We start from the raw sequence: 226,523 nt of genomic DNA on the forward strand, positions 1-226,523 counted from the left end.
GACCACGCGCTCGCCGACCTTGACGAAGCCCTCGACGCGCACGCGCGTGGCCACGTGGGCGCCGTAGTGCGCCGCCGTCCTGGCCAGGGTCGCGGTGTAGCGCGCGTCGTCGACCTGGGCGTCGTAGTAGGTGATGCCGCCGACGAGTGCGTTCGGCGCGATGCTCGGGATCGCACGCAGCACCTGGCGCTTGCTCAGGTGGCGGTGGTGCGGGACCCCGGGAGGCCGCCCGCCGGTGTACGAGAAGATGTCGTACAGCATCATCCCCGCGCCGATGTAGAACCGCTCCCACACCCGCTTGTGCAGCGGGTAGAGGAACCGCACGGGCTTCACCAGGTGCGGAGCGATGCGCTGGAGCAGCAGGCCGCGCTCGATGAGCGCCTCACGCACCAGCCGGAAGTCGAGCTGCTCGAGGTAGCGGATGCCGCCGTGCACGAGCTTGGAGGAGCGGCTGGAGGTGCCGGACGCGAAGTCGCGCGCCTCCACCAGACCGACGGACAGGCCGCGCGTCACGGCGTCGACCGCAGCGCCGGTGCCGACGATGCCGCCGCCGACGACGAGCACGTCGAGCTCGGAGTCCCTGAGTGCGGCGATCGCGGCCGAGCGCTCGGCGGGGCCGAGGCGCGACGGCTTGGCGACCGTGGGATTCGACGTGACCGTGCTCACGGCGGACTGGGATGTGACCATCGTTGTCTCCCTCCTCGGCCGCGTGCCGGCCGAACGGCTAGTGCGCTTGGTACGGCGCGACCACGACCTCGACGCGCTGGAACTCCTTCAGGTCCGAGTATCCCGTCGTCGCCATGCTCCTCCGCAAGGCTCCCACCAGATTCGCAGACCCCTCGGCGACGGGCGCGGGTCCGTACAGGATCTCCTCCAACGGGGCCACCTGGCCGACCTGCACGCGGTTGCCGCGCGGCAGGTGGGCGTGGTGCGCCTCCGCGCCCCAGTGCCAGCCGCCGCCGGGGGCGTCGGTGGCACGGGCGAGCGTGGTGCCGAGCATGACCGCGTCGGCGCCGCACGCGATCGCCTTGACGATGTCGCCGGAGCTGCCGAGGCCGCCGTCCGCGATGACGTGCACGTAGCGGCCGCCCGACTCGTCCATGTAGTCGCGGCGCGCGCCGGCGACGTCGGCGACGGCCGTGGCCATCGGCGCGTGGATGCCCAGGGTGGAGCGGGTGGTGGAGGCCGCGCCCCCGCCGAACCCGACGAGCACGCCGGCCGCGCCGGTGCGCATGAGGTGCAGGGCCGCCGTGTAGGTGGCCGCGCCGCCGACCACGACGGGCACGTCGAGCTCGTAGATGAACTTCTTGAGGTTGAGCGGCTCGACGTTCTTCGAGACGTGCTCCGCCGACACGGTGGTGCCGCGGATGACGAACAGGTCGACCCCTGCCTCCACCACGGTCTCGTAGAGCTCCTGCGTGCGCTGCGGCGACAGCGCGCCGGCGACCGTGACACCGCCCGCGCGGATCTCCGCGAGGCGCTGCGTGACCAGCTCCGGCTTGATCGCCTCGGAGTAGATCTGCTGCATGCGGGCCGTCGCCTGGTCGGCCGGCAGCTCCCGGATCTCGGCGAGCAGCGGCTCCGGGTCCTCGTAGCGGGTCCAGACGCCCTCGAGGTCGAGCACACCCAGGCCGCCCAGCTGGCCCATCATGATCGCGGTGGTCGGCGAGACCACGGAGTCCATCGGCGCGGCGAGGAACGGGATGTCGAACTGGTAGGCGTCGATGCTCCACGAGACCGAGACGTCTTCGGGGTCGCGCGTGCGGCGGCTGGGCACCACAGCGATGTCGTCGAAGGCGTACACGCGGCGGGCGCGCTTGGCGCGGCCGATCTCGATCTCCATGCTCACGCCCTTCAGTCTAGGCCGACGGCCCTGGCAGAGTGGGTGGGGTGACTCTCCACGCCGACCCCATCGACCTCCTCCGCACCCGCACGAGCGAGAAGTGGACCGCGTATCCCGACGACGTGCTCCCCCTCTTCGTCGCCGAGATGGACTACCCGCTGGCCCCGCCGATCGCGGCCGCGCTGCACGCGGCCGTCGACCGCAACGACACCGGGTACATCGGCGCCGGGCGCGGGCTTCACCACGCCTTCGCCGACTACGCGCGCTCGGCGTGGGGATGGGAGGTGGACCCCGCGGCCGTGCGCACCACCTCCGACATCGGCGTCGTCCTCGTGGAGGCGCTGCGCCGGCTGATCGAGCCCGGCGACCGGGTCGTCATCACGCCTCCGGTCTACCCGCCGTTCTTCTCGTACGTCCCGGAGGCCGGGGGTGTCGTGGAGGAGGTCCCTCTGCTGCAGACGGACGCCGACCCCGGCTGGTCGCTCGACCTGGCGGGGCTCGAGCGAGCCTTCGCGGGAGGCGCCCGCGCCCTCCTGCTGTGCAACCCCCACAACCCGCTCGGGCTGGTGCATCCCGCGGACGAGCTCGCCGCCGTCGCCGAGCTCGCCGACCGCTACGGCGTCCCCGTCGTCAGCGACGAGGTGCACGCCCCGCTGGTGCACCGCGACGCCGTCTTCACCCCGTTCCTCGCGGTGTCGGAGGCCGCACGACGGGTCGGTGTCGCCGCGCACTCCGCGAGCAAGGCGTGGAACCTGGCCGGCCTCAAGTGCGCCTTCTTCGTCACCGCCTCGCCGTCGCAGCGAGCGCTGGTCGACGGCCTCCCGGTCGAGGTGGAGGAGCGCACCAGCCTCTTCGGCCTGATCGCCGCCGAGGCGGCGTACCGCGAGGGCGCGCCGTGGCTGTCGGACGCGCTGGACGCGATCGAGGCGAACCGCCGGCTCCTGACGGACCTCTTGGCGGAGCACCTCCCCGACTCCCGCTACCGCGAGCCCCGCGCCAGCTACCTCGCCTGGGTCGACCTCCGCGCCTACGGGTGGGGCGACGACCCTGCCGCCCGCATCCTCGAAGAGGCCCGCGTCGCCCTGGGCAACGGGCCGCAGTTCGGAAGGGAGGGCGCAGGGTTCGCGCGTATCAACCTCGCGTGCGACCCGAAGGTACTGAGAGATGCGGTGCTGAGGGTCGGTGGGATGCGCCGCTGACACGCAAAAGGGGGGCGGCGCAGCGCGCACTGTTATTTCTGATGCCAGGCTGATTCCCGCTCGGGAACGCCCCGAGCGGAAAGGCAGTTGTGAAACTCAGGAACATCCTCGGCGCCGCCACCCTGGCGACGGTTCTCACCCTCGCTGCGGCTCCGGCGGCCTTCGCAGGCGGAATCCACGACTCGTGCACCTCCACGGCGCGCAGCGGAAGCCACAGCACGTGCGGCGGCACCACCGCCGCCGAGGACATGTGCGAGATCAGCACACCGGGGACGGCGACGACGTGCCCGGGCAGGCCGACTCCGACCCCCAAGCCGACGGAGCCCTCCCAGCCGTGCCCGAAGCCGACCACCACGCCGAAGCCGGTGACCACGCCGAAGCCGACCACGTCGTCGAAGCCGTGCCCCAAGGGCTCCCCGACGAGCAGCTCGTACTCCTCGTCCAACTCCCGCTGGTGAGACGACGGGGCCGCCGCTCGCGACGCGCGAGCGGCGGCTCCTCTTCGTCGGGAAACGATCTCACCTGTCCTTCGCCATGCCCAACGGGTCGCGGAGCGGGAGGTCGATCATCAGAGCCAGCGCCACGGCGGACCAGACGGCGGCGCCGGCCACCCCGAGCATCGTCTGGGCGGTTGCATCCACGATCGAGCCGCGCATCGTCACGGTCGTGAACGCGACGGACGTGGCTGCGATGCCCGCGATGATCAGTTGCTCGAGGCACACCAGAGCGCCGACGGCGTTCCGGGAGGAGCCGACGAGTCGATAGACCGCGAGCTCGCTCCTCCGCGACCTACCGGTCAGCCCGGCGGCGCATCCGGCCACGAGGGCTCCGCCGAGCGGCAGCAGCGTTCCAGGCCGCTTGCGGAAGTCAGCCAACACATCGGAGGCCTCTGAGAAGGTCTGATGAACCCCGATCGGGCCACCCTGGACATGGAGAGCGGATGCGAGGGAGACAGCCCTGCTGTTCGGGCGCTGGAAGAGGTCGAGCACCACGATGCACGCAGCAGCGCTGGCGACACTCGGGTCCAAAGCGACGACCACCGCAGAATTCGTGTCGATCCCGGCGGGCTGGTCATGCATCGCCTGTGCAGCAACAGAGCGACCCTCCGCCGTTATCAAGGAGACGGTGCCGCCGCTTTTCCAGAGAGCGGCCCCGATAAGCGCTCGGCCGTCCCGGAGTTGCGGGAACAGGCTCGTGCTGGCTTCCTGAACCGGAACCTCATCGCCCAGTTGGAGGAATGATGCACTCGTTGCTTCTCTGAGAATCCCCGCCCTGGTCACCCCGGGGCGGTCTACGAGCGCCTCGCAGCTGGCTCGTGAGATCGCGACCGGGGAATCCCGGTCCGCCGCCTGGAACACGAGCACGCCTCGTCCCGCAGACGCCTGGGCCGCGAGGGCCGAGTGGAGTGCCTTGGTCTCCAACGTTGCGAACCAGGGAAGGGCCATGCCGTAGACCAGCGCAAGAGGAATCAGCAGGGCGAGCCGGGATCGCGGCCCGGTCGCGTTGCGCCACGCTTCTCTGGCCATCGAGCCGACCGACCAGCCCTCTCTCATCCGCCCCGCCCGCGCAATGACACCTGATGCTGAGCAGCACCGACAAGCAGGGGATCATGGGTGGCGACGACGATGGTCGTCACCGAGGCGAGATCATGCAGCACGGTCGCGAGCAGCTTCGTGTTCTGCTCGTCGAGGCTCGCCGACGGCTCGTCGGCGAAGATGATGGGCCGACGCGAGACCAGGGCCCGCGCGAAACCGACGCGTTGAAGCTCACCACCGGACAAGAGCATCGCAGCGGTGTCGGCGCGCTCCCCCAGACCGAGAATCCTCAGCTGTTCGTCTGCCAGCCGAGCGGCCTCGGAAAGAGCCACACCGCGGCTGAGGGCGCCCATCATCACATTTTCCCGAGCGCTTCGGGCGCCCAGCGCATTCGATCCCTGCGGCACCCAGGCGACCAACGAGGGATCCGGCTCGTCGAGTCCGGGTCCCACAGCGATCCGGCCGCTGTCGAGCCGGGTGAAGCCGGACATCGCGCTCAGCAGGGTCGACTTCCCACTTCCGGAGGGTCCGGTCAGGGCGGTTACCCGATGCGTCGGGAAGACCGCCGAGAAGTCGTGGAGGACGATCCGCCGTCCGAACCGGACAGAGGCGTGCGCCACGGTTATCTGCATCGCCGCCTCGTCTCGGCCGCGGCGGACGTCGGATCGATGAGGAAGCGACGCCCGGCGAATTCATGAGGGATGGCGACGACGCCGACCTCGCCTGGCATCGGCTCGGCGAATGCCAGGATCTCGCTCGAGGCGTGAGCCGGGTCCGGCCCGATGACGATGCACCTCCGTCCAGCGCTGCCCGCTAGAACGGCAGAGCCCGGGACCACCCCGACGCGCTCTGCGGCGGCGGTCTTCAGGAACACCCCGGAATACCTGGTCGTGCCGTCGTCGCCCTGCAACCGCTTTGCATCACCTCGAGCCACCGCGTCGGTCAGGCTTCCGGCAAGTGCGGCAGCCTCCTCTGTCGAGGGGGTCACTGACGAGACCGGAACGTCCGTGCCGCCCATCTCGAGCACCAGGGCGCCAGCCGGTGGCCGCGGGCGCTGGTCGGGCGCGCCCGAGACGGTGAGGACCAAGTCAGTGATCGCGCCGCGTCCGCGCACGATCGGCGAGCCGGACGAGATCAGAGAACCGAGAAGCGGAACGACCGCGGTGAAGCTCTCAAGACCGGGCGGCGCGAATACGACCACGGCAGGATCGAATACACCGGTAACCTCGAGCCCCTCCTCGCGCTGGAAGGAACGCACTGCCCATTCGACGCGAGGGCCGAAGACATCATCGATCTCATCAGCGGTCAGCAGTGCCCGAGCGACAAGGAATGCGGTCAGCGTACGAACATCCGCGCCGGTATCTCCTCGTCCAAGCGGGCGGTACAGCGGCGAGTTCCCAGTGATGATGTAGACGGGCCGCTGATCCACGGAGAGGATCTTCTGGCCGTTCGAGGGGGCGCCACCAACGGCCACGTCGACGCTGGTGACCGTCCCAGCGACTCCGCCGATCAGCTCGATCTCCGGCGGGTAGGTCAGGGCGACGTCGACCGCCTGACGGTACGCACGCTCGCGCTCCCCGACGGTAGACATCCGATCGATGGATGGCGACACCGCGGCTTCTTCGGCAGCGCCTGCCATCGGCAGCAACACCGCCGCGAGAATCACTGGCGCCACCCATAACGCGACGATGGGAGTCGTGCGGAGAGCGCCTGACATTCGCCTGCTCCGGTCCCGCCGGGAGTCATCCATCAATGCACTGGAGCGGGTCGATGCCGGCGCCGACCAGCTGGTCGTACATCTCGTGCAGAGTGCCAGCCGGCGTGATGCCTGCAGCCGTCAAACAGTCGCGGTACTGCGCCGCCTGCTCCGACGAATCCTCGCGGGACAGCTGCCATGTCGAGTCGACCAGCCGGAAGTGACGGTCGTAGCAGACGGACGCACTTCCGTCTTGCACCGCGGCTTCTGGAATCCGATAGTCGATGACCCGATTAGTCTCACCGAGTCGTTCGACGGCGTAACCTGCCGCCTCGACACAGGCCGAGTAACGCCGATACGCGTCCTGGTACTCGTCGTAGGAGACGACATGATCCGCAAGTGCTGATCGCTGCGCTTCGGACATTGCACCCGTGATCGCCGAGGCGTCTCCGGGTTCCGTCGGGACTGCCGAGGCGCACCCGCTGAGAGCGAGGACGAGCATGCCGATCATCGTCAACCTGAGAACGCGCATGACACGAATGTAGCGTCCAGTAGATTTCGAATGTCCAATTCTTCTTGACGTATTTCAGTGGATGCGCTTGTCTGATGGAGTTCGGGATGGACCCGGACGGGAAGGGCTTCATGAAACTCACGCAGGTCGCGGCGACCGCGGCCGTGACCATCGCATTCACGGCGCTGGCGACGACCCCGGCGCACGCTATCGGGAACAGGACCGAGAGTTGCGGCGCGAGCGGAAAAGTCATCGTCTCGTCATCGTCGACCGGTGCTGTCACCACACGGGTGTCAGGTTCCGGCAACTGTGAGCCATATGGCGCGGCGGCGACGTACGTCGTCCCGACGACGGGCGCGCGGTACACGACGGGCTGGTCGTACAGTTCCTCGCAGGCGGTCGCGAAGCCCGGCTATACGACCGTGGGCGGACTGCACAACACGTCTTACGGCAAGCAGTGGACCACGTGACCTCTCGTCCGCCACCGATCACTGAACCCGCAGCGCGGTGCAGGGGCGGCCCGACGACAGAACCGCCGCACACGACGATGCGTGTGCGGCGGTTCTGGTTCGCGGTCAGGCGACGACTACCGCCGGTAGTTCGGCGCCTCCACGACCATCTGCACGTCGTGCGGGTGCGACTCCTTGAGCCCGGCGGCGGTGATGCGGACGAACTTGCCGTTCTGCTTCAACTCGGGGATGGTGCGCGCGCCGACGTAGAACATCGACTGACGGAGGCCGCCGACCAGCTGGTACGCGACCGCGGCGAGCGGGCCGCGATACGGCACCTGGCCCTCGATGCCCTCGGCGATCAGCTGCTCGTCACTCGGCACATCGGCCTGGAAGTAGCGGTCGCGCGAGTACGAGGTCTTCTTGCCCCGGGTCTGCAGCGCACCCAGCGAACCCATGCCGCGGTAGTTCTTGAACTGCTTGCCGTTGACGAACACCAGCTCGCCCGGCGACTCGGTCGTGCCGGCCAGGAGCGAGCCCAGCATGACGCTGTCCGCTCCGGCGACGAGCGCCTTCGCGATGTCGCCCGAGTACTGCAGGCCGCCGTCGGCGATCAGCGGGACGTTCGCCTCCCGCGCCGCCAGCGACGCCTCGTAGACCGCAGTCACCTGGGGCACGCCGACACCCGCGACGACGCGCGTGGTGCAGATGGAGCCAGGGCCGACGCCGACCTTGATCGCGTCCGCTCCCGCGTCGATCAGCGCCTGAGCGCCCGAGCGGGTCGCGACATTGCCGCCGATGACGTCGATGTGGGAGGCGCGCGGCTCGTGCTTGAGTCGGCTGATGATGTCGAGCACGCCCTTGCTGTCGCCGTTCGCCGTGTCGACCACGATCACGTCGACGCCCGCGTCGACGAGCGTCATGGCACGGTCCCAGGCGTCGCCGAAGAAGCCGATGGCGGCGCCCACGCGCAGGCGGCCCTCGTCGTCCTTGGTGGCGTTCGGGTACTTCTCGCTCTTGTCGAAGTCCTTCACCGTGATCAGGCCGCCCAGCTTGCCGTCGGCGTCGACCAGCGGCAGCTTCTCGATCTTGTGCTCGGCGAAGATGGCGACCGCGGCGTCCGGGTCGATGCCCACCGGGGCGGTGATCAGCGGCTGCCGGGTCATGACGTCGCGCACGCGGGTGGTCGAGCGCTCGAACGGCGAGACGAAGCGCATGTCGCGGTTCGTGATGATGCCGACCAGGGTGCCGTCGGCCTCCACCACGGGCAGGCCGCTGACGCGGAACTGGCCGCACAGCGCGTCGACCTCTTCGACCGTGGCGTCGGGCGTCGTGGTCACCGGGTTGGTGATCATGCCCGACTCCGACCGCTTGACCTTGTCGACGTGCGACGCCTGGTCCTCGATCGAGAGATTGCGGTGGATGATGCCGATGCCGCCCTGGCGCGCCATGGCGACGGCCATGCGCGACTCGGTGACGGTGTCCATCGCGCTCGACAGCAGCGGGGTCGCCATCGAGATGCGCTTGGTCAGGCGAGTGGAGGTGTCAGCCTCGCTCGGGATGACGTCCGTGTGCCCGGGGAGCAGCATGACGTCGTCGTAGGTCAAACCGATGAATCCGAACGGATCCGGCTGGTCCATTTCACCCCTATCAGGTTGCGCGTGTTGGTGGATGTCCCATGGTAACGGGAGAACCTGGGCGCATATTCCTGACGGAGGCGGGCTGCTCCGGCGGGATCAGTCGACAGAGGCGACGTCGAGCTCGACCGCCTTCCGACGCCCCTGGCGAGCAGCCACGATCATGTCGACGCTCAGGATGACGAGGGCGAGCCAGACGATGCTGAAACCGACCCAGCGCTCGGGCGGCATGGCCTCGTGCAGCACGAACACGCCCACCAGGAACTGGATGAAGGGCGCGAAGTATTGGATGAAGCCCATGTAGACGAGCGGGAGGCGACGGGAGGCCGCGGCGAAGAACAGCAGCGGCACCGCGGTGATGACGCCGGCGCCGACCATGGCGACGGTGTGCCAGACGCTCACCGTGCCGAACGTCAGGCCCGCGGTCGTCGCGACGACGATCAACTGCACGATGGCGACGGGCGTCAGCCAGAGCGTCTCGAGCGTCAGGCCGGAGACCGCGTCGACGGTCGGCCCCACGCGCTTCTTGATCAGGCCGTAGAAGCCGAACGAGAACGCGAGCAGCAGCGCGATCCACGGGAACGACCCGTAGCCGACGGCGAGCACGATCACCGCCACGATGCTGACGCCGACGGCCACCCACTGCGCGACCCGCAGCCGCTCGCGCTGCACCACGACCCCGAGGAACACCGTGACGATCGGGTTGATGAAGTAGCCGAGCGCCGCCTCCACCACATGACCGCTCACCGTGGCCAGCACGTAGGTCTGCCAGTTGACGTAGATGAAGACTCCGGCGAGCCCCATCGTGAAGAGGATGCGCCGGTTGCGCAGCAGCGCTCCGAACCGCCCCCACGCCCGCGTCACCGTGAGCACGATCGCGCAGAACACGAGCGAGAACAGCACGCGCCAGCCGACGATCTCCCACGCGCTCGCGGGCACCAGCGACAGGAAGTAGATGGGGAGGATGCCCCACAGCACGTAGGCGGAGATCGCGTACGCGAGCCCCGGGCCGCGGTGCTGTTCGAGGGAGCTGGGCGCGGGAGTCACCGCGGTCTGGTCTTGCTGTGGCACTCGCACGAGATTACTCCGGACCGGGGACGTTCCGGCGAACGACGAAGGCGAACGACGTCCGCGAACGACGAAGGGCCCGGATGCCTGAGCATCCGGGCCCTCGTCAGAGAGTGATCGTCAGCGGACGACGACCGCGAGCACGTCGCGGGCCGAGAGGACGAGGAACTCCTCGCCGCCGAACTTGACCTCGGTTCCGCCGTACTTGGAGTAGAGGACCTTGTCGCCGACGGCCACGTCGAGCGGGACGCGGTTGCCGTTGTCGTCGATACGGCCGGGGCCGACGGCCACGACCTCGCCCTCCTGCGGCTTCTCCTTGGCGGTGTCGGGGATGACCAGACCCGAAGCGGTGGTCTGCTCAGCCTCGACCTGCTTGATGACGATGCGATCCTCGAGCGGCTTGATGGAGACCGACACGGTTGACCCCTTTCATGTGACGAACACTGTCTTGACAGAAGACTGGAGTTAGCAAACTCACACCGAGAGTGCTAACACGAGTCTAGGGGGTGCTTTAGCAGTCTCGCAACGTGAGTGCCAGGCGGTAGTTTGAGGGCATGGAACGGTCGGAACTGGTGGAGCTGCTGAGCACGGAGGGGCTGCGCCTGCTCGACTCGCTGCCGCCCTACGAGACCGAGAAGGACGTGCTGCGGATGGTCTCGGACCTCCGCAAGCAAGGCCACTCCCCCGGCCTGGTGGCCGCCGTGCTCACCCAGGCGAAGCTGCGGCGCAAGGCGGTCGGGAAGTTCGGCGATTTCGCCTCCCGCATGCTGTTCACCGAGGCCGGGCTCGAGCAGGCCACCCGGCTCGCCGTCGCGGCCCGGCATGCCGGCCGTTTCCGCGCCGCCGGCCTCCGGCGGGTAGCCGACCTCGGCTGCGGCATCGGCGGCGACGCACTCGCGCTGGCCGCCCTCGAGCTGGAGGTGACCGCCGTGGAGGCGGACGAGGTCACGGCCGCCATCGCCGCCTTCAACCTCGCCCCCTTCCCCACCGCGACCGTGGAGCACCGGCGCGCCGAGGATGTCGACCTGCGGGACATCGACGGCGTCTTCCTCGACCCGGCCCGGCGCACGGCGGGGCACACGCAGACCGAGCGGCTCACCGATCCCGACGACTACACGCCGTCCCTCGGCTTCGCGTACGAGCTGGCCACGGGCCGCTCGGTCGGGCTCAAGCTCGGTCCGGGCTTCGATCGCGACCTCATCCCGTCGACCGCGGAGGCGCAGTGGGTGTCGGTCGACGGACAGGTGGTGGAGCTCGGGCTGTGGTTCGGGGCGCTTGCCCGGCCCGACATCCACCGCGCCGCCCTCGTCGTGCGCGGCGATGCGGGTCATGAGCTCGTCGCGGAGGCCGACAGCGACGACGAGGAGACCGGCCCGCTCGGCGAGTACCTGTACGAGCCCGACGGCGCGGTCATCCGCGCGCGGTTGATCGGCGACCTGGCGCGGAGGATCGACGGCCGGATGCTGGCCGACGGCATCGCGTACATCACGGCAGACGAGCCCGTCGAGACGCCGTTCGCCGCGGGGTTCCGCGTGCTCGAGACGCTGCCGTTCGCCGAGCGCGACCTCAGGCGGGCCCTGCGCGACCGAGGCATCGGCACCCTGGAGATCAAGAAACGCGGCGTGGATATCGACCCCGCCGCGCTCCGCAAGCGCCTCGCGCTGAGCGGCGACCGCGCGGCGACCCTGGTTCTCACCAGGGTCGCGGGCCGGCACACCGCGCTGCTGGCCGAGCGGCTCTGAGCCGCCCGGCCGGCACTCAGTACGTGTAGTTGTTCGACAGGCTCGCGAACAGGATGGCCGCGAAGATCCAGAAGATGATCGCGATGGCCACGCTGACGAAGCCGAGGATGATGCCGGTCAGCCAGAACCCGCGGGCCTGCGGCTCCTTGGTGCGGCCGATGAAGCCGAGGATGATCGCGGCGACGCCGAAGATGAAGCCGATGCCCCAGGCGATGTTGAGGATGATGCCGATGATGCCGCCGACCAGCGACAGGATGCTCAGGATCGGCGACTTCGTGGCCGGCGCATAGGGCTGCGTGTAGCCGGGGGCGGGCTGGCCGTATGGCTGCTGCGGCTGACCGTAGGGTTGCTGCTGACCGTAGGGCTGCTGCTGACCGTACGGCTGCTGGCCGTACGGCTGCTGCTGACCGTATGGCTGCTGCTGACCGTACGGCTGCTGCTGCTGACCATACGGCTGCTGCGGCTGGCCGTAGCCCGGTGCGGGCGGCTGCTGACCGTATCCCGGCGCGGAGGGACCGGGTGCGGGCGGCGGCACCGGCGGAACAGCACCGGTACCCGCACCGGTGCCCGGGGCGGGAGGCGGGACGGGCGCTCCGGGCGGCTCCGAGCCGGCGGGCGGGACCGCGCCGTTCTGGCCGTCGGAGTCCGCCGGGCCGGCGGGTGCGTTCGGGTCGGTCATGGTTCCCATCTCCTTCGTCGCGGAGCGTCGTCCAAGGAGGGGCATCCTGAGAAAACGCTGATCATACTTATGCTCCCAGCGCCGTCGGGGAGTGTCAACGCACATGTCGTTGCGTGGTCAGGGCACCTGGATCTCGGTGACCGGGAGGGTGGAGTCCGCGGCGAAGTGCAGCCCGCTCGGTGCGTGCCCGGCCATGATCAGCTGCGCCCCGAGCGCCGCGATCATCGCTCCGTTGTCGGTGCAGAGCGAGAGCGCAGGGATGCGGAGGGCGACCCCGGCCTCCCGCGCACGCTGCGTCGCGAGCTCGCGGACGCGCGCGTTGGCGACGACACCTCCGCCGAGCAGCAGCCGGGGCACGTCGTGGTCGCGGCACGCGGCGATCGCCTTGCCGATGAGGACATCGACCACGGCCTCGCGGAACGACGCGGCGACGTCCGCCACGGGGACCTCCTCCCCCGCATCCTGCCGCTGCTCGACCCAGCGCGCGACCGCGGTCTTGAGGCCGGAGAACGAGAAGTCGTACCGGTGCCGGTCCAGATCCTTCGGCTTGGTCAGCCCGCGCGGGAAGCGGATCGCGGTCGGGTCGCCGTCGGCGGCGACGCGGTCGATCTGCGGGCCGCCCGGGTACGGCAGGCCGAGCACCCGCGCCACCTTGTCGAACGCCTCGCCGGCGGCGTCGTCGATCGTCTCGCCGAGCAGTTCCACGTCCGACACGAGGTCGCGCACGAGGAGCAGGGAGGTGTGCCCGCCAGAGACGAGAAGCGCGATCGTTGGCAGCTCGACCGGGTGCCCGGGCCCTCCGTCTGCGTCGAGCAGATCGGCGCCCACGTGCCCGACCAGGTGGTTGACGGCGTAGAGCGGCTTGCCGAGGGAGACGGCGAGCGCCTTCGCCGCTCCGATGCCGACCATGAGCGCGCCGGAGAGCCCTGGGCCGCTGGTGACGGCGATCGCGTCGACGTCGGCGAGCTCGATGCCCGCGTCGGCGACCGCGGTCGTGAGCGTCGGGGTGAGCGCCTCCAGGTGGGCGCGGGCGGCCACCTCTGGCACGACCCCGCCGTAGCGGGCGTGTTCCTCCATCGAGGAGGCGATCGTGTTGGCGAGCAGCGTGGTGCCGCGCACGATGCCGACGCCGGTCTCGTCGCAGGAGGTCTCGATGCCCAGCACGAGGGGCTGCGTGGTGTTCATGCGAGCGTGGTCTCCGGGGTGGGGACGGTGAGGCGCATGACGATCGCGTCCACGCCGTCCGGCTGGTAGTACCGAGGCCGCACGCCGATCTCCTCGAAGCCGAGCGCGCGGTAGAGCGTCTGGGCGCCGGGGTTGTCGGCACGCACCTCGAGGAACACGTCGCGGGCGCCGCGCGTCCGGGCCTCGCCGATCAGCGCGAGCATGAGCGCCCGTCCCAGCCCGTGGCGGCGGGCGTGCGGCGCCACCGCGATGGTCTGGATGTCGCCCTCGCCGGAGCCGCGCGGCGCGAGCAGTCCCGCATAGCCGTCGATCCGCTCGGGATGCTCCGGCTCGAAGGCGACGAGGTAGTAACCGTGCTGCCCGGTCACCTCCGACCGCATGGACCGCTCGGACCAGGCGTCGCTGACGAAGGTGGAGCGCTCCAGCTCCATGATCGCGGGCACGTCGTCCTCGCCGGCGCGGCGCAGCTGCCAGGCGGTCACGCGGAGACCCGCTTCGGTCCGGCCGACAGGGTCACGTCCGGCGAGCGCAGGTACAGCGGCTCGTCGGCGTCGAACGGCAGGCCGTTGGCGTAACGGAGCTCGGCGAGCATGCCGAGCCGCCCGGCAGGGACGGCCCACGCCTCCAGCCGCTCCACCTCGGGATGCGGGAGGTCGTCTGGCCGGGCGAGACCAGGCCCGTCGAGCCGGACGGGCAGGCCCAGCTCGTCGGCCCCGCTGTACGCGGTCCAGTAGCGCTCGCGCCGGCGGGCATCGGTGACGACGAGCAGCGGACCGGTGTCGCCGTCGGCATACCGCTCGTAGGCGACGGCGTCGTGGCTGACGACGGGGACGAGCGGCTTGCCTGCCCCGAAGGCGAACGCCTTGGCGGCGGCGATCCCGACGCGCAGCCCGGTGAACGGGCCGGGGCCCATGCCGGCGACGACCCCGGAGAGGGCGGAGACCGGGATGCCCGACTCGTCGAGCATCGCTCGGATCAGCTCGCCGACGACCTCGGCGTGCCGCATGCTGTCGGTCTCGATGCGCTCGGCCAGGACGCCGCCGTCGCGGTCTACGACGGCCGTGCTCGTGCCGGCGGAGGTGTCGATGGCGAGGAGCATGACTCCAGCCTAGGCGGGTTCGCCCGGTGCGGCCTGCGCCAGCTGCTCCCAGCGCGGGCCGTGGCCGGTGATGGAGACGCGGCGCGGTTCGTCGGTGTCGAGGTCGCCTGCGGGGTCGAGGTCGCCCGCACCCGCCGCGGCGTCGGCCGACTCGTCGGCGCCGGTGGGGCGCTCGATCACGACGTCGAGCCAGGACTCGGCGATTCCGTCGAGCATCCCCCTCCCCCACTCGACCACGACGACCGCGTGCGCGAAGTCGATGTCGAGGTCGTCCAGCTCCAGGGCGCTCGCGAGGCGGTAGGCGTCCACGTGCACCAGCGGGGCGCCGCCGGTGAGGCTGGGATGCGTGCGCGCCAGCACGAAGGTCGGACTCTGCACCGGGCCGCGCACCTCCAGCCCCTCGCCGATACCGCGGGTCAGCGTCGTCTTGCCCGCGCCGAGCGGTCCGGTCAGCACGACGAGGTCGCCCGCGCGCAGCGTCCGCCCCAGCTCGATGCCGAGCGCGTGCATGTCGTCGCTCGTCGCGACCGTGCGCTGGAGGGGCGGCCGGAGGCTCACTGCGCGCCCCCGACGTAGCTGTGCTTCAGCCTCCCGCCGAGGCGCGTCACGATCTCGTAGTTGATGGTCTCGGCCGCGTCCGCCCAGTCGTCCGCGGCGGGGACACCGGTCGCGGGGTCGCCGAACAGGACGACCTCGTCGCCGACCGTCACGTCCAGGTCGCCGACGTCGACCACGAACTGGTCCATGGCGACGCGACCCGCGATGCGGAAGGTGCTGCCGCCGATCGCGACCGGCGCGCGATTAGACGCGTGCCGCGGGATGCCCTCCGCGTAGCCGAGCGGGACGAGCACCAGCGTGGTCTCGCGATCGGTGCGATACGTGTAGTCGTACGAGACGCCCTTGCCGGCCGGCACCCGCCGGACCGCGGCGATCCGTCCGCGCAGCGTCATCGCCGGCCGCAGGCCGAGCCGCTGCGCGAGGCCGTCGCCCGAGGGCGACAGGCCGTAGACGGCGATGCCGAGCCGGACCAGGTCGAATCGGGCCTCGGGAAGCGTCAGGGCCGCTGCGCTCGCGGCGATGTGCCGCAGCTCGGGACGGAGCCCTGCGGCGTCGGCGCGCTCCAGCCCCCGCGTGAACACGGCGACCGCCGCGCGATCGTCCTCGGGCGACGCGTTGGAGAGGTGGCTGAACAGCCCCCGCACGACGATGTGGCCGCTGCGCTCCAGCTCGCGGGCGCGCGCGAACGCCGCCTCCCACTGCTCCTCCGGGATGCCGTTGCGGCTGAGGCCGGTCTCGAGCTTGAGCTGCACCGCGACCGGCTCGTCCAGCCGGGCGGCGGCCGCCGCCTCCAGCTGCGGCAGGGACGAGAGGCCCAGATCGATCCGTTCGGCGACGGCCTCGGCGAAGTCCTCGCCCGGATCATGCAGCCACGCCAGGATGGGCGCCTCGATCCCTGCGGCACGCAGCTGCAGCCCTTCGGAGATGTCGGCGACGCCGAGCCAGTCCGCACCGCCGGCGAGGGCGGCCTTCGCGCTCTCGACAGCGCCGTGACCGTACGCGTCCGCCTTGACGACGGCCATCACGTGCGGCGTGCCGACGACCTCGCGCAGACGGACGACGTTCTCCCGGATCGCGTCGAGATCGACCAGGATCTCGCGGAAGCGCCCGCTCACGGCTCGCGCTCCGTCACCACGTATGCGATCGCGACACCGGCGTCGTGCGACATCGACACGTGGATGTGCGCGATGCCACGCTCGCGCACCTGGCGCTCGACCACGTTGTGCAGCACGAAGCCCGGATTCCTCTCCTCGTCGGGGACGATCTCCATGTCGTGCCAGCGCACGCCCTCGGAGCCGCCCAGCGCCTTGATCAGCGCCTCCTTGGCGGCGAAGCGCGCGGCGAGCGAGTGCACCGGAAGCCGCCGCTCGGCCTCGGTGAACAGCCGCTCGCGCAGCTTCGGCGTGCGCCGCAGCGATCGCTCGAACCGAGCGAGGTCGACCACGTCGACCCCGATCCCGGCGATCACGGCGTCACTCCACCGTGACGGACTTGGCCAGGTTGCGGGGCTGGTCCACGTCCAGGCCCTTGGCCGCCGAGAGCTCCATGGCGAAGATCTGCAGCGGCACGACCGCGAGCAGCGGCTCGAACAGCGGAGCGGCCAGCGGGATGCGGATGACCTCGTCGGCGAACGGCAGCACGGCGGCGTCCCCGGCCTCGGCGATCGCGATGACGCGGGCGCCGCGGGCGCGGATCTCCTGGATGTTCGAGACGACCTTCTTATGCAGCTCGTCCGACCAGCGCGGGCTCGGGACCACGACGAAGACCGGCTGCCCCGGCTCGATCAGCGCGATCGGGCCGTGCTTGAGCTCGCCGGCGGCGAAGCCCTCCGCGTGGATGTACGCCAGCTCCTTGAGCTTGAGCGCACCCTCCAGGGCGATCGGGTAGCCGACGTGACGGCCGAGGAACAGCACCGAGCGGGTGTCGGACATCCAGCGCGCCAGCTGCGCGATGGTCTCGTGGGACTCCAGCACGGTCGCGATCTTGGCCGGGACCTCCTGCAGCTCCTCGATGGCCTCGGTCTGGCGCGCGTCCGTGAGCGTGCCGCGGACGCGGGCGAGGTGGAGGCCGAACAGGTACAGGGCGGTGATCTGCGCGACGAACGCCTTGGTCGACGCGACGGCGACCTCCGGGCCGGCGTGCGTGTACAGCGCGGCGTCGGACTCGCGCGGGATGGTGGCGCCCTGCGTGTTGCAGACGGAGATCGCCTTCGCACCGGCCTCGCGGGCGTACTTGACCGCCATCAGCGTGTCCATGGTCTCGCCGGACTGGCTGATCGAGATGACCAGCGTGCGGTCGGTGAGCACCGGCTCCCGGTAGCGGAACTCGTGGCTCAGCTCCACCGTGACGGGCACGCGCGCCCACTTCTCGATGGCGTACGTGCCGACCATGCCGGCGTACGCGGCCGTGCCGCACGCGATGATCGTGATCCGGTCGATGCCGGTGAAGTAGTCGTCGCCGAGCGCGTCGAGCTCGGGGATGTGCACGGTGCCGTCGACCAGCCGACCGCGCAGGGTGTTGGCCACCGCGTCGGGCTCCTCGGCGATCTCCTTCGCCATGAAGGAGGACCAGCCGCCCTTCTCGGCGGCGGAGGCGTCCCAGGCGACCTCGAACGGCTCGACCTCGACCGGAGCACCGGCGAAGTCGGTGACGGTGACGGACTCGGGGGTGATGGTCACGATCTGGTCCTGGCCGATCGCCATCGCGCGCCGGGTGTGCTCGACGAACGCGGCGACGTCGGAGCCGAGGAAGTTCTCGCCTTCGCCCAGGCCGATCACCAGCGGGGAGTTGCGGCGCGCGCCGACCACCACGTGCGGCTGGTCCTGGTGCAGCGCGAGCAGCGTGAAGGCGCCCTCCAGGCGCGACACCGTGCGCTGGAACGCCTGCCGCAGGTCGCCGGTCTCGCGGTACTCGCGGCCGAGCAGCACGGCGGCGACCTCGGTGTCGGTCTCCGACTCGAACGTGAAGCCCTCGTCGAGGAGCTCGTTCTTGAGGGTCGCGAAGTTCTCGATGATGCCGTTGTGGATGACCGCCAGCTTGCCGTCGTCGCCCAGGTGCGGGTGCGCGTTGCGGTCGGTCGGTCCGCCGTGCGTCGCCCAGCGCGTGTGACCAATGCCGGTAGCACCGTTCGGGATCGGGTTCTCCTTGAGGTCCTCGGAGAGCACCGACAGCTTGCCGGCCTTCTTGGCGGTGCCGAGCGAGCCGTCGGGAGCGATCACGGCGATGCCGGCGGAGTCGTACCCGCGGTACTCCAGGCGCTTCAGACCGCCCAGGAGGACCTCGAGGCTCTTGTCGGTACCGACGTATCCCACGATTCCACACATGGTCCCGAGTCTAACCGAGGGCACACCCTAGACTTGTCGCCTATGGCTGAGAACGGCGCCGCGCGCGGCGGATCCACAGGCGGCGGCGACTCCAGCACACCCTACGTCGAGCTCGGCAGGGCCGATTGGGCCGAGCTGGCGCAGAACACGCGCCTCCCGCTCAAGGAGACCGAGATCGTGCAGCTGCGCGGCCTCGGCGACCCGCTCGACATGCGCGAGGTCTCGGAGGTGTACCTGCCGCTGAGCCGGCTGCTCAACCTCTATGTCGGCGGTACACGGCAGCTGCACCGGGCCACCAGCGACTTCCTCGGCGAGCGGTCGCAGCGCACCCCGTTCGTCATCGGCGTCGCCGGATCGGTCGCCGTCGGCAAGTCGACCATCGCGCGCCTGCTGCGCGAGCTGCTGTCGCGCTGGGACGACACCCCGCGGGTCGAGCTGGTCACGACCGACGGCTTCCTGCTGCCGAACGCGGAGCTCCAGCGCCGCGGAATCATGGAGCGCAAGGGGTTCCCTGAGTCGTACGACCGCCGGTCGCTGCTGCGCTTCGTGACCGAGGTGAAGAGCGGGGCGCCGGAGGTGCGCGCCCCCTTCTACTCGCACCTCAGCTATGACATCGTGCCGGACGCCGAGATCGTGGTGCGGCGCCCCGACGTGCTCATCGTGGAGGGCCTCAACGTGCTGCAGCCCGCCGGCGGCGGCAACCGCCTCGCAGTCAGCGACCTCTTCGACTTCAGCGTGTACGTGGACGCCCGCACGCGCGACATCGCGCACTGGTACGAGGAGCGCTTCCTGAAGCTCCAGCGCGGCGCGTTCGCCAACCCCCAGTCGTACTTCCACCGCTACGCCGACCTCACCGAGGACGAGGCGCGCGCCAGGGCCGCCTCCATCTGGGCGAGCATCAACGAGCCGAACCTCGTGCAGAACATCCGGCCGACGCGGTCGCGGGCACGGCTCGTGCTCCGCAAGGACGCGGACCACACCGTGAGCTCGGTCCTGCTGCGCAAGCTCTGACGCGCCCACTCGCGGATGTGGCATAAGAGCCACAGGCATGAGTCATTCATGCTCTGGCGCTCTGGTCATCCCTGCACCTGTCGCGTAGTCATGAGGTATGCCGTCTCCCCGCTCGCACGCCGCCGAGGTCTTCGGCCGCCGGGTGCGGGAGGCGCGGATCGCGCTCGGCATGAGCCAGGAGCAGATCGCCGGCCTCGCCGACATGCACGTGACCAACTACGGACGAGTCGAGCGCGGCGAGGCGAACTCCGAGCTGCACACCATCGTCCGGCTCGCGACCGCCCTCGACACGGACCCCGCCGAGCTGATGGCCGGCCTCTACGGCGAGGGGATGCTGCCCGAGCGCTCGCGCGCATACTCGGTCGCCGACTTCCTCGCCGCCCGCCGGGCCGAAGAGCGCCACTAGCCCGCCAGCACAGGAAAAATGCTCCGGATCACGGGGATCCGGAGCATTTTCCTGTGTTCGAGGGCTGGCTCGTGGCTAGAGCGAGAGGCGCTCGCGGACGACGTCGGCCAGCTCGTTGGCCAGGCGCTCGGCGGTCGGGTGATCCGCCGCCTCCACCATGACGCGCACGAGCGGCTCGGTGCCCGACGGGCGCAGCAGCACGCGGCCGCTGTCGCCGAGCGCCGCCTCGGCCGTCTGCACGGCCGCGCGGAGGCCCTCGTCGGTGTGCACGGCGTGGTGGTTCACACCCTTCACGTTGATCATCACCTGCGGGTAGACGGTCATCGCGCGCGCCAGCTCGGCGAGCGACTTGCCCTGACGGGCCATCTCGCTGAGGAGGTGCAGGCCGGTGAGGATGCCGTCGCCGGTCGTCGCGAACTCGCGCATGATGACGTGGCCGGACTGCTCCCCGCCGAGGGAGTAGTCGTTCTCGTTCATCGCCTCGAGCACGTAGCGGTCGCCGACGGCGGTCTCGACGACCTTGATGCCGTTGTCGCGCATGGCGAGCTTCAGGCCGAGGTTGCTCATGACGGTGGCGACGAGCGTGTCGTCGCGGAGCTTGCCGCGCTCCTTCATGCCGAGCGCGAGGATCGCCATGATCTGGTCACCGTCGACGACATTGCCGTCGGCGTCGATCGCGAGGCAGCGGTCGGCGTCGCCGTCGTGCGCGATGCCCACGTCGGCGCCGGCCTCGAGGACGGCCTTGGCGAGGTTGTCGAGGTGCGTCGAGCCCACGCCGTCGTTTATGTTCATGCCGTCGGGCGCGTCGCCGATGACGGTCACGCGGGCACCCGCGTCGGTGAACACCTCCGGCGAGATGCCGGCGGCCGCGCCGTGGGCGCAGTCGAGGACGACGTGGATGCCGTCGAGGCGGTGCGGGAGGCTCGCGAGGAGGTGCACGACGTAGCGGTCCTCGGCGTCCGCGAACCGGCGGATGCGGCCCACGTCGGCGCCGGTCGGCGTCAGCTTCTCGAGGTCGAGGTGCTCCTCGATGCGGTCCTCGACGATGTCGGGGAGCTTGGTGCCGCCGCGCGCGAAGATCTTGATGCCGTTGTCAGGCGCCGGATTGTGCGACGCCGAGACCATCACGCCGAAGTCGGCGTCGAAGTCGGCGATGAGGAAGGCCGTCGCGGGCGTCGGGATGACACCGGCGTCGTAGACGTCGATGCCCGAGCTGGCGAGCCCCGCGGCGACGGCCGCGGAGAGGAACTCGCCCGAGACCCGGGGGTCGCGGGCGACGATGGCCGTCGGGCGCTTGCCCGAGGCGCGCCGCGCCTCGGCGCTGCGGCCTCGCGTCAGGACAGCAGCAGCTGCCTGAGCGAGGCCGAGCGCGAGGTCGGCGGTGAGGGGGCCGTTCGCGAGACCGCGGACCCCGTCGGTACCGAAAAGGCGTGGCATGGAGACCGAACCCTGAACCCTGCGGGGATCAGCGCTTCGAGAACTGCGACGCCTTGCGGGCCTTCTTGAGACCGGCCTTCTTGCGCTCGGTGACGCGGGCGTCACGGGTGAGGAAGCCGGCCTTCTTCAGGGTCGGGCGGTTGTTCTCGCGGTCGATCTCGTTGAGCGCGCGCGCGATGGCGAGGCGCAGGGCGCCCGCCTGGCCCGAGGGGCCGCCGCCGGTGATGCGCGCGACGACGTCGTACGAGCCGATCAGGTCGAGGACCTTGAACGGGTCGGTGATGAGCTGCTGGTGCAGCTTGTTCGGGAAGTAGTCCGCGAACTCACGGCCGTTGACCGTGATGGTGCCTGCGCCCGGGACCAGGCGCACGCGCGCGATGGCCTCCTTGCGGCGGCCGACGGCCGCGCCGGGGACGGAGAGGACGGGGCGCGGGGCCGCCGTCGTCTCGGTGGCCGGGGTCTCGGTCGAGTAGGACTCGACGTTCTCGACCTGAGCCGAGTCGATGCTGTCTGCGATCTTCGCCACGGTGGTGATAATCCTTTGTCTTAAGTCAGTCGTGAAGGTCTGGATCGCTTACTGGGCGACCTGGCCGAGCGTGTACGGCTTCGGCTGCTGAGCGGCGTGGGGGTGCTCGCTTCCGGTGTAGACCTTCAGCTTGCGGAGCTGGGCGCGGCCGATGGAGTTCTTCGGCAGCATGCCGCGGACGGCCTTCTCGACGGCGCGGACCGGGTTCTTCTCGAGGAGCTCCGAGTAGGTCACGGCCTTGAGGCCGCCCGGGTAGCCGGAGTGGCGGTACGCCTTCTTCTGGAGGAGCTTCTGGCCGGTCAGCGCGACCTTGTCGGCGTTGATGATGATGACGAAGTCGCCCATGTCCATGTGCGGGGCGAAGGTCGCCTTGTGCTTGCCGCGCAGGAGCGCGGCGGTGTGGCTGGCGAGGCGGCCGAGCACGACGTCGGTCGCGTCGATGACGACCCAGTCGCGCTGGATCTCGTCGGCCTTCGGGGAGTAAGTGCGCGTCACAGTAGTGGCTGCTTTCTGTTCGAACGGAGGAGTTCGTGAATCCCACTCCGATGGGGGTTCGACTCTCGATGAGGGACGAACCGTGCCGGTGGAGGGCTCACGTTCGCATGCCGCGCCGCAGGAGGCGCGGACACCAAAGATCAATCGTACGCGACGGGCGTGTCGGCGGTCAAACCGGCCCGGTGTCCGCACCGGGCAACGCTTCCTGAACGGTTCCACATCCGCTCCCCTCCCGTTCGCCTCCCGGCAACGCCCGATTCCTACCGTGGCCACCGTGTCCTCCCCGCAACGCGTCGTCGCCGTGATCCCCGCACGTGCGGGATCCACGGGCATCCCTCGCAAGAACCTGGAGCCCGTCGGCGGCCGCGCGCTGGTCGTGCGCGCGATCGACGCCGCCCGGGCGGCCGGCCTGGTCGACGCCGTCTACGTCAGCACCGACGGATCTGCGATCGCGGCCGCAGCGCGAGCCGCAGGCGCCCTCGTGATCGACCGGCCGACCGAGCTCGCCGGCTCGACGGCCTCCTCCGAGTCGGCCCTCCTGCACGCGCTCGACGCCCTCTCGGACGACGGCGTGCGACCGGAGGTGCTCCTCTTCCTCCAGGCGACCTCCCCCTTCATCGACCCCGCAGACCTCGACGCCGCCGTCGGCGAGGTGCTGTCCGGACGGGCCGACGTCGTGTTCGCGGCCGCTGCCTCCCACGCCTTCCTCTGGCGGACCGGCGCGGACGGGGAGGCTGTCGCGGTCAACCACGACGCCGCGGTGCGCCTGCGACGGCAGGACCGCGCGCCGGAGTTCCGCGAGACCGGGGCCTTCTACGCCCTCCGCGCCGACGGCTTCCGGACGGCGCGGCACCGGTTCTTCGGCCGCGTCCGCGTTCACGAGGTGGAGGCCCGCGGCGCGATCGACATCGACGAGCCGGCCGACCTGGTGCTGGCACGCACCCTCGCCCCGATGCTCGACACCCCGGCGCCGATCGACGTGGACGCCGTGGTGACCGACTTCGACGGCGTCCACACCGACGACCGCGCCGCCGTCACCACCGACGGCTCCGAGGCCGTGGTGGTGAACCGCCGCGACGGGATGGGCGCCCGCCTGCTCCGGGAGGCCGGCCTCCCCCTCCTCATCCTCTCCACGGAGCAGAATCCGGTCGTCGCCGCCCGGGCCGCGAAGCTGCGCGTCGACGTGCGGCACGGCGTGGACGACAAGGCGGCCGCGCTGCGCGAATGGGCCGGGGCGACGGGCGTCCCGCTCGACCGCGTGGCCTACCTCGGCAACGACATCAACGACCTCCCCGCGCTGGCCGTCGTCGGCTGGCCGGTGGCGGTCGCCGACGCGCACCCGGCCGTGCTCGCCGCGGCCAGGCACGTGCTGAGCCGCCGGGGCGGCGACGGCGCCGTGCGCGAGCTCGCAGACCTCGTCCTCAGTCAACGGAACGGAGCACGGACATGACGGTCACCATCGGAGGCAACCGGATCGGCGGCGGAGCACCCGCCTACCTGATCGGAGAGATCGGCCTCAACCACAACGGCGACGTCGACATCGCCAAGCGGCTCATCGACATCGCAGCCGACGCCGGCATGCAGGCGGTCAAGTTCCAGAAGCGAACGCCCGCCATCTCCACCCCCGAGCACATGAAGTCGGTCCCGCGCGAGACGCCCTGGGGCACCATGACCTACCTCGACTACCGGTACCGCGTCGAGTTCGACCGCGACCAGTACATCGAGATCGGCGACCACGCGACGCTCCGCGGCCTCGACTGGTTCGCGTCGCCGTGGGACGAGCCGTCGGTGGAGTTCCTCGAGGACCTCAACGTCGTCGCGTACAAGATCGCGTCGGCGTCGGTGACCGATCTCGGCCTGCTGGGCGCGGTCGCGCAGACGGGCAAGCCGGTCATCCTCTCCACCGGGATGTCCACCATCGACCAGGTCGACGCCGCCGTGGAGGCGCTGGGCACCGACCGCCTCGTGATCATGCACGCCACCTCCACCTATCCGCTGCCGGCGGAGGAGGCGAACCTGCGGATGATCGGCTCGCTTGCCGCCCGCTTCCCCGGCGTCCCGATCGGCTACTCCGGCCACGAGCCGGGTCTGCAGATCTCGCTCGCGGCCGTCGCCCTCGGCGCCACGGCGGTCGAGCGCCACATCACGCTCGACCGGACGATGTGGGGCTCCGACCACGCCGCCTCCCTCGAGCCGCACGGCCTGAACACGCTGGTCCGCGACATCCGCATCATCGAGTCTGCCCTCGGCGACGGCGTCAAGCGCGTCATGCCGGGCGAGCTGGCGCCCCTGTCGAAGCTGCGGCGGGTCGGAGCCTGAGCGTGCCGAGACGCCTGCTCGGGATCGTCGACACCGACTCGTTCGCGAAGTGGGGAGCGCACCTGCTCTCCGCGGCCCCGTCGGAGTGGACGCTCGAACTGGCGACGGTCGCGACCCCGACCGCGGCGAGCGCCGCCCAGCTGCGCGCCGCCCTGCACGGTGTCGACGAGCGGCTCGCGCACGCGGCCGCCCATCCTCCGGCGGCCGAGCACGTGGATGCGATCGTCGACCGCATCCGCCGCGACCCGCCCGATGCCGTGGTCGTCGCGACCATCGGGCCGGTCGCCGAGCTGATCATCGACCTGCTGCACCGGAGGGTGCGCCCGCGGCCGGTCATCGTGACGGGCCTCCCCGGCATCTCGTACCCGGCGAAGTGGAAGGGCATCTTCCTGCGGGCGCGCGCCGACGTGTTCGTGCTGCACAGCCGGCGCGAGGTCCGCGAGTACGCCCGGCTGGCGGCCGAGGGAGGCGTCGAGCCGCACTTCGCCCTCGCGACGCTGCCGTTCCTCCGGCGCGGCTCAGGCGATGGATCCTCGTCCGCTTCGCGGCCCGCTGCCGACGAGGTGCGCGATGGCGTGATCTTCGCCGCGCAGCCGAGCGTTCCCGCGGCCGAGGAGGACCGGCGCCGGATCGTGCACTGGCTCGCCGAGACCGCGCTGGCGCACCCGGAATGGAGGGTCGTGCTCAAGACGCGCGCGCTCCGCGGAGAGCAGCAGACCCATCGGGAGGCGCATCCGTACGCCGACCTCCTGCCCGCCGATGCTCCTGCGAACCTCACGGTGGAGACCGGCCCCATGAGCGCGCACCTCGACCGCGCCGTGGCCCTCGTCACGGTGAGCTCGACGGCGGTGGTGGAGGCGATCGACCGCCGCCTCCCCGCCCTCACCCTGACGGACTTCGGCGTATCGCGCTCCCTGATCAACGAGGTCTTCGTCGGCAGCGGCCTCGAGGGCACCTCCGCCGACCTCGTCGCCGGTCGCTTCGGCTCGGCCGGCGAGGAGTGGCGCGCCGACAACTACTTCCACCCCGCCTCCGCCGACGACTGGGCGGCGAGGACCCTCACGCTGATGGAGGCTCGCGACCGGGGGCTGCTCCGCGACCGCCCGTCGGTGCGCCGCAGCCGCGGAGGCGCGCTGCGCCGGGCGTGGGAGCGCAAGATCGCGCTGGGCCCGTTCGACCGGTCGGCGCTGGGAGCGGTCGCGCTCGTGATCGGCACCCCGATCCGGCGCGTGCGCCGCCTCGCCCGGCGCTGGCGACCGACGCCCCCGGTGACGCCGGCCTAGCGGCCGGCCGCAGCCGCCTCGGCGAGCGCGCGCGAGCGCATCAGAGTGTGCGCAGCGCGCGAGTGCGCTCGGCGCGCAGCGCGAGCTCCGCACCGTCGGGGTAGCCGACCTCCATCAGCGTCAGCCCGCGCGCGGGCATGACTTTGAAGGCGCTCGTGCGGCGCTGCTCGTCGCGCAGCAGCACGAGGTCGCCGGGGGTGAGCTTGCCCTCCCCCACCTCCACGCAGCCGCCGACGAGCGCCCGGACCATGCTGTGGCAGAAGGCGTCCGCCACCACCTCGCCGACGAGCACACCGTCATCGTCGCGGCGCCACGCGTACGCCTGGAGGGTGCGGATCGTCGTCGCCCCTTCGCGCGCCTTGCAGTAGCTGGCGAAGTCGTGCAGCCCGAGCAGCCCGTGGGCGGCCTGGTCCATCGCGGTCGCATCGAGGTCGGACGACACCCACGCCGTGCGGTGGCGCTGCAGCGGGTCGCGGCGGGCGGCGCGGTCGGCGACCCGGTACTCGTACCGGCGCCAGAGCGCCGAGAACCGGGCGTCGAACCCCTCGGGCGCCTCGCTCGCGGCCGTGACGACGACGTCGGGGACGGGCCCGAGGATGCCGTTGATCCGCCGGGCCAGCGCGTCGTGCGCCGCGAGCGGAGGCCGCTTGCCGTGCGGCTTCCGCAGCACCGTGACCTGCTCCTCGGTGAGGTCGACGTGCGCCACCTGCCCTGCCGCGTGCACGCCGGCGTCCGTGCGACCGGCGACCGTGAGGGTCGGGGCCTCGCCGGCGCGGCGGAAGATCGTGGCGAGCGCGGCCTCCAGCACCCCCTGGACCGTTCGCAGCTCCGGCTGGCGACCCCACCCGTTGAAGTCGGTGCCCTGGTAGGCGATGTCGAGGCGGAATCTGCGCAACGCCTGGTCGGTCATCCCTCGATTCTAGGGAAGCGGCCGCCGCCGGCCACCGCACGGCGGCTCCCCTCAGACGTCACCGGGAAGCCGCTGAGTGTCGGCGCGCGTGGTGCGACCGGTGTCGGCGGGCGTTGCTATCGTGGGCGCTTCGATGTCCAGGATCACCGATACGCAGCCTCCCGCCTCCGCCGCGCCCACCGGGCCGCCGGAGGCCGTTTCGTGGACCCTGCAGCCCGCGGTGGACGTCCGGCCCGGCACGTTCGCGCCCGCACCTTCCCGCCCCTCGCGGCGGTTCAGCGGGCTCGACGGCCTCCGCGCCTTCGCGGTCACGGTCGTCCTCGTCTACCATCTCTTCCCCGGTGTGCAGCCAGGGGGCTTCATCGGCGTCGACGTCTTCTTCGTCATCAGCGGGTTCCTCATCACGAGCCTGCTCATGCGCGAGCGGCGGAGCACGGGGAGGCTCGACCTCCGCCGCTTCTGGGTACGACGCGCCCGGCGCCTCCTGCCGGCCATCGTCGCCCTCGTCGTCGTGTGCTCGACCGCCGCGCTCGCCATCGGAGGCGATGTGCTGGTCGGTCTGCCGCGCCAGGTGCTCGGAGCCGCCACCTTCAGCGCCAACTGGCTCTCGATCGCCGGCGACGCTAGCTACTTCGCGCAGGGAGCGCCGGAGCTGTTCCGCAACCTCTGGTCGCTCGCCGTCGAGGAGCAGTTCTATTTGATCTGGCCCGTCGTCGTGCTCGCGCTCGCGCTGCTGCGGGCCTGGTGGGCGCGCGTAGCCATCGTCGCGACGGTCGCCGTGGCCTCAGCGGCAGCAATGGCGCTGGAGTACCTACCCGGCACCGATCCCACGCGGGTCTACTTCGGCTCCGACTCACACAGCTTCGGGCTCGCACTCGGTGCCGTGGTGGCGCTCCTGGCGGCCAGGATGCGCCCGGTCGACCTCGACGCCGGCGAGAGCGGACTGCAGCTCTTCGTGCGCCGCTGGCTGCCTGCGCTCGGCGTGCTCTCCGTGCTGGGTCTCGTGGTCGCGGCTTACGGGCTGCGGGACGACGCCGCGTTCACCTACCGCGGCGGCCTCGTGCTCGTGAGCCTCCTGACAGCGCTCGCGATCTGGGCGGCCGTCGTCCCCGGCGCCGCACTGGGCAGGATCCTCGACGCGCCGGCGCTCCGCTACGTCGGTGTGCGCTCCTACGGCCTCTACCTCTGGCACTGGCCGGTGTTCGTGCTGGCCTGCGCCCTCGTCCCCGACGAGCACGATCCGGTGCTCGCCGTCGTGGTGGGCGTCGCGTCGCTCGCCGTCTCGGCCGCAGCCGCGCTCCTCTCGTTCCGGCACCTCGAACAGCCCATCCGCGAGCACGGCCTGGTGGGCGCGGTGCGCCGGTTGCGGGACCGCGTGGCGCTCTCCTCCAGCGCGAAGGCCGGAGGCTACGGCCTGGCTGCACTCGCGGTCGTGCTGGTCGCCGGCACCGTTGCCGCCATCGCCGTCGCGCCGACCACGACCGGCGCCGAGCGCTTCATCACGCAGGGCGCCGCCTCCCTGCACAGTGGCGGTCCCTCTGCGCCGTCGCAACGCCCGCAGCGCATCCCTCCGGATCCCCAACCGGTCGCCAAGGGTCCCGACATCTCCGCGATCGGCGACTCAGTGATGCTCGCGTCGGCTCCTGCGCTGCAGGAGGCCTACCCCGGGATCGCCGTCGACGCCGTGGTCTCGCGTCAGCTGAGCGCCGCACCAGACCTCCTGCAGCGGGCCGCGGACGCCGGAGCGCTGCGGAAGATCGTGGTGCTCGGGCTCGGCACCAACGGCTCCATCTCCGCCACGAGCCTCGACGCGGTGCTCGACGCCATCGGACCGCAGCGCCGGCTGATCCTGGTGAACGTCCAGGCGCCGCGGTCGTGGACCGACGGCGTCAACCAGACCCTCACCGCCTTCGCCGCACAGCACACGGGCCGCGTCGTTCTCGCCGATTGGAAGGGCGCGATCAGCGGGCACCTCGACCTGCTCGCCGACGACCAGATCCACCCGGGCATGCGCGGAGGGCGCGTCTATGCGGACGCCCTGCACACCGCGCTCGTGGAGCTGTCGCAGTACACCCGCACGCGACCGGCGCAGCCCTGGGACCGGCCGCGACCGCAGTGAGCCGGAGCGGCTCCCCGGTCGTCAGTACTCGATGACCAGCCCGGTCTCGTGCTGCGTCGGGACGAAGCCCATCCCGGTGTAGAGGCCGAGCGCACCCGTCGGGTTGTCCGCATCCACGTCCAGCACGACGCGCTCCCAGCCGCGGTCGGCGCAGGCACGCAGCACCGCCGCGAGCAGAGCCGGCGCGATCCGCCGGCCGCGGTGCGCCCGGGTGACCGCCACCGTCGAGACGTAGGCTCCGGTGAAGCCCTGCCCGGCCCAATCCTCCTCGTTGACATCGGTGAGGAGGACCCCGGCGATCGCGCCGTCCGCAGCGAAGGCCACGAACGACAGGTCGGCAACGAACACGCCACCCGTGAGCGACCGCCACTGCTCGTCGCTCAGCGGCTGGCTGCCCCAGTGGTCCCGGAACGCCTCGTCGCGCGCCGCATGCACGGCCTCCGAGGCGTCGTCGCCGACGATCGCCTCGGCGTAGGTGCGAATGGTCACCGGCTCGGTCGGCGTCACGTCCGAGATGGGGAGGCTCAGGTCACGTTCCATGGTGTGGAACCAGCGCATCGCGGTGAAACCGGCGGAGGTCAGGAGGCGCTCGCGATCCGGAGCACGCCGGTCCGCGTAGCCGACCAGCCATCCGGGCAGCGCCTTCGCCGACGCCGCGAGCCGCTGCTCGCCCCGCGCCCGCTGCCAGCGGATCAGCTCCCGGCCGATGCCCTTGCCGCGCGCCTCCGGGTGCACGTAGCCGTTCATGAACTCACGCACCAGCGTCTCCTGCCGCGGCGGTTCCAGCACAAGGCCGAAGGCGAGGGGCCTGCCGTCGTGGCCGATCGCGAGCAGGGTGTCGCGTTCGAGGTCCACGAACGAGTAGCCGAGGTCCTCCTCGACCTCGTCGCGGGTCGCGACATAGTTCGGGTGATCGACCGCGTCGCTCGCCCGGCGCACCTCCCACACGGCGTCCACATCGGACAGCGTCGCCGGTCGCCACTCCGCGACGAGGGGATGCGACGGCACGACCGTCTCGGGAGCCACCACCCGCTCGCTCAGCGGAGTCAGGGTGCGGGAGGTCGTCTCGGCCATGCCCCCACCCTGCCATATGAGCGCTGCGGCGCAGAGGTCCCGACGCAACGCGAAGGGCCCCGCATCCACGGATGGATGCGGGGCCCTTCGACGGCTGCGAGTCGGTTACGCCTTCTCGGCGTCCGCCTCCGCGGTGGTCTCACCGGCGGCCTCGGCGTCGCCGGTGGCCTCCTCGACGACCTCGGCCTCGGCGGCCGCGGTCTCGGTGGTGGTGTCCTCGGCGGCGGTCTCCTCGGCCGGGGCCTCCTCGACCGGGGCCTCCTCGACCGGAGCGGCCGGAGCAGCCTTCGGCGCGGCCGTGCTCTTGGACGACTTCACCTTCGGGGCGACGGGCTCGAGCACCAGCTCGATCTGCGCCATGGGCGCGTTGTCACCCTTGCGGTAACCGAGCTTGGTGATGCGGGTGTAGCCGCCCTCACGCTCGGCGACCAGCGGCGCGATCTGGGTGAAGAGCTCGTGCACGACGGCCTTGTCGCCGATGATCCCGAGCACCTTGCGACGCGCGTGCAGGTCGCCGCGCTTCGCGAACGTGATCAGACGCTCGGCCACGGGACGGAGGCGCTTCGCCTTGGTCTCGGTGGTCTTGATGCTCTTGTGGGTGAACAGCGCAGCGGCCAGGTTGGCGAGCAGCAGACGCTCGTGCGCGGGGCCGCCTCCGAGGCGGGGGCCCTTGGTGGGCTTGGGCATGATCGGTTATCTCCAGGTTGAAAAAAGTGAACGCGAGTGAGCGGGACGCCCCACGTCAGATGGTGGACTCGTCCTCTTCGTAGCCGCTGTAGAAGTGCGCGCCGTCGAACCCGGGGACCGAGTCCTTCAGCGAGAGGCCCATCTCCGTCAGCTTGTCCTTGACCTCATCCACCGACTTCTGACCGAAGTTGCGGATGTTCATGAGCTGGGTCTCGGAGAGGGAGACCAGCTCGCTGACGGTGTTGATGCCCTCGCGCTTGAGGCAGTTGTACGAGCGGACCGACAGGTCGAGGTCCTCGATCGGCATGGACAGCTCCGAGCTGAGCACCTGGTCGACCGGCGCCGGGCCGATCTCGATGCCCTCGGCCGCGCTGTTGAGCTCGCGGGCCAGACCGAACAGCTCCACCAGGGTGCGACCGGCCGACGCGATCGCGTCGCGCGGGCTGATCGCCGGCTTGGTCTCCACGTCGACGACGAGGCGGTCGAAGTCGGTGCGCTCACCGGCACGGGTGGCCTCGACGCGGTAGGTGACCTTCAGCACCGGCGAGTAGATCGAGTCGACCGGGATCTGGCCGGCCTCGCTGTACTCGTTGCGGTTCTGCTGGGCCGACACGTAGCCGCGGCCGCGCTCGATGGTGAGCTCGACCTCGAACTTCGCCTTGTCGTTGAGGGTCGCGATGACCAGCTCCGGGTTGTGGATCTCCACACCCGCCGGCGCCGAGATGTCGGCGGCGGTGACCTGGCCGGCGCCCGTCTTGCGCAGGTAGGCGGTGATCGGCTCGTCGTGCTCGCTCGAGACGACCAGGCCCTTGATGTTCAGGATGATCTCGGTGACATCCTCCTTGACGCCCGGGACGGTGCTGAACTCGTGCAGCACGCCGTCGATGCGGATGCTGGTGACGGCAGCGCCGGGGATCGACGAGAGGAGGGTGCGACGGAGGGAGTTGCCGAGGGTGTAGCCGAAGCCCGGCTCGAGCGGCTCGATGACGAACCGCGACCGGAACTCGGAGATGTTCTCTTCGGTGAGCGTCGGACGCTGTGCAATGAGCACTGTTGATTCCTTTCGGCTAAGTGTCCGCTATATGACACTTGCTTCTGATTCAGGGGGTGTGCGTCACGCCGTCAGGCGGCGGCCCGGATCGGGCCGCCGCCTGCGGCGGACAGAAGAGAACTAGACGCGACGACGCTTGGGCGGGCGGCAACCGTTGTGCGCCTGCGGGGTGACGTCGTTGATCGAACCGACCTCGAGGCCGGCGGCCTGGAGCGAGCGGATCGCGGTCTCGCGACCCGAGCCCGGGCCCTTGACGAAGACGTCGACCTTCTTCATCCCGTGCTCCTGCGCCTGACGGGCGGCCGACTCGGCGGCGAGCTGCGCGGCGAACGGGGTCGACTTGCGCGAACCCTTGAAGCCGACGCCACCCGACGACGCCCAGCTGATGACCGCACCGGTGGTGTCGGTGATCGAGACGATCGTGTTGTTGAACGTGCTCTTGATGTGGGCCTGGCCCACAGCGATGTTCTTCTTTTCCTTCTTGCGCGGCTTGCGAACGGCCGACTTGGGTGCTGCCATTTCTACTCCTTCAGTCCTTTACCCGGCCTAGCGAGCCTTCTTCTTACCGGCGACGGTCCGCTTCGGGCCCTTGCGGGTGCGAGCGTTCGTCTTGGTGCGCTGGCCGCGGACCGGAAGGCCCTTGCGGTGGCGGATTCCCTCGTAGCTGCCGATCTCGACCTTGCGGCGGATGTCGGCGGCGACCTCGCGACGGAGGTCGCCCTCCACCTTGAAGTTCCCCTCGATGTAGTCGCGCAGGGCGACGAGCTGGTCGTCGCTCAGGTCCTTGACGCGGATGTCGCCCGAGATACCGGTCTCGGCGAGAGTCTGCAGCGCGCGGGTGCGTCCGACGCCGTAGATGTAGGTGAGTGCGACCTCGACGCGCTTCTCGCGCGGGATGTCGACGCCTGCTAGACGTGCCATGTGTGGCTTCTCCTGTGTGAGTGGAGGTCTTCAGCGGTCCCGGTGCCCCGGCCTCCTCCGGGGGTGTCCCCCGCGTCCACCGGAGTGGACGCGGGATCTGGGATCACCATGTGTGTTCAGTTGTGGTCGAGGCGATCAGCCCTGGCGCTGCTTGTGGCGCGGGTTCTCGCAGATGACCATCACGCGGCCGTTGCGACGGATGACCTTGCACTTGTCGCAGATGCGCTTGACGGAGGGGTTGACCTTCATGAGTTGATTACCTTTGTTCGCTGTCCTCGTACCTCGCCAGGGGCTACCCGGTGGCGAGGCCGTTACTTACAGCAGACCTTTACTTGTAGCGGTAGACGATCCGGCCGCGGGTCAGATCGTAGGGGCTCAGCTCGACGATCACGCGGTCCTCGGGGAGGATGCGGATGTAGTGCTGGCGCATCTTGCCGGAGATGTGGGCAAGAACCTTGTGACCATTGGTCAGCTCCACGCGGAACATCGCGTTGGGGAGCGCCTCGATCACAGATCCTTCGATCTCGATGACACCGTCTTTTTTGGCCATAGCCTCACTGTCGCTAGTCGTTGGGGTTTGCTGGTCGTGCGTACTGTGGCGAAAGGCACACGGAAAACGTGCCTAAGACACCAAGGGTCTATCTTATGCGAAGCGGCGTCGTTTCGCCAATCCGCGTGTATCATGTGCCGCCGCTCTGAGCGAACAGCGTCGGTGGAACGGGCTTCTCACGCGATCGGAGCCGGCGTGATGCCGTACGGAGCGAGGCCGGCAGCCCCGCCGTCCTCGGCGGTGAGCACCCAGATGCCGTCCTTGTGCACGGCGACGCTGTGCTCCCAGTGGGCGGCGGCCGAGCCGTCCTCGGTGGCGACGGTCCAGCCGTCGTCCTTCACGTAGGTCTCCTGGTCGCCGAGCACCACCATCGGCTCGATGGCGACGACGAGTCCCGGCTTGACCTCCGGGCCCTTCGCTCGCACCCGGTAGTTGAACACCGGTGGCTCCTCGTGCATCTTGCGGCCGATGCCGTGACCGATGTAGTCGGTCAGGATGCCGTAGTCGCCCTGCGACATGATGTAGTCCTCGATCGCCTCGCCGACCTCGTTGAGGTGGCGTGCGGTCGCCAGCCGGGCGATGCCCCGCCAGAGCGACTGCTCGGTGACCTCGCTGAGCCGCTGACGCTCGGCGACGACCTCCGGCCGCGCCGGGTCCGGCAGCACGAACGTGCGCGCCGCGTCGCCGTTCCAGCCCTGCCCGTCGGCACCGCGCACGACGGCGCCCGAATCGATCGACACGATGTCGCCCGGCTGCAGGATGCGCGAGCCGGGGATGCCGTGCACGACCTCGTCGTTCACCGACGCGCAGACCGTGTAGTGATAGCCGGGTTCGAGCTTGAAGTTGGAGGAGCCTCCCGCCGCCTCGATCGCACGCTCGGCGAGGGCGTCGAGCTCGAGCGTGGAGACGCCTGCGGCGATCGCAGCGGCGACCGCGTCGAGAGAGGCCGCAGTGGCCCGCCCCGGCGCGACCATCTCGCGCAGTTGAGCGGGCGTCTTGTAGATCGAGCGCCCGAACGCCATCAGCGAGCCGCGGCGCGCGGAACGATGCCGCGCTCCGCGAGAGCCGCGTTGATCCGCTCGCCGACCTGGTCGATGTCGCCGAGGCCGTCGACCTCGACGAGGAGGCCGCGCTCACGGAACACGTCGATCAGGGGCGACGTCTCGCGGAGGTAGACCTCCTGGCGGTGGCGGATCGCCTCCTCGGAGTCGTCGGCCCTGCCCTGCTCCTGCGCCCGCTTGGTGAGCCGGGCCACGAGCTCGTCCTGGTCGGCGACCAGCTGGATCACGGCGTCGAGCTTCTGCCCCTGCGAGCCGAGCAGGTCGTCGAGGTAGTCCACCTGCGCGAGCGTGCGCGGATAGCCGTCGAGAAGGAACCCGTCTTTCGCGTCGTCCTCCCCCAGCCGGTCCGCGACCAGCTGGTTGGTGAGGCTGTCCGGAACGTAGTCGCCGGCGTCCACGATGGCCTTGACCTGCACACCGAGCGGCGTCTCGTTCTTGATGTTCGCGCGGAAGATGTCGCCCGTCGAGATGTCGGGGATCCCGTACACGGAGGTGATGCGGGAGGCCTGAGTGCCCTTGCCCGCTCCGGGGGGTCCGACGATCAGCAAACGGGTCAACGCAGAAGCCCTTCGTAGTGTCGCTGCTGGAGCTGCGAGTCGATCTGCTTGACCGTCTCGAGACCCACGCCGACGATGATCAGGATGGACGTGCCGCCGAACATGAAGTTCTGACTCGCGCCGATCAGCGCGAACGCGACCAGCGGGATGAGCGCGATGATGCCGAGGTAGAACGAGCCGGGCAGGGTGACCCGCGTCAGCACGTAGTCGAGGTACTCGGCGGTCGGCCGACCCGCGCGGATGCCGGGGATGAAGCCGCCGTACTTCTTCATGTTGTCCGCGACCTCCTCCGGGTTGAAGGTGATCGCCACGTAGAAGTACGTGAAGCCCACGATCAGGAGGAAGTAGAGCAGCATGTAGAGCGGGTGGTCGCCCTTGGTCAGGTAGTTCGTGATCCAGGTCACCCAGGGGGCGGGAGCCTTGCCGGCGGCCGGCTGGTTGAACTGCGCGATCAGCGCCGGCAGGTACAGCAGCGACGAGGCGAAGATCACCGGGACGACGCCCGCCATGTTCACCTTGATCGGGATGTACGTGTTGTTGCCGCCGTAGGTGCGACGTCCGACCATCCGTTTTGCGTATTGAACGGGGATGCGCCGCTGCGACTGTTCGACGAAGACGACGCCCGCCACGATCAGCAATCCGATCGCGATCACGACCAGCAGGATCTCGATGCCCTGCGACTGGCCGACCGCCCAGAGGGAGGACGGGAACTGCGCCGCGATCGACGTGAAGATCAGGAGCGACATGCCGTTGCCGATGCCGCGCTCGGTCACCAGCTCGCCCATCCACATGATGAGGCCGGTGCCGGCGGTCATCGTGATGACCATCAGCATGATCGCGTACCAGGAGTCGTCCGTGATGAGCTGCGTGCACTGCGAGACCGCGGTGGTGCCGAACAGCGCACCGGAGCGGGCGACGGTGATCAGGGTCGTCGACTGGAGGACGCCCAGGGCGATCGTGAGGTAGCGCGTGTACTGCGTGAGCTTGGCCTGGCCGGCCTGGCCCTCCTTGTAGAGGGTCTCGAAGCGCGGGATGACCACGCGCAGCAGCTGCACGATGATCGACGCGGTGATGTACGGCATGATGCCGAGCGCGAAGATCGAGAGTTTGAGGAGGGCACCACCTGAGAACAGGTTGACCAGCGAATAGAGGCCGGAGGTGTCCTGGTTGGCGTTCAGGCAGGTCTGAACGTTACCGAAGTCGACGAACGGCGCGGGAATGAAGGACCCGAGCCGGAAGAGGGCGATGATGCCCAGGGTGAAGCCGATCTTGCGGCGAAGGTCCGGGGTGCGGAAGATCCGCGCGACGGCGCTGAACAAAGTGCGTCCTGCTTTCCTATGAGAGTTCAGTCGGGTGGCCGGAAAGCCCGGCCACCCGACTGGACCGCCTGAGGGCGGCTACTTGACGGAGCCGCCGGCGGCGACGATCTTCTGCTCAGCAGAGCCGGAGACCTTGTCGACCGCAACGTTCAGCTTAACCGCAATGTCACCGTTGCCGAGAACCTTCACCTTCTCGTTCTTGCGTACCGCACCCTTGGCGACCAGGTCGGCGACGGTCACGTCGCCACCGGCCGGGTACAGCTCGGCGAGCTTCTCCAGGTTCACGACCTGGTACTCCACCCGGAACGGGTTCTTGAAGCCGCGGAGCTTCGGGGTCCGCATGTGGAACGGCAGCTGGCCACCCTGGAAGCCCGGGCGCACCGAGTAGCGCGCCTTGGTTCCCTTGGTACCGCGGCCGGCGGTCTTGCCCTTCGAACCCTCACCGCGTCCGACGCGGGTCTTGTCCTTCTTGGCGCCCGCGGCCGGACGGAGGTGGTGGACCTTCAGGACCTGCTCGCGGGGAGCAGCGACGTCCTTCTTGGCCGAGGTCTTCTTCGCCGGGGCGGAGACGGTCTCGTCCTTGGTGTCGGCGGCAGCCTTGTCGGCAGCGGCCTTCGCCGGAGCCTTCTTGGCCGGAGCCTTCTTCTCGGTCGCCGGCTTCTCAGCAGCGGCCTTGGTGGTCGCGGCCTTCTTAGCCGGGGCCTTCTTCTCGGCAGCCGGCTTCTCGGCAGCCGCGGTAGTGGGCTTGTCGTCAGCCATTAGTCGATCTCCTCAACCTTCACCAGGTGAGCGACGGTGTTGACGTACCCGCGGTTCTGCGGGTTGTCCTCGCGGACGACGACGTCACCGATGCGCTTCAGTCCCAGGCTGCGCAACGTGTCGCGCTGGTACTGCTTCTCGCTCACTTTCGACTTGATCTGCGTGATCTTCAGACGCGCAGCCATCAGGCACCTGCCTTCGCGGTAGCGGCGGCCTCAGCCGCACGCGCCTCGATCTGCAGCAGCTTCTCGGGCGCGACACGGTCGTAGTCGAGGCCACGGCGGGCGGCGACGGCGCGCGGCTCCTCGAGCCCCTTCAGCGCCTCCACCGTCGCGTGGACGATGTTGATCGTGTTCGACGAACCGAGCGACTTGCTCAGGACGTCGTGGATGCCGGCGCACTCCAGGACGGCGCGGACCGGGCCACCGGCGATGACACCGGTACCGGCAGCGGCCGGACGGAGGAGGACGACACCGGCGGCCGCCTCACCCTGCACCGGGTGCGGGATGGTGCTGCCGACGCGGGGGACGCGGAAGAAGTTCTTCTTCGCCTCCTCGACGCCCTTCGAGATGGCCAGCGGGACCTCACGGGCCTTGCCGTAGCCGACGCCCACCAGACCGTTGCCGTCACCGACGACCACGAGAGCGGTGAAGCTGAAGCGACGGCCGCCCTTGACGACCTTCGAGACGCGGTTGATGGTCACCACGCGCTCCAGGAACTGGCTCTTGTCCTGGTCGCGGCTGCCACGGTCGCGGTTGGGGTTGCGCTCACGGCCGCCACGGCGCGGCTCGCGCTCGCGCTGCGTGTTGTCGGTCGACGCAGCGGTCTCCACCGGCTGCTCGGCCACTGCCTGATCGGCCACGGTCTGCTCCTTGTTGTTGTCGCTCACAGGTTCAGTCCACCCTCTCGAGCTCCTTCGGCGACAGCGGCGACGCGACCCGCGTACTTGCTGCCACCACGGTCGAAGACGACCGCCTCGACGCCGGCGCTCTTCGCGCGCTCGGCGACCAGCTCACCGACACGGCGGGCCTTGGCGGTCTTGTCGCCGTCGAACGAGCGGAGGTCAGCCTCCATGGTCGACGCCGATGCGAGGGTGTGCCCCTGCGCGTCGTCCACGACCTGCACGAAGACGTGACGGGCCGAACGGGTGACGACCAGGCGCGGACGGGACGCGGTGCCCGCGATCTTCTTGCGAAGGCGGGTGTGACGGCGGTCGCGAGCGGCCGCCTTGCTCTTTCCTCTGGTACCCAGAGCCATGATTACTTACCAGCCTTTCCGGCCTTGCGACGGACGACCTCGCCGGCGTAGCGCACGCCCTTGCCCTTATACGGCTCGGGCTTGCGGATCTTGCGGATGTTCGCGGCGACCTCACCCACAGCCTGCTTGTCGATGCCCGCCACGGTGAGCTTGTTGTTGCCCTCGACCGTGAAGGTGATGCCGGCCGGCGGCTCGACGGTGACCGGGTGCGAGAAGCCGAGAGCGAACTCGACGGCCGAGCCCTTCTGGGCGACGCGGTAACCGGTGCCGACGATCTCGAGGCCCTTCGAGTAGCCCTGCGTGACGCCGATGATGTTGTTGTTGATCAGCGTGCGGGTCAGGCCGTGGAGCGAGCGCGACTCGCGCTCGTCGTCCGGACGGGTCACGAGGACCTGGCCGTCCTCCAGCTTGACCTCGATCGGGCTGGCGACGGTGAGGCTCAGCTCACCCTTCGGGCCCTTCACGGTGACGGCCTGGCCGTCGATGGTCACATCCACGCCCGCGGGGACGTCGATGGGGAGTCTTCCAATACGCGACATGTCGGGTTACCACACGTAGGCGAGGACTTCCCCACCCACGCCCTTCTTCTCAGCCTCGCGGTCCGTGAGCAGACCGGAGGAGGTGGACAGGATGGCGATGCCGAGGCCGCCGAGCACCTTGGGGAGCTCCGTGGACTTCGCGTAGACGCGGAGTCCGGGCTTCGAGACGCGCTTGATGCCGGCGATGGAGCGCTCGCGGTCCGGGCCGAACTTGAGGTTCAGCGTGAGCGTCTTCCCGACGCGCGCGTCGGCGACGTCCCAGCCCGCGATGTAGCCCTCCTTGGTGAGGATGTCGGCGATGTGGGCCTTGAGCTTCGAGTGCGGCATCGACACGGTGTCGTGGTGAGCCGAGTTCGCGTTGCGCAGTCTGGTCAGCATGTCTGCGACCGGATCTGTCATTGTCATTGCGGTTTTCCTTCGTTCACCAGGTTTCGTTCAGCCGGTCCACGACTGACGACCTGTGGTGGAGGCGGGCCGGCCGGTCGGCCGGCCCGCGGGTGGGCCTAGTTGGCCGCGTCGGCGGAACGGAAGGGGAAGCCGAGCTGCTTGAGCAGCGCGCGGCCCTCCTCGTCGTTCTTCGCGGTCGTGACGACCGTGATGTCCATGCCGCGGACGCGGTCGATCCGGTCCTGGTTGATCTCGTGGAACATGGACTGCTCCGTGAGACCGAACGTGTAATTGCCGTTGCCGTCGAACTGCTTGTCCGACAGGCCGCGGAAGTCGCGGATACGGGGAAGCGCGAGCGAGAGCAGACGGTCGAGGAACTCCCACATCCGGTCGCCGCGCAGCGTGACGTGCGCACCGATCGGCTGACCCTCGCGCAGCTTGAACTGCGCGATGGACTTGCGGGCCTTGGTGACCTGCGGCTTCTGGCCGGTGATGAGCGTGAGGTCGTTGACCGCGCCATCGATGACCTTGCCGTCACGGGCCGCCTCGCCGACACCCATGTTGACGACGATCTTCACGAGGCCGGGCACCTGGTGCACGTTCGTGAAGCCGAAGTCGCCCTGGAGCTGCTTGGAGATCTCGTTCTTGTACTTCTGCTTCAGGCGCGGCTGGATTTTGCCAGCAGCGGTTGCAGTGTCGGTCATTACAGGTCCTTACCAGACTTCTTGGCGTAACGAACGCGGACCGTCTTGGTGACGCCGTCCTTCGTAACGCTCTCGGTGCGGAAGCCGACGCGGGTCGGCTTCTTGGTCTCGGGGTCGACCAGGGCCACGTTGGAGACGTGGATCGGAGCCTCGTGGGTCTCGATGCCGCCGGTCTTCGTGCCACGCTGCGTCTGACCGACGCGCACGTGCTTGGTGACGAAGTTGACGCCCTCGACGATGACGCGGTTCTTCTCGGTCAGGACCTCGATGACGCGACCCTGCTTGCCACGGTCACCACCGCGGGCCTGCGTACGACCCGAGATGACCTGGACGAGGTCGCCCTTCTTGATGTTCGCCATGGGTTACAGCACCTCCGGGGCGAGCGAGATGATCTTCATGAACTTCTTGTCGCGGAGCTCGCGGCCGACCGGTCCGAAGATACGGGTGCCGCGGGGGTCACCGTCGTTCTTCAGGATGACAGCGGCGTTCTCGTCGAACTTGATGTACGAGCCGTCCGGGCGGCGGGTGTTCTTGCGAACACGGACGACGACCGCCTTGACGACGTCGCCCTTCTTCACGTTGCCGCCGGGGATCGCGTCCTTGACCGTGGCGACGATGACGTCACCCAGACCCGCGTAACGGCGGCTCGAGCCACCGAGGACGCGGATGGCCAGGAGCTCCTTGGCGCCGGTGTTGTCGGCGACCTTGAGTCGGGATTCCTGCTGGATCACTTGGCCTTCTCCAGAATCTCAACGAGGCGCCACCGCTTGCTGGCGCTCAGGGGGCGGGTCTCGTTGATGAGAACGAGGTCGCCGATGCCGGCGGTGTTGTTCTCGTCGTGCGCCTTCACCTTGGAGGTGCGGCGGATGACCTTGCCGTACAGGGGGTGCTTCACGCGGTCCTCGACCTCGACGACGATGGTCTTGTCCATCTTGTCGCTGACGACGTAACCGCGGCGGGCCTTGCGGTACCCGCGGACGATGGCCTCGTCGGCCGTCGACTCCGCGGCCGCGGCCTTGGTGGTCTCAGCCATTACTTGGCCTCCTCATTCTCGGTCGACTCCGCCTCGGCCGCCGGGGCGGCCTTCTTGCTGCGGGTCTTCTTCTCCGCCTTGGGCGCGACCTCGGCCGGGGCCGGGGTCGCCCGGATCCCGAGCTCGCGCTCACGGATCACGGTGTAGATGCGAGCGATGTCGCGCTTCACGGCGCGCAGGCGGCCGTGGCTCTCGAGCTGGCCGGTGGCCGACTGGAAGCGGAGGTTGAACAGCTCCTCCTTGGCCTTCTTCAGCTCGTCGACGAGACGCTCGTCTTCAAAGGTGTCGAGCTCGCTCGAGGCGAGCTCCTTGGAACCGATCGCCATTACGCGTCGCCCTCCTCGCGCTTGATGATGCGTGCCTTGAGGGGCAGCTTGTGGATTGCACGGGTCATTGCCTCACGAGCGAGTTCCTCGGAGACGCCGGAGACCTCGAAGAGGACCCGACCCGGCTTGACGTTCGCGACCCACCACTCCGGCGAGCCCTTACCGGAACCCATTCGGGTCTCGGCCGGCTTCTTCGTGAGCGGACGGTCCGGGTAGATGTTGATCCACACCTTGCCGCCACGCTTGATGTGACGCGTCATGGCGATACGAGCGGACTCGATCTGACGGTTGGTCACGTAAGCGGGGGTCAGGGCCTGGATGCCGAACTCGCCGAAGGAGACCTTCGTGCCGCCGGTCGCCTGGCCGCTGCGGCCGGGGTGGTGCTGCTTGCGGTGCTTGACTCTGCGTGGGATCAACATGGTTATGCCTCAACTCCTGCTGCGGCCGGCGCGGCCTCGGCGGCGGGGGCGTTGCCCCGGCCACCACGACGCGGACGGTCGTTGCGCTCGCGCGACGGCTTCTGGTTGGCCTGCTCGCGAGCCAGTTCCTTGTTCGTGATGTCGCCCTTGTAGATCCACACCTTCACACCGATGCGACCGAAGGTCGTCTTGGCCTCGTAGAAGCCGTAGTCGATGTTGGCGCGGAGCGTGTGCAGCGGCACACGACCCTCGCGGTAGAACTCGGAGCGGCTCATCTCGGCGCCGCTGAGACGACCGGACACCTGGATGCGGACACCCTTGGCGCCGGCGCGCTGAGCACCCTGCAGACCCTTGCGCATCGCGCGGCGGAAGGCCACGCGGGCGGAGAGCTGCTCGGCGATGCCCTGCGCGACGAGCTGGGCGTCGGCCTCGGGGTTCTTGACCTCGAGGATGTTCAGCTGGATCTGCTTGCCGGTGAGCTTCTCGAGGTCGGCGCGGATGCGCTCGGCCTCGGCGCCGCGACGACCGATCACGATGCCCGGGCGGGCGGTGTGGATGTCGACGCGGACACGGTCACGGGTGCGCTCGATCTCGATGCGCGAGACGCCCGCGCGGTCGAGCGACGTCTGCAGCAGACGGCGGATCTTGACGTCCTCGGCGAGGTAGTCGCTGTAACGCTGACCCGGCTTCGTGCTGTCCGAGAACCAGCGCGACACGTGGTCGGTGGTGATGCCCAGACGGAAGCCGTACGGATTGACTTTCTGGCCCATTACTTGCTCGCCTTCTTCGTAGCCTGCGCCGCCTCGGCCTCGTCCGGCGTCGCGAGGACGACCGTGATGTGGCTGGTGCGCTTGTTGATGCGGAAGGCACGTCCCTGCGCTCGCGGCTGGAACCGCTTGAGGGTGGTGCCCTCGTCCACGAAGGCGCGGCTCACGTACAGGTCCTGCTCGTCCAGGTAGGTGTTGGACTTGTCGGCCTTGACCCGTGCGTTGGCGATCGCCGAGGCGACCAGCTTGTAGACCGGCTCGCTCGCGCTCTGCGGCGCGAACTTCAGGATGGCCAGGGCCTCCTGGGCCTGCTTGCCGCGGATCAGGTTGACGACGCGGCGGGCCTTCATGGGGGTGACGCGGATGTGTCGCACGCGTGCGATCGACTCCACCATTTCTTCCTCCTTTTCGCCCCCGCGTTAGCGGCGGCGACCCTTCTTGTCGTCCTTCACGTGTCCACGGAAGGTGCGCGTCGGCGCGAACTCGCCGAGCTTGTGGCCGACCATGGTCTCGGTGACGAACACCGGGATGTGCTTGCGACCGTCGTGCACCGCGATGGTGTGACCCAGCATGGCCGGGACGATCATCGAGCGGCGCGACCAGGTCTTGATCACGTTCTTGCTGTTGGCCTCGTTCGCGGCAACCACCTTGCGAAACAGGTGCTCGTCGACGAAGGGGCCCTTCTTGAGACTGCGTGGCATCTTCTCGAACTCCTACTTGCGCTTCTTGCCGGCGTTGCGGCGGCGAACGATGAGCTTGTCGCTCTCCTTGTTGGGGTGACGCGTGCGGCCTTCCTTCTGGCCCCACGGGCTGACCGGGTGACGGCCACCGGAGGTCTTGCCCTCACCACCACCGTGCGGGTGGTCGATCGGGTTCATCGCGACACCGCGGACGGTCGGGCGGACGCCCTTCCAGCGCATGCGGCCGGCCTTGCCCCAGTTGATGTTCGACTGCTCGGCGTTGCCGACCTCGCCGATCGTGGCGCGGCAGCGCGCGTCCACGTTCCGGACCTCGCCCGAGGGGAGGCGGAGCTGGGCGTAGGGGCCGTCCTTCGCGACGAGACGGACCGAGGCACCGGCGGAGCGGGCCAGCTTGGCGCCTCCACCCGGCTTGAGCTCGATCGCGTGCACGACGGTACCGGTCGGGATGTTGCGCAGCGGCAGGTTGTTGCCCGGCTTGATGTCCGAGCCGGCGCCCGACTCGACGACGTCGCCCTGCTTGAGGCCGGCCGGCGCGAGGATGTAGCGCTTGGTGCCGTCCACGAAGTGCAGGAGCGCGATGCGAGCCGTGCGGTTGGGGTCGTACTCGATGTGCGCGACCTTGGCGTTGACGCCGTCCTTGTCATTGCGACGGAAGTCGATGACGCGGTACTGGCGCTTGTGGCCACCACCGATGTGACGGGTCGTGATGCGGCCCTGGTTGTTGCGGCCACCCGACTTCGACAGCGGACGGAGAAGGGACTTCTCCGGGGTCGAACGGGTGATCTCGGCGAAGTCGGCGACCGAGGAGCCGCGACGACCGGGGGTCGTGGGCTTGTAGTTGCGAATAGCCATGTCTGTCTTCCTCTAGTCCTTCGCTCAGCCGACGGCCGTGAAGATGTCGATGGAACCGGACTTCAGCGTGACGATGGCGCGCTTGGTGTCCTTGCGCTTGCCGATGCCGAAGCGGGTGCGGCGGGTCTTGCCCTGACGGTTCAGGGTGTTCACCGACGCGACCTCGACCTTGAAGATCGACTCGATCGCCAGCTTGATCTCGGTCTTGTTCGAACGCGTGTCGACGAGGAAGGTGTACTTGCCCTCGTCGATCAGGCCGTAGCTCTTCTCAGAGACGACCGGGGCGATGATGACGTCGCGCGGGTCCTTGTTGACGGCCATTACGCGTTCACCTCTTCCTTCTTGGTCTTGCTCGCGATGAAGCCCTCGAGCGCGGCCTGGGTGAAGACGATGTCGTCGCTCACCAGCACGTCGTAGGCGTTGAGCTGGTCGTAGGACAGCACGTGCACGGTCGGGACGTTGCGGACGCTCTTGTAGCCCAGCTCGTCGTCGCGCTCGGTGACCACGAGGACGTGCTTCGAGGTCGCGATTCCGTTCAGCAGCTCCACGACGGCCTTGGTCGACGGGGTCTCACCGGCGGTCAGGGCCTGGACGGCGTGGATGCGGCTGCCGCGGGCGCGGTCCGAGAGAGCGCCAAGCAGAGCAGCGGCGATCATCTTCTTGGGGGTGCGCTGCGCGTAGTCGCGGGGCGTCGGTCCGTGGACGATGCCACCACCGGTCATCTGAGGGGCGCGGATCGAGCCCTGACGAGCGCGGCCGGTGCCCTTCTGCTTGAACGGCTTGCGGCCGGCGCCGGAGACCTCGCCACGACCCTTGGTCTTGTGGGTGCCCTGGCGCGCTGCTGCGAGCTGAGCGGTCACGACCTGGTGGATCAGCGGGATGTTGGTCTGGACGTCGAACAGGGCCTCGGGGAGCTCGACGGAGCCGGCCTTCTTGCCCTTGAGGTCGAGGACGTCAATCGAGGTAGCCATTTACCTTAGGCCCCCTTCACTGCGTTGCGGACGAAAACGATGCGGCCACGAGCACCGGGGACGGCGCCCTTGACGAGCAGCAGACCCTTCTCGGCGTCGATCGCCTGCACCTTGAGGTTCAGGACGGTGACGCGCTCGCCACCCATACGACCGGCCATGCGCATGCCCTTGAAGACACGGCTCGGGGTCGAGGAGGCTCCGATGGAGCCCGGCTTGCGGTGGTTGCGGTGCGCACCGTGCGAGGCGGAGACGCCCTGGAAGTTGTGGCGCTTCATGACACCGGCGAAGCCCTTGCCCTTGGAGGTGCCGACGACGTCGACCAGCTGGCCGACCTCGAAGGTGCCGTCCACGGTGAGCTCCTGGCCGGCCGCGTAGTCGGCGGCGTCGGCGGTGCGGACCTCGGTGAGGTGACGACGCGGGGTCACGCCCGCCTTGTCGAAGTGGCCGGCGGACGGCTTGTTCACCTTGCGCGGGTCGATCTGGCCGTAGGCGATCTGGACGGCGTTGTAGCCGTCGGCCTCGGGGGTGCGGACCTGCGTCACGACGTTCGGCGTGATCTCGATGACGGTGACGGGGATGAGACGGTTGTTCTCGTCCCAGACCTGGGTCATGCCGAGCTTCTTGCCGAGCAGGCCCTTGGAGGTCTTGGTCACGTTGGAAGTGCTGTTGGTGTTAGGCATAGTGGCACTCCCCCTTACAGCTTGATCTCGATGTTGACGTCGGCCGGGAGGTCGAGACGCATGAGCGAGTCGACGGCCTTCGGCGTCGGGTCGATGATGTCGATCAGCCGCTTGTGCGTGCGCATCTCGAAGTGCTCGCGGCTGTCCTTGTACTTGTGGGGCGAACGGATGACGACCACCACGTTCTTCTCGGTGGGAAGGGGCACCGGGCCCACCACGGTCGCACCGGCACGGGTCACCGTGTCGACGATCTTGCGAGCCGAGGTGTCGATGACTTCGTGGTCATACGACTTAAGCCGGATGCGGATCTTCTGTCCCGCCATGTCTGACTCTCTCTCTTGTTATGGCGTCGTACACGACCTGATCTCCGGGGAGACCCGCCGCGCATTGGACGCGGTGCGACGAACGCATTGGGAACGCCACTATTCTTCTGTCAACTCCCGACCCCCGCGCCCGGGCGTGTCGCCTGGGCTCGGACCGCGCGAGGCACAGGGGTAGCCCCTGTTCTCCCGTGTGGTCGGATTGAGCGTGTCCTGCTGCCTGCGGCCTAACCTCTCGCCGCTCGTCCTGGAACCTGGTCCTCGAGGCCTCGCGGTGGGCTATGCACTGCCTGGCAGTGATCCGGTCGAAGCGCGCGTGAGCACGCTCGTTCCGGAATGTTGAACCCAACTAGTTTGCCAGATACGCCGGGATGCTGCAACCCGGGCGTGTCGCGGGCGGTGCGTGCGCGGTACGAGGGATGTCCACATGGCTGTCTCTTGGGGAGATTATCCACAGATTCAGTGCTGGCCGACCGTGGGGTTTGCGTTCTCGCGATGCTCGATGCATGACCGATTCACGTGTGCACGCCGTCCGCTCCGCCTCCATCCACGACCACGCTGTGCATCCGCAACGGGAGGCGACGCGGCGGCACCTCGCTCGCCGGCACGCTCGCGACGACCACCTCGAGAGGCTGCGGGGGTTCGCCTCCACCCGGCGCGTTCCTCCCGTGTTCTGTCACTGGTCGGCGGCTGTCATCCACGGGCTGCCGCTGCTTCTCGATCCGCCGCGGTCGATCCACGTGCTGTCGGCGAATGAGCGTGCCGGGGCCGATCGCGGCGTCGTGCGGCTGCCGCGGCTCGGCGACCCGGAGGTGGTGTGCGTCCGGGGGCTTCAGGTCACGTCGGCGGCCCGGACGGTGATGGATCTCGCGGCGCGCACGTCGTACAGCGGCGGCGTCGTGGCTGCGGACTTCGCATTGTCGGCCGGTGCCTTCGGATCGCGTCGGCCGCTCGCCGATCGGGAGGAACTGCTGCGCGAGGCGGTGTGGGTCGAGCCGTCGGGGGCATCGCGTGCGGAGGCGGCGGCTCGCTTCGCGGACGGTCGCGCGGAGTCGCCGTTGGAGTCGGTGAGCAGGGTCACGCTCGCGCTGGCCGGAGCGCCGCCGCCGGAACTGCAGGTGCCGGTCGGTGACCTCCTCGGATGGGAGGCGCGTGTCGACTTCTGCTGGCCGCAGCTCGGGCTGATCGGGGAGGCCGACGGCGCCGAGAAGCTGCTGGACCCGGCGATGCTGCGCGACCGGTCGATGATCGACGCCGTCGCGGACCGACGGGTGCGCGAGGAGCGTCTGGAACGGGCCGGGTTCCGGGTGATGCGGTGGGGGTGGGACGCCGGGAGGGACCTGCACCGGATGCGGGAGCTGCTGGCGGCGCACGGCGTTCCGCTGGAGGCGGGGGACGGCGTCCGGCTGGAGGCGGGGTGATGCGGCTACGGGTGCGGGTGCGGGTGCGGTGCCGGATGCCCTCACATGAGGGAGCGGGGCCGGACTCGCCGGGCCCCGCTCGCGTGGCGCCTCGCGCCGCCACGCCTGAAGTTGGATTCAAACCGCTCAGGCGGCTCCCGAACTCTCCGTCCGTGATCCGGTCAGCGGCTTGTGCTGGTTTGCGAGGTACAGGCTCACCATAGGCTGTCTCCCTTCATCGGCGGATCCGCTCGGTTGAACGGTGCGTCAATTCTGCGACCGGCGCGGCGAAAGGTGAACCCCTTTTGCAGGATTCCCAGGGACGGGCCGACGCCTCGCCGACAGAGCTGCGAGGCCGGCGCCGCCGAGGGCGACGATGAGCCCGATCGCCGTGGTGAGGGACACGGTCACGGCGGTGTCCGAGCCGGTCTGCGGGAGCCGGGTGGTGGGCGCAATGGCAGACGAAGGGAGGAGTGAAGCGCGGTCGTGGCCCGAGTGCGAACCGGGGCCGGCGAGGCCTGCGTCAGCAGGGGGCACACTGGGGATGAGCGGCGTGCCAGGCGCCGACGGCGCAGCGGCGCCAGGGGCGGGCTCCGGAGTGGAGGTGCTCGGCGTGGGGGTCGGCGTACTAGGGGCTGGGGACGGGCTCGTGGGGGCCGGAGACGTCGGAGTTGGAGTCGGGGTGGGGGCCGGGGTGGTCGGGGCCGGGGTCGGAGGAGGGGTGGGGCTCGTGGGGATCGCGGCGGCCGGGGTGACCTCGATGGTGGCGGTGTAGGCGGGGGAGGTGGTGATGCCGTCGGAGACGCGGTAAGCGAAGGAGTCGGTGCCGACGAAGGCGGGGGCGGGGGTGTAGACGGCGCCGGTCGGAGTGGGGGCCAGGTCGCCCTGCGTGGGCGACTCGACCACCTCGTAGGAGAGCTCGTCGCCGTCAGCGTCCTCGCCGGGGTAGTCGAACGCGAGGGAGGTGCCGCTGACGACGCTCAGGGAGAGGTACGCCGCGGTCGGGGCGCTGTTCGCGTGGAAGCTGTGGGCGGCGATGAGGACGGTCGAGTCGTAGAGGCCGTCGACGGTGTCGGCGATGACGAGCTTCGCGTGGTTCCACTCCCCCGGGTGGACCGAAGCAGCGCAGGTGAGCGGCGTCGTGAAGGCGTCGAGGGTGGTGTCGGCGCTGCCCGAGGCGTTGTCGACGTAGTGGTCCGCGTTCATGTGGTCATTGATCGTGTCGACGGAGACGGGCTTGCCGTCGATGAGGGCGCAGTTCTGGCCGTCGATGATGAACGCGAAAGCGTCGTTGAAGCTCTTGTCCACCCACTCCGGGTACTCCATGGAGCCGAAGACGTAGGTGAAGGCGATCGAATCCGTCGTCGGGCGGAAGTCGAACTCCAAGGCGGCGGCGTCGAGCGTGCGGGCACCGACGAGGGCTTCGATGTCCGCATCCCCCGGCGTCCCCAGGATGCCGGAGACGACGGGCTGGCCGTAGGGGCCCGGGAGCGACGAGACCCGGCCCGTGCTCAGAGCGACGCCGGACGGGACACCGAGAGCCGACATGCCCGAGAACGAGCCGATGGCCTCCGGGGCGCCCGTGATCCGGGCATCGGTGACCTCGACACCGGCTCCGACGAGGAAGGCGGCCAGGGCGTCCGGCGTCGTCGACGATGCGTCGGTGATCAGTTGGCCGGGCGAGGCGTCCGCAGGGGCGCCGACGAGAACGAGCGGGAGCACCACGAGAGCAGAGCCCGCAGCGGAGAGAAGGCGTGACGTGCGTTGCATGGGCAGCACGCTAGGCGCATTCAATATACGTAATGTAATCGGACCACTTCGGGGGCACCGAAGCGTGGGGGGACGGCTGGAGAACAGCCGGAGTTGCAGAAAAGGGCCGGGCCCGAAGGCCCGACCCTCTTCCGAGTGAGTCCGGAGACTTACTTGATGATCTTGGTCACCGTACCGGCGCCCACGGTGCGGCCACCCTCACGGATGGCGAAGCCGAGGCCCTCCTCCATGGCGATCGGCTGGATCAGCTCGACCGACATGTCGGTGGTGTCGCCGGGCATGACCATCTCGGTGCCCTCGGGCAGCGAGATGACGCCGGTGACGTCGGTGGTACGGAAGTAGAACTGCGGACGGTAGTTCGTGTAGAAGGGGTTGTGACGGCCACCCTCGTCCTTCGAGAGGATGTAGGCGGTGCCCTCGAAGTTGGTGTGCGGGGTAACCGAACCCGGCTTCGCCACGACCTGACCGCGCTCCACGTCCTCGCGCTTGGTGCCGCGGAGGAGCAGACCACAGTTCTCGCCGGCCCAGGCCTCGTCGAGCTGCTTGTGGAACATCTCGATACCGGTGACCGTGGTCTTCTGCGTCGGGCGGATGCCGACGATCTCGACCTCGGAGTTGATGGCCAGGGTGCCGCGCTCGGCGCGACCGGTGACGACGGTGCCACGACCGGTGATCGTGAAGACGTCCTCGATCGGCATCAGGAACGGCTTGTCCTTGTCGCGCACCGGGTCCGGGATGGAGTCGTCCACGGCCTCCATGAGGTCGAGGATGCTCTGGGTCCACTTCTCGTCGCCCTCGAGAGCCTTGAGGCCCGAGACGCGGATGACCGGGGCGTTGTCGCCGTCGAAGTCCTGGCTGGAGAGCAGCTCGCGGACCTCGAGCTCGACGAGCTCCAGGATCTCCTCGTCGTCGACCATGTCGGACTTGTTCAGCGCGACCAGGAGGTACGGCACGCCGACCTGCTTGGCGAGCAGGACGTGCTCACGCGTCTGAGCCATCGGGCCGTCGGTGGCGGCGACCACGAGGATCGCGCCGTCCATCTGAGCCGCACCGGTGATCATGTTCTTGATGTAGTCGGCGTGACCCGGGGCGTCGACGTGCGCGTAGTGGCGCTTCGGGGTCTCGTACTCGACGTGCGAGATGTTGATCGTGATACCACGCTGACGCTCTTCCGGAGCCGAGTCGATCGACGCGAAGTCGCGCTGCACGTTGGTCGCCGACGGGTACTTGTCAGCAAGCACCTTGGAGATCGCCGCGGTGAGCGTCGTCTTGCCGTGGTCGACGTGACCGATGGTTCCGATGTTCACGTGCGGCTTAGTCCGCTCGAACTTGGCCTTAGCCACTGTGGTCCTCCTCAGGACTCTCGTGCAGACACCCCGGTCGATGGATTTCGACCGGCGGGTCTACGGGATTGGTTTCTTATGTTACGGGATGTTGCCTGGGAGCAGCGACCGAGGTCACTCGCCCTTGCTCTTCTGGACGATCTCGTCGGCAACAGCCTTCGGGACCTCCGCGTAGCTGTCGAACTGCATCGAGTACACCGCGCGGCCCGAGGTCTTCGACCGCAGGTCGCCGATGTAGCCGAACATCTCGGACAGCGGGACGTTGGCGCGGACGACCTTGACGCCGCTCGCGTCCTCCATCGACTGGATCTGGCCACGGCGGGAGTTCAGGTCGCCGATGACGTCGCCCATGTACTCCTCCGGCGTACGCACCTCGACCGCCATGAGCGGCTCGAGGAGCACCGGGTTGGCCTTGCGCGCGGCCTCCTTGTAGGCCATCGAGCCGGCGATCTTGAACGCCATCTCCGAGGAGTCGACGTCGTGCGACGCACCGTCGACGAGCGTCGCCTTGACGCCCACCGTCGGGAAGCCGGCGAGAACGCCGACCTGCATCGCGTCCTGGATGCCCGCGTCGACCGAGGGGATGTACTCGCGCGGCACGCGACCACCGGTGACGGCGTTCACGAACTCGTACGAGGTCTCCGGGGTGACCTCCATCGGCTCGAGCGAGATCTGCACCTTCGCGAACTGACCGGAACCACCGGTCTGCTTCTTGTGGGTGTAGTCGTACTTCTCGACGGCGCGACGGATCGTCTCACGGTAGGCCACCTGGGGCTTGCCGACGTTCGCCTCGACGTTGAACTCGCGCTTCATGCGGTCGACGAGGATGTCGAGGTGGAGCTCGCCCATGCCCTTGATGACCGTCTGACCGGTCTCCTGGTTCTGCTCGGTGCGGAACGTCGGGTCCTCTTCGGCCAGCTTCTGGATCGCGGTGCCCAGCTTCTCCTGGTCGGCCTTGGTCTTCGGCTCGATCGCGACCTCGATCACCGGCTCCGGGAAGGTCATCGACTCGAGCACGACCTGGTTGTCCGGGTCGCACAGGGTGTCACCGGTGGTGGTGTCCTTGAGGCCGATCACCGCGTAGATGTTGCCGGCGGTGACCGAGTCGATCGGGATCTCCTTGTTGGCGTGCATCTGGAAGATCTTGCCGATGCGCTCCTTCTTGCCCTTGGTCGAGTTGATGACCTGGGCGCCGGAGTCGAGGCGGCCCGAGTACACGCGCACGTAGGTCAGACGACCGAAGAACGGGTGCACCGCGACCTTGAACGCCAGGGCCGCGAACGGCTCGGTGGCGTCGGCGTGACGGAGGATGACCTCCTCCTCGTTGCGCGGGTTGTGCGCCTCGATGGCGGGCACGTCGAGCGGCGACGGGAGGTAGTCGATCACGGCGTCGAGCATCGGCTGGACACCGCGGTTCTTGAACGCCGAGCCGCAGAGGACCGGGTAGATCTCGTTGTTCACGGTGAGCTTGCGGATCGCGGCCTTGATCTCGGGGACCGTGATCTCCTCGCCGCCGAAGAACTTCTCGAGCAGCACGTCGTCGCTCTCGGCGACGGTCTCGAGCAGGCGGTTGCGGTACTCCTCCGCCTTCTCCTTGAGGTCGGCGGGGATCTCCTGGACCTCGTACTTGGCGCCCATGGTGACATCACCCTTGGCGTCGCCCGGCCAGACCAGCGCACGCATCTCGATGAGGTCGACGACGCCGACGAAGTCGGACTCGGAACCGATCGGGAGCTGCATCACCAGCGGCTTGGCGCCGAGGCGCGACACGATGGTGTCGACCGTGAAGTAGAAGTCGGCGCCCAGCTTGTCCATCTTGTTGACGAAGCAGATGCGCGGGACGACGTACTTGTCGGCCTGACGCCACACGGTCTCCGACTGGGGCTCGACGCCCTCCTTCGCGTCGAACACGGCGACGGCGCCGTCGAGGACGCGGAGCGAGCGCTCCACCTCGACGGTGAAGTCGACGTGACCGGGCGTGTCGATGATGTTGATCTGGTTCTTGTTCCAGAAACAGGTGACGGCCGCGGACGTGATGGTGATGCCGCGCTCCTTCTCCTGCTCCATCCAGTCGGTGGTCGAGGCGCCGTCGTGCGTCTCACCGATCTTGTGGTTGACGCCCGTGTAGAACAGGATGCGCTCGGTCGTGGTGGTCTTGCCGGCATCGATGTGGGCCATGATGCCGATGTTGCGGACCTTTTTCAGGTCGGTGAGCACGTCCTGTGCCACAGGGTTCCTCCGAAAAGTAGAGAGTGGAAGCTGTGCCGCCCGGGCGCGGCACGCATTGGTATAACGCCCGGGCGGCCAGTTTTATTACCAGCGGTAGTGGGCGAAGGCCTTGTTCGACTCGGCCATCTTGTGGGTGTCCTCGCGGCGCTTGACCGCGGCACCGAGACCGTTCGACGCGTCGAGGATCTCGTTGGTGAGACGCTCGGTCATCGTCTTCTCGCGACGGCCCTTGGCGTAGCTGGTGAGCCAGCGGAGCGCGAGGGTGTTGGCGCGGTGCGGCTTGACCTCGACCGGGACCTGGTAGGTCGAGCCACCGACGCGGCGGCTGCGGACCTCGAGGGTCGGGCGGATGTTGTCGAGCGCCTTCTTGAGCGTGGTGACGGCGTCCTGACCGGACTTCGAGGCGACGCCCTCGAGCGCGTCGTAGACGATGCGCTCGGCGAGGCCCTTCTTGCCGTCGAGGAGGATCTTGTTGACGAGCTGGCTGACGACCGGCGCGCCGTACACCGGGTCGGCGACGACGGGGCGCTTCGGAGCGGGACCCTTGCGAGGCATTACTTCTTCTCCATCTTCGCGCCGTAGCGGCTGCGAGCCTGCTTGCGGTTCTTCACGGCCTGGGTGTCGAGCGCGCCGCGCACGATCTTGTAGCGCACGCCGGGGAGGTCCTTCACACGACCGCCGCGGACGAGCACCATCGAGTGCTCCTGCAGGTTGTGGCCCTCACCGGGGATGTAGGCGGTGACCTCGGTCCCGTTCGACAGCTTCACGCGGGCGACCTTGCGGAGCGCCGAGTTCGGCTTCTTGGGGGTGGTGGTGTAGACGCGGGTGCACACGCCGCGCTGCTGGGGGTTGGCCTTCAGGGCGGGGGCCTTGGTCTTGGTGACCTTCGGCGACCGACCCTTCCGCACCAACTGCTGAATGGTAGGCACTACTTCTCCTTATATGGACTGCACGGTGACAGGTGTTGCTTTCCCGCGGGCGACCGGCCCGGTTCCGGATGTCCGGTGCGGGCTGTTCGTGGTCGCGGGGGTGATCGGCTGGCGAGCAGATGGTCCGCCTGCCGATATGCCGTGGGGGCGGGGATCCCGTGCGGTCTCCCTGCCCATCGGATGAGTACGTGCCGGCTCGCGCATCCCCCGCCCTCGTTCGCTCGGAGGCGATCGCGGGCACGGAACAAGCGCGCGACAGAGCGCACACCCGATAAATACTATCGTCCGCGCCTTTACCGGTCAAATGAGAGCGGGTGTGCTAGCGGCCTGTCCGCGCACGGCGAAAGGGCGGCCGCCCCGGGGGACGGCCGCCCTTTCGCGAGCGTGCGGAGCGGCTCAGCCGCCGATGCCCTTGGCGAGCTCGCTGTCGACGTTCTGCAGGGCGTCGGCCGCCTTGGTGAGGAACTGCGACATGCCGTCGAGGCCGCTCACGGCGTCCGTCGTGCCCTTGGTGAACTGCTCGTAGGAGGTGTGGAAGGCGCCGGAGGCCTGGTCGGTGACGAAGCCGCCGTTGACGAGGCCGTTGACGAGGTTCTGCAGCTCGTGGAGCTTGGCGGTGATGTCGTCCTTGCCCGAGATCAGGCGGTTGGCGGCATCGGTCATCTCGCCGTAGGTGACGTTCATGTTGGCCATGACGGTGTTATCCCTTCGTTGTCGCTGAGGTTGGTCCCTTGAGGTCGAACCCCCCGGGCCGACCAGCTACCTCTACCTAACCAGGACCGGTTGCCGACCGGAATGGGGAGGACTCCCCATGTGGATGGCGCCGGCCCAGCGGGGTCTGTGGAGAACGGGGTCAGGAGACGGGCGTCCAGCGCACCGAGTCCACGATCGCGTCGAAGAGCTCGGTGTAGAGCAGCGGATCGCCGGGCGACGGCACGTCGACGGTGACGTGCAGCAGACGGCTGCCGTCCGGGACGGGCAGCCAGTACTCCAGCTTGACGTCCTGCGTGGTCTCGGCTCCGACCTTCAGCTGCGCGACGTCGGAGGAGCGCGCGGCGGGGCCGGCGTCGAGGTCGAGCTGCTCGGCCTCGGGGAAGGCGCGGGCGAGCCGGGCGGCGAGGTCGCCGTCGTCCCCAGCCGCCGTGGGCGGCCAGGGCGAGAAGTCCATGACCATGGCGGCGGGGAACGGCACGCCGGGGAGGATCTCGAGCGAGAGGCCGACGCGGAAGGCACCGGCCTCCTTCGCCGCCGCCGCCATGCCGATCAGCTGCTCGCGTGCATCGCGGCGGACGCGCGCCAAGCGGTCGTTCATGCCGACCTGCTTCTTGACGAAGGCGGCGATCTGATTGCGTGCGGTCTCGTCGCCCGCGAGGGGCACCGAGACCCAGGTGCCGGGAAGGATGATGCTGAGGTCGGCCTCCTGGAACGACAGCTGCCTGGTCACGGCGCTCCCTGTCACTGCTCGAGCTCGATCGACAGGGAGGCGACGATGCTCTCGGTCTCGGCCGGCATGTCGCCGAAGGCGTTGAGGTCGGCCGTCGTGAAGGTGAAGTGGACCATCTCGTCGGCGCCCTGCGGGAAGACGCCGAACACGGTGCGCGCCTCAACCCAGCCCTCCTCGGGGGCTTCGCCGGGCTCCGCCGGGTCGTCGAGGTACTCGACCACCTGGTGGATGCCTGCGAGACGGCCGCTCGGGATGACGTGCTCCCAGCCGTCGAAGAGGATGGTCGTGCCCTCGGCGTCCGGATCGCCCGCGAGCTCGCGCGCCTCGCGCAGGAACCACGCGGCGTCCTGGTCGGGCTCGACGCCGGCGACCTGGAAGGTCATCACCGCGCCCACGCTGAGGAAGTGCTCGGGGCGCAGGTAGACCGCGGCCGTGAGGTACGGGTTGAGCTGCGCGAGCAGTCGGAGGCGCAGCTCGGCGAGCTCCGCCTCCACCGCCCCCTCATGGTCCGCGCTGCCGAGGTCCGTCGTCGCGCGCGCGACGACATCACGCGCCCAGTCCTCGCTGGCCACCTCGTCGTCGAGGAGCATCGGGTAGAAGCCCTCGGGGATGGAGACGGAGAAGTCGCGGATACCGGGTGCCATGCCGCCCACCCTAGCCGAGCGTCCACTTCGGGAGTCGGCCGTTGGCGAGGTCCTTGGCGATGGAGTCCGGCTTCAGCGAGACGGGCTTGTCACTCTGGTCGAACGGGTTGTTCGTGAACGTCTCGAGCTTGCCCGCGACCACCCGGTAGTTCCACACGCCGAGGGCGACCTTGTAGCCCATCGGGATCTGGTCGGCGATCTCCTTGGCGAACTGCGGGTTGTCGAAGCCGACGAGGCCGAGCGGGTTGGTGCGCAGCTTCATCAGCCCCTCCGAGGCGGGCGTGATCTTGAAGGGGTTGGTGCCGAACACCTCCTTCATCACGTTGGGGAGGGCCTTCGGCGAGCCGACCATCGCCTGCACGTCCTTGAGGGCGGCCGCCTTCTTGCCCTTCGTGATGCCGGTGAGCGCCTTGAACTGGCGGCGCGGGAGCTTCATCGCCACGGTCAGGCCCTTCGCCTTCACGAGCTTCGCGATGTACTTGCCGATGTTGCCGCCGAACACGGCCAGCACAACGCCGACCGCGGCGAAGGCCACGTCGACCCAGCTGCCGTCGCCGTTCATGGCCTTGATCACGCTCTCGACCAGGCTGATCACGGCGCCGACGACGGCGAGCACGAGGAGGATCTGGCCGAGGATCGGCACCCACGACAGGAAGATGGAGAGCACGCCGGCGATCTCGCAGATCTTCTTGATCACGTCGCCCCAGTTGTCCCAGAAGCTGTCCTTGAGGCCGTGGTTGCCCTTGCCCTCGACGACGTCCTTGATCGCCTCGGCGGCGGTGTGGGCGGCCGTGTTCTTGGCGTCGCGGGCGTCGCGCCAGGCCTGCTGAGCGGCGTGCAGCTCTGTGAGGGCGTCGCCGGCGGCGGTCGCCGCGTTGGAGGCGGCGGTGTCGTTGGCCGCCTTCTCCTCCGGAGTGCTCTCGTCGGCCTTCTGCTGGGCGGTGTGCGCCTGGCGCTGGGCCGCGTCGGCCGCATCCTGCTTGGAGTTGATGTGGGAGATGGCGGTCTCGGCGTCGTCCTGCGCGTCGCGCAGCTTGCCGGCGTACACGGTCAGCGCCGTGGCGGTGGTCTCGTAGCGGTCCTGGGCCTTGCCGATGTCCTCGGCGACCTCGGCGGCGCTCTTCTTCACCGCGTCGACCGCCTGGCTGGTCATGCCGCCGACCTCGCTGATGCGGTCGAGGGCGGCCACCGAGCGGGTGATCGCGTGCGCGATCTGCTCGTAGTGCGCGGCCTTCGACTCCAGCAGCCCGGGGTCGCCCTCGAGCTTCTCGTACTCCCTGTCGCTCATCTCTCCCTGCCCCCTACTTCGCCGTCGCGTCCGGGTGGTTCTTCGCGACGTCGGCCGCCGCGTCCTCCAGCGCCTTCGCCAGCTCGGAATCGACCTTCGTGAAGCCCTCGGTGATCGCCCCGATGGACTCCTTGAGCGCCTTCACACTCTCGGTCATCTTCTTGCGCTTGTCGTTCCACTTGTGCGCGAAGTCGTGCACGCGGTCGCCCAGCTCGTCGTGCCCGGTCGCCTCCGCCACGTCGTCGCTGAAGTCGTCGGCATCCTCGAACTCCTTCACGACGGCGTCCAGGTCGTCGCGGAGCTGGGTGAGCAGCTGCAGGTCGAGCTTCAGGTCGGGCGCGCCCATCGGCGACTCCTTTCGGTCAGGCAGCGTCCAATGTACCGACGACCGGCGCAGACCTCGATGGGGAACGGTCCCCATCCGGTTGCGCGTGGCCCGGCGGGTATCGTGCTGTCGTGCGCCTGAAACTCACCCTCGCCCGCCCCTCCGGGAGCGCCGACGACATCGTGGTCACCGCCGACGCCGGCGCGAGCATCTCGGAGGTCGCCGCCACCATCGCGCGGGTCGATCCCCGCCGCACCGGCCCGGTGGCACCCGGCGAGGCGCTCACGCTGCGGGCCCAGCTGCCCGGGCAGCCCGAGCCGCTGATCCTCCCACCCGATGCGCCGATCGGCGAGGCGTGGATCGGCAGCGGCGCCACGGTCGCACTGGCCGACGCCGGCCTCCACTACGTCCCGCCGGAGCTCGGCGATGCGCCGGTCGTCGCGACGCTGCGGGTGCTCACGGGCGAGCAGGCCGGCCGCGAGTTCCCGCTGCGGGCCGGCACGACCGTCCTCGGTCGCGACGCCGGCTGCGATGTCGTGCTCGACGACCCGCTGGTGTCGAAGCGGCATGTGCGGTTCGAGGCGGGCGACGGCGTCGAGGTCGTCGACCTCGGCTCCGCGAACGGCGTCGTGGTCGACGGCGGGCTGGTCACACGCTTCACGGTCCGCCGCTCGGAGACGATGCTGATCGGCGACACGGAGGTGGAGCTGACCGTCATGATCGGCTCGGACGTGCCGGCTGCGCCTCCTACCGCCGGGCCGGTCTTCTTCAACCGGTCGCCGCGGGTCGAGCGCCGCTACGCCGGGCAGACCTTCCAGGCGCCGGAGGTGCCGGCCGAGAAGGAGGACCCGCCCTTCCCGCTGCTGGCGATGCTCACCCCGCTGCTGCTCGGCGGCGCGCTGTTCGCGCTCACCAAGAACCCGACCTCCCTGCTGTTCGTGCTGCTCTCGCCGATCATGCTCGTCGGCAACTACATCAGCTCGCGCACGCGGAACAAGCGCAAGCTCAAGAAGCAGATCGCGGCGTTCGAGCAGCGGCTCGACGCGCTCTCGACCCGGCTGGAGGAGGAGCGCGGCATCGAGGGCGAACTGCGCCGGGCGGAGACGCCGACCACGGCGGACGCGCTCTCCGACGCGGTGCGCCGCGGCCCGCTGCTGTGGACCAGGCGGCCGGAGCACTGGTCGTTCCTCAACCTCCAGCTGGGGCGCGGCCGGATGCGGTCGCGCAACCGTGTCGCCGTGAACGACCGCGGCGAGCTGATCGTCGAGTTCCAGGAGCGGCTCGACGCGGTGATCGCGGCGAACGAGTACGTCGACGACGTGCCCGTGCTCGACAACCTGTACGAGTCGGGCGCGCTCGGCATCGCCGGAACCGCCGACCTCGTGGCGGGCTCGGTCAACTCGGTGCTCGTGCAGCTCACCGCCCTCCACTCCCCCGCCGAACTCGCCGTCGCGGCCCTGGTGTCGCCGCGCTGGTCGCGCGAGCTGAGCTGGCTCAAGTGGATGCCGCACACCTCATCGCCGCACAGCCCCATCGCCGGCGGGCACCTCGCCGACAGCGCGTCCAGCGCGGCCGGGGTGCTCAGCGCGCTGGAGGGACTGGTCGAGGAGCGGCTCGCCGCCCTCCGCGGCAAGGCCCAGCGCCGCGGCGCGATGGACCAGGAGAGCGCGGCCCTCGAGCGCGGCGCGGAGGTCGGGGGCGGTCAGACGCAGCAGGGCACGCCCTCCCCCATCCCGGCGGTCGTCGTCGTGATCTCGGGAGACGTCGCCGTCGACCGCGCGCGCCTCGTGCAGCTCGCCGAGGTCGCCGCGGACGCGGGCGTCTTCCCGATCTGGCTCGCGGAGGATGTGCCGCAGCTCCCGGCCGTGTGCCGCACGTACCTGCACCACGCCGACCGCGCGGACCGGGCGACGGCCGGGTTCGTCCGGCTGGGCGAGACGGTCGAGGAGGTCGTGACCGAGCCGGTCGCGGCCGGCACCGCCCTCGACTACGCCCGCCGCATGGCGCCGGTCATCGACGCGGGCGCACTGGTCGCCGACGCGAGCGACCTCCCGCGCTCGGTGTCGATGGTGACCCTGCTCGGGCATGACCTGGCCGAGACCTCGGGAGCAGTGATCGACCGCTGGCGGCAGAACGCCTCCATCCACGACCGGTCCTCCGCTGCACGGCCGGCCAAGCGCCGCCCGGGGACGCTGCGCGCGATCATCGGCTCGGCGGGCGTCGACGCGATGCACCTCGACCTGCGCACGCAGGGCCCGCACGCGCTCGTCGGCGGCACGACCGGCGCGGGCAAGAGCGAGTTCCTGCAGGCGTGGGTGCTCGGGATGGCCGCCGAGTACAGCCCGGACCGCGTCACGTTCCTGTTCGTGGACTACAAGGGCGGATCGGCCTTCGCGGACTGCGTGAACCTTCCGCACTGCGTCGGACTCGTCACCGACCTGAGTCCGCACCTGGTGCGCCGGGCGCTCACCAGTCTCCGCGCCGAGCTGCACCACCGCGAGCACCTGCTCAACCGCAAGAAGGCCAAGGACCTGCTGGAGCTCGAGAAGCGCGGCGACCCGGAGAGCCCTCCCGCGCTCGTGCTCGTGATCGACGAGTTCGCCGCCCTGGTCGGCGAGGTGCCCGAGTTCGTGGACGGCGTGGTCGACATCGCCCAGCGCGGACGCTCGCTCGGCATCCACCTGATCATGGCGACGCAGCGGCCCGCGGGCGTGATCAAGGACAACCTCCGCGCCAACACCAACCTGCGCATCGCGCTGCGGATGGCCGACGAGTCCGACAGCCAGGACGTGGTGGGCGTCGCCGACGCCGCGCACTTCGACCCGGGCCTTCCCGGTCGTGGCCTGGCCAAGACGGGTCCGGGGCGCCTGGTGCGCTTCCAGTCCGCGTACGCGGGCGGCTGGACGAGCCGCGAGCCCGAGCGCGCGGGCGTCGAGGTCGCCGAGCTGCGCTTCGGCGGCGAGCTGCGCTGGGAGGAGGAGCGGCCGGCGGAGGAGCCGGAGCGCGACCTCGGACCGACCGATCAGCAGCGGATGGTCGCCTCCATCGTCTCCGCGCACGCAGCAGCGCACATCCCGCACCCGCGGCGGCCGTGGCTCGACGAGCTGGCCGCGGTGTACGACCTGGGGCTGCTGCGGCAGCGCACGGACGCCGAACTGCTGCTGGGCGTCTCCGACATCCCCGACCGGCAGGAGCAGCGGCCGGTGTACTTCCACCCCGATGTCGACGGCAACCTGGCGGTATACGGCACGGGAGGCTCTGGCAAGTCGACCGTGCTCCGCACACTGGCGTCGGCGGCCGCCATCACGCCGCGCGGCGGGCCGGTGCACGTGTACGGGCTCGACTTCGGCGCGGGCAGCCTGCGGATGCTGGAGAAGCTGCCGCACGTCGGATCGGTCATCCCTGGCGACGACACCGAGCGCATCATCCGGCTGTTCCGGACGCTGAAGGCCGTGCTCGAGGACCGCGGGCCGCGCTTCGCCGAGGCCAACGCCTCCAGCATCACCGAGTACCGCTCGCTGACCGGGCGGCAGGACGAGCCGCGGATCCTGCTGCTGATCGACGGGTTCCCGAACTTCCGCGAGGACTTCGAGATCCCGGCAGGGCGGTCGCAGTGGTACGACGTGTTCCGCGACATCCTCGCGGACGGGCGCCGGCTCGGGATGCACGTCGCGCTCACCGGGGACCGTGCGGGCGCGGTGCCGACGGCCATCCGCTCGCTCGTGCAGCGCAGCGTGGTGCTGCGTCTCGCCGACGACGGGTACGCGATGCTCGACGCGCCGAGCGACGTGCTGAGCCCTTCCTCCCCTCCCGGGCGCGCCATCGTGGACGGCTACGAGACGCAGGTCGCCGTGCTGGGCGGCTCGCGAGCCGTATCGGAGCAGTCGGAGGCGGTGCGCCGGCTCGCCGAGGCGATGCAGCGCGCGGGCATCCGGCCGGCGCCGGAGATCGGCTCGCTGCCGAAGGAGTACGCAATCGACACCCTCCCGCCGTCGCTCGGTGGCGCGCCGGTGCTCGGTCTCAGCGACATCGACCTCGGGCCGTACGGCTTCGAGCCGTCGGGGACGCTGCTCGTCGCGGGTCCGCCTGCGAGCGGCCGGACGAACGCGCTCGCGGCGCTCGCGGCGTCGGTCGCCCGCTTCGACCCGCAGACGCGGCTGTACTACCTGGGCTCGGCGCGCTCCCCGCTGGCGGGATCCGGCTTGTGGACGGCCAGGGCGGTGACGCCCGCGGAGGCGGCCGAGCTGGCGAAGGACCTCGCCGCCGCGGTCGCCGACCCGGACACCGAGGGCAGGATCGCCGTGTTCGTGGAGGCGATCGGCGACTTCCTGCAGACGCCGGCCGACTCCGCGATCGTGGAGCTGGTGCGGGCCGTGCGCCGCAGCGACCACCTCCTCGTCGCGGAGGCGGAGACCAGCGCCTGGGGCTCCTCCTGGCCGCTGCTCGGCGAGGTCAAGAACGGCCGCCGCGGCCTGCTGCTGCAGCCCGAGTCGGTCGAGGGCGACCTCCTGCTCAAGACGCCGCTGCCGCGGATGAACCGGGCGGAGTTCCCGGCAGGGCGCGGGGTGCTGATCCAGAAGGGGACATTCACGCGGGTGCAGGTGCCGCTGGTGGATGCGGGGCTGCCGGTGGGGGTGCGGGTGTAGGGGGGTCAGCGCGACCAGAGTGGCAGTGGGCGCCAGCCGTCCGGAAAGCCCATGTCGGTCTCAGGGGCGACCGGGAGACTGCCCGGGAATCGATCGATCAGGGCCGCGAGGCGCCTCCCCCAAGCATCCTCCGCGCGGATCGCGTCGGTGAGGAAGCACACCACAGCGCAAACGGCGTAGATCCGCTCCCTGCTGTTCGGGATCGCATTCAGGTGGAGGAGCCCGGGTGCATTCTCCGGGATGCGCCCGAGCTTGTATGTGAGCCTGCGGTTCCACAAGCGGGCGTGGTGGGCGCAGAGGTTCCTGACATAGTTGATGACCTTCAGCCAGCGCGCGAACACCGCTCCGGAGACACCGGCCATGTCCTTCGAGACAAGCGACTGGTCGCCGTCCGTCATGAATCCGAAGAGACGCACGAGTTGGCCGAGCTCCATGACTTCGGTCGCGACCCAGACCGGCAGCCGCGCGTCGTACTTCTCGACGTAGTGACGGATGAAGTCCTCGGAGACGGCCCGCTCCTGATGCTGCACGAATCGGTCGCGCCAGACGTCGTAGGAGCTGCTCCCAGGGTGCTCGGCATCCGGACGGTCGCATTTCGCCGGGTCCAGACTCGCCCGAGAGAGATGTCCGAACGCATCGCGATGACCGAGGTGAAAGCTCACCTTGGCGCGGAGTGCGATTTCCACCGTTTCGACAGCGTCGAGGATGAGCAGTCGAAGAGCCCGGTCGAATCCCCACAGTTGCTGGGCCCAGCCGAAAGCTGCTCCCTCCACGAAGGTGTCGGCCCGGAACTGGACAGACGTCTCCGGAACGACGCCGACGGCGAGCGGTTGCCGGAACGGGTACGCATACGCGCTGAAGCGGTAATACCCGACGGTTTCCAGCACCCGCCGTGCGGATGGGGAGTCATCGATCCGCAGACCTCGCGCTGCCAGCTGGGCCATTTGTTCATCGAGCGTCAGGTGGGGCTTGCCGTATTGCATGCATTGTTTCCGTAAACAAGAAAACCAGCCCGTACCCGAAGGCAGAGGGGCTGGTGTTTATGATTTGAGACTAGCACGGATGGAGCTTGTGGGTGCTATTCCTCGTCCTTCTCCCACGGCCAGCGCGGCCTCCCGCGCTGGCGGAAGCGGCCGACCAGGACGAGTTGGTAGAGCAGGGTGACGACGAAGGCGGCCGCGCCGACGAGGATCGCGTAGAGGCTGCCCAGCTGGCCGAAGGCGAAGATGACGTAGTGGAACGGGTCGCTGGGGTTGCCCGCCGCGCCCGCGATCGCACCGGCCGCCGCGTAGACCGCGTAGCAGGCGACGCCGACGGCGAGGGCGGCTCCGGGAGAGATGCGCTGCTTCTCGCCGGGGACGCGCGTGCCGAGGGCGATCAGGAAGATCAGCAGCATCGCGACCGCCGCCGCGACCATGACCGGGCCGACCAGCGGGCCGACCTCGGGGTCGGCGATCACGTCGGTGTCCGTCGCGAGCGACAGCAGGCCGAAGCCCGCGACGATCAGGGCGAGGTAGAGGCCGGCCGCGAAGCAGGCCACGACCGTCGCGTACGCGCGTTCGTCACGCATGCTCCACCTGCCGGATCAGACGCCGCTCAGTAGTTCTGCTGCGACGCGTACGCGGCGACGGCCTGGTTCTGCGCGTCGGCGAGCTGCTGCTCGTAGTCCGCCTGCGCCTCCGCATTGCGCGCCTTGAGCTTGCGGCCACGCGCGGCGAGCCAGGCGCCGGTCCAGACCGACACCTCCCGCGCGATGATGCCGGCGAGGATGGCGAAGGCGCCCAGCCAGACGGAGCGGAGGACGACGTCGAGCTCCTCGGCCGTGCGGTCCCACGGGTGCGCGTCGAGCACGGCGGCGCCCACATAGACGAAGTAGACGAAGATCGCGACGAACAGGCCGCCCAGGATGTACGCCCACCAGCGCGCGCGGTTGAGGATCTGCACCAGGATCACCATGCCGACGAAGAACGCCAGCACCGGCGCCCAGCCCGAGTACTGCTCGGTGTAGAAGCGGGTGATCGCCGACACGAACTCGTCGCTCGGGGTGAGCAGCGCGCCCACGATGAAGACGGCGGCGGTCCACAGGATCGCGTACGCCACCGTGCCGACGAGGGCGATCAGGATGCCGAAGCCGCGGTTGCTCTTCTTCTTGGGGCGCTCCGGGCGCTGCAGGAAGATCGGGGCGACGGGCTGCGGCGCCTGTGCGGCGGGAGCGGTCGCGGGCTCGGGGGCCCACGTCGCCTCGCCGGTGCCCGCGGTGCCGTAGGCGGCAGTCGCGGTGGCGCCGGCGGCGGCGGCGCCGGTAGCGGCTGCACCCGTGCCGTTGCCGTTGCCGTTCTGCAGGTTCGCGGCCTCGGCGGCGGCGATCACTGGCGTGGCGGACTGCGCGGGGGTGGCGGTGTCGATGGTGGCCTGGCCGCCGGCGGAGGCGCCGGGCTCGCCGGGCTGCGCGGCCGAGCGCGCGATGGCGGCGGCGATCTCGTCGTCGCTCGCGGTCACGGGCTCCGGCTCGGTGACGGCGGGCGGCGCGGACGGCTGGGACTGCTGAGCGGAGGCGGAGGCGGACGCCGGGGCTGCGGCAGGCTGCGCCTCCGCACCAGCGGCCGACGGGCCGGGTGAACCCGCGGCAGCCGCCTGGGCAGGACGGTTCACGTGGCCGCGGGCCGAGACCGGCGCCGACGGCGGGGACGCGAGGTTGGGGTCGGTGTCGTGCGGCTCGCGGGAGGCGGGCTCCGGCGTGGCCGGCGCGGCCGCGGCGGACTCGGCGGGCGCGGTCGCCGGCGCCTGGTCGGCGTTCGCGGGCGGCTCGGCCTGTGCGCCGCGCGGCGCGGATTCCGGTGTCGTGTCGCTCATCTCAAGCACCTTCCATCGGCCCGGCGGGCCCGTCTCGTCGCCAACTGTAGCAACGGGCAGGTCGTTGTCGAGGGAGGCCATACCGCCGTGCGCTACCCGGCCGCCGCCTCCCCGGCGCCGGTCGTCAGCACGTAGAGGAAGCCGCTGATCGTGCCGTCGTACCCGCTGCCGGACGCGGCCGGGCCCACATCCACGCCGTCGACGAGCACGAGCCGCGACCCCGCCTGCAGCGCCTTGACGAACGACAGGATGCTGCCGTACTCGCCCGAGACCGTCGCGCTCACCGGCACGAGCACGAAGTTCTGGTCGTTCACCAGCGTGCTCGTGAAGGGCGGCATTCCGGGGACGGGAGCGGTGGCGGCCGGCGCAGAGGTCGCCGCGGGTGCGGGAGTGGCGGCGGGCGACGGCGTGGCGGTGGAGGTGGAGGTGGAGGTGGAGGTGGAGCCTCCCGAGCCCGCCCCTCCCTTCCCTCCAGGGTCGGCCGGCGGCACGTACGCCTGGCCGTCCGAGACCTCGGTGGCGACGACCTTCACCCCGGCGGCCGCGGCGAGCGCGTCGATCTCGTCGGTGAACTCGTCGGCCTTGCGGTCGGCCGGGATGGAGGCGCTCAGGGCGGTGAGCTGCTTCTTCAGCTCGGGGAGGCCCTCGCTGTCCTTCTTGAGGCGCGCGAGCACGGCGGCGTTGGCGGTGTTGGCGGTGCGCACCTGCGCGGTCTGGTCGTCGGCGGCGGACGCCTGGTCGAGCTGCGGCTGCACCCCGACGACCCAGCCGAGCACGACGACGACCGCCATCGCGAGCACGCTGGCGATGATCCAGAGCCTGGTCCTGTCCATGTCACTTCCCCTTCGGCTGGAAGCGCTTCGTGTAGAGCGCCTCGCCCACGTGGACGGTCACGCTCGCGACGTACTGGTTGGTGGTCGCGTCGAAGTTGGTCGCGCCCGGCACGGCGTCGACGACTCCGTCGACCTTCTCGAGCGCCGATACCCAGGCGGCGACGTCCGGGAGGGTCGGGCTGTACGCCTCGATCGCGACCGTGCCGACGCGCGGGCCCTGGAGAGGATCGGTCGACTGCTGGTAGACGGCGATCGGAGATGCCGAGTCGACGGAGACCGATTTGAGGGTGACGCCCGCCGGTTGCACGGACTGGACCTTCTGCAGGAAGGCGTTCCAATCGATCTCCGTGGCGGCGCCGACCTGCTGGGCGGCCTCCGCGAGCGCGACCTGCCGCTGCACCTCGCGCACCTCGGCGTACTGCTGCTGCTGGGTGAGGAGGTCGGTGGTCTCGAGGCGTGCGCCGATCAGCCGCGCCTGGGCGCCGATGTTGAAGGCGAACGCCGCTCCGACCGCGAGCACCATGACGAGCGCCACCACGAGCACGCCCCAGCCGAACGCGCGCCGCAGGCGGCGGTCGCGGCGGGCGGTGCGGACCTCGGGCGGGAGCAGGTCGACGCGCGGCTCGCCGCCGATGTGCAGGTCCTCCTGCCGCGATCCCGCCGGCCGGCCTCGGCGCTTGCGGGGCGAGCCCGGCGCCTCGGTGCCCGCGGGTGCGACGGCGGGTGCGACGGCCGGGTTCCCGGTGGGCGGCGTCTCGACGCCCGGCCCCGCGCCGCCCTCGGAGGGCGGGTCGGACGGACGACGGAGGGTGATGCTCATGCTGCGCTCCCCAGGGCCAGGCCGACCGCCGCCGACAGCGAGGAGCGCTGCTGCCGGAGCACGTCGGCGTTCAGGTGCCGCGACAACGCCACGGAGTGGAAGGGGTCGCCGACGGCGACCGGGAGCCGGGTCATCTCGCTCAACGCCTCGGGCAGGCCCGGCAGCTGCGCGCCTCCCCCGGTCACGACGAGCTGTGCGACCGGTGTCGCCGGTCGGGTGTTGACGAAGTAGCTGATGGTGTTCCGGAGGCTCGTGAGCAGCTCGCCGGTGACCCGGTAGATGATCTCGACCGCCTGGTGCGCCTCCGGCGAGGACACCTGACGGGCCAGCCCGATCGCCGCCTTGATCCGCTCGGCCTCGCCCGGCTCGACCTCGAGGCCGCTGCGGAGCGCCTGGGTGAGCTCGCCTCCCCCGGCCGGGATGATGCGCACGAACTGCGGGACGCCGTCGGTGACGATCACCACGCTCGTCGTGTTGGCGCCGATGTCGACCAGCGCGACGGTCCCTCCGATGCCCGCCCTGGTGATCAGGGCGCGGGTGACGGCGAACGGCAGGAGGTCGACCTCCACCGTGGTGAGCCCCGCCAGCTGGGTGGCCTTGACGTTGCCGAGCACCGCCTCCTTCACCGCCGCCACGAGGAGGCCGTTGACCACGGGACCGTTGTCGCCCTGCGCCTCCGACACCGGATAGAAGTCGAGCAGCGCGTCGGCGACGGGCACGGGCAGCATGTCCTGCACGAGGAAAGGGAGGCTCTCGCGGATGCGCGTGCGCGACATGCGCGGCACGGTCAGATCGCGGGCGAGCACCCGCTGGTTGCCCATCCCGAGCACCACCTCCTTGCTCGAGAAGCCGCCCTGCTGCCACAGCCGCTTGAGCCCGGCGGCCACGGTGTTCGGCTCGAGCACCTCCCCACGGCTGGCGGCGCCGTCGGGCAGCGGCACCTCGTAGTGCCGCAGCAGCGTCGGTCGCGGCTTGCCGGGGTCGGCGAGCTCGACGGCGCGGATGGTCGTGGAGCCGATGTCGATGCCGACGATGCTGCTGGCCATGCGGTCCTCCTTCTCTGAGCGGGTTCGGTGCGGGTCTAGGCGAGTCCGAGCAGCGCCAGGTAGGCGCGGGCGACGGCGGGTCCGGCGAGGATGCCGAGCCACGCCCCGGCGAGCATCCACGGTCCGAACGGGATGCCCGTGCCGCGGCGGGCGCGGCGCAGGACGAGCAGCGCGACGGCGAACAGGCCGCCGAGCACGAATGCGGCGAACGCGCCGACGACGAGCGCGTCCCAGCCGAGGAAGCCGAGGAAGAGCCCGAGCACGCCGGCGAGCTTCACGTCGCCGAAGCCCATCCCGCCCGGGTATGCCAGCGCGAGCGCGAGATAGAGGAGGAACAGCGCGGCCCCTCCGATCGCCGCACGCAGCAGTGCGCCGGGGTCGCCAGCGAGGAGGCCCGCAGCACCGAGCAGCAGAGCGCCGACCGCGTACCCGGGCAGCACGATGGCGTTCGGGAGACGGTGGGTGTCGAGGTCGATCAGGGCGAGCGCGATACTGATGGCCGCGAGATAGAGGTAGGCGACGACCTGCACCACCCCGGCGGCGAGCGCCCCCGCGCCGCGACCGGCCGGAGCCTCCGGCCCTGCCCAGAACCACCAGGCGACGACGCCGAACGCGACGGCCGTCGCCGCCTCCACCAGCGGGTAGCGGAGCGAGATGCTGCTGCGGCACGCCCGGCAGCGTCCACGCAGCACCAGCCAGGAGATGACGGGGATGTTGTCGTACGGCCTGATCTGCTCACCGCAGCTGCCGCAGGCGCTCGGCGGCGCCACGATCGAGCGCCCGGCCGGCACGCGGAACACGACCACATTGAGGAAGGAGCCGATCAGCGCGCCGAACACGGCGATCATCCCGACGCTGGTGAGGACCACGGTCGTTGTCATGACAGGGGTGCTCCATCCGGCCCGAAGGCGGTCTTGACCTCGATCTCGGTGGTGACGTCGTACGAGGTGGTGCGCGGGGTCGGGAAGCGCGGCGGCGGGGAGTTGAGGAGGCGGGAGTCGTAGCTGTAGGACTTGAAGAAGCCGCTCGAGCCTCCGGTGAGACCGACGGGTCCGCGGAACTTCTGCGCGATGGAGCCCGTCACGCAGAGGTACCCGCGCTTACCGGCCTTGTAGTTCTGCACCTCGAACGAGTGGTCGTTGGAGAGGATCGCCGCGTTGATCGTGCGCGCGCAGTTCGTGCTGCTCGCAGACGCCTCCCACGAGACCAGAGACGTGCCGGCGGTGCAGTCGTTGTACGCGTCCTTGGTGGAGCAGTTGACGGGGTTCCACACCCAGACCGAGTTGGCGCCGACCAGGCCGAGCATGTCGTTGGCGGTGTCCTGGTAGACGAGCTTGCCGGTGATGAAGGCGAAGTTGTCGGCGTTCACCGTCAGCGAGCCGTGCATCGTGCCCTCCACGAACACGTCTCCGGCCCGGCAGCCGTACGGGATCTTGGAGGAGACCGTCTCGTTGGCCACGGGATAGCCGATGCCGTTGCCGGTGCTGCCGCAGCTGAACGTGTTGTTGTTCGGGCTGCGGTTCGTGGCCCAGTAGTTCGGGTTGGTGGACGTGGAGGGGACCGTCTGGACGTAGATCAGGTTGTTCCACAAGGCCGTCGATGCGCTGATGCCGAGCGTCACACCGGTCGGATCGGCGAGGGTGCCGAGGTTCTGCGTCGCCGTCGACGTCGGCTTGCCCGGTGTCCCGCAGTAGGCGGGGTCGGTGTACCCGTTGCCGGCCTTCGTCTGCGTGTGGACGGTCCACGGCGAGTAGACCTTGACGGTGCCGTTGGGCATGAAGGTGATCTTCGTCGGCCCGGTGTAGAGGCACCCCGGGTTCGGAACCTTGTCCGGGAGGTCGGCGCGCACCTGGTCGAGCTGCTGCTGCACGGCCGGGATCTTGTAGAGGGAGGCGTTCTGCGGCGGTCCGGCGCTGAAGACCGGCGTGCCCGAGCAGCTGCTGCCGAGCTGGGTATAGAGCTTGCCCGACGCATCCCGCTTGGGGTTCGCCGTCGTGACGCGCTTCTTGAACGTGCCGCCGCAGATGTTGAGGGTGTCGTTGGAGTGCACCTGGCCGTCCAGTGTGTCCTGGGTGACGAAGTTGATGATGCAGTTCGCGTCGAGCGACGGGTTCTCCCACGCGTGGAGCACCGTGCAGGTCTTCGTGTTCACCGCCGGGTCGAGGATCTCGTAGTCCGTGAAGTACACGTAGTTCGTGAACCCGGCCTGCTTGATGTTCGCCACGACACTGCGCGTAACCGTGCCCACCTTGCCGGTCGCGCGCAGGCGCAGCACGCCGTTGCTCTGGAACTTCGAGTTGTCGACCTCGTAACGGAAGTACGCGTTCACCGCCATACCGTCGGTGAGCTTCACCTGCGCCCACTGTCCGTTCGTCGCGATGTCGAACGCCAGGTTGGTCGTCGGCGGATTCTTCACCGTGGAGGCGGAGCCGTTCGCGATCGTGAAGGGTGCGTCCTTGTTGCCCCACTGGTAGTACGTCGGGTCGTTCGTCATCCGGCCCTGGTAGTCGGCGACACCGGCATAGGCGGCGGACATGGCGGCATCCCAGTCGGCGTCGTGGTCGGAGCGCACGAGTCCGGAGACTGCGAACGTCATCGTCAGCGAGACGAGCAGGAGCAGCACCGACGCGATCCCGACGACCATCGCCAGAGCGACGCCGCGGTCGCCCGACGAGCGGACGACCCGGAGGCGGGCGCGGAGGAGCCTCAGCATCACGACCCCGTTCCGACGTTGGCCATGCTGATCGTGTTCGTGAGCGTGACCGCAGTGGCGGCCCCCGTCGGCTGGATCGTGATGGTGACCTGGATGGAGGCGATCGTCGCCCGCTGCGTGTCGGTGATCAGCGCGGCGGGGAGCAGCGGGCCCCCCGCCTTGTCGAAGTAGCGGAAGACGACGGCGCCACTCGGGATGGAGTTGCACAGCGCGCGCTTCACGGCCGGAGCCGCTGTGAGGCGGTTCGGGAACGCCCAGTGCCCGTTCACCCCGGCGACAGCCGATGTCGGATTCCACTGCTGCTCGATCAGCCGCCCGTTCGTGTCGACCGAGAACTGGGCCATGACCGGGCTCTCGGCTCCGGTCAGGTTGACGTAGGCGTAGAACGCGACGCTGTTGTCCGTCGCGGCGAGGATCGCGGGCTCGGCCTGCTGGCCGCCGGGCGTCGGGTTGGTCAGCGGGTTCGGCGTGGCCGCGCGGAGCATGCGCGCGGCCTGGTTCATCCCGTTCGATGCCTGCCGAGTGCCGCCGTCGATGGACTGCGCGAGGCTCACGCTGTGGGTGCCGGCGACGAACATCCATGTGCCGAGGGTCGCGATCAGGGCGGTGAGCGCCATGGCGATCAGCAGTTCGATGAGGGTGAGACCGGCCTGCTCGCGCCGCAGACGGGCGAGGAGGCGCATCACGGCTGCCTCGGATCGAGGGTGAAGATCGTGGAGCTCGTCCACGCCGGGCTGCCGGCGGGAAGGGTGATGGCGCTGGAGGTGAGGTCGGTCGTCGTCGTGGTGGTGTCGTTGCTCGCGACGACGAGCTTCCAGCTTCCGTAGGGCAGCGCCAGGGTGAGGGAGTTGCCGCTGCTGGAGAGCTGGGCGAACTTGAGGGTCATCCCCGTGTCGCAGCCCGGGTCGCCGCTGGCGGCGTTGCCCGCAGCGCTGATCGCGCGCACCCACTTGCCGCCGAGGCCGCCGCTGGTCGAGAGCGTGATCAGCGCCATCGGTACCGTCACCGGGTTGGCAGACCCGGGTTCGGTGGTGACATGCGCCCGCTGGCCGACGTTGCCACTCGCGTTGGGCGTCGACCACTGCAGCGGGTCGACGGAGTCGCACGCCGGCTGCGGACTGCCCGCGGCGACGAACGCTCCGGCGATGATGTCGTAGCCGGAGACCGCCGGGAAGAGGGCCGTGCTCGCCTTGTACGCGGGCGACGACGCTGTGCCGCCGGTCACCGAAACCGTCGTGAGGGTCGGGTCGCCGGTCGGCTTGAGCGTCAGTGGCAGGTTGCGCGGAAAGTACACACCGAGCGGGGCGCCGGGCGCCAGTGTGATCGCGGGGGTGGCACGCGTGTCGTACTGCAGCTCAACGACGGCCGACTGGTTCTCGTAGACCGGGACCTTCGTCGCCGGCTGGGTCGCCTGGGCGGGCGTCAGGCGGTTGTCGCCGGAGGCGCCGATGGTGACGACGTACGAGCCGGGCACCACCTTCAGCACGTAGCTGCAGCCATCGGCGTCGGTCGCCACCGGGCCCGGCGTGATGGTGGTCGCCGAGTTGGGCGAGATGGAGGTGTCGGGCACCGCGGAGACGGGGATGCCGGCCGCCGCACTGCCGTCGGCGCGCGTCACGTGCACGATGATCGTGCCGGAGGAGGGGTCGTTGATCGGACCGGCGGGAGCGATCAGGGTGCTCGCCTGCACGGGCGCGGTGTTCGGCCGCATGCCGGTCCACTTGACGGAGACGTTGAAGGTCTTGTTCTGCAGGATGCCCGGGCCGCCGCAGTCGCTGGCCGCACCGGTGCTGGTGACCCAGCCGACGGACTTGGTGATCGTGTACCGCGTGCCGTCGAGGTCCTGGGTCACCTCGCCGCTCTTGACGGCGAAGACGTCGGTCTGCGACCGCGCGATGTCGATCTGCTGTGCGGCCAGGTTCGCGGCCACCTCGGCGGCGCGGGAGGAGCGGGTCAGGGTCATCGACAGCGTCAGCGAGTACGCGACGAGGACGGCGACGATGGCGAACACCATCATCGCGATCAGGACCTCGATGAGGGTGAAGCCCCGGTCGGCGGCTGCGGGGCGGAGAAGGCGGTTCAGGCGGTTCACGGGGGTCACCTCCCTTCGGTCGGGGTCCGGGGGTGGAGGGGGAGGCGAGGCGCCGCTGGTGCGAGCGGCGCCCCGCCTGAGGGTTACGGGGTGCAGTCTCCGTCCTTCGCACCCTCAGACTCCGTGATGTGGAACGTGTGGTCGGCGGTGCTGGTCGCCTCCACGCAGAAGCTCGTGGCGGAGATCGTGCCGCTGGGGGCAATGTTGCCCTTGACGTCCGCGCCCTTCGTCGCGCCGTAGTCGTCGAGTGTGCCATCCGTCAGGGAAGGCGCCGTCGCACTCGAACCCTTGTCCGTGTAGTAAGCGACGATGGCCGTCTTCACGTTGGTCAGGTCGGACTTCACCGACGCGTCCTTCGCGTTGTTCTGCACCCCGATGTAGATCGGGATGGCGATGGCGGCGAGGATGCCGATGATGATCACGACGACGAGGAGCTCGATCAGGGTGAAGCCCTTCTCGTCGTCCTCGAGCAGGCCCTTGCGGCGAGCGTTCAGCTTGCCCATCAGTCGGAAGTACATTGCAGTGTCCAATCCATTCGGTCGGGTAGTGCGGGGGTCGGCGGCTGCGAGGACCGCTTCTGGACGACACGCTAGTTCTCGGCGGATTTGCAGAAATATCCCCCGTGAGAGGGGTTTTACGGGGGTTTTTCACCCCAGATATGGGGTGATAACACCCCGTATCTCTTGACCCACGGGTCCGAAGACGTCAGCCTCCGACCGCCGACGCGATCCCGAAGATGGGCAGGTAGAGCGCGACGACCATGCCGCCGATGACGACGCCGAGGAACGCGATCATGACCGGCTCGATCAGCGACGTGAGCTGCTCGGTCGTCGCCTCGACCTCCTGCTCGTAGAAGTCCGCGATCTTGTCGAGCATGGTCTCGAGCGAGCCGGCGTCCTCGCCGACGGCGACCATCTGCGTCACCATGGGCGGGAACACGGTCTGTCTGCTCAGCGGGGAGGCGATCGACTCGCCCTGCCGCACGCCCTCCGCGACCTCCACGAGCGCCTGTTGCAGCACCCAGTTGCCGCTCGTCTCTCCCACGATCCGCAGCGCCTGCAGGATCGGCACGCCCGCCGAGATCATGTTCGAGAAGTTGCGGCTGAACCGCGCGATGGCGATGCGTTTCAGCAGCGAGCCGAAGATGGGCATGCGGAGCTTGAAGGGATCGAGTCGCCTTCGCACGGCCTCGTCGTTCTTGTGCCGCGGCCACCAGAGCGCGAAGACGATCCCGAGCACGGCGACGACCGGCACGACGAACACCATGGCGTGCGAGAGGTGCACCAGGATCATCGTCGGGAGCGGCAGCTCCTTGCCGAGCCCGGTGAACATCTTCTCGAAGATCGGCACGACGAACAGCAGCATCGCGGCGACGCCGATGACCGTCATGCACAGCACGATCACCGGGTACGTCATGGCCGACTTGATCGCCGAGCGGAGCTTGACCTCCTTCTCGAAGTTCTCGGCCACCGCCTCCAGCGCACCGTCGAGGAAGCCGCCGGTCTCGCCCGCGCGCACCATGTTGACCATGAGCGGAGGGAACACCTGCGCGTGCCTCCGCATGGCGTCCGACACGGCGACGCCGCTCTCGACCTGGTCGCGCACGTCGGCGAGCACGGCCTGGAACTTCTTGTTGCCGTTCTGCTCGGCGATGATGTTGAGCGTCCGGAGGAGCGACAGGCCCGACGAGATCATCGTCGCCATCTGCCTGCTCATGACCGCCAACTCCTTGAGCTTGACGCCCGAGCCGGTGGAGAGCCGGATCTCGCGGTTGAGGCCCGTGCCCTCCGCCGCCTCGGTGATGGACACCGGCGACAGGCCCATCGTGCGCAGGCGGGAGGCGACGGCGGCCTCGCTGGAGGCGTCCACCCTCCCCTTGACGATCTTGCCGGCGGCGTCGCGGCCCTTGTACGCGTACGGAGTGGTGACCGGCATGCCTAGCCCACCGTCCCGGAGTAGCTGTCGCCGAAGTCGGGCCCGCTCGCGGCGATGGCGGCGGCGGAGGCCTCGGTGGGCGACTCCACCCGCTGGATCAGCCGGGCGATCCCCTCCTTGTCGTGCGCCTTCTCCATGGCCGCGCGGCGGGTGATCACGCCCGCGTTGACCAGCTCGGCGAGGTGCTGGTCCATGGTCCGCATCCCCGACTCCCGCCCGGCCTGCATCATCGAGGCGATCTGGTAGGTCTTGCCCTCGCGGATGACGTTCGCGATCGCCGGGCTCATCACCAGGATCTCGGTCGCCACGACCCGGCCGCGACCGCTGGCGCGCTTGATCAGGGTCTGCGACACGACGCCCTGCAGCGTGCCGGCGAGCTGCGCGCGCACCTGGTCCTGCTGATGCGGTGGGAACACGTCGATCACGCGGTCGATGGTCTGCGGCGCGTCCTGCGTGTGCAGGGTCGCGAAGACGAGGTGGCCGGTCTCGGCGGCGGTGAGGGCGACGGAGATGGTCTCCAGGTCGCGCAGCTCGCCGATCAGGATCACGTCGGGGTCCTGCCGCAGCACGTGCTTCAGCGCGTTGTTGAAGCTGTGGGTGTCGTGGCCGACCTCGCGCTGGTTCACGATCGACTTCTTGTGCACGTGCATGAACTCGATGGGGTCCTCGACGGTCACGATGTGATCGGCGCGCGAGGAGTTGACCAGGTCGATCAGCGCCGCGAGCGTCGTCGACTTGCCGGAGCCGGTCGGGCCGGTGACGAGCACGAGCCCGCGCGGGAGGGTCGAGAACATGCCGACGGCATCCGGCACCCCCAGCTCGGCGAGCTGCTTGATCTCGGTCGGGATCAGGCGGAACGCTCCGCCGTACGACCCGCGCTGCTGGTAGAGGTTGACGCGGAAGCGCGCGTTCGCCGAGATGGTGAACGCGAAGTCCAGCTCGTGCTCGCGCTCGAACCGCTCGCGCTGCGGATCGGTGAGGAGGCTCATGAGCGCCTCGCGCGTGCGCTCGTGGTTCCACGACTCTATCGATGCCGCGGGCCGCAGGCCGCCGTCGACGCGCACCATGGGCGGGGCGCCCACCGTGATGTGGAGGTCGGAGGCGCGCTGGTAGACGACCTCGTGCAGGGCCGCGACCAGGTCGCGGTCGGCCTTCGCCAGCGCCTCCCGCTCGGGTGCGGTGAGCCGCTCGTCGATCTCGGGCTCGGCCGTGCGCCGGGGGACGTCGTCGTCAGGCGACTCGGGGGCGGGAGCCGCGGCGCGACGGCCGGCGGGGATGAGCCGCGGCGCGTACGGCTCGGACGGCGAGTACGGCTCTGGTGAGGCGTACTGCTCCGGCGGCGCGAACTGCTCCGGCGGCGCGAACTGCTCCGGCGGCGCATACGGCTCCGGCCCCTGGTCCAGCGACCACGCCCCCGGCGGCACCACCGGGATCTCGTACACCGGCTTCGCGACCGGCGGCGGGAACCCGCCCCAGCTCTCCTCGTGATTCGCCATGCGGCCTCCTATGCCACCACTCGCAGGATCTCTTCCACCGAGGTCAGCCCGAGCTTGACCTTCTCCCAACCGTCCTCGCGCAGCGTGAGCATGCCCTGCTCGCGCGCCACGCGACCGATGTCGGCGCTCGACGCCCGCTGCACCGCGAGCCGCTCGATCTGCTCCGTCACCGCCATGACCTCGTGCACCGCGATCCGGCCGCGGTACCCGGTGCCGGAGCAGGTCGGGCAGCCGACGGGCACGAAGATCGGTGGCAGGGGCTGGTCGTCCGGGACGGCGAAGCGCAGCCTCCGCAACTCCTCCACCCCCTGCTCCCCCGGCCGCTTGCAGCGCTCGCAGAGCCGCCGCGCCAGACGCTGCGCGACCACGCAGTCGAGCGCCGAGCCCACGAGGAACGGCTCGATCTCCATCTCGGTCAGCCGGGTCACCGCGCTGGGCGCATCGTTGGTGTGCAGGGTCGAGAGCACGAGGTGGCCGGTCAGCGACGCCTCGATGGCGATCTGCGCGGTCTCGTGGTCGCGGATCTCGCCCAGCAGCACCACATCCGGGTCGGAGCGGAGGATGCTGCGCAGCGCGCTCGCGAACGTCAGGCCGGCCTTCGGGTTGACCTGCACCTGGTTGATGCCGGGCATGCGGTACTCGACCGGGTCCTCCACCGTGATCACGTTGATCTCGGGCCGTGCGACGGCGTTCAGGGTCGTGTAGAGCGTGGTCGACTTGCCGGAGCCGGTCGGGCCGGTGATCAGGATCATCCCGTACGGCTTCGAGTACGACGCCCGGTAGACCTCGAAGTTGCGGTCGAGCAGGTTGAGGTCGCGCAGGGTCATGCCGGTGTTCGTGTTGTCGAGGATGCGCATGACGACCTTCTCGCCCCACACCGTCGGCAGCGTGGCCACGCGCAGGTCGATCTGACGGCCGCCGTGCACGACCGACATGCGGCCGTCCTGCGGCTTGCGGCGCTCGGCGATGTCGATGTCGCTCATGATCTTGAGCCGCGAGATGACGCCGTTCTGGATGGCCTTCGGCGCAGGCGGCATGGCGTGCAGCACGCCGTCGATGCGGTACCGCACCCGCACCTCGTGCTCGGCCGGCTCGATGTGGATGTCGGAGGCGTGATCCTGGATGGCCTGGCTGACCAGCAGGTTCACGAACCGCACGATCGGGGCGTCGTCGTCGATCGCGTCGGCCGCCCCCGCCTCCTCGACCGGAGCGCTCTCCTCCTCGAGCGTGCTGGTCAGGTCGGAGAGCTCGTCGTCGGCGCGGATCCAGCGGTCGATGGCGGCGAGGAGGTCCGTCTCGTCCGCGACGGCCGGCGCGACGGAGAGGCGGGAGGCGGCGCGCACGTCGTCGATGGCGAACACGTTGCCGGGGTCCGCCATGGCGAGGATCACGGCGCCCTCGCGCACGGCGATCGGGAGCACGGTGTGCCGGCGGCAGATCGCACCAGGGATGAGGGAGACGGCCGCCCGGTCGACCGGGTAGTCCGTGAGCTCGACGAAGGGGAGGCCGGACTGGGCCGCGCGGGCGCGCGCCAGCTGCTGCGGCGTGATCGCACCGCTGGACATCAGCTCGCGGACGACGGACTCGTCGGACGCCGGGTCGCCCTGGACGCCGTCGAGGTACTCGATGGGCAGATGGCCGTGCAGGATCAGGATCTCGGTCATGGACGCCACGGGGACCTCCTCTGCGGAATGCGAGGTCACCGTACTGAACGGCGAAACCACGCGGACAGTCCCGCATGAGGGTGCCCCGCGCGCGGGGGTCAGCCCGCCGAGGCCGGAGGAGCGGCTGCTGGAGCGGCTAGCGGAGGCGGCCGCGGCGGCTGGCGAGGAAGACCAGCACCCCTGCCAGCACGGCGCAGCCCATCGTCGTCAGCCAGTACGGGAGGGTGCCCGCGGCGTGCCCGCCGACGGCCTGAGCGATGCCGACGACGAAGCTCACGATCGCGACGACGAGCGCCACGCCGGCGCAGCCGACCATCGCGCGGCCGGTGGTGTCGGTGTACTCGAGGAGGTGGCGCCACATGCTCTCATTCTCCCGCACCGCCGCGCCGCCGACGACGAACCCCGGGAACGACGAAGGCCCCCGGCAGAAGCCGGGGGCCTTCGTGGTCAGGCGCCTATCAGTTGTAGGTGCCCGGGGTGTAGTCGTCCGAGCTGAAGCTGTCGAAGTCGACGAAGCTCAGGTCGTTCTCGCTGAACGCGGAGTCGTCGGCGAAGATGCGGTTGGGGTACCGCTCCGCCTTGGCCTCCTCGGTCGCCTCCACCGAGACGTTCCGGTAGCGGGAGAGACCCGTGCCGGCCGGGATGAGCTTACCGATGATGACGTTCTCCTTGAGACCGATCAGCGGGTCGGACTTGCCCTCCATGGCCGCCTGCGTCAGGACGCGGGTGGTCTCCTGGAAGGACGCGGCCGACAGCCACGACTCGGTCGCCAGCGAGGCCTTGGTGATACCCATGACCTCCTGACGGGCGGACGCCGTCTTCTTGCCCTCCTGCAGCGCAGCGCGGTTGATCTCGTTGTACCGCGAGCGGTCGACGAGCTCACCCGGCAGCAGGTCGGTGTCGCCGTGGTCGACGACGGTGACCTTGCGGAGCATCTGGCGGACGATGACCTCGATGTGCTTGTCGTGGATCGGCACGCCCTGCGAGCGGTAGACGCCCTGGACGCCGCCCACCAGGTGCTTCTGCACCTCGCGGACGCCCTTGACCCGGAGGACCTCCTTCGGGTCGACCGTTCCGACGATCAGCTGCTGGCCGAGCTCGACGTGCTGCCCGTCCTCCACCAGGAGGGTCGAGCGCTTCAGCACCGGGTAGACGTGCGGCTCGTCGCCGTTGTCCGGGGTCAGGATGACCTTGCGGGACTTGTCCGTCTCCTCGATGATGATGCGGCCCGCGGCCTCGGCGATCGGGGAGGCACCCTTCGGGGTGCGCGCCTCGAACAGCTCCTGGACGCGCGGCAGACCCTGGGTGATGTCGTCCGCGGAGGCCGAACCACCGGTGTGGAACGTACGCATCGTCAGCTGCGTTCCGGGCTCACCGATCGACTGGGCGGCGATGATGCCGACCGCCTCGCCGATGTCCACGAGCTTGCCGGTCGCGAGCGAACGGCCGTAGCAGGCGGCGCAGACGCCGACCGCCGACTCGCAGGTGAGCACGGAGCGGACCTTGATGTCGGTCACGCCGGCGGCCACCAGCTTGTCGATGAGCACGTCGCCCACATCGTCGCCGGCCTTCGCCACGACGTCGCCGTTCGAGCCCACGGCGTCGGCCGCGAGCGTGCGGGCGAACACCGAGTTCTCGACGTTCGGGTCACGCGTGAGCGTGCCGTCGGCGCCGACCGTCGCGATCGGCAGGTCGAGGCCCTTGGTCGTGCCGCAGTCGTCCTCGCGGATGATGACATCCTGCGAGACGTCCACCAGACGACGGGTCAGGTAGCCCGAGTCCGCCGTACGGAGGGCCGTGTCGGCCAGACCCTTGCGGGCACCGTGCGTCGCGATGAAGTACTCCGCCACCGACAGCCCCTCGCGGTACGAGGAGATGATCGGACGCGGGATGATCTCACCCTTCGGGTTGTTCACCAGACCGCGCATACCGGCGATGTTGCGGACCTGCAGCCAGTTACCACGGGCACCGGACGTCACCATGCGGTTGATGGTGTTGTCCTCCGGGAAGTTGGCGCGCATGGCCTCGGCGACCTCGTTGGTGGCCTCGGTCCAGATCTTCACCAGCTCCTGGCGACGCTCGAGGTCGGTCGTGAGACCCTTCTCGAACTCGGCGTTGATCTTGGCCGCCTTCTGCTCGTAGCCGGAGACGATCTGCGCCTTGTTCGGCGGGGTCAGGATGTCGCTCAGCGACACCGTGACGCCCGAGCGGGTGCCCCAGTAGAAGCCGGCATCCTTGATCCGGTCGAGCGCGGCCGCGACCTCCACCTTCGGGTACCGCTCCGCCAGCGCGTTCACGATCGACGAGATCGTGCCCTTGTCGGCGACGGCCTCCACGTAGGGGTAGTCCGCCGGCAGCGCCTCGTTGAAGAGGGCGCGGCCGAGGGTGGTCTCCACGATGGCGGTGACCGGCTCGGTCCCCGTGTCCGCCGCGTCGGAGGGCACGTAGTTGTCGAGACGGATCTTGACCTTGGCGTTCAGGTGCAGCGTGCCCTGGTCCTTCGCGAGGATCGCCTCGGAGACCGAGGAGAACGCGCGACCCTCACCCTCAGCGCCCTCGCGGACGGTGGTGAGGTGGTGCAGACCGATGATCATGTCCTGCGAGGGCAGGGTGACCGGGCGGCCGTCGGACGGCTTCAGGATGTTGTTCGAGGCGAGCATCAGGATGCGGGCCTCGGCCTGGGCCTCCACCGACAGCGGGAGGTGCACGGCCATCTGGTCACCGTCGAAGTCCGCGTTGAAGGCGGCGCAGACGAGCGGGTGCAGCTGGATGGCCTTGCCCTCGACGAGCTGCGGCTCGAACGCCTGGATGCCCAGACGGTGCAGCGTGGGGGCGCGGTTCAGCAGCACGGGGCGCTCGCGGATGATCTCCTCGAGCACGTCCCACACCTGCGGGCGCGAACGCTCGACCATGCGCTTGGCGGCCTTGATGTTCTGAGCGTGGCTCAGGTCGATCAGGCGCTTGATCACGAACGGCTTGAACAGCTCCAGCGCCATCTGCTTGGGCAGACCGCACTGGTGCAGCTTGAGCTGCGGACCCACGATGATGACCGAACGGCCCGAGTAGTCCACGCGCTTGCCGAGCAGGTTCTGGCGGAACCGGCCCTGCTTGCCCTTCAGCATGTCGCTGAGGGACTTGAGCGCGCGGTTGCCGGTGCCCGTGACGGGACGACCGCGGCGGCCGTTGTCGAACAGCGCGTCGACGGCCTCCTGCAGCATGCGCTTCTCGTTGTTCACGATGATCTCGGGCGCGCCGAGGTCGAGCAGACGACGGAGGCGGTTGTTGCGGTTGATCACGCGGCGGTACAGGTCGTTCAGGTCGGAGGTCGCGAAGCGGCCGCCGTCGAGCTGGACCATCGGGCGCAGCTCCGGCGGGATGACCGGGACCACGTCGAGGACCATCGCGGCCGGCGAGTTGCCGGTCGCGAGGAACGACGACACCACGCGCAGGCGCTTGATCGCACGGATCTTCTTCTGACCCTTGCCGGTGGCGATCTGCTCGCGGAGCAGGTCGGCCTCGGCGTTCAGGTCGAAGGCCTGCAGGCGGCGCTTGATCGCCTCGGCGCCCATGTAGGCCTCGAAGTACAGGCCGTAGCGGTCGACGAGCTCGTTGAAGTCCGCGTCCTCAGGCTTGAGGTCGCCGACCTTGAGGGTGCGGAACGACTCCCACACGCGCTCCAGGCGGGCGATGTCCTCGTCGAAGGACTTGCGGAGCTGGCCCATCTCCTTCTCGGCGGTGTCCTTGACGCGACGCTTCTGGTCGGCCTTGGCACCCTCCTCCTCCAGGGCGGCGAGGTCGGTCTCGAGGCGCTGCAGACGCTCGGCGACGCGGGCGTCGCGCTGGTCGGACAGCGTCTTGATCTCGAGGCGCAGCTCGTTCTCGAGGCCCGGGAGGTCGGCGTGACGGCCGTCCTCGTCGACCTCGATCACCATGTAGGCGGCGAAGTAGATGACCTTCTCGAGGTCCTTCGGCGCCATGTCGAGCAGGTAGCCGAGACGGCTGGGCACACCCTTGAAGTACCAGATGTGCGTGACCGGGGCGGCGAGCTCGATGTGGCCCATGCGCTCACGACGGACGGAGGACTTGGTGACCTCCACGCCGCAGCGCTCGCACACGATGCCCTTGAAGCGGACGCGCTTGTACTTGCCGCACGAGCACTCCCAGTCCCGCGACGGGCCGAAGATCTGCTCGCCGAAGAGGCCGTCCTTCTCGGGCTTCAGGGTGCGGTAGTTGATCGTCTCGGGCTTCTTGACCTCGCCGTAGCTCCAGCGACGGATGTCGTCAGCGGTGGCCAGGCCGATACGCAGCTCGTCAAAAGTTGTTGACTCGAGCAAAGTTCCTTCTCTCCTATGGAAGATTCGTCAGTTGGGTCTGGCTACCGGGTCAGATCTCGTCGATCGACGAGGACTCGAAGCGGGAGGAGATGTTGATGCCGAGCTCCTCTGCGGCGCGGAAGGCCTCGTCGTCGGAGTCGCGCAGGCTGACCGTCTGGCCGTCCGCGGAGAGCACCTCCACGTTCAGGCAGAGGGACTGCATCTCCTTGATGAGGACCTTGAAGGACTCCGGGATGCCCGGCTCCTGGATGTTCTCACCCTTGACGATGGCCTCGTACACCTTCACGCGGCCGAGGATGTCGTCCGACTTGATGGTGAGGAGCTCCTGCAGCGCGTAGGCGGCGCCGTACGCCTCGAGGGCCCACACCTCCATCTCGCCGAAGCGCTGACCGCCGAACTGCGCCTTACCGCCGAGCGGCTGCTGGGTGATCATCGAGTACGGGCCGGTCGAACGGGCGTGGATCTTGTCGTCGACCAGGTGGTGCAGCTTCAGGATGTACATGTAGCCGACCGACACAGGGTCCGGGTACGGCTCGCCGGAGCGGCCGTCGAACAGCTGGGTCTTGCCGGAGGAGCCGATCAGGCGGTCGCCGTCGCGGGTCGGGAGCGTCGAGTCGAGCAGACCCGCGATCTCGTCCTCCTTCGCGCCGTCGAACACCGGGGTCGCGACCTTGGTGTTCGGCTCTGCGCTCAGCGCGGCCTCGGGCAGCTGGGCCGCCCACTCGGGGATGCCCTCGATGTTCCAGCCGTTCTTGGCGATCCAGCCGAGGTGGATCTCCAGCACCTGACCGAAGTTCATGCGGCCGGGGACGCCGAGCGGGTTGAGGATCACGTCGACCGGGGTGCCGTCCGCGAGGAACGGCATGTCCTCGACCGGAAGGATCTTGGAGATGACGCCCTTGTTGCCGTGACGGCCGGCGAGCTTGTCACCCGCGGTGATCTTGCGCTTCTGGGCGATGTAGACCACCACGCGCTGGTTCACGCCGGAGCCGAGCTCGTCGTCGCCGTCCTGCGCGTCGAAGACCTTGACACCGATGATGGTGCCCTCCTCGCCGTGCGGAACCTTGAGGGAGGTGTCGCGCACCTCGCGGCTCTTCTCGTTGAAGATCGCGCGGAGCAGGCGCTCCTCGGCGCTCAGCTCGGTCTCGCCCTTCGGCGTGACCTTGCCGACGAGGATGTCGCCGGGGCGCACCTCGGCGCCGATGCGGATGATGCCGCGCTCGTCGAGGTCGGCCAGGAGGTCCGGGCTGACGTTCGGGAGGTCGCGGGTGATCTCCTCCTTGCCGAGCTTGGTGTCGCGGGCGTCGACCTCGTACTCCTCGATGTGGATCGAGGAGAGGGTGTCGTCCTTCACCAGGTTCTGGCTGAGGATGATGGCGTCCTCGAAGTTGTGACCCTCCCACGGCATGAACGCCACGAGGAGGTTCTTGCCCAGCGCGAGCTCGCCGTTCTCGGTGGCCGGGCCGTCTGCGACGACCTCGCCCGCCTCGATCCGGTCGCCCTCGTCGACGACAACGCGGTGGTTGTACGAGGTGCCCTGGTTGGAGCGGTCGAACTTGCGGAGGTAGTACGTCTGGTACGTGCCGTCGTCCGCCATCACGGTGACTGCGTCGGCCGAGACCTCGGAGACCACACCGGACTTGTCGGCGGTGACCACGTCACCGGCGTCGATCGCGGCGTAGCCCTCCATGCCGGTGCCGACCAGCGGGCTCTCCGAGCGGAGGAGCGGCACGGCCTGGCGCTGCATGTTGGCGCCCATGAGCGCGCGGTTGGCGTCGTCGTGCTCGAGGAACGGGATGAGCGAGGTGCCCACCGAGACCATCTGGCGCGGGGAGACGTCCATGTAGCCGATCAGGTCGGCCGGGACGAGGTCGACCTCGCCGCCCTTCTGACGGGCGAGCACGCGCTCCTCGGCGAAGTGGCTGTCCGCGGTGAGCGGGGCGTTCGCCTGGGCGACGATGTAGTCGTCCTCCTCGGAGGCGGTGAGGTAGTCGATCTGGTCGGTGACCTTGCCGCCGACGACCTTGCGGTACGGCGTCTCGATGAAGCCGAACGAGTTGATGCGCGCGAAGGACGCGAGCGAGCCGATGAGGCCGATGTTCGGGCCTTCCGGGGTCTCGATCGGGCACATGCGGCCGTAGTGCGACGGGTGGACGTCACGGACCTCGACGCCGGCGCGCTCACGGCTCAGACCACCGGGGCCCAGCGCCGACAGGCGGCGCTTGTGGGTCAGGCCCGCGAGCGGGTTGTTCTGGTCCATGAACTGCGACAGCTGCGACGTGCCGAAGAACTCCTTGATCGCGGCGACGACGGGGCGCACGTTGATCAGGGTCTGCGGGGTGATCGCCTCGATGTCCTGCGTGGTCATGCGCTCGCGGACGACGCGCTCCATGCGGGACAGACCGGTGCGGACCTGGTTCTGGATGAGCTCGCCGACGGCGCGGATACGACGGTTGCCGAAGTGGTCGATGTCGTCGACGTCGATGCGGATGTCGGTCAGCTCGCCGTTACGGAGGCCCTTGATGGTGGTCTGGCCGTCGTGCAGCGACACGAGGTACTTGATCGTCGCGATGATGTCCTGGGTGGTCAGCACCGAGTCCGTCAGCGGGGCCTCGAGGCCGAGCTTGCGGTTGATCTTGTAGCGGCCGACCTTGGCGAGGTCGTAGCGCTTCGGGTTGAAGTAGAAGTTGTCGAGGAGCGCACGCGCGGCCTCGGCGGCGACCTGCTCGCCCGGACGCAGCTTGCGGTAGATGTCCTTGAGCGCCTCCTCCTTGGTGAGGACGGTGTCCTTCTCCAGGGTGGCCTCGATGGACTGGAAGCCGGCGAACTCGGCGAGGATCTCCTCGCTGGTGAGGCCGAGGGCCTTCAGGAACACGGTGACCGACTGCTTGCGCTTGCGGTCGATGCGGACGCCGACCTGGTCGCGCTTGTCGATCTCGAACTCGAGCCACGCGCCGCGGCTCGGGATGATGCGCGCCGAGTAGATGTCCTTGTCGGAGGTCTTGTCGGCGGCGGCCTCGAAGTAGACGCCCGGCGAGCGGACGAGCTGCGAGACGACGACGCGCTCGGTGCCGTTGATGATGAACGTGCCGCGCTCGGTCATGAGCGGGAAGTCGCCCATGAAGACCGTCTGGGTCTTGATCTCACCGGTGAGGTGGTTCATGAACTCGGCCTCGACGTAGAGCGGGGCCGCGTAGGTCTTGCCCTTCTCCTTGCACTCGTCGATGGAGTACTTCTTCTCCTCCAGGAACGGGTTCGTGAAGGAGAGCTGCATGGTCTCGCCGAGGTCCTCGATGGGAGAGATCTCCTCGAAGATCTCCTCGAGGCCCGTCGCGGCGGGAAGATCCTGACGGCCCTGGGCCTCGGCCTCGGCGACGCGAGCCTTCCACGCGTCGTTGCCGACCAGCCAGTCGAAGCTCTCGGTCTGCAGAGCGAGCAGATCGGGAACGGTCAGGGTGTCTGCGATCTTGGCGAACGAGAGACGAGAGGCGGCTCGTCCGTTCTTGGGTGTCTTGTCGGTGTTGGTTGCGTTGCGCGCAGCAGCCAAGGAAATAACCTCCGTGGGCCCCGTCGGGCCAGTTACTGTCGGTCAGGTGAGGGTGTGGACGAGGGCTCCCGGCCGGTCACGCAGTCGCCGTATCTGACCCGAGGAGTCGGGCCCAGGCGCGCGGGTGGAGGACAGAGCCGACCGCAATATGAAGGCAGAAGTGTGTCCGGGAGCGCAAAGAACAACTATATGTCAAACGGACGCGCCGTGTCCAGTCTTTTCTTGACCGACAACGCGTCGATGGGGTATAACCCTGCGCGCACGTCCGATATTCCTAGCGCGTCGGCTGCACCGGGAGGGTGTCGACGGTCGCGATGACGGCCTCCTCGCGGCTCCGCGGCTCCCAGCCGAGCACCCGTCCGGCCTTGTCTCCGGAGGCCCGTCGCACGACCCCGATGTCGCCCAGGGAGTCGCGCACCTGCCGGTTGAACGGCGCCGCCGCCTTGACCATCCAGTTGGGCATGAGTTTCGTGCTGATGCGGTGACCGCCCGCGGCGCCGAGGTGGCCGCGGATCAGGAGGGCGACCTCCTGAGCGCTCATGACCTCCCCCGCGATGGCGAGGAAGCGCTGCCCGGCGGCCTCCGGCCGCGTCATCGCGAGCAGGTGCAGCGCGGCGACGTCGCGCGCGTCCACGATGCCGAAGTGGACGTCGGGAAGGCGCGGGAGGCGTCCCTCCCGCAGCAGCCGGATCAGCTCCACCGAGCTCGAGACGTCGGGGCCGAGCACCGGGCCGAGCACGCCGACCGGGTTGACCGTCGCGAGCTCCAACGGCCCGCCTTCGCGCTCGATGAACTCCCACGCCGCGCGCTCGGCGAGCGTCTTGGAGCGCACGTACGGGCTGACCGGACGGCCGCTGTCGAGCTCGGTCCAGTCCTCCTCCGTGAAGGCCCGGTCGGTCGGCGCGTGGCCGTAGCCGATCGCGGCGAACGAGGAGGTGAGCACGACCCGCTGCACGCCGGCGTCGCGCGCCGCCCGCAGCACCCGCAGGGCGCCGTCGCGGGCGGGGACGACCAGTTCGTCCGGGTCCTTGGGCTGGCGGCGCGGGAACGGGGAGGCGACGTGAAGCACGTGCCGGCAGCCGGCGACGGCGTCGCTCCAGCCCGCGTCGCTGGTGAGGTCGGCGACGGCGAACGCCAGGCGGTCGCCCGGGTCGTCCACGCCTCCCGCGCGCAGCTGGGAGCGCACGTCGGCGGCGCGCGCCGGGGTGCGGATCGTCGTACGGACGTCGTAGCCGGCCTGCAGCAGCGCCAGCACGCAGTGCGCGCCGACGAAGCCCGACCCTCCGGTCACCAGGACGCGTTCGCCGCTCATGCGCCCATCCAACCCCCGTTTGCGCGGTTTAGGGTGGGAGTCGTGTCGCAGAACCCCTCCGTCGTGCTCGGTGAGAGCGGCTACCTCGCGGTCGTCGAGCCGGACCGGTTCGTGCCGGGGGCGTACCAGCTCGTGGTGGACGGCACCCCGCAGTCGCACGTGAACCTCGACGACCCCTCCCAGCTGTTCTTCGAGTACATCCAGCGGATGGGCAACGTCATCGACCTCATCGGCGAGCCGGGCGAGCCGATCACGGCCGTGCACCTCGGCGCCGGCGCGCTGACCCTCCCCCGCTACATCGCGCACACCCGGCCGGGGTCGCGGCAGCAGGTCGTGGAGCTGGAGTCGCGGCTGGTCGAACTCGTGCGCGAGAACCTGCCACTGCCGCGGTACGCCTCCATCCGCATCCGCCACGGAGACGCCCGCGAGGTCGTCGGCAAGCTCCCCGCGGGTCTGCGGGGAGCGGTCGACCTGCTCGTGATCGACATCTTCAGCGGCTCGCGGACGCCCGCGCACGTGACGAGCGTCGAGTTCTACCGGTCGGCGGTGTCGCTGCTCAAGCCGGGCGGGATCGTACTCGTCAACGTCGCCGACGGGCCTCCGCTCGCCTTCGCGCGCAGCCAGGTCGCCACCCTCGGCCAGGTCGTCGGCAACGTGGCCGCGCTCGCCGAGACGCAGGTGCTGAAGGGCAGGAGGTTCGGCAACGTCGTGCTCGTCGGCTCCGACTCCCCGCTGCCGCTGGAGTGGCTGCCGCGGCTGCTCGCGAGCGGACCGCACCCGGCGAAGGCGGTCGCGGGCGACGAGCTGCGCGCGTTCGTGGCGGGCGCGCCGATCGTGACCGACCAGACCAGCGTGCCGTCGCCTCCGCCCGCGCGGAACATCTTCCAGACGGGGACGCGGCGGGACTGACGCGAGCTCGGGCGCCGTCAGGCGTGCCGGAACGCGACCTCCTGCCCGGGCCGCAGCTGCGCGAACCTGTCGAGGGAGGCCGCGGTCACGACCGCGATCACCGGGTAGCCGCCGGTCACCGGGTGATCGGCCAGCAGCACGGTCGGACGGCCGTCTGGCGAGACCTGCACGGAGCCCGCGACCATGGGCTCGCTGGGGAGCTCGGCGTGGAGGCGGCGCTCGAGAAGGCTCACGGGCGCGGCGGCCGGCGGGTCGAGCCGGGCGCCGACACGGTTGCTGTCGGCTCCGATCCGCCACGCGGTGCCGTAGAAGGCGTCGAGCGCATCCGGCGTGAACCAGTCGGCGCGCGGGCCGCGGGACGCGTGCACCTCGACCGCGCCTGCGGCCGGTCGCTCGACCGGGACGACGTCGATCGCGGGCACGGGATGGGCGGCGAGGTCCCCGGCGGGCAGCACGTCACCGGCGGCGAGGGGCGCTGGGCCGAGCGAGGCGAGCACGTCACGCGACCGAGAGCCGAGCACGGGCGGCACGGCGACGCCGCCGCGGAGCGCCAGGTAGAGGCGCAGACCCGCGGTCGCGCCACCGAGGCGGAGGAGCTGGCCGGCCTCGGCGCGGTGCGGGAGGTTCGGGTCCAGCGGGCGTCCGTCGAGCGTCAGCGGCGCCTCCGCCCCGGTGACGGCGAACCAGAGCGGCGCGTCGACGCGGGCCTCGAATCCGCCGAGCAGCACCTCGACACCCGCCGCGCCCTCGGCGTTGCCGACGAGCCGGTTGGCCAGCGCGAGGGCGCCGCGGTCGAGCGCTCCCGACGGGCTCACGCCGAGGTGCGCGAGACCCGGACGGCCGAGGTCCTGCACGAGCGCGAGCGGGCCCGGGGCGAGGACGTGGAGGCTCATCGCGCCTCCCGGAACCGCACCACGGCACCCGGGCGGAGCAGGGCGGGCGGATCGGCCGACGGGTCCCAGAGCGTCGCGTCGGTCGTGCCGATGAGCTGCCAGCCGCCGGGACTCGTGCGCGGATAGACGCCGCTGAACGCGCCGGCGAGCGCGACGGCTCCCGCGGGCACCGCCGTGCGGGGCGTGCTGCGGCGCGGCACGTGGAGCCGGTCGTGGTCGGTCACGAGGTAGCCGAAGCCGGGCGCGAAGCCGCCGAACGCGACCCTCCAGACGGAACCCGTGTGCAGGTCGATCACCGCGCGCTCGTCGAGGCCCAGCAGCGCGGCGACCTCGGCGAGGTCGGGTCCGTCATAGCGGACGGTCAGCTCGACGGCCGGGCCGTCGTCGCGCGGGGTCGCGTCGGGCGCGGTGCGCTCGAGCCACGCGGCGGCCGAGGCGAGCGGCAGGAGGCGCGGGTCGAGCGTGACCCCGATGGTCCGGGCGGCGGGCACCAGGTCGACCACGCCCGGCGGGCGGCTGCGCTGCAGCGCGGGATAGAGGGCGAGCACCTCCTCCAGTCCGTCGACCTCCACGAGGAGCGCGCGGTCGCCCGAGGGGAGGATGCGACGCGTCATGCGAACGCGGCCACCGGGATGCCGGCGGCGTCGAGCCGGGCGCGGACCGCCTCCGCCATCGCGACCGCGCCGGGGGTGTCGCCGTGCACGCAGAGCGAATCGACCTCCACGGCGATGTCGGTGCCGTCGGACGCGGTCACCCGGCCCTCTGCGGCGAGCCGGAGCGCGCGCTCGGCGATGCCGTCGTCGCCGTGCAGGACGGCGCCGGGCTCTGTGCGCGGCACGAGCGTGCCGTCGGGCCGGTAGGCGCGATCGACGAACGCCTCGCGGACGAAGCGCAGTCCGGCGCCGGCCGCCGCGCGCTCGATCGCGGACCCGGCCAGCCCGAGGAGGGCGAGGCCGTCGTCGAACAGAGCGACCGCCTCGGCGACGGCGGCGGCCTGGGCGGCGTCGGTCACGATCCGGTTGTAGAGGGCGCCGTGCGGCTTCACGTAGCGGACCTCGGCACCGGCGACGCGGGCCACCCCGACCAGAGCGGCCAGCTGGTACAGCACCTCGTCGCGGAGCTCGGTGGCGGGGACGTCCATCGCGCGCCTCCCGAAGCCCGCCAGGTCGCGATAGGAGACGTGCGCGCCGATCGCGACACCGCGCTCGGCGGCCGTGCGGCAGGTGGCGAGCATCGTGCTCGGGTCGCCGGCGTGGAAGCCGCACGCGACGTTCGCGCTCGTCACGACGCGCAGCATGGCGGCGTCGTCGCCCATCCCCCAGGCGCCGAACGCCTCGCCGAGATCGCTGTTGAGGTCGACGGAACGCGTCATGCGTCCATTGTGGCGGACGGCCGGGCCGCGGGGTCGTTCTCCACCGGCCGGCGATCGAGTGGGCGCAACACGCCGTCTGGGCCACGCTCCTGACGGCGTGTTGCGCCAAGGCGATGGAGCGGCAGGGCGGGACGGCGGACGGTCAGCCGGCGACGCGGGAGGCGCGGGCGCGGTGGGCCCGCACCTTGGCGCGGTTGCCGCAGCGCTGCATGGAGCACCAGCGCCGGTTGCTGCTGCGCGAGGTGTCGAGGTACACCAGCTCGCAGTCGTCGGCGGCGCACTCGCGGATGCGGCCGCCGACCTCCGGCCCGAACAGCCGCACGGCGTCACGCGCGATCGAGCCGAGCGCCTGGTGCGGGCGGGCGTTGGTCCGGCCGGCCTGGCGTCCGCCGCCGGCGAGCACGGGCGGGATGTCGGGCGTCGCGGCGAAGAGGTTCACGACGTCGACGTCGTCCGGGGCGAGCGGCTCGCCGCGGCTGGCGCTGCGGGCCAGGCGGCCGATGGCGGCGCGGAGGGTGCCGGCGTCGCGCAGCTCGCGCTCGCCTGCGGTCGGCGCCACCTCGGGGAAGCGCTCGGTCAGCCAGGCGTTCAGCCCCTCGGGGTCGGTGACGGCCGGTGCGGAGATACCGCCGACGGCCTCCTCGCCCGTGTATGCGAAGTCGAGCGCGAGCGAACCGGAGTCGAACCACCAGGGCGCTCCGTCGCCGGTGTCGAGCAGCTGTCCGGTGCCGCGGGGGAGGATCGAATCGGTCGCCATAGCCTCGAAGACCCTATCGCACCGCGGGGTCGCCGCCCGGCCGTCGGCGTGCTCCGCGCTGCCATACTGAACGGATGACCGCCTCCCGCCCCGATCCCGCCGCCGTGCTCGATGGCCGGCTGGTGCGGCTGCGCGCCCTCACGCTCGACGACCTGCCGGACCTGTTCGATGCGATCGGGCGGCCCGAGGTGTTCGCCGGAGGCTGGGGAGGCGGCCCCGCGGCGTACCGCGACACCTACGAGGAGTGGCGCGACTTCATCCTCGGCTACCTCGCCTGGGGCAGCGGCAACGTGACCGCGGTCTGCCTCCGGGACGGCGACCGGCTGGTCGGGACGACGACGCTCGGCGACTTCGACCTGGTCAACGGCTCGGCGCACATCGGCTGGACGGCCTACGCGCCGGAGGTCTGGGGAACGTCCGTGAACGCGGAGACCAAACGCCTGCTGCTCGGCACCGCCTTCGATCACGGATTCGAGCGCGTCAAGCTGCAGGCCGACGTGCTGAACGAGCGCTCGCGCGCGGCCATCCTGCGCCTCGGCGCGACCTTCGAGGGCGTGCTCCGGCACACGCAGCCGCGCGCGGACGGGAGCTGGCGCGACACGGCGGTGTACTCGGTCCTCCGCGAGGAGTGGCCGCGGGTTCGCGACGGGCTCGACGCCCGGCTGGCGGAGGCTGCGGCCGCCGAGTAGGGGCAGCGCCGGGTCAGCGCAGCCGCTCGGTGGCGGCGGCCGCTGCCACCCGGCGCTGCGCCGACGACACCTCGCGGTGCTGCCACGAGATCAGGTTGGCGGCGTCGAAGCGCCTGCTGCAGGCTCCGCACGCCAACGCACGCGCCGGCTTGCGGTAGCGGTAGTGCGTGTGACCGTTCGGGCAGGTGCCGACCCACGGCGCCAGGTCGTCCGCGATGGCGCCGCCGTGCAGCCGCTTGCCCTCGTAGCCGAGGTCGAGCGCGATGGCCCGCCAGCGCGGACCGTGACCGGCGCGCGATCCGGCGAGCGCGTGCGCCACCTCGTGCAGCAGGATCTGGTGGATCTCGTCGTCGTCGTAGCGCGACGCGAGGTAGCGCGAGACGGTGATCCGCTTGGCGGTGTAGTTGCACAGCCCGGCGCGGGTCTTCGCGTTGTCGAAGTCGAAGCTCCACACCTGCGGGTCGAGGTGCAGCGCGATCAGGGCGTCCGCCCAGCGCCGCACCCGCTCGAGCTCGGCCATCAGCGCGCGACCTCGCGGTGGAGGCGACGGAGGGCCGGGTGGTTCATGGCGAGAATCCTACGCGGCGACACCGGGCGTCTCCAGGGAGCGGCGGGTGCCGCGGGTGCTGCGGTCAGCGCTCCCCCTCGTGGCCGGGCCCCTCTGCGCCCAGCGCACCCGCGCCTGCGCTCTCGTCGCGGAACGCCTGCACGACGGCCACCGCGGTCAACGCGCCGTCGATCTCGGCCGGGGAGGCGCCGAGCTTCTCGCGCAGGAACACCGCCGCCTTCATATCGGTCAGCGCGTTCTCGTAGTCCTTCATGTCGAAGTAGACCTTGCCGCGGCTCTGCACGGCGAACGCCTCCAGCGCGGTCCACTCGCGGCCGGCCGCCTCGTCGACGCAACCGGTCAGCTCCACCACGGCCTCGTCGAACTTGCCCTGGTACTGCAGCACCTGCGCGCGCCGGATGCGGGCGCCGAGCAGCTCCTCCCGGTCACCCGTGAAGCGCGCCTGCCTGACCGCCTCGTTGGCGATCTGCAGCGCCTCGTCGAGCCGGCCGAGCAGCCGCAGCAGCACCATCTTCTCGTTGAGCGCGCTGAGGCTGCGCAGGCTGCCCAGCTCGTCCAGGCGCTCGCCGGCCGCCCGCAGGTCGACGCGCTCGCGCAGGGTGGTCGGATCGTATCCGAGGATGATGCTCAGGGTTCGCTCCCGAATCGTGGCGTACCCCTCCAGACTACCCGTCGGTCCCGGCCGAACCCCTCAGCCGGGAAGCCGTGCCGGATCGGCCGGGGTGAGCGGCACCTCCACCAGCCGGTCGTCCCCCGGCCCCGGGTCTCCGCGCCCGTCGGTGTCGTTGGTGAGCAGCCAGATGCGGTCGCCGCGCGCCACGACGTCGCGCAGCCTTCCCAGCTCGCCGTCGAAGAACGCCTCTGCGGTCACCGGAGCGTGCCCGTCGGTCGACCAGACGGTCCAGAGGCGCTCGCCGCCGAGCCCGGCGATGAAGATGGTGTCACCCACGATGGCCAGACCGCTCGGGCTCGCCTCGTCGGTCGACCACTGCTGCACCGGGTCGGTGTAGGCGGGATCGCCGCCGATGCCCTCGACGGCCGGCCAGCCGTAGTTCGACCCCGGCGTGATGATGTTGAGCTCGTCCCAGGTGTTCTGGCCGAACTCGCTGGCCCACATGGTGCCGTGCGAGTCCCAGCCGATGCCCTGCGGGTTGCGGTGGCCGAACGACCACACCGGGGAGCCGGGGAACGGGTTGTCCCCGGGCACGTTGCCCTCCGGCGTCACCCGGAGGATCTTGCCGCCGAGCGAGGCGACGTCCTGTGCGCGGTCGGGCTGCGAGGCGTCGCCGGCGGTGATGTAGAGCATGCCGTCCGGGCCGAAGGCGATGCGGCCTCCGTCGTGGTTGGCGGCCTTGGGGATGCCGGTCACGACCGGTTCGGGGGCTCCCAGCGCGTAGCTGCCGGGAACGCCGGTCAGCGGGAGGCGCACCACGCGGTTGTCGTCGGCGGTCGTCTCGTACGCGTACAGGTACGGCGGCGCACTTCCCGTGGGGACGGCGAGGCCGAGCAGGCCGCTCTCGCCGGTGTGCACGACCCCGGGCACGGTTCCGGCGAGCCGCTGGCCGCCCTGCGGCAGCCGCTCGATCACGTCGCCGGAGTCGCGCTCGCTGATCAGGGTCGACCCGCTCGGCAGCGGGACCGCCGACCAGGGCGCCTCCAGGCCGGTCGCCAGGTCGGTGGTCCGCTCCCCCGGCTGCCAGGGGATCGCGGCGACGGGCGACGACGAAGCGGTCGGGCGCGGCGTCGATGTCGGCGTCCGGGTCTCCGTCGGGCGGGGCGTCGGCGCCGATGCGGTGCACGCGGCGAGGGCGGCGGCCGTCAGTGCTGCCGTGATGGCGAGCAGGGCGGGGCGGGTGGAGCGGCGCATGCGTTCCTCCCTCCGCGGGCCATCGGTCGGGGTGAGACGACGCCGGCCCGGACTCGCGGTCATCGTAACGCGCGGGCCCGGGCCGGAAGCGGTCTGTGCGGGTGGTTCCCAGGCCGGTGGGCCGGTGACCTTCGTGGGATCGCCCGATCAGGCGTCAGTCGACGACGCGGACGTCCTTCCAGAACGCGACGTAGCCGCTGTAGTCCTTGCCGACGCGGTCGAACGAGCTCGGGTACGGGGTCGGGTAGCTCCACGCACGGTCCTGCAGCAGGGCGTCGCCGTCCTTCACGGAGAAGTACTGGCACTCGCCCTTCCACGGACAGGTGTACGGCGTCGAGCTCTCGACGAGGTACTCCGACTTCACGCTCGCCGGCGGGAAGTACCAGTTGCCCTCGATGCGGATGAGGTCCTCCTGCGGGGCCTCGGCGATCACGGTGTCATTCAGAACAGCCTTCATCATTACCTCCTGCAGGCAGTGAACACCCCGTTGCAGCGGTGCATTCCTGCAGCGGAGCGAGCTCCCAGCGGGGCCGGAGCGCCCGATCAGGCGGTCGGCGCGCGGAGGACGCGGACGTCGGCGGAGGTGTCGAGCCGTCCAGCCGGGGCGACATCGGCCGGGGTGATGCCCTGGGCGACCAGCTCCTGGCCGGAGACGGAGGCGGTGAGGAGGTGCGCGACGGCGCCGCGGAGGCCCGTGAAGGCGGCGCACGCGGCGGCGGCCTCCGGGGAGCTGTAGTCGATACCGGAGGCGGCGAGCGCGTCGACCACGGCACCGGCGGCCAGGAGGTCCTCGACGGCGAAGCGGGGGGTCGCGGGGTCTGCCGCCGTTCCGCCTGCCGCTGTTCCTCCTGCCGCCGTTCCTCCTGCCGCGACGAGGGCGATCATGGCCCGGCGGCCGAGGCGGACCTGCTCGTCGAGGATCCAGCGCGCGACCGCGGGCGCATCGGTGAGGCCGGCGGCCAGCACGGCGGCTGCGGCGGGGGCGGCGGCGAGGGCGGGTGCGGCCTCCACGGCTCCCGTCGGGCCGTCGGCCGGGAGGGCGTCGACCCACACGACCACATCGGCGTCGGCGGCCACGGCGGCGGCTCCCGCGGACGCCCAGTCGAAGCGGACCTGGTACTTGGCCTGGCGGTGGGCGGCGGGGATGTGCGGGGTGCTGGTCGACGTGGTGTTCGGCGTGGTGAGGCTGTCGGTCACCGGGCCATCGTAATCCGGGCGGACGAGCGGTTCCGGCGTGTGTCCTCCGGTGACGGACGCATCTGCCGCCGGATCAGCTCGAAGTCGTGGCGGCTGATCTCGATGAGGCCGCGGCGCAACTGGTACCCCCAGTCGCGGTTGTCGCGCGTGAAGTCGAGGGAGGGGAGCATGGGCCGGATCGGCGTCGCGACGGCGTCGTGGTCCCACTCCACGCGACGCCGCCACGGCCGGAAGTCGCCGTTCGGGCCGGTCATCATGGGGCCCTGCGTGGCCTGGTACGTCTCGTCGTCGGCGATGCGGCCGATCGCGGTGAACTCCTTGAGCGGCTCGCCGTCGGGGTAGGCCGTCTTGGGCGAGTAGAAGACGAAGCCGTCGGCGCCGTGCATGCGCTCCAGCGGCGCCCTGGCCCCGTGATTGACCTGGGCGAAGCCGCCGGCCACGCCGCGGAGGACGTGGTCGCGCTGGACCACGCCCAGCCAGTACCGGATCGCCATGACCTGTTTCTACAGCATGCCTGTGTCATTCGACTTCTCCACAGATTCCGCCACTCCGGGCCGCGGGCGGGCGGCGGCCTCCAGGCTGGATGACGTGAATACACCGCGAAGACCGACCGGCCCCCTCGAGGGAGGACGACACTGGGGGCGTGCGCGTACTCCTGAAGCTGATCCTCGACTGCGACCCCGACGCCGCCTGGCGGGCGCTGCAGAGCCCGACGGCGTTCCGCGAGGTCGCCCTGCCGTGGCTGGACTTCCGGTCGGACGAGCCGGCGGGGTTCCCGACGACGTGGGGCGGGGAGGGGGCCGGGTCTGGGTCTGCGTCTGCTTCTGCGTCTGGTTCTGCCGCTGGGTTCGAGTCCGGATCGCGCGGTGGCGGGGAGCATCGGGTGCGGGTGCGGCCGCTGGGGGCGTTCACCGTGGGGACGCAGGCCATCCGGCTCGACACGCTGCGGTCGACGGATCCGCGGGAGGGCGCGACCCGCATCCTGCGCGACAGCGGCGGGGGGACGGGCGGACTGCTCGCTGCGCTCCCCCACCTCGACCACCGCATGGCGATCGCGCCGGACCCGGCCGGCCCCGGACCGGACGGGAGGCTCCGCACGCTCTACCGCGATCAGCTCATCGTGCGCGCGGGGGTGCTGACGCCGTTCGCCTGGTACACGCTGTGGGCGTTCTGGCAGTGGCGCGGACGACGCCTCAAGCAGCTCGCGCCGACTTGGGCGTACGACCCCGAGCTGGACCCGGAGCGGGTCGCCGCGCGGGAGGCGGCGCGCGACGTGGATGCGGCGGGGGCCGAGGCGGCGCAGGCAGCGGCGCGCGACGCGGACGTGGCGGGGGCCGAGCCTCCGGCGGCTGGTCGTGACGAAGGGCAGAATGCTGAGGGTGGCGGGGCGTCCGCCGCCCCGGCCGAGGAGGGCTCATGAGCACGATCGATTCCGCTGGCGCCGCGCAGGCTGAAGGGGCCGCCGGGCGCTCGCGGGCCGTCACCGCGGTCGAGACCGCCGACTGGCGGCGCAGGGTGTTCGGGCTGTACGCGTCCGTGCGGCGGATGGCGGCGACCGACCCGGCCGAGGCGCATGCGTACTGGGTGTCGTGCCGGGACGAGCTGTTCTCGTCGCATCCCGCCTCCCCGCTGCTGGACGCGGACCGCGAGCGGTTCACCGGGCTGCCGGTCGCCGGATACGACCCGGACTGGCGGTTCGAGCTGCCGATCCTGCCCGCGGCCGAGGGGCGGCGGATGGAGGTCGAGACCGGCACCGACGGCGTCGTGCCGTTCGAGCTGCTCGGCACGGTCCGGGTGCCGCTGGCCGGGACGCTGGACGTGTGGCGGCTCGCGTCCTACGGCGGTGGGCTGTTCGTGCCGGTGAAGGATGCGCTCGCGGGGCGTCCGGGCGGGACGTACGGGGGTGGCCGCTACCTGATCGACACGATCAAGGGCGCTGACCTCGGGCTCGCCGCGGACGGGGAGGAGGCGACGCTGGTGCTCGACTTCAACTTCGCCTACAACCCGTCCTGCGCCTACGACCCGGCGTGGGCGTGCCCGCTCGCGCAGGCCGGCAACACACTGCCCGTCGAGGTGCCCGTGGGCGAGCGCTACGCCGGCGCCGAATAGGCAGGCGCCGGCTCAGCGCTCCACGAGGGTGAGGCGCTGGGTCGGGCGGGTCATGGCGACGTAGAGGGAGGCCGCGCCGCGCGGGGACTCTGCGGCGAGCGCCGCGGGGTCGGCGAGGACGACCGCGTCGAATTCGAGGCCCTTCGCCTCGAAGCCGGTGAGCACCGCGATCGGGCGGGTCAGCCCCGAGGCGCCGCGGGCGGCGGCGTCGCCGAAGCGGGCGAGGACCGCCGCGGCCACCCGCTCCACCTCGTCCTGCGCCACGATCACGGCCAGCGTGCCCTGCGCGTCGATGCCGCGGTCGTGCTCCACCGCGTCCACGACGGCGTCGGCCAGGCCGCGGTCGCCGGCGGCGGGTGGTGCGCTGGTGCGGCGGATCGGCCAGTCGCCCTCGCGGACCGCCTGGGTGGGGGTGATCGGGAGCCCGGCCTCCGCGGCGATCCGCTCGGCCTCACGGGTGATCTGGGCGGGCGTCCGGTAGTTGACCGTCAGCTCCTCGAGGCGCCAGGCCTCCTTGAACGACGGCTTCAGCGCATCCTCCCAGCTCGTCGCGCCCGCGGCGGAGGCGACCTGGGCGATGTCGCCGACGATCGTGAACGACTTCATCGGGCAGCGGCGTACGAGAACGCGCCACTGCATCGGTGAGAGCTCCTGCGCCTCGTCCACCACCACATGCCCGTACGTCCAGGAGCGGTCGGCGGCGGCGCGCTCGGCGGTGGAGCCGCGGTCCACCTGCTCGGCGAAGCCGTCCGCCAGCTGCTCGGCGCTCACCAGTCCCTGCACGCCCATGTTGCGGATGGCCGCGCGCGCGTTCTCGAGGTCGCGCTTGCGCTGCCGCTCCCGCTCGCGGTCCGCCGGGTCGGGGCGGCCCGGGAAGTCGCCGAGCAGCTCCGCCGCCTCGTCGAGCAGCGGGACGTCCGACACGGTGAACGGTTCGGACCGGTCGCGGCGGAGCGCGTCACGCTCCGCCTGGCTCCAGCGCGGCGTCAGCTCCGCCAGCCAGGCGGGCCGCGCGTACAGGTCCTGCAGCAGCTTCTGCGGGGTCAGCGGCAGCCAGGCCGTGTTGAGCAGCACCCGCACGTCGTAGGAGGTGCGCAGATCCTCCCGGAGCACCTTCAGGTCGGCGTCGTCCAGCGTCGAACCGGAGGCGCGGAGCTGGGCGGCGAGCTGCTCCGTCAGCTCGCTCAGCGCGCTCTTGACGAACGTGACCCTGGCGACGTTGTGCGGCTTGCCGGTGCGCTGCGCCTTCGCGATCGCGCGCTGGATGAGGTCGGGCTGCACCTCCAGCCGCTCGTTGTCGACGACGATCGTCTGCGGCTCGGCCGGAGCCTTCTGCCTCGACCGCACCGCACGCCACAGCAGCCGGGCCATCGGGGCGGCGCCCTTCAGGCGGCCGGCCTCCGGCGCATCCTCGACCGTCGCCTCCACGCCGGGGAACAGCTCGCCGAGCGTCTGCATGACGACACCGGTCTCGCCGAGGGACGGCAGGACGGCCTCGATGTAGCGCAGGAACGCGCTCGACGGCCCGACCACCAGCACGCCGGAGGAGCTGAGCCGCTGGCGGTTCGCGTACAGCAGGTACGCGGCGCGGTGCAGCGCGACCGCGGTCTTGCCCGTGCCGGGACCGCCCTGTACGACCAGGGCGCCGCGGAGGTCGGAGCGGATGATACGGTCCTGCTCGGCCTGGATCGTCGCGACGATGTCGTGCATCCGGCCGGTCCGCTGCGCGGTCAGCGCGGCCAGGAGCGCGCCCTCGCCCTGGATCTGCTCGCCGGAGCCGCCTGCCCCGTCGAGCAGTGCCTCGTCGAACACCTCGTCGTCGATGCGGACGACCTGCCGGCCCGTCATCGTCAGGTGCCGGCGCGCACGGACTCCCATCCGAGCCGTCGCGGTGGCCTGGTAGAAGGCGCTCGCCTGCTGCGCCCGCCAGTCGAGCAGGAGCGACCGCTGGTCGTCGTCCCGCAGGCCGATGCGGCCGATGTAGCGGTGGTCGGAGCCGTCGACCGGCTCGTCGAGCAGCAGCCGGCCGAACACGAGCCGCGCATCCACCTCCCGCAGCTGTACGAGCTGGTCCTCGTAGAGCCGAGCGAACGCGTCGCGCTCGCTGCGCGCCTGGTGGTTGCCGCCGACGCTCTCCTTGCGCACGCGCACGAGGCGTTCCGCCGTCTCCGCGCGCAGCGCGTCGAGCCGGTCGTACAGCCCGGCGACGACGGCGCGTTCCCGGTCGAGCTCCGATTCGTGCACGCGCAGACCACCTCTCGTTTCCGGGCCGAAAGTCTACGACCTCCGGCCCCGAGGATGCAGAGAGCCCGCCGTGAACCCGGGCCGGAGCGGTCTCCCAGCCCGAGCACGGTAGGCTTGCAGCACTGCGAGTCCGTCGGACTCCTGCGTCGTCAGAACGCACCGCGCTGTCAGCGCACTTCTCACGGCGAACGAATGCGCATCCCGCGCCTTCGCCCACCCCTCCCAGCGCCGCGCCGTGCGTGCTGCGCGCCGGGACCCGATGCCCGAAAGGCACCAGTGACCACCACGACTTTCGCCGACCTCGGCGTGCCAGCTCCCCTCGTCGCCGCGCTCGCGGCCGACGGCAAGACGGAGCCGTTCCCGATCCAGACCGACACGCTGCCCGACACCCTCGCCGGGCGCGACGTGCTCGGCCGCGGCAAGACCGGCTCCGGCAAGACCATCGCCTTCTCGCTCCCGCTCACCGCGCGGCTCGGCGACGGCAGCAAGCGCAGGGCCTCCCGCCCGCGCGGCCTCGTGCTCGCGCCGACCCGCGAGCTCGCGACGCAGATCGCCGCGACCCTCCAGCCCCTCGCCGACGCAGCGGGCCTGCGCATAACGACCGTCTTCGGCGGGGTGTCGCAGAACCGCCAGGTCGATGCGCTGCGCGGCGGCGTCGACATCCTCGTCGCCTGCCCCGGCCGTCTCGACGACCTCATGAAGCAGCGGCTCGTGTCGCTGGACGCGGTCGAGATCACCGTGCTCGACGAGGCCGACCACATGGCCGACCTCGGCTTCCTGCCCGTGGTGACCCGCATCCTCTCCGCCACGCCGACCGACGGGCAGCGTCTGCTGTTCTCGGCGACGCTGGACAACGGCGTGGACAAGCTCGTCAACAAGTTCATGAAGAAGCCCGTGATGCACTCGGTCGACGAGGCGAACAGCCCGGTGGAGGCGATGACCCACCACGTGTTCGAGGTCGCGTCCGCCGACGACAAGAAGGACCTCGTGCACATGCTCGCCTCCGGGCAGGGCAAGCGCATCCTGTTCATGCGGACCAAGCACCACGCGAAGCGCCTCGCCAAGCAGCTCACCGCGGCGGGCATCCCGGCCGTCGACCTGCACGGCAACCTCTCGCAGCCGGCCCGCGACCGCAACCTCGCGCGCTTCGGCTCCGGGGAGGTGCGCGTGCTGGTCGCGACGGACGTCGCCGCGCGCGGCGTGCACGTCGACGAGGTCGAGCTGGTCGTGCACGTCGACCCGCCCGCGGAGCACAAGGCGTACCTCCACCGCTCCGGCCGCACGGCGCGCGCCGGCAGCAGCGGCGACGTCGTGACCGTGATGCTCCCCGAGCAGGCCGGCGACGTGCGCTCGCTGCTGCGCGCGGCGGCCATCAGCGCGGCGCCGCAGAAGGTCAGCGCGTCGCACGCGGCGGTCGTGGAGCTGGTCGGCGAGCGCGCGGCGCGCGTTGCGCCGGAGGTCGCGGCCGCGGCTGCTGCGGCGGCCTCGGGCGGCGGCGGACGCGGCGGTTCGGGTGGCGGCGGTCGCGGTGCGAGCGGTTCCGCGGGCGGCGGGCGCGGACGGTCACGCGGTGCCCGGAGCGGCGCGGCGGAGGCCGGGGTCGGCGGCGGCCGGCAGGCGACCGGTGGTCGCTCGGGTGCCGCGGCCGACGGCGGCCGTGGTGCCGGTGCCGGCGAGACCGGCGGCCGCGGCGGTCGTGCCGGTGGCGGCGACGCGAACGGTTCGGGCGCGGGTGGCGGTCGCCGTCGTCGTGGCGGTCGCGGACGCGGCGCTGCCGGCGGCGAGCAGGCGAACGGTGCGAACAGCGCCGGGCAGTCGCGCCGGGATGCGGCCGGTGGCGGCGAGCAGCGTCGCCGGGAGCGCGGCGACCCAGGGGCACAGCTCGCGCGGCGGCTCGTCCGCCGCGCATGGCTCGGCGTCCGGCTCGGGCGCTCAGGGCGGGTCGCGCGGCGGCATGCGCGTCGGCCAGCTGGTCGACGCGGGCACGCGCCGCGGCAACGGCACCCGTCGCGCCCGCGGCTGACGCGCGAAGGACCACGAAGGGAGGTGTCTCCGGCTTTCTCGGCCGGGGGCACCTCCCTTTTTCGTCGAGATGAATCGGCACGCAGTGTCACGAAGGGAAGGCGTTCCCGGCTCACCCGGCTCGAATCGCCTCCCTTCTCGGTCGACACGCCGAGGCTGCGGGAGCACGACCTCCGTTTCTGACGTGGCGGACTGGGCTGTTGACATCTCTGGCTAATGGCCTTAGCTTTGTGGCTATGAACACTTCCATCGCTCAGCAGGTCCGGTATCTGCAGCGCCCCGAGGGACGCGTCTCCTACACCGTCGAGGGCTCTGGGCCGCTCGTCGTGGCCGTCCCCGGGATGGGCGACCTCCGTTCCTCCTACCGCGAACTCGTCCGCCCGCTCCTGGAGGCGGGCTACCGGGTGGCGGTCACCGACCTCCGCGCCCACGGCGACTCGGACGCCGGCTTCCGGACGTTCGGCGACATCGCCACCGGCGGCGATCTGCTCGCCCTCATCGAAGAGCTCGGCGGCCCCGCGGTCGTGCTGGGCAACTCCATGGGGGCGGCGGCCGCGGCCTGGGCGGCGGCAGAGCGCCCCGACCTGGTGAGCGGGCTCGTGCTCTTCGGGCCGTTGCTCCGTGACCCGGCCATGGGGCGTACCGCGGTCGCCGCGATGCACGGCGCATACCGGGTGCTGTTCCGCGGGCCGTGGGGCGCACCGGCCCTGGGGAGCCTACTACCGGAAGGTGCTCAACCGCGGCCGCACTGCTCCGTGGCTCGATGAGCACGTCGCGGCGATCCGCGCGAACCTGCGCGAGCCCGGGAGGCTGCGCGCCTTCCGGCACCTGACCCTCCAGCTGACCCACGCGGTCGTGGAGCCCCGCCTCCCCGAGGTGTCCGCCCCGATGCTGGCGTTCGTCGGCGACCTCGACCCCGACTTCCGCGACCCGGCCACCGAGGCCGCCTGGCTGGAGTCCGTCGGCGCGGAGGTGGTTCGCGTCGCCGAATGCGGGCACTACCCGCAGGCCCAGCGGCCGGATGTTGTGGTGCCGGCGACACTCGGGTTCCTGGCCGCGCGGCGGGATGCGGGATGGGGTGCGGAGCGGGATGCGGGATGGGGTGCGGAGCTGGGCAGGGGTGTCGGCGGCGGTGACGGCGTCGATGGGGGTGACGGTGACGCCGTCGGCGGAGGTGGCGGTGGCGCCGTCGATGGCATTGACGGTGGCGCCGTCGACCGCGGTGCAGCTGACAGTGGTGCCGCCGTCGATGATGGTGCAGCTGGCGGGGCAGCCGACGCCGACGGGAGTGCCCGTGCCTAGGGCCGGGCTCACGGGAGCCGCGGTCACCGCGCTGGCGCTGGATGTGCTCGACGAGGGCGGCGTCACCGCCTTCGATCGGCTGACGCTCGCCGCTGTCGCCGGACGCGCCGGGGTCGCTGTGCCGAGCCTTTACAAGCACGTCGCGTCACTGGACGACCTGCGTCGCCGGCTCGCCGTGGAGGCGGTCGCCGAGCTGACGAGGGCGATCGCCGCGGCCACGATCGGCCGGTCGGGGCCTGAGGCGATCCGTGCCGCGGCGGAGGCCGTCCGCCGCTATGCCACCGAGCATCCCGGACGGTACGCGGCGACGCAGGTCGCCCCGGACCTCGCAGAGCCCGCGGACCGCGAACTCGCCGTTCGCGCGGAGGAGACCCTGGCTGTGCTGGGCGCCGCCCTGCGCGGCTTCGGCTTGCCCGAGGAGCGGAGCGTAGATGCGATCCGCGTCTTCCGCAGCGCCGTCCACGGCTTCGTGATGCTCGAGCTGACCGGCGGCTTCGGGCTGCCGGACGATCTCGACAGGAGCTTCGAACTCCTGGTCGATGCCGTGGTCACCGGGATCGCGGCGGCCGCGGCAGGCTGACACCGGACGGCCTGGCCCGCCGCACTCTACGCCAGAATCCGCCCCACCGACGCCATCGCCGCCTTCACCAGGGCGCCGCGGCCTCCCTCCAGCTCGTCGCACATGGTCGGCGAGACCGCCTCCTCCGGCGTCACCCAGGTGAGTTCGAGGGCGTCCTGGCGGGGCTCGCAGGTGCCGGTGACCGGGACGACGTAGGCGAGGGAGACGGCGTGCTGGCGCTCGTCGGTGAACGGGGAGACGCCGGGGAGCGGGAAGTACTCCGCGACCTGGAACGGGACCGGGCTCGCGGGGAGGAGGGGGAACGCCATCGGGCCGAGGTCCTTCTCGAGGTGGCGGAAGAGGGCCTCGCGCAGGGTCTCTCCGTACATCACCCGGCCGGAGACCAGCGTGCGGGTGATCTCGCCGACCGCGTTGGCGCGGAGCAGCACGCCGACCTCCGTGACCTGGCCGAGCCCGTCCACGCGCACCGGGACGGCCTCCACGTACAGCAGTGGGAGGCGCCGCCGGATCTGCTCCAGCTCCAGGTCGCTGAGCCACGCCGGCCCGGGCTGGGGGCCGTCGCCGGGCAGCGGGTCCGGGGTCGGATCGGGGTCGGGGGTGCGCACGCTCATGCCACCGATCTTAGGCACCCGGCGAGCGGCGGCCAGGCCAGGGGGCCTGGCCGATCTGTGGACAGGGGCCACACGATCGGGGGCTGTGGAGATAACACGGTGGATGGGCACAATGGAGGGTGCCGTTCCCCGCCCCCGACCTCCACCTCGACCGTGACGCCGTGCTCTGGTCCGCCGGCGAGCGCGACCGTGCAGGGCGCCCGCTGCTGGTGCTGCTGCACGGCTACGGCTCCGACGAGGCCGACCTGTTCGGGATCGCCGCCTACCTCCCGCTGGAACCCGTGATCGCCTCCCTGCGCGCCCCGATCCCCGAAGGGCCCGGCTTCGCCTGGTTCTCGCGGTTCACGAACGTCGCCGCCGACCCGCTCGCGGGCAACGCCGACGCGGCCGCGCGCGCCGTGCTGGAGTGGCTCGACGAGCAGCCGGTAGTGCCGACGGGCCTGCTGGGGTTCTCGCAGGGAGGGGCGCTGGCCCTCCAGCTGCTCCGGCTCGCTCCGGAGCGGTTCGACTACGCCGTGCAGCTGTCCGGATTCGTCGTCCAGGGCTCGCAGCAGGGCGACGCCGCGCTGGCCGAGCGCCAGCCGCCGGTGTTCTGGGGGCGCGGGACGCTCGACGATTCGATACCGGCCACCTCCCTCGACCGCACCACGGACTGGTTGCCGCAGCACAGCTCGCTCGACGCGCGCATCTACGAAGGGCTCGGCCACGGCATCTCGCCACTGGAGCTGGGCGACATCAGCGCCTTCATCCGGGCCAACCTGCCGCGCTGAGTGCCGACTGTCGACCTGGGACGCCGCTGACAGCCACCTGACAGTGTCGGTGGTCGGGGGCAGGATGGGGGGATGGGCGATGTGCTCGACCGCTTCTCCCCCGCGACCAGGGAATGGTTCCGTGGGGCCTTCGCCGCGCCCACTCCCGCCCAGGAGGGGGCGTGGGAGGCCATCTCGCACGGCAAGCACGCCCTCGTCATCGCGCCCACCGGCTCCGGCAAGACGCTCGCCTCGTTCCTCTGGGCGATCGACAAGCTGGCCGCCCAGCCGCGCGATCCGCAGGCCGCGCCCGGCACGCGCGTCCTGTACATCTCGCCGCTGAAGGCGCTCGGCGTCGACGTCGAGCGCAACCTCCGCGCTCCACTGGTCGGCGTGACGCAGACGGCGAAGCGGCTGGGCTCCGAGCCGCCGCACGTCAGCGTCGGCGTGCGCTGCGCTCGGGCGACACGCCGTCCTCCGACCGGCGCGCCCTGGTGACGAACCCGCCCGACATCCTGATCACGACCCCCGAGTCGCTGTTCCTCATGCTGACCTCGCAGGCGCGCGAGACGCTGACCCAGGTCGAGACGGTGATCGTCGACGAGGTGCACGCCGTCGCCTCCACCAAGCGCGGCGCACACCTCGCCCTGTCGCTGGAGCGGCTCGACAGCCTCCTGGCCACGCCGGCGCAACGCATCGGGCTGTCTGCGACGGTGCGGCCGCCGGAGGAGGTGGCCCGGTTCCTCGGCGGGCGCTCGCCGGTGGAGGTGGTGGCGCCGCCCGCGGGCAAGCGCTTCGACCTGCGCGTGGTCGTCCCCGTGGAGGACATGAGCGAGCTCGGCACCTCCACCTTCGCGAGCGACAACGACGACGGGTCGGCGCCGCAGGCCGGCTCGATCTGGCCGCACGTCGAGGAGGCGATCGTCGACCGGGTGCTCGAGCACCGCTCCTCCATCGTGTTCGCCAACTCGCGCCGGCTCGCCGAGCGGCTGACGGCGCGGCTCAACGAGATCTACGAGGAGCGGCTCCTCGGCGGCGAGGTCGCGGACGGCGCGCAGGAGGCGCAGCCGCGCCGCGCTCCCGCCGAACTGATGGGTGGCGCGGGGCAGACGCGCGGGTCGCAGGCGGTCGCCGATCCGGACACGCTCGTGCTCGCACGGGCCCACCACGGCTCCGTGAGCAAGGAGCAGCGGGCGCTGATCGAAGACGACCTCAAGTCGGGCCGGCTCCGGTGCGTCGTCGCGACCTCCAGCCTCGAGCTCGGGATCGACATGGGCGCGGTCGACCTGGTGGTGCAGGTGGAGGCGCGACCCTCGGTCGCGAGCGGGCTGCAGCGCGTCGGCCGCGCCGGGCACCAGGTCGGCGAGGTCTCGCGCGGCGTGCTGTTCCCGAAGCACCGCGCCGACCTCATCCACTCGGCCGTCGCCACCGAGCGGATGACCGCGGGGCTGATCGAGACGCTGCGCGTGCCGACGAACCCGCTCGACATCCTCGCTCAGCAGACGGTCGCGGCGACGGCGCTGGAGCCGATCGACGCCGACGACTGGTTCGACACCGTCCGACGCAGCGCGCCCTTCGCGACCCTGCCCCGCAGCGCGTACGACGCGACGCTCGATCTGCTCGGGCGGTACCCCTCCGACGAGTTCGCCGAGCTGCGGCCGCGCATCGTCTGGGACCGCGACGCCGGCACGCTCACCGGGCGCCCGGGGGCCCAGCGGCTCGCGGTGACGAGCGGCGGCACGATCCCCGACCGCGGCATGTTCGGCGTCTACATGGTCGGCGAGAAGGCCAGCCGGGTCGGCGAGCCGACGAGGAGATGGTGTACGAGTCGCGCGTCGGCGACGTGTTCGCGCTCGGCTCGACGAGCTGGCGCATCCAGGAGATCACGCACGACCGGGTGCTCGTGACGCCCGCGTTCGGGGAGCCGGGGCGACTGCCGTTCTGGAAGGGCGACGGCCTCGGCCGGCCGCCGAGCTGGGGCGCGCGGTCGGCGCGTTCATGCGCGAGGTGACCGCGGCCTCCCCCGCCGACGCCGAGCTGCGCTGTGTGGAGGCCGGGCTCGACGCCTGGGCGACGAACAACCTGCTGGCGTTTCTGCGCGAGCAGAAGGAGTCGACGGGGCACGTGCCCGACGACCGCACGCTTGTCGTGGAACGGTTCCGCGACGAGCTGGGCGACTGGAGGGTGGTGCTGCATTCCCCGTACGGCATGCAGGTGCACTCGCCGTGGGCCCTGGCGGTGCAGGCGCGGGTGCGCGAGCGGTACGGCATCGACGCGGGCGCGATGGCGGCCGACGACGGGATCATCGTGCGCATCCCCGACACCGAGGCGCAGCCTCCCGGCGGCGAACTGTTCGTGTTCGAGCCGCAGGAGCTCGACGAGCTGGTGACGAGCGAGGTCGGCGGGTCGGCGTTGTTCGCGTCGCGGTTCCGCGAGTGCGCCGCGCGGGCGCTGCTGCTGCCGAAGTACAACCCGGGCAAGCGGTCGCCCCTGTGGCAGCGGCAGAAGGCGTCGCAGCTGCTGGATGTGGCGCGCAAGTACCCGAGCTTCCCGATCATCCTCGAGACGATCCGCGAGTGCCTGCAGGACGTCTACGACCTCCCCGCGCTCGACGACATCGCCAAGCAGATCGAGCAGCGCCGCATCCGGCTGGTGGAGGCGAGCACCGAGTCGGCGTCGCCGTTCGCGCGGTCGTTGCTGTTCGGATATGTCGCCGCGTTCATGTACGAGGGCGACAGCCCGCTCGCGGAGCGGCGGGCGGCCGCGCTGTCGCTCGACGCCGGGCTGCTGGCCGAGCTGCTGGGGCGCGCGGAGCTGCGGGAGCTGCTCGACCCTCAGGTGATCGAGCGTGTGGAGCGGCAGCTGCAGCGGCTCGACCCCGACCGGCGCGTGCGCGGCGTGGAGGGCGTTGCCGACCTGCTGCGCCTGCTCGGACCGCTCTCGGCGGAGGAGGTCGCGGAGCGGCTGCAGGCCGAGGGGGTTGCGCCCGCGCCCCCCGGCGCCGCCGAAGCCGTCGACGCCGAGCTCGCGCCTCCCGCCGCCGACCCCGCCACCGCGCGCGCACACCTCCAGGCCCTGGTCGCCTCCCACCGCGCGCTCGCGGTCACGATCGCGGGCGTCGAGCGGTTCGCCGCCATCGAGGACGCCGCCCGGTTGCGCGACGCGCTCGGCGTGCCGCTGCCGATCGGCGTCCCTGTCGCGTTCATCGAGCCGGTGGAGGATCCGCTCGGCGACCTCGTCAGCCGGTTCGCGCGCACCCACGGGCCGTTCGAGACGGCCGACGTCGCTGCGCGGTTCGCGTTGGGCCCGGCGATCGTGCACGACGCGCTGCGCCGCCTCTCGCACGACGGGCGCGTGGTCGAGGGCGAGTTCCGGCCGCACGCGCACGGCTCCGAGTGGAGCGATGCCGAAGTGCTCCGGCGGCTCCGGCGCATGTCGCTCGCCGCGCTCCGGCACGAGGTCGAGCCGGTCGAGACGGCGGCGTTCGCGCGCTTCCTGCCCGATTGGCAGCACATCGGCTCCACGCTGCGTGGTGTCGACGCCGTCGCCTCCGTCATCGAGCAGCTCGCCGGAGCGCGCATCCCCGCTTCGGCGTGGGAGTCGCTCATCCTGCCCTCGCGCGTGGCGGACTACAGCCCGGCGATGCTCGACGAGCTCACGGCGACCGGCGAGGTCATCTGGGCGGGAGACGGCTCGCTGCCCGGCAAGGACGGCTGGGTCAGCCTCCACCTCGCCGACAGCGCGCCGCTCACCCTCGCGCCGCCGCAGGAGCACGACCCGGACGAGTTGCAACGCGGCGTGCTGGAGGCGCTGTCGCGCGGCGGCGGCTACTTCTTCCGTCAGCTCTCGGACGCCGTCGGGATGGAGCGGGGCTCCGCGATCGACGACTCGGCGCTCGAGACGGCTCTGTGGGACCTCGCCTGGTCCGGGCTCGTGACCAACGACACGCTCGCGCCGCTGCGCGTGCTGACCGCGGGCGGCACCGCGGCGCACAAGCGGCCGCGGCAGCCGACGCGCTCGCGCATGTACCGTGGGCGCGCTGCCACCCGCTCGGCGATGGTGACCAGGATGGGGCCGCCGACCGTCGCCGGCCGGTGGTCGCTGCTCCCCGAGCGCGACCTCGACTCCACCGTCCGGGCGCACGGCCAGGCCGAGACGCTGCTCGACCGGTACGGCGTGGTGACCCGCGGGTCGGTGATGAACGAGGGGACGCCCGGCGGATTCGCGCTCGCCTACAAGGTGCTGAGCGGCTTCGAGGAGACCGGGCGCGCCCGCCGCGGCTACTTCGTGGAGACGCTGGGCGCCGCGCAGTTCGCGGCCGGCGCGACCGTGGACCGGCTGCGCTCGTTCACGCGCGATCACACGCAGGAGCGCCCCTTCGAGGCCGTCGCCCTGGCAGCGACCGACCCCGCCAACCCGTACGGTGCCGCGCTCCCCTGGCCTGCTGTCCCCGCACCGCCGGGCGGCACCGAGGGCGGCACCGGCCACCGTCCGGGTCGCAAGGCCGGCGCACTGGTGGTCCTGGTCGACGGCGAGCTGACGCTCTACGTCGAGCGCGGCGGCAAGAGCCTGCTGTGCTTCGTCGACCCGTCGGCGGAGGGGCCGGAGGCGGAGGAGGCCGCGGCGGCGATGCGCGCAGCCTCCCGCGCCCTCGCCTCCCTCGTGACGGCCCGCCGGGTCGACAAGCTCGCCATCGAGACCGTCAACGGTGGTTTCGTGCTCGGCACCGGCCTCGGCGACGCGCTGACCGAGGCCGGGTTCACGGCGACACCGCGCGGACTGCGACTGCGGGGCTGACGGATGCCCGAGGGAGACACCGTCTACCGGGCGGCGCGGAGGCTCAATGACGCGCTGGCCGGAAAAGTGCTGACCGCGACCGACTTCCGGGTACCCGCGTACGCGACCGTCGACCTCTCCGGCGACCGGGTCGACGAGGTGGTGAGCCGCGGCAAGCACCTGCTGATGCGCGTGGGTGAGCACACCATCCACAGCCACCTGAAGATGGAGGGCTCGTGGGAGCTGTACCCGGCCGGCGGCCGCTGGCGGCATCCCGCGCACCAGGCCCGCGCCGTGCTGCGGACCGCGGACACCGACGCGGTCGGCTTCCTGCTCGGGATCCTGGAGGTGCTGCCGCGGAATCAAGAGGAGGAGGCGGTCGGCTATCTCGGCCCCGACCTCCTCGGCCCCGACTGGGATGCGGCGGAGGCGGTGCGCCGGGTGGAGGCGCACCCCGAGGTGCCGGTCGCCGTCGCCCTGCTCGACCAGCGCAACCTGGCGGGCCTCGGCAACGAGTACGTCAACGAGCTGTGCTTCCTGCGCGGGATGCTGCCGACCCGGCCGGTGAGCGACGCGGACATCCCTGCGGCGGTCGCGCTGGGCCACCGGATGATCGTCGCGAACCGCAACCGGCCGGTTCGCGTGACCACCGGCGACACGCGGCGCGGCAAGTCGAGCTGGGTGTACGGCCGCAAGGGGCAGCCGTGCCGGCGGTGCGGGACGCCCATCCAGCGCTCGGAGCTCGGCCGCACGGAGCTGGAGGAGCGCGTCACCTACTTCTGCCCGGTCTGCCAGACCTGACGGCGCGCTCCCGAACATGCCACGAGGGCCGTCGTTGTGTCGGAATCCGGGCGGAATAACGACACAACGACGCCCCTCGGCGCCGGGCAGGTGCGGGTTACGCGGCGGCGGACTCCGCGGCGGATTCGGCGCGCACGGTCTCGAGCGCGCGCGACCAGGACTCGACCTGGTCGAAGAGCGGGGTGAGCGCGGCCTCCTGCTGCTGCGTCGGCTTGAGCGCCCAGTTCTCGAAGTCGTGGGCGAGGCTCAGGCCCACGTGGGCGCTGACGGTCGCGACCTGGAGCTGCGAGAGCACGAGGCGCAGGTGCTCGACAGCGCGGGCGCCGCCGAAGACGCCGTAGCTGACGAAGCCGGCCGCCTTGTTGAACCACTCGGCGCCGACGTAGTCGATCGCGTTCTTGAGCGCGCCGGAGGTGCTGTGGTTGTACTCGGGGGTGACGAAGATGTAGCCGTCGAACTCGTCGATCTTCGCAGCCCACGCCTTGGTGTGCTCGCCGGCGTACTGGCCCATCGCGGCGGGCATCGCCTCGTCGAGGTGCGGCAGGTCCCAGTCCTTGAGGTCGACGAGCTCGTACTCGACGCCCGTGCGCTTCGCGGCGTGCTCGTGGACCCAGCGGGCGACGGCCTCGCCGTTGCGTCCGGGGCGGGTGCTGCCGATGATGATGGCGATCCTGGTCATGTCAGCCTTTCGTGTCGGATGAAGTTGACGTGTCATCAACGGGCGAACGCGCGCCGGCCCTCCCGCATTCCCGGCTCGCTAAGCTCGTCCCATGGCTGCGCCGGACCCCGAACGCCACGATGACCGGTACCTCCCCGCCGACGCCACGGAGGATCAGCGGCGACAGGCCGGCGACCGCCTGCGCGAGCGCATCTATGCGACCTTCACCGCGCTGGCCGTACTGATGGCCATCAACGGCCACGGCGGCCACCTCGACCCGCTGGACACGCTCTTCACGCTGGTCATCTCGGTCGTCGGCGTGCTCCTCGCCGGGCTCGCCTCCGACTTCGTGTCGCACATGATCGTGCACAACACCCTCCCCTCGGCCGGGGAGTTCGGGCACATGGCCGCCGTCGCCTCCCGCGCCCTCGGCGTGATCGGCGTGCCGGTGGTCGTGCTCGGGCTGGCGGCGGCGGACGTGATGGAGACGCGCACGGCGATGATCGTGGCCATCGTCGCCCTGATCGTGTCGCTCGCGGTGGTCGGGCGCATCGCGGTGAACCGCACCGGCCTCCCCTGGTGGAAGCAGCTGATCGTGCTCGGGGCGATCACCCTGCTCGGCGTGCTCGTCGTGTTTCTGGAGCAGCTCGCGCACTGACGACGACCGGCCGGGCCGCGCGCGTGCGAGGATGGCGGCATGGCCACCGCGCGCACCCGGCCCGACCCGCGCAAGCTCAGCGACGACGAGCTGCGGCTGTTCCATGAGTTCTATCTCATGCGCCGCGGGTTCGACCGGGCGCTCGACCAGCAGCTCCAGCGCGACGCCGGCATCTCCATCTCCGAGCTGGAGGTGCTGATGGCGCTGATCCGCTCCCCCGGCCGTCGTCTCCGTGTGCGCGACCTCGTCGCGGCGACCGGGTGGGAGAAGAGCCGCGTCTCGCACCAGGTCACCCGGATGGAGGCGCGGGGCTTCGTCGAGCGGCAGGACTGCGCCGAGGACCGCCGGGCCAGCTGGATCCACCTGACCGGCGACGGGCGCCGCAAGGTCGTCCGGGTGCTGCCGGAGCACACGGCGACCATCCGCCGCATCCTCTACGACGCCCTCAGCCCGGAGCAGCAGGAGGAGCTGCTCGCCATCTCCACCCGCATGACGGAGGCGATGGGCCGCGAGCCGGGCGCGGAGCCCGAGGACGTCGTCGTTCCGGGCGTCCAGGAGGCAGCCGGCTGAGAGCGGCGCCGGGAATTGCTGGCGATTCGTCGGGAACGCGCTCGGAAAACAGGGGGTTCCAAGGCGGCGCCCTCTAGCGTTTCCGTGTGAGACGCCCGACTGATCCCGCCTCCGGCCCCGGTGCCGACCGCCCCGGTTCCGCCCGGGGCGACTCCGTCGACCCCGCGACCGCGGTGTTCGGGCGCGTGCCCGACGCCGATCCCCGCCGCCCGGTCCGCGCGACGCGACCGGCGTCGCGGGTGCCGGCGGGTGCGGGCGGCGGCGCAGGTGCGGTGAGCGGAGGCGCGAGCGGCGCGGCGGGCTCGCCCTTCGACGACCTCGGCCTCGGCGGCGGCAACAGTGGCGGCAGCGGCGGCGGCAACGGCCGGGGCGGACGCGGCGGTCGCGGCGGAGACGGCGGACGCGGCGACGGCGGAGGCGGCGACGACTCCGGCCGCGGCGACGGCTCCACCCCGCCTCCCGGCAAGCGTCCGCGGCGTCGTCGCGCCAAGCGCATCATCGCGTGGACGGCCGCCGCGCTGGCCGTGATCCTCGTGGTCGTCGGCGGGTACGCGGCGTACAGCTACTTCCGCTTCGTGGGCGGCGTGACCCACGTCGACGTGATCGGCAAGAAGGGCAACGACGTCGACGGGCAGGACCAGAACATCCTGCTGGTGGGCGACGACCACCGGCCCGACAACGCGACGCCCGAGCAGCTCGCCCAGCTCAGCACCACCGAGGACGGCGGCAGCACCAACACCGACACGATGATGATCCTGCACCTCCCGGCGGACGGGAAGTCGGCGACCCTCATCTCCCTCCCCCGCGACTCCTGGGTGGATGTGCCGGGGCACGGGATGAACAAGCTCAACTCCGCCTTCTCGCTCGGAGGCGGCGCGACCGATCCGACGGCCGGCGCGAAGCTGCTGATCGACACCGTGCAGAACCTCACCGGCCTCTCGATCGATCACTACGTGCGCGTCTCGCTGCTCGGCTTCTACACGATCGCCGACGCGCTCGGGCCGGTGCAGGTCTGCCTCAACGAGGCCGTGGACGACCCGTACTCGGGCGCGAACTTCCCGGCGGGCGTGTCGACGCTGAACGCGCAGCAGGCGCTCTCGTTCGTGCGCCAGCGGCACGGGCTGCCGCGCGGCGACCTCGACCGCGTGGTGCGGCAGCAGTACTTCCTCTCGGTGGAGGCGCACAAGGCCCTCTCCGCCGGCACGCTGCTGAACCCGGGCAAGCTGACGAAGGTGCTCGACGCGGTCAGCGGGTCGCTCGAGACCGATCCCGGGCTCAACTTCCTGCAGCTCGCGGCGCAGATGCAGGGACTCACCGGCGGCAAGATCCAGTCGGCGACCATCCCGATCTCCGGCACGCCGACGATCGACGTCGACGGCGACGAGATCTCGGTGGTGGAGGTCGACACGGCCGCGATGCCCGCGTTCATCCAGAGCCTGATGGGCACGCCCGGCGACTATGAGAAGGCGACCGCGGCGAAGCCCGCCGACACGACGGTGACCGTGCTCAACGGCGGCAGCGCGGACGGCGCGGCGACCACCGCGACGCAGACCCTCGCCGCAGCCGGGTTCAAGACGGGCGCGCCCGGAGACGCGGACACGACGGCGACCACGACCATCCAGTACCCGAAGGGCCAGGAGGCGCAGGCGAAGGCGGTCGCCGCCTTCGTGCCGGGCGCGGTCGTGCAGGAGACCGGCTCGGTGAGCGGCGTGACGCTGGTGCTCGGCGACGACGGCATCATGCCGGCCGCGCCGGCCACCGGCGACGCCGGTGCGGCGCCCGCCCCGGCTCCCGCGCCCGCCGCGACCCCGACCTCCCCGGCCCAGTCCTACTCGGACCAGGTCTGCATCAACTAGCCCGGGCAACCGTCGAGTACGCGCGAATTCCCGAGAAAACCGCCGAGTACGCGGAGAATCTGCGTACTCGACGGTTTGCCAACCGGGGGTCAGTCGAAGAGGCGGCGGAAGACGTTCGTGTCGGCGAGGTCGATGAGCTCGTCGCCGCGGCCGGACATGATCGTGCGCAGCGCGTAGAGGGTGAAGCCGCTGACCTGCTTCGCGGTGATCGCCGGCGGGATGCTGAGCTCCTGCCGGGCGGTCACCACGTCGATCAGGGCGGGACCGTCGTGCGCGAACGCCTCGCGCAGGGCGCCCTCGAGGTCGTCCGGCTCCTCCACCCGCCGGCCGTACAGGCCGATCGCCTGCGCGACCTTCGCGAAGTCGGGGTTCTCGAGGCCGGTGCCGTAGTTGACGAAGCCGGCGGCCTTCATCTCCACCTCGACGAAGTTCAGCGAGGAGTTGTTGAACACCACGATCTTCACCGGCAGCTTGTTCTGCCGCAGCGTCAGCAGCTCGCCGAGCAGCATCGCGAGGCCGCCGTCTCCGGCGAGCGCCACCACCTGCCGGCCGGGGAAGGCGGTCTGCGCGCCGATGGCCTGCGGCAGCGCGTTCGCCATCGAGCCGTGCGTGAACGACCCGATCAGCCTCCGCCGGCCGTTCATCTTCAGGTAGCGCGCCGCCCAGACGACGGGCGAGCCGACGTCGGGGATGAACACCGCGTCCTCGCTGGCGAGCTCGCTGACCAGCCGGGCGACGTACTGGGGGTGGATGGGCTGGCGGTTGCGGTCGTTGACGGCCAGCTCGTCGAGACTCTTGCGGGCCTTGGCGTAGTGGTTGGTGGAGGCGTCGAGATGCTTGCTGTCGGAGCGCTCCGACAGCAGCGGGAGCAGCGCCTTCACCGTGTCCTTGACGCTGCCGACCAGCCCGAGGTCGAGCGGCGTGCGGCGGCCGAGGACCTCGCCGCGGATGTCGACCTGGATGATCTTCGCCTTGGACGGGTAGAACTGCGGGTACGGGAAGTCGGTGCCGAGCATGAGCAGCGCGTCGCACGCCTCCATCGCCCGGTAGCCGGAGGAGAAGCCGAGCAGGCCGGTCATGCCGACGTCGTAGGGGTTGTCGTACTCGACGAACTCCTTGCCGCGCATGGCGTGGACGACGGGAGCCTGGAGCGCCTTCGCGATCGAGATCAGCTCGGAATGCGCGCCCTCGACACCCGCGCCGGCGAGGATCGTCACCTTCTTGGCCGCGTTGAGGATGTCGGCGGCGGACTGCAGCTCGGCGTCGGAGGGGCGGGTGACGCGCGGCGCCTCCACGATGGGGGCGGACTTGCGGCGGCCGGCGGCGTCGGCGAGGAAGATCTCGCCCGGGATGACGATGACGGCGACGCCGCGCTTCTCGACCGCTGCGCGCATCGCGATCTCCAGGATGCGCGGCAGCTGCTCCGGCTGGCTGACCAGCTCGGTGTAGACGGACGCCTCGCGGAACAGCTCCTGCGGGTGCGTCTCCTGGAAGTAGCCGGTGCCGATCTCGGCCTGCGGGATCTGCGCCGCGATCGCGAGCACGGGCACGCGGCTGCGGTTTGCGTCGTACAGCCCGTTGATCAGGTGCGTGTTGCCGGGCCCGCAGCTGCCGGCGCAGACGGCGAGACCGCCGGTGAGCGCCGCCTCCGCCGACGCCGCGAACGCCGCGGCCTCCTCGTGCCGCACATGCTCCCACGCGACCTCGCCCGAGCGGCGCAGCGCGTCGGTGAACCCGTTGAGGGAGTCGCCGGGGATCCCGTAGACGCGGTTCACCCCCGCGTCGTGGAGGATCTCGACGATGGTGTCGGCGACGGTGGTCATGGGCAGGCCCCTCTCCTGGAATGTCGGCTCCTCCGCAACGCTACGCCCGGACCGCGGGCGGCGGAGGCGGCGTGGACGAACGTTCACCGTGGTCGGAGGAACGGTGGGTTAACGTGTGACGAGCCCCTCCACCCTCGACGCCCAGGAGCCCCATGGTCAAGCAAGCGCGCGCCCGGATCACGAGGGACGCGATCGTCGCGGGCGCAGCGGAGGTCTTCCGGCGCCGGGGCTACGGCTCGGCGTCGGTGGCCGAGATCGCGGCGGAGTCGGGGATGACCAAGGGCGCGCTGTACTTCCACTTCGTCTCCAAGGACGACCTCGCCCGGGCGGTCATCGAGGAGCAGCACCGCCGCACCATGACCGCGGTCGCGGCGACGCTCGAGGAGGGCAGGCCGGCGCTGGAGACGATGGTGGTGCTGTGCCTGGGCCTGGCGGAGCAGCTGCAGGCCGACCGGGTCGTGCAAGCCGGGGTGCGGCTCACGACCGACGTCTCGACGTTCGAGCAGCCGGTGGCCGACCCGTACCGCGACTGGATGCGCACGCTCGCCGAGCTGACCCGGCGCGGGATCGCGGAGGGCGACCTGCGCCCCGAGGTCGACCCGGAGACGTTCGCGCGCTTCCTCTCACCCGCGTTCACCGGCGTGCAGCTGGTGTCGGAGACGCTCACCGACCACGCCGATCTGCTGCAGCGGGTGCGCGAGCTGTGGGCGTTCGTGCTGCCGGGCATCGTCGCGACCGGCCGCGCGAAGGCGCTGCAGGGCCTGCCGGAGTCCGTCGGCGTCTCCCGCTAGACTGAGCCGAGGGGACCGCCGATCACCGGCGGCAGCGGTACCTGGGGAGGTCGCGTGGCGGCACGCACGAAGAAGCAGACGCGACGCGCCGTCATGCGCCTGGTCTACATCGACTTCTGGTCGGCGCTGAAGATGTCGTTCCTGGTGAGCCTCATCGTGGCCGCGGTCACCGTCGTGCTGATGCTGCTGCTGTGGAGCGTGCTGGAGAAGTTCGGGCTGGTGCAGACGGCCCGCGATCTGCTGGACGGCATCGCCGGTGAGCAGGGCGCCGCCCTCGTGGCCGACCTGACCTTCCCGAACGTGATGACCTTCACGCTCGTCGTCGCGGTGCTCGAGCTGATCGTCGTGTCGGCGCTCGGCGCCATCGCGGCCGCGCTGTTCAACCTCGCCACCCACGTCGTGGGCGGCTGGAAGGTCACGTTCGGGAGCGACTGACCCGCTCCAGTCCGCCGACCAGCAGGTCGATTCCGAAGGCGAACGCCTCCGCCGAGTCCGTGCCCGCCTCCGCGGAGGCGCTGTCGGCCAGCACGCCCAGGCTGTCGTACTGCAGGCGCTGCTGCTCGTGCGAGACATGCCCGAGCACGAAGTGCAGGAGGGCCGTGGCCGCGCGCCGGGCGGTCTCGTCGTCGAAGCCGCCGGCGGTCACCGCGTCGGTGAAGCGGTCGAGCGGTGCGCCAGCGCCGAGGCCGAGCGCGAAGGTGCTGGAGACGACCTCGGCGCCGTCGCGGTAGGCGAGGAGCGCGTCGCGCAGGGCGGCGGCCTCCGCGCGGACGGTGTCGCTCCAGTCGAGCCCGCTCGCCGGTTGGGCGGCACGCGCCACGATGCGGTCCGCGAGCTCGGCAAGCAGCGTCTGCTTGTTCGGGAAGTGGTGGTAGAGCGCGCTGGGCTGCACGTCGAGGGCGGCGGCGAGGCGGCGCATCGTCAGATCCGGGAGGCCGTCGTCGTCGAGGATGCGGAGCGCCGTGCGCGCGACGTCGTCCCTGGTGTGCCTGCGGCCGCTTTCGTTCGACGTCACGCTCCCACTATAGTGAACGGCGTTCAGGTGAACACCGTTCAGGTTAGGACTGAGATGACCGACTCCCCCACCACCGCACCCGCCCCTGCGCCTTCTCCTACCGCGCCGGCCGCACGCTCCCGCCGCCTCGACGCGACGGACCTCGCGCGCGTCGCCGTCTTCGCCGCGATCGTCGCCGTGCTCGGACTGCCCGGCGGACTCAGCGTGTTCGGGTCCGTGCCGATCACCGCCCAGACGCTCGGCGTGATGCTCGCCGGTGCCATCCTCGGTCCCTGGCTCGGGGCGCTGTCGATGGCGGTGCTGCTCGCCCTCGTCGCCGTCGGCCTCCCGCTCCTCGTCGGCGGGCGCGGCGGCATCGCGGTCTTCGTCGGCCCGAGCGGAGGCTACGCGCTCGGCTGGATCGCGGGCGCGCTCGTCATCGGGCTGATCGTGCACGCGGCTCACCGCAAGCCGGTGTGGTGGCGCACCTTCCTCGGCATGCTCGTCGGGGGCGTACTCGTGATCTATGCGGTCGGCATCCCGTGGCAGGCGGCCGTGACGCGCCTCCCGCTGGCCGAGACCGCGCTGACCAGCCTGGTGTTCGTGCCGGGCGACCTGGTGAAGGCCGTGCTCGCGACGCTGATCGTCATGACGCTCGTGCGGGCCTACCCACGGGCGTTCCGCCGCAGCTGGAGCACGCGGGCCGCGTGAGCGCGAACGTGCCGGCACACGAGCAGCACCCCGCCATCGAGTTGCGGGAGGCTGCTGTGCGGCTGGGCGAGACGGACGCGCTGCACGCCTCCACTCTCGCCGTCGACGCCAGGACCGTCGCCGTCATCGGCGAGAACGGCTCGGGCAAGTCGACCCTGGCGCGCCTTCTCTGCGGGCTGGTCGCGCCGACGGGAGGCCGGGTGCGGGTGCTCGGGCTCGACCCGGTGCGGCAGGCCGGCGAGCTGCGGCGGCGCGTCGCCGTGCTGTTCAGCAACCCCGACGCCCAGATCGTGATGCCGACCGTCGCCGAGGACGTGGCGTTCTCGCTGCGCGCCGACCGCCTCCCACGCGCCGAGTCGGCCGCGCGGGTGGCCGAAGCGCTCGACCGGTTCGGGCTGACCGACCTCGCCGAGCGGTCGGCGCACGACCTCTCGGGCGGCCAGAAGCAGCTGCTGGCGCTGGCCGGCGCGTTCGTGCGGCGGCCCGAGCTGGTCGTCGCCGACGAGCCGACGGCGTACCTCGACGCGAGGAACGCGCGGCTGGTCGCCGGGCACCTCCTGGCCGACACCGGGCACCGGCTCGTGCTCGTGACCCACGACCTGAGCCTGGCCGCGCGCTGCGACGCGGCCGTGCTCGTGGCCGACGGCACGGTCGCCGCGGTGGGTGCGCCCGAGCAGATCATCGACGCGTACGAGGCGGCGCTCGCGTGCTGACGCTCTACCGCCCGGGCGACGGGCTGCTGCACCGGATGCCCGCGGGGCCGAAGCTGCTGCTCGTACTCGCCGTGGTGCTGGCGGTCTCGCTGCTGCCCTCCGCCTGGTGGGCGGCAGCGGTCGCGACCGTCGTCGCGGTGGCGTGCTACCTGATCGCCGGCGTCGGGCTCGCGGAGCTCGGCCGCCAGGTGCTCGCGGTGCGCTGGCTGATCGTCGTCACGCTCGGCTTCCAGCTGATCTTCCTCGGGGTGGAGGCCGCCGTCGCGAACACGGCGCGCGTCACCGCGGCCGTCGTGCTGGCCGGGCTGCTCGTCCTGACGACGCGGGTCACCGACCTGCTCGACGCGGTGGAGCGCGGACTCGCCCCGCTGCAGCGCCTCCGCGTCGACCCGCAGCGGGTGGCGCTGCTGCTGACGGTCACGCTCGGCACGGTGCCTGTGCTGGCGCGGCTCGCGGGCGAGGTGCGGGAGGCGCAGCGGGCGCGCGGCGGACGTGCGAGCCTCCGGGCGTTCGCGGTACCGTTCCTGGTGCTGGCGCTGAAGCACGCGGACCAGCTGGGCGACGCGCTGAGCGCGCGAGGGGTGCGGTGAGGGCGGTGATGATGGAGGACGACAGCAGGGTCGCCGTGCTCGGACCCGTCGTCGACGATCAGACGCGCTGCATCCACTACCGGTCCGCGCTCGACGTGGTGGCGATCCGGTTCGCGTGCTGCGGCGAGTACTACCCCTGCCATCTGTGCCACGAGGAGGCGGCGGGGCACCCGGCGACGCCGTGGCCGCTCGACGCCAGGGGCGAGCGGGCGGTGCTGTGCGGGGTCTGCCGCACCGAGCTGACGATCGCCGACTATCTGACGGCGACCGCCTGCCCGGCGTGCGGGGCCGCGTTCAACCCGGGCTGCAACCTCCACACCCACCTGTACTTCGAGGTCTGAGCGGCCGGAGGCCCGAGCGGCCGCCGCCGCCCGGTTCAGGCGCGGACGGCCAGGAGACCGAGGTCGCGCAGGCTCTCCGCAGTCTCGACGATCGTCGCCACCGCGGGGCGGGGGCGGAGTCCCAGTTCGCGCTTCGCCCGCTCGTTGTGGATCGTCAGCGGTGCGGGCTCGTCGCCGGACGCCTCCACCGTGGGGACGCGCTCGGCGAGCGGGCCGAGCTCGCGGCGCAGCACGTCCGCCACGTCGAGGAACGTCATCGTCGGGCCGTCCGCCAGGATCAGGTAGCGCTTGCCCGCCGCCTCCGGCGTCGACATCGCGGCGAGGTGCGCCGCCGAGACGTCGCGCACATCCGCCATCCCGAAGCGCTGGCGCGGCGTCGCGGTCATGGTGCCGTCGAGCATGCCGGTGAAGACGGCGAGCGACGAACGGGCCGAGGCGGTCAGGGTGGGTCCGGCGATCCACGTCGGGTTGAGGGCGACCAGCTCGAGGCCGGCTCCCTCGCGCTCGACGAAGTCCCACGCGGCGCGCTCGGCCACCGCCTTCGACAGCGGGTAGGCGGGGAGGCCCGGCGTCTCCGGGTCGGTCCAGTCGCTCTCGTCGTAGTCGCGCACCGGCTTCGGCGAGTAGCCGACGGCGGCGAAGGAGGAGGTGAGCACCACCCGCCGGACTCCCGCGTGGCTGGCGGCCCGCAGCACGCGGAGTGCGCCGTCGCGGGCGGGGATCACGACCTCGTCGGGGACGGCGGTCTGGATCATCGGGGACGCGGTGTGGTGCACCTCCTCGATGCCGGCGAGCGCGGCCTCCCACCCCTCGTCGTCCGTGAGGGAGGCCGCGACGAACGAGAGCGCGCCGTCGTCGGCCCCTGCCCGGCGGACGGCCGCGCGCACCTCCTCCTCGCGGTCGAGCGAGCGGACCGTCGTGCGGACGGCGGCGCCGGATGCGAGCAGGTCGGCGAGCAGCCGGGTGGCGAGGTAGCCGGTACCGCCCGTGACGAGGACGGTGGGAGTGGAGCTGGAGGTCATCGGAAGGTCTCCTCGAGTCGGGGAAGGATGGATGCGAGCTGCGCGTGGGTGCGCTCCTCGTCGGCGGCGTCGTCGCGCTCGCGCGCGTCCCAGAGGGCCGCCTTGACCCGCAGGTAGTCGAGGTGCACGCGCAGCCGCGCGAGCTCCTCCTCCACCCGCTCGGCGTGGCGGAGCAGGATGTCGCGCTGCTCGCCCGCCGCCGCGCGACCGCGGCGGCGGTTGGCCTGGTACGTGCGCATGTCCTGGATGCCGACGCCCATCGCGCGCAGGCACGCCAGCACCTGCGCGTCGTCGAGGTCGCCCTCGGCGTACCGGCGGTGGCCGCTGCTCTCGTCGCGGGCGATCGGGCCGAGCAGGCCGACCTCCTCGTAGTAGCGCAGCGTGGGCTCGCTGAGCCCGCTCTGCCGGGAGACGTCCTGGATGGTCAGTGCGGTCATGACCCCATCAGAACAGACCTCAAGCGCTTGAAGTCAAGCGCGGTGTCGAGGGGATCCGATCAGAGGGTGACGACCACCTTGCCGCGAGCGCGGCCGGCGCCGATGTGCTCCACGGCGTCCGCGGTGTGCTCCAGCGGATAGACCGTGTCGATGACCGGGCGGACGGCTCCCTGCGCCCAGAGCGAGACGAGCTCGCGCTCGTCGTCGGCGTTCTCGGTCGAGACGAGGCCGACGAGATGCTGCGTGCTGACGGCGTTGAGGAGGCCCGCGGCCGCCGTGCGGCCGATGCCGCCGGTGAGCGGTCCCGCGGCCTCCCCACCGACGATCACCAGGGACCCCGTCGGAGACAGGATGCGGCGGAGCGCGCCGAGCGGGCGATTGCCGGCCGTGTCGATGATGACGTCCCAGATGCGGCCGAGGGCGAGCACGTCGGTCGTCGTGTAGTCGACGACCTCCTCGGCGCCGAGCTCACGGACGAGGTCGGCCTTCGCGCCGCTGCACACGCCCGTCACCCGGCCGCCCTGCGCGGTCGCCAGCTGCACGGCGAAGTGGCCGACGCCTCCCGCCGCTCCGAGCACCAGCACCCGGTCGCCCTCGCGGATGCCGGCGGCCCGGACCGCCTGCAGGGCCGTCACGCCGGAGATCGGCAGGGCCGCGGCCTCCACCGCGCCGAGATCGTCGGGGCGCGCCACCAGGTCGGACGCCTTCACGGCGACGTATTCGGCGAGCGCGCCGTCGGCCGAGCCGAGGACGCGCTCACCGGTCCCCTCCACCACGCCGGCGAAAGCCATGCCGCGGATGCGCGCCTTCGGGCCGCGGAACCCGAGACCGATGGCGCGCATCAGGTAGGGGCGACCCGTCGTGAGGTGCCAGGTGCCCGCGTCGATGCCGGCGGTCTCCACCCGGACCAGCACCTCATCATCGGCGGGTGCCGGGATCGGCACCTGCTCGACGTGCAGCGCGCTCGGCGGGCCGTACACGTCTTGCGTCACCGCTCGCATCGTCGTCATGATCGTCTCTTCTCAGCTCTCGGTCGTCTCGGGGTACGCGAACACGTCGTCGAGCGGGACCCCGAACACCCGCGCGATCTGGAACGCCAGCTCGAGCGACGGCGAATAGCGGCCCTGCTCGATGGCGATGATGGTCTGCCGGGTCACGCCGACGCGGTCGGCGAGCTCGGCCTGCGTCATCTCGTCGGCGCCGAACCGCAGCGCCCGGATGGAGTTGGTCACCCGCGTCGGCTTCACCACGCGGGCATCCCCTTGCGGTAGGCGACCAGGGTCGCGATCGAGCCGACCACCGCGGACAGGACGAACGCGAGGTAGACGGCGTTCGCGATCCAGAACCACGGCGTCTCGAACATCGCGAGGACGAGCGCGGCGACAGCGCCGATGACCACGAAGGCCTGGCCGATGCGCTCGCCGAACGCCTTGACCTCGCGGTCGCGCTGGTCGCGCTTGTCGGCGTCCTTCGGGTTCGTCGCCGAGACGACGATGCTCGCCAGGATGTTGACGACGATGGCGCCGCCGACGGTCCAGAGCAGCAGCGGCACGTAGGCGCCCGGACCGAGGACCGCCAGCAGGATCAGGTAGGTCGCGTACCCGATGACCGCTGTCACCAGGAAGACCCAGGAGTTCTTCTCGTCGTACGACACCACACACCTCGCATGTCAAAGATTCTGTACATGGCGAGTGTAAAGCGGGGCTGACACCGTGTCAAGAATTTTGTACATGTCGCTATCGATGCGGCGATGGGGAACGGCGAACGGCCGCCGGAGGTGTGCACCTCCGACGGCCGTCCGTCGCCGTCAGTTGCGGGTCAGTGCCCGAACAGCCAGCCGAGGATGCCGCCGATCACATCGACGATCCAGTCGATCAGGCCGTTGCCGCTGCCGTGGCCGTTGTCGGCCTTCACCTTGATGGTCGTCCAGCCGAGCACGTCGTTCTGGGCGTCCTGCACCGACAGCTTGTGGTTGCCGTTGCCGATGTCCTTCGGGAGGGTGAGCGTCAGCACACCGCTCGCCGGCACCTGCACCCAGCCGCCGCCGATGTTCTGCGGCTGCGAGTAGGCCCAGACCGAGACCCACTGGCCGGCCAGCTTCTTCCCGACGGTGATCGAGATCTGCTCGCCCGGCTTGTAGGTCGCCTTGTCGGTGCTGACGAGACCCTCCAGGGCCTTCTTCAGCGCCGACTCCTTGGCGGCCTTCGGGTCCTTCGTCGGCTTCGGGTCGCCGGGCTCGGCGGCCGCCACGGTGAGCGGCACCTGCACGGTCGTGCCCGTCGGGGTCGCCCGCAGCACCAGGCTGCTCGCGCCCGCCGCGTCGGCCGGGACCGTGAAGGTCACGGTCGCGTTGCCCGTGGCGTCCACCGCCGCGGTGCCGAGGGAGGCCGAGCTGCCCGCCCAGGTCAGCTCCAGCGCGGTGTTCGCCGGGCTGCCGAGGGAGGTCAGGTTGAGACCCTTCACCTGGAACGAGACCTGCTGGCCGCGCTGGAGGGTGCCCGTCGGCACGCCGGTCACGCCGACGCCGCGCTTGGCGAAGTCGGGCGACACCGGGCTGTGCTGCTGGAGGTAGCCGATCCACGCGTCCCGGTCGATGAGACCCGAGTCGCGGGTGTCGCTGCCCACGAAGGCGCGGAAGTTGTCCCCGCCCTGCAGCAGGAACGAGAACGACCCGATCCGGTACGACTTCGCCGGGTCGATCGGCTGCCCGTTCACGAGGATGCTCGTGATCCGGTCGCCCTCGGGGCGGGTCTCGTCGAACGTGTAGTTCACGTTCTTCGAGAGGCCGAGCGCGAGGAACGGCCGGCTGGGCACGGTGCCGTCGGCGTTGCGCTGCCACTGCTGCTCGAGCGCCTGCTTGAACTGGGCCCCGGTCAGGGTCGTGGTCCACAGGTTGTTCACGAACGGCAGGACCGCGTTCGCCTGGGCGTACGTGATCGAGCCGTCGGTGCCGTACAGCAGCTCGGCGCGCAGGCCGCCCGGGTTGACGACGCCGATCTCGGCGCCGCCCAGCTCGGCCGGCTTGAGGGTGTCGAGCAGCGAGTCCGCGACGAGGCCGCCGAGGGTGGACTGGCTGGCGCGGTCGTCACGCAGGCCGTTGGCGTAGGCCGTCGTGATGTCCGCGGTGACCGAGCCGACCTTCTGGTTGCCGATCACGGCCGCGTCGGCGAGCGCCTTGTCGACGATCGTCTTGACCTGCGCGACCCGCGGGTACGCCGCGACCAGCGCGTCGTCCGCGTCGGTCGTGCGGGCCACGTTGCGGGCCGTGTGGGCCGTCACCGTGTCGGTGTCGGGGTCGACGGTGAGCTGCACCTGGCCGATGTTCTCGCCGTAGCTGCCGGTCTGGACGACCGGACGGGTCGCACCGTCGACACCGGGCACCGGGGCGTCCCACGCGTACTGCTTGTGGGTGTGGCCGGTGAAGATGGCCGCGACCTTGTTGGAGGTCTTGGTCACGATGTCGGCGAAGGCGCCGCCCGCGGCGACCTCCTGCTCGAGGGTCGCGCCGTCCGGCGTGCCGGCTCCGGCGCCCTCGTGGTACTCGGCCACCAGCACGTCGGCCTCGCCGTTGGCGGGGTCGCCGTCGGTGAGCTCGCCCGCGACGCGGTTGACCGCCTCCACCGGGTCGCCGAAGTCGAGGTCGGCGATGCCGCCCGGCGAGACCAGGGTCGGGGTCTCCTGCGTGACGGCGCCGATGACGCCGACCTTCAGGCCGTCGACCGTGAACACGGCGTACTCGGGCAGGGCCGGGTCCTTCGTGCCCTTCTTGTAGACGTTCGCGCCGAGGTAGCTGACGTCGGCCGCGTCTTCCACCCGGCCGGTCAGGTCGGCGAAGCCCTTGTCGAACTCGTGGTTGCCCACCGAGCTCGTCTTCAGGCCGAGCGCGTTCAGCACGTCGAGCGTCGGGATGTCGCCGGCCGAGGCCGAGGCGAACAGGGAGGCGCCGATGTTGTCGCCGTCCGAGAGGAAGAGGGTGTTGCCCTCGCCGCCCTCGGCGCGCAGCTTCTCGATCGTGCCCGCGAACTTCACGGTGTTGCTGTCGATGCGACCGTGGAAGTCGTTGATGTTCAGCAGGTTCAGCGTCACGGGCGCCGCCTTCAGGCCGAGGCCCACGACGATCGGGTCGTGGTCGCTCGACCGGTACGGGTCGGCCGCGTAGAAGTTCGTGACGTTGTAGTTGTACCGGCTGTACTCCAGCGCGATGGACTCGCCCGAGTTGATGTTCCACACGTCCGCGCCGGTGATGGTCCTGTTCATCGCGGGCGAGGCGAGCACGTGGTCGAGCGAGCCGACCGTGCCGTCGAACGAGTAGGTGTACTTGCTCGTGCGGGTGCTCACCTGGTCGACGTAGCCGGCGTCGGTGAGGACCGTGATCGGGTCCTCCTTGAGGTAGGCGTTGAAGTCGCCGATCAGCAGCACCTTGTCGGTGCCCAGCGTCTTCTGCCGCTCGTCCGAGAACGCGACCAGAGCCTTGGCCTGGGCGACGCGGGAGGCGTTGGAGGCGCCCTGGCCGTCGCCCTGGTCGGCGTCGGCCCCGCTGCCCGAGCCCTTCGACTTGAAGTGGTTGACGATCGCGATGAACGTCGAGGAGTCGCCGGCGCCGACCTTCTTGAAGGCCTGCGCGAGCGGCTGGCGCGCGTTCGAGAACGCGGCGTCGTCGAGGATCTTGGCGTCGCCGACCGGCTCGGCGGTCGCCTTCTTGTAGATGAAGGCGGTGCGGATGACATCCTCGGTGGCGGGGAGCTTCGACGGCGACTTCACGTACGCCCAGACCTCGCTGCCGGCGGCGGCGTTGAGTGCGGCGACGAGCTTCGAGAGCGCGTCGTCGCGGTCCTTGCCGAACCGGGCCGAGTTCTCGATCTCCTCGAGCGAGACGACGTCGGCGCCGAGGCCGTTGATGGCCGCGACGATCTTGTCCTGCTGGCGCTTGAGGTCGTCGGCGTCGGCGGCGCCGCGGGCGTCGCAGCCGGAGTTGACGGTGACCTTCTCGCCGGCGCGGTCGGTGTAGTAGGTGCAGCCGCTCAGCTGGTCGCCGGTCGTGGTGAAGTAGTTCAACACGTTGAACGTGGCCAGGCGCAGGTCTCCGCCCACGTTCTCCGGCGCCGCGGTGCGGGTGTTGCCGAAGGTGACGGGCTGCACGTCGGCCGCGTCGGCCGGGGTCAGCTCGGCGACGGGCTGGAACTTCCAGGCGTCGTTGCGGTAGTCGAGGATGACCGGCTTGGTGAAGGTGACCGGCTCGCCGACGCGTACTGGGTTCTGCAGCGACACATACGGCAGCGGCTTGGCCTTGTTCGCCGCGCTGCCGAGGAAGTTGGTCGAGCCGCCGTCATCGAGGATGACGCCGCGGGCCTTCACATCGGCCACGGCCGCCGCGTACTCGGGCGTGCCGGGGCGCGCGACCTCGGTCGGCTGCACGAGCGGCTTGTCGCCGGCGGCGAGGCCCACCTCGCCGTACTGGTTGGTCGAGTACGTGTCGGTGACGGTGAACGCGCCCTGCGGGGCGAGCAGCATGCCCTCGAGGCCCTCGCGCTGCGCGTCGGTGGCCGGGAGGCCGACCGTGGCGGGCGTGGGAGCGGCGACCGTGCTCTTGTCGAGCTGGTCGACCTTCGTGGCGGTGAGCTCGGTGAGGCCGTTGAACTCGCTGACCGCGCCGGTGACTTGCACGTAGTCGCCGGTCTTCACCGCGGCGGCGGAGGAGGAGCCGTACACGAAGACCGCGTCGGACGCGGTGTGCGTCGCCAGGTCGACAGCGCCTCCGGTGCCGGGGGTCTGGAGGTAGAAGCCGTTGAAGCCGCCCGTCGCGTACTGCGCGGTGACGATGCCGGCGGTCGTGACCGTCTGGCCCGCCTTGGGGCTGGCGTCGCCGGTGCCCTGCAGCTCGGCGATCGTGATCGCGCCGGCCGGGGGACCCGGGTCGCCGCCGTTGCCGGGGTCGGTGCCCTCGCCCGGGTCGGTGCCGGGGTCGCCGCCGGTCGACGACGAGTTCTGCGGCGTGATGGTGGCGTTCAGGGAGAAGTCGGCGCTGTTGTCGTCCGCGTCCTTGAAGGAGGTGCGGTTCAGCGACTTCACGTCGCTGTTGGCCGTGGGGGCGGTCGCCTTGGCGGTCTCGAAGGTGTTGGAGGTGCCGTAGCCGAGGAGGTCGGCGACGTCGGCGTTGCCGGTCACCGAGCCGGTGGGCAGGGTGAGCGCCGTGGCCTTCTTCGCCAGGATGAGCGTGCCGGTGGTGCCGCTCGGGTTGAGGCCGTTCGCCGCGGCGTCAGGCGTCGGGAGGGCCTGGCCGTTCGTGCCGTTGGAGCCTCCTGCCACCAGGTAGTAGCCCTTGGCGGCGATCGAGCCGGAGAGCGGGACGACGCCGTTCGCGGCGCCCGTGCCGGTCGCGGAGCGGTACTGCACGCTCCAGCCGCCCAGGTCGACGGCGGCGTCGCCCGGGTTGTACAGCTCGACGAACTTGTTCGTGTAGGCCGCGCCGGCGCTGCCGCCGGAGAGGTAGGCCTCGTTGATGACGACACCGGTGCCGTCGGTGCTCGCGAGCGCAGGGGCCGCGACGATCGGGGCGGCGGCCAGGCCGGCGCCGACGATGGTGGCGGTGGCGACGCGCCACAGCCTCCCCAGTCTGGTTGACATTCTTCTCCTCGGTCGGTGAGGTGCTGGTGATCCGGGCGCCACCCTAGGAAATGCGGGGAACGGGCCGCTGACCCTTCTGTGAACGTACAGAAAACTCGTTCGGGGGTAGACCGCTCATTTGAGCAGACATGCGTTTTCACGCCCATGCGGGTGGGACCCGGTCGGGGGTCGTGGCGCGCGGATGCTATACGCGCGGGCCATGATGGGAGGATGCGCATCGACGAGATCGCCCAGTTCCGCGCGCTGGCCGCCGAGGGGTACCTCGCGCTGGCCGCCGACGCGCTCGGCATCTCGCAGTCGACGCTGTCGCGGACCCTGGCGAAGCTGGAGGCGGAGGCCGGCGTCGAGCTGTTCGACCGCCGCCGCGGCCGGCTCGAGCTGAACCAGTACGGGGAGATCCTGCTGGCCCACGCCGTGCGCGCCGAGACCGAGCTCGAGAACGCCAGGGCGCGCATCGACGCGCTGCGCGACCCGTCCGGCGGCACGGTCTCGATCGCGTACGTGTCGTCGTTCGGCGGCTGGCTCATCCCCCGGGTCGTGCGGGAGTACCGGGCGCTGTTCCCCGACATCCGGTTCGTGCTGCGCGGCGGCACGGCCGACACCGTGCTCGACGCGCTGCGAGAGGGATCGGCGGACCTCGCCTTCCTCAGCCCGGACCCGCGCGACCCCGACATCGACTGGCACCCGCTGACCGCCGAGCGGCTGGTGCTCGGTGTGCCGGTCGGGCATCCCCTCGCCGATCGCGCGAGCGTGACGGTCGCGGACCTCGACACGGTGGAGCTGGTGGCTCTGCGGCCGGGGTCCGGCCTTCGGCACATCGCCGACGCGTACTTCTCGGCGCACGGCGTCGTCCTGGACCCGGTCATCGAGGTGACCGAGCTCGCGACCCTGCGCGCGCTCGTGCGCGACGGCGTCGGCGTCGCGCTCATCCCCGACGCGCCGGCCGACCCCGGCATCGTCGCCGTGCCGCTCGCCGACGAGGCGTCGCGGATCGTGGGGCTCGCCCGCAACCGCACCCGGTCGGAGTCGGCGGCCGCCGCGCAGTTCGCGCGCTTCGTTCGCGAGGAGTACGCAGTGCTGCCGGAGGAGGACCGGCGCGGAGAACCGACCGCGTAGAATGGTTCTCGCTCCGGACAGCGGCGTCCTCCCGCCCCATCACCTCCGGGAGCCTCCCATCAGCAGAGAACTGCGCGTCCACTTCGTCGTCCGCGACCACCTCGGCTCGGTCACCACCCTCTTCACGTCCGAGGGCGTCGTCGACGCCGCCGCCGCGGTCGCCGACATCGAACGCGGCGCCGTCGCCTACGTGACCGGTCACGACACGTGGTCGCGCGTCCCGGTCAAGACCATGTCGGGCCTCGGCGGCGGCTTCCTGTTCGCCAACTGGGACGGCACCGGCCGCAACAACCTGCACGACCTCGCCGCCGACCCGCCGACGATCGCGAGCGCGTGCGTGCACGTGCGACCGCAGCGCCAGGGGCTGTGGCGGCGGGTCCGCGGGCTGATCGCCGGGCGGGCCTAGCAGGAGTCGGCGAAGAGGCGGCGCGGGCGCTCGGGGTCGAGGTCGTCCAGCAGCACCGACGCGACCTCGCGCGGCGCACCGAGCGGATCCTTGCGGCCGGTCGAGACGAACGACCAGTCCGCGCTGCGCTCCGGGTCGTGCTCGACCCAGAGCGAGAAGTTGAAGAAGCCGCGGAAGGCCGGCTCCAGGAGGCCAGGACCGTCGACGACCAGCACGCCCTCGTGCGTGCGGAACGGCACCACGACCTCCTGCCGGAACGCGTCGGGATCGGTACCCGCCGCGACGCTCGCACGCTCGACCGTCTCGCCGGCAGCGCGCAGGGCGGCGCCGAGGTCGTCGGCGGCGGAGGCGGGGTCGGCGCCGGGCACCCCGGTGACCGCGATGAAGCGCGGGCCGCGCGTGTAGTGCTGGTGGAACTCCGCCGCGATGCCCTCGTAGAAGGCGGCGCGGTCGGTGGAGGTGTCGGTCATGGGGCGAGTATCCCACCGAATGCCGGTGGATGCCCCGCCGAGTCGTGACATCGTGTCGCTTCTCGCGCCGAGTCGCGACATCCTGTCACGACTCGGCGCGAGAAGGGTGTCCGCTAGGCGCGGCGGCGGCGGAGCTGCAGCAGCACCAGGCCGCCGGCGAGCAGGGCGAGGGCTGCCAGGGCGATGCCGCCGACAGCGACGTCCGAGCCGGTGTGCGCCAGGCCGGAGGCCGCGGCGACCGGAGTCGCGCTCGGCGACGGGGCGGGCGCGTCGGGCGTGGCCGTCGGGGTCGCGGTCGGGGTGACGACCGGGGGTGCCGGCGGCGCCGGGGCGGCCTCCACGGTGACCGTCACCTGGGAGGTGGAGGCGGCGAACGACGCGTCCCCGCTGTAGAAGGCGGTCACGATGTGGTCGCCGGCGGCGAGGCCGGTGGTGTCGCAGGACTCCGCGGGCAGCGTCACGGTGCAGAGCTCGGTGCCGTCGGCGAGGCGGAAAGCGACCGTTCCGGTCGCGCCGGCCGGGAGGCCGCTCACTCGCAGGGTGACGGTGCCGTTCTTCGCGGTGGTCTGGTGCGCGACGATCGCGGTCGACTGGGCGGCCACCACGAGCGTGAACGGGTCGCCCGTCGCCGGCTCGTAGTTGTCGTCGCCGCTGTAGACGGCCTTCACCGTGTAGGTGCCGCCCGGGAGGTCGCCGGGCACGGTGCAGGTGGTGGCCGGGAGGGTCGCGGTGCAGAGCACCTTGCCGTCGTCGGTCACCAGCGAGATCGTGCCGGTGGCGTCCTTGGGGAGCGTCGGCACCGGGACGCCGGTCGGCTCGCCGTGGGTCACGGTGACGACGTCCGGGTCGCCCGTGCCGGGGTTGCCACCGTTACCGGGGTTGCCGGGGTTGCCGCCGTTACCGGGGTCGCCGGGTGTCCCGCTGATCGGCGTCGCCGCCTTGCGGATCGTGAGCGTGGCCTCCATCGAGTCGGACGGCTTGTAGGTGTCGTCGCCCGAGTACGCGACCGTGATCGGGTACGCGCCCGCCGGAAGCGAGGTGGAGGTGGCGCAGCTGGTCACCGGGAGCTGGGTCGCGCACAGGGTATCGCCGCCGCTGGTGAAGGTGAGCGTCCCCGTCGCGTCGGCCGGCAGGCCCGTCGCCGAGAGCGTCGCGGCGGTGCCGTAGGCGGCCTCGGCAGGAACGATCGCTATGGCGACCGTGGTCGAGACCTTGGTGATGTCGAGCGCGGAGGCGGCACGGTCTGCGCCGGTCACGGCCTCATGGTCGGCGTCACCGGTGTACGACGTCAGCACGGTGTGCGCGCCGACCTGCCCGGCCGCGGGGGCGGTGCAGCTCGCGACGCCCGCCGCGTTCACCGGCGCGGTGCAGAGCTCGGCGCCGGTGGTGTCGTCGGTGAAGGTGACGCTGCCCGTCGGCGTCGTCGGCGCGTACTTCGAGGTCGACGCCACGGTCGCGGTGAAGGTCGCGGTCGCGCCGAGCTCGGCGGTCACGTCGCCGACGGTCACGCTCACCGGCTGCTTCAGCACGGTGACGGCGCTGGAGGCGGTGACGGCCTCCGCGTCGGTGGAGGCGACGACCGACGAGATGGTCGCGGTGCGGGTGGTGCCGGAGACGGTGTACGGCACGGCCAGCTCGGCCACGGCGGTGCCGGGCTGGATCGGCGCTGCGGGGTCGACCGCGTAGTCGCAGGTCGCGACCTGTCCGGCGACGGTGCAGCTCCAGCCGGCCGACGGCGTCGCCGCCGAGGGCGTGAAGCCGGCGGGGAAGGTCGTGGTCGCGCGGATGAGCTGCGACTCCGTCCCTCCACCGCTCGTCACGGTCGGGGTGACCGTGTACAGGCCGTTGCCGCCGTGGGCGACCTCGGCATCCGCCCCCGCCGTCGCCGACAGGACGGGCACGGGACCCGCGGCCGTCTTGGCCTCGAGGTAGTTGACCTCGTGCACGTCGGAGGCGCCGCCGGTGCCGGCGACCCAGCCGTAGGTGAGCTTGTACGGGTACTGCGTGGCCGGGTCGATCCACGAGGCCGGGATGCTGGCCTGGTTGCCTGCCGGGTTCAGCTTGGGGAGGGTGCCGGTCAGCGTCTGCCGGGTGCCGCCGATCGGGGTGAAGATGACCGCGAACTGGCCCGCGTTCACGGTGACGTCCGTCGCGCGCTGCGCCTGCAGCGGGGCCGCTGTCGGGTTGATCACGATCTCCACCGGCACCTTCGCCTGCGAGCGGTCGGTGACGCCGGACTTGCTGAGCGAACCGGTGAGCGCGGTGCCGGCGGTCGAGGTGACCACGCAGTAGCCGGTGGTGCCGTCGCCGGGGCCGCGGACGGTGACGTTGTTCGGGTAGCGCGGGCGGCTCGCGTCCGCGGCGCAGCCGTTGCCGCCGAAGTTCGGGTGGTTGAAGTTGCCGTAGCGGTCGAGGCCGAGGCCGAGGTAGGCGTGCGCCAGGCCGCTCGCGGTCTTCGTGCCGCTGTAGCCGAGCGAGCCGCCGAGCTGGCCGATCTGGGTCGGCACGGTCGGGTTGTACGGGTCGGTCGCGGCCAGGTAGAAGACGATGCCGTCGGCGGTGCCCGTGCCGTCGGAGACGCCGTTGTACTGGTAGCTGTCGAAGATCGCGTCGATGCCCTTGGTGATCGGCACGGACTGCTTCGCGCCGACGCCGCCGGTCATGTTGAGGGTGGCCGAGGTGAGGCGGAGGGCGCCGCTGCCGTCGGCGTCGGCCGTGCCTCCACAGCCCGGGATGGTGTCGGAGGCCGTCGCCGTCGTCGATGTGCGGGCGGTGAGGCAGGCGCTGTTGGTGACGAACGACCCGGGGGCCGCGCTCGGGAGCGTGTAGCCGGCGCCCGCGGAGGTGCCGGTGAAGCCCTCGTTGACGAAGGTGGTCTGCGGCTGCGCAGCACCGTACGACGCCGTCGCGCCGGTGAGCGCGAGGCCCGCGAGGCCGAGTACGGCGGCCGCGGTGACCGCGGTGCGGCGCAGCGCGCGGCGGGCGTGCGAGGTGTGCGCGCGGAGCGAGGTGAGGGCGGGAACGACGGGACGTGCGTCGGATTTCGGGCGCAAAGAAGCCTCGGTTCGGGCAGGGCGGCGCAGCGGCGCCGAGGTCGGGCAGTCGGGGGCGGCCCGGCGCGGCGGCGGGGACGCGCGCTCCGGGACGTGATCACGCTAGTGATCGGGCGCAGCCCTGGCGGCGGCGGGTACGGCTGGTCCCCTCCCTGGTCGGGGGGCAGAACGCGCGTGCGCGCGTCAGCAGCTCCGGAGATCCCGCCGCCGGGACGGCGTGTCGGCCGCTTCAGCCGGAGATCGCGCGAGCGGGTCGCACGATCTCCGGAGTTACGAACGGAGGAGGGCGGGCCTCAGCGGGCCGAGCCCGCGGTGAGGCCGGCGACCAGGCGGCGCTGGAAGAAGGCGGCGGCGGCGAAGACGGGGATGAGGCCGATGACGCTCGCGGCGGCGAGCTTGCCGTAGTCCGTGATCCGCTCCCCCAGCATCAGGGTGAGCACGACGGGGAGCGTCTGCGCGTCCGGCGACTGGGTGAGGAACGCGGCGAGCAGGAACTCGTTGTAGTTCAGCACCGCCACGATGATGCCGATGGCGACGAGGGCGGGGACGAGCAGCGGCGTGACGATCGAGAAGAGCACGCGGTAGCCTCCTGCGCCGTCCAGCTGAGCGGCCTCGTCCAGCTCGACCGGGATGCGGCGGGTGAAACCCTCGAGCAGCCAGACCGCGACCGCGACGTTGGCGAGGCCGTAGACGAGCGTGAGGCCGAGCAGCGTGTTGTTGAGCGACAGCGTCCGCAGCAGAGTGAAGAGCGGGATGACGGCGACGATCGGTGGCAGCAGCCACGGGCTCAGCACGGTCGCCGCGAGCGTGCGGCCTCCCGCCCGGTAGCGCGTGATCGCCCAGGCGGCGGGCACGGCGAACAGCAGCGTGATCGCCGCGCCGGCGAGGGCCGCGATCAGGGAATTGGCGATGCCCTGCAGCAGCCCGCCCGACGCGGCGTTGGCCCAGTTCTGCGGCTGGGGGTGGGCGGGCACGAGGAGTCCGGCCCCCACATCCGCCCGCGACATCAGCGAGACCGAGACGAGATAGAGGATCGGGAGGAGCGTCCCGGCGAGCACGACAGCCAGCACGACGATCGCGGCGGCCGGGCGGCGGGTGCGCGAGCCGGCGCCGGCGAGCAGGCGGTCAGTCATTGTGGAGCCTCCGGGCGATGGCGATGACCGGCAGCGTCACGACGGTGACGACGACGGCGAGGAGCAGGGTGATGGCGGAGGCGCGGCCGAGGTCGAACTGCTGCAGCGCGGCCTGGTAGATCAGGTACGCGGGCACGCTCGTGGACGTGCCGGGGCCTCCCGAAGTCAGCACGAACACCAGGTCGAACACCTTGAACGCCAGCACGAGCCGGATGAGGAAGGCCGCCGCGACGGTCCCCGCGATGGCCGGCAGCGTGATGCTGCGGAAGAAGCGGAAGCCGTGCGCGCCGTCGAGCGCGGCGGCCTCGGCGACCTCGCGGTCCTGGCCGAGCAGGGCGGCGAAGACGAGGAGGGCGACCAGCGGCGTCCACTCCCACACGTCGGCGACGCCGATGCCGACGAGCGCCCAGGCCGGGTTCGAGAGCACCGCCACGGGGTCCCCGGCGTACCCGAACAGGCCGAGCACGGTGTTCAGCAGGCCGCCGGACGGGTTGAAGATCAGCTTCCACAGCACGCCGACGATCACGGGCGGGGTGATCAGCGGGAGGAGCAGGAGGGTGCGCACGAGCGAGCCGCGGCTGGTCGCGCTGCGCAGGGCGAGCGCGGTGACGACGCCGAGCGCCACGCTCGCGGCCGTCACGATCACCGCATAAACGGTGTTGCGGAGGAGGGAGGCGGTCACGTCGCCGTCGGTCAGCACCTCCGCGAGGTTCGCGCCGCCGACCCACGCCTGGAACGGGCGCCCCAGCGACGACTCCGAGAACGCGGTCAGCAGGATGAAGACGAGCGGATACGCGCCGATCACCAGCGTCGCGAGCACGGTCGGCGTGACCATGCTCCGGCGCAGCCAGGCGCCGCCCGGCCGCCCGGCGCGCACCCGGGTGGGTGCGGCCGGACGGCGGGCGGCGGTGTCGAGGGCGACCTCGGTCACTTGAGGATGCTCTCCCACTTCTTCTGGATGTCGTCCATCGTCTGCTTCGCCGTCCCGCCCTGGCCGGCGAGCAGCTTGGCGAGGCCGTCGGTCAGCACCTGTGCGAGCTCCGTGGCGTGCTCGCCGGTCGGCCAGGCGAGGGTGCCCTGCAGGGTCGTCTCGTTGACCTTCTGGATCTCGGGGAAGTCCTTGCCGTAGGTGGCGTCCTCCAGCGAGCTCTTGCGGTTCGGGTCGATACCGGTGGGCGGGGAGGCGACGAGCAGCTTGGCGTTCGTCTCCGACGAGGTGGCGAACTGGATGAACGCCTTCGCCAGGTCGGCCTTCTTCGTGTTCGCCGTGATCACCCAGGTGAAGCCGGCCACGAGCGACGCGCGCGGCGTCGTGTTGGAGCCGCCGACCGGAAGGGTGACGACGCCCCACTTGCCGGCGACCGTGGAGTCGCTCGACGGGTCCTCCGAGCGGACGCCGAGGTCGGTCCAGTTCTCGATGAAGCCGACCTTGCCGGCGAACCAGGCGCTGTTCCCTGCGCCGAAGTCGGTCTCGGCGGGGGTGGGGAGCGCGTACGTGTTCACGTCCACGAGGGCCTGGGCGGCCTCCACCGCGGCCTCGGAGTCGAGCGCCGGCTTGCCGCTCTTGTCGAGGAACTCGCCGCCGAATCCGGCGAGCCGGTTGGCGTAGCTGGCGCCGAGGATGAGCGGGGACTTCTGGCCGAAGACCGCGGCGCCGTAGACGCCCTTCGCCCCCTCGTTCGCCGTGATCGTCTTGACGTCGGCGAGGTACTCGTCCCAGGTCTTCGGCGGGTTCGCGATGCCGTTCCTGGCGAGGATCTCCTTGTTGTAGAACAGCACGTGCGTGTCGCCGTCGAACGGGAGGCCGTAGCGCTTGTCGCCGACCTTCGAGTACGCGTCGTAGATCGACGGGATGAAGTCGGAGGTGTCCAGCGCCTTGTCGTCCTTGATCCACGACGACAGGTCCTGAATCGCGCCGTCGGCGGCGAGGTCGCCCAGCGAGACGTACCAGGGCGCGGCGGCGTCGATGGTGTTCGCGCCGGACTGCTGGTCGAGGGCGATCTTCGAGCCGATCTCGTCGTAGGGGACGATGACGGGCTTGATGGTCGCGCCGGTCTCCTTCTTGAACTCGGCGGCCAGCCACTTCGCGGCGCCCTCGTGCGACGAGATCATCTCGACGGTCAGGGTCTGGCCGGCGAACTTCTTGTCGCCGGAGCCGGAGGCGGTGGAGGCGTCGGAGCCGGTCGCGCAGCCGGTCAGCGCGAGGGCCGTCGCGGCCAGCGCGGCGACCGCCGCGGTGAGGCGTCGTCGTGAGGTCATGGGTGCTGCTCCCTGCTGGGGTTCGGGTTTGCTGTGTGGGTCGGGACTGTAGAGGCGGCACGGGCGGCGGGGCAACCGAATGTGACGCTGTGCGACGCGGGCGCAACGTGGCGTCACACGCGCTGGTCAGCCTCCCCGAGCCGCCGCTAGAGTCCCCCGACTATGGCCGATCGGATCATCCTCAACGCGTTCGACATGAGCTGCGTCACCCACCAGGCGCCCGGGCTGTGGCGCCACCCCGACAACCAGGCGCACCGCTACACCGACCTGGACTACTGGACGTCGCTCGCGCAGACCCTGGAGCGCGGCGGGTTCGACGCGCTGTTCCTCGCCGACGTGCTCGGCATCTACGACGTGTACCGCGACTCCGCCGCTCCCCCGCTCGTCGACGCCGACCAGGTGCCGCTGAACGACCCGATCGGCCAGATCAGCGCGATGGCCGCGGTCACCGAGCGCCTCGGCTTCGGCGTGACGGTCGCCACGACGTACGAGCAGCCGTACCTCCTCGCCCGCCGCTTCTCGACGCTCGACCACCTGACGAAGGGCCGGATCGGCTGGAACGTCGTCACCTCGTACCTCGACTCCGCCGCGCGCAACCTCGGCCTCGACAAGCAGATCGGGCACGACGACCGGTACGGGATCGCCGAGGAGTTCCTCGACGTGACGTACAAGCTCTGGGAGGGGTCGTGGGAGGACGGCGCCGTCGTCCGCGACCGCGAGACCGGCGTCTTCACCGACCCGGCGAAGGTGCACCCGATCGAGCACGACGGCGCGTTCTTCCGCGTGCCCGGCATCCACCTCAGCGAGCCGAGCCCGCAGCGCACGCCGGTGATTTTCCAGGCGGGCGCGTCGCCGCGCGGCCGGGAGTTCGCGGCGCGGCACGGCGAGGCGATCTTCATCAACGGCCTCCGGCCCGAGCTGACGCGGAAGCTGACCGACGACATCCGCGACCGGGCAGAGCGTCTCGGCCGGCCGCGCGACACCGTGAAGATCCTCACGCTCGCAACCGTGGTCGTCGCACCGACCGACGAGGAGGCGCAGGCGAAGCTCGACGAGTACCGCACCTACGTCTCCACCGAGGGCGCCCTCGCCCTCTACGGCGGCTGGTCGGGCCTCGACCTGTCGCAGGTGCCGCTGGACGAGCCGCTGGAGTACATCGACACGGATGCGGCCCGCTCGGCGCTCTCCATCTTCACCACCGCCGACCCCACCCGGCAGTGGACCGCCCGCGACATCGCCGAGTACGTCGGCATCGGTGGCATCGGCCCGGTGATCGTCGGCAGCCCGGCGACCGTGGCCGACGAGCTGGAGCGCTGGATCGAGGTCGGCGGCATCGACGGCTTCAACCTCGCCTACGTGGTCACGCCCGGCAGCTTCGAGGAGTTCGTGGAGCTGGTGGTCCCCGAGCTGAAGGCCCGTGGGCGTCTCGACGAGCAGCCTGGCGCCACCCTCCGCGGCCGCCTGAGCGGCACGGGCGACGCTGTCGTGCCGAGCTGGCATCCCGCGCACGCGTACCGCGGTGCGTTCGCAGACCGACCGAGCGCCGCGGACGCCCGCGCGCGCGTCACCGAAGGAGCATGATGGCCCGCAGTTTCTGGACCGGACAGGCGACCCCCGAAGAGCTGAGCCGCTGGGAGGCGGTGGCCGACGAGGCCGCCGAGACCCTCGCCGTCGACGCCCTCGAGCGCGACCGCGCCAACCTCGACCCGCACCGCGAGCTGCAGCACCTGCGTGACGTCGGTCTCGTGAATCTGCTCGACCCGGCGGAGTTCGGCGGCGGAGGCGCGCACTGGGAGACCGCGTTCCGCGCGATCCGCGTGCTGTCGCGCGCCGACGCCTCCGTCGCCCAGGTGCTGGCGTACCACTACATCAACTCGGGCAACATCGGCTTCGCCGTCGACCCGGCGCGGCAGCCGGAGCTGTACCGCCGCACGGTCGCGGGCCGCTGGGTGTGGGGCGACTCGGTCAACCCGGTCGACCCCGACCTCACGCTGACCGCGCTCGACGACGGCTCGTACCGGCTCGACGGCACCAAGCGGTTCTCGACCGGCGCCTCGGTCGGCGACGTCGTGCTCGCGTCCGCGACGGTCGCGGGCGGACCGCTGGACGGCCGCCCGGTGTTCGTGCTGCTCGACCACGACCGTGCCGGCATCCGGTACCACGGGGACTGGGACGCGCTGGGCCAGCGGCTCTCGGCCAGCGGCTCCGTCACCTTCGAGCAGGTCGCGGTGGCGGCCTCCGACATCCTGGGCGAGCTGAGCGACGAGCCGTTCTCGACGCTCATCACGCCCGGCATCCAGCTCGCGTTCGGCAACCTGTACCTCGGCATCGCGCAGGGCGCACTCAGGAAGGCGCGGGAGCTGACCCTGGCGCGCAACAACTCCTGGTTCCTCTCGGGCGTCGACCGCTACGCGGAGGACCCGTTCGTGCTGCGCGTCTTCGGCGAGCTGCTGTCGAAGGTGGAGGCGGTGGAGGCGCTGGCCGACGCGGTCGGCCGCGAGTTCGACGCGGTCGTGGCGAAGGGCGCCGAGGTGACCGCCGAGGATCGCGGCGTGCTCGCGCAGCGGATCGCCCGGCTGAAGGTCGTCTCCACCGAGGTCTCGATCGAGGTGACCACGCGCGTGTTCGAGGTCACCGGCTCCAGCTCGGCGAAGGCGTCGGTCGGGCTCGACCTGTGGTGGCGGAACGTGCGCACGCACACCCTCCACGATCCCGTCGACTACAAGAAGCTGGAGGTCGGCGCGTACTACGTCAACGGCGACCTGCAGCCGATCTCGCTGTACACCTGATCGGAGACCGTGATGACCGACACGACACTGGTCGAGGCCGTTGCGCCCGAGGGGGCTGCACCGACCGGATCGGCCGCGGCGCGCGAGCGGTTCGCGCCGCTGTTCGAGCGGATCGCCGCCGACGCCGCGCGGCGCGAGCGCGAGCACGAGCTGCCGACGGCCCTCGTGCGGGGGCTGGCGGACGCGGGCTTCGGTGCGCTGCGCCTCCCCGTCTCCGCGGGAGGCTCGGGGCTGACGTTCGCGGAGCTGGGCGAGCTGCTCGTCGAGCTGGCGGCGGCCGACTCCAACCTGCCGCAGATCTTCCGGGGGCACCTGGCCTTCGTGGAGGACCGGCTCGCCGCTCCCCCGTCGGCCTCGCGCGACGCGTGGCTGGCGCGCTTCGCCGCGGGCGAGGTCGTCGGCAACGCGTGGAGCGAGACCGGGCCGGTGACGCTCGGCGAGTCGGGCACGCGGGTGCGGCGCACCTCCGGCGGCGTGCTGCTGAGCGGCCGCAAGTTCTACACGACCGGCAGCCTCTACGCCGACTGGATCGACGCGACCGCGACCGATGAGGACGGCAACGCCGTCACCGTGCTCGTGCGCGTCGACCAGCCCGGCGTCACGGTGAGCGACGACTGGGACGGCTTCGGCCAGCAGCTCACCGGCACCGGGACCGCGGTGTTCGCGAACGCCGTGGTCGAGCCGGAGAACGTGTTCCGGTTCGAGGACCGCTTCCGCTACCAGACCGCGCTCTACCAGTGGACGCTCGTGTCGGTGCTCGCCGGCATCGCGCAGGCGGTGGAGCGGGAGGCGGGGGCCGCCCTGCGCGCCCGCACCCGCGTGTACAGCCACGGCCTGGCGCCGCTCGCGAAGGACGACGGGCAGCTGCAGGCCGTCATCGGGGAGATCTCGGCGACCGCGTTCACCGCGCGGGCGCTGGTGCGTTCGGTATCGGATGCGCTCGATGCGGCCGCCGCGACGGCTGCGCAGCGCGACTCCGCGGAGGACGTGGAGGCCAACGTGCGCGCCGAGATCGCCTCGGCGCAGGCGCAGATCGCGCTGAGCCAGGCGGTCCCCGTCGCGGCGACGCGGCTCTTCGACACGCTCGGAGCCTCCGCCGTCAGCCGCTCCGCCGGACTCGACCGGCACTGGCGGAACGCCCGCACCGTGGCCTCCCACAACCCCTGGGTCTACAAGGCGCGGATCGTCGGCGACTGGAGCGTCAACGGCACCGCCCCCACCCCCATCTGGCACGTCGGCACGTCACGCTGACCCGCTGACCGCTGACCTGCTGGGCCGCTAGCCGCCGAGCACGGGTCAGAGGAGGGGGAGGCGGCCGACGAGCTTGTCGATGCGGTTGCGCGGGCCGACGAGACCGACCGCGTAGTAGGAGAGGTCGGCGGGGGCTGCCGCGGCGACCGTTTCGAGGTACTCGTCGTAGACGCGGGTGAGCTGCGCGGCGGCGGGCATGTCGGCAACGAACACGGTGTCGCTCGCCGCGGCGCGCGCGTGGAGGGCCGCGAGCTGCTCCGCGCTGCCCTTGAGAACGCTGCACCCTGCCCACGGCAGCCCCGGGTGGGCGTGGCCGCCGCTATCGACCGCCTCGGGGCCGAGGAGGCCGGCGACGTGCGGTGCGGTCGCCGCGGCGACGCACGCGGCGGCGTTCGTCGCGATGCCGGCCGGGAGCGCCTCGTCGACGACGATCACCCACTTGAGCCGGGCCGAGCGGGTGGGCGCGCCGGTGTCCACCTCGTGGGGAGCGAAGCCGACGACTGGATTCATTAGCGGCCCTTTCGGATGCGCGGTCGGATGCCCAGGAGGCTACCGAATCACCGGGATCGCCGCTCGATCATCGAACTTCGTTCGGCGAACGGCTACGCTGAGCCTCCATGGACGAACTTGATCGGGCGATCCTGCGCGAACTCCAGTCGGATGCGCGGCGCAGCAACCGCGACGTCGCAGCGGCGGTCGGCGTCTCGCCGAGCACCGCGCTCGAGCGCACGCGCGCGCTGCGGCAGCGCGGGATCATCCGCGGCGCGACCCTCGACGTCGACCTCGCCCAGCTCGGCCGCGGGGTGCAGGCGCTCATCGCCGTCCGCATCCGTCCGCCCGCGCGCCCGGTGATCGAGGGGTTTCGGGACTGGGTGGCGGCGCTGCCGGAGACGCTGGGCGTGTTCGTGACGAGCGGGAACGAGGACTTCATCATCCACGTGGCCGTCGCCGACAACGAGGGGCTGTACGCCTTCGTCATCGACCGGCTCACCCAGCGGCGCGAGGTCGCCGACGTGCGCACGTCGGTCGTCTACGAGCACCTGCGCAGCGGGCGGGTGGAGCCGCTGGGCTGAGCCTGGTGGCAGGACGCATGCGATCACTAGCCTGGGCCTGAGGCCGCGCCCTCGGAGCCGGCCGGAGGAGGGACATCGTGGACGATCTTCGAGGCTCTGCGCAGGAGCGGCTCACGCAGCTGGACGCCGCGGTGGGGCGCGGCGGCGCGACGTCCGAGTGGCTGGAGCGGCAGTTGCGCGCGGCCCTCACCGAGCTGACGCAGCTGGAGCCGGTGGCCGACGCCGAGCAGGACCGGCGCGAGGACTACTGAGCGCCTCCCCGCGGTCAGCGGGTGAGCGCGTGCTGGTGCGCGGCGGGCTCGGGGGTGGTCGGGTCGGCGGCGCGGGGGTTGCGGATGCCCGCGGCCGAGACCAGCGCGCCGACCGCGAGCGAGACGGCGGCCGCGCCGGCGAGAGCGTGGAAGCCGTCGACTCCCGAGAGCCCGCCGCTCATCGTGCCCGCGACCGAGCCGGCGAGCGCCACCGTCACCAGCCCGGCGACGCGCGAGACGGCGTTGTTGACGGCGGAGGCGATGCCCGACCGCGCCGAGTCGACCGCGCCGAGGATGGTCGCGGTCAGCGGCGCGACGGTGATCGACATCCCGAGCCCGAACAGCGCGACCGCCGGCAGCACCTCGGTGACGTAGTCGGCGTGCGTGCCGATCCGCAGCATCAGCGCGAAGCCGCCCGCGGCGACCAGCGGGCCGGCCGTCATCAGGAGGCGCGGCCCGATGCGCCCGCTCAGCCGGCCGAACATGGCCGAGAGGGCGATCAGGAGGACGCTGGAGGGCACCATCGCGAACCCGGCGAGCGTCGCGCTGTAGCCGGCGCCCTGCTGCAGGAAGAGGGCGAGCGCGAACGTGCCGACGGCGACGCCGCCGTAGATGAACGCGGTCGCGACGTTGCCCACCGAGAAGTCGCGCTCGCGGAAGATCGCCAGCGGCAGCATCGGCCGGGCCGCGCGGCGCTCCCACAGCACGAACGCCACCGCGGCGGCGAGGCCGACGACCAGCGACCCGAGGATGACCGGGGAGGTCCAGCCGTAGCGGCCGTGCTCGATCAGCGCGAACACCGACAGCCCGAGCCCGACCACGGCGAGCGCCGCACCGACTCCGTCCACCCGGGCGCCGGCGGCTCGCGGCGGGTCGGCGGGCAGGCCGCGCAGCAGGAGCAGGGTGACCGCGATCGGCAGGAGGTTGATGCCGAACACCCAGCGCCACGACAGCGTGTCGACGAGCACGCCGCCGACGACCGGTCCGGCGATGCTGGCGAGGCTGGTCACCGCTGTCCAGGCGCCGATCGCGCGCGCCTGGGCGGCCCCGCGGAAGGCGCTGAGGATCAGCGCGAGCGAGCTGGGGACGAGGAGCGCCCCGGCGACGCCCTGCGCCCCGCGCGCGACGATCAGCACCCCGGCGGTCGGCGCGAGCGCGCAGACCGCGGATGCGACGGCGAAGCCGACGAGCCCCCAGAGCAGCACCCGGCGGCGCCCGTACAGGTCGGAGAGCGACCCGGCCAGCAGGATGACCGCGCCGAGGGTCAGGAGGTACGCATCCACGATCCACTGCTGTGCGGCGAGTCCGCCGCCGAGCTCACGGCCGATCGCGGGCAGTGCGACGTTCACGACGCTGCCGTCGAGGAAGGCGATGAACGTCGCGAGGATCGCGACCGCGAGGACGGTCCGCTGCTGGGGTGTGTTCGGGCTGCCCACCGTCGTGGAGGTGCTCCGTCGGGCCATGGTCGTCGTCTCCGCTCCCGGCGCACCGGGTGTGCGCCAGCAGCTTCGACCGGGTGGAGGGTGCCGTTGTGACACCCGGGAGGGCTGCGGCCGGCTCAGACGGTCACGCCGTGGCGCAGCGGCGCAGGGTGCATCCGCACCCACACGAGGCTGATCAGCGCGCCGGTGAAGTCGACGGCGAGCGCCGCGACCGGCGTCCCCGAGTCGACGACCATCAGGCCGGGACGGCTGTTGACCGCGCGCTCCTGCACGACCACGCCCGGGCCGGCCGCGAGACCGTGCGCGAGCACCTCGGCCGCGTCGTAGGGGCCGCGCACCACCCGCACCTCCGACCCGTCCGGCTCACCGCGGTCGACGACCACCGCCACGCCCGGATGCAGCAGGGAGCGCAGCCGGTCGAGGTCGCCCGCGGCTCCGGCCTCGCCGAGGCCGTGCACGGTCGCGTGGCGCAGGCCGAAGGCGAAGTGGCGGCGCAGGCCCGCCGGGTGCCGGCCGCTGGCCGGTCGTGTCGTCGTCCCACTATCGCTCTTGCGCACCGCAGCCTCCCGCGTCCCGTCGTGTCCCTCCCAGAGCAAGGTCCCTCACAGAACAAGACCGTGCAGGTCTCCCGGATGTGACTCCGCCTGGCCGAATGCTGCGCTTCCGCTGTGCACGCGACCCTCGCCCTCCCGCCGCCCGGCCTGGCGGCCTACCCTGGCAGCATCGATCGACGCCAAGGGTGAGGAGCGGTCATGGATGCGCACACGGACGAGGGCCTGCGGCCTCCGGAGGCGGTGCCTGAGCTGTCGGACGACCAGGCCGTGAGCATGGTCCGGGTGTCGGCGCAGCGGACGGCCGAGCTGGAGCAGCAGGCGAGGGACTTCGTCGCCGAGCTGGCCGCCGCCGACCCGGACAGCGACGCCTTCCGCCGCAAGATCAACGGCTTCTCGCTGTTCGGCGACAAGGAGATGCGGGAGTCGGGCGACGCCTCCCGCGCGCTGCTGAACCGGCCGGGCGCCTCGCTCGCCGCCGCGCGCGGCAAGACGGTGCGCACCGACCCGCAGTACGGCGTGCTGCGGACGCTGCAGGACCTCCGCTCGACCGTCAGCGACTTCGACCCGCAGCACCTCACGGGCCGCAACCGGATGCTCGCGCGCGTGCCGGGTGGCAGGAGGCTGCGCCAGTACGTGCAGCGGTTCGAGTCGGCGCAGAAGCAGCTGGACGCGATCGTCTCCTCCCTTGACAACGGCCAGGAGTCGCTGCGCCGCGACAACGTCGACATCGAGCAGGAGCGCGCCGCCCTCTGGAAGACCACCGAGCGCCTCAACGAGTACGTCGTGCTGGCGACCGCGCTCGACAACGCGACCGTGGAGGCCGCCGAGGAGCTGCGCAGCACCGACCCCGAGCGCGCCGCCCGGCTCGAGAGCGAGGCGCTGTTCCCTATCCGCCAGCGCCGCCAGGACCTCACCACGCAGATCGCGGTGTCGGTGCAGGCGTACCTCGCGCTCGACGTGATCAAGAAGAACAACGTGGAGCTGATCAAGGGCGTGGAGCGGGCCAAGACGACCACGGTCTCCGCCCTCCGCACCGCCGTGGTCGTCGCGCAGGCCCTCGAGAACCAGCGCCTCGTCATCGACCAGCTGGGCGCCCTCCACGAGAGCACCAACTCGCTGATCGGCCGCACGGGCGAGAACCTGCGCACCCAGACCGAGCAGATCCAGAAGGAGCAGACCTCGGCGGCGGTCGACGTGGAGGTGCTGCAGCGCGCCTTCGACAACGTCTTCGCCACGATGGACAGCATCGAGTCGTACCGGGGCGAGGCCATCGCGAGCATGGCGAAGACGGTCGACGCGCTGGAGCACCAGGTGACGCGCTCCCGCACGTACCTGGCGCGGACGCGACCGGAGGGGACGCGGTAGGCGGGCCCGTGCCACGATGAGGTCATGCGGGGGACGACAGCGGCCAGGGCAGCACGCGCCGCCGCGCTCCTCCTCACGCCCCTGCTCGCGCTCACGACGCTGACCGCGTGCACCCAGGAGCTCCGCGGCGAGGAGGACCTCGGCGCCCGTCCCTACACCGGCCGGTTCTACGAGGACCCGCCGAGCGCGGTCGGGGCGCCCGGCGTGGTGGTGCGGTCGGAGGTGGCGGCCGGAGCGCCGGAGGGGGCGACCGCGTGGCGCATCCTGTTCCGGTCGACGGATCTGCGCGGGGATGCGGTGCTCAACAGCGGGATGCTCGTCGTGCCCGACGGCCCGGCGCCGGACGACGGGCGCACGATCGTATCGTGGGGGCATCCGACCACGGGGAGCGCCGAGAAGTGCGCGCCGTCGCGATCCGTCGACCCGTATCTGTGGATGGAGGGGCTGCCGAGCCTCCTGAAGCAGGGCTACGCCGTCGTCTCCACCGACTACACCGGCATGGGGGTCCCCGGCCCCGACTCCTACCTGATCGGCGCGACCGAGGGGCGCAACGTGCTCGACGCGGCCCGCGCGGCCCGCGGCTTCCTCGGCGACGCCGCGAGCGACAGGGTGCTCCTGTGGGGGCACTCGCAGGGCGGCCAGGCCGTGCTGTTCGCGGCGCAGCTGTCGCGGGAGTACGCGCCGGAGCTGGACGTGCGCGCGGTCGCCGTCGCCGCACCCGCCACCGACCTCGCAGCGCTGCTGCGGGCCGACATCGGCGATGTGTCGGGGGTGAGCATCGGCTCGTACGCCTTCGCCGCGTACTCGGAGGTGTACGACGCACCGCTCGACAGCATCCTGACGCCGGAGGCGGAGGCCGCGCTCCCCGCCATGAACGGCTTCTGCCTCATCACCCAGAACGCCGCCCTGCACAAGGTCGCGCAACCGCTGGTCGGCCGGTTCGTCACCGCCGACCCCGGTGCGACGCAGCCGTGGGCGGACCTCCTCGCGGCCAACACTCCCGGCACCTCCGCGCTGCCGATGCCGCTGCTGGTGGCGCAGGGACGGGCGGACCAGCTCGTACGGCCGGCAGCGACCTCCGCCTTCGTCGAGCGCGAGAAGCGGCTCGGGACGGCGGTGACGTACGACGAGATCGCGGGGGCGACGCACGGGTCGATCGCGGACAAGGCGCTTCCGGGGGTGCTGCGGTTCTTCGCGGAGGAGGTTCGGGCATCGGCCTCGCGGTCGTCCGCTCCTTCCTCGGGGAGCCGGTAGGCAGTTCAGCCTTCGTCGGTGCCTCTGTTCGCGATCTCGAGCAGAACGTCGGCGTGGCAGAGCTGATCCAGCGGGCACCAGCACGCCAGGTTCTTTCCCACGAGTCGCTCGCGGATCTCGTCGGGCCCCGGGTAGTCCAGCGCCGCTCGCGCGGCCGGGTCGTCGAGCATCGCGCGGAATGCTGCGATCGCGTGCGCGCGGCCGTGCTCGGCGATCGAGAACGGGTTGCCCCACTTCGACGGGCGCGCGACGACGACCGTGTTCTCCGGCTTCCGCCACCCCTTGCGGCGGGACAGCTGGATGCGTCGGGGGGTGTCGCCTCTCATGCCGCCTCTCCCTTCTCGCCGATCAGCTCGGCCTCGATCTCTTCGGTCTCGATCTCTTCGGTCTCGTTCTCTTCGGTCTCGACACGGGCCCGCCGGTGGCCCTAGCCTCCCGCTGTGGACCTCCGACTCACAGGCAAGCACGCCGTCGTCACCGGCGCGAGCCGCGGCATCGGCCTCGCGATCGTCCGCTCCTTGCTCGCGGAGGGGGTCGGCGTCGTCGGCGTCGCCCGCCGGGGCACGGCCGAGACGGCCGAGCTCGAGCGCGCGGGCTCCTTCGAGCTTCTGGAGGCCGACCTCGGCGCCGAGGAGGGCATCCTCGCCGCGGCGGCGCGGATCGACGGCCCGGTCGACATCCTCGTCAACAACGTCGGCTCGGCGCCCCCGCGGCCCGGCGGCTTCGCGAGCATCACCGACGAGCAGTGGACGGCGACGTACGGCTTGAACGCGCTCGCGGCGGTGCGGACCACGCGCGCCCTCCTCGATCGCATCCCCGACGGCGGCTGCATCGTGAACATCGCCTCCGAGAACGCGATGCTCGCCGATCCGCTCGTCATGGACTACAGCGCGGCGAAGGCCGCCCTGCTGAGCTTCACGAAGTCGCTGTCCAAAGAGCTCGGCCCGCGCGGCATCCGCGTCGACTCCATCAGTCCCGGCCCCGTGGCCACCGACCTGTGGCTGGGTGACGGTGGCGTCGCGCGGACGGTCGCGGCCGCCACCGGCGCGGACCCCGACCAGGTGCGCAAGGGCGCCGAGCAGTCGATGGCGACCGGGCGCTTCACGACGCCGGAGGAGGTGGCGGCGCTGACCGCGATGCTGGCCAGCCCGCTGCTCGGCAACCTGACCGGCGCGGATGTGGTGATCGACGGCGGCCTGCGGCAGACCATGTGAGCGAGGTGCCACGGGCGTGGGCCGCGTGCGCCCGTCACGGCACCGCGTCTCTCACGACGTCGACGATGCCGCGGGGCGGTCGGCCCAGCAGGGCGGCGAGGTCGCCGGTCTCGGCGGCGAGCAGGCCTCGCGCTGCGAGCGCCTGCAGCGGACCCAACGGCCCAGCGGCTTCCGGCGCCACGCGCTCGTGCGCGACCGGCCTGCCGAGGGCGGCGGCGAGTGCAGCGGCGAGCGCGTCGTACGTCCACGCCGGGCCGCGCAGCTCCAGCACGTGCTCCCGCGGCGGGCGCAGCGCTGCGGCGGCCGCCGCCTCGGCGAGATCGCGCAGCGACGCCGTCGCCAGCGGGCCGTCACCCGCCGCCGATGCGATGCGCCCGGCCTCCGCCTCCGCGAGCGCCCGCTCCACGAACGGCTCGGTGTAGAAGCCGTTGCGCAGGATCGTCGCGCCGCGCCCGTCGCGGTCGAAGGCGTCCAGCAGGAGTCCCTCCGTCGTCGCATGACCCGGATCGTGTTGAGCGCCGAACGCGCTGGTGTAGACGACCCGGCGGACGCCTGCGGTGAGCGCCGCCTCGACGACGGCCCGGTGCTGCGGGACGCGGACGCCCGGGTCGAGCGCCGGACTCGACACGAACACCAGCGTGTCGATGCCCGCGAAGGCGGCGGCCAGCGTCGCGGGGTCGTCGTAGTCGCCCGCGCGGGTCGGGAGGCGCCGGTCGGCGAAGGCACGTGCGTCGCCGGCGCGGCGGACGAGCGCGTGCACGCGGCCCGGCGCGCGGTCGGCGAGAGTGGCGACGATCGCGCCGCCGAGGCGCCCGGTGGCGCCGGTGATGAGGATGTGGTGCCCGCTCACGGGCAGGCCGGAGGGGCGGACCGTCAGGCCCGCACCGGGTCGATCGAAGGAATCGGCATCTGCGCGGCAGCTTACGGCATCCGCGGCCGGCTGTGATTCATCCCCCGTTCACCGCGGGATGCCACACTCCCGGAACCGCCGCGGGCGTTCCGGGGGGAGCGCCCGCAGATGCCCGGCCTCATGTCGACGGCGGTCCCGGTCGTGACCGCCGGTCCGAGCCGCCCCAGGGTGTGCCGCGGCGGTCACGCCTCGGCGCCCGGACGGCGCACCCTACCCGAGCGCGGACATCGCCCACAGCACCACCGCCGCCACACCCACGATGACCACGCAGGCCGCCACGACCGACGCGAGCACGACGAAGCCGCGCCGCACCCTCCTGGCGCCGAGCGTCCCCGGCGCGAACGTCCGGGCCGTGATCTTGTCGAGGTTCGGCGCGACGATCGCGACGTACGGCTCCTGGGGGTCGTCGGGGAGCCCGTACGGCAGCGGCTGCTCCGGCTCACGGGCGCGGAACACGCCGTCCCCGTCCTCCCGCATCTCGATCATCGTCCCCCGATCCCCGCATCCGTGCGGAAGCCCGTCACCCGGTCACCCGGTCACCCGTCTCCACCGTAACCGCCGGCAACCCGCTGATCATCACACCGGGCGCCACGGCGCCTGCACGCGCTGCAGCTCCACCGCCAGCTCCCTCAGCCCGTCCTCGAGCTCCCGCAGGCGCCCGTCGCCGAGCCTCGTCGCGAGCCGGTCCTTGAGCCGGTCGAACGCCTCGGCGCCGATGCGGTGCATCTCGACGCCGCGGGGTGTGACGACGAGGCGCTTGCGGCGGGCGTCCTGCGGGTCGGCCTGCCGCTCCACATAACCGAGCTGCTCGAGGGACGCGATCGATTTCGCGGCCGCCTGCTTCGAGACCCCGAGGCTGCGGCCCAGCTCAGAGGCTGTTCCCGCGCCCTCGGCGATCGCCCGCAGCGCGAACTCGAGGTTCGCCGTCGCGCCGGGGTGACCGGCCTCCTTCAACTCCGCCACCACTTCGTCGACCATCAGCGTGAAGCCGTCGAGGAGCAGGAGGGCGAACTCCGCCCCGCGGGTGATCGGCAGCTGCGGCGCATCCGTGGACATGGCCACCAATCTAGGACATGACGACAGTATTGACAACCAGGTTGTCTTCATCTCAGAATGACAACCACGTTGTCCATTCCGGCGACGTCTTCACGGAAGGTTCCCGCCATGACCCCGAACACGATCCCCGAGGTGCAGCACGCGACAGCGGCTGTCAACGGGACCACGCTGCACTACGTCTCCGCCGGCGCGACCGGCACTCCCCTCCTGCTCGTCCACGGGTTCCCCGAGTCGTGGTGGGCGTTCCACCGCGCGATCCCGCTGCTGGCCCGGCATCACCGGGTCTTCGCCGTCGACCTCCGCGGCTTCGGCGACTCGGCCCCGGCGACCAGCCCGTTCACGAGCGCCGACGCGGCCGAGGACCTGCACAGCTTCATCCAGCACCTGGACGTCGGCCCGGTCCACCTCGCCGGGCAGGACATCGCGGGCGCGACGGTGTACCGACTCGCCGCCCAGCACCCGGAGGACGTGCGCAGCCTCATCGCCACCGAGATGGGCCTCGCCGGCTTCGGACTGGAGGCGCTCGCGGATGTCACCCACGGCGGCTCGTGGCACATCGGGGTGCTCGCCTCCCCGGGCATCGCTGAACTGCTGCTCACCGGGCGCGAACGCCGCGTGCTGGGCGAGTGGGCCTTCCCGTCGATGACCGGACGCCCGGGCACCATCACGGACGACGACGTCGCGGAGTTCGCGCGCACCTACGAGCGCGCGTCGGGCTGGCAGGGCGCCGTCAGCCTTTACCGGTCGATGCTCGCCGAGGGCGACGAGCTGCGCGCGCTCGCACGCACCAGCCCGGTCGCCGCACCGGCCCTGGCGATCGGAGGCTTCGGCGGCTCCTTCACCGCCGACACCCTGAGCCAGGTGGTCACGGGCGACGTCACCTCGGTGCTGATCCCCGACGTCGGACACTACGTGGCACTGGAGGCTCCCGACGAGTTCGCGGCGGCGGTCATCGCGTTCACGGGCCGGGTCGACGGCTGAGCGCGCGCCGAGGGCGGCGGACCGCCGATCGGTCCGCCGCCCTCTCCTGTCGCCTCAGCCCTCCCCGCGCAGTGCGGGGCGCCTCCTACTCGATCCCCGGAACCTCCACCCACTCCCCGGTCTCCGCCGACTGCACGATCGCGTCGTCGATAAGCGCCGTCTTGTAGCCGTCCGCGAAGTTCGGGCGCACCTCCGTGCCGTTGGCGATGGCGCTGAAGAAGTCGTGCGCCTCGATGATCTTCGTCTCCCCGTAGCCGATGCCCAGCGCCGGGATCGGCCACAGTGCGCCGCCGTTGGGGTGCGCCGGCCCGGTGTAGATGGTGCGGAAGCCGCGGCGGTCGTCGCCGTCGGAGGCGAAGCAGACCTGCAGCTCGTCGCGGCGCTCGTAGTTGAAGACGAGGCTGCCCTCGGTGCCGTGGATCTCGAAGGTGATGTAGTTGTTGCGGCCGTAGCCGTTGCGGGTGGCCTCCACCGAGCCGATCGCCCCGTTCTCGAAGCGGATCATGGTCATCACCTGGTCGTCCACATCCACCGCTCCACGCGGGCCCTGGCCGCCGCGGGCGGTGCCGAGGCTGTCCGCTCCTCCGGTCTGCAGCGGGCGCTCCGGGATCCAGGTCTGCATCATCGCGTTGACCGAGCCGAACTCGCCGACGAGGTAGCGGGCGATGTCGATGACATGGGTGGCGATGTCGCCGAGCGCGCCCGAACCGGCGATGGACTTCTGGAAGCGCCAGGACAGCGGCGAGTCGGGGTTCGCGCTCCAGTCCTGGAGGTAGGTGCCGCGGAAGCTCAGGATGCGGCCGATCGCGCCCTCCTCGATGAACTTCTTCGCCAGGGCGATCGCGGGGGTGCGCCGGTAGTTGAAGGCGACCATGTTGACGACGCCCGCCGCCGTCACGGCCTCGTACATCTGCTTCGCCTCCTGGGCAGTGCGGGCCAGCGGCTTCTCGCTGATGATGTGCTTGCCCGCCTGCGCTGCGGCGATCGCGATCTCGGCATGGAGGTGGTTGGGCGTCGCGATGTCGACCACGTGGATGTCCGGGTCGTTCACCACGCTCCGCCAATCGGAGGTGGAGCGTTCGAACCCGAAGCGGCGTGCGGCCTCCGCCGCGAGCTCGTCGGTCGCCTCGGCGATGGTGTGCCGGACGGGGAGAGCCGGCGCCGGCCAGAAGAACATCGGCATGGCCGCGTACGCGAGCGAGTGGGCCTTGCCCATGAATCCGCCGCCGATCAGCCCGACGTTGAGGTGCTGCATGGTGATGGTGTTCCTTTCGAGAGGGGTCGTTGTGTGGCCGTCAGGCCGCGAGCAGACGGCGCAGGGAGTCGCGGCTCGCCCGGGCGGCGTCCTTCGGATCGCCGTCGTAGTCGTCGAGCTCGACCATCAGCCAGCCGTCGTAGCCGGTGTCGCGGAGGGCCGCGAGGATGCCGGGGAGGTCGAGGTCGCCAGCACCGAGCGGCTGGAAGGTCACCGACTCCCTGGTCAGGTCCTTCAGGTGGACGTGGTTGATGCGGTCCCCGTAGGCACGGATGATCGCCGCAGGGTCTCCACCGCCGGCCGCGAGGTGGGCGACGTCGGGGCAGAACCCGATGCGCGTCGCCGGCAGCAGCCGGTCGAGCTCCTCCGGGCTCTCGACGATCGTCGAGAGGTGCGGGTGGTAGCTCGCCTCGACGCCCGCGGCCTCGGCGATGTCCGTCACCTGGTTCAGGGAGTCCGCCAGTCGGCCGTAGTCCTCGTCCGTCGTGCCGGCCGCCCGGCGGGCGCCTCCTCCGATGACGAGCCGGCCCGCTCCGAACTGCGCCGCGAGGTCGGCGGAACGGCGGATGCGGTCGAGCTCGTCCGGCAGGATGTCGGGGTAGATGAAGTTGGCGCCGCTGTAGACGCTGACCAGCTCGAGGCCGGCGTCGCGCAGGTGGCCGGTGAGCACCTCCGGCCGGTCGGCGAACTCCACGAGGTTGCCGTCGAACATCTCGACGCCCTCGTAGCCGGCCGCACCGATGTCCTCCACCGCCCGCTGCATGTCGCCGTGCGTGAGGTAGAAGAGGTCTTTGACGCTGGTCACCCCGGTCGGGTGGCCGACGACGCCGCCCCAGGTGATGGAGCAGTATCCGAGTCGCATTGCTTGTCGCCTTTCTGGAGGGAGGAGGGTCACTTCTTGCGGGCCAGGGCCACGGCGAGGATGATGATGCCGCCGCGCACGACCTGCTGCTGGCTGCTGTCGAGGCCGGCGAGGATGAGGCCGTTGTTGATCAGGCCGATCAGCAGCGAGCCGAACAGCGTGCCGATCACGGTGCCGCTGCCGCCGAAGAGGCTGGTGCCGCCGAGGATCACGGCGGCGATCGCCGAGAGCTCGTCGCCTGTCCCCCACTGGAACCGCCCGGACTGCAGGCGGCCGGCGTAGAGCATGCCCGCCACGCTGGCGACGAGACCCGAGAGCAGCAGCACCTGGAAGGTGATCCGCTTGGTGTTGATGCCGGTGAAGTCGGCGGCGGTGCGGTTGCCGCCGGTCGCGAGCACCTGGCGGCCGAACTTGGTGCGCGCGAGCACGACGGCTCCCGCGGCGACGAAGACGCCCGACCAGATGATCAGCCCCGGGATCGGCCCGATGTTGCCCGAGCCGAAGATCGTGTTGTACGTGTCGTCGAGGATCGGGATGGGCGCCGACGCGGTGATCCACTGCGCCGTCCCGACGGCGATCCCGAGCATCCCGAGCGTCACGAGGAACGACGGGATGCCGAGCATGCTCACCAGAGCGCCGTTGATCGAGCCGACGACGGCTCCGACCGCGAGCCCGCAGAGGATGCCGGGGAGCGGGCCCCAGGAGGCGATCCCCATCGCCGTCACGACGCTGGCGAGACCCGCCGTCGACCCGACGCTCAGGTCGATCTGCGCGGCCGCGATGACGTAGGTCATCCCGACGGCGATGATCGTGATGGTCGAGGTCTGCCGGAAGATGTTGAGCAGGTTGTTCGGCGACAGGAACCCCTGGTCGTGGAGCAGGATCGCGAAGAAGACGAAGACGACCACGAAGCCGATGTAGATGACGTAGCGGCGCCAGTCCCAGCTCTTGAGGGCTTCACCGAAGCCGGTGCGCCGCGCGGGCGCGTCGATGGTTGCCGGTTGGTTCATTGCTGGACTCCTTGTACTGCGAGTTCGAGGGTCTCCTCGTCGGCGATGTCGCGGCGGGGCATGTCGCGCACGATCGCGCCCTCCCGGATGATGAGGATCCGGTCGCTCACGGCGAGGAGTTCTGGGTATTCGGACGAGATGACGATCACGGCCTTGCCGGAGGCGGCCAGATCGCGGATGCGGTCGAGGATCTCGCTCTTGGTGCCGATGTCGACGCCGGCGGTGGGCTCGTCGAGGATGAGCACCTCGGGGTCGGTTCCGAGCCACTTGGCGATGACGACCTTCTGCTGGTTGCCGCCCGAGAGCAGCCGCACGGGCCGGCCCGGGTGGGCGACCTTGATGCGCAGGCGGTCGATCAGGGAGGCGGAGAGGGCACGGCTCTCGGCCGTGCTGAGCAGCGGCCCGCGCCGCACCTCGTCGAGCAGCGGCAGCAGGAGGTTCTCGCGCACCGAGTGATCGAGCACGAGGCCCTGCTCGCGACGGTCCTCCGGAACGAGCGCCAGCCCCGCAGCGATGGCCTGCTTCGGGGAGGAGAGCGCGACCCGCTCCCCGTTGACGAGCACGTCGCCGGCCTCCGCGCGGTCGATGCCGAACAGGGCGCGGGCGAGCTCGGTCCTGCCGCTCCCCATCAGCCCGGCGAGGCCGAGGATCTCGCCGCGCCGCAGCGTGAACGAGATGTCGCGCACCCGGTCGCCGGCGGTCAGGCCGCGGACCTCGAGCAGGGGCGGACCGTCGTGCTCGACGACCTCCCGCTCCCGGTAGGTGAGCTGGCTCTCGATCCTGCGGCCGACGATCCCCTCGACGATGTCCTCAGGCGTCACCGCGCTCAGCGGCTCGGTGAACAGCCGGCGGCCGTCGCGCAGCACTGTGATGCGGTCCGCGATCCGGTACACCTCGTCCATCCGGTGCGAGATGTAGATGATCGAGATGCCCCGCGCCTTCAGCCGTCCGATGAGCTCGAAGAGGGCCTCGGTCTCGTGGCGGGCGAGGCTGGCGGTCGGCTCGTCCATGATCAGCACCCGCGCGTCCTGCGACAGCGCCTTGGCGATCTCGGTGAGCTGCCAGTAGGCCGTACCCAGCCGCCCGACCTCCGCGCGGGGGTCGATGTCGACGCCCATCCCGGCGAAGACCTTCGCGGCCTTCCGCACCAGGGCGCGCTCGTCGATCATCCCGAACCGGGTCAACGGCTCGGAGCCCAGGAGGATGTTGCGCGCCACGCTGAGGCTCGGCACGAGGCTGAACTCCTGGAAGACCATGCCGATGCCGGCGGCCTTCGCGGAGTGGATGGAGTCGATGTCGGCGCGGACGCCGTCGACGAGGATGTCGCCCGCATCGGCGCGGTACACGCCCTGCAGGATCTTCATCAGCGTCGACTTGCCGGCGCCGTTGCCGCCGGCGAGGGCGTGCACCTCGCCGGGCCGGACGTCGAAGTCGACGCTGTCGAGGACGACGACGCCGCTGAAGGACTTCGAGATGCCCTGCATCTGGACGGCGTTGTTCGGTGTGGTCATGGATCCGCCTTCCGCGTGGCGGGGAGCGCGACCGTGCGCTCCCCGCCCGCTCCCTACTTCTTGTACGAGTCCTTCAGGTCCTTCGGCGGGTCCTGGTGATAGACCTTCTTCCACGCGTCGAGCACGTTCTCGTGGTCGACGGGGAGGGCGCTCAGCGCGATGTACGGCGGAGCGGTCTTCCCGAGCAGCGCGCCGGCGCCGAGACGGGCCTCTGTCACGCCCTGGTCGAACGGCACCTGGGCGCCGAGCCCGACGACGAGCTGGTCCTTGGCGAGGGCGATGGCGACGTTCTTGCCGAGGTCCTCGGTGGCGATCTTGAGGTCGGTGCGGCCGGAGGCGCGGGCTGCTGCCATCACGCCCTCGGCGGGGACGTCCCAGACGGCCCAGATGCCGGAGAGGTCCGCGTGCTTGCTCAGCATGGCGTTGGCCGCCGCCTGCGCGTCTCCGGCGAAGTCGGGACCGGCGATGCCCTTCTCCTCGACGATCTTGATGTCGGGGTACTCCTTGGTGATCGTGTCCTTGAAGCCGTCGTAGCGCTGCTTGGTCACGAAGAAGTCGGCCTGGTGGAAGATCGTGCCGATGGTGCCCTTGCCGCCGAGCGCCTTCGCGAGCTCGTGCGCCGAGACCACGCCGTTGCCGTAGTTGTCGGCCGAGACGACCGACACGTAGTCCTTGCCGGCCTCGAGCCCCTGCGGCACGTTGTCCATGAACACGAGCTTCGCGCCCGCCGCGGCCGCCGCCTTGTACGCGGAGGCGGTGGCCACCGGGTCGGTCGGGATGGAGACGATGATGTCCGGCTTCTTGGTCAGAACGGTCTCGAGGTCGGAGACCTGCTTGTCCGGCTTGAAGTCGGCGTCGGTCGTCGCCACGACCGTGATGCCGAGCTTCGCGAACTCGCTCTTGAGCCCGGCGATCTGAGCGGTCGCCCAGTCGTTGCCGCCGTAGTGCATGACGATGGCGGCGGTGGCGCCGAGGGCCTTCACCTCGGCGATCTCGTCGTCGGTGAGGTCGGCGTCGGAGGCGGGCGACGGGTCCTCGCCGTTCGGACCCTTGCTGAACACCTGGCCGGTCACCTCCTCGAGCGCCTTCTCGGCCTTCTGGGAGGCGGCGGAGTCCTGAGTGCCGCCGGAGCCCGTTGTCGAGCTGCAACCGGCGATCCCGATGATCAGGGCCGCGCTCGCTGCGAACAGTGCTGTCTTTCGGAGCATGCTTCTCCAGTCCTTTCTGGATTGCGTGGAACGAGGGTGCATGTGATGCCCGGCGGCGCACCCTGCTGACGAGCGCAGGCGTGCGGGCACGGGTGTCGGACGTCGCCCGGGACCGGGATCCGCCCCTGGACAGTCGTCACTGACGTCGGAGCCGATCGGTCTCGCGGACTTCGCCGGCGGCGGTCCGTCGACTCCGCCAGCGCCTCTATCGTGAACGTTCACGGAACCATTTGTCAAGCGCCGCGTCGGCCACCCCGCGCACCGGCGCGAGACGGCCGGACGGCGTCAGGAGGCTCTGATCGCGCTCCTGCGCACCACGAGCGTCGGCACGCTGGGCGTGCGATCGACCTCGCGCCCTTCCACCGCCCCCAGGAGCACCTCGATCGTCGCGCGGGCCAGCGCGGGGAAGTCCTGCCGGACGGTGGTCAGCGGCGGCAGGAAGTAGTCCGACCCCTCCAGGTCGTCGAAGCCGACGATGCTGACGTCCTCGGGGACGCGCACGCCGTTCTCCGAGAAGGCGCGGATGAGCCCGAGCGCGGTGTGGTCGCTCACGGCGAAGATCGCGGAGGGGACGCGGCGCTCCTCGATCAGGCGCAGGCCCGTCTCGTACGCCCACTTGGGGCTCCAGTCGCCCTCGAGACAGAGCCCCGGCCGCAGCCCCGCGGCGGCGAGCGCCGCCTCCCAGCCGCTCTTGCGCACACGCCCGTCGAACCAGTCCATCGACCCCGCGATGTGGGCGATGTCGGTGTGGCCCAGCTCGATCAGGTGCTGCGTGGCCATGCGCGCCCCCAGCTCCTGGTCCTCGGAGTACGTGAAGACCTTGGGGGTTCCGGAGGCGCCCGCCGCGATCATCTCGACCGGCACGCGGACCGACGCGCGCCGGGTCGCCTCCGCCATCGACAGGCGCGGCGCGATGACGATGATCCCGTCGACGCCGATCTCGTCGAGGGTGTCGAACGCCCCCTGCATCGACTGCTCGAAGGGCTCGTTCGCGGCGACCACGGTCACGACGTAGCCGCGCTCCCGCGCCTCCCGCTCCAGGGAGAGCAGGGTCCCGACGGGCCCGAAGCGGGGAGAGCCGTCGGTGACGATGCCGATGGATGTCGACCGATTGGTGACCAGCGCCGCCGCCGAGCGGTTGCGGCGATAGCCGACCTCCGCGATGATCTCCTGGATCCGCGCACGGGTGGCGGCGTTCACATCGGGCGCGTCGTTGATGACCCGCGAGACCGTCTGGTAGGAGACGCCGGCGATCCGCGCGACGTCGGTGATCGAGGGCTTCCGGGTCGGCACGGGCGCCTCCTTTCGCGACATCCTGTCCTGACGGACTCTATCTGTCGCTCGCGAACGTTCACGCTCGCTCTCGGGAGACTCGAACACCTGCTTCGCGTCGCGCAACGCGACGCGCAGGGCCTGATCCGGGCCGACGCGTGCTATCTGGCGGCGGCTCTCGAGGAGGGGTCGGCCGGCCGTTGACGCCGACGCCGGCACGTCACCCCCGCCCCGGCACCACGACGGCGACGTCCACCCCCGCACTGGGCACCTCCGCGCTCTTGACGCAATAACCCGTGTTCTGATCACTGGTGGCTTTTTTATTTCGCCCCGTAAACGTCCTGTTACCAGTCTGTTTCCGCGGCCATGAGAGGCCTGTGCGACCCCCTAGCTTCGATCCTGAGAGGGCGTTCAGTCGCTCTCTCGTGCTCCTCTCGCCGCCCCTTCGGCCCCTGCACCTGGCCGCGGGCGACTCCCCCACCCGTTTCGAGCTAGGAGAACCTTGCCTGCACGCATGTCCGTGCGGCGCCGAATCGCGCTGAGCGTCGCTGCCGCACTCGTCCCCGTCGTGGCCCTCACGACCGCCCCCGCCGCCGTCGCGGCGCCCGAACCCGATCCGGTCGTGGCGTCCGGATCCGACTGGGCCGTCACCACCGCCCCCGGCGGCTACCTCGTCACGCTCGAGCTCGATGAGCCGCTGCCGATGGTCGACGACGCGCCCACCCTGCTGGTCGACGGCGAGCCGATCGGCCTGGCGACGGAGTCGGCCGACGGCCTGAGCCTCGCCGTCGTCACCGCCGATCCCGCCGTGGGCGATGCCGGCGCGGTGACCAAGGGCTGGTCGAGCGGCGAGGAGGACAAGGCCGCGGAGACCCCGGTCGCGCCCGAGACGCCGGCGGTGCCCGAGAACAAGACACTCACCAGGCAGATGAAGTCCTTCGCAGGGCTTGCCGCCGTCGACGACCCGTCGGCGCTCGGTTCGTACGGTGTCACGGAGGCCGAGTACGACTTCGGCGACCAGGCCGTCCCGCTCGCCGCGATCGGCGGCATCCGCGGTGAGCTCACCGGCAAGATGTACCTCACGAACGCGACGGGCGCGCGCCCCACGGTCGTGCTGCTGCACGGACGCCACACGTCCTGCTCCGGCACCGGCGCCAACCCGCTGCGGTGGCCCTGCGGCCCGACGCAGATGAACATCCGCTCCTACCTCGGCTACGAGGGCACAGCCCGATCGCTGGCGTCGCACGGCTACAACGTGCTGTCGATCGCCGCCAACGCGGTCAACTCCAACGACAACCAGCTCGCCCTCGACTACGGCGCGCAAGCGCGCGGCCAGCTCATCCTGGACACCCTCGGGATGCTCGCCAAGGCCGACGCGGGCGAGGCCGTCGCCTACGACGACATCACCACAGCGACCGACACGGTGCCGAGCACCACGACCACCCGCACCCTGGACGAGGCGTTCGTCCGCGCCACCACGCGCGCCGATCAGCCTGCAGCGGCGTCCGCTGTGACGGCTGCCTCGCTGAAGGGCCGTTTCGACCTCGGGCACGTCGGCATCATGGGGCACTCCCGCGGCGGCGAGGGCGTGGTCTCGGCGGCCACGCTGAACCAGGCGCTCGCGAAGCCGTACGGCATCGAGTCGGTCCTCCCGCTCGCCCCGGTCGACTTCGGCCGGATGACGCTGCCGGACGTGCCCACCGCCGTGTTCCTCCCCTACTGCGACGGGGACGTCTCCAACCAGCAGGGCCAGCACTTCATCGACGACTCGCGCCATGCGTTCGACGACGACGTGCTCCGCTCGGCCGTCTGGGTCATGGGCGCCAACCACAACTTCTTCAACACGGTCTGGACGCCCGGCCTCTACCCGGCGGCGACCGGCGACGACTGGCGCACCAGCGACACGACCTCCACCTGCGCGACGACGAACCCGACCCGCATGACGGCAGCCCAGCAGTACCAGGTCGGCGTCAGCTACATGACGGGCTTCTTCCGCCTCACGATGGGCGGCGAGACGCAGTTCCAGTCGCTGTTCGACGGCTCGGTCAAGCCCTCCACCACTGCGACCTCCTACGCCGACGTGCGCGTGATGGCGACGCAGCCCGCGTCGAAGACGGCGCTCGTCACCGACTTCACGGAGACCAGCTCGCTCGTGCGGGTGTCAGGAGGCGCGACCGCCGCGGTCTGCACCAACCTCACCGGCCGCACGGTGCCGCAGTCCCTCCCCTTCTGCGCCACCACCAAGGCGTCCGCGCAGGTGCCGCACTGGACGCCCGGGTCGTTCGCGCCGAACGTCCCCGAGTTCCCGGTGACCCGGTTCCTCTGGACCGGAGCGTCGACGACGGACCCGACGGCGCCCAGCACCGGTGAGCTCCGCATCACGGTCCCGGCGAAGCTCCGCGACGTCTCCCGCCAGGCGCAGCTGACGCTGAAGACCGCCCCCGACGAGGCGGTCCAGACGGGCACCGACTTCACGATCACCGTCGTGGACGGCACGGGCAAGACCTTCGCCGTCGCCGCCTCCGCGGTCAACCCGCTCGCCGTGAACCGGATGCCGGGCGGCACGAACACCACGCTGAACAAGGTGGTGCTGCAGCAGCTGACCATCCCCACCTCCACCATCACGGGAATCGACCTGACCGATGTGCGGGAGGTCCGGCTCACGGCGAAGGTCGGTGCCGACGGCACCGGCACGGGCGGCGTCTACCTCTCCGACCTCGCGTTCGACACCCCGTCGGTCGGCACCGCCGTGGTGCAGACGCGCACGACGGTCAACGTCGCTCCGACCGCGGTCGAGGAGGGTTCCGGGCCCGGCACCGCCGACGTCGCGGTCTACCTGAACCGCGCCGAGAAGTCGCCCGTCACCGCGTACGTCAGCGTCATCGGCTCGGCCACCGGGCTCGTCGGGGTGGGGATGGAGAAGGTCTCCTTCGCGCCCGGCGAGACGTGCAAGGCCGTCACCGTGCCCACTCTCGGGAACACGGCGACGTCCACCTCGGCCAGCACGGCGTTCAAGGTGAGCGTCACGAACACGACCGACGCCGTCATGGGAGCGGGCGCCTTCGCCAACCTCACCGTCCGCGAGGACGACGGGGTCACCGGCACCGCGACCGCCCTGCCGCCCGTCGGCGCCCAGGGCGAGGCGTGTGCAGAGCTCGCCGCCGCCACCACCCCCGTCCCGCTGACGACGTCGGCCGAGGATGTCGCCCCCGGCGGCGCCTTCACCCTCACGGCGACGGGCTTCCGCGCCGGTGAGACCGTCGCCTTCACGTACGGCGGCACCGGCCTGGGGACCGCGATCGCCACGGCCGAGGGCACCGCGACGATGGAGGTGCCGGTCGCGGAGGACGCCGACCTCGGCCCCGCTGACGCGACGGCCACCGGCTCCGGCTCCGGCCGGCGCGCGACCGTCGCCGTGTCGGTGCTCGCGCCGACGGAGACCACCCTCGCGGCGACCCCGAAGAAACCGGCCGCCGGAGAGAAGGTCGTGCTCACTGCGACGGTCACCGGTCGCGACGCCACCGGTACGGTCTCGTTCGTGGACGGGGAGACGCCGGCCGCGAACCCGGCGCCGGGAACCGCTGCCGCCCTCGCGGCGGGCCAGACGGTGCTCGGCGAGATCGAGGTCGTTGATGGGGTCGCGACGCTGACCCTGCCCTCGGGCCTCGCCGCCGGCGAGCACACCATCACGGCCTCCTTCGCCCGCACGGCCACGGCCGACGCCTCGACCTCCGACCCGATCACCGTGACGGTGGCGGCGGCTCCTCCTGCGGGCGGACCGGACGGACCGGGCAACGGCTCGGGCGGCGGCGCGGGAGGCGGCTCGGGCAACGGCCCGGGCAGCGGCCCGGGCAGCGGCTCGGGCAGCGGTTCGGGCACTGAGGTCGCCGGCAGCGGCGACACCACCGGCATGGACTCGCTCGCCGAGACCGGCTCGGCCATCGGCCTGTGGCTGCTCGCCGCCACGACGGCGCTCCTCCTGGGAGGCGGCGTGCTCGCCGTATCGCGGCGGCGGCGGGCCATGAGCTGACCACTGCCGACAGAATGGACGGGGCGCCGCGCCCGCTCTCTCGAGCGGGAGCGGCGCCTCGGGGCGAAGTGGCCGAATGGTCCGCGAGCCGCGCTCTCGTCAGAGCCGGGCCCCTCCCGTGGTGAGGTAGTCGTGGACCATCGTCACGACGCTCGCTCCTTCGCCCACCGCGGCCGACATCCGTTTGACCGATCCGCTGCGCACGTCGCCCGCGGCGAACACGCCCGGTATCGAGGTCTCGAACGGCTGGGTGCGCACGTCGCCCTCCCCCGGTCGCGGTCCCGTGAGGAGGAAGCCGCGCTCGTCCCGCTGGATGTCGTGGCCGAGCCATGCCGTCGCGGGGACCGCCCCGATGAAGACGAACAGGTGGGCGGTCTCGAGCTCCTCGCGTTCGCCGGAGGGCCGGTGCACGACCGTGACGGACTCGAGCCGGGCCTGTCCCCTGGCCTCCACCACTTCGGATCGCGTGTGGACGGTGATGCGCGGGTGATCGCGGATCTGGACGATCAGGTATCGCGACATGTCACGACCGAGGTCGGCCGCGCGGACGATCAGGTGGACGCGGGACGCGGTCCCGGCGAGGAAGACGGCCGCCTGTCCTGCCGAGTTGCCGCCGCCCACCACGACTACGGGGTCGGTGCCGCACTCACGCGCCTCGTTGATCGTCGCCGCGTAGTAGACGCTGGTGTACTCGAACCGTTCGAGGTCCCTCACCTCCAGGCGGCGGTAGTCCATCCCCGACGCGACGACGACCGCGCCGGGACTCACGGTCGATCCGTCGGCGAACCGCACGGTCAGCGCCGCACCGGCGACGTCGAGCCCTTCCGCGGCGGCCGGGACCAGGACGGTGGCCCCGAACTTGGCCGCTTGAAGACGGGCGCGCTCGGCGAGCTCGGCGCCCGAGATCCCCGCCGGGAAGCCGAGATAGTTCTCGATCCGGGCGGATCGTGCGGCTTGGCCGCCGGTGGCGATCGCGTCGCTGAGCACGACCGACAGCCCGTCGGAGGCGGCGTAGACCGTCGCCGCCAGTCCCGCCGGCCCCGCACCGACGACGAGGAGATCGCACGTCGGTTGCGGCCGCACTCCGCGGATGCCGAGCGCCTCCGAGACGTCCGCGACGGACGGATTGCGCATGATCCGCTCACCGCCGACGATGACGACGGGAAGGTCGCCGACCTCCAGGCGCAGCCGCCGGACGATGACCTCGGCGGCGTGATCGCCGTCCAGGTCGAGCAGCCGATGCGGGATCCGGTTGCGCGCGGCGAGATCCAGCAGCCTGCGGGTGTCCGGCGAGAAGCGCGAGCCCACGATACGGAGCCCGGCCCCGGACCCGATCGCCAGCGACCGGCGGATGAGATACGCGCGCAGGATGATATCGCCGAGCACCGGGTCGCGGGTGACGATCCGCTGCAGCGCCGGTATCGGCACGGCGAGCACGGTGCCGGCCTGGAGCGCCCTCACCGTGGCGAAGGACGGCTGTCCCTCCAGCAGCCCGATGTCGCCGACGAACCGGCCGGGCCCGTGCACCTCGGTTCGTGCACCCTGCCCGTCCTGGCCGGTGTCCTCGACGACGACCCGGCCCTCGATCACCGTGAAGAAGGAGCCGATCGGCTCGCCCGCCCGCGCGAGCACCTGGCCCGCAGAAACGGGTTCGGTGGTGCCGTGCTCGCCGAGCGCCTGCAACTGCGGCGACGTGAGTCGCGGGTACGCGCCGAACGCGTCCGGCGTCTCCGCCGCCTGCGTCTCCGGGCCGGGGCCGGTCATCACACGTAGTCCTCGTCGATGTAGCACCACTGCCAGCTCTCACCCGGCTCGTGCGAGCGGACGATGGGATGCCCTTCGTGCGCCGCATGCGCCCGCGCGTGCCGCATGGGTGAGGCGTCGCAGCAGCCCACCGTGCCGCAGGTGAGGCACAACCGGAGGTGCACCCACGGCGTTCCGAGCGCCAGGCATGCCTCGCACGCACCCGGCGTGCGCGGCGTCACCGGACGGATGAAGGCGATGTGGGGATCCCTACGAACGGTCATGGGGCGTTCCTCCCTCCCCGCCGTCGCGCGCGCCCTTCCGGGCGCGCCGCTGCCGCAGCATCGCGTCGTCGAACCAGCGGCGCAGCACGGCAACGGGCGCCGCCCCGGCCTGCCGGGCGATCACCTCCCCGTGGTCGATGATCATGAGGGTCGGAACGGCCTGCACCGTGAACCGGGACGACAGCAGGGGCGCCCGGTCGACATCCACCTTCACCAGCTTCACCTCGCCCGCACGCTCGGCAGCCAATTCCTCCAGGACCGGGCTGACCATCCGGCAGGGGCCGCACCAGGTCGCCCACATGTCGACGATCACGGGCAGGTCCGCCTGCTCGGCGATCTCCGCGAACGTGTCGTCGAGAGCGTCCGCGATCCACGGGAGGGTCTGGTGGCAGTTCGCACAGCGCGGACGTCCGCTCGCAGCCGCGGGCACACGGTTCTTGCGCCCGCAGTTCGGGCAGCGGATCACCCTGGTGGCATCGACGGCGCTCATGCGGTCGCCTGCGCTTCCGCGTCCGCCGTCGTCGGCGCATCCACCACGTCGACGACGATGTCGCCGTCCCGGACGTCGATGCGCACGGTCGATCCGTCACCGACCGTCCCCGACAGCAGCGCCCTGCCCAAGCGGGTCTCGATGTCGTGCGAGATGTATCGGCGCAGCGGTCTGGCGCCGTGGAGCGGGTCATAGCCGCGCTCGGCGATGAGGCGCCGGGCCTCGGGCGTGACCTCGAGCCCGATCTGGCGTTCCGCGAGACGGCGCGCCAGGTCGCCCATCAGCAGATCGACGATCGACTCGATCTGCTCCAGGCCGAGAGGCGCGAAGACGATGATGTCGTCGACCCGGTTGAGGAACTCCGGCCGGAAGCGGCCTCGCAGCTCGGCCAGCACCAGATCCTTGACGTTCTGCGGGATGCCCCCCGCGGTGTCGCGGGAACCGGTGAGCAGATGCTCCGCTCCGATGTTGGACGTCATGATCACGATGGTGTTGCGGAAGTCGACGGTGCGACCCTGGCTGTCGGTGATCCGTCCATCGTCGAGCACCTGCAGCAGCGTGTTGAACACGTCAGGATGCGCCTTCTCGATCTCGTCGAAGAGGACGACGCAGTAGGGGCGCCGGCGGACGGCTTCCGTGAGCTGGCCGCCCTCGTCGTAGCCGACGTACCCGGGAGGGGCGCCGACGAGCCTGCTCACGGTATGGCGCTCCTGATACTCGCTCATGTCGAGCCGGATCATCGCGGAATCGCTGTCGAAGAGCGCACCGGCCAGGGCCTTCGCGAGCTCGGTCTTACCGACGCCCGTCGGCCCGAGGAAGATGAACGAGCCGATGGGTCTCCTGGCATCCCGGATGCCGGAGCGCGCTCGGATGATCGCGTCGGTGACGAGCCGCACGGCCTCCTCCTGGCCGACGACACGCTCATGCAGGATCTCGTCGAGCTTCAGCACCTTCGCGCGCTCCCCCTCCTGCAGCCGGGCGACGGGGATGCCCGTCCAGGCCGCGACGATCTCGGCGATCTCCTCCTCGGTCACCACCTCGCGCAGGAGCCGCTGGCGGCCCTGCTTCTGCTGAAGCCTCTGCTCCTCGGCGGCGAGCTGACGCTCGAGATCGGAGAGCCTGCCGTAGCGCAACTCGGCTGCGCGGTTGAGGTCGTACCTGCGTTCGGCGTCCTCGGCTTCGCGCCGCACCTGCTCCAGTTCGCTCCGGAGCTCCTGGACCTTGCGGATGGCCTGGCGCTCCGCCTCCCACTGGGCGCGTTTCGCGTTCGCCTCCGCCTGGAGGTCGGCGAGTTCGCGCCGCAACTCCTCCAGCCGGATCCGGCTCGGCTGGTCCTTCTCCTTCTCCAGCGCCGCCTCCTCGATCTCGAGCCGGGTCACGCGGCGCGTGAGCTCGTCGAGGTCGGCGGGCATCGAGTCGATCTCCGTCCGCAGCCGCGCACAGGCCTCGTCGACGAGATCGATGGCCTTGTCCGGCAGGAACCGGTCGGTGATGTAGCGATGCGAGAGCGTCACGGCCGCCACGAGCGCGTTGTCCTGGATGCGCACCCCGTGGAAGACCTCGAGCCGCTCGCGCAGCCCGCGGAGGATCGAGATGGCGTCTTCGACGCTCGGCTCATCCACCAGCTCCGTCTGGAAGCGTCGTTCGAGCGCGGCGTCCTTCTCGATGTGCTGCCGGTATTCGTCCAACGTGGTCGCCCCGATGAGGTGCAGCTCCCCGCGGGCGAGCATGGGCTTGAGCATATTGCCCGCGTCCATCGCGCCCTCGGTGGCACCGGCTCCGACGAGGGTGTGGAGCTCGTCGATGAACAGCAGGATGCGCCCCTCTGCGGCCACGACCTCCGCGAGAACGGCCTTCATCCGCTCCTCGAACTCGCCGCGGTACTTCGCGCCGGCGACGAGGGCCGCGAGATCGAGCTGGAACACCGTCTTGTCGCGGAGCCCTTCCGGGACGTCCGTGTTGACGATCCGCTGGGCCAGCCCCTCCACGATCGCCGTCTTGCCGACACCCGGCTCGCCGATCAGCACCGGGTTGTTCTTCGTCTTGCGCGACAGGATCTGGATGACCCGGCGGATCTCGGTGTCGCGCCCGATGACGGGGTCGAGCCGGCCGGCGCGGGCATCCGCCACGAGGTCGCGCCCGTACTTCTCGAGCGCCTCGTACGTCTGCTCGGGTGTCGCGGAGTTCACGTGCTGATTGCCGCGGACGGCAGTCAGCGCCTGGAGGAAGGACTCCCTCGTCACGCCGTTGCTCCGCAGGACGCGCGCGGACTGCCCTCCGCTCGGGTCGTCGGCCAGCGCGAGGAGCAGGTGCTCGACCGAGACGTACGAGTCCTTCAGCCGGTTCGCCTCCCTCTCGGCGCGGTCGAGGGTGGCCGCCAACGTGCGGGAGAGGAACACCTGACCAGGGGTCGCCCCTGGGCCGGTCGTCCGCGGTTTCCGTTCGATTGCCTGCTGCACCTCGGTGAGGAGGTCGGCCACGTCGACCCCGGCGGCTTCGAGCAGCCGCGGGATCAGACCGTCCTCCTGCGTGAGAAGGGCGAGCAGGAGGTGCTCGTTCTCGGTCTCGGTCTGCCCGTTCCTGGTGGCGATGCTCTGGGCCTCCTGCAGGGCCTCCTGGGACTTCTGAGTCAGCTTGTTCATCTCCATGGCGGAGTCTCCTTCCCGGAGCGGATGACGGATCGCTGCGCTTCGAGCACGTCGATCCGGGCGAGCAGGTCGATGACGAGTGCGACAGCGGCGTAGTTGAGGGACAGGTCGGCGTGCAGGCGCACGATGCGCCGCACCTGTTCCGGCACGTCCGGCGTGAACCACAGCCGACCGGACGCGTCGACCGCCGCCGCTACGAGCCCGAGCTCGACGAACCGCCGGACCAGCTCGGGATGGACGCGTGCGGCATGAGCGACCATCCCGAGGTCGAGGCGGGGCGGGATCACCGGAAGCAGGGGGGAGCTCATGACGACGACCTCGGATCGAAGCGGGATTCGCGCTGCAGCTGCTCGAAGAGCTCGCGTTCACGCTGCGTGGGGTGCGGGGGGACCATGATCCTCACCTTCGCGAACAAGTCGCCCGGCCTCCCTCCGGGTTGCGGCATCCCCTGGCCCTTCAGCCGCAGCCGGCGCCCGCTCGACGAGCCGGGCGGGACGCGCACGGTGATGGGTCCTCCGGGGGCTCGCGTCGACACGCTCGCGCCGAGGGCGGCCTCCCACGGCGAGATCAGCAGGTCCATCTCGATGTTCTTGCCGTCGAGGCGGAGGCGCCGGTCCGGCTTGACCCTGAGCGTGATGACCAGATCGCCGGCTCCGCCGTCCTGCCGCCCCGGCTGCCCTCCGCCGGAGACGCGGATGCGCTGCCCGTCGAGGGCGCCTGGCGGGATCTGGATGTCGAACGACTCGCGTTCGCCCTCGGGACCCGCGAGGATCACCGTCCGGGGGCCACCGCGGAACGCCTCCTCGACCGTCAGCTCCAGTTCGGCCTCGGAGTCCATCCCGCGGCGCGAACCGAAGACGTCGCCGAAGAGGTCCTCCCAGTCCACGGACGCACCGCCCGGGCCCGCTCCCGCCTGCGCGCTCGACCAGCTGAATCCGGACGGCCCCGGCCGGGCGCGCGTGCGGCCTCCCGGGCGTGCACCACCGGCCGGCTGCGATGCGTGCTCGCGTTCGGCCTCCGCGTAGCGGCGGAACTCCGGCCCGAAGCGGTCGTACTGAGCCCGCGACTCCGGGTCGTTCAGCACGTGGTACGCCTCGCTGATCTTCTTGAAGGTGTCCTCCGCGCCGGGCTGCTTGTTCACATCCGGGTGGTACTTCCGGGCGAGCGAGCGGTAGGCGCGCTGGATCTCGTGGAAGTCGGCCGATCGCGGGACGCCCAGCAGCTGGTAGTAGTCGTCCGCCACGGCTCACTCCCGCGCCGGGGTGACGACGACGCCCGCAGGTCGCAGCAGCCGCTCGGGGGTCCCGAATCCCAGCCGGGCGACCGCCACGACGGTCTGCGGCGGCAGGTCGCCGCTCTCGACCACGGAGACGACCTCGTGGATGCGCGGATCGAACGGCACACCCACGCCGTCGATGCGCGGGTAGTCGAGCCGCTCGAGGGCGGCGACGGCCTGCTCGCGGATCGACTCCATGCCCTCTCCGAGCGGGTCGTTCACCTGCTTCGCGTAGACGACGGCATCCGTCAGTCCGTCCACCACGGGAAGGAAGACGGACGCGGCGCGGGCCCGCTCCACGTCTCGGACGAGGGCGAGTTCGCGGGCGGTGCGTTTCCGCACGTTGTCGAGATCCGCGGCCGCGCGCCTCCAGCGGTCGTCGAGCTCCGCGATCCTGGCGTCCCGTTCGTCGGGAGCCTGGGCGGTCGGCTCCGCGGTGGGCTCTGCCGTCGGTTCGTCCGAGGTGTCCATGTCCGGGTCCTTCAGTTCCGGTCGAAGTCGGCGTCGACCACATCGTCGTCGTCGTCCGCAGGGGCTCCCCCGCCTGCGGAGGTCGTCCCCTGATCCGGGCGGGCGACGGACAGGGCGGCGTCCACCTGCCGCAGTTCGCTCGTCAGCTCGCGCGCCTCCGACGCGGGGACCTCGCGTTCGACGGCCTCCCTCGCCTGCTGGACGAGCATCTCCGCGCGGGACCGCTCGTGCGCCGGCGCGGAGTCGCCGTGCTCGGCGAGCGCCCGCTCGACCCGGTAGGCGGCGGCGTCCAGCTCGTTCCGGGCGTCGATGTCCTCGCGCAGGCGCTGATCCTCGGCGCGGTTCTGCTCGGCCTCACGCACCATCCGGTCGATCTCGGCCTGGTCGAGGTTCGTGGTGCCGCTGATGGTGATGCCCTGCTCGGCTCCCGTGTCCTTGTCGCGCGCGGTGACGTTGAGGATGCCGTTCGCGTCGATGTCGAACGTGACCTCGATCTGCGGCTCGCCCCGCGGCGCCGGTCGGATCCCGGTCAGCGAGAACCGGCCGAGGACGCGGTTGTCCGCCGCGCGTTCGCGCTCACCCTGGAGCACGACGATCTCGACCGAGTCCTGGTCGTCCTGCGCCGTCGAGAAGACCTCGCTCCGTCGCGCCGGGATGGTGGTGTTGCGCTCGATGATGGGCGTCATCACCCCGCCGCGGGTCTCGACGCCGAGCGAGAGCGGGGTCACGTCGAGCAGGAGCACGTCGCTGACCTCGCCCTTCAGCACGCCCGCCTGGATCGCCGCGCCGACGGCGACGACCTCGTCCGGGTTGACGGTCATGTTGGGGTCCTTGCCGCCGGTGAGGCGCTTCACGAGCTCCTGCACCGCGGGGATTCGGGTCGAACCGCCGACGAGGATGACCTCGTCGATGTCGTTCTCGGTGACCTTCGCGTCCTGCATCGCCTGGCGCACCGGGCCGAGGCAGCGCTCGACCAGATCGGCGGTGATGTTCTCGAAGGTGGCGCGCTTGAGCGTGGTCGTCAGGTGCTTCGGGCCCGCGGCGTCCGCGGTGATGAACGGCAGGCTCACCTGGGTCTGGCTCACCGAGCTGAGCTCGACCTTCGCCTTCTCCGCCGCCTCGAACAGCCGCTGGAGGGCCTGCGGATCGTTGCGCAGATCGATGCCGTTCTCCTTCTGGAACTCGTCGGCGAGGAAGTCGACGACGCGGCGGTCGAAGTCGTCGCCTCCGAGGTGCGTGTCCCCTGCGGTCGAACGCACCTCCACGACACCGTCGCCGACGTCGAGCAGGCTGACGTCGAACGTGCCGCCGCCGAGGTCGAACACCAGGACCGTCTCGTGCTCCTTCTTGTCGAGTCCGTAGGCGAGGGCGGCCGCGGTCGGCTCGTTGATGATGCGGAGGACCTCGAGACCGGCGATGCGACCGGCGTCCCGCGTCGCCGTGCGCTGCGCGTCGTTGAAGTACGCCGGGACGGTGATGACCGCCTCCGTGACCTTCTCGCCGAGGAATTTGGCGGCATCGTCGGCCAGCTTCCGCAGCACGAGAGCGCTGATCTCCTCCGGTGCGTACAGCTTGCCCCGGACGTCGAAGCGGGCTTCGCCGTTCGGGCCGGCGACGACGTCGAAGCCGACCGCCTTCGCCTCCTCCCCGATCTCGTCGAACGAGCGGCCGATGAACCGCTTGGCGGACGAGATCGTCCCCTTCGGGTTCAGGATCGCCTGACGCCGCGCGAGCTGACCGACGAGTCGCTCACCGGTGTCGGTGAAGGCGACGACGGACGGGGTGGTTCTGGCGCCCTCGCTGTTCGGGATGACTCTCGCCTCACCGCCCTCCCACACGGCGATCACCGAATTGGTGGTGCCGAGATCGATGCCGACTGCCTTAGCCATGGGCTCCTCCTTCTTCGTGGTCCGTCGGGACGAGGACCGTCAGCACACCGCTGCCGAGGTGTGCCGTGAATCTCGAACTGTCGAGCATCTCGCCGACGAGGAGCCGCCGGACGAACTCCCCGCGCGGCCGTTCATCGACCAGGACGAGGTCGTCCGGTGCGAACGCGGGCCGGCGCTGCACCGTGATAGTGACGACGTTGCGCTCGACCCTCACGTCGATGTCGCGGATGTCGACCCCCGGCGCATCGGCGACAAGCACGTACTGATCGCCTCGCCGGTAGGCCTCCAGGGGGACCGCGTACGTGCGCCGGTTGGCGCCGCGTGCCTGCTCGATGGCGCTCTCGAGCTCCTGCGGCGGGTCGAACCCCAGCAGACTCATCTCGCCCCCTCCTCGTCGACCGCGCGGTGCTGTCGTGACGTGGATGGTGCGCCAGCTCCGCCGATTCCTCGTGGACCGGACGGAGCAGGAAATACGTGCGGCGGTAGACCTGTCAGGGTCATCGATCGAGGTCTACGGTCCAGGCCATGAGTTCGTCGATCTCTCCGGACTCCGTCGCTCCGGCCTCCGTCGCTTCGGCCGGCGCCGCCACGGGCGCGCAGCCGGGCCTGTACGACGTCTTCCGCGTGGGCTCCGCGATGTTCGAGCGGCCCTCCACCCGCCGGACGTTCCGGCTCGCAGAGACGGCGGCGAGCGAGTTCGCGGGATGCATCGTGCACGCGGCCTACGTCATGTCGAGCGGGCACCTGGTTCGGTATTCCGGCAAGGAGGACCGCCGGCTCGACCTCCTCGTGGAGGCCAGGAGCGGGGCCAACGGCGTCCTCGCCCACGACGGTGCGTGGAGCTTCGCGCTCTTCTTCCGCGGGAACGGCAAGGTGAAAGGCGCGTTCGCGCTGCAGGCGGACGCGGAACCTTCGACGGAGACGATGGCCCTCCTCCTCGCGCTGGCGGAGCCGACCGGAGCAGCCCTGGCCGCGGCCGAGCTCATCGACCGGCAGCGCCGTCAGACGAAGGAGTTGCGCCGGCTGGGCAAGGCCACCGAGTCGTCGAGCCAGGTGATGGCCGCCACGATCGTGCGACTCAATGCGCAGCAGGCGATCCGGGACGCGATCGTCGTCGCGGCCGGTTCCGGCGGCGGTGAGACGCGGATCGTCGAGACCGCGAGCACAGCCACCGGTCGCCCGATCGTGCTGCAGGACTCCTTCGGGAACGACCTCGCGCTGGCGGGCGCCGGAGATCCGGCAGTGCGTCCGGTCGGGAACCTCTCCGTCGGCCCCGACCCCGCCTCCGGATGGCGCGCCTCCCCGATCCGCTCGCGCGGGGAGACACTCGGCATCCTCGGCATCTACGACCCGGACGACACCCGGAGCGACGACATCCGGTTCGCCCTCGACTACACGAGCGCGACGCTGGCGGTCGAGCTCGCGCATCGCCGCAGCGTCGCGGAGGTCGAGCTCCGGCTCGGCCGCGATCTCGCGGACGACCTCGTCTCGGGCCCCGAGGTGTTCGACGCCCTCGCTCGGGCGGGCGCCCTCGGCTTCGACCTGGGAGGCCTCCACCGCGCGGTCCTCGTCGCCTGGGAGACGCCGACGCCGAACGGCGTCGACGTGAGCGCCGCGGTCCGCTACCAGCTCGCGGCGATGCGCATCCCCGCGCTGGTCTCCCGGCGCCCCGAGGCGACACTCGCCATCGTCGCGGACGGCCACGATCTCTCCCCGCTGTACGGCAGAGTGTCCGCCGCTCTGACAAGTCCCCGGGGAACGATCGGCATCGGGGGGCGCTGCGCCGCGAGCGACCTCCCCCGCTCGTTCGCCGAAGCGACGCGTGCGCTCCGCATCCGGGCCGATTCCCGGCAGCCGCTCGGGCTCTCGAACCACGACGAGCTGGGCCTCCTGCGAATCCTCGACACCTCCGAGGACGGAGTCCGGCTGACGAGATACATCCAGGAGTGGCTCGGCGTCCTGATCGAGCACGACGCGCAGCACCGCGCCGACCTCGTCCGCACCCTCACCGCGTACCTCGACTCCGGCGGGAACTACGACCGCACAGCGGCCGCTCTCGTGATCCACCGGAGCACGCTGCGCTACCGCCTCCGCCGGATCCGGGAGGTGAGCGGTTTGGAGCTGAACGACCCCGACGTCCGCTTGAACGTGCACATCGCTCTGCGGGCGCGCGCCGCCCTCAGGGACTACTTCGGCTGAGCCTCGGGACCGAGCTCCGCCTGCGCGCGATCGATGAAGTCGGGCAGCTCCGACGAGCTGACGCTGCCGGACGCCGTGCTCTTCGTCTCCCACCGGTCCCATCGGCTGAACGGCGTCCCCGCCTCCACCACGGACCGCGCCGCGAGGATGTCCGCCCCGGACCCGTCGGCGACCAGGACCGCCGCGAAGTCGGGATCGGGCGTATAGCGCCGATCGTCCATCTCCCCGAGATACCGGAGCCATCCGGAGAGCACCAGGAGGCCGGCCCTGACCTCGGAGCGGGCGCTGCCGTCGGGGTCGAGTTCGAACAGCCCGCGCAGCTCCTCCGCGGCCAGCTTCGCGATGTCCGGCCTCTCGGCGTCGAGTGCGAGCTTGACCAGCTCGACCATCGCCCAGGTGCCGCGCGACCGCAGGCCGTTCGGCTCGTCAGCGGAGGTATCCGCGTACAGGGTGAGGTTGCGGACGCTCGCGACGATGCGCACGGGCAGCGGGTCGAACTCCGGCCCGCCGTGGTTCAGGATGTCCGACCACTGCCGCATGAAGCTCCGCAGGCACTCGTCGATGTAGTCACCGGCTCCCGACCTCGCGGCTTCGAGTGTGCGGGTCGTGGTCGCGGTGACGAAGACCTGGGCCACCTGCGGCGAGAGCAGCACGTCCTGCTCCACGTCGTCGATGCTCTCGAGAAGCCCGCTCCCCCGGCTGAGCGACGCGCCCTCCGACGCGTCCGCCCGCTCGAGTCCGGCCATCCACACGCCCTGAACGATCTCCCCGAGGAGTTCCAGCGCCCGCTCGGCGGTGGCCAGCGCGCCGGAGCGCAGGTTCGTCCCGATCGCGTCCACCAGGGTGGCGATCTCGTGCTCGGTCTCCTCGTACGCGGTGACCGCTTCCGGCGGCTCCAGCTCGATGCTCGATTGGAGGAGCTCGACCAGCCGGCCGGCCTCTGCCGCGTCGAGCCGGGCCGACGTCTCGATCCGGAACGCCGTCGCGCCCAGGCGCGTGCGGTCGCCCGGGCGGATGTCGAGCAGGATCCGGGGCGGGTCGTCGCCGGGAGCCCCGGCCGACGGACCGAGCGACGCGATCGCCCGCCGGACGCTCTCGGGGTCGATGGCCCGGATGACACGCCCGGCCTGCGGGGCCGGGACGTGCAGCGTCGAGACGGCGCGCGTGGAGGTGCGCGTCGAATCCGCCGTCAGGAGATCCTCAACGCCGCTCCGCGCGTCGGAGTACCGGCGCGCCATCCGGTCGAACCGGTCGGAGAGGGTCTCGATGAGCGACGACCGCACGACGTCGTCGAGGCGCGACGGGTGCCCGAAGAGCTGCGTGAGCCGGGAGGTCGACACCATCAGCAGGACCGCGGTCGCCGTGAGCCACGCGAACGCGATGACGACGGCCGTCGCGCTCGGCAGCCAGATGGACGCGAGGCCCATCACAGCGTTCCCGGCGAGCCCTACCGTCACGAACCAGCTCGCGCCGATGTACGACAGGACGCGCTTGCGGGACGTGCCGATCGCGAGGGGGGCCTCGGCGAACAGCTGAGCGGCGATCGTCAGCCCAGCGAACCCCACGGACAGGAACGTCGTCTGCACCTGCCAGATGGCCGCCGCTGAGCCCGGGGCCGGGGCCAGCTCCCGCCGCACCCAGGCCGGGTCGCCCGCGGCGTGGAAGACGATCAGGAGCGCCACGCTGACGACGAGTGCGCAGGCCACGATCGTGAGCTCGCGCCACCATGCTTTCGCGGGTCTGTCTGCTCCGTCAGGCTTCTCGCGCATGCCGCGACACTACCCACGGGACCGGATGCCTTCGCCCCCTTCTCCCGCTTCCAGATCCGCGTACCGTGAGCGGCGATCGCGGAAGGATCCGCGCCGATCGAGGAGGACACCATGGGTCTCGACGACAAGGCCGACGCAAAGGGCGACAAGCTGAAGGGCAAGGTCGATGAGCTCATCGGCAAGGCCACGGACGACGAGTCGCGCGTCCTGAAAGGCAAGGCGGAGCAGGCGGAGGGGAGCATCAAGGACACCGTCGCCGACGCCAAGGCGCACCTGAAGGACACCGCGGACAAGGCGCACGACGACCGTCGCGACGACGGCCGCTGAGCGCGACCCCGTCAGCGGAGCACGGGGTCCCCGGCGCTCGCGGTGAACTGCTCCACCTCTCGAAGGGTGGGGCTCGACTCCCAGTCGCCCGGAGTCATGCAGAGCATCGCCCCGCAGACGTTGGCCCGGTGCAAGCGCGCCTCGACGTCCGCGCCCTCCAGCAGAGCGCTCAGGTAACCCGCCACGAAGGCGTCGCCGGCTCCGACCGTGTCGACGACATCGACGACGAAGCCCGGTGACGCGACCGCCCCTGTTCGGAGGACCGTCGTCGCACCGTCGGCGCCGCGCTTGAGCACGGCCTCGGTGGGCCCGCTCCGGAGCAGACGTTCGCACGCGGCCACGCCATCCGTGCCCGGGTAGAGCAGCTCGAACTCCTCCGGGCCGCCGAACACGACGTCAGCGCGCTCGGCGAGATCGCGGAGCCACGGTCCGGCGAGCGCCGGCGCAGCCAGCGAGGAGCGGTAGTTGATGTCGAAGGCCACGGTGGCACCGGCGCTTCGCGCGCGCTCGATCGCGACCGACAGGGCCTCGCGGGCCGACTCCGAGAGGAGGGCCGTGATGCCGGTGAGGTGCAGAAGGTCGGCCCGCTCGATCCAGCCGTCGGGCACGTCCGCGGGCGAGAGCCTCGATCCGGCCGAGCCCGCCCGATAGTAGAGGACGCGCATCGAGGACGGGCGCGGACGCTCCTTGAGCATGAGGCCCGTGGGTGCTCCCGAGTCCACGATCGCGAGAACGTCGACGCCCTCGGCACGGACCTCGCGCACCACCCGCTCGCCGAGCGGGTCATCGCCGACACGGCCGAGCCACGCGGCGTCGAGCCCCAGCCGGCTCAGGGCGATCGCGACGTTGCTCTCTGCGCCGCCGATGCCCAGGACGAGGTCGGATGCGTGGCGGAGGGAGCCGATGTCGCGGCTGCGCGCGAGAGCCATCGTCTCGCCGAGGGTCGCGACCCGTCGGCGAGCAGGCGGAGTCGTCATCGCGCGCCGTCCCCGGCGACCGCCACGAACGCCCGGGCCCGCTCCCGGAGGGCGTCGAGGTCGCCGCGCGCGAACGCATCGCCCAGCAGCGGGCCGCCGACGCTGACAGCCGCCGCCCCCGCCGCGAGCCACTCCGCCGCGCTCTCGAGGTCCACTCCTCCGGAGGGGACCACGTGGATGTCGGGGAACGGCCCCCGCAGGTCTTTGACGTATCCCGCGCCGAGCCGTCCGGCGGGGAACACCTTGACGGCGGACGCGCCGGCCGACCACGAGGCGAACAGCTCCGTCGGCGTGAACCCGCCCGGCACCAGCGGCACACCGGCCGTCACCGCCTCGGCGAGGAGCTCGGGCACCGTGATCGGCGTGACGAGGTAGCGGGCTCCGGCCTCCACCGCACGCCGGAGCTGGTCGGTGCTGGTCACGGTGCCGATCCCGAGGTCGGCGTCGCCGCCGAAGCGATCGAGCAGCCGCGGAAGCCGCTCGATGGTCCCCGGTGTCGTGAGGGTCAGCTCGACGCTGCGGACGCCGGCGTCGAGGAGCGCCTCGAGCACCCGGTCGTAGTCCTCCGCCTGCCGTGCCCGCGCGACGACGATGAGGCGGGACTCGGCCGTCTTGTCCGGAAGCGGAAGCCGAGCGAGCTCACCAGTCATGGACGGTCCCGTCGGTGAGGCGGTTCACGGGCAGGTACGCCTTGGTGTACTCGAAGCCGGCTGCCGCCTCCTCGTCGAGCTCGACACCGAGCCCCGGCTGCTCGCCCGGGTGCAGGAAGCCGCGGTCGAACGTGAACGAGGTCTGGAACACCTCCAGCGTCTGCTCGTTGTGGGGCATGTACTCCTGGATGCCGAAGTTGTGGATCGCGAGGTCGAGGTGGAGCGCCGCCGCCATGCCGACGGGCGAGATGTCGGTCGGCCCGTGGATGCCGGACTTGATGCCGTAGATCGCGGCGAAGTCGAGCAGCTTCTTCATCGCTGTGATGCCGCCGGTGTGGGTGACCGCGGAGCGGACGTAGTCGATGAGGCGCTCGGTGATGAGGGTCTGATAGTCGAAGACCGTGTTGAAGACCTCGCCGATCGCGAGCGGAGTGGTCGAGTGCTGGCGCACCAGACGCAGTGCCGTCTGGTCCTCGCCTGGCGTGCAGTCCTCGAGCCAGAACAGGTCGTACGGCTCGATGTCCTTGGCGAACCGCGCAGCCTCGATCGGCGTCATGCGGTGGTGGCCGTCGTGGAGGATGCGCAGGTCGGTGCCGAAGTCCTCGCGGATCCTGGCGAAGATCCCCGGCATGTGGTTGAGGTAGTTGCGGGTGTCCCAGACCTCTTCGCTGGGGCGGCCGTCGTCGGTGCGCTTGGCCGGCTCGTAGTCGTAGCGGACGCCCGGGCCGGCGGCGGAGACGCCGTAGATCTGGCCGAGCCCCGGCACCCCGGTCTGCACGCGCACGGCGGTGAAGCCGAGCTCCTGGTAGCCCGTGATGGCGTTCGCGAGCGCGGCGTAGTCGGTGCCGGAGGCGTGGGCGTAGACGCGGACGCCCTCGCGGCTCGCCCCGCCGAGCAGCTGGTAGAGCGGCATCCCGGCCTTCTTGGCCTTGATGTCCCACAGGGCCATGTCGACGGCGGCGATCGCCGCCATCGTGACCGGGCCGCGCCGCCAGTACGGGCCGCGGTACAGGTACTGCCAGGTGTCCTCGATGCGGTCCTCGTCGCGGCCGACGAGCGTCGTCGCGACGTGGTCGCGCAGGTACGAGGCGACCGACAGCTCGCGCCCGTTCAGGGTCGCGTCGCCCCACCCGACGAGGCCGTCCGAGGTCGTGATCTTGAGGGTCACGAAGTTGCGCCCGGGGCTGGTGATGACGACGTCGACGCGGTCGATGGTCATGGGTCTTCCTTCCTTGTCGGGGCGCGGCCGCGCGTCTGCGGCCGCGCCCCGGTCTCACGTGCTGAGGGTGTTCGCGTGCGTCGTCACATGGCGGAGCGCGGGTCGGTGAGGTCGCGGCCTGTCCACTCCGGCGCCACGATCGCCGCGATCAGGGCGCACGCCGTGTAGATGCCGAGCAGCACCATCACCGGGATGATGCTGCCGGTCGTCGCGGCGACCCAGGCCGCGGCGATGATCGGGCCGACGCCGGTGGCGATGATGGCGGCGATCTCGCGGACGATGGCTGTCAGCGTGTAGCGGTTCCGCGCACCGAAGATCTCGGGCAGCGAGATGTTCTCCATCGACGCGAGGCCCAGCACCGAGACGTTGTGGATCACGGCGTAGCCGACGAAGATCCAGCCGACCTCCTTGGTGTTGATCGCGAGCATCGTCGGGATGATCAGCACGAGCGAGAGCGACGTCATGATGATGTACATCCGCCGTCGGCCGAAGAGGTCGCCGAGCCAGCCGACGAGCGGGATCGTGGCGAAGCCGATGAGCGAGGAGACGATGACGATCTCGGGGCCGACGCCCTTCTGCACCGCGAGCGTGATCGTGATGAACGAGATCATGTAGGTCTGGATCAGACCCGAGTTGCCGGCCTGCCCGAAGCGGAGCAGGAACGACACGATCGTCGCCTTGACGGGCTTGCGCCGGAGCGCCTCGAGCGAGCGGAGGTCGTTGCTCCTGGTGGCGACATCGACCAGCTCGTCACGCGAGAGCGCCTTGCCGTCGACGACGTCGGTGCGCTCTTCGAAGACCGGGCTCTCCTTGAGGCGGAATCGCACCCACACGGCGAACACCATGACGACGGCGCTCGCGATGAAGGGGATGCGCCAGCCCCAGGCGATGACGTCCTCCTCCATCATGACGGCCAGGAGGAGCGCCCAGATCGCCGAGGCGAAGAGCGTGCCGCAGTTGGTGCCGAGCGCGACGAGGGAGGCGATGATGCCGCGGCGACGCGCCGGGGCGTACTCGGCCAGCATGACGCCCGCGCCCGAGATCTCGGCGCCGGCGCCGAAGCCCTGCGCGAGTCGCAGCAGCACGAGCAGGATCGGCGCGATGAGGCCGGCCTGATCGTAGGTCGGGAGGAAGCCGATGAGCGTCGTCGCCAGGCCCATCAGCAGGATCGTGTAGAAGAGCACCCTGCGTCGGCCCACCCGGTCGCCCATCCGGCCGAAGTACCAGGCGCCGAGCGGACGCGCGATGTAGCCGACGCCGTAGGTGGCCATGGCGAGGACGACGGCCATGCCGGGCTCCTCACCGGCGAAGAAGAGCTGGCTGAAGACGAGGGCGGCGGCCAGCGAGTAGAGCTGGAAGTCCATGAACTCCAGCGCGGTGCCGAGCCAGCCCGAGACGGCGGCGCGGACGAGGTCGCCGGTGGACCGCTCCACCGTCGGCGGCGACGCCGGTGCGTCCACGCCCGGGGTGTGGGGACTACTCATGGTTACTCCTTCGTAGATGAGTTCGGAGAGGGGTGGTGCAGGGTCAGAGCCGCAGAAGGACCTTGGCCGACGCCGACGAGTCGCGCGCGACCCCGAACGCCTCCACGGCGTCCGCGGCATCGATGGTGTGAGAGATGACGGCGTCGAGAGCGTCCGACGCGGCGAGCATCGCCACGGCGTCGTCGATCTCGGTGGAGAAGCGGAAGGCGCCGCGGAGCGTCAGCTCCTTGGCGAGCATCGGCGCGAGGTTGACGCCGATCTCGGCGTTCGGGAGCATCCCGACCTGCACGACGGTGCCGGCCCTCCGCGCCGCGCGCACGGCCTGGGTGACCGAGACGGGCACGCCGGAGCACTCGAAGACGACGTCGTACGACTCGTCCGCGATGGCGTCGCGGCCGACGAGCACCAGCTCGCTCGCGCCGAGGGCCGCTGCGCGGTCGAGCGGCTCGGTGCGCACGTCGCTCGCGCCGATGGTCGCGGCGCCCGCGTGCGCGGCGGCGGAGACGGCGAGGAGGCCGATGGGGCCCGCGCCGATGACCAGCACGCGCTTGCCCGCGATGTCGCCCGCGAGGCTCACGGCATGCAGGGCGACGGCGAGCGGCTCGGCAAGGGCCGCGCGTTCGAGGGGAAGCCCCTCCGGGAGCACCCGGATCATCTGCTCCTCGACGAGGAGGTACTCCGCGGCACCGCCCTGACGGTGCGGCATCGTGGCGGCGCTGCCGAAGTAGTCGCCGCCGGGGCGCAGGTGGGGCCGGTCCTCGAGACCCGGCACCTCGGCGCCGTAGCGGGCGGGATGCACCGTCACGGGCGTCCCCGCCGCGAGGCGTCCCGACGGGTCGAGGTCGACGACGGCCGACAGCTCGTGCCCGGGCGTCAGCGGCTCGCGGATGGCGTACTCGCCGTTCGCGCCGTGGAAGTAGTAGTGCAGGTCGGAGCCGCAGATGCCGACGTAGCGCACGCGCAGGCGCACCTCGCCGGGAGCGGGCTGCGGGACCGCGCGGTCCTCCCAGCGGATGTCCTCCGTGCCGTGGATGGCGAGGGCCTTCATCGTCGCGCCTCCTCCGTGTTCGCCGTTCACCTGGTTCGCAGTGCTGTGGTCTGCCGCGCTCATGCCCGGACCTCCGATGCCGATGCGGATGCCGGTGCCGCGACTTCGGTCTCCGCCGCCGTCACGCTCTCCGCGATCGCCGCCGGGACGCCGTCGTGCGCGATCGTGTCGACCAGCTCGCCGACGCGCTCGATGAACGCCGGGCGGTCGGCGAGCTCGCCGCCGAAGAGCTGGAGGTCCGCGATCGAGAGTTCGGCGATGTCGGCCCCGGTGCGCGCCGACCCGGCGACCGCGAGCAGCCGCTCGCGCGCGGCGTCCTTCATCGCGGCGGCGAAGGGGCCGGGGTCGAAACCGGGGCGCGGCGCGATGCACGACAGGTAGGCGGCGACGGTCAGCGCGATGAGGTGCGGCGTCTCGCCGCGGTCCAGCAGGCGGAGCGCCGGCTCCGGGATGCGCTGCCGCAGCTTCACCGAGCCGTCCGTGCCGACCTGGCTGGTCCGATGGCCGAGCGCGGTGTTCCCCCAGCGGAGGAACAGCTGGCGCTCGTACTCCGCGATGTCGACGCCGGAAGGCACCTGGATCGACGGCGTGTACTCGTGGGCGAGCACGGCGCGCGCTGCGCCCTGGATCGCCGGCCGGACCACGGCCTCCGGAATCGTCTCGGCTCCCTGCAGCGCACCCAGGTAGGCGATGAGCGAGTGCGTTCCGTTGAGGAGACGCACCTTCATCTGCTCGTAGCGGCCGACCTCCGCGCTGAAGACCGCTCCCCCGGCCTCCCATGCGGGGCGACCGGCGGCGAAGTCGTCTTCGATCGCCCACATCGTGAAGGGCTCGGCGGGGACGGGGGCGTCGTCCCACGCGCCGAGGAGGGACGCCACCTCGCCGCGGAGCGCTGGCGTGGTGGACGGAACGATCCGGTCGACCATGCTGGAGGGGAAGGACACCGAGGACTCGAGGAACGCGAGCGCCTCCGCGCCCTCGGCGGCGGGCAGCTCCTCCAGGAACGTGCGGACGAGGCGCTTCGTGTGCGGCCCGTTGGCGGCGAGATTGTCGCAGCTGAGCACCGTGAGCGGGGCTCCGGATCCCGCCCGCTTCTGGATGCCGCGTGCGAGCTGGCCGATCGTCGACCGCGGGTCGCCTCCGCGCAGATCGCCGACGATCGCCGGGTCGGCGGTGTCGAGCCGGCCGGTGGCGGGCGAGGAGCTGTAGCCGTTCTCGGTGACGGTGAGCGTGACGATGCGGATGGCCGGGTCGGCGATGCTCTCCACGGCGCGCGACGGCTCGTCGGCTGCGACGAAGACATCGGTGTGCACGCCCGGGATGCTCAGCGACGTGCCGTCGGGTGAGATCGTCGCGACCGAGTAGAGGAGGTCCTGCGCGCGCATCGCGTCGACGACGGCGCGCGAGCGGGAGGCGACCCCCACGATCCCCCAGTCGCCGCCCCCGGCCGCCATGGCCGCTGCCGTGTAGACCGCCTGGTGCGCGCGGTGGAAGTTGCCGAGACCGAGGTGGAGGATCCCCGCACGGGCGGGCCCCTCGGGCGCCGGGACGGCGCCGTGGTGCGACCGCGTCAGGCGGCCGGTCCTGGGATCTTCGGTGATCGGCATGGAAAAGAGTGTGAATGGGTTGTACAAAATTGTCAAGCGCCATTCCATGTTGGAGGATGAGCCAAGATGGAACTGCTGTTCCCAGGAGACGGGAGAGGTGGCTATGGGTGCGACGCTGACCGACGTTGCGCGACGCGCCGGGGTCTCGATCGCGACGGCGTCGCGGGCCTTCGGCGAGCCGGACCGCCTCGCGAGCGCGACGCGCGACCGCGTGCTGCACGCCGCCAACGAGCTCGGCTACGACAGCCCGCAGGCGGCGACCGCGACCCGCTCGTTCGGCGTCATCGTCCCTGACGTCGCCAACCCGGTCTACGCGACGCTCCTCAAGGCCATCCACACGCAGGCCTGGCACGGCCGCCACCGCACCGTCCTGTTCGACGCGGACGAGGACCGCCGGCGGGAGCGGGAGCAGATCGAGCGGGCGCGCAAGCTCGACGGCATGCTGCTGTGCTCGCCGCGCCTGCCCGACGACGAGGTACTCGAACTCGTCGGAGACGTGCCCGTCGTCGTCGTCAACCGCCGGATCGACGGCGTCCCCTGCGTGCTCATGGACATGGAGAACGGGCCGCAGCAGGCGGTGGAGCACCTCGCGGCTCTCGGCCACACGCACATCGCCTACGCGGCGGGGCCGCCTGGGTCCTGGGCCGACGGCCAGCGCGCCGCGACGATCACGAAGGCGTGCGAGCGGTTCGGCATCCGCCTCACCCCCCTGAGCCACCAGGCCGCCTCGATCCAGGGCGGACGGGCCGCGGCCGCCCCCGCGGCCGCCAGCGGGGCGACCGCCGTCATCGCCTACAACGACCTGGTCGCACTCGGCCTCGAGGCCGGCATGGCCGACCTGGGCCGGTCCTGCCCGGCCGACATCAGCATCATCGGGATCGACGACATCGACATGGCGAGTGCGGTGAACCCGGGCCTGACGACCGTGAAGATGCCGATCGAGCGATGCGGCGCGCTGGCCGTCGAACTCCTCCTCCAGGTCATGGCCGGCGCCGCGCTCACGGAGACCGCGACCCTCGGCTCGCAGCTCATCGTCCGGGGGACGACTGCCGCCCCCTCCCGCTGAGGGCGGGCAGGACACGATGGGTCTCTAGGACGGCACGTCCCCCTTCTCGCGCTTGACCGCGAGGAGGTCGACCGTGTGCAGTTCGGGCTCCTTCGCCAGCAGGCCCGGTCCCACCTCGCCGAGAGCTTTGGGGATCTCGCCGCCGAGGTGGGCCCGCCGCGCGTCCCCGTCGGCGAAGGAGTCGAAGATGCCGAAATGCGTGTCGTCGATCTGGAATGCGTACCAGGTGCGCGTCCCAGGCTCGCGGTCGACGACCTCCTTGCCGCCGATCAGGAATTCCTTCACCTCCGCGGCCTTCTCAGGCTTCGCTTCGAGCAGTGCCAGTACGCCGAGCTTCAGATCCATGTCCGTCTCCTTCGAGGTCGCGGCGCCGCGCCTCCTCCTGAGGCGTGACGCCGACGGTGCGCCCCGATGGCGGGGCGGCTCTTCTCCGACGCGCTCAACGCTGTCCGCGGCGCTTGAACTTCTCGGCCAGCCGCCTGGCCGCACCCGCGGTCTCCTCTTCCACCCGCTGCGCCAGCTGCTGAAGCGTGCGCAGCGGACGGATGAGGGCCGACTGCCGGTGACTCGACTCCTCGGCCGTCTCCTCGAGCGGCACGACGAACTCATCACCGGCGATGGTCACGACGTAGGCGGAATCGTCCACGTTCAAAGCAATGCTCACCGGCACGACGTCTCCCGTGTCCGGGTCGACGGAGACGGCGTTGATCGCGACGTCCACATGAGACCCGTCGTCGGTCTCGACGACATCGACTTCGGTGAGCGGACCGCTTTCGATGGCGAGGACGAGGTCGTCCTGCACGGGAGTCCTGTCCTCGTCGTTCCTCTCATCGGCCATGATGGCTCCTTCCGCAGCCCGGGGTTGATATCGCTGGACGCTACGCGGCACGCCGACACCGGACCATGCCCTGTCCGGCCCAAAGCCGTCCCCCGATTCCACCCCACGGGGGCAGGCCGATGCGCCACAGTCGCGAATCGGCCACACCCGCGCAGCATTCGGATAGTCGGCGGTTCCGGTTCACCCGTACCGTGAAACGGTCGAAGCCACCCGACCAGACGCCCGCTCCGCCCCCTATCCCTCCCTCCCCGAAGGCACCCACACCATGAAGAAGACCTACCGAATCGTCTCGCTGGCAGCGCTTGTCACCGGCTCCCTGCTCGTCGCCCCCGCGGCTCTCGCCTCGACCGTCACGCAGGCGGTCACCGGCGGGTCGCTGACCGCCTCCGCGAGCGACGTGACGCTGCCCGCGGTGGCCACCGCTCACACCGACCAGGACAGCCCTGGTTCGCTGACCATCACCGCCGACGACTCGACCGGTACCGGTGCGGGCTGGCATGTGACCGAGCAGGTGAGTGATCTGGTCTACAGCGGCTCGAGTGCGGGCACGGACATCCCGGCGAGCAACCTGTCGATCACCTCCGTCGGTGCCGCGTCCGTGACGGCCGGACAGGCCATCGACACCAGCGGGACCGACGCGGCCCCGACCGGGCCCCAGAGCGGCAACGTCACCAGCGGCGTGACGGGAACCCTCGACAGCCCCGTCACCGTGTTCGTCGCCGGCCCTGACCACGGCCAGGGCACCTATACGCTCCCGGTCGACCTGAACCTGACCGTCCCCGCCGACAGCCGCGTCGGCACCTATAGCGGCACGCTCACCACCACCATCACCAGCGCTCCCTGAGCGGGATCACGCCACGGCTGGGCCGGAATCGCTCGTCGGTTCCGGCCCAGCAGCATGTCGAAGTCACGAGGAACCATGCTCAACCCCGTTCGAGGGCGTCTCGCCCTGATCCTTGTCGCCGCCGCTGCCGCGATCGTCGTCGCTCCCCTATCGGCCCTGCCCGCCTCCGCCACGACCGCACCGGGACCGGTGCAGTTGAGCATGAAACCTCTCGGACAGGCCCGCCCGTACTTCGAGCTGACGTTGAAACCGGGAGAACGCGCACACCTCCAGGTCGAACTCGGAAACCACGGACCCGAGGCGATCGAGGCCCGCACCTTCGCCGCGGACGCCTACTCCATCGTCAACGGCGGCTTCGGTGTCCGAGACGGGGGAAGCACTCCGACCGGAGCCACGACCTGGCTGACCTACACGACCGAAGTGCTGCCGTTGCCAGCGGGCCAGGCGACCATCCGCGATCTCACCGTGATCGTTCCCGAGGACGCTGCTCCGGGCGAGTACATCACGGCACTCGCGATCGAGAATGCGGTTCCGGTCACGGGCGCCGGTGATGTCGCCCTCGACCAACTCGTGCGCCGGGCGATCGCCGTGTCGATCCGCGTGCCGGGTCCGTCGGATCCCGCATTCACTCTCGGCGCCGCGAGCCACACGACGGTGGCGGCCCGCTCGGTCGTCAGCGTGCGAATCAGCAATACCGGCAACGTCGACCTGAAACCTCGCGGCCAGCTGATCATCCGCGACAGCACCGGCGAGCGCATCAGTCATGCCCCTGTCACGATGGACTCCCTGTACGCGCATGACACGACGACCGTGGAGGCGACCCTCGCGGGACCGCTGCAGCCCGGTCGCTATACCGCCGGCATCACGCTGAAGGACGACGCCACCGGGGTCGCGCGCACCGCCGACCTCCCGTTCGTCGTCGCACCGAAACCCGTGCGGGACTCGGTCGGCCTGCAGCAGGGTGAGCTGCCGCAACTCCTCCTGCAGCCCGGCAGCACAGCCGACGCGACCGTCCCGTGGCTCATCACGGGCATCCTCGTGCTCGCCCTCGCCGTCTGTGCGTTTCTCCTCGTCAAGGCTCACAGGCGAGGGAGGCCGCACGAGTAGTCGATCCGACGGCCGTCAATATCCCAAGCCGTCCCCGAACCGGAACAGGGGGTCGGTCGTGTCGAACGGCACGTCGGGCCGCGACGCCTGCACCGCGGCCATCGACCGCGGCAGGTCGAACGGCAGCCGGCCCTGCGGGGAGAATCGGCCGGTGAGCACGTCGAGCAGCGCCTCCGCGCTCGCACCCCAGTTCACCGTGACGGCGGCGGCGGCGTCGACGATCGGGGCGAGGATCGCGGGGCGGTCGGCGAACACGTCGACCACGACCGGTGCGTGCGCGGCGAGCTCGCGGAGGTGCTCCACGACCTCGTCCGGGAACTCCAGCGACCCGGAGTGGAAGAGGCTCTCGAACACCGTCGGCCGCTCCTCGTACGGGGCCTGGAGGCGCACGACGACCACGTCCGCCGCCTCGGGCGACGCCACGACCTCGCCGTAGCCGGCAGCCCGCTCCGGGTCGATGCCCTCGACGTAGACCCTCGGCGTCCCGCGCAGCGGCAGCACCGGCGCCCCACGGCCATCCGGCGCGCCGTTGGTGAGGAGGGTGATGGAGGCGCGCTGCGCCCACTCCCCCGCCGCCCGGAACTCGTCATTGCCGACCACGGCGTCGGCCGCCGCCGCGTCGACCAGCGCGGACTCGAACAGCCCCAGCTCGAACTTCTCGCGCAGGATGCGGCGAGCCGACTCGTCGAGCCGCGCCTCCGGCACGTCGCCGGACTCGACCAGCTCGATCAGCAGCTCCGGGCAGGCCTCGCCGCCGAACTGGTCGGCGCCGGCGTCCAGCACCTTCTTCATCCGCTCGCGCGGGGTCAGGTGCTCGACGCCCCACGCGCGCGCGGGGAACGGCTGGCCGAAGATGTCCGCGTCGGTGAGCAGCCCCCAGTCGGTGCAGACCAGCCCGTCGAAGCCGAACCGCTCGCGCAGCAGGCCCGTGATCACGCCTTTGTTGAAGCCGAACCCGACCTCCTCGAACTCCGTGCCGACCGGCATCCCGTAGTACGGCATGATCTGGCGGGTGCCCGCGGCGAGCAGCGCCTCGAACGGCTTCAGGTGCAGCTCGAATGCGTCGCCCGGGTAGACCTGCTCACGGCCGTGGGCGAAGTGCGGGTCCTCCCCATCCTTCTGGGGGCCGCCGCCCGGGAAGTGCTTGGTCATGGTCGAGACGGACCCCGCTCCGAACGACGCACCCTGGAAGCCGCGGACATACGCGGCGCCGAGGCGCCCGGTGAGCTCGGCGTCCTCGCCGAAGGTCGCCACCTGGCGCGACCAGCGCGGCTCCGTCGCGAGGTCGACCTGCGGGTGCAGGGCGACCCGCAGGCCGACCGCCGTGTACTCCTGCCGGGCGATGTCGCCGAAGCGCTCCACGAACGCCTCGTCGCGGATGGCCGCCAGCCCGAGCGGCTCCGGCCACTGCGAGAACGGACCGGAGAGGAAGGCCGTGCCGACATTCTCCGTGAACGAGTGCCGCGGGTCGGTCGACAGCGTCACCGGGATGCCCAGGCGGGTGGAGGCGGCCAGCCGCTGCAGCGCGTTGTGCCACTCCGCGATCTCCCCCGCGGTCTGCGCACCGCCGATCAGGTTGAAGTGCGTCATGTGCCGGCCCTCGACGTAGTCGACCGCGGAGGGCGTCGAGAACACCTCGTTCGGCTCGTCGAGCGCGCCCATCCCGATCATCGAGTGGAAGAACAGGCCGGCCTTCTCGGCGAGCGTCATCTCGTTCAGCAGCAGCTCCACGCGCTCCGCGACGGGGCGCTCGGCGTCGAGCCAGGGCCGATCCGTGGTGGTGGTGGTGGTGGTGTCCGTCGTGGTCATTTCACTCCCTTGATCCGGTAGACGAGCACGGCGCCGAGCAGGGCGACGACGGCGCCGAAGAGATACCACACCGAGTAGCCGCCGATGGCGGTCGTCGCGCCGAGTGCGATGATCGACGGCGCGATCGCGGGGGCGATCGACTGCGGCAGGGCGTTGGCGATGTTGAGCACGCCGAGGTCCTTCGCGGTGTCGTCCTCGCTCGGCAGCACCTGGGTGGCGAGCGCGAGGTCGACCGAGAAGAACGAGCCGGCGCCGAGGCCGATGACGGCCTGCGCGATGATGACCACCGCGATGCTCGGCGCGAAGGCGAGGATGACCAGGCCGACCACCATGATCACGCCGGCGGCCGCGACGAACGGGCGGCGCTTGCCGAGGCGGTCCGAGAGGAAGCCGCCGATCGGGCTCGAGATCACCATGGCGACGGTGGAGGCGAGGTTGGCGAGCAGGATGGTCCCGATGGCGCCCTGCTCGGTGAGCCGGAACTTCTCGGTGAGGTAGAACGGCAGGAAGGTCGCGATGCCCGCGTAGCCGAACATGACGAAGAACTTGGTGAGCCAGGTCCAGCCGAAGTCGGGGTGCTTGCGCGGGTTGAAGACGAACGATCCGAAGAACTGGCCGATCGTGAACCGCTGCCGCGGCTTCTCCGTCAGGCGGCGGTCCTTCAGGAGGAGCACGAAGATGACGGCCAGCACCAGGGCGAGAAGGCCCGGCACGAGGAAGCGCAGCAGGTCGTCGCCGATGAAGTTGATCAGGAAGCTGCCGCCGAGGATCGCGAGCGGCGTGGTGACGCCGACGATGCCGGACACCTTGCCGCGGCTGGCCGCCGGCACCTGGTCGGGGAGGGTGGCGTTCGCCGCGGCAAGGACCGCGTTCAGCGCCGCCTGGGCGAGGCACCAGCCGATCAGGACGACCCAGATGGAGGTGGCGGCGCCGACGAGGAGGAAGGCGCCGACGCCGACGATGCTGCCGCCGAGGATCCACGGGCGCCGCATCCCGAACCGCGACGAGGTGCGGTCGGAGAGCCGGCCGGCGAGGGGGTTCGCCACCAGCGCGAACAGCGCGCCGACGCCCAGGATGAGGCCGAGCTGCGCGGTGGCCTCCTCGGTGGAGGCGCTGAGGTGCTGCACCTTGAACGCCATCGAGACGAGCACGGGGGTCAGCAGGGCGAGCAGCACGCCGAAGTTCACGGCGGCGAGTCCGGGGGTGTAGCCGCGTGGCGTCCGCGGAGGCGTCGTGCCGGGGGTCTTGATGCCCGTGGTTCCCGTCGCTGCCGCGGTCGCCGCGGGTGACAGCTCTGTCATGGTCGAGTCCTTTCGTGTCGTCCGCTTTGACGATGGGCGCCAGCATACACAGAAAACGACCGCGTGGTAACTGAAATCCGACTGCACGGTAACCTGGCTACGATGGTGCCGAGGGAGGTGGTCCGTGACGTCGGTCATCGATGGGTCGCGCTTCGCGCGCGCCGCGGCGACCCGGCAGGCGATCGTGGCGGCCGCCGCGGAGCTGTTCAGCACGCGGGGCTACCGATTCGTGTCCCTCCGGGAGATCGCGGAGCGGGCCGGCATCTCCCATCCCGCGCTCCTCAAGCACTTCGCCGACAAGGAGGAGCTGCTGGCCGAGGTGGCGAAGCGCTTCGACCGGTCCCTGCACGGCTCGCCCTCGGGCGATGGCGGTCTGCCGTTCGCGGCGGAGGCCGCGCGTCAGGCGGGCGTGGCGGGCTTCGTCCCGTTCTTCGCCGCACTGACCGGCGAGGCCTCCACGCCCTCCCACCCGCTCCACGAGTGGATGCGCGACCGGCTGGCCGCCTCCATCGCGTCGCGCGCGCATGACCTCGGTGCCGCAGCCGGCCGCGCCGTGGACGCCGAACGCGACACCGCGCGCGAGTCCGTCCGACTCACGGCCGCCTGGGCCGGCCTCCGGATGCTCGCGCGCTACCTGGGCGACGGCGTCGACATCGTGAGCACCCTGGAACGCCACCAGGAGCTGATCGCCCACCCCGCCGGCTGGAGCCCGCGTCCCGACACGCCCCCTCCTGCCGCCGCTGCGGCGGTCCCCGCGCTGCCGCCCCTCCTCGATGACGAGCCGCCCGCTCCGCCTGCGGGCTACCGCACCGGCCGGGCCCGTCGGGCGAAGATCGTCGCCGACGCGACCACCCTGTTCGCGCGCGAAGGCTACGGCGACACCAGCCTCCTCGACATCGCCACCCGCGTCGGCGTCTCGAAGTCGGCGCTGTACCACCACTTCGCGTCGAAGGACGCGCTTCTCCACGCCGTCCTCCGCGAGCGCGACCACCGCATCGACGTCACCACCGCCGACGCGCCGACCGCGACCGCCGCCGACGTGCTCCGTTCGTTCGCCGACGGCGCCGCCGCGAACGAGCGCGACCAGCCGGGCCTCATCGAGCTCTACGCCGTCATCTCGTCGGAGGCCACGGTGCCCGAGCACGCCGCGAACGCCTACTTCGAGCACCGCTTCACGCGCGCTCTCGACGGCTTCACCCGCCTGTTCCGGTCCGCAGCGGACGCCGGCGACCTGCCGCCCCATCGCGACCCCGCACAGGAGGCGCTCTGGCTGCTGGCGCTGTGGGACGGGCTGCAGTACCTGTGGCTGTACGACCGGCACGGCGTGGATGTCGCCGCAGAGCTGCGGGCGCATCTGGAGGACGTGCTGCCCGCCTGACCGGGCGTTGTGGGGTTCGCCGGGACATGAAAAACCCCCGGATCCCTTCTCAAGACAGGGATCGCGGGGGCTTCACACTGGCGGTAACGGTGGGATTTGAACTCTAGTTCAGGCCACTATGTCCCCCGGATATCCTGGCAACTCCCGCGGAAAGTCAGCGAAGTACGGCTGGTGTGATCTCACGAGATCTCGTCGCAACTCGTCAAGTTGTAGTCAAAATGTAGTCAAGCTCCGCGCTTGGGGGATGTAATATTCCAAGCTGCCCACAATTCCGCTGCCTAGATCAGGCTTACGGTCTTGAGTGGAAGTGGTCGACAACGGCGCTAGCAACTGCACGCATCCCGGCCGGTGTCGGATGAAATAGCGCCGCTTCTCGCGCGCTGCGCGGCGCGAATCCTTGGACCCATGGATCCTGCGACCCCAGCCCATGCGTTTCACTAATCGCCGCAACGTCGACGAGCTCAGCGTCGGTCGCGCTTTCGGCGATCACGAACGCTTGTTTGAGCTGGTCGGCGATTCTCCGGAATGATGCCAACTCGTCGGCCGTGAAGGGTGCGGCGCGCGACGGGGCCGTCGCTGGCCCAACAACGGTGAGGTAGTTCACCAGAAGGATACGGGCCGAACGCGCCCGCTCGCGGATGGCCTCCACGATGGAGACGAGCCCTGCCGCGGCCGCGTCGACTTCCCGCTGCGTTGGTGGCGATGCTACGGCTGCGGCCCGCAAGCGGCGGCCCAGGACCCGTGTGGCGGGTCGCGCTTCCAGCCAGCTGCCGTACGCCACCGAGACGAGAGTACCGAGATAGCGCAGGTCGTTCCCGCCGGCCGTAAGTGTCACCACGTCGGCGTCAGGCGCGAACGACTGCATCTGGGGAGGTAAACGTCGCAACCCCAGACGTTGCGGTTCTCGAAGAATCGTCTTGGTTGTTGCGCCGCTGACGGTGACATCGGTGAGTTTCGCTCCGATCGAGGCGGCTACAAGGTGCGGGTAATTGCCCGCAGACCGATTAGCTTTCCGATCGATGATGGGCGTGATGCCTGCCCCCGCTGCGAAGGAACTGCCCAGCGCGACCATCCGAGTCATGGTTGCGGCGCCTCCTAAACCGTTATGAGTCGGTTGAGGTTGGGTGGGAGCGCTGCTGGATTGCTCGGTCGAGCGCCGGACGCAGAACTGTGAGCCACTGCTCGTAACCTTTCCCGTTGAGGTGGAGGTTGTCGAAGCTCAGGTCCGAGCGGATATTCTCACCATCTCTGAGCGCCGGCCAGGTGTCGATGACCTCCACGGTAGGCCGCTGTCCTGCCACCTGCTTATATAGCGCGTTGACCTCATGGATCTCTCGGGCGAATTTCGCGCTCCGCGGCATGATGCCGTTGAGAAGCACGGGGGTACCCGGAGCACGCCTCTCGATCTCGTCGAGGATCGCGGCGACGTTCGCTGCGATCTGCCAGTGAGGAGTACCCGCGGTCAGGTCGTTGGTACCGACAAGGAGGCTGACGGCGGTCGGCCCGTGGATCGAGCGGGCGAGACGGTCGCGTACCTGGGCGCTGGTCTCTCCGCCGACGCCGCGGTTGACGACAGCGAGGTCGGGAAGCAGTTCCTGCCACTCGCCCTGATCGGTGATGCTGTCGCCGAGCATGACGATGCTACCCGGGGCCGGCGGGAGGTGATCGAGTTGATCGCGGCGCATTCGGATGCCCTTCTCGACGAGAGGGCCTCCGAGGTGACGTGCCAGGTAGCCGAGGACGCTGATCGTGATTTGCGAACGACTGGTCTTCATCACGCTTCCACAGCAGTAACGGTGATGTCAGAGGAGAGATCTCCCGCTTCGACGCGGATGGTGATCGGGCCGGCACTCGTAGGCCGGATGACCGCGAGCGCTCGCCCGCGGTAGGCGTGGCAGCTGGCGCCGGTGTAGTCGTCTTCGGACGCCGGATTGTCGCTCCCAAGCCCCTGAAGAACCCCGCTGCCGGAGACAGTGACGGTGACTTCGTCGTCTCGCGAGATGTGCACCGTTCCCGAGCCGTCGGTGAAGGCGATCTCGATGAACGCGAGGTCTCGATCGTCGGCGATGATTTCGTTGCGCTCGGTGCTGAGCGTCAAGGTGACGTCGCCACCCGCCGTCCGAATGGTCGACCGGCCGCTTTCGGTACCGCCGCGATGCGCGACGGCGGTGAGCTCACCCGGCAGGTAGGGCAGCTGGAACGAAGCGATGAAGCGGTGTTCTGCTCCGGCCCGAGCCCGGCCGATGGGGTCTCCGTTCAGCAGCAGTTCGACCTCGTCAGCGTCGGAGTAGACGTCGACGGTGACGGTCGCGCCTTCGTGGCCGGGCCAGCTCCAGCTGCTGATGCTGTCGCTCCACGTGTAGATGGACGGCCTGAGCTGGTCCCGGTCGCCGGCGTCCGGGCGATGAACGGCGATGAACGGAGCGGAGCGGAGCCCCCAGACTGTCTCCCGCCAGTACGAGATGGTCCGACGCTGCCCGGTAATCCCGAGATCGCCGGTCCCGGAGAACCGCCACGGGTAGTTGCCGAAGAAGGCCTCCTCGGCGGGCTTGTCGGCGCCGAGCCCGGCCTCTCCGACATACTCCCAGGCGGTCCAGCTGAACTCGCCGATCACCTGCGGGTAGCGCACCACGTACGGCCATACCTCGTCCAGCTTTCCCGGCAGTCCCTCGGTGCCGAGCAGCAGCCGCTGCGGGTGGCGCTCGATGTCGAGCTCGTATCGTCCGTAGGCGTAGTTGTAGCCGGAGATGTCCAGCTGCGACATCGGCTCTTCGAGACGTTCGGTGGCGAGGTCGGAGACGACCAGGTCGTGGGTCTGCTCGCCGAGGTCGCGCATGAAGGCGTTCACGCCGGCGCTGTCATCCTTGCCCAGTTCGGCCTTAAGGTCGTGGAGGACGGTCATCATGGGGTTGATGGCGTTGGTGACCGGGCGGGTGTCGTCCATGCTCTTGATCCAGTCGACGAGGTCGCGTCCGAACGTAGCGCCCCAGCTGTTCCCGGTGTCTGCGACCTCGTTGCCGATGGAGTACATGATCACGCTCGGGTGGTTGTAGTCCCGTTCGATGAGTTCGGTGAGATCCCGCTGCCACCATTCGTTGAGGTCGAGACCGTACCCGAAGCCCAGTGTGGGGGTGGTCCAGCCGTCGGTGAACTCGTCGAGGACCAACATGCCGAGGCGGTCGCACGCCTCGAGCAGGGCGGTGCTGATGGGGTTGTGGGCGGAACGGATGGCGTTGTAGCCGGCGTCTTTCAGCAACTGGACCCGGCGCTCCTCCGCCCGCGCGACGGTCGCCGCGCCGAGCACGCCGTTGTCGTGGTGGATGCAGCCGCCGCGGAGCTTAACCGGCTGGCCGTTGATGAGCAGGCCGTCCTGCGCGTCCCAGTTGAGAGTGCGGATGCCGAATCGTTCCTCGTGCACTTCTTCGCCACCACTGGTTGGTACGAGCCGGGTGCGGATGGTGTGGAGCGATGGGCCCTGCGGACTCCACAGCGACGGCTTGGATAGGGCGAATCGCTGCCGCAGCGGTGCCGCCTCACCCGGTCGGACCGAGAGCCTGGCCGACTCGGCGACGACGACCTCACCGGTCGGGGCCACGACCTCGGTGATGACCGTGACCGTGTCGAGCCGTTGCGAGTCGTTCTCGATGGTGGTGGTCACGTCGATCACGGCCTTCCACGCGTCGGCGTCGCGGGTTCGGACGCGGACGCCGTTCCGTGCGATGTGCGTTGCACCACCGGTGAGGAGCCAGGTGTCGCGGTAGATGCCGAGTCCGGAGTACCAGCGTGCATCGAGGTGGTTGCGGCATTCGACGCGAATCTGGTTGTCCCCCTCGTGCAGGTAGGGGTCGATGCGCACCGAGAACGGGATGTAGCCGTATGGGCGTTGTGCGACGAAGGCGTCGTTGACGTAGATCATGGCGCCGCGGTAGACGCCGTCGAACTGCACCTCGACGCGCCCGGTCTCGAAGCCTTCGGGGGCGGTGAAGGTCTTCACGTACTCGACGACGTCCTCGCCGTGGTAGCCGGTGAGCGCGCCTGGTTTGTTCTCGGCGGAGCGGGGCTGGGAGATCAGCCAGTCGTGCGGGAGGGTCACAGGCTGGGGGGCTTCAGCCTGCCCAAGGATTTCGAGGAAGGGGCTGGTCTGGTGGCGCACGCCCCAGTCGGTGTTGAAGCTCGTCTTGCGCACGGTTGTCCTTATCGTCGTGGTGCGGTCAGTTGATGGAGGCTCGAGGGCGGAGGCCGGCCGCCCCGTAGAGGTCGTCGATGGCTTTGAGCTGAGCGGCAGCCTGTGCAGGCCCGGTGATCGGTGGGACCCCGGACCGGATGGCGTCGCGGAACGCTTCGAGTTGGAACGCGTATGTGGGCCGGCGATCCGCAACTTCTTTGCGCCGACTCTGGCCTGATTCGACGACCATGCGCGTCCCGCTCTGCGGGTGGTACGGCCAGGACGCTTGAAGGCGACCCCTATCGCCGACGACTTCAAGGTGCGAGGCCAAGACGCGGTGGGACCAGATGGCGGAGACCACCTGGGTTTGGACGCCGTGCGGGAACAGCATGGTCGCTTCAAAGCGACGGTCCACGCCATCTTTGGCCCAGGCGCGCGACTCCAGGATCCGCTCGGGTTCACCGAACAGCTCGCGCAACTGGCGGAGCGGGTAGTACCCGACATCGAGTAGCCCGCCTCCACCGAGCGCGGGATTCCACTGGATCGCTTTTCTGGAGATCAGGGGGATCGCGAAGGTGGCACGAGCCGAGACAACAGTGCCCAGGTCGCCGGAGGCGATGACGTCCCGGAGCCGCTGTTGGAACGGGTGGTAGGCGGAGTGGTACGCCTCCATCACCACCAGTCCGGGCGCGTCCAACGCTGCCGCTTCGACCGCGCGCGCTGAGGTGGCGTTGCTGGTGAACGGCTTCTCGCACAGAACGTGTTTGCCCGCTGCGATGGCCGCCATGATCCAGCGCGCGTGGTGCGCGGCAGGGGTGGCGATGTAGACAGCGTCCACCTCTTCATCGTTCAGCAAGTCCTCGTAGCTGGCGAGTGCTCTCGCGATGGCATGTCGGCGGGCGAAGGATCGGGCGCGCGCCTGATCTCGGGACGCAACGCTCGTGACGGTGACACCGTCGACCTCGGCGGCGGGCCGGAGCAGCGCACTCGGGGCGACGCGCGCTGCTCCGATGATGCCCACCCGGATCCGTTGTGCCGACATCAGCGATGCTCGTGGTCAGTTCACCGCGACGCGGGCGAAGAAGCCGCGCGTCTTGCCGTCGACCCAAGCTGTCCGGTCGATGGTGAACGCTCCGGTGAGGCGGATGTCTTCGGACGAAGCGCCGATGCGGGCGGTCATCTCGCCTGCTTCCACCATCCACCGCATGTCCAGATCGAGGAAAGCGAACTGGGAGGCGCGCACCTGGAAGGTCACCGTTCGAGACTGCCCGGCGGCGAGGTGGACGCGGGCGAAGCCGGCGAGCTCCTGCACCGGGCGGACCATGCTGGAGAGCTCGTCCCGCACATAGAGCTGGACCACTTCGTCGCCGTCGTACGCGCCGGTGTTGGTGACCTGGCAAGAGATCGTGACGACGCTTTCGGGGTCGCCATCGAAGTCGATGGTCAGGTCCGAGTAGTCGAAGGTGGTGTAGCTCTTGCCCTCGCCGAAGACGAAGAGCGGCTCCTTGGTCCCGTCCACGTACCTGTTCATGATCATGGTGCCGCGGCTGCTGACGCTGTTGCTGCGTCGGTGGGCGGCGTAGATCGGGATCTGGCCCGCGTGCCGCACCGCCGTCATCGGCAGCCGCCCGGCCGGGTTGTAGTCCCCGAAGAGCACGTCGGCGAGGGCGGTGCCGCCGGTCTCGCCGGGGAACCAGCTCTCCAGCACGGCAGCGTAGTTCTCGGCGATGAACTCGCTGGAAAGCGGCTTGGCGTCCATGTGCACGAGCACGGCCGGCGTGCCCGTCGCGTGGATGAGGCGGGCCAGTTCCTCCTGCACACCGGGCAGTCCGACATCGGCGGTGTCGATTCCTTCACCGGAGGTGGAGGAGCTTCCCCACCCGTACTTGCCTCCGACGGTGAGAATGACGACGTCGGCCTCACGGGCGACCGCGACCGCGGCATCGAATCCGGTGCGGTCGGTGCCCGCGACTTCGCATCCCTTGGCGTAGACGACCTCGGCGTCAGGCGCGGCGCGGCGGATCGCGTCGACGATGGTCGGCGTCTTGTCGCCGAACATTCCACGCAGCGTCTGCTCGACCAACGGGGGCTCCGAGCGGACGTCACTGCCTTCGAACAGCGGCGCCAGCGGCGGCAGTTCCAGGGAGGCGGTCAGCTCCGGCAGGTCGAGCATGCCTGCCATCTCGGACATGGTGCCGCTCATGGCGAGGTCGATGGAGGCGGGCCCGGTGTAGCAGCCGAAGAAGAGCCGGACGGAGTCGGCGTGCGGGCCGATCACGGCGATCTTCTTCGTGTCCCGGCGGAGTGGGAGGATGCCGTCGTTCTTCAACAGAACGATGGACTCGTGCGCGGCGGTGAGGCTGTGCGCGGTTGTGCGCTCGGGGTCGTAGGCCTCGGCGATCAGCTCGGTGCGGGGCGCGCCGTTCTCGAACACGTTCAGCTTGGCCTTGAGCGTGAGCATGTTCTTCACGGCGCGGTCGATGACCGCCTCGTCGAGCTGCCCGTCCCGGACGGCGTCGATCAGGCCGGCTCCAAACCCGAACGGGGTCGGCAGTTCGACGTCGAGGCCGGCGCTGATCGCCTTGATGCCGCCGTCGGCCGGGTCGGCTCCCACGTTGAGGTCGACGGCGAGGTTGATCGACATGTAGTCCGAGACCACAAGGCCGTTGAAGCCCATCTCGTCGCGCAGGAGGTCCTGCAGGATGTGCTTGGACGTGATGATGAGCTCGCCGTCGATGGTGCCGTACGAGTTCATGATCGACGCGAGACCCGCCTCGCTGATCGCAGCTTGGAACGGCTTGGCGTACACCTCCCGCAGCTCGCGCGGCGAGATCGGGTTGGAGGTCATGTTCAGGCCGCCCTCGGAGAAGCCGAAGCCCAGGAAGTGCTTGCCCGTCGCGGCGACCCCATCCTCCAGACGGTCTCCCTGCAGGCCCTTCACGAACGCGACGCTCATGGCCGCGCACAGGGTCGGGTCCTCGCCGTAAGTCTCGCCCACTCGGCCCCACCGGGGGTCCCGCGCGACATCCATGACCGGGGACAGTGCCTGGCGGACGCCAACGCTGAGCATCTGCTTGCGGACGATCTCGGTCATCTGTTCGACGGTTTGAGGGTTCCAGGTCGCGCCCAAGCCGATGGCCGAGGGGAACACTGTGCCGCCCGGGCCGGTCCACCCGGAGACGGCCTCGCCGTGCATGAGGGGCGGGATGGAGTGCCCGCTGCGCCCGGCTATCTCGCGCTGCAGAGATCCGTAGAACTCGGCATCGGCCGCCGGGCCGTTGCCAGTGCTGATGCTGCCGAGTGCTCCGGTGCCGTGCGGGAAGTTCGCGAGGCCGGCTTCGTCGTGCCCGGCCACCAGGATGGTGCACTGCAGCTGCGCCACCTTCTGCTCCAGCGTCATCTCGCTGAGAAGTTCGTCGATCCCCAACTCGACGCGGGGGCTGGTCTCGAGGTGGTTCGCCATCACTGGTTCCTTCGTCGTTGAAGTCGCGCGCCTGCCGCCGCGACGCACGGTTTTTTCCCGTGGTGGGGAAAACACTAGACAGCAGATCCGTGAAGCGTCAAGTCGGGCTCCCGGATTCATTTCCACCTCGGGCTTGACGACGAGGTGAGGGCCGATCTATATTTTCCCCCATTCCGGGGAAAAACCCCGCCGAGACCGGCGCCCGCCCCGACTTCAAGGAAGAAGAACATGACCAACGCCTCCCCCGAAGCTGCACCGAAGACGGCTTCCAACGCCGTGCAGTACCAGGTGAAGACACGCGCGATGCGCCGCTACATCACCTTCTACTCCCTCGCTTCGCTCGGCATAGCGCTCCTCTGGGGCTCGCTGCTCGCCATCCTCGTCCCCCTGCAGGTGCAGGGCATCGAGTTCCACCGCATCTTCACCGGCGCGGATTCCGGAGTGGACCTTCAAGCGCTCACGACCCTACAGAGCAAGGTTGCCGCGGGAACCGTGACCCCGGACCCGGATCAGCAGCGACAGCTCGGGCTGCTCGCCGAGTTCAACTCCTCCCGCGCCACCAGCCTGTCGATCGTCTCCTCGGTCGGGGTGCTCCTCGGCATGCTGCTCGCCCCGATCATCGGCCTGCTCTCCGACCGGACGAAGTCGCGGTGGGGACGACGAGCACCCTGGATCGCGGCAGGCGGCATCGGCGGGACCGCCCTGATCTGCCTGATGCCTGTCGCGCCCACGATCGCCGTCATGGTCGTCATCTGGTCGCTCCTGCAGGTACTGGTCGGGGTAGCACAGGGCCCACTGACGGCCACCGTGGCCGACCGCGTCCCCGAAGCCCGAATCGGGGTGGTCTCCGGAATCTCCGGACTGGCGTCCTACTTCGGCGCCATCGTCGGTGCGGTGGCCGCGGGCAGCCTGTTCGCCAGCATCGGACTGGCGGCCTACTTCCCCATCGGCATCCTGCTCCTACTCACCACGATGGCGTTCGTCCTCTTCGCTCGGGACAACACGTCCCGGGAGATGATCACCAAGCCGCTGCGGTTCAAATCGGTCGTGAAGTCGTACGGGGTCGCACTGGGCGACGCGGACTATCGCTGGGCCTGGATCTCCAAAGTTCTCCTCTACCTGGGCTACGGCATCAGCAGCGTCTACTCGCTCTACATGCTGCAGAGCTACATCAGCCCCGCCCTGTCAGCGACCCAGGCCGCGCAGACCGCGCCGCTCCTCCAGTTCGCCGCACTGCCGACAACCCTCCTCGCCATGTTCGTCAGCGGCCGCTGGTCCGACAAGATCAAGCGCCGCAAGCCGTTCGTGGTGGCCGCAGGCCTACTCATGGCGGGCAGCTTCCTGATCCCGTTCATCTCACCGACACTCCCCGCGATGTTCATCCAGGTGATGGTCACCGGGCTGGGATACGGAACGTTCGTGGTCGTCGATCAGGCTCTGTTCATCGACGTCCTTCCCGACAAGGAAGCGGCCGGACGCGACCTCGGACTCTCCTCGCTCGGCCAGAACCTCGGAAACGCTCTCGGCCCGATCGTCGCCGGCGCCGTCGTCGGGATCTTCGCCGGCGCCTACGCGCCCGTGTGGCCGATCGCCTTCGTACTGGTCACGATTGCATCCCTGCTGGTCCTCAGGGTCAAGCGAGTCCGATAACCGACCCGGCGGTCGCCGCTGTTTTCTCCCGACCGGTGGAAAACAGCGGCGGCGGCCGACATAATCGAGAACAGGAAGCGGAAGTGACGGGATGACGAACACGGGCAGCGCCAGACCTCGACGGGGTCGGCCGCGGCGTGTCGACCGCGAACGGATCATCGAGGCCGCACGGGCCTTGGACCCGTCGACTTTGACGATGCAGCAGCTGGCGGTCGAGATGGGGGTGGACCGCAAGACGCTGCACTACCACGTCGAGAACCGGGCCACCCTGCTTCGGATGGTCGCCGCGGATGCCTTCCGGGAAGCGCTCACGCAACACCACTTCACCCCGCAAGACGATTGGCGCGACGCACTGCGAGCCTTCGCCACCATCACCCGTGAGGCCGTGATCAGTGCCGGCGCTTGGGCCAGCTACGTCGCGATGGAGAAGGAAGAAGACCTCGAAGCGGTGCGACCGGCGGAAGCCGCCGCGCGTGCGCTCGTGTCAGCCGGGTTGCCCGAGAACGAGGCCGGCCGAGTCATCGCTCTCCTCGCCGAACTCGCCTACACGTCCGCCCGAGATCGGGCGATCACCGGTGCCGGCACCCATCCGCAGGAACCTGAGCTCGAGGTCGCCCTCGAATCAGCGCCCGAAGGCGAGTTCGCTCTGGTGCGACGTCTCGTCGGCGCGCACTCCGCCTCGTTGGGCAGCGACGAGCAGTTCGCCTTCGACCTCAACCTGATCATGCTCGGCGTTGAAAAGCTCGTCGCCGACCGTCACGCGACCGCCTGACCACCAGCCTTCGCCGCCAATCTCTTCGCCGTCTCGCGTGGATGCCCCACGCCTTTGGCACACCCGCACGTATAAGGAACTCATCTCATGTCGACGACAACCACCACCGCTTTCGAGGACTCACTCCGACAGATCGAGCGTGGAGAATCGCTGGAGACTGCCGTCGAAGCGCTTCTCGCCCAACTCACCCAGGAGGAGAAGCTCTGGCTCCTGGACGGTGACCAGGAGTTCTGGCCCGCCATCGCCGAGATGTCACAGGCCTACAACGCCCGCCCGATCATCATGGGCGCTATAGAGCGCCTCGGCATTCCAGGTCTCCGGTTCAGCGACGGCCCGCGGGGTGTCGTCATGGGCGCCTCCACGGCGTTCCCGGTCTCGATGGCCCGCGGAGCGACGTGGGACCTCGACCTCGAAGAACGGATCGGCATCGCCATCGGCCGCGAGCTGCGCGCGCAGGGCGCAAACTTCTTCGGCGGCGTCTGCATCAACCTGCCGCGGCATCCCGCCTGGGGTCGCGCACAGGAGACCTACGGTGAAGACCCCTACCTGCTCGGTGAGTTCGGCGCGGCTTTGATCCGCGGCGTGCACCGCAACGCAATGGCCGTCGCCAAGCACTACGCCCTGAACTCGATGGAGAACGCACGCTTCACCGTCGATGTCCGGGCGGACGACTCCACACTGCACGAGGTGTTCCTGCCGCACTTCCGCCGCGCGGTCGAAGAAGGTGTCGACGGCATCATGACCTCCTACAACTCGGTCAACGGCGACTGGGCAGGACAGAACGAGGTGCTCCTCGAGGGCATCCTCCGCAGACAGTGGGGGTTCCAGGGCGTCACCGTCTCGGACTTCATCTCCGGCATCCGCGGTGCTGCCGTCTCCCTGGTCGCCGGGCTGGATGTAGAAGAGCCGGCCCGCCAGCAGCGTGCAGCCCACCTGGCCGATGAGCTCGCCGCCGGGGAGGCCTCGTGGGAGCATGTCGACCGGGCAGCCCGCCGGATCCTCCGCACACAGCTCGCCTACTACGCCTCCGACCTGGAGCCGCAGCCCAACCCATCCGTGGTCTTCTCTCGGGAGCACCGCGAGCTTGCGCGCGAGGTCGCCCAGCGCAGCATGGTCCTGCTCCGCAACGAGACCATCGGCGACGCTCCCCTCCTCCCGCTTGACGCCTCCTCGCTCTCACGCGTCGCCGTCATCGGGCGGCTCGCCGGGGTTCCGAACACCGGCGACCACGGGTCTTCGGACGTCCACAGCCCCGAAGTGACCACCGCGCTCGACGGCATCGTCGCCGCGCTTCCCAACGCGACCGTGACTCACGTCGAAGCAGACGACCCCGACGCCGCTGCCCTCGCTGCCACAAAGGCTGATGTCGCCATCGTCGTCGTCGGGTACACCGCGGACGACGAAGGGGAGTACCTCGGCACCGACGCCATGAACAACCCCGACCTGCTGGCGCTCTTCCCGCCCATGCCCGAGGGGATGATGCTCGGCGGAGAGCCGGGCGCCACCGCGACCGCGATGGGCACCGCTGAAGGCGGCGACCGGGCGAGCTTGCGCCTCCGGCCCGTCGACGAGGAGATCATCCTCGCCACCGCAGCAGCCAACCCCCGCACCGTGGTCGTCGTCGTGACCGCTGGCGCGGTCATCACCGAGCGGTGGCGGACCGAAGTCCCGGCCACGGTGATCTCCTGGTACTCCGGCTGCGAAGGCGGTCACGCCCTCGCCGACGTGCTGCTCGGCCGCGTCGACGCCTCCGGCCGGCTGCCTTACTCCATCCCCACCAGCGAGGAGCACCTGCCCTTCTTCGACCGCGAGGCGACCAGCATCGTCTACGACCGCTGGTTCGGACAGCGGCTGCTCGACCGCGACGGCCACCCCGCCGCCTACCCGCTCGGTTTCGGCCTCAGCTACACGACATTCCACATCGACCAGGTCGAGGCGCACCCCGTCGACGGCGAGCACTTCACCGCCGCGGCGACGGTCGCCAACACCGGCAGCCGCCGCGGTCGCCACGTCGTGCAGCTCTACGGTGTGATCCACGCCGCCGACTTCCCCTCCCGCGTCCTACTCGGATTCGCGACCGTGGAACTGGAGCCGGGCCAGACGCGCACCGTCGAGGTCGGAGCATCGACGCGGCCGCTGCAGCGCTGGACCGGCGACGGGTTCGTCCCCGCCGCGACCCACGCCACGCTTGAAGCGGCGGCATATGCCGGCGATCCCGACGCTGCGACCACCGCCCTCGACCTCCACTGACCGCCCGTGCTGCGCACCTCCTTCAACGACGACTGGTTCGTCGGCCGCGACCAGGACGACCGACGGGACGACCTCGGCCCCATCACGCTCCCGCACGATGCGATGATCACCGAGACCCGCTCTCCGCACACGCCGAACGGGCACAACACCGGCTACTATCCGGGCGGGATATACCGTTACACCAAACGCTTCATCGCGCCGCCGGAATGGCAGGACCAGCATCCCACGCTCGAGTTCGAGGGCGTCTACCACCGGTCGCGGGTCTTCGTGAACGGTGTCCTCGCCGGCGGCCGTCCTTCTGGATACGCGCTGTTCCACGTGCCGCTCGGAACGCACCTGCGTTTCGGGGAGGAGAACGTCATCGAGGTCGTCGCGAACAACGACGACATGCCCAACAGCCGGTGGTACACCGGCAGCGGCATCTACCGGCCGGTGCACCTGCTGACCGGCGGCCCCGTGCGAGTTCTTCCGACAGGCCTCCGAGCCACCACCCTCTCCGCCGACGCCGAGCAAGCGACCGTCGCCGTGTCCGTCGCCGTCGAGAATGGGACCAGCGACGCGACAGAAGCAGAGGTCGTCGTTACGCTGAACCGGAAAGGTCGCGAGGTCGCATCCGGCCGAGCACGTGTGCCGGTCGACGGTTTCGGGACCGGGACAGCGACGGCCGAGATAGGAATCGGCCATCCTGCTCTCTGGTCACCCGACGACCCCAACCTGTACCAGGTGCACGCCACGGTAACGGTCGACTCCGCCATCCAGGACGAAGTCGTCGACTCTATCGGCATCCGCACCGTCACCGTGGATGCCGAGCACGGCCTCCGAATCAACGGTCAAGTCACCAAACTTCGCGGCGCCTGCGTCCACCATGACCACGGCATTCTCGGCGCGGTCACGCTCGACCAGGCCGAAGACCGCCGGGCACGCCTCCTCAAGTCCGCGGGGTTCAACGCCATCCGCACCGCCCACAACCCTTCAGCACGCGCACTCCTAGCCGCCGCCGACCGGCACGGGCTGCTCGTAATGGAGGAGTTCACCGACGTCTGGACGCGCGCCAAGACGACCCACGACTACGCCACCGACTTCGAGGAATGGCACGAGAGAGACCTGGAAGCGATGGTCGCGAACGCCTACAACCACCCGTCGGTGATCATGTACTCCATCGGCAACGAGATCGCCGAGACCGGACAACCGTCCGGCATCGAACTGAATCGACGGCTGGTCGACATGCTCCGTTCCGCCGACTCCACGAGGCCCATCACCAACGGTGTGAACCCTTTCCTGAACCTATTGGCACCCAGCGACGAAAAGCACACAGCTCAACTCACGAAATCGGCCGAGCCAGACGACGAGAAGGGGTCGGGCGGACCGAGTGGTCGAAGCCTCATCACAGTGCTCAATCTGCTCATGTCGGTGATGCAGAAAGTTACGCCGATCATCGTGCGGAGGAAGTTCACCGACTCCAAGATCCGAGAAGTGATGGACATGCTCGATGTGGCCGGCTACAACTACGGCGGCGCACGCTACGTCCAAGACGCCAAGCGATACCCTGAGAAGCCCATCGTCGGCACCGAGACCGGTCCGGGGCAACTCGCGCAGAACTGGCCGCTCGTCGAGTCGCATCCGCAGATCATCGGCGACTTCGTCTGGACCGGCTGGGACTACCTCGGCGAAGCCGGCATCGGCACCATTCGCTACAACGACAGGCCGCGCCTGTTCTCACCCTGGCCCGGGCACCTCGCCGGAACGTCGAACTTCGACATCACTGGCCACCGCCAGACGCAGACCTACATCAACGAGATCATCTGGGGCCTGCGCAGCGACCCCTACATCGCCGTACGCCCTGTCGACCACGCACGCGACAAACGAACACCCTCCCTGTTCCGCGCGACCGACGCCATCCGCAGTTGGAGCTGGGATGGTTTCGAAGGGACGCCTGCAACCGTCGAGGTCTACGCCCGAGCCGCTCGAGTGACGCTCGAACTTGACGGCGCCCCGGTGAGCCGCGGGCGGCGGCACGGTGACCTGCTGACCACCTTCCGCGTGCCCTTCCGCCCTGGCACACTTACCGCCCGAACTTACGACGAGAAGGGAAAGGAGATCGGGTCCGACGAGCTTCGGAGCGCCGACGCCGACCTCCGGCTCAACGTCAGCGCAAATACGGACGGCTTCGTCGCCGACGGCCAATCGCTGCTCTACCTGCCGATCGAACTCACCGACAGCGCCGGGATGGTCAAGCCAACGGCCGATCGCACGGTGACTGTCTCCATCGATGGTCCGGCCGTGCTCGCTTTCGGCTCGGCGGCACCCTCTTCAAGCGAGCGCTTCACTGAGAACACCCACTCCACATTCCAAGGACGGGCGATGGCCGTCTTGCGGGCGACCAGAGAACCTGGAGCGGTCACCGTCACCATCAGCGCGAACGGATGCACCGCAGTTTCCCTGACGCAAACGGTATCGCTGCCGTGATACCGCGCGGGCGGAAGTTAGAACGAGTCCTGCGAACCCAATTGCCCGAGTCATTGCATCTCTGTAGCCAACCAACACAAACGTCAACGAAGAGGGCGCAGGTGGCGAGAGTGGAGGCACGGGGGAAAGGGGCAACCTGCGAGAGAAGCAACGGAGAGACGAGAGGAACCGACGACTGAGGTAAAGGACAACGGACACGTCTAACGAAGCTAGGGCTGATCTGGGAAAGCAAGAAGAAGTGACGCAGGAAGAAGTGATGCAGGAAGAAGTGATGCACGTAGGCACTCTTAGTGAGAGGACACCATCCGGCCTCAGGACTTACGGTGGTCGGGCGAGGTATCGCCGGATGAACCTAGTAAATCTGCGGATGCACGGGGCACGCGCGCTCCACCTCGATCCCAACTTTCGCCATGCGGGTTGCTACCGCGCGCCCGCGGACCGTCCACCACGAATCTTCCGAAGGACTTCGTTTCGCTGACTCTCGTACGCGCGCTCTTCAGCCGCGCTCTTTGCGCCGGTGCGACGCCCTTCGGCGGACCGGATTACAAATGCCGGAGGCGTGCGATCACTTCTAGGTGCGGAGCTCTCCATGCCGCTCATGTTAGACCCTCCTCCTGACACGCAAGCCGTAAAGCCCACCCGCAGTCAAGATCAACGCGATGACTGCGAAGAATAATCCGAACCGCCACCATGCCACAACAGCTTCTTCGCTGGCCTTGGCGACGAGGAGCCCACCACTGACCGCATACACCGCGGATAGCGCGGCGGAGATTGTTCGGGAGGGTCGCAAGAACCGAGAGACGAACACGTTTTCGGTGCCCTTCGCGTTAAGCGCAAGCAATACGGCCGGCAAGAAAAGTAGTAGTGAAAGAGCCGACCCAGGATCCTTACTAAACGCACCCGGGACACCCGGCACCACTATCAGGAAAATTAGGAACGCTGCGGTTAGTGCCGAGAATAGAGCGGCTCGCGAAAGAGCGCCACCCGGCTCCATCACGAAGGAAACGCGAGCTGGTTCGTCGTCTCCCCGATGCCCAAAGTCAAACCGACCTTTGACGTGGCCGACGGGTCCACTTGCCCGGTCAACGGGCTCACGTCCCGAAGAGTCGGTTGGAAGGCGTACTTCCGAACAAGAGATCCCGTTCGGAGCGGTGCACTCCAAGTGATAACTGCTTGACGAGTCCGCTGAGTTGAGATCTACATCAACAGATAGCGACGCGAGTCCCAATCCGGCTGCCGTCGACCTGAGCCACACCTGAACTCGACGCCCGAGCGGAAGCGGCGCAGCGGGCATCGGATCGACATCCCAGTGGTAGGCGTACTTGATTACAGTTCGAACGCCAGCGGCGCTCGCTGGAAGAAGCGCCGTGAGAATGAAGTTCGACGCTAGGTCACGGAACTGCTGTGTAGCAAAGAGGTCCAGCTTGAATTCTTCGCAGATGGCCTCTGCCTCAGTCAGAGCCTCCGATTCTCCTCCCGTAGCGACCTTCCACACTCGCGGCCACGCCAACTCAGCGGCATCTACGCCAACGGCGAGGATCAGAAGATTCAAGAGAGCAGACGCCGCAAGCAACCCGTTCGACGATGCCCCAAGAACCGGGATGGCGACTCCCCCTGCGTCTCGCACGTCAAGCTGCCGGAGTTGGGCCTTTCCCATCATAGTTAGTGGAACGGCTATGGCTTCGGACGGTTGGAAGCTTTCTTGGACTCGAGGATCGCGCCAGCGAAGGTTGAGTGGTGTGCAGTCGATCGACACCCGCCGCCGTCCCCGCCTTCCTTCATAGAAATCGAGCGATTCAACTTTTCGGTGGGACCATGCCTGCCAGTCAATGATGGCGAGCAACAGAGTCGCGCCGGCCGTTTTCAACTCGTCCGTAATCTGAGGCGCCGCTACCCCCGAGTCTGACGTTGGTTGATCAGTCGTCGCTAATCCAATCTGAAGCGGTTGCTTACTACCGACAGGCTAGCGCGTCCCGTCGTCGCTGAATTCAACCGGACTCGGCTTCCGCGAATGTAGTCAAAATGTAGTCAAACGCCTGATCTCGGGAAAGCGAAAACCCCCGGATCCCTTGTAAGCACTGGGATCGCGGGGGCTTGCACGTGGCGGTACCGGTGGGATTTGAACCCACGGTGGGCTTTCACCCACACAACTTTTCGAGAGTTGCACCTTCGGCCGCTCGGACACGGTACCGCGGACTATCGTAGACGATCCCGGCGAGCGTCGCCAATCGGCGGACGCTCAGCCGGTGCTCACGATCCGCACAGTCCGCCGGGCGTCGCCGCGGGGTACTGTGCAGCCCATGAGCGTTGTGAAGCGGGTGCTGGTGTCCACCGCCGCGACGGTCGCTGCGGCGGCCGGAGGGGCTGCGGTGTGGAGCGCGGTCCAGCAGAAGCGGGCGGCCGTGGAGGCCGGCCGGGCCCGTCTCAACGAGACGCTCCCGGTGCACTCCAAGTGGTGGCGCGACCTGGCGAAGTCGGAGGGCGAGATCCTGTACGTCGCCATCGGCGACTCCGCCGCCCAGGGCATCGGCGCCTCCCAGCCCAAGAACAGCTACGTCGGAGTCATCGCCGACCACCTGCGGTCGGCCACCGGCCGCTCGGTCCGCGTCGTCAACCTGTCGGTCTCCGGGGCCACGGTCGCCCTCGCGGTGGCGGACCAGCTCCCCCGCTTCGCGACCTACACCCCCGACATCGTCACCGTCGCGATCGGCGCCAACGACATCGCCGCCTTCGACCCCGTCACCTTCCGCGAGGGCATCCGACGCGTTTTCGCCGCGCTCCCCGACCATGCGATCGTCGCGGACCTTCCCGACTTCTACCTCCCCTGGAACGAGCGCAAGGTCGCCGTCGGCAACGCCATCCTCCGCGAGGAGGCCGCGGTCCGTGGCCTCACGGTCGTCCCCCTCCACGACACGATGAAGCGCGAGGGCATCCGCGGCATCCTCACCCAGTTCGCCGAGGACCTCTTCCACCCCAACGACCACGGCTACCGCGTCTGGGCCTCCGCCTTCCTCCCCGCCGTCACGGAGCTCGCCACCTCCCGCTTCCCACGCCGCCCACCGCTGCGCAGGGTGGCCGGAGCCGGCGGCGACACACCAGCCGCCATCGGCCGTACTGCCGACGACGAGGCGGACGTATCCTCGGAGTCCGCGACGGCATAGGAGCCCAAGGGAGCTCTACCGATCACGGCATGGTGATGTCGTCCGCACCGTCAGCCGCCCCGCTAACGTCTCGACGGTCGCGGCCACTGGCGCCGTCAGCGCATCGCCTCCTCCTGCTCCACCTCCTTCCCCTCGCCGGAGGCTGCTGCCCCGCGCTTCTTCGCCGTCCCCGGCGCCACGTGCGACAGCACCCGCCCCCACGCCGGCACGATCACCAGGTGCCCGACGCCCGGCACCATCTCCTGGCGGGCGTCCGGCAGCTGCCGCCGGTACCAGGCGGCGTGGGCGTTGCCGGCGATGGCGTCGCCCTGCCCGGCGATCACCAAGGTCTTCGCCCTCACCTCTGCCAGTTCGAAACCCCACGGCCGCGCCGTGTAGCTCAAGATGTCGGCCGCGACCCCGGCTGGCCCCTGCTGGAAGGCGTCGCGCAGCATCCGCGCCAGCCTGTCGCGTACGCCGGGGAGCTCCAGCGCACGTTCGTCGACCGCCGTCACGCCGACGGCGTCGAACGGCATCTCGTCCGCAGACCCCGCTGCGGCGACGGTGTCCGCCTGCCCCTGCAGCATCCCGGACAGCTGACGTACCGCGTCGTCGGGCGGCAGTGCGGCCAGCCGCTCGACCTCCTCCTGAAGCTGGGGCGGGATCCACTGGACGGCGTCGTTCGGCGCGGGCGTGGCGATCACGGCCACGCGATCGACGAGTTCCGGATGCCGCGCCGCCAGCGCGAGCGCGACCCGCCCACCCGCCGACCAGCCTGCTGCGCCCACCTGCCGCGGGCGATGGATACCGAGTTGCCCCTCGGTGGTGTTCATCGCCCGCAGGTACTCGGCGATGTCGTCCGCGGCCTGCGCGATGCTCGGCCAGCTCCCGGGTGGCCACGGGTCGCTCGAACCGTACCCGGGACGGTCGATGGCGATGATGTGGACATCTCGTGTGGAGGAGATGTCCGGGTCGGGATCGAACACGGAGGACCCGGGCGCCGCGTGGCAGAGCACGACGATCCGCTCGGCGTCCGGATCGCCGAAGGTCGTCACGCCGAGCCGGCGCCCGCTGCGGAGGGTGAAGGTCAGATTGGCCATGGCGCCATTGTGCTCTCGCGCAAATGCGAGCAGAAGGTCGATCTCGGAACTGTGGAGAAGACGTCGGTCCCAGCGAGCTGTGGAGAGACGGCGTCGACGGTTGTCCACAGCTCGCCCCGCTCTACGACTTCTCCACGGATCGCGCGGACCCGTCGAAGCGATGACGGTGGCCGACCATAGGGTGGAACCCGATCGAGGAGGTGCCATGCCGAAGGCGCAGACCGGCTTCCGCTGCACGGAGTGCGGGGCCAGTAGCATCAAGTGGGCCGGCCGCTGCAGCGAGTGCCAGCAGTGGGGAACGCTCACGGAGGTGGGGGCGCCCACCGGCGTGCTGCGCGCGCTCAAGCCGGTCACGATCGACGCGACGCGCGCCGCCCGCGCGATCACGGAGATCGGAGCCGACTCGGTCGTGCGCCGGCCGAGCGGCATCGGCGAGTTCGATCGCGTGCTCGGGGGTGGCATCGTGCCGGGCGCCGCCATCCTGTTGAGTGGAGAGCCGGGTGTCGGCAAGTCGACGCTGCTCCTCGAGGTGGCCGCCCGGGCGGCGCTCGAGGGCACACGCGTCCTCTATGTGAGCGCTGAGGAGTCGGTCAACCAGGTGCGCATGAGGGCCGAGCGCACCGGGGCGATCCACGCCGAGCTGTATCTCGCCTCCGAGACCGATCTGGCCACCATCGTCGGTCAGATCGACGCCGTGCAGCCGGCGCTCGTCATCGTCGACTCCGTGCAGACGGTGTCCAGCAGCAACGGGGAGGGTCTCGCCGGAGGCCCCAGCCAGGTGAGGGAGGTCGCCAGCACCCTCATCCGCGTGGCGAAGGAGCGGGACCTGCCCGTCCTGCTCGTCGGCCACGTGACCAAAGACGGCTCCATCGCCGGGCCGCGGCTGCTGGAGCATCTCGTCGACGTCGTGTGCCAGTTCGAGGGCGACCGTCAGACCGCACTGCGGTTCGTGCGGGCGCTCAAGAACCGGTTCGGCCCGACCGATGAGGTGGGGTGCTTCGAGATGGCCGGAGACGGCATCGTCGAGGTGCCGGATCCGAGCGGGCTCTTCCTCAGCCGGAGCTCCACGCCGGTCTCCGGCACCTGCGTCACTGTGGCGATGGAGGGGCGCCGCCCTCTCGCGGTGGAGGTGCAGGCCCTCGTGGTGGCCACCACCGCGCCCAATCCGCGCCGCGTGACCAACGGTGTGGATGCGTCTCGCGTCGCCATGCTGCTCGCCGTGCTCGAGCGACGGGCGGGCATCCGGCTCGGCGACAAGGACGTGTACGTCTCGACCGTCGGGGGTGTGCGACTCACGGAGCCGGGTGCGGACCTGGCGATCGCGTTGGCGATCGCCTCGGCAGCGACCGACCGGGCGATCCCGCACACGCTGGCGGCGTTCGGCGAGATCAGCCTCGCGGGCGAGATCCGGCCGGTGAGTAGCGGCAAGCAGCGGGCAGCGGAGGCGGGGCGCCTCGGCTTCGCGACCCGCATCGACGACAAGAGCGCAACGATCCGCGAAGCGCTACGGGTGGGGTTCTCGGCGGCCTCGACCGAACGCGAGCGGGAGCTCGACGCCGCATTCTGACGACGGTCTGACGCCCTGACACCGGTCTAACGCCGACGCTCAGCTCACTGGAGGATGAACTGTTTGGTGTCCGAAGCGGTGATTCCGGCGACCTCGGTCTGCAGGTGGTAGGAGGCGCCTGCTGCCGGGACCTGCTCCCGGGTGGCCTGGCAGGTCGCGGGGTCGGAGCGGGTGCGGTCCCAGGTGATGGGGGTCTGTGAGGAGATGGTCTTGCCCGGCTGGAGCAGGACCTCGGCGTCGACCTTGTCGGTCTGGCAGTCCGTGGACTTCCAGTAGACCTCGGAGCCGCTGGTGATGGTGAACGACTGCTGGGCGGTGCCCGCGTCGATCTTGCAGGGGGCGGAGCCGGTATTGGTGATGGCGATGGAGAGCTGCGGCAGCTCGCCGGCGGCGTAGGTGTCCTTGTCGGTGACGGCGTCGACCTTGACGTCCGACGGGTTGCAGATGTTTCCGCTGGCGGTCGCGCTCGACGTCGGGATGCTGGTGGAGGCGCTGCCGGCGTGGTCCGCCGGATGGGTGGCGTCAGGGGCCGGTGAGGTGGTGCCGGCCGGGGCGGAGGCCGGCTCGCCGTTGGAGGCGCCGGGGCGGACGACGATGAGGACGATGACGACGACCACGGCCACCAGGCCGAGGAGGACGATGAGCCGGCGACGCCAGTAGACGTTGCTCGGCTGCGGGCCGACAGGATTCTTGAACGTCGACATGCCCGAAGAATAGCGGCGCGGGGGCCCGGGACCCCGGCAACGCGCCCGGCGAAGCGCCAGACCGCAGGCACGGAAAGGGCAGAGCGACAAGCCTAGGAAGGGGAAACGACAGGCGCAGAGGGGGCAAGCGGCAGGTGCAGAAAAGGGAAAGCGCGGGCGCAGAAAGGTGAAAGCGCGGGCGCAGAAAGGGGAAAGCGCGGGCGCAGAGAGCGGAAAGCGGCAGGCGCAGAGAGCGGAAAGCGGCAGGCGCAGAAAGGGAAAAGCGATAGGCAGAGAGGGAAACTCAGAGCCGCTTCAACATGCGGGTGTTGCCCAGGGTGTTGGGCTTCACGCGGGCGAGGTCGAGGAACTCGGCCACACCCTCGTCGCGGGAGCGGACGAGTTCCGCGTAGAGGGCGGGGTCGACGGTCTCGGCTCCCATGTCCTCGAAGCCGTGGCGCTGGAAGAAGGGGACCTCGAAGGTCAGGCAGAAGAGGCGGCTGAGGCCCAGCTCGCGGGCGTCGTCCTCCAGGCGGGCGAGGAGGGCGTGGCCGACGCCGCGGCCGAGCCAGTCCTCGGAGACGGCGAGGGTGCGCACCTCCGCCAGGTCGCTCCACATCACGTGCAGGGCGCCGCAGCCGATCAGGTTGCCCGCTTCGTCCTCGGCGACGCGGAACTCCTGTACGGCCTCGTACAGGGTGACGTTCTCCTTACCGAGGAGGATGCGTCGCTGGACGAGCGGCTCCACGAGCTCCTGGATGCGCGCGACATCGCTGGTCCGCGCGCGGCGGATGTGGAAACCGGAACCTTCGCCACTCACCCTTCAACCCTACCGATGCCGCGCAACCGTCCCACACACGACGAAACCGCCGAGTCCGCAGAAACTCTGCGTACTCGGCGGTTCCAGGCCGGACCTGCGCGTACTCGCCGCCCCGGACGAGCGGGGCGGCGAGTCAGGCGCGAAGCCTCAGTCGCCCGAGGCGGCGAGGTCCGGGGTGGCCGGGCCGGTGCCGATGGCGGCGGTGGCGTTGATGCCGGCGCCGATCGGCTCCTTGCGGGCCGTCGTCGTGAACACGAACTCGTTGTCGGCGAAGTCGACGTGCACGTGGTCGCCGGCGTTCAGCTCGCCGTGGAGGATCTTCTCGGAGAGCCGGTCCTCGATCTCGTGCTGCACCGCGCGACGGAGCGGGCGGGCGCCGAGCGTCGGGTCGAACCCGACCTCGATCAGCCGCTCCTTCGCCGGGACGGTCAGCTCGATGGTCATGTCGCGGTCGAGCAGACGGGTCGAGAGGCGCTTGATGAACAGATCCACGATCTGCAGCAGCTCGGGCTTCGAGAGCTGCGGGAAGACGATGATCTCGTCGACGCGGTTGAGGAACTCCGGCTTGAAGTTCTTCTTCAGCTCCTCGTAGACCTTGCCCCGCATCCGGTCGTAGCCGGTCGTCGGGTCGCCCTCGATCTGGAAGCCCACCGGGCCGCCCGAGATGTCCTTCGTGCCGAGGTTGGTGGTCATGATGATCACGGTGTTCTTGAAGTCGACCACGCGACCCTGGCCATCCGTCAGACGTCCCTCCTCCAGGATCTGGAGCAGCGAGTTGAAGATGTCGGGGTGCGCCTTCTCGATCTCGTCGAACAGCACCACGCTGAACGGCTTGCGGCGGACCTTCTCGGTGAGCTGGCCGCCCTCCTCGAAGCCGACGAACCCGGGAGGGGCGCCGAACAGACGGGAGACGGTGTGCTTCTCGCCGTACTCCGACATGTCGAGCGAGATCATCGCCGACTCGTCGTCGAACAGGAACTCCGCGAGCGCCTTGGCCAGCTCCGTCTTACCGACACCGGTCGGGCCGGCGAAGATGAACGAGCCGGAGGGCCGCTTCGGGTCCTTCAGACCGGCACGGGTGCGGCGGATCGTCCGCGAGAGGGCCGCGATGGCCTCCTCCTGGCCGATGACACGCTCGTGCAGCGCCTTCTCCATGTAGACGAGACGGGCCGACTCCTCCTCGGTGAGCTTGAACACCGGGATGCCGGTCGCCTGGGCGAGCACCTCGGCGATCAGGCCCTCGTCGACCTCGGCGGTCGTCTTGACGTCGCCCGAGCGCCACTGCTTCTCGAGGCGCAGCCGCTCGCCGAGGAGGTTCTTCTCCTCGTCGCGCAGGGAGGCGGCCTTCTCGAAGTCCTGCTCCTCGATCGCGGCCTCCTTCTGCGAGCGCACGGCCGAGATCTTGTCGTCGAACTCGCGCAGCTCCGGCGGCGCCGACAGGATCGACAGGCGCAGGCGGGCGCCTGCCTCGTCGATCAGGTCGATGGCCTTGTCCGGGAGGAAGCGGTCCTGGATGTAGCGGTCCGCGAGGTTGGCCGCCGCGACGATGGCGCCGTCGGTGATGGACACCTTGTGGTGCGCCTCGTAGCGGTCGCGCAGCCCCTTGAGGATGTTGATCGCGTGCGGGAGGGACGGCTCCGCCACCTGGATGGGCTGGAACCGGCGCTCGAGCGCGGCGTCCTTCTCGAAGTGCTTGCGGTACTCGTCGAGCGTGGTCGCGCCGATGGTCTGCAGCTCGCCGCGGGCCAGCAGCGGCTTGAGGATGCTGGCAGCGTCGATCGCGCCCTCGGCAGCACCGGCGCCGACGAGGGTGTGGATCTCGTCGATGAAGGTGATGATGTCGCCGCGGGTGCGGATCTCTTTGGTGACCTTCTTCAGGCGCTCCTCGAAGTCTCCGCGGTAGCGGGAGCCGGCGATGAGCGAACCGAGGTCGAGCGTATAGAGCTGCTTGTCCTTCAGCGTCTCGGGCACGTCGCCGCGCACGATGGCCTGCGCGAGGCCCTCGACGACGGCGGTCTTGCCGACGCCGGGCTCACCGATCAGGACCGGGTTGTTCTTGGAGCGGCGCGACAGGATCTGCATGACGCGCTCGATCTCCTTCTCGCGCCCGATCACCGGGTCGAGCTTGTTGTCGCGAGCGGCCTGCGTGAGGTTGCGGCCGAACTGGTCGAGGATCTGGCTACCGGCCTGCGCGGTCGTCTGATCGTTCCCGCCGACCTGCACCTGCTCCTTGCCCTGGTATCCGCTGAGGAGCTGGATGACCTGCTGGCGCACGCGGTTGAGGTCCGCGCCGAGCTTGACGAGCACCTGGGCGGCGACGCCCTCGCCCTCGCGGATGAGGCCGAGCAGGATGTGCTCGGTGCCGATGTAGTTGTGGCCGAGCTGGAGGGCCTCGCGCAGCGACAGCTCCAGCACCTTCTTGGCGCGCGGCGTGAACGGGATGTGCCCGGTCGGCTGCTGCTGGCCCTGGCCGATGATGTCCTGGACCTGCTCGCGAACGGCATCCAGCGAGATGCCGAGCGACTCGAGCGCCTTGGCCGCGACTCCCTCACCCTCGTGGATCAGGCCGAGCAGGATGTGCTCCGTCCCGATGTAGTTGTGGTTGAGCATCTTGGCCTCTTCTTGGGCCAAGACGACGACGCGGCGGGCTCGGTCGGTGAATCTCTCGAACATGTCTACTCCTCGTCGGCGCCTGTGCAGGGGTTGGCGTCGATACAAAGAGAGTAACCATCGCTCCCCTCCCGGACTGCCCCTGTTCGCCGTGGGCGTGACGGTGTTCGGCGGGCTCTCAGCCGGCCGGCGAGCGGAGGCTCAGCCCCGCCCCGCCCGGAGGCTCAACCCAGGCGCGCGGGCAGGGTGAGGGTCGCGTCGGGGAGCACGATCGTCACGTCCGAGCCGTCGGAGACGCCGCTCGGGGTATCGAAGACCGTGGTGTGCGGCACGTAGTCGCGGGTGCAGACGCCGCCCGGCGCCGGCGCGAGGGTCGCCTTCACCTGGTTGTCGGCGGTGACCGCGATCGACTGCACCTTCGGCGGGCAGGTCGAGCTGCCGTAGAGCACGATGCCGAAGCGGTCGGCGTCGGGGAGCCAGGCGGCCCAGGAGGCGCCTCCTGCACTGCTCGGCGGAGCCTGCACCCCCTTGGGCTCGCCGTTGTAGTCCTCGACCGGCTTCTTCTGCGGCGCGCCGGAACAGCCGGCGAGGGCGGCGATGGCGAGCACCGCGAGCGCGACCGACGCGCCTGCGCGGGCGGACGCGGGGCGGGCGGTCATCGGGGGCACCCCACCATTCTAGGAACCGCGGGTGAGCACGCGCCGCACGCCGCCTAGGATGCCCCTATGAGCAACCTGGAGCGGGACCCCGCTGAGGTCACCGTCGGCACCGACACCGTGGTCGCCGACCGCGGCGTCGAGCTGCTGGAGCCGCGGGAGGTGCCGCTCGGCGGCCCGCGCGCGATGACCGTGCGGCGCACCCTTCCGCAGCGCTCGCGCTCGCTGATCGGCGGCTGGTGCTTCATCGACCACTACGGCCCCGACGACGTCGCCGAGACCGGCGGGATGCGCGTTCCCCCGCACCCGCACACGGGCTTGCAGACCGTGAGCTGGCTGTTCGAGGGGGAGGTCGAGCACCGCGACAGCGTCGGCAGCCACGCCCTGGTGCGGCCCGGCGAGCTCAACCTCATGACCGCCGGGCATGGCATCAGCCACTCGGAGGTGTCGACGCCGCGGACCACCCGTCTGCACGGCGTGCAGCTGTGGGTCGCGCTGCCCTCGGCCTCCCGTGAGATCGCGCCGTTCTTCGAGCACCACGAGCCGGTCGCCGCGCGGCTCGGCGACGCGACGGTGCGCACGTTCGTCGGGTCGCTCGCCGGCAGCGGCACCGACGCGACCGTGTTCTCGCCCCTCGTCGGCGCCGAGATCGCGCTGCCGCCGGGCGGACGCGTGGAGCTGCCGCTCGACCCCTCCTTCGAGCACGGCGTGCTGGTGGATGCGGGCGACGTGACGGTCGCGGGTGTCGCGACCCCGGTCTCCCACCTCGCGTACCTGTGCCCGGGGCGCGACACCCTGGTGCTGGAGGCCGGCGACGGGGGCCCGGCGCGGCTGGTGCTCCTCGGTGGCGAACCGCTCGGCGAGCAGATCGTCATGTGGTGGAACTTCATCGGCCGCAGTCACGAGGAGGTCGTGGCCGCCCGGGCGGAGTGGCAGCGCGACGTGATCGACGGCGAGGACCCCTCCGGCCGGTTCGGCACGGTGGGCGACCAGGCGGGCAGCCCGCTTCCGGCGCCGGTGCTGCCGACCGTCCGGCTGAAGCCGCGCGGCTGACCCGGGCCGGCCGAGTTCCTATTGCAGCGCCGACGTCAGCCGCGCGAGGTTGTCGAGCACCGTCGAGCGCAGCGGCTGGCGCATCCACTCCTCGAGGGTGAGCTCGCGGCTGCTCTCGCGATAGCCGTCCTCGACGCGGCGCAGCTCCTCTACGAAGGAGCGGCCGCGGACCATGAGCACGACCTCCATGTTCAGCTGGAACGAGCGCATGTCCATGTTGCTCGACCCGATCACGGCGACGTCGTCGTCGATCGTGAAGTGCTTGGCGTGGAGGATGTACGGCGCCTTGTACATGTAGATGCGCACGCCCGCGCGCAGCAGCACCTCGTAGTACGAGCGCTGCGCGTGGTAGACGAGCGCCTGGTCTCCGATCTCGGAGACGAACAGGTCGACCGCGATGCCGCGCTGCGTCGCCGTCGTGATCGCGGTCAGCATCGCCTCGTCCGGCACGAAGTACGGCGACGTGATGACGATGCGCTCCTGCGCGTAGTAGAGCAGCGCGAGGAACAGCCGGAGGTTGTTCTCTCCCGCGAATCCCGGCCCCGACGGCACCACCTGCATGTCGAGCTCGTCCTCGGCCGGCTCGTCGGTGATGGGCTCGGTCTCGCGCCGCAGCAGCTCGTCGGTCTCGCTGTACCAGTCGGTGATGAAGATGGCGTTCAGACCGGCGACGATCGGGCCCTCGAGCCGGACGATCAGCTCCTTCCACTTGAGCCCGCGCCGGATGTTCGACTTCTTGTTGTAGCTGCGGTCGATCACGTTCTGCGACCCCATGAAGGCGACACGGCCGTCCACGATCAGCAGCTTGCGGTGGTTGCGCAGGTCGGGGCGCTGGTACTTGCCGCGCAGCGGCTGCACCGGCAGCATCAGCTGCCACTTCGCCCCCATCGCCGTGAGCCGGCGGATCGTGCGCTTGTAGTCGGGGGTGCGGAGGGATGCGATGTGGTCGAGCAGGACCCGCACGGTCACGCCGCGCTGCACCGCCTCCTCCATCGCAGCGAAGAAGTCTGCCGTGGTCTTGTCGAGGGTGAGGATGTAGAACTCGACGTGCACGTACCGCTTCGCCCGCCGGATCTCCGCCGTCATGGCCGCGAGCGAGGCCTCGTAGTCGCCGTTGAGGCTCGCGCGGTTGCCGCCGACCAGCGGCATGGCGCCGAGGTTGCGGTTCAGCTCGACCACGCCCTCCAGCCACGGCGGCCAGGGGTGGTCGCGCCGCACGCGCTCGATGCCCTCGGTGCTCTGGATGATGAACTCGTTGATCTCCGTCTGCTTCTCGCGCCGCCGCTTGGGCAGCTTGTAACTGCCGATCAGCAGGAAGAACAGCACGCCGATGTACGGGATCAGGAAGATCGCGAGCAGCCAGGCGGTCGCCGAGGTGGGCTTGCGGTTGCGCGGGACGACGATGATGGCGACGATGCGGATGACGAAGTCGAGCAGCAGCAGCAGGACGACGACCGCCGTGCTCACGAACCCCGCGTCCACCCCGCTCCCGTCCGCCGCTTGCGCGACCTCGTGCAGAGGAGCGTCAGCATGCTCCCAGGGATACCGTACCGGAGTGAGGCGGGGAGGCTAGGGCTTGGGCGCGAGGCCGCGTCGGGCGCGCTCCTCGGCCTCGAGGCGGGCGTAGGCGGCGCGCTCGTTGCGGTCGGCGCGCACGATGTTCCGCATGATCGCCCAGAACAGCAGCCCGACCAGCACGGTGGGCGCGAGCGACCAGACGATTCCGCCGATGACGTCATTCATGATGCGCCCATCGTAACGCGAGCACCTGGGAGCCCTGCTCGACCAGCAGGCCTACTTGACCAGCGGGAACAGGATGGTCTCGCGGATGCCCAGCCCGGTCAGCGCCATGAGCAGGCGGTCGATGCCCATGCCCATGCCGCCGGTCGGCGGCATGCCGAACTCGAGCGCGCGCAGGAACTCCTCGTCCAGGCGCATCGCCTCGTTGTCGCCCGCGGCCGCGAGGCGGGCCTGCTCCACGAAGCGCTCGCGCTGCACCACCGGGTCGACCAGCTCGGAGTAGCCGGTGGCCAGCTCGAAACCGCGCGTGTAGAGGTCCCACTTCTCGACGACACCCTCGCGCGCGCGGTGCGCGCGCACCAGCGGGCTCGTGTCGACCGGGAAGTCCATGACGAACGTCGGGCGCACGAGGTCCGCCTTCACGTGGTGCTCCCACAGCTCCTCGACGTACTTGCCGGCGAGCGGGTGCTCGATCTCGATGCCCGCGTCGGCGGCCAGCTCGCGGAGGCGCTCGATCGGGGTCTCCGGCGTGACCTCCTCGCCGATCGCGTCGGAGAGGCTGTCGTACATCCGGATGCGGTCCCACCGGCCGCCGAGGTCGTACTCGGTGCCGTCGGCCCAGGTCACGGTGTGCGAGCCGGAGACGGCCAGCGCCGCGTTCTGGATCAGCGTCTGGGTGAGGTCGGCGATGGAGTTGTAGTCGCCGTACGCCTGGTAGGCCTCGAGCATCGCGAACTCGGGCGAGTGCGTGGAGTCGGCGCCCTCGTTGCGGAAGTTGCGGTTGATCTCGAAGACGCGGTCGATGCCGCCGACCACCGCGCGCTTGAGGTACAGCTCGGGCGCGATGCGCAGGAACAGCTCGGTGTCGAACGCGTTCGAGTGCGTCACGAACGGACGGGCGGAGGCGCCGCCGTGGATGACCTGCAGCATCGGCGTCTCCACCTCGGTGAAGCCGCGCTCGGCGAAGGTCGACCGCAGGCTCGCCACGGCCTTCGCCCGGTCGAGCACGTTCTTGCGGGCCTGCTCGCGGGCGATGAGGTCGAGGTAGCGCGAGCGCACGCGCGTCTCCTCGCTGAGCTCGTTGTGGAGGTTGGGGAGGGGCAGCAGCGCCTTGGCCGCGATCTCCCAGCCGTCCGCCATGACCGACAGCTCGCCGCGGCGGCTCGAGATGACCTCGCCCGAGACGAAGAGGTGGTCGCCGAGGTCGACGAGCTCCTTCCAGCGCGCCAACGACTCCTCGCCGACGGCCGCGAGCGACACCATGACCTGGATGCGCGAGCCGTCGCCCGACTGCAGCACCGCGAAGCAGAGCTTGCCGGTGTTGCGAAGGTGCACGACGCGGCCGGCGATGCCGACGTTCTCGCCGCTCTGCTCGTCGGCGGCGAGGTGACCCCACTGCTCACGGACCGCCGGGATGGTCGTGGTGACCGGCACCTGCACCGGGTAGGCGCCGCCTCCCGCGTCCTGCGCCTCGGCGATCAGCCGCTCGCGCTTGCCGAGCCTGACGGCCTTCTGCTCGCTGATCTCGGCGTCGGAGAGCTCGGTCGCGGGGGCGTGCGCGTCGGTCATGTCTGGTCCGTTTCGGTGCTGCGGCGGGCGGTGTGGAGGGGGTGGACGGGAGGTGCAGGAGGCCGGGGCCATGCGGCGGCGCCGCGGCCGCGCTCAGCCGAGCGCGATCCGGCGGTTGTCGATCAGCCGCGTCGTGCCGACGCGGGCGGCGACCAGCAGCAGCGCGGGCCCGTGGTGCTCCGGCCCGGCCTCGGCGAACGAGTCCGGGTCGACGGCCACCAGGTAGTCCAGCTTAACGGCTGGCTCGGCCTCCAGGCTCGCGCGGGCCGCGGCGAGCGCAGCCTCCACCCCCTGCCCCGCGGCGTCGGCGCCGGCGGCCAGCGCCCGCGAGAGCACGACGGCGGAGGCGCGCTGCCCGTCGTCGAGGTAGCGGTTGCGGCTGGAGAGGGCGAGCCCGTCGTCCTCGCGGACGGTGTCGACGACGGCGATGCGCAGCGGGAGGTTCAGGTCGTCGACCATGCGGCCGACGAGGTGGACCTGCTGGGCGTCCTTCTGGCCGAACACGGCCACGTCGGGCTGGACGATGTTGAACAGCTTGGCGACGACGGTCAGCACGCCGTCGAAGTGCCCGGGGCGGGAGGCGCCCTCGTACAGCGACCCGACCTCCCCGGCCACGACGCGGGTGGAGCTGGGGCCGTCGGGATACATCTCGGCGGCGCTCGGCGCGAACACGTAGTCGGCCAGCCCCTCCAGCGCGGCCACGTCGGCATCGAGTGTGCGCGGGTAGCGGTCGAGGTCCTCCCCCGCGCCGAACTGCAGCGGGTTCACGAAGATCGAGACGACGACGATGCCGCCGAGGTCGCGGGCGGCGGACACCAGCCGGAGGTGCCCCTCGTGCAGCGCGCCCATCGTCGGCACGAGCACCACCCGGGCGGCGGGGGCGTCGGCGGGACCCTCCAGGCGGGCCTCGGCGCGGGCGGCGGCGATCCGCTCGCGCAGCTCGGAGACGGTGGTGACGACCTGGGGCATCGGACTCCTCCCGGTCGCGGCGCCCGGGCGGGCGCGCGAGACGACCGGAATCCAGGCTACTCGCCGAGCGGAGGGTGATCGGCGCGGCTCAGCCGCGCAGGAACCAGCCGCGGCCGTCGTCGCCGGGGTCGCCCTCGCCGTTGCCGCCACGACCGGTGGCGCCGTCTCCCGGCGCACCGCCGTCCGGGAGCGGGCCGCCGCCGTCCTGCAACGCGTCGAGCACCTCGTCGATGCTGGGGCGGGCGCCCGCTCGGGTGAGCGCGTTGTCGACCGCCGAGCGCACGAGCGAGCTGAGGAAGGAGCCGGGATGCTCCACGCCGATCCGCTGCAGGATGCCCGTCGACTGCTCCACGATCGAGCGCGAGAAGGCGGTGGCGGTCGCGATGGCCTCCGCGTACGCCGGGCGGTCCTCCTCCGCCACCACGACCGGCTCCCCGCCCATCTCGACCACGAGCGCCTGCGCGATCGGCAGCACGGGCGCGGGGGCCGTCACGGCGAAGTAGCTCTCGGCCAGGCGCGCGAGGTCGAGGCTGGTGCCGGTGAACTCGAGCGCGGGGTGCACGGCGAGGGGGATGGCGCCCGCCGCCGCGGCGGGCTGCAGCACGCCGATCCCGTAGCCGGGCGCGGTGTGCAGCACGATCTGACCGGGCTGCCAGGTGCCGGTCGCGGCGAGGCCGGCGACGAGGCCGGGCAGCTCGGCGTAGGGCACGGCGAGCAGCACGAGCTCGCTGCGCTCGACCAGCGTCGGCACGTCGAGCAGCGGCGCCTGCGGCAGCAGCGCCTCCGCCCGCTCGCGGCTGGCCTCGGACACGGCGGAGACGCCGACGACGGCGTGCCCTGCGCCCGCGAGGGCCGCGCCGAGCACCGGCCCGACCCGGCCCGCGCCCACGACGCCGAGGCCCAGCCGCCCGGAACGCTGTGCGGGGCTCATGACGGATCTCCTTCTCGGGTCGACGATGCGGTCGGGGCGATCGGCGCGATCGGCGCGATCGGCGGCGCGGGCGGCGCCGGCGGCTCCTCCACCCTCCCCCACCGGTGGCTGCTGTCGCTCTCGGCCGCGGCCACGGCGCCCGCCGCGACGGTCTGGAAGAGGCGCACGCCCTCCTCCGCGTCCATCGCGGCCAGGCGCGGCCGGACCGGACCGCTCACGGTGTGGAACCGCGCCTCTGCCAGCCGCAGGGCGCGCTCGACCGGCCCCTGCTGCAGCTCCAGGCTCTGCAGCCGGGCCAGCGGCACCAGCGCGAGGCTGCGCCAGACGAAGCCGCGGCGGAGCAGCACGGCGCCGTCCAGGAGCCGGTAGCCGGTGCGCTGCCACGAGAAGGGTCGCAGCCAGGCGGCGCGCCGAGGGCTGCCCGTCCAGTCGTCCCGGCCGCGCGAGCGCATGCCGTCCACGATCAGTGCGCGACGCTCTGGCGTGGCGAAGCCGGGCAGGACCAGCGCGAGCACGCGGGCGACGTCCTCCGCGTCTCCGACCGGGAGCATGGTCGTGTTCGCCTGTCCGGCCGCGCCCTTCTCGCGCGACCGCCCGGCGGTGTCGATGCGGATCTGCCACCAGCCGAAGGGGCGCCACAGCAGCGGCTGCAGCACCTCCACCGCGTGGATGCGCCCCGGCGGCAGCGTCTCGTTGCTCGTGCTCAGGAGTCCGAAGCCGACGCGGACGCCGTCCGGCGTGCCCGCGATCGAGTAGCGCAGCGACTTGGTGAACCGGTTGATGTAGAAGCTGGCCGAACCGATGAGGCCCGGCAGCACGACGAACGCGAGCCAGACGGAGCCGGTCGCCGTCCCCCACACCAGCAGGGCCACCACGAACAGCAGGAACACCGTGAAGCCGCTCAGAATGAGCGAGCCGAACAGCCGCAGCGGCGGGATCTTCACCACCGACTCCGGCGGCGCGGCGGCGGGGTCGAGCTCGGGGGCGAGGAACTCGTTCACGCGGCGGTTGACGAGGTCGCCGACCGCCTGGGCGCGGGAGCCGGTGCCCGCCGGCGCGCCGGGAACCGGAACGGTCCCCGAGGCGGCCGCCGCCTCCGCCGCCTCCGCCGCACGCACCCCCGAGGCGAGCCGCAGCACGTCGGAGCGCAGCCCGTCCGCCAGCGCCGAACCCAGATAGGCGAGCTGCACGTTCGCGTCGTGGCCGGCGACCGTGATGTCGAGCTTCGCCGCGCCGAAGATGCGCGCGAGCACCGGCCGCACCACGTTGATGCCCTGGATGCGGTCGAGCCGCGCCTTGCGCTGCGTGCGGAAGAGGATGCCGCTGCGCACCTCCACCGCATCCTCGGTGATGCGGAAGCTGTGCATGCGCCAGGCGAGGTAGAAGGCGCCGATGCAGGCGACGAGGACGATGGCGAGCGCCAGCAGCGCCCAGCCCTCCCAGCCGCGGTCGTAGATCTCGTCCAACGGGTCTCCGCCGCGGAACTCGTCACCGCCGACGAAGAACCCGATGATGCGCTCGCGCAGGTTCGACAGCACGAAGCCGAGGACGGCGATGAAGACGATGCCGCCGCGCAGCAGCGGGGTCGCCGGATGGAGGCGGTGCCACTCCCCGTCGGTGTACCGCTCCGCCGCGCGCTCGGCGGGTGAGAGCGGTCCGGCGGGGGTCGGCGCGGTCACAGCCCCGCCCGCCTGCTCTCGGCCAGCGTCACCAGGCGGTCGCGCAGCTCGGCGGCCTCCGCGTCGGGGAGCCCGGGGATCAGCACGCCCGTGGAGGCGGCGGCCGTCACGAACTTCAGGTCGGCCAGCCCCAGCATCCGGCCGACCGGCCCGCGGGTGATGTCGATGAGCTGCATGCGCCCGTACGGCACCGAGACGAACCGCTGGAACATGATGCCGCGGCGGAACAGGAGATCGTCCTCGCGCAGCACATACCCGATCGAGCGGGCGCGGCGCGGCGCGATCACGAGCGACACGATCGTGCCGATCGCGACGACCGCCAGCAGGATCCAGCCGAAAGTCCAGCCCGCCACCAGCCACAGGAAGGTCGCCGCCGCCGCGAGCACGATGCCGCTGACCAGCGCGCCGACGAGCACGACGACGACGTACTTGGGCGAGACGCGCCTCCACTCGCCGACCTCGAGGTCGATGCGGTCCGGTCCGGCCGGACGGCGGGCGGGCTCAGCGGTTCCTGACATGCACGCTCTCCGGCTCGTCGTCGTCATCGTCGTCGGGCGGGAGGGTGCAGAACGCCTCGGCGACCAGGCCGCCGGTGAGCAGCACCACGGCGCCCGCGAGCGCGAGAGCGCTCTGCAGCACGGCGCCGTTGCCCGGGATGACGTCCCGGGTCAGCAGGTAGACGAGGATGCCGACGCCGGCACCCGTGAGCAGCGCACCGCTGAGGCTGCACGCCTTGGCGAGCACGACGATGCGCATCGCCTGGAACGGGTCGATGCGGCGGGAGCTGCGCCCGCGGACGGCGAGCCGGATGGGCACCGCGAAGGCGACGATGATGACGGCCACCGCCACCAGCGTGATGGGCAGCGTGATGGGCGGGAGGAAGGCGGCGGCCCCGAGGCTCGACGCGGTCAGCTCGCCCAGGAACCCGACGACGAGACCGGCGACCGCCAGCCCGAGCAGCGTGGTGACGCGCGTGCGCTTCATGAGCGGGCCTCCCCGTGGCCTGTGTCGGAGAACCAGTGGGCGGAGGGCCAGGAGGCGGAGGGCTGGTACGGGGTGACGGGGTCGGTCGCACCGGCGGCCAGGTCGGCGACGCGGCCGCGGCCGGTGACCACGGCCTCCGTGTCGACGTCGAGCCACGGCACGAGGACGAAGGCGCGCTCGTGGGCACGCGGGTGCGGCAGCGTCACGCGCGGGTCGTCGGAGACGATCCCGCCGTAGTCGACGATGTCGATGTCGATCGTGCGGTCGCCCCAGCGCTCCTCGCGCACGCGGCCGAGGTCGTCCTCCACCCGGTTCACCAGGGCGAGCAGGGCGAGCGGGTCGAGGATCGTGTGCACGCGGGCGACGGCGTTGAGGTACGCCGGAGCCTCCGCGTCGATGCCGGCGGGCTTCAGCGCGGGCGTCTCGTAGAGGCCGGACACCGCCTCCACGTGGAGGCCCGGCTCGGCGGCCAGCGCGTCGAGCGCCGCGCGGAGGGTCGCCTCCCGGTCGCCGAGATTGCTGCCGAACGCGAGCACGGCGGGCGAGCCCACGCACATCCGCTGCGGGCGGCCCACCGCCCCGGCGCTCACGACCGCCCCCGCAGGATGCGGACGGCCACGTCGCCGAACGGCACGGCGATGGGCGCGTCGGGCTTGTGCACCGTCACCTCGACCGAGTGGACGGGTGGATGCGCGAGCACGACGCCCGCCACCCGCTCGGCCACGGTCTCGATCAGGTCGACCGGGTCGGCCGCGACAGCGTCGTGGACCTCCTGGGCGAGCTCGCCGTAGTGCACGGTGCGCCCCAGGTCGTCGCCGCTCGCCGCCGGGGAGAGGTCGAGCCAGGCGGTCACGTCGACCACGAAGTCCTGCCCCTCCTCGCGCTCGAAGTCGTAGACGCCGTGGTGGGCGCGGACGCGCAGGCCGGTCAGCACGATCGCGTCGGCCGGTCGCGGGCCGGCCGGCCCGCCATCGCTAGTGGTCATCGCTTCCAGCTTGCCACGCGCGCACCACATCGAGGGCGATCCGCGTGGACGCCACGTCGTGGACCCGGACGGCCCAGACGCCTTCACGTGCCGCGAGGGCCGAGATGACGGCGGTCGGAGCGTCGCGGTCGGCCGCGCTCGCCCCCTCCGGCAGCAGCGCGCCCAGGAACCGCTTGCGCGACGCGCCGATCAGCACCGGGTAGCCGAGCGTCTGGAACGTGTGGAGGCCGCCGAGCACCTGCCAGTTGTGCTCGGCCGTCTTCGAGAACCCGAGGCCGGGGTCGAGGACGAGCTTGGCCGGGTCGACGCCGCGGTCGAGCAGGTCGGCGACGCGTGCGGAGAGCTCGCTGCGGACCTCCCGCACGGTGTCGGTGTAGACCGCCCGCGAGTCGCCGGAGTCGAGCCGTCCGCGCCAGTGCATGACGACGTACTGCAGGCCGGTGTCGAGCACGGCGTCCGGCATCCCGGGATCGTTGAGGCCGCCGGAGACGTCGTTGATGATCGACGCACCCGCATCGGCTGCTGCCCGCGCGGTGGAGGCGTTCATCGTGTCGACGCTGACCATCACGCCGCGGTCGGCGAGGCGCCGGATCACCGGCACCACCCGGGACTGCTCCTCGGCCGGGTCGAGGTGGAGGGCGCCCGGCCGGGTGGACTCGCCGCCCACGTCGATGATGTCGGCGCCCTGCTCGACGAGGTCGAAGGCGTGCTCGACGGCCGCCTCCGGCTCGAGCCAGAGCCCGCCGTCGCTGAACGAGTCCGGCGTCACGTTGAGGACGCCCATGATGAGCGTCACGCGGGGCCGCCCCCGACGGCGCCGGCCGGGTCGTACGCGGCTCCCCCGCTGATCAGTGCCATCAACTCCGCACGGGCGGCGGGGTCGGTGAAGGCGCCGCGGGAGGCGACGGTCACCGTGGTCGAGCCGGTCTGCCGCGCGCCGCGGGTGGTCACGCACGTGTGGGAGGCGTCGAGCACGACGAGGACGCCGCGGGCACCGGCGCCCTGCTCGATGGTGTCCGCGATCTGCTCGGTCAGCCGCTCCTGGATCTGCGGGCGCGCGGCGAGCGTCTCGATCACGCGCGGGATACGGCCCAGGCCGACCACGGCCTCCCCCGGCAGATACGCCACGTGCGCGACGCCGAGGAACGGCAGGAGGTGGTGCTCGCACACCGAGCGGAAGGCGATGTCGCGCAGGAGCACCGTCTCGGCGTTCCCCTCCAGCGGCACGGGATCGCCCAACTCGGCGGCGGCGTCCTTGCC

Annotated in this window: 215 protein-coding genes, 1 tRNA gene and 2 pseudogenes (2 of these 218 running past the window's edge); 57 read left to right on the plus strand and 161 right to left on the minus strand. The window is 70.7% G+C overall.

The genetic code is table 11. From position 1 onward, the window contains the following. On the minus strand, positions 1–687 hold the 5' portion of the coding sequence (locus tag P5G50_RS17075) for a glycerol-3-phosphate dehydrogenase/oxidase (RefSeq protein WP_301212279.1). 1,188 nt of this gene lie to the left of the window's left edge; only the first 687 of its 1,875 coding nucleotides appear in the window; its start codon is at positions 685–687; its stop codon lies off the left edge, out of view. 37 nt (positions 688–724) lie between these two features. After that, positions 725–1,843 carry a GuaB3 family IMP dehydrogenase-related protein gene (locus P5G50_RS17080; RefSeq protein WP_301212356.1) on the minus strand — a complete coding sequence of 373 codons (1,119 nt, stop codon included), beginning with the start codon at positions 1,841–1,843 and terminating at the stop codon, positions 725–727. A 47-nt stretch (positions 1,844–1,890) separates the two neighbouring features. Here P5G50_RS17080 and P5G50_RS17085 point away from each other — a divergent pair, with 47 nt between their 5' ends. After that, a complete protein-coding gene (locus P5G50_RS17085) occupies positions 1,891–3,042 on the plus strand; it encodes a MalY/PatB family protein (RefSeq protein WP_301212280.1) in 1,152 nt (383 codons plus the stop codon). Between the two features lie 89 nt (positions 3,043–3,131). Continuing rightward, on the plus strand, positions 3,132–3,500 hold the full coding sequence (locus tag P5G50_RS17090) for a hypothetical protein (protein ID WP_301212281.1): 369 nt from the start codon (positions 3,132–3,134) through the stop codon (positions 3,498–3,500). Between the two features lie 60 nt (positions 3,501–3,560). On the opposite strand, the gene P5G50_RS17095 is transcribed toward P5G50_RS17090, so the two are convergent. From P5G50_RS17095 to P5G50_RS17110, 4 genes are read right to left on the minus strand one after another with little or no spacing between them, the layout of a single operon-like run. Further along, positions 3,561–4,595 (minus strand): hypothetical protein, encoded by a 1,035-nt coding sequence (locus tag P5G50_RS17095; RefSeq protein WP_301212283.1) that lies wholly within the window; start codon positions 4,593–4,595, stop codon positions 3,561–3,563. Then, positions 4,592–5,209, minus strand: coding sequence for an ATP-binding cassette domain-containing protein (locus P5G50_RS17100; RefSeq protein ID WP_301212284.1), 618 nt, complete (start codon positions 5,207–5,209; stop codon positions 4,592–4,594). Before P5G50_RS17100 ends, P5G50_RS17095 begins: the two co-directional genes overlap by 4 nt. Beyond that, complete coding sequence (locus P5G50_RS17105; protein ID WP_301212285.1) at positions 5,200–6,294, minus strand: peptidoglycan-binding domain-containing protein; 1,095 nt, start codon at positions 6,292–6,294, stop codon at positions 5,200–5,202. Before P5G50_RS17105 ends, P5G50_RS17100 begins: the two co-directional genes overlap by 10 nt. 25 nt (positions 6,295–6,319) lie before the next feature. After that, positions 6,320–6,805: a hypothetical protein gene (locus P5G50_RS17110; RefSeq protein WP_301212286.1), complete on the minus strand. Its 486-nt coding sequence runs from the start codon at positions 6,803–6,805 to the stop codon at positions 6,320–6,322. Between the two features lie 110 nt (positions 6,806–6,915). Here P5G50_RS17110 and P5G50_RS17115 point away from each other — a divergent pair, with 110 nt between their 5' ends. Further along, on the plus strand, positions 6,916–7,254 hold the full coding sequence (locus tag P5G50_RS17115; protein WP_301212287.1) for a hypothetical protein: 339 nt from the start codon (positions 6,916–6,918) through the stop codon (positions 7,252–7,254). Between the two features lie 116 nt (positions 7,255–7,370). On the opposite strand, the gene guaB is transcribed toward P5G50_RS17115, so the two are convergent. From guaB to groES, 3 genes are all read right to left on the minus strand, one after another. Next, positions 7,371–8,873, minus strand: coding sequence for an IMP dehydrogenase (gene guaB / locus P5G50_RS17120; RefSeq protein WP_301212288.1), 1,503 nt, complete (start codon positions 8,871–8,873; stop codon positions 7,371–7,373). 96 nt (positions 8,874–8,969) lie between these two features. Beyond that, positions 8,970–9,941, minus strand: a complete 972-nt coding sequence (gene rarD, locus P5G50_RS17125) for an EamA family transporter RarD (protein WP_435870908.1) — start codon at positions 9,939–9,941, stop codon at positions 8,970–8,972. Positions 9,942–10,058: 117 nt separating this feature from the next. After that, positions 10,059–10,355 (minus strand): co-chaperone GroES, encoded by a 297-nt coding sequence (groES, locus tag P5G50_RS17130; RefSeq protein ID WP_301212289.1) that lies wholly within the window; start codon positions 10,353–10,355, stop codon positions 10,059–10,061. A gap of 137 nt (positions 10,356–10,492) precedes the next feature. Here groES and P5G50_RS17135 point away from each other — a divergent pair, with 137 nt between their 5' ends. Beyond that, positions 10,493–11,680, plus strand: a complete 1,188-nt coding sequence (locus tag P5G50_RS17135) for a THUMP-like domain-containing protein (protein ID WP_301212290.1) — start codon at positions 10,493–10,495, stop codon at positions 11,678–11,680. 16 nt (positions 11,681–11,696) lie between these two features. Here P5G50_RS17135 and P5G50_RS17140 read toward each other — a convergent pair whose 3' ends face one another. From P5G50_RS17140 to glmS, 8 genes are all read right to left on the minus strand, one after another. Further along, positions 11,697–12,359 (minus strand): hypothetical protein, encoded by a 663-nt coding sequence (locus P5G50_RS17140; RefSeq protein WP_301212291.1) that lies wholly within the window; start codon positions 12,357–12,359, stop codon positions 11,697–11,699. A gap of 117 nt (positions 12,360–12,476) precedes the next feature. Next, complete coding sequence (tsaD, locus tag P5G50_RS17145) at positions 12,477–13,544, minus strand: tRNA (adenosine(37)-N6)-threonylcarbamoyltransferase complex transferase subunit TsaD (RefSeq protein WP_301212292.1); 1,068 nt, start codon at positions 13,542–13,544, stop codon at positions 12,477–12,479. Beyond that, the gene (gene rimI, locus P5G50_RS17150; RefSeq protein WP_301212293.1) at positions 13,541–14,026 is read right to left on the minus strand and encodes a ribosomal protein S18-alanine N-acetyltransferase; all 486 of its coding nucleotides are present in this window, start codon (positions 14,024–14,026) and stop codon (positions 13,541–13,543) included. The genes tsaD and rimI overlap by 4 nt, the downstream gene beginning before the upstream one ends. Further along, positions 14,023–14,643, minus strand: coding sequence for a tRNA (adenosine(37)-N6)-threonylcarbamoyltransferase complex dimerization subunit type 1 TsaB (tsaB, locus tag P5G50_RS17155; RefSeq protein ID WP_301212294.1), 621 nt, complete (start codon positions 14,641–14,643; stop codon positions 14,023–14,025). The genes rimI and tsaB overlap by 4 nt, the downstream gene beginning before the upstream one ends. Before the next feature lie 9 nt (positions 14,644–14,652). Then, positions 14,653–15,153 (minus strand): tRNA (adenosine(37)-N6)-threonylcarbamoyltransferase complex ATPase subunit type 1 TsaE, encoded by a 501-nt coding sequence (gene tsaE, locus P5G50_RS17160; RefSeq protein ID WP_301212358.1) that lies wholly within the window; start codon positions 15,151–15,153, stop codon positions 14,653–14,655. A gap of 44 nt (positions 15,154–15,197) precedes the next feature. Continuing rightward, positions 15,198–16,316 (minus strand): alanine racemase, encoded by a 1,119-nt coding sequence (alr, locus tag P5G50_RS17165; protein ID WP_301212295.1) that lies wholly within the window; start codon positions 16,314–16,316, stop codon positions 15,198–15,200. Beyond that, complete coding sequence (locus tag P5G50_RS17170) at positions 16,313–16,669, minus strand: holo-ACP synthase (protein ID WP_301212296.1); 357 nt, start codon at positions 16,667–16,669, stop codon at positions 16,313–16,315. The genes alr and P5G50_RS17170 overlap by 4 nt, the downstream gene beginning before the upstream one ends. A gap of 4 nt (positions 16,670–16,673) precedes the next feature. Then, on the minus strand, positions 16,674–18,524 hold the full coding sequence (glmS, locus tag P5G50_RS17175; RefSeq protein WP_301212297.1) for a glutamine--fructose-6-phosphate transaminase (isomerizing): 1,851 nt from the start codon (positions 18,522–18,524) through the stop codon (positions 16,674–16,676). A 42-nt stretch (positions 18,525–18,566) separates the two neighbouring features. Here glmS and coaA point away from each other — a divergent pair, with 42 nt between their 5' ends. Next, entirely contained in the window at positions 18,567–19,535 is a 969-nt protein-coding gene (coaA, locus tag P5G50_RS17180) for a type I pantothenate kinase (RefSeq protein WP_301212298.1), read from the plus strand. Between the two features lie 97 nt (positions 19,536–19,632). Beyond that, positions 19,633–19,941 carry a helix-turn-helix domain-containing protein gene (locus P5G50_RS17185; RefSeq protein ID WP_301212299.1) on the plus strand — a complete coding sequence of 103 codons (309 nt, stop codon included), beginning with the start codon at positions 19,633–19,635 and terminating at the stop codon, positions 19,939–19,941. Positions 19,942–20,016: 75 nt separating this feature from the next. Here P5G50_RS17185 and glmM read toward each other — a convergent pair whose 3' ends face one another. Genes glmM through rplM form a run of 3 tightly spaced genes read right to left on the minus strand, consistent with a single transcriptional unit; the run spans position 20,017 to position 22,399 of the window. Further along, on the minus strand, positions 20,017–21,378 hold the full coding sequence (gene glmM / locus P5G50_RS17190) for a phosphoglucosamine mutase (protein ID WP_301212300.1): 1,362 nt from the start codon (positions 21,376–21,378) through the stop codon (positions 20,017–20,019). 28 nt (positions 21,379–21,406) lie between these two features. Beyond that, on the minus strand, positions 21,407–21,904 hold the full coding sequence (rpsI, locus tag P5G50_RS17195; RefSeq protein WP_301212301.1) for a 30S ribosomal protein S9: 498 nt from the start codon (positions 21,902–21,904) through the stop codon (positions 21,407–21,409). A gap of 48 nt (positions 21,905–21,952) precedes the next feature. Further along, the gene (gene rplM / locus P5G50_RS17200; protein WP_301212302.1) at positions 21,953–22,399 is read right to left on the minus strand and encodes a 50S ribosomal protein L13; all 447 of its coding nucleotides are present in this window, start codon (positions 22,397–22,399) and stop codon (positions 21,953–21,955) included. A 274-nt stretch (positions 22,400–22,673) separates the two neighbouring features. On the opposite strand from rplM, the gene P5G50_RS17205 reads away from it, so the two are divergent. From P5G50_RS17205 to P5G50_RS17215, 3 genes are read left to right on the plus strand one after another with little or no spacing between them, the layout of a single operon-like run. Continuing rightward, a complete protein-coding gene (locus P5G50_RS17205; RefSeq protein ID WP_301212303.1) occupies positions 22,674–23,849 on the plus strand; it encodes an acylneuraminate cytidylyltransferase in 1,176 nt (391 codons plus the stop codon). Beyond that, a complete protein-coding gene (locus P5G50_RS17210; RefSeq protein WP_301212305.1) occupies positions 23,846–24,718 on the plus strand; it encodes an N-acetylneuraminate synthase family protein in 873 nt (290 codons plus the stop codon). Before P5G50_RS17205 ends, P5G50_RS17210 begins: the two co-directional genes overlap by 4 nt. A gap of 2 nt (positions 24,719–24,720) precedes the next feature. Beyond that, entirely contained in the window at positions 24,721–26,001 is a 1,281-nt protein-coding gene (locus P5G50_RS17215) for a DUF6716 putative glycosyltransferase (protein ID WP_301212306.1), read from the plus strand. Positions 26,002–26,041: 40 nt separating this feature from the next. On the opposite strand, the gene truA is transcribed toward P5G50_RS17215, so the two are convergent. Beyond that, positions 26,042–26,911, minus strand: a complete 870-nt coding sequence (gene truA, locus P5G50_RS17220) for a tRNA pseudouridine(38-40) synthase TruA (RefSeq protein WP_301212307.1) — start codon at positions 26,909–26,911, stop codon at positions 26,042–26,044. A gap of 133 nt (positions 26,912–27,044) precedes the next feature. Between truA and P5G50_RS17225 the strand changes: the two genes are divergently transcribed. After that, positions 27,045–29,030: an acyltransferase family protein gene (locus P5G50_RS17225; protein WP_301212308.1), complete on the plus strand. Its 1,986-nt coding sequence runs from the start codon at positions 27,045–27,047 to the stop codon at positions 29,028–29,030. 21 nt (positions 29,031–29,051) lie between these two features. On the opposite strand, the gene P5G50_RS17230 is transcribed toward P5G50_RS17225, so the two are convergent. The 30 genes from P5G50_RS17230 to rpsJ form a co-directional block, all read right to left on the minus strand. After that, positions 29,052–30,104 carry a GNAT family N-acetyltransferase gene (locus P5G50_RS17230; RefSeq protein ID WP_301212309.1) on the minus strand — a complete coding sequence of 351 codons (1,053 nt, stop codon included), beginning with the start codon at positions 30,102–30,104 and terminating at the stop codon, positions 29,052–29,054. 105 nt (positions 30,105–30,209) lie between these two features. After that, positions 30,210–30,791 carry a 50S ribosomal protein L17 gene (gene rplQ, locus P5G50_RS17235; RefSeq protein ID WP_301212310.1) on the minus strand — a complete coding sequence of 194 codons (582 nt, stop codon included), beginning with the start codon at positions 30,789–30,791 and terminating at the stop codon, positions 30,210–30,212. Between the two features lie 55 nt (positions 30,792–30,846). Then, entirely contained in the window at positions 30,847–31,842 is a 996-nt protein-coding gene (locus tag P5G50_RS17240; protein ID WP_301212311.1) for a DNA-directed RNA polymerase subunit alpha, read from the minus strand. 120 nt (positions 31,843–31,962) lie between these two features. Next, positions 31,963–32,361, minus strand: a complete 399-nt coding sequence (gene rpsK, locus P5G50_RS17245; protein ID WP_055821293.1) for a 30S ribosomal protein S11 — start codon at positions 32,359–32,361, stop codon at positions 31,963–31,965. Between the two features lie 27 nt (positions 32,362–32,388). Beyond that, positions 32,389–32,763: a 30S ribosomal protein S13 gene (gene rpsM / locus P5G50_RS17250; protein ID WP_301212314.1), complete on the minus strand. Its 375-nt coding sequence runs from the start codon at positions 32,761–32,763 to the stop codon at positions 32,389–32,391. A 135-nt stretch (positions 32,764–32,898) separates the two neighbouring features. Further along, positions 32,899–33,012 carry a 50S ribosomal protein L36 gene (rpmJ, locus tag P5G50_RS17255; protein ID WP_018191946.1) on the minus strand — a complete coding sequence of 38 codons (114 nt, stop codon included), beginning with the start codon at positions 33,010–33,012 and terminating at the stop codon, positions 32,899–32,901. Positions 33,013–33,091: 79 nt separating this feature from the next. Further along, the gene (gene infA, locus P5G50_RS17260; RefSeq protein ID WP_011186713.1) at positions 33,092–33,313 is read right to left on the minus strand and encodes a translation initiation factor IF-1; all 222 of its coding nucleotides are present in this window, start codon (positions 33,311–33,313) and stop codon (positions 33,092–33,094) included. A gap of 176 nt (positions 33,314–33,489) precedes the next feature. Then, a complete protein-coding gene (gene map / locus P5G50_RS17265; RefSeq protein ID WP_301212315.1) occupies positions 33,490–34,335 on the minus strand; it encodes a type I methionyl aminopeptidase in 846 nt (281 codons plus the stop codon). After that, a complete protein-coding gene (locus P5G50_RS17270; RefSeq protein WP_301212316.1) occupies positions 34,335–34,931 on the minus strand; it encodes an adenylate kinase in 597 nt (198 codons plus the stop codon). The genes map and P5G50_RS17270 overlap by 1 nt, the downstream gene beginning before the upstream one ends. Further along, positions 34,928–36,250, minus strand: coding sequence for a preprotein translocase subunit SecY (secY, locus tag P5G50_RS17275; RefSeq protein ID WP_301212317.1), 1,323 nt, complete (start codon positions 36,248–36,250; stop codon positions 34,928–34,930). Before secY ends, P5G50_RS17270 begins: the two co-directional genes overlap by 4 nt. 78 nt (positions 36,251–36,328) lie before the next feature. Further along, positions 36,329–37,009, minus strand: a complete 681-nt coding sequence (rplO, locus tag P5G50_RS17280) for a 50S ribosomal protein L15 (protein ID WP_301212318.1) — start codon at positions 37,007–37,009, stop codon at positions 36,329–36,331. Then, a complete protein-coding gene (gene rpmD / locus P5G50_RS17285) occupies positions 37,009–37,194 on the minus strand; it encodes a 50S ribosomal protein L30 (protein ID WP_018191951.1) in 186 nt (61 codons plus the stop codon). The genes rplO and rpmD overlap by 1 nt, the downstream gene beginning before the upstream one ends. Beyond that, on the minus strand, positions 37,194–37,898 hold the full coding sequence (gene rpsE / locus P5G50_RS17290) for a 30S ribosomal protein S5 (RefSeq protein WP_435870909.1): 705 nt from the start codon (positions 37,896–37,898) through the stop codon (positions 37,194–37,196). The genes rpmD and rpsE overlap by 1 nt, the downstream gene beginning before the upstream one ends. Next, a complete protein-coding gene (gene rplR / locus P5G50_RS17295) occupies positions 37,895–38,266 on the minus strand; it encodes a 50S ribosomal protein L18 (protein ID WP_301212319.1) in 372 nt (123 codons plus the stop codon). The genes rpsE and rplR overlap by 4 nt, the downstream gene beginning before the upstream one ends. A 2-nt stretch (positions 38,267–38,268) precedes the next feature. After that, a complete protein-coding gene (gene rplF, locus P5G50_RS17300; protein WP_301212320.1) occupies positions 38,269–38,805 on the minus strand; it encodes a 50S ribosomal protein L6 in 537 nt (178 codons plus the stop codon). A gap of 6 nt (positions 38,806–38,811) precedes the next feature. After that, a complete protein-coding gene (gene rpsH, locus P5G50_RS17305) occupies positions 38,812–39,210 on the minus strand; it encodes a 30S ribosomal protein S8 (RefSeq protein WP_301212321.1) in 399 nt (132 codons plus the stop codon). Between the two features lie 98 nt (positions 39,211–39,308). Beyond that, entirely contained in the window at positions 39,309–39,896 is a 588-nt protein-coding gene (gene rplE, locus P5G50_RS17310; protein WP_301212322.1) for a 50S ribosomal protein L5, read from the minus strand. Next, positions 39,896–40,255 (minus strand): 50S ribosomal protein L24, encoded by a 360-nt coding sequence (gene rplX, locus P5G50_RS17315; RefSeq protein WP_301212323.1) that lies wholly within the window; start codon positions 40,253–40,255, stop codon positions 39,896–39,898. The genes rplE and rplX overlap by 1 nt, the downstream gene beginning before the upstream one ends. Before the next feature lie 3 nt (positions 40,256–40,258). Continuing rightward, positions 40,259–40,627, minus strand: a complete 369-nt coding sequence (rplN, locus tag P5G50_RS17320) for a 50S ribosomal protein L14 (RefSeq protein ID WP_018191958.1) — start codon at positions 40,625–40,627, stop codon at positions 40,259–40,261. After that, positions 40,624–40,929: a 30S ribosomal protein S17 gene (gene rpsQ / locus P5G50_RS17325; protein WP_064109777.1), complete on the minus strand. Its 306-nt coding sequence runs from the start codon at positions 40,927–40,929 to the stop codon at positions 40,624–40,626. The genes rplN and rpsQ overlap by 4 nt, the downstream gene beginning before the upstream one ends. Beyond that, positions 40,929–41,255 (minus strand): 50S ribosomal protein L29, encoded by a 327-nt coding sequence (rpmC, locus tag P5G50_RS17330; RefSeq protein WP_301212324.1) that lies wholly within the window; start codon positions 41,253–41,255, stop codon positions 40,929–40,931. Before rpmC ends, rpsQ begins: the two co-directional genes overlap by 1 nt. After that, positions 41,255–41,674, minus strand: coding sequence for a 50S ribosomal protein L16 (rplP, locus tag P5G50_RS17335; RefSeq protein WP_055894786.1), 420 nt, complete (start codon positions 41,672–41,674; stop codon positions 41,255–41,257). The genes rpmC and rplP overlap by 1 nt, the downstream gene beginning before the upstream one ends. Before the next feature lie 2 nt (positions 41,675–41,676). Next, positions 41,677–42,444 carry a 30S ribosomal protein S3 gene (gene rpsC / locus P5G50_RS17340; RefSeq protein WP_301212325.1) on the minus strand — a complete coding sequence of 256 codons (768 nt, stop codon included), beginning with the start codon at positions 42,442–42,444 and terminating at the stop codon, positions 41,677–41,679. Then, positions 42,444–42,836, minus strand: coding sequence for a 50S ribosomal protein L22 (gene rplV / locus P5G50_RS17345; protein ID WP_301212327.1), 393 nt, complete (start codon positions 42,834–42,836; stop codon positions 42,444–42,446). Before rplV ends, rpsC begins: the two co-directional genes overlap by 1 nt. Positions 42,837–42,860: 24 nt before the next feature. Beyond that, the gene (gene rpsS, locus P5G50_RS17350) at positions 42,861–43,142 is read right to left on the minus strand and encodes a 30S ribosomal protein S19 (protein ID WP_018191964.1); all 282 of its coding nucleotides are present in this window, start codon (positions 43,140–43,142) and stop codon (positions 42,861–42,863) included. A gap of 12 nt (positions 43,143–43,154) precedes the next feature. Continuing rightward, complete coding sequence (gene rplB, locus P5G50_RS17355; protein ID WP_301212328.1) at positions 43,155–43,994, minus strand: 50S ribosomal protein L2; 840 nt, start codon at positions 43,992–43,994, stop codon at positions 43,155–43,157. Positions 43,995–44,018: 24 nt separating this feature from the next. Beyond that, positions 44,019–44,315, minus strand: a complete 297-nt coding sequence (rplW, locus tag P5G50_RS17360) for a 50S ribosomal protein L23 (protein WP_301212329.1) — start codon at positions 44,313–44,315, stop codon at positions 44,019–44,021. Beyond that, positions 44,315–44,965 carry a 50S ribosomal protein L4 gene (gene rplD / locus P5G50_RS17365; RefSeq protein WP_301212331.1) on the minus strand — a complete coding sequence of 217 codons (651 nt, stop codon included), beginning with the start codon at positions 44,963–44,965 and terminating at the stop codon, positions 44,315–44,317. Before rplD ends, rplW begins: the two co-directional genes overlap by 1 nt. 5 nt (positions 44,966–44,970) lie before the next feature. Continuing rightward, on the minus strand, positions 44,971–45,645 hold the full coding sequence (gene rplC / locus P5G50_RS17370) for a 50S ribosomal protein L3 (RefSeq protein ID WP_301212333.1): 675 nt from the start codon (positions 45,643–45,645) through the stop codon (positions 44,971–44,973). 14 nt (positions 45,646–45,659) lie between these two features. Further along, on the minus strand, positions 45,660–45,968 hold the full coding sequence (rpsJ, locus tag P5G50_RS17375; RefSeq protein WP_018191969.1) for a 30S ribosomal protein S10: 309 nt from the start codon (positions 45,966–45,968) through the stop codon (positions 45,660–45,662). 503 nt (positions 45,969–46,471) lie between these two features. Here rpsJ and P5G50_RS17380 point away from each other — a divergent pair. Beyond that, on the plus strand, positions 46,472–47,386 hold the full coding sequence (locus tag P5G50_RS17380) for a hypothetical protein (protein WP_301212334.1): 915 nt from the start codon (positions 46,472–46,474) through the stop codon (positions 47,384–47,386). Positions 47,387–47,632: 246 nt separating this feature from the next. Here P5G50_RS17380 and P5G50_RS17385 read toward each other — a convergent pair whose 3' ends face one another. From P5G50_RS17385 to P5G50_RS17430, 10 genes are all read right to left on the minus strand, one after another. Continuing rightward, a complete protein-coding gene (locus P5G50_RS17385) occupies positions 47,633–49,135 on the minus strand; it encodes a choice-of-anchor L domain-containing protein (RefSeq protein WP_301212335.1) in 1,503 nt (500 codons plus the stop codon). Between the two features lie 149 nt (positions 49,136–49,284). Next, entirely contained in the window at positions 49,285–50,478 is a 1,194-nt protein-coding gene (gene tuf, locus P5G50_RS17390) for an elongation factor Tu (RefSeq protein ID WP_301212336.1), read from the minus strand. Between the two features lie 114 nt (positions 50,479–50,592). Further along, entirely contained in the window at positions 50,593–52,707 is a 2,115-nt protein-coding gene (fusA, locus tag P5G50_RS17395; RefSeq protein ID WP_301212338.1) for an elongation factor G, read from the minus strand. A gap of 84 nt (positions 52,708–52,791) precedes the next feature. Beyond that, entirely contained in the window at positions 52,792–53,262 is a 471-nt protein-coding gene (gene rpsG / locus P5G50_RS17400) for a 30S ribosomal protein S7 (RefSeq protein ID WP_301212339.1), read from the minus strand. Then, a complete protein-coding gene (rpsL, locus tag P5G50_RS17405) occupies positions 53,262–53,636 on the minus strand; it encodes a 30S ribosomal protein S12 (RefSeq protein ID WP_055787040.1) in 375 nt (124 codons plus the stop codon). Before rpsL ends, rpsG begins: the two co-directional genes overlap by 1 nt. 396 nt (positions 53,637–54,032) lie before the next feature. Further along, complete coding sequence (locus P5G50_RS17410; RefSeq protein WP_301212342.1) at positions 54,033–54,329, minus strand: WXG100 family type VII secretion target; 297 nt, start codon at positions 54,327–54,329, stop codon at positions 54,033–54,035. 160 nt (positions 54,330–54,489) lie between these two features. Next, positions 54,490–55,080, minus strand: a complete 591-nt coding sequence (locus P5G50_RS17415) for a hypothetical protein (protein WP_301212344.1) — start codon at positions 55,078–55,080, stop codon at positions 54,490–54,492. 11 nt (positions 55,081–55,091) lie between these two features. Next, positions 55,092–55,724 carry a hypothetical protein gene (locus P5G50_RS17420; protein ID WP_301212345.1) on the minus strand — a complete coding sequence of 211 codons (633 nt, stop codon included), beginning with the start codon at positions 55,722–55,724 and terminating at the stop codon, positions 55,092–55,094. Between the two features lie 10 nt (positions 55,725–55,734). Beyond that, positions 55,735–57,012 carry a putative T7SS-secreted protein gene (locus tag P5G50_RS17425; protein WP_301212346.1) on the minus strand — a complete coding sequence of 426 codons (1,278 nt, stop codon included), beginning with the start codon at positions 57,010–57,012 and terminating at the stop codon, positions 55,735–55,737. 13 nt (positions 57,013–57,025) lie between these two features. Further along, positions 57,026–57,358: a hypothetical protein gene (locus P5G50_RS17430; protein WP_301212347.1), complete on the minus strand. Its 333-nt coding sequence runs from the start codon at positions 57,356–57,358 to the stop codon at positions 57,026–57,028. A gap of 110 nt (positions 57,359–57,468) precedes the next feature. Here P5G50_RS17430 and P5G50_RS17435 point away from each other — a divergent pair, with 110 nt between their 5' ends. Further along, complete coding sequence (locus P5G50_RS17435) at positions 57,469–61,983, plus strand: type VII secretion EssC family protein (RefSeq protein ID WP_301212348.1); 4,515 nt, start codon at positions 57,469–57,471, stop codon at positions 61,981–61,983. A 5-nt stretch (positions 61,984–61,988) separates the two neighbouring features. Here the strand turns inward: P5G50_RS17435 and P5G50_RS17440 are convergent, their stop codons facing one another. From P5G50_RS17440 to P5G50_RS17525, 18 genes are all read right to left on the minus strand, one after another. Further along, the gene (locus P5G50_RS17440; RefSeq protein WP_301212349.1) at positions 61,989–62,966 is read right to left on the minus strand and encodes an Abi family protein; all 978 of its coding nucleotides are present in this window, start codon (positions 62,964–62,966) and stop codon (positions 61,989–61,991) included. A gap of 95 nt (positions 62,967–63,061) precedes the next feature. Beyond that, positions 63,062–63,553 (minus strand): DUF6121 family protein, encoded by a 492-nt coding sequence (locus P5G50_RS17445; RefSeq protein WP_301212350.1) that lies wholly within the window; start codon positions 63,551–63,553, stop codon positions 63,062–63,064. A 26-nt stretch (positions 63,554–63,579) separates the two neighbouring features. Continuing rightward, complete coding sequence (locus P5G50_RS17450; RefSeq protein WP_301230634.1) at positions 63,580–64,836, minus strand: cation:proton antiporter; 1,257 nt, start codon at positions 64,834–64,836, stop codon at positions 63,580–63,582. Between the two features lie 92 nt (positions 64,837–64,928). Further along, positions 64,929–65,669, minus strand: a complete 741-nt coding sequence (locus P5G50_RS17455) for a hypothetical protein (RefSeq protein WP_301212858.1) — start codon at positions 65,667–65,669, stop codon at positions 64,929–64,931. Position 65,670: 1 nt separating this feature from the next. Then, entirely contained in the window at positions 65,671–66,489 is an 819-nt protein-coding gene (locus P5G50_RS17460) for a hypothetical protein (protein WP_301212856.1), read from the minus strand. Beyond that, a complete protein-coding gene (gene pilM, locus P5G50_RS17465; RefSeq protein WP_301212855.1) occupies positions 66,486–67,535 on the minus strand; it encodes a type IV pilus assembly protein PilM in 1,050 nt (349 codons plus the stop codon). Before pilM ends, P5G50_RS17460 begins: the two co-directional genes overlap by 4 nt. A gap of 35 nt (positions 67,536–67,570) precedes the next feature. Further along, a complete protein-coding gene (locus P5G50_RS17470) occupies positions 67,571–68,416 on the minus strand; it encodes a prepilin peptidase (RefSeq protein ID WP_301212853.1) in 846 nt (281 codons plus the stop codon). Further along, positions 68,413–70,248 (minus strand): hypothetical protein, encoded by a 1,836-nt coding sequence (locus P5G50_RS17475; RefSeq protein WP_301212851.1) that lies wholly within the window; start codon positions 70,246–70,248, stop codon positions 68,413–68,415. Before P5G50_RS17475 ends, P5G50_RS17470 begins: the two co-directional genes overlap by 4 nt. After that, entirely contained in the window at positions 70,248–70,931 is a 684-nt protein-coding gene (locus P5G50_RS17480; protein ID WP_301212849.1) for a PulJ/GspJ family protein, read from the minus strand. The genes P5G50_RS17475 and P5G50_RS17480 overlap by 1 nt, the downstream gene beginning before the upstream one ends. Then, entirely contained in the window at positions 70,931–72,340 is a 1,410-nt protein-coding gene (locus tag P5G50_RS17485) for a prepilin-type N-terminal cleavage/methylation domain-containing protein (protein WP_301212847.1), read from the minus strand. Before P5G50_RS17485 ends, P5G50_RS17480 begins: the two co-directional genes overlap by 1 nt. 83 nt (positions 72,341–72,423) lie before the next feature. Further along, positions 72,424–72,858 (minus strand): type IV pilin protein, encoded by a 435-nt coding sequence (locus P5G50_RS17490; RefSeq protein ID WP_301212845.1) that lies wholly within the window; start codon positions 72,856–72,858, stop codon positions 72,424–72,426. A gap of 187 nt (positions 72,859–73,045) precedes the next feature. Next, positions 73,046–74,275 (minus strand): type II secretion system F family protein, encoded by a 1,230-nt coding sequence (locus P5G50_RS17495; RefSeq protein ID WP_301212844.1) that lies wholly within the window; start codon positions 74,273–74,275, stop codon positions 73,046–73,048. Positions 74,276–74,277: 2 nt separating this feature from the next. Next, on the minus strand, positions 74,278–75,771 hold the full coding sequence (locus P5G50_RS17500; RefSeq protein ID WP_301212843.1) for a PilT/PilU family type 4a pilus ATPase: 1,494 nt from the start codon (positions 75,769–75,771) through the stop codon (positions 74,278–74,280). An 8-nt stretch (positions 75,772–75,779) separates the two neighbouring features. Beyond that, complete coding sequence (locus P5G50_RS17505) at positions 75,780–77,444, minus strand: GspE/PulE family protein (protein WP_301212842.1); 1,665 nt, start codon at positions 77,442–77,444, stop codon at positions 75,780–75,782. Between the two features lie 127 nt (positions 77,445–77,571). Beyond that, on the minus strand, positions 77,572–77,796 hold the full coding sequence (locus P5G50_RS17510) for a hypothetical protein (RefSeq protein ID WP_301212841.1): 225 nt from the start codon (positions 77,794–77,796) through the stop codon (positions 77,572–77,574). 97 nt (positions 77,797–77,893) lie between these two features. Beyond that, the gene (locus P5G50_RS17515) at positions 77,894–81,769 is read right to left on the minus strand and encodes a DNA-directed RNA polymerase subunit beta' (RefSeq protein WP_301212840.1); all 3,876 of its coding nucleotides are present in this window, start codon (positions 81,767–81,769) and stop codon (positions 77,894–77,896) included. Positions 81,770–81,818: 49 nt separating this feature from the next. Then, positions 81,819–85,316, minus strand: a complete 3,498-nt coding sequence (rpoB, locus tag P5G50_RS17520) for a DNA-directed RNA polymerase subunit beta (RefSeq protein ID WP_301212839.1) — start codon at positions 85,314–85,316, stop codon at positions 81,819–81,821. Positions 85,317–85,590: 274 nt separating this feature from the next. Then, positions 85,591–86,628, minus strand: a complete 1,038-nt coding sequence (locus P5G50_RS17525; protein ID WP_301212838.1) for an SDR family oxidoreductase — start codon at positions 86,626–86,628, stop codon at positions 85,591–85,593. A gap of 42 nt (positions 86,629–86,670) precedes the next feature. Here P5G50_RS17525 and P5G50_RS17530 point away from each other — a divergent pair, with 42 nt between their 5' ends. Continuing rightward, positions 86,671–87,537: a spermidine synthase gene (locus tag P5G50_RS17530; RefSeq protein ID WP_301212837.1), complete on the plus strand. Its 867-nt coding sequence runs from the start codon at positions 86,671–86,673 to the stop codon at positions 87,535–87,537. A 17-nt stretch (positions 87,538–87,554) separates the two neighbouring features. Here the strand turns inward: P5G50_RS17530 and P5G50_RS17535 are convergent, their stop codons facing one another. The 4 genes from P5G50_RS17535 to P5G50_RS17550 all read right to left on the minus strand — a co-directional run bounded on the left by P5G50_RS17535 (position 87,555) and on the right by P5G50_RS17550 (position 90,559). After that, complete coding sequence (locus tag P5G50_RS17535) at positions 87,555–88,430, minus strand: 5-oxoprolinase subunit C family protein (protein WP_301212835.1); 876 nt, start codon at positions 88,428–88,430, stop codon at positions 87,555–87,557. Next, entirely contained in the window at positions 88,427–89,044 is a 618-nt protein-coding gene (locus tag P5G50_RS17540) for a 5-oxoprolinase subunit B family protein (RefSeq protein ID WP_301212834.1), read from the minus strand. Before P5G50_RS17540 ends, P5G50_RS17535 begins: the two co-directional genes overlap by 4 nt. Continuing rightward, positions 89,041–89,802: a LamB/YcsF family protein gene (locus P5G50_RS17545; RefSeq protein WP_301212833.1), complete on the minus strand. Its 762-nt coding sequence runs from the start codon at positions 89,800–89,802 to the stop codon at positions 89,041–89,043. Before P5G50_RS17545 ends, P5G50_RS17540 begins: the two co-directional genes overlap by 4 nt. A gap of 142 nt (positions 89,803–89,944) precedes the next feature. Next, positions 89,945–90,559 carry a CGNR zinc finger domain-containing protein gene (locus P5G50_RS17550; protein ID WP_301212832.1) on the minus strand — a complete coding sequence of 205 codons (615 nt, stop codon included), beginning with the start codon at positions 90,557–90,559 and terminating at the stop codon, positions 89,945–89,947. 74 nt (positions 90,560–90,633) lie between these two features. On the opposite strand from P5G50_RS17550, the gene P5G50_RS17555 reads away from it, so the two are divergent. Beyond that, positions 90,634–91,248, plus strand: a complete 615-nt coding sequence (locus P5G50_RS17555; protein WP_301212831.1) for a GNAT family N-acetyltransferase — start codon at positions 90,634–90,636, stop codon at positions 91,246–91,248. A 13-nt stretch (positions 91,249–91,261) separates the two neighbouring features. Here P5G50_RS17555 and P5G50_RS17560 read toward each other — a convergent pair whose 3' ends face one another. The 6 genes from P5G50_RS17560 to P5G50_RS17585 form a co-directional block, all read right to left on the minus strand. Beyond that, positions 91,262–91,768 (minus strand): SprT-like domain-containing protein, encoded by a 507-nt coding sequence (locus P5G50_RS17560; RefSeq protein WP_301212830.1) that lies wholly within the window; start codon positions 91,766–91,768, stop codon positions 91,262–91,264. 112 nt (positions 91,769–91,880) lie between these two features. Continuing rightward, positions 91,881–92,327, minus strand: a complete 447-nt coding sequence (locus tag P5G50_RS17565) for a hypothetical protein (protein ID WP_363319485.1) — start codon at positions 92,325–92,327, stop codon at positions 91,881–91,883. Between the two features lie 180 nt (positions 92,328–92,507). After that, the gene (locus P5G50_RS17570) at positions 92,508–93,683 is read right to left on the minus strand and encodes a PQQ-dependent sugar dehydrogenase (protein ID WP_301212829.1); all 1,176 of its coding nucleotides are present in this window, start codon (positions 93,681–93,683) and stop codon (positions 92,508–92,510) included. Positions 93,684–93,837: 154 nt separating this feature from the next. Further along, positions 93,838–94,140, minus strand: a complete 303-nt coding sequence (locus tag P5G50_RS17575; protein ID WP_301212827.1) for a DUF427 domain-containing protein — start codon at positions 94,138–94,140, stop codon at positions 93,838–93,840. A gap of 86 nt (positions 94,141–94,226) precedes the next feature. After that, on the minus strand, positions 94,227–94,880 hold the full coding sequence (locus tag P5G50_RS17580) for a 2-phosphosulfolactate phosphatase (protein WP_301212826.1): 654 nt from the start codon (positions 94,878–94,880) through the stop codon (positions 94,227–94,229). Beyond that, positions 94,877–95,374: an EVE domain-containing protein gene (locus P5G50_RS17585; RefSeq protein WP_301212825.1), complete on the minus strand. Its 498-nt coding sequence runs from the start codon at positions 95,372–95,374 to the stop codon at positions 94,877–94,879. The genes P5G50_RS17580 and P5G50_RS17585 overlap by 4 nt, the downstream gene beginning before the upstream one ends. 149 nt (positions 95,375–95,523) lie before the next feature. Between P5G50_RS17585 and P5G50_RS17590 the strand changes: the two genes are divergently transcribed. Both P5G50_RS17590 and P5G50_RS17595 read left to right on the plus strand, forming a co-directional pair. Continuing rightward, complete coding sequence (locus P5G50_RS17590; RefSeq protein ID WP_301212823.1) at positions 95,524–96,300, plus strand: hypothetical protein; 777 nt, start codon at positions 95,524–95,526, stop codon at positions 96,298–96,300. Further along, the gene (locus P5G50_RS17595; protein ID WP_301212822.1) at positions 96,297–96,989 is read left to right on the plus strand and encodes a DUF1684 domain-containing protein; all 693 of its coding nucleotides are present in this window, start codon (positions 96,297–96,299) and stop codon (positions 96,987–96,989) included. Before P5G50_RS17590 ends, P5G50_RS17595 begins: the two co-directional genes overlap by 4 nt. A 12-nt stretch (positions 96,990–97,001) precedes the next feature. On the opposite strand, the gene P5G50_RS17600 is transcribed toward P5G50_RS17595, so the two are convergent. Next, positions 97,002–99,239: a HelD family protein gene (locus P5G50_RS17600; protein ID WP_301212860.1), complete on the minus strand. Its 2,238-nt coding sequence runs from the start codon at positions 99,237–99,239 to the stop codon at positions 97,002–97,004. Between the two features lie 270 nt (positions 99,240–99,509). Between P5G50_RS17600 and P5G50_RS17605 the strand changes: the two are divergent. The 4 genes and pseudogenes from P5G50_RS17605 to P5G50_RS17615 all read left to right on the plus strand — a co-directional run. Continuing rightward, a pseudogene (locus P5G50_RS17605) lies at positions 99,510–101,072 on the plus strand (DEAD/DEAH box helicase); the annotation flags it as partial. 419 nt (positions 101,073–101,491) lie between these two features. Further along, complete coding sequence (locus P5G50_RS18620) at positions 101,492–102,022, plus strand: alpha/beta hydrolase (RefSeq protein ID WP_363319486.1); 531 nt, start codon at positions 101,492–101,494, stop codon at positions 102,020–102,022. After that, on the plus strand, positions 101,985–102,557 hold the full coding sequence (locus tag P5G50_RS18625) for an alpha/beta fold hydrolase (RefSeq protein WP_363319487.1): 573 nt from the start codon (positions 101,985–101,987) through the stop codon (positions 102,555–102,557). Before P5G50_RS18620 ends, P5G50_RS18625 begins: the two co-directional genes overlap by 38 nt. After that, on the plus strand, positions 102,448–103,137 hold the full coding sequence (locus P5G50_RS17615; protein ID WP_301230638.1) for a TetR/AcrR family transcriptional regulator: 690 nt from the start codon (positions 102,448–102,450) through the stop codon (positions 103,135–103,137). Before P5G50_RS18625 ends, P5G50_RS17615 begins: the two co-directional genes overlap by 110 nt. Positions 103,138–103,163: 26 nt before the next feature. Here the strand turns inward: P5G50_RS17615 and P5G50_RS17620 are convergent, their stop codons facing one another. Continuing rightward, positions 103,164–103,748, minus strand: a complete 585-nt coding sequence (locus P5G50_RS17620) for an NUDIX hydrolase family protein (protein ID WP_301212951.1) — start codon at positions 103,746–103,748, stop codon at positions 103,164–103,166. A gap of 119 nt (positions 103,749–103,867) precedes the next feature. On the opposite strand from P5G50_RS17620, the gene P5G50_RS17625 reads away from it, so the two are divergent. The 3 genes and pseudogenes from P5G50_RS17625 to P5G50_RS17635 all read left to right on the plus strand — a co-directional run bounded on the left by P5G50_RS17625 (position 103,868) and on the right by P5G50_RS17635 (position 110,074). Then, positions 103,868–104,518, plus strand: coding sequence for an alpha/beta hydrolase (locus P5G50_RS17625; RefSeq protein WP_301212950.1), 651 nt, complete (start codon positions 103,868–103,870; stop codon positions 104,516–104,518). Positions 104,519–104,590: 72 nt separating this feature from the next. After that, a pseudogene (locus P5G50_RS17630) lies at positions 104,591–109,294 on the plus strand (ATP-dependent helicase). A gap of 3 nt (positions 109,295–109,297) precedes the next feature. Continuing rightward, on the plus strand, positions 109,298–110,074 hold the full coding sequence (locus P5G50_RS17635; RefSeq protein WP_301212948.1) for a DNA-formamidopyrimidine glycosylase family protein: 777 nt from the start codon (positions 109,298–109,300) through the stop codon (positions 110,072–110,074). A 97-nt stretch (positions 110,075–110,171) separates the two neighbouring features. Here P5G50_RS17635 and P5G50_RS17640 read toward each other — a convergent pair whose 3' ends face one another. Beyond that, positions 110,172–110,753, minus strand: a complete 582-nt coding sequence (locus P5G50_RS17640; protein WP_301212947.1) for an NADPH-dependent FMN reductase — start codon at positions 110,751–110,753, stop codon at positions 110,172–110,174. 91 nt (positions 110,754–110,844) lie between these two features. On the opposite strand from P5G50_RS17640, the gene P5G50_RS17645 reads away from it, so the two are divergent. The 3 genes from P5G50_RS17645 to P5G50_RS17655 all read left to right on the plus strand — a co-directional run bounded on the left by P5G50_RS17645 (position 110,845) and on the right by P5G50_RS17655 (position 113,816). Continuing rightward, positions 110,845–111,390 (plus strand): hypothetical protein, encoded by a 546-nt coding sequence (locus P5G50_RS17645; RefSeq protein ID WP_301212946.1) that lies wholly within the window; start codon positions 110,845–110,847, stop codon positions 111,388–111,390. 39 nt (positions 111,391–111,429) lie between these two features. After that, on the plus strand, positions 111,430–111,960 hold the full coding sequence (locus tag P5G50_RS17650) for a MarR family winged helix-turn-helix transcriptional regulator (protein WP_301212945.1): 531 nt from the start codon (positions 111,430–111,432) through the stop codon (positions 111,958–111,960). 86 nt (positions 111,961–112,046) lie between these two features. Next, positions 112,047–113,816: an LCP family protein gene (locus tag P5G50_RS17655; protein WP_301230640.1), complete on the plus strand. Its 1,770-nt coding sequence runs from the start codon at positions 112,047–112,049 to the stop codon at positions 113,814–113,816. 89 nt (positions 113,817–113,905) lie between these two features. Here the strand turns inward: P5G50_RS17655 and poxB are convergent, their stop codons facing one another. Continuing rightward, positions 113,906–115,639 carry a ubiquinone-dependent pyruvate dehydrogenase gene (poxB, locus tag P5G50_RS17660; protein WP_301209461.1) on the minus strand — a complete coding sequence of 578 codons (1,734 nt, stop codon included), beginning with the start codon at positions 115,637–115,639 and terminating at the stop codon, positions 113,906–113,908. 152 nt (positions 115,640–115,791) lie between these two features. Between poxB and P5G50_RS17665 the strand changes: the two genes are divergently transcribed. Next, entirely contained in the window at positions 115,792–116,430 is a 639-nt protein-coding gene (locus P5G50_RS17665; protein ID WP_301209462.1) for a ScbR family autoregulator-binding transcription factor, read from the plus strand. A gap of 54 nt (positions 116,431–116,484) precedes the next feature. Beyond that, a complete protein-coding gene (locus P5G50_RS17670; protein ID WP_301209463.1) occupies positions 116,485–116,865 on the plus strand; it encodes a DUF3566 domain-containing protein in 381 nt (126 codons plus the stop codon). On the opposite strand, the gene P5G50_RS17675 is transcribed toward P5G50_RS17670, so the two are convergent. Beyond that, entirely contained in the window at positions 116,846–117,445 is a 600-nt protein-coding gene (locus P5G50_RS17675) for a TetR/AcrR family transcriptional regulator C-terminal domain-containing protein (RefSeq protein WP_301209464.1), read from the minus strand. The genes P5G50_RS17670 and P5G50_RS17675 overlap by 20 nt on opposite strands. A 54-nt stretch (positions 117,446–117,499) precedes the next feature. Between P5G50_RS17675 and P5G50_RS17680 the strand changes: the two genes are divergently transcribed. From P5G50_RS17680 to P5G50_RS17695, 4 genes are read left to right on the plus strand one after another with little or no spacing between them, the layout of a single operon-like run. Continuing rightward, a complete protein-coding gene (locus P5G50_RS17680) occupies positions 117,500–118,135 on the plus strand; it encodes a biotin transporter BioY (protein WP_301209465.1) in 636 nt (211 codons plus the stop codon). Continuing rightward, entirely contained in the window at positions 118,132–118,848 is a 717-nt protein-coding gene (locus P5G50_RS17685; protein ID WP_301209466.1) for an energy-coupling factor ABC transporter ATP-binding protein, read from the plus strand. Before P5G50_RS17680 ends, P5G50_RS17685 begins: the two co-directional genes overlap by 4 nt. Continuing rightward, the gene (locus tag P5G50_RS17690; RefSeq protein ID WP_301209467.1) at positions 118,842–119,438 is read left to right on the plus strand and encodes an energy-coupling factor transporter transmembrane component T family protein; all 597 of its coding nucleotides are present in this window, start codon (positions 118,842–118,844) and stop codon (positions 119,436–119,438) included. The genes P5G50_RS17685 and P5G50_RS17690 overlap by 7 nt, the downstream gene beginning before the upstream one ends. A gap of 11 nt (positions 119,439–119,449) precedes the next feature. Continuing rightward, positions 119,450–119,779, plus strand: coding sequence for a CHY zinc finger protein (locus tag P5G50_RS17695; protein ID WP_301210025.1), 330 nt, complete (start codon positions 119,450–119,452; stop codon positions 119,777–119,779). Between the two features lie 35 nt (positions 119,780–119,814). Here P5G50_RS17695 and P5G50_RS17700 read toward each other — a convergent pair whose 3' ends face one another. The 6 genes from P5G50_RS17700 to P5G50_RS17725 all read right to left on the minus strand — a co-directional run bounded on the left by P5G50_RS17700 (position 119,815) and on the right by P5G50_RS17725 (position 127,862). Beyond that, positions 119,815–120,801, minus strand: a complete 987-nt coding sequence (locus P5G50_RS17700) for an NAD-dependent epimerase/dehydratase family protein (RefSeq protein ID WP_301209468.1) — start codon at positions 120,799–120,801, stop codon at positions 119,815–119,817. Further along, positions 120,798–121,238 (minus strand): MerR family transcriptional regulator, encoded by a 441-nt coding sequence (locus tag P5G50_RS17705; protein ID WP_301209469.1) that lies wholly within the window; start codon positions 121,236–121,238, stop codon positions 120,798–120,800. The genes P5G50_RS17700 and P5G50_RS17705 overlap by 4 nt, the downstream gene beginning before the upstream one ends. Before the next feature lie 59 nt (positions 121,239–121,297). Continuing rightward, positions 121,298–122,248 (minus strand): NAD(P)-dependent alcohol dehydrogenase, encoded by a 951-nt coding sequence (locus P5G50_RS17710; RefSeq protein WP_301209470.1) that lies wholly within the window; start codon positions 122,246–122,248, stop codon positions 121,298–121,300. 12 nt (positions 122,249–122,260) lie between these two features. After that, positions 122,261–122,488: a helix-turn-helix transcriptional regulator gene (locus tag P5G50_RS17715; RefSeq protein ID WP_301209471.1), complete on the minus strand. Its 228-nt coding sequence runs from the start codon at positions 122,486–122,488 to the stop codon at positions 122,261–122,263. Further along, positions 122,482–122,892 (minus strand): hypothetical protein, encoded by a 411-nt coding sequence (locus P5G50_RS17720; RefSeq protein WP_301209472.1) that lies wholly within the window; start codon positions 122,890–122,892, stop codon positions 122,482–122,484. The genes P5G50_RS17715 and P5G50_RS17720 overlap by 7 nt, the downstream gene beginning before the upstream one ends. Before the next feature lie 164 nt (positions 122,893–123,056). Continuing rightward, a complete protein-coding gene (locus P5G50_RS17725; RefSeq protein ID WP_301209473.1) occupies positions 123,057–127,862 on the minus strand; it encodes an ExeM/NucH family extracellular endonuclease in 4,806 nt (1,601 codons plus the stop codon). A gap of 210 nt (positions 127,863–128,072) precedes the next feature. On the opposite strand from P5G50_RS17725, the gene P5G50_RS17730 reads away from it, so the two are divergent. Beyond that, a complete protein-coding gene (locus P5G50_RS17730; RefSeq protein WP_301209474.1) occupies positions 128,073–128,978 on the plus strand; it encodes a LysR family transcriptional regulator in 906 nt (301 codons plus the stop codon). Position 128,979: 1 nt separating this feature from the next. Beyond that, positions 128,980–129,384, plus strand: coding sequence for a hypothetical protein (locus tag P5G50_RS17735; protein WP_301209475.1), 405 nt, complete (start codon positions 128,980–128,982; stop codon positions 129,382–129,384). Here P5G50_RS17735 and P5G50_RS17740 read toward each other — a convergent pair. The 5 genes from P5G50_RS17740 to P5G50_RS17760 form a co-directional block, all read right to left on the minus strand. After that, entirely contained in the window at positions 129,381–129,854 is a 474-nt protein-coding gene (locus tag P5G50_RS17740; protein ID WP_301209476.1) for a nucleoside/nucleotide kinase family protein, read from the minus strand. The genes P5G50_RS17735 and P5G50_RS17740 overlap by 4 nt on opposite strands. A gap of 113 nt (positions 129,855–129,967) precedes the next feature. Beyond that, entirely contained in the window at positions 129,968–132,907 is a 2,940-nt protein-coding gene (locus tag P5G50_RS17745) for an Ig-like domain repeat protein (RefSeq protein ID WP_301209477.1), read from the minus strand. Positions 132,908–133,200: 293 nt separating this feature from the next. Further along, on the minus strand, positions 133,201–134,040 hold the full coding sequence (locus tag P5G50_RS17750; protein ID WP_301209478.1) for a carbohydrate ABC transporter permease: 840 nt from the start codon (positions 134,038–134,040) through the stop codon (positions 133,201–133,203). Beyond that, positions 134,033–134,971 carry a carbohydrate ABC transporter permease gene (locus P5G50_RS17755; protein WP_301209479.1) on the minus strand — a complete coding sequence of 313 codons (939 nt, stop codon included), beginning with the start codon at positions 134,969–134,971 and terminating at the stop codon, positions 134,033–134,035. The genes P5G50_RS17750 and P5G50_RS17755 overlap by 8 nt, the downstream gene beginning before the upstream one ends. After that, the gene (locus tag P5G50_RS17760) at positions 134,968–136,299 is read right to left on the minus strand and encodes an ABC transporter substrate-binding protein (RefSeq protein WP_301209480.1); all 1,332 of its coding nucleotides are present in this window, start codon (positions 136,297–136,299) and stop codon (positions 134,968–134,970) included. The genes P5G50_RS17755 and P5G50_RS17760 overlap by 4 nt, the downstream gene beginning before the upstream one ends. A 162-nt stretch (positions 136,300–136,461) precedes the next feature. Here P5G50_RS17760 and P5G50_RS17765 point away from each other — a divergent pair, with 162 nt between their 5' ends. Genes P5G50_RS17765 through P5G50_RS17775 form a run of 3 tightly spaced genes read left to right on the plus strand, consistent with a single transcriptional unit; the run spans position 136,462 to position 140,339 of the window. Then, positions 136,462–137,880, plus strand: coding sequence for an LLM class flavin-dependent oxidoreductase (locus tag P5G50_RS17765; protein ID WP_301209481.1), 1,419 nt, complete (start codon positions 136,462–136,464; stop codon positions 137,878–137,880). Beyond that, complete coding sequence (locus P5G50_RS17770) at positions 137,877–139,088, plus strand: acyl-CoA dehydrogenase family protein (RefSeq protein WP_301209482.1); 1,212 nt, start codon at positions 137,877–137,879, stop codon at positions 139,086–139,088. The genes P5G50_RS17765 and P5G50_RS17770 overlap by 4 nt, the downstream gene beginning before the upstream one ends. Before the next feature lie 12 nt (positions 139,089–139,100). Then, on the plus strand, positions 139,101–140,339 hold the full coding sequence (locus tag P5G50_RS17775; protein ID WP_301209483.1) for an acyl-CoA dehydrogenase family protein: 1,239 nt from the start codon (positions 139,101–139,103) through the stop codon (positions 140,337–140,339). A gap of 45 nt (positions 140,340–140,384) precedes the next feature. On the opposite strand, the gene P5G50_RS17780 is transcribed toward P5G50_RS17775, so the two are convergent. Next, complete coding sequence (locus tag P5G50_RS17780) at positions 140,385–140,849, minus strand: DUF2000 domain-containing protein (protein WP_301209484.1); 465 nt, start codon at positions 140,847–140,849, stop codon at positions 140,385–140,387. A gap of 107 nt (positions 140,850–140,956) precedes the next feature. Here P5G50_RS17780 and P5G50_RS17785 point away from each other — a divergent pair, with 107 nt between their 5' ends. Both P5G50_RS17785 and P5G50_RS17790 read left to right on the plus strand, forming a co-directional pair. Beyond that, entirely contained in the window at positions 140,957–141,412 is a 456-nt protein-coding gene (locus P5G50_RS17785) for an Lrp/AsnC family transcriptional regulator (protein WP_301209485.1), read from the plus strand. 77 nt (positions 141,413–141,489) lie between these two features. Continuing rightward, on the plus strand, positions 141,490–141,663 hold the full coding sequence (locus P5G50_RS17790; protein ID WP_301209486.1) for a hypothetical protein: 174 nt from the start codon (positions 141,490–141,492) through the stop codon (positions 141,661–141,663). Between the two features lie 14 nt (positions 141,664–141,677). On the opposite strand, the gene P5G50_RS17795 is transcribed toward P5G50_RS17790, so the two are convergent. Then, positions 141,678–143,126 carry a DHA2 family efflux MFS transporter permease subunit gene (locus P5G50_RS17795; protein ID WP_301209487.1) on the minus strand — a complete coding sequence of 483 codons (1,449 nt, stop codon included), beginning with the start codon at positions 143,124–143,126 and terminating at the stop codon, positions 141,678–141,680. Positions 143,127–143,221: 95 nt separating this feature from the next. Then, positions 143,222–143,662, minus strand: coding sequence for a sigma-70 family RNA polymerase sigma factor family protein (locus P5G50_RS17800; protein ID WP_301209488.1), 441 nt, complete (start codon positions 143,660–143,662; stop codon positions 143,222–143,224). Between the two features lie 195 nt (positions 143,663–143,857). Between P5G50_RS17800 and P5G50_RS17805 the strand changes: the two genes are divergently transcribed. Further along, complete coding sequence (locus P5G50_RS17805) at positions 143,858–145,024, plus strand: toxic anion resistance protein (protein WP_301209489.1); 1,167 nt, start codon at positions 143,858–143,860, stop codon at positions 145,022–145,024. Positions 145,025–145,048: 24 nt separating this feature from the next. Then, positions 145,049–146,278: an alpha/beta fold hydrolase gene (locus P5G50_RS17810; protein WP_301209490.1), complete on the plus strand. Its 1,230-nt coding sequence runs from the start codon at positions 145,049–145,051 to the stop codon at positions 146,276–146,278. Positions 146,279–146,283: 5 nt separating this feature from the next. Here the strand turns inward: P5G50_RS17810 and P5G50_RS17815 are convergent, their stop codons facing one another. Further along, a complete protein-coding gene (locus P5G50_RS17815; protein ID WP_301209491.1) occupies positions 146,284–146,604 on the minus strand; it encodes a DUF4326 domain-containing protein in 321 nt (106 codons plus the stop codon). Between the two features lie 114 nt (positions 146,605–146,718). Between P5G50_RS17815 and P5G50_RS17820 the strand changes: the two genes are divergently transcribed. Next, on the plus strand, positions 146,719–147,492 hold the full coding sequence (locus P5G50_RS17820; RefSeq protein ID WP_301209492.1) for an SDR family NAD(P)-dependent oxidoreductase: 774 nt from the start codon (positions 146,719–146,721) through the stop codon (positions 147,490–147,492). A gap of 34 nt (positions 147,493–147,526) precedes the next feature. Here P5G50_RS17820 and P5G50_RS17825 read toward each other — a convergent pair whose 3' ends face one another. From P5G50_RS17825 to P5G50_RS17835, 3 genes are all read right to left on the minus strand, one after another. After that, entirely contained in the window at positions 147,527–148,342 is an 816-nt protein-coding gene (locus P5G50_RS17825; RefSeq protein WP_301209493.1) for an NAD(P)H-binding protein, read from the minus strand. Between the two features lie 270 nt (positions 148,343–148,612). Further along, the gene (locus tag P5G50_RS17830) at positions 148,613–148,879 is read right to left on the minus strand and encodes a hypothetical protein (RefSeq protein WP_301209494.1); all 267 of its coding nucleotides are present in this window, start codon (positions 148,877–148,879) and stop codon (positions 148,613–148,615) included. A 99-nt stretch (positions 148,880–148,978) separates the two neighbouring features. Continuing rightward, positions 148,979–149,458, minus strand: a complete 480-nt coding sequence (locus P5G50_RS17835) for a MarR family winged helix-turn-helix transcriptional regulator (RefSeq protein ID WP_301209495.1) — start codon at positions 149,456–149,458, stop codon at positions 148,979–148,981. A 108-nt stretch (positions 149,459–149,566) separates the two neighbouring features. Here P5G50_RS17835 and P5G50_RS17840 point away from each other — a divergent pair, with 108 nt between their 5' ends. Continuing rightward, positions 149,567–150,439 (plus strand): alpha/beta fold hydrolase, encoded by an 873-nt coding sequence (locus P5G50_RS17840; protein ID WP_301209496.1) that lies wholly within the window; start codon positions 149,567–149,569, stop codon positions 150,437–150,439. 85 nt (positions 150,440–150,524) lie between these two features. Here P5G50_RS17840 and P5G50_RS17845 read toward each other — a convergent pair whose 3' ends face one another. The 6 genes from P5G50_RS17845 to P5G50_RS17870 form a co-directional block, all read right to left on the minus strand. Beyond that, positions 150,525–151,694: a levoglucosan dehydrogenase gene (locus tag P5G50_RS17845; RefSeq protein WP_301209497.1), complete on the minus strand. Its 1,170-nt coding sequence runs from the start codon at positions 151,692–151,694 to the stop codon at positions 150,525–150,527. A gap of 40 nt (positions 151,695–151,734) precedes the next feature. Continuing rightward, positions 151,735–152,556 carry a sugar phosphate isomerase/epimerase family protein gene (locus P5G50_RS17850; protein WP_301209498.1) on the minus strand — a complete coding sequence of 274 codons (822 nt, stop codon included), beginning with the start codon at positions 152,554–152,556 and terminating at the stop codon, positions 151,735–151,737. Positions 152,557–152,585: 29 nt separating this feature from the next. Then, positions 152,586–153,566, minus strand: a complete 981-nt coding sequence (locus tag P5G50_RS17855; protein WP_301209499.1) for an ABC transporter permease — start codon at positions 153,564–153,566, stop codon at positions 152,586–152,588. Beyond that, on the minus strand, positions 153,563–155,077 hold the full coding sequence (locus P5G50_RS17860) for a sugar ABC transporter ATP-binding protein (RefSeq protein WP_301209500.1): 1,515 nt from the start codon (positions 155,075–155,077) through the stop codon (positions 153,563–153,565). The genes P5G50_RS17855 and P5G50_RS17860 overlap by 4 nt, the downstream gene beginning before the upstream one ends. 53 nt (positions 155,078–155,130) lie before the next feature. Continuing rightward, entirely contained in the window at positions 155,131–156,285 is a 1,155-nt protein-coding gene (locus P5G50_RS17865; RefSeq protein WP_301209501.1) for a substrate-binding domain-containing protein, read from the minus strand. A gap of 285 nt (positions 156,286–156,570) precedes the next feature. Continuing rightward, entirely contained in the window at positions 156,571–157,599 is a 1,029-nt protein-coding gene (locus P5G50_RS17870) for a LacI family DNA-binding transcriptional regulator (protein ID WP_301209502.1), read from the minus strand. A gap of 472 nt (positions 157,600–158,071) precedes the next feature. Here P5G50_RS17870 and P5G50_RS17875 point away from each other — a divergent pair, with 472 nt between their 5' ends. After that, the gene (locus tag P5G50_RS17875) at positions 158,072–161,587 is read left to right on the plus strand and encodes an Ig-like domain-containing protein (RefSeq protein WP_301209503.1); all 3,516 of its coding nucleotides are present in this window, start codon (positions 158,072–158,074) and stop codon (positions 161,585–161,587) included. A 99-nt stretch (positions 161,588–161,686) separates the two neighbouring features. Here P5G50_RS17875 and P5G50_RS17880 read toward each other — a convergent pair whose 3' ends face one another. The 9 genes from P5G50_RS17880 to P5G50_RS17920 are packed head-to-tail and all read right to left on the minus strand — an operon-like array spanning position 161,687 to position 170,767. Beyond that, entirely contained in the window at positions 161,687–163,351 is a 1,665-nt protein-coding gene (locus P5G50_RS17880; RefSeq protein WP_301209504.1) for an FAD-dependent oxidoreductase, read from the minus strand. Beyond that, positions 163,351–163,614, minus strand: a complete 264-nt coding sequence (locus P5G50_RS17885) for a UBP-type zinc finger domain-containing protein (protein ID WP_301209505.1) — start codon at positions 163,612–163,614, stop codon at positions 163,351–163,353. The genes P5G50_RS17880 and P5G50_RS17885 overlap by 1 nt, the downstream gene beginning before the upstream one ends. Then, positions 163,601–164,104 (minus strand): thioredoxin, encoded by a 504-nt coding sequence (trxA, locus tag P5G50_RS17890; protein WP_301209506.1) that lies wholly within the window; start codon positions 164,102–164,104, stop codon positions 163,601–163,603. Before trxA ends, P5G50_RS17885 begins: the two co-directional genes overlap by 14 nt. Then, positions 164,101–166,752: an ATP-dependent chaperone ClpB gene (clpB, locus tag P5G50_RS17895; RefSeq protein WP_301230643.1), complete on the minus strand. Its 2,652-nt coding sequence runs from the start codon at positions 166,750–166,752 to the stop codon at positions 164,101–164,103. Before clpB ends, trxA begins: the two co-directional genes overlap by 4 nt. After that, complete coding sequence (locus P5G50_RS17900) at positions 166,743–167,060, minus strand: chaperone modulator CbpM (RefSeq protein WP_301209508.1); 318 nt, start codon at positions 167,058–167,060, stop codon at positions 166,743–166,745. Before P5G50_RS17900 ends, clpB begins: the two co-directional genes overlap by 10 nt. Then, positions 167,057–167,995 carry a DnaJ C-terminal domain-containing protein gene (locus P5G50_RS17905; protein ID WP_301209509.1) on the minus strand — a complete coding sequence of 313 codons (939 nt, stop codon included), beginning with the start codon at positions 167,993–167,995 and terminating at the stop codon, positions 167,057–167,059. Before P5G50_RS17905 ends, P5G50_RS17900 begins: the two co-directional genes overlap by 4 nt. Positions 167,996–167,998: 3 nt before the next feature. Continuing rightward, the gene (locus P5G50_RS17910; RefSeq protein WP_301209510.1) at positions 167,999–168,499 is read right to left on the minus strand and encodes a nucleotide exchange factor GrpE; all 501 of its coding nucleotides are present in this window, start codon (positions 168,497–168,499) and stop codon (positions 167,999–168,001) included. Positions 168,500–168,510: 11 nt separating this feature from the next. Beyond that, positions 168,511–170,388 (minus strand): molecular chaperone DnaK, encoded by a 1,878-nt coding sequence (gene dnaK, locus P5G50_RS17915; RefSeq protein WP_301209511.1) that lies wholly within the window; start codon positions 170,386–170,388, stop codon positions 168,511–168,513. Next, on the minus strand, positions 170,381–170,767 hold the full coding sequence (locus P5G50_RS17920; protein WP_301209512.1) for an Hsp20/alpha crystallin family protein: 387 nt from the start codon (positions 170,765–170,767) through the stop codon (positions 170,381–170,383). The genes dnaK and P5G50_RS17920 overlap by 8 nt, the downstream gene beginning before the upstream one ends. Before the next feature lie 146 nt (positions 170,768–170,913). Between P5G50_RS17920 and P5G50_RS17925 the strand changes: the two genes are divergently transcribed. Further along, positions 170,914–172,587, plus strand: a complete 1,674-nt coding sequence (locus tag P5G50_RS17925; RefSeq protein ID WP_301209513.1) for a PucR family transcriptional regulator — start codon at positions 170,914–170,916, stop codon at positions 172,585–172,587. Here P5G50_RS17925 and P5G50_RS17930 read toward each other — a convergent pair. Then, entirely contained in the window at positions 172,575–174,356 is a 1,782-nt protein-coding gene (locus tag P5G50_RS17930; RefSeq protein ID WP_301209514.1) for a hypothetical protein, read from the minus strand. The genes P5G50_RS17925 and P5G50_RS17930 overlap by 13 nt on opposite strands. Before the next feature lie 111 nt (positions 174,357–174,467). On the opposite strand from P5G50_RS17930, the gene P5G50_RS17935 reads away from it, so the two are divergent. Beyond that, entirely contained in the window at positions 174,468–174,683 is a 216-nt protein-coding gene (locus P5G50_RS17935; protein WP_301209515.1) for a CsbD family protein, read from the plus strand. A gap of 11 nt (positions 174,684–174,694) precedes the next feature. Here P5G50_RS17935 and P5G50_RS17940 read toward each other — a convergent pair whose 3' ends face one another. The 6 genes from P5G50_RS17940 to P5G50_RS17965 all read right to left on the minus strand — a co-directional run bounded on the left by P5G50_RS17940 (position 174,695) and on the right by P5G50_RS17965 (position 181,668). Next, complete coding sequence (locus P5G50_RS17940; RefSeq protein ID WP_301209516.1) at positions 174,695–175,660, minus strand: sugar kinase; 966 nt, start codon at positions 175,658–175,660, stop codon at positions 174,695–174,697. Then, positions 175,657–176,310: a bifunctional 4-hydroxy-2-oxoglutarate aldolase/2-dehydro-3-deoxy-phosphogluconate aldolase gene (locus P5G50_RS17945; RefSeq protein ID WP_301209517.1), complete on the minus strand. Its 654-nt coding sequence runs from the start codon at positions 176,308–176,310 to the stop codon at positions 175,657–175,659. The genes P5G50_RS17940 and P5G50_RS17945 overlap by 4 nt, the downstream gene beginning before the upstream one ends. Continuing rightward, positions 176,300–177,529, minus strand: a complete 1,230-nt coding sequence (manD, locus tag P5G50_RS17950) for a D-mannonate dehydratase ManD (RefSeq protein WP_301209518.1) — start codon at positions 177,527–177,529, stop codon at positions 176,300–176,302. The genes P5G50_RS17945 and manD overlap by 11 nt, the downstream gene beginning before the upstream one ends. An 83-nt stretch (positions 177,530–177,612) precedes the next feature. Further along, entirely contained in the window at positions 177,613–179,013 is a 1,401-nt protein-coding gene (locus P5G50_RS17955; RefSeq protein ID WP_301209519.1) for an MFS transporter, read from the minus strand. Positions 179,014–179,056: 43 nt separating this feature from the next. Then, on the minus strand, positions 179,057–180,061 hold the full coding sequence (locus tag P5G50_RS17960) for an L-idonate 5-dehydrogenase (RefSeq protein ID WP_301210026.1): 1,005 nt from the start codon (positions 180,059–180,061) through the stop codon (positions 179,057–179,059). Between the two features lie 59 nt (positions 180,062–180,120). Continuing rightward, positions 180,121–181,668, minus strand: coding sequence for a mannitol dehydrogenase family protein (locus P5G50_RS17965; RefSeq protein WP_301209520.1), 1,548 nt, complete (start codon positions 181,666–181,668; stop codon positions 180,121–180,123). Between the two features lie 103 nt (positions 181,669–181,771). Here P5G50_RS17965 and P5G50_RS17970 point away from each other — a divergent pair, with 103 nt between their 5' ends. After that, the gene (locus P5G50_RS17970; RefSeq protein ID WP_301209521.1) at positions 181,772–182,734 is read left to right on the plus strand and encodes a LacI family DNA-binding transcriptional regulator; all 963 of its coding nucleotides are present in this window, start codon (positions 181,772–181,774) and stop codon (positions 182,732–182,734) included. 24 nt (positions 182,735–182,758) lie between these two features. Here P5G50_RS17970 and P5G50_RS17975 read toward each other — a convergent pair whose 3' ends face one another. After that, positions 182,759–183,079 carry a putative quinol monooxygenase gene (locus P5G50_RS17975; protein WP_301209522.1) on the minus strand — a complete coding sequence of 107 codons (321 nt, stop codon included), beginning with the start codon at positions 183,077–183,079 and terminating at the stop codon, positions 182,759–182,761. A gap of 94 nt (positions 183,080–183,173) precedes the next feature. Then, positions 183,174–183,572: a hypothetical protein gene (locus tag P5G50_RS17980; RefSeq protein WP_301209523.1), complete on the minus strand. Its 399-nt coding sequence runs from the start codon at positions 183,570–183,572 to the stop codon at positions 183,174–183,176. Positions 183,573–183,837: 265 nt separating this feature from the next. Here P5G50_RS17980 and P5G50_RS17985 point away from each other — a divergent pair, with 265 nt between their 5' ends. Further along, the gene (locus P5G50_RS17985) at positions 183,838–184,416 is read left to right on the plus strand and encodes a hypothetical protein (protein WP_301209524.1); all 579 of its coding nucleotides are present in this window, start codon (positions 183,838–183,840) and stop codon (positions 184,414–184,416) included. Between the two features lie 75 nt (positions 184,417–184,491). Beyond that, positions 184,492–185,523, plus strand: coding sequence for a COG1470 family protein (locus P5G50_RS17990; RefSeq protein WP_301209525.1), 1,032 nt, complete (start codon positions 184,492–184,494; stop codon positions 185,521–185,523). A gap of 15 nt (positions 185,524–185,538) precedes the next feature. On the opposite strand, the gene P5G50_RS17995 is transcribed toward P5G50_RS17990, so the two are convergent. Further along, positions 185,539–187,332, minus strand: a complete 1,794-nt coding sequence (locus P5G50_RS17995) for a glycoside hydrolase family 3 protein (RefSeq protein WP_301209526.1) — start codon at positions 187,330–187,332, stop codon at positions 185,539–185,541. Then, positions 187,329–188,633, minus strand: a complete 1,305-nt coding sequence (locus P5G50_RS18000; protein WP_301209527.1) for an MFS transporter — start codon at positions 188,631–188,633, stop codon at positions 187,329–187,331. The genes P5G50_RS17995 and P5G50_RS18000 overlap by 4 nt, the downstream gene beginning before the upstream one ends. A 124-nt stretch (positions 188,634–188,757) precedes the next feature. On the opposite strand from P5G50_RS18000, the gene P5G50_RS18005 reads away from it, so the two are divergent. Then, positions 188,758–190,011, plus strand: coding sequence for a TetR/AcrR family transcriptional regulator (locus P5G50_RS18005; RefSeq protein WP_301209528.1), 1,254 nt, complete (start codon positions 188,758–188,760; stop codon positions 190,009–190,011). Positions 190,012–190,300: 289 nt separating this feature from the next. On the opposite strand, the gene P5G50_RS18010 is transcribed toward P5G50_RS18005, so the two are convergent. From P5G50_RS18010 to P5G50_RS18030, 5 genes are read right to left on the minus strand one after another with little or no spacing between them, the layout of a single operon-like run. Further along, on the minus strand, positions 190,301–191,083 hold the full coding sequence (locus tag P5G50_RS18010) for an SGNH/GDSL hydrolase family protein (RefSeq protein ID WP_301209529.1): 783 nt from the start codon (positions 191,081–191,083) through the stop codon (positions 190,301–190,303). 31 nt (positions 191,084–191,114) lie between these two features. Then, positions 191,115–191,786, minus strand: coding sequence for a GDSL-type esterase/lipase family protein (locus tag P5G50_RS18015; protein WP_301210027.1), 672 nt, complete (start codon positions 191,784–191,786; stop codon positions 191,115–191,117). After that, on the minus strand, positions 191,786–194,197 hold the full coding sequence (locus P5G50_RS18020) for a glycoside hydrolase family 2 TIM barrel-domain containing protein (protein WP_301209530.1): 2,412 nt from the start codon (positions 194,195–194,197) through the stop codon (positions 191,786–191,788). The genes P5G50_RS18015 and P5G50_RS18020 overlap by 1 nt, the downstream gene beginning before the upstream one ends. A gap of 25 nt (positions 194,198–194,222) precedes the next feature. Next, the gene (locus tag P5G50_RS18025; RefSeq protein WP_301209531.1) at positions 194,223–195,218 is read right to left on the minus strand and encodes a Gfo/Idh/MocA family protein; all 996 of its coding nucleotides are present in this window, start codon (positions 195,216–195,218) and stop codon (positions 194,223–194,225) included. Positions 195,219–195,233: 15 nt separating this feature from the next. After that, positions 195,234–197,639: a glycoside hydrolase family 3 N-terminal domain-containing protein gene (locus tag P5G50_RS18030; protein WP_301209532.1), complete on the minus strand. Its 2,406-nt coding sequence runs from the start codon at positions 197,637–197,639 to the stop codon at positions 195,234–195,236. A 228-nt stretch (positions 197,640–197,867) separates the two neighbouring features. On the opposite strand from P5G50_RS18030, the gene P5G50_RS18035 reads away from it, so the two are divergent. The 4 genes from P5G50_RS18035 (at position 197,868) to P5G50_RS18050 (ending at position 204,777) form a co-directional block, all read left to right on the plus strand. Next, positions 197,868–199,289, plus strand: coding sequence for an MFS transporter (locus P5G50_RS18035; RefSeq protein ID WP_301209533.1), 1,422 nt, complete (start codon positions 197,868–197,870; stop codon positions 199,287–199,289). A gap of 196 nt (positions 199,290–199,485) precedes the next feature. Next, positions 199,486–200,061 (plus strand): TetR/AcrR family transcriptional regulator C-terminal domain-containing protein, encoded by a 576-nt coding sequence (locus P5G50_RS18040; protein ID WP_301209534.1) that lies wholly within the window; start codon positions 199,486–199,488, stop codon positions 200,059–200,061. Between the two features lie 87 nt (positions 200,062–200,148). After that, entirely contained in the window at positions 200,149–202,311 is a 2,163-nt protein-coding gene (locus tag P5G50_RS18045) for a glycoside hydrolase family 3 protein (RefSeq protein WP_301209535.1), read from the plus strand. 6 nt (positions 202,312–202,317) lie between these two features. After that, positions 202,318–204,777, plus strand: coding sequence for a glycoside hydrolase family 2 TIM barrel-domain containing protein (locus P5G50_RS18050; RefSeq protein WP_301209536.1), 2,460 nt, complete (start codon positions 202,318–202,320; stop codon positions 204,775–204,777). Positions 204,778–206,878: 2,101 nt separating this feature from the next. On the opposite strand, the gene P5G50_RS18055 is transcribed toward P5G50_RS18050, so the two are convergent. Continuing rightward, positions 206,879–206,968, minus strand: a tRNA-Ser gene (locus P5G50_RS18055). 109 nt (positions 206,969–207,077) lie between these two features. On the opposite strand from P5G50_RS18055, the gene P5G50_RS18060 reads away from it, so the two are divergent. Next, on the plus strand, positions 207,078–207,938 hold the full coding sequence (locus P5G50_RS18060) for an SGNH/GDSL hydrolase family protein (protein WP_301209537.1): 861 nt from the start codon (positions 207,078–207,080) through the stop codon (positions 207,936–207,938). A gap of 95 nt (positions 207,939–208,033) precedes the next feature. Here the strand turns inward: P5G50_RS18060 and P5G50_RS18065 are convergent, their stop codons facing one another. Next, complete coding sequence (locus P5G50_RS18065) at positions 208,034–209,017, minus strand: alpha/beta hydrolase (protein ID WP_301209538.1); 984 nt, start codon at positions 209,015–209,017, stop codon at positions 208,034–208,036. A gap of 205 nt (positions 209,018–209,222) precedes the next feature. Between P5G50_RS18065 and radA the strand changes: the two genes are divergently transcribed. Continuing rightward, positions 209,223–210,584 (plus strand): DNA repair protein RadA, encoded by a 1,362-nt coding sequence (gene radA, locus P5G50_RS18070; RefSeq protein ID WP_301209539.1) that lies wholly within the window; start codon positions 209,223–209,225, stop codon positions 210,582–210,584. A gap of 44 nt (positions 210,585–210,628) precedes the next feature. Here the strand turns inward: radA and P5G50_RS18075 are convergent, their stop codons facing one another. The 4 genes from P5G50_RS18075 to P5G50_RS18090 all read right to left on the minus strand — a co-directional run bounded on the left by P5G50_RS18075 (position 210,629) and on the right by P5G50_RS18090 (position 215,356). Beyond that, a complete protein-coding gene (locus tag P5G50_RS18075; protein WP_301209540.1) occupies positions 210,629–211,288 on the minus strand; it encodes a hypothetical protein in 660 nt (219 codons plus the stop codon). A 283-nt stretch (positions 211,289–211,571) separates the two neighbouring features. Further along, a complete protein-coding gene (locus P5G50_RS18080) occupies positions 211,572–212,087 on the minus strand; it encodes an amino-acid N-acetyltransferase (RefSeq protein ID WP_301209541.1) in 516 nt (171 codons plus the stop codon). 147 nt (positions 212,088–212,234) lie between these two features. Then, the gene (locus P5G50_RS18085; RefSeq protein WP_301209542.1) at positions 212,235–214,760 is read right to left on the minus strand and encodes an ATP-dependent Clp protease ATP-binding subunit; all 2,526 of its coding nucleotides are present in this window, start codon (positions 214,758–214,760) and stop codon (positions 212,235–212,237) included. 161 nt (positions 214,761–214,921) lie between these two features. Then, complete coding sequence (locus P5G50_RS18090) at positions 214,922–215,356, minus strand: hypothetical protein (protein WP_301210029.1); 435 nt, start codon at positions 215,354–215,356, stop codon at positions 214,922–214,924. A gap of 66 nt (positions 215,357–215,422) precedes the next feature. Between P5G50_RS18090 and P5G50_RS18095 the strand changes: the two genes are divergently transcribed. Next, a complete protein-coding gene (locus tag P5G50_RS18095; RefSeq protein WP_301209543.1) occupies positions 215,423–216,406 on the plus strand; it encodes a pirin family protein in 984 nt (327 codons plus the stop codon). A gap of 18 nt (positions 216,407–216,424) precedes the next feature. Here P5G50_RS18095 and cls read toward each other — a convergent pair whose 3' ends face one another. The 12 genes from cls to folE form a co-directional block, all read right to left on the minus strand. Continuing rightward, entirely contained in the window at positions 216,425–217,873 is a 1,449-nt protein-coding gene (cls, locus tag P5G50_RS18100) for a cardiolipin synthase (protein ID WP_435870910.1), read from the minus strand. 102 nt (positions 217,874–217,975) lie between these two features. After that, positions 217,976–218,149 carry a hypothetical protein gene (locus P5G50_RS18105; RefSeq protein ID WP_301209545.1) on the minus strand — a complete coding sequence of 58 codons (174 nt, stop codon included), beginning with the start codon at positions 218,147–218,149 and terminating at the stop codon, positions 217,976–217,978. 51 nt (positions 218,150–218,200) lie between these two features. Further along, entirely contained in the window at positions 218,201–219,715 is a 1,515-nt protein-coding gene (gene lysS, locus P5G50_RS18110) for a lysine--tRNA ligase (RefSeq protein WP_301209546.1), read from the minus strand. 93 nt (positions 219,716–219,808) lie between these two features. After that, positions 219,809–220,684 carry a pantoate--beta-alanine ligase gene (gene panC / locus P5G50_RS18115; RefSeq protein ID WP_301209547.1) on the minus strand — a complete coding sequence of 292 codons (876 nt, stop codon included), beginning with the start codon at positions 220,682–220,684 and terminating at the stop codon, positions 219,809–219,811. A gap of 88 nt (positions 220,685–220,772) precedes the next feature. Further along, positions 220,773–221,615 (minus strand): Rossmann-like and DUF2520 domain-containing protein, encoded by an 843-nt coding sequence (locus P5G50_RS18120; protein WP_301209548.1) that lies wholly within the window; start codon positions 221,613–221,615, stop codon positions 220,773–220,775. After that, a complete protein-coding gene (locus tag P5G50_RS18125) occupies positions 221,612–223,294 on the minus strand; it encodes a PH domain-containing protein (protein ID WP_301209549.1) in 1,683 nt (560 codons plus the stop codon). Before P5G50_RS18125 ends, P5G50_RS18120 begins: the two co-directional genes overlap by 4 nt. Further along, complete coding sequence (locus P5G50_RS18130) at positions 223,291–223,812, minus strand: PH domain-containing protein (RefSeq protein WP_301209550.1); 522 nt, start codon at positions 223,810–223,812, stop codon at positions 223,291–223,293. Before P5G50_RS18130 ends, P5G50_RS18125 begins: the two co-directional genes overlap by 4 nt. After that, positions 223,796–224,278, minus strand: coding sequence for a DUF3180 domain-containing protein (locus P5G50_RS18135; protein WP_301209551.1), 483 nt, complete (start codon positions 224,276–224,278; stop codon positions 223,796–223,798). Before P5G50_RS18135 ends, P5G50_RS18130 begins: the two co-directional genes overlap by 17 nt. Continuing rightward, positions 224,275–224,868: a 2-amino-4-hydroxy-6-hydroxymethyldihydropteridine diphosphokinase gene (folK, locus tag P5G50_RS18140; RefSeq protein WP_301209552.1), complete on the minus strand. Its 594-nt coding sequence runs from the start codon at positions 224,866–224,868 to the stop codon at positions 224,275–224,277. The genes P5G50_RS18135 and folK overlap by 4 nt, the downstream gene beginning before the upstream one ends. Next, positions 224,865–225,263 (minus strand): dihydroneopterin aldolase, encoded by a 399-nt coding sequence (gene folB, locus P5G50_RS18145; RefSeq protein WP_301209553.1) that lies wholly within the window; start codon positions 225,261–225,263, stop codon positions 224,865–224,867. The genes folK and folB overlap by 4 nt, the downstream gene beginning before the upstream one ends. Then, positions 225,253–226,059, minus strand: a complete 807-nt coding sequence (gene folP / locus P5G50_RS18150; RefSeq protein WP_301209554.1) for a dihydropteroate synthase — start codon at positions 226,057–226,059, stop codon at positions 225,253–225,255. The genes folB and folP overlap by 11 nt, the downstream gene beginning before the upstream one ends. Continuing rightward, positions 226,056–226,523: the 3' portion of a GTP cyclohydrolase I FolE gene (gene folE / locus P5G50_RS18155; RefSeq protein ID WP_301209555.1), read on the minus strand. The gene runs 141 nt beyond the window's last position; 468 of the gene's 609 nt are visible here — the last part of the coding sequence; the start codon falls outside the window, past its right edge; the stop codon is at positions 226,056–226,058. The genes folP and folE overlap by 4 nt, the downstream gene beginning before the upstream one ends.

The sequence above is a fragment of the Leifsonia williamsii genome (genome assembly GCF_030433685.1).
GTDB classification, from domain to species: domain Bacteria; phylum Actinomycetota; class Actinomycetes; order Actinomycetales; family Microbacteriaceae; genus Leifsonia; species Leifsonia williamsii.

Bases quoted from the DNA above. Each gene is read 5' to 3' on its own strand.
- P5G50_RS18135 (WP_301209551.1), bottom strand. From the start codon at position 224,278: ATGAAGCGCACGCGCGTCACCACGCTGCTCGGGCTGGCGGTCGCCGGT.
- P5G50_RS17930 (WP_301209514.1), bottom strand. From the start codon at position 174,356: ATGCGCGAGAAGCCTGACGGAGCAGACAGACCCGCGAAAGCATGGTGG.
- P5G50_RS17210 (WP_301212305.1), top strand. From the start codon at position 23,846: ATGACGGTCACCATCGGAGGCAACCGGATCGGCGGCGGAGCACCCGCC.
- rplD (WP_301212331.1), bottom strand. From the start codon at position 44,965: ATGGCTACCTCGATTGACGTCCTCGACCTCAAGGGCAAGAAGGCCGGC.
- rplB (WP_301212328.1), bottom strand. From the start codon at position 43,994: ATGGCTATTCGCAACTACAAGCCCACGACCCCCGGTCGTCGCGGCTCC.
- P5G50_RS17615 (WP_301230638.1), top strand. From the start codon at position 102,448: ATGGCATTGACGGTGGCGCCGTCGACCGCGGTGCAGCTGACAGTGGTG.
- rpsS (WP_018191964.1), bottom strand. From the start codon at position 43,142: ATGCCACGCAGTCTCAAGAAGGGCCCCTTCGTCGACGAGCACCTGTTT.
- poxB (WP_301209461.1), bottom strand. From the start codon at position 115,639: ATGACCACCGTCGCCGACACCATCGTCGAGATCCTCCACGACGCGGGG.
- P5G50_RS17185 (WP_301212299.1), top strand. From the start codon at position 19,633: ATGCCGTCTCCCCGCTCGCACGCCGCCGAGGTCTTCGGCCGCCGGGTG.
- P5G50_RS17780 (WP_301209484.1), bottom strand. From the start codon at position 140,849: ATGAATCCAGTCGTCGGCTTCGCTCCCCACGAGGTGGACACCGGCGCG.
- P5G50_RS17925 (WP_301209513.1), top strand. From the start codon at position 170,914: ATGAGTTCGTCGATCTCTCCGGACTCCGTCGCTCCGGCCTCCGTCGCT.
- P5G50_RS17560 (WP_301212830.1), bottom strand. From the start codon at position 91,768: ATGGCCGAGCTCGAGCGGGTGCGGCGCTGGGCGGACGCCCTGATCGCG.
- P5G50_RS17875 (WP_301209503.1), top strand. From the start codon at position 158,072: ATGTCCGTGCGGCGCCGAATCGCGCTGAGCGTCGCTGCCGCACTCGTC.
- P5G50_RS17540 (WP_301212834.1), bottom strand. From the start codon at position 89,044: ATGACGCGTCGCATCCTCCCCTCGGGCGACCGCGCGCTCCTCGTGGAG.
- P5G50_RS18040 (WP_301209534.1), top strand. From the start codon at position 199,486: ATGCAGCAGCTGGCGGTCGAGATGGGGGTGGACCGCAAGACGCTGCAC.
- P5G50_RS17850 (WP_301209498.1), bottom strand. From the start codon at position 152,556: ATGCGACTCGGATACTGCTCCATCACCTGGGGCGGCGTCGTCGGCCAC.
- P5G50_RS18025 (WP_301209531.1), bottom strand. From the start codon at position 195,218: ATGTCGGCACAACGGATCCGGGTGGGCATCATCGGAGCAGCGCGCGTC.
- P5G50_RS17230 (WP_301212309.1), bottom strand. From the start codon at position 30,104: ATGGCCGAGACGACCTCCCGCACCCTGACTCCGCTGAGCGAGCGGGTG.
- P5G50_RS17765 (WP_301209481.1), top strand. From the start codon at position 136,462: ATGGCCGATCGGATCATCCTCAACGCGTTCGACATGAGCTGCGTCACC.
- P5G50_RS17385 (WP_301212335.1), bottom strand. From the start codon at position 49,135: ATGCAACGCACGTCACGCCTTCTCTCCGCTGCGGGCTCTGCTCTCGTG.
- P5G50_RS17985 (WP_301209524.1), top strand. From the start codon at position 183,838: ATGAAGAAGACCTACCGAATCGTCTCGCTGGCAGCGCTTGTCACCGGC.
- P5G50_RS17635 (WP_301212948.1), top strand. From the start codon at position 109,298: ATGCCCGAGGGAGACACCGTCTACCGGGCGGCGCGGAGGCTCAATGAC.
- P5G50_RS17080 (WP_301212356.1), bottom strand. From the start codon at position 1,843: ATGGAGATCGAGATCGGCCGCGCCAAGCGCGCCCGCCGCGTGTACGCC.
- P5G50_RS17735 (WP_301209475.1), top strand. From the start codon at position 128,980: ATGGTTCTCGCTCCGGACAGCGGCGTCCTCCCGCCCCATCACCTCCGG.
- rpsQ (WP_064109777.1), bottom strand. From the start codon at position 40,929: ATGGCTGAGACCACCAAGGCCGCGGCCGCGGAGTCGACGGCCGACGAG.
- P5G50_RS17555 (WP_301212831.1), top strand. From the start codon at position 90,634: ATGACCGCCTCCCGCCCCGATCCCGCCGCCGTGCTCGATGGCCGGCTG.
- P5G50_RS17910 (WP_301209510.1), bottom strand. From the start codon at position 168,499: ATGGACACCTCGGACGAACCGACGGCAGAGCCCACCGCGGAGCCGACC.
- P5G50_RS18620 (WP_363319486.1), top strand. From the start codon at position 101,492: ATGAACACTTCCATCGCTCAGCAGGTCCGGTATCTGCAGCGCCCCGAG.
- P5G50_RS18120 (WP_301209548.1), bottom strand. From the start codon at position 221,615: ATGAGCCCCGCACAGCGTTCCGGGCGGCTGGGCCTCGGCGTCGTGGGC.
- P5G50_RS17830 (WP_301209494.1), bottom strand. From the start codon at position 148,879: ATGCGGGAGGACGGGGACGGCGTGTTCCGCGCCCGTGAGCCGGAGCAG.
- P5G50_RS17110 (WP_301212286.1), bottom strand. From the start codon at position 6,805: ATGCGCGTTCTCAGGTTGACGATGATCGGCATGCTCGTCCTCGCTCTC.
- P5G50_RS17545 (WP_301212833.1), bottom strand. From the start codon at position 89,802: ATGACGCGTTCCGTCGACCTCAACAGCGATCTCGGCGAGGCGTTCGGC.
- P5G50_RS17440 (WP_301212349.1), bottom strand. From the start codon at position 62,966: ATGCAATACGGCAAGCCCCACCTGACGCTCGATGAACAAATGGCCCAG.
- lysS (WP_301209546.1), bottom strand. From the start codon at position 219,715: ATGACCGACGCGCACGCCCCCGCGACCGAGCTCTCCGACGCCGAGATC.
- P5G50_RS17760 (WP_301209480.1), bottom strand. From the start codon at position 136,299: ATGACCTCACGACGACGCCTCACCGCGGCGGTCGCCGCGCTGGCCGCG.
- P5G50_RS17535 (WP_301212835.1), bottom strand. From the start codon at position 88,430: ATGAGCCTCCACGTCCTCGCCCCGGGCCCGCTCGCGCTCGTGCAGGAC.
- rpmJ (WP_018191946.1), bottom strand. From the start codon at position 33,012: ATGAAGGTCAACCCCTCCGTCAAGCGCATCTGCGACAAGTGCAAGGTC.
- rplF (WP_301212320.1), bottom strand. From the start codon at position 38,805: ATGTCGCGTATTGGAAGACTCCCCATCGACGTCCCCGCGGGCGTGGAT.
- P5G50_RS17705 (WP_301209469.1), bottom strand. From the start codon at position 121,238: ATGACCGCACTGACCATCCAGGACGTCTCCCGGCAGAGCGGGCTCAGC.
- P5G50_RS17425 (WP_301212346.1), bottom strand. From the start codon at position 57,012: ATGAGCGACAGGGAGTACGAGAAGCTCGAGGGCGACCCCGGGCTGCTG.
- P5G50_RS17470 (WP_301212853.1), bottom strand. From the start codon at position 68,416: ATGACAACGACCGTGGTCCTCACCAGCGTCGGGATGATCGCCGTGTTC.
- rpsK (WP_055821293.1), bottom strand. From the start codon at position 32,361: ATGGCAGCACCCAAGTCGGCCGTTCGCAAGCCGCGCAAGAAGGAAAAG.
- P5G50_RS17585 (WP_301212825.1), bottom strand. From the start codon at position 95,374: ATGGCGATCCGGTACTGGCTGGGCGTGGTCCAGCGCGACCACGTCCTC.
- P5G50_RS18010 (WP_301209529.1), bottom strand. From the start codon at position 191,083: ATGGTCGCGCTGGGCAGTTCCTTCGCAGCGGGGGCAGGCATCACGCCC.
- rpmD (WP_018191951.1), bottom strand. From the start codon at position 37,194: ATGGCTGCGCGTCTGAAGATCACGCAGATCAAGTCGAAAGTGAGCGAG.
- P5G50_RS17650 (WP_301212945.1), top strand. From the start codon at position 111,430: ATGGCCACCGCGCGCACCCGGCCCGACCCGCGCAAGCTCAGCGACGAC.
- panC (WP_301209547.1), bottom strand. From the start codon at position 220,684: ATGCCCCAGGTCGTCACCACCGTCTCCGAGCTGCGCGAGCGGATCGCC.
- P5G50_RS17700 (WP_301209468.1), bottom strand. From the start codon at position 120,801: ATGACCTCCAGCTCCACTCCCACCGTCCTCGTCACGGGCGGTACCGGC.
- P5G50_RS17770 (WP_301209482.1), top strand. From the start codon at position 137,877: ATGATGGCCCGCAGTTTCTGGACCGGACAGGCGACCCCCGAAGAGCTG.
- rpsJ (WP_018191969.1), bottom strand. From the start codon at position 45,968: ATGGCGGGACAGAAGATCCGCATCCGGCTTAAGTCGTATGACCACGAA.
- P5G50_RS17730 (WP_301209474.1), top strand. From the start codon at position 128,073: ATGCGCATCGACGAGATCGCCCAGTTCCGCGCGCTGGCCGCCGAGGGG.
- P5G50_RS17970 (WP_301209521.1), top strand. From the start codon at position 181,772: ATGGGTGCGACGCTGACCGACGTTGCGCGACGCGCCGGGGTCTCGATC.
- P5G50_RS17480 (WP_301212849.1), bottom strand. From the start codon at position 70,931: ATGCGCCTCCTCGCCCGTCTGCGGCGCGAGCAGGCCGGTCTCACCCTC.
- P5G50_RS17525 (WP_301212838.1), bottom strand. From the start codon at position 86,628: ATGAGCGGCGAACGCGTCCTGGTGACCGGAGGGTCGGGCTTCGTCGGC.
- P5G50_RS17575 (WP_301212827.1), bottom strand. From the start codon at position 94,140: ATGAAGGCTGTTCTGAATGACACCGTGATCGCCGAGGCCCCGCAGGAG.
- P5G50_RS17490 (WP_301212845.1), bottom strand. From the start codon at position 72,858: ATGTACTTCCGACTGATGGGCAAGCTGAACGCTCGCCGCAAGGGCCTG.
- tsaE (WP_301212358.1), bottom strand. From the start codon at position 15,153: ATGCACGCGCTCGGCATCGAGCTGGGGCGGACGCTGCGCGCGGGCGAC.
- P5G50_RS17945 (WP_301209517.1), bottom strand. From the start codon at position 176,310: ATGACTGGTGAGCTCGCTCGGCTTCCGCTTCCGGACAAGACGGCCGAG.
- P5G50_RS18085 (WP_301209542.1), bottom strand. From the start codon at position 214,760: ATGTTCGAGAGATTCACCGACCGAGCCCGCCGCGTCGTCGTCTTGGCC.
- P5G50_RS17740 (WP_301209476.1), bottom strand. From the start codon at position 129,854: ATGACCGACACCTCCACCGACCGCGCCGCCTTCTACGAGGGCATCGCG.
- rplX (WP_301212323.1), bottom strand. From the start codon at position 40,255: ATGGCGAACATCAAGAAGGGCGACCTCGTCCAGGTCATCTCGGGTCGT.
- coaA (WP_301212298.1), top strand. From the start codon at position 18,567: ATGGCTGAGAACGGCGCCGCGCGCGGCGGATCCACAGGCGGCGGCGAC.
- P5G50_RS17835 (WP_301209495.1), bottom strand. From the start codon at position 149,458: ATGTCCACGGATGCGCCGCAGCTGCCGATCACCCGCGGGGCGGAGTTC.
- P5G50_RS18090 (WP_301210029.1), bottom strand. From the start codon at position 215,356: ATGACCGCCCGCCCCGCGTCCGCCCGCGCAGGCGCGTCGGTCGCGCTC.
- P5G50_RS18015 (WP_301210027.1), bottom strand. From the start codon at position 191,786: ATGAAGACCAGTCGTTCGCAAATCACGATCAGCGTCCTCGGCTACCTG.
- P5G50_RS17595 (WP_301212822.1), top strand. From the start codon at position 96,297: ATGAGCACGATCGATTCCGCTGGCGCCGCGCAGGCTGAAGGGGCCGCC.
- P5G50_RS17710 (WP_301209470.1), bottom strand. From the start codon at position 122,248: ATGACGACGATGCGAGCGGTGACGCAAGACGTGTACGGCCCGCCGAGC.
- P5G50_RS17225 (WP_301212308.1), top strand. From the start codon at position 27,045: ATGTCCAGGATCACCGATACGCAGCCTCCCGCCTCCGCCGCGCCCACC.
- P5G50_RS17135 (WP_301212290.1), top strand. From the start codon at position 10,493: ATGGAACGGTCGGAACTGGTGGAGCTGCTGAGCACGGAGGGGCTGCGC.
- rpmC (WP_301212324.1), bottom strand. From the start codon at position 41,255: ATGGCGATCGGTTCCAAGGAGCTCGCCTCGAGCGAGCTCGACACCTTT.
- manD (WP_301209518.1), bottom strand. From the start codon at position 177,529: ATGACCATCGACCGCGTCGACGTCGTCATCACCAGCCCCGGGCGCAAC.
- P5G50_RS17475 (WP_301212851.1), bottom strand. From the start codon at position 70,248: ATGCTGAGGCTCCTCCGCGCCCGCCTCCGGGTCGTCCGCTCGTCGGGC.
- P5G50_RS17500 (WP_301212843.1), bottom strand. From the start codon at position 75,771: ATGGCGAATCACGAGGAGAGCTGGGGCGGGTTCCCGCCGCCGGTCGCG.
- P5G50_RS17445 (WP_301212350.1), bottom strand. From the start codon at position 63,553: ATGCGTGACGAACGCGCGTACGCGACGGTCGTGGCCTGCTTCGCGGCC.
- P5G50_RS17855 (WP_301209499.1), bottom strand. From the start codon at position 153,566: ATGAACCAACCGGCAACCATCGACGCGCCCGCGCGGCGCACCGGCTTC.
- rplR (WP_301212319.1), bottom strand. From the start codon at position 38,266: ATGGCTCTGGGTACCAGAGGAAAGAGCAAGGCGGCCGCTCGCGACCGC.
- P5G50_RS17880 (WP_301209504.1), bottom strand. From the start codon at position 163,351: ATGACCGGCCCCGGCCCGGAGACGCAGGCGGCGGAGACGCCGGACGCG.
- P5G50_RS18030 (WP_301209532.1), bottom strand. From the start codon at position 197,639: ATGGCGAACCACCTCGAGACCAGCCCCCGCGTCGAGTTGGGGATCGAC.
- rplO (WP_301212318.1), bottom strand. From the start codon at position 37,009: ATGGCTGACGACAAGCCCACTACCGCGGCTGCCGAGAAGCCGGCTGCC.
- P5G50_RS17640 (WP_301212947.1), bottom strand. From the start codon at position 110,753: ATGACCAGGATCGCCATCATCATCGGCAGCACCCGCCCCGGACGCAAC.
- P5G50_RS17980 (WP_301209523.1), bottom strand. From the start codon at position 183,572: ATGGCCGATGAGAGGAACGACGAGGACAGGACTCCCGTGCAGGACGAC.
- rplC (WP_301212333.1), bottom strand. From the start codon at position 45,645: ATGCCTAACACCAACAGCACTTCCAACGTGACCAAGACCTCCAAGGGC.
- P5G50_RS17955 (WP_301209519.1), bottom strand. From the start codon at position 179,013: ATGAGTAGTCCCCACACCCCGGGCGTGGACGCACCGGCGTCGCCGCCG.
- glmM (WP_301212300.1), bottom strand. From the start codon at position 21,378: ATGCCACGCCTTTTCGGTACCGACGGGGTCCGCGGTCTCGCGAACGGC.
- P5G50_RS17960 (WP_301210026.1), bottom strand. From the start codon at position 180,061: ATGAAGGCCCTCGCCATCCACGGCACGGAGGACATCCGCTGGGAGGAC.
- P5G50_RS17995 (WP_301209526.1), bottom strand. From the start codon at position 187,332: ATGACCACGACGGACACCACCACCACCACCACCACGGATCGGCCCTGG.
- P5G50_RS17620 (WP_301212951.1), bottom strand. From the start codon at position 103,748: ATGAGCGTGCGCACCCCCGACCCCGATCCGACCCCGGACCCGCTGCCC.
- clpB (WP_301230643.1), bottom strand. From the start codon at position 166,752: ATGGAGATGAACAAGCTGACTCAGAAGTCCCAGGAGGCCCTGCAGGAG.
- P5G50_RS17460 (WP_301212856.1), bottom strand. From the start codon at position 66,489: ATGAGCATCACCCTCCGTCGTCCGTCCGACCCGCCCTCCGAGGGCGGC.
- P5G50_RS18075 (WP_301209540.1), bottom strand. From the start codon at position 211,288: ATGTCGACGTTCAAGAATCCTGTCGGCCCGCAGCCGAGCAACGTCTAC.
- P5G50_RS18045 (WP_301209535.1), top strand. From the start codon at position 200,149: ATGTCGACGACAACCACCACCGCTTTCGAGGACTCACTCCGACAGATC.
- P5G50_RS17095 (WP_301212283.1), bottom strand. From the start codon at position 4,595: ATGAGAGAGGGCTGGTCGGTCGGCTCGATGGCCAGAGAAGCGTGGCGC.
- P5G50_RS17815 (WP_301209491.1), bottom strand. From the start codon at position 146,604: ATGAGAGGCGACACCCCCCGACGCATCCAGCTGTCCCGCCGCAAGGGG.
- rplV (WP_301212327.1), bottom strand. From the start codon at position 42,836: ATGGTGGAGTCGATCGCACGCGTGCGACACATCCGCGTCACCCCCATG.
- P5G50_RS17665 (WP_301209462.1), top strand. From the start codon at position 115,792: ATGGTCAAGCAAGCGCGCGCCCGGATCACGAGGGACGCGATCGTCGCG.
- P5G50_RS17805 (WP_301209489.1), top strand. From the start codon at position 143,858: ATGGATGCGCACACGGACGAGGGCCTGCGGCCTCCGGAGGCGGTGCCT.
- rpsH (WP_301212321.1), bottom strand. From the start codon at position 39,210: ATGACAATGACAGATCCGGTCGCAGACATGCTGACCAGACTGCGCAAC.
- P5G50_RS17695 (WP_301210025.1), top strand. From the start codon at position 119,450: ATGGAGGACGACAGCAGGGTCGCCGTGCTCGGACCCGTCGTCGACGAT.
- P5G50_RS17920 (WP_301209512.1), bottom strand. From the start codon at position 170,767: ATGAGTCTGCTGGGGTTCGACCCGCCGCAGGAGCTCGAGAGCGCCATC.
- P5G50_RS17750 (WP_301209478.1), bottom strand. From the start codon at position 134,040: ATGACTGACCGCCTGCTCGCCGGCGCCGGCTCGCGCACCCGCCGCCCG.
- P5G50_RS18065 (WP_301209538.1), bottom strand. From the start codon at position 209,017: ATGGCCAATCTGACCTTCACCCTCCGCAGCGGGCGCCGGCTCGGCGTG.
- map (WP_301212315.1), bottom strand. From the start codon at position 34,335: ATGGCGTTCGGGCGCTCGATCTACAAGACGCCCGCTCAACTGCGCGAG.
- P5G50_RS17965 (WP_301209520.1), bottom strand. From the start codon at position 181,668: ATGCCGATCACCGAAGATCCCAGGACCGGCCGCCTGACGCGGTCGCAC.
- P5G50_RS17410 (WP_301212342.1), bottom strand. From the start codon at position 54,329: ATGGCCAACATGAACGTCACCTACGGCGAGATGACCGATGCCGCCAAC.
- P5G50_RS17100 (WP_301212284.1), bottom strand. From the start codon at position 5,209: ATGCAGATAACCGTGGCGCACGCCTCTGTCCGGTTCGGACGGCGGATC.
- P5G50_RS17865 (WP_301209501.1), bottom strand. From the start codon at position 156,285: ATGCTCCGAAAGACAGCACTGTTCGCAGCGAGCGCGGCCCTGATCATC.
- pilM (WP_301212855.1), bottom strand. From the start codon at position 67,535: ATGGCCAGCAGCATCGTCGGCATCGACATCGGCTCCACGACCATCCGC.
- P5G50_RS17900 (WP_301209508.1), bottom strand. From the start codon at position 167,060: ATGAGCTCCCCCCTGCTTCCGGTGATCCCGCCCCGCCTCGACCTCGGG.
- P5G50_RS18095 (WP_301209543.1), top strand. From the start codon at position 215,423: ATGAGCAACCTGGAGCGGGACCCCGCTGAGGTCACCGTCGGCACCGAC.
- P5G50_RS17550 (WP_301212832.1), bottom strand. From the start codon at position 90,559: ATGGCGACCGATTCGATCCTCCCCCGCGGCACCGGACAGCTGCTCGAC.
- P5G50_RS17680 (WP_301209465.1), top strand. From the start codon at position 117,500: ATGACCGACTCCCCCACCACCGCACCCGCCCCTGCGCCTTCTCCTACC.
- P5G50_RS17775 (WP_301209483.1), top strand. From the start codon at position 139,101: ATGACCGACACGACACTGGTCGAGGCCGTTGCGCCCGAGGGGGCTGCA.
- P5G50_RS17975 (WP_301209522.1), bottom strand. From the start codon at position 183,079: ATGGATCTGAAGCTCGGCGTACTGGCACTGCTCGAAGCGAAGCCTGAG.
- P5G50_RS17380 (WP_301212334.1), top strand. From the start codon at position 46,472: ATGACCGATTCACGTGTGCACGCCGTCCGCTCCGCCTCCATCCACGAC.
- P5G50_RS17430 (WP_301212347.1), bottom strand. From the start codon at position 57,358: ATGGGCGCGCCCGACCTGAAGCTCGACCTGCAGCTGCTCACCCAGCTC.
- P5G50_RS17785 (WP_301209485.1), top strand. From the start codon at position 140,957: ATGGACGAACTTGATCGGGCGATCCTGCGCGAACTCCAGTCGGATGCG.
- rplE (WP_301212322.1), bottom strand. From the start codon at position 39,896: ATGACCGACACTGCAACCGCTGCTGGCAAAATCCAGCCGCGCCTGAAG.
- P5G50_RS17565 (WP_363319485.1), bottom strand. From the start codon at position 92,327: ATGGTGCTGCTGCGGCTGCTCGGCCGGCTCGACGAGGCGCTGCAGATC.
- P5G50_RS18130 (WP_301209550.1), bottom strand. From the start codon at position 223,812: ATGTCAGGAACCGCTGAGCCCGCCCGCCGTCCGGCCGGACCGGACCGC.
- P5G50_RS17885 (WP_301209505.1), bottom strand. From the start codon at position 163,614: ATGACCGTTCGTAGGGATCCCCACATCGCCTTCATCCGTCCGGTGACG.
- P5G50_RS17860 (WP_301209500.1), bottom strand. From the start codon at position 155,077: ATGACCACACCGAACAACGCCGTCCAGATGCAGGGCATCTCGAAGTCC.
- P5G50_RS17570 (WP_301212829.1), bottom strand. From the start codon at position 93,683: ATGCGCCGCTCCACCCGCCCCGCCCTGCTCGCCATCACGGCAGCACTG.
- P5G50_RS17140 (WP_301212291.1), bottom strand. From the start codon at position 12,359: ATGACCGACCCGAACGCACCCGCCGGCCCGGCGGACTCCGACGGCCAG.
- P5G50_RS17810 (WP_301209490.1), top strand. From the start codon at position 145,049: ATGCGGGGGACGACAGCGGCCAGGGCAGCACGCGCCGCCGCGCTCCTC.
- P5G50_RS17495 (WP_301212844.1), bottom strand. From the start codon at position 74,275: ATGCCGGTCACCACTCCGTACGCGTACAAGGGCCGCGACGCCGCCGGC.
- P5G50_RS18105 (WP_301209545.1), bottom strand. From the start codon at position 218,149: ATGAATGACGTCATCGGCGGAATCGTCTGGTCGCTCGCGCCCACCGTG.
- guaB (WP_301212288.1), bottom strand. From the start codon at position 8,873: ATGGACCAGCCGGATCCGTTCGGATTCATCGGTTTGACCTACGACGAC.
- P5G50_RS18000 (WP_301209527.1), bottom strand. From the start codon at position 188,633: ATGACAGAGCTGTCACCCGCGGCGACCGCGGCAGCGACGGGAACCACG.
- P5G50_RS17450 (WP_301230634.1), bottom strand. From the start codon at position 64,836: ATGAGCGACACGACACCGGAATCCGCGCCGCGCGGCGCACAGGCCGAG.
- radA (WP_301209539.1), top strand. From the start codon at position 209,223: ATGCCGAAGGCGCAGACCGGCTTCCGCTGCACGGAGTGCGGGGCCAGT.
- rpsM (WP_301212314.1), bottom strand. From the start codon at position 32,763: ATGGCACGTCTAGCAGGCGTCGACATCCCGCGCGAGAAGCGCGTCGAG.
- infA (WP_011186713.1), bottom strand. From the start codon at position 33,313: ATGGCCAAAAAAGACGGTGTCATCGAGATCGAAGGATCTGTGATCGAG.
- rplW (WP_301212329.1), bottom strand. From the start codon at position 44,315: ATGGCCGTCAACAAGGACCCGCGCGACGTCATCATCGCCCCGGTCGTC.
- P5G50_RS18060 (WP_301209537.1), top strand. From the start codon at position 207,078: ATGAGCGTTGTGAAGCGGGTGCTGGTGTCCACCGCCGCGACGGTCGCT.
- P5G50_RS17840 (WP_301209496.1), top strand. From the start codon at position 149,567: ATGACCCCGAACACGATCCCCGAGGTGCAGCACGCGACAGCGGCTGTC.
- rplQ (WP_301212310.1), bottom strand. From the start codon at position 30,791: ATGCCCAAGCCCACCAAGGGCCCCCGCCTCGGAGGCGGCCCCGCGCAC.
- folB (WP_301209553.1), bottom strand. From the start codon at position 225,263: ATGACCACTAGCGATGGCGGGCCGGCCGGCCCGCGACCGGCCGACGCG.
- truA (WP_301212307.1), bottom strand. From the start codon at position 26,911: ATGACCGACCAGGCGTTGCGCAGATTCCGCCTCGACATCGCCTACCAG.
- P5G50_RS17105 (WP_301212285.1), bottom strand. From the start codon at position 6,294: ATGTCAGGCGCTCTCCGCACGACTCCCATCGTCGCGTTATGGGTGGCG.
- trxA (WP_301209506.1), bottom strand. From the start codon at position 164,104: ATGAGCGCCGTCGATGCCACCAGGGTGATCCGCTGCCCGAACTGCGGG.
- rplP (WP_055894786.1), bottom strand. From the start codon at position 41,674: ATGTTGATCCCACGCAGAGTCAAGCACCGCAAGCAGCACCACCCCGGC.
- P5G50_RS17725 (WP_301209473.1), bottom strand. From the start codon at position 127,862: ATGTCAACCAGACTGGGGAGGCTGTGGCGCGTCGCCACCGCCACCATC.
- P5G50_RS17795 (WP_301209487.1), bottom strand. From the start codon at position 143,126: ATGGCCCGACGGAGCACCTCCACGACGGTGGGCAGCCCGAACACACCC.
- dnaK (WP_301209511.1), bottom strand. From the start codon at position 170,388: ATGGCTAAGGCAGTCGGCATCGATCTCGGCACCACCAATTCGGTGATC.
- P5G50_RS17455 (WP_301212858.1), bottom strand. From the start codon at position 65,669: ATGGACAGGACCAGGCTCTGGATCATCGCCAGCGTGCTCGCGATGGCG.
- P5G50_RS17510 (WP_301212841.1), bottom strand. From the start codon at position 77,796: ATGTGGCGCCACCTCCTCGAGTACACCGACACCACCGGCCGCGCGATG.
- P5G50_RS18035 (WP_301209533.1), top strand. From the start codon at position 197,868: ATGACCAACGCCTCCCCCGAAGCTGCACCGAAGACGGCTTCCAACGCC.
- rpsC (WP_301212325.1), bottom strand. From the start codon at position 42,444: ATGGGCCAGAAAGTCAATCCGTACGGCTTCCGTCTGGGCATCACCACC.
- rpsG (WP_301212339.1), bottom strand. From the start codon at position 53,262: ATGCCTCGCAAGGGTCCCGCTCCGAAGCGCCCCGTCGTCGCCGACCCG.
- P5G50_RS17870 (WP_301209502.1), bottom strand. From the start codon at position 157,599: ATGTCGCGAAAGGAGGCGCCCGTGCCGACCCGGAAGCCCTCGATCACC.
- P5G50_RS17115 (WP_301212287.1), top strand. From the start codon at position 6,916: ATGAAACTCACGCAGGTCGCGGCGACCGCGGCCGTGACCATCGCATTC.
- P5G50_RS17990 (WP_301209525.1), top strand. From the start codon at position 184,492: ATGCTCAACCCCGTTCGAGGGCGTCTCGCCCTGATCCTTGTCGCCGCC.
- P5G50_RS17645 (WP_301212946.1), top strand. From the start codon at position 110,845: ATGGCTGCGCCGGACCCCGAACGCCACGATGACCGGTACCTCCCCGCC.
- glmS (WP_301212297.1), bottom strand. From the start codon at position 18,524: ATGTGTGGAATCGTGGGATACGTCGGTACCGACAAGAGCCTCGAGGTC.
- tsaD (WP_301212292.1), bottom strand. From the start codon at position 13,544: ATGAACACCACGCAGCCCCTCGTGCTGGGCATCGAGACCTCCTGCGAC.
- P5G50_RS17845 (WP_301209497.1), bottom strand. From the start codon at position 151,694: ATGCAGCACCTCAACGTCGGGCTGATCGGCGGCGGATTCATGGGCAAG.
- P5G50_RS17420 (WP_301212345.1), bottom strand. From the start codon at position 55,724: ATGGCACCCGGTATCCGCGACTTCTCCGTCTCCATCCCCGAGGGCTTC.
- P5G50_RS17935 (WP_301209515.1), top strand. From the start codon at position 174,468: ATGGGTCTCGACGACAAGGCCGACGCAAAGGGCGACAAGCTGAAGGGC.
- P5G50_RS17940 (WP_301209516.1), bottom strand. From the start codon at position 175,660: ATGACGACTCCGCCTGCTCGCCGACGGGTCGCGACCCTCGGCGAGACG.
- tsaB (WP_301212294.1), bottom strand. From the start codon at position 14,643: ATGCTCCTCGCCATCGACACCTCCGCCGGCACGAGCACGGCCGTCGTA.